At 44.1% G+C, this 199336-nt stretch carries 206 protein-coding genes, 3 tRNA genes, 1 rRNA gene and 4 pseudogenes; 100 read left to right on the top strand and 114 right to left on the bottom strand.

The features are described from left to right. Positions 1-204: 204 nt before the first annotated feature. A 5S ribosomal RNA gene (rrf, locus tag B0187_RS01080) occupies positions 205-320 on the top strand. 144 nt (positions 321-464) lie between these two features. On the opposite strand, the gene glpK is transcribed toward rrf, so the two are convergent. Beyond that, positions 465-1979, bottom strand: coding sequence for a glycerol kinase GlpK (gene glpK / locus B0187_RS01075; protein ID WP_078235948.1), 1515 nt, complete (start codon positions 1977-1979; stop codon positions 465-467). Between the two features lie 11 nt (positions 1980-1990). Beyond that, the gene (locus B0187_RS01070) at positions 1991-2776 is read right to left on the bottom strand and encodes an MIP/aquaporin family protein (RefSeq protein ID WP_078235946.1); all 786 of its coding nucleotides are present in this window, start codon (positions 2774-2776) and stop codon (positions 1991-1993) included. A gap of 294 nt (positions 2777-3070) precedes the next feature. Between B0187_RS01070 and glpQ the strand changes: the two genes are divergently transcribed. Then, the gene (glpQ, locus tag B0187_RS01065; RefSeq protein ID WP_078235943.1) at positions 3071-4150 is read left to right on the top strand and encodes a glycerophosphodiester phosphodiesterase; all 1080 of its coding nucleotides are present in this window, start codon (positions 3071-3073) and stop codon (positions 4148-4150) included. A gap of 315 nt (positions 4151-4465) precedes the next feature. Here the strand turns inward: glpQ and B0187_RS10400 are convergent, their stop codons facing one another. The 3 genes from B0187_RS10400 to mobH are packed head-to-tail and all read right to left on the bottom strand — an operon-like array spanning position 4466 to position 7364. Further along, a complete protein-coding gene (locus B0187_RS10400) occupies positions 4466-4690 on the bottom strand; it encodes a tyrosine-type recombinase/integrase (protein ID WP_143413740.1) in 225 nt (74 codons plus the stop codon). A gap of 38 nt (positions 4691-4728) precedes the next feature. Further along, the gene (locus B0187_RS10140; RefSeq protein ID WP_143413739.1) at positions 4729-5352 is read right to left on the bottom strand and encodes a tyrosine-type recombinase/integrase; all 624 of its coding nucleotides are present in this window, start codon (positions 5350-5352) and stop codon (positions 4729-4731) included. Positions 5353-5375: 23 nt separating this feature from the next. Next, positions 5376-7364: a MobH family relaxase gene (mobH, locus tag B0187_RS01050; protein ID WP_078235941.1), complete on the bottom strand. Its 1989-nt coding sequence runs from the start codon at positions 7362-7364 to the stop codon at positions 5376-5378. A gap of 213 nt (positions 7365-7577) precedes the next feature. On the opposite strand from mobH, the gene B0187_RS01045 reads away from it, so the two are divergent. The 3 genes from B0187_RS01045 (at position 7578) to B0187_RS01035 (ending at position 9933) form a co-directional block, all read left to right on the top strand. After that, positions 7578-8903: an AAA family ATPase gene (locus B0187_RS01045; RefSeq protein WP_078235938.1), complete on the top strand. Its 1326-nt coding sequence runs from the start codon at positions 7578-7580 to the stop codon at positions 8901-8903. Continuing rightward, the gene (locus B0187_RS01040; protein ID WP_078235934.1) at positions 8887-9471 is read left to right on the top strand and encodes an HNH endonuclease family protein; all 585 of its coding nucleotides are present in this window, start codon (positions 8887-8889) and stop codon (positions 9469-9471) included. Before B0187_RS01045 ends, B0187_RS01040 begins: the two co-directional genes overlap by 17 nt. Positions 9472-9729: 258 nt before the next feature. Beyond that, complete coding sequence (locus tag B0187_RS01035; protein ID WP_078235932.1) at positions 9730-9933, top strand: hypothetical protein; 204 nt, start codon at positions 9730-9732, stop codon at positions 9931-9933. A 2-nt stretch (positions 9934-9935) separates the two neighbouring features. On the opposite strand, the gene B0187_RS01030 is transcribed toward B0187_RS01035, so the two are convergent. Continuing rightward, a complete protein-coding gene (locus tag B0187_RS01030; RefSeq protein ID WP_078235929.1) occupies positions 9936-10130 on the bottom strand; it encodes a hypothetical protein in 195 nt (64 codons plus the stop codon). A 163-nt stretch (positions 10131-10293) separates the two neighbouring features. Here B0187_RS01030 and B0187_RS10210 point away from each other — a divergent pair, with 163 nt between their 5' ends. Both B0187_RS10210 and B0187_RS01025 read left to right on the top strand, forming a co-directional pair. Beyond that, complete coding sequence (locus B0187_RS10210) at positions 10294-10461, top strand: hypothetical protein (protein WP_158078212.1); 168 nt, start codon at positions 10294-10296, stop codon at positions 10459-10461. Further along, entirely contained in the window at positions 10462-10962 is a 501-nt protein-coding gene (locus B0187_RS01025; RefSeq protein ID WP_078235926.1) for a hypothetical protein, read from the top strand. 42 nt (positions 10963-11004) lie between these two features. Here B0187_RS01025 and B0187_RS01020 read toward each other — a convergent pair whose 3' ends face one another. The 11 genes from B0187_RS01020 to B0187_RS00965 form a co-directional block, all read right to left on the bottom strand. Beyond that, a complete protein-coding gene (locus tag B0187_RS01020; protein WP_245796990.1) occupies positions 11005-11382 on the bottom strand; it encodes a type II toxin-antitoxin system HicB family antitoxin in 378 nt (125 codons plus the stop codon). Beyond that, the gene (locus B0187_RS01015) at positions 11372-11635 is read right to left on the bottom strand and encodes a type II toxin-antitoxin system HicA family toxin (protein ID WP_078235923.1); all 264 of its coding nucleotides are present in this window, start codon (positions 11633-11635) and stop codon (positions 11372-11374) included. The genes B0187_RS01020 and B0187_RS01015 overlap by 11 nt, the downstream gene beginning before the upstream one ends. A 52-nt stretch (positions 11636-11687) precedes the next feature. Further along, the gene (locus B0187_RS10205) at positions 11688-12428 is read right to left on the bottom strand and encodes a DUF1281 family ferredoxin-like fold protein (protein ID WP_078235920.1); all 741 of its coding nucleotides are present in this window, start codon (positions 12426-12428) and stop codon (positions 11688-11690) included. A 126-nt stretch (positions 12429-12554) separates the two neighbouring features. Further along, entirely contained in the window at positions 12555-13232 is a 678-nt protein-coding gene (locus tag B0187_RS01005) for an N-6 DNA methylase (protein WP_078235918.1), read from the bottom strand. A gap of 389 nt (positions 13233-13621) precedes the next feature. Further along, complete coding sequence (locus tag B0187_RS00995) at positions 13622-14587, bottom strand: ArdC family protein (RefSeq protein ID WP_078235914.1); 966 nt, start codon at positions 14585-14587, stop codon at positions 13622-13624. Positions 14588-14690: 103 nt separating this feature from the next. Next, positions 14691-15515 carry an SIMPL domain-containing protein gene (locus tag B0187_RS00990; RefSeq protein WP_078235912.1) on the bottom strand — a complete coding sequence of 275 codons (825 nt, stop codon included), beginning with the start codon at positions 15513-15515 and terminating at the stop codon, positions 14691-14693. 80 nt (positions 15516-15595) lie between these two features. Then, entirely contained in the window at positions 15596-15907 is a 312-nt protein-coding gene (locus B0187_RS00985; protein ID WP_245796989.1) for a hemophilus-specific protein, read from the bottom strand. 205 nt (positions 15908-16112) lie between these two features. Next, the gene (locus B0187_RS00980; RefSeq protein ID WP_078235908.1) at positions 16113-16340 is read right to left on the bottom strand and encodes a hypothetical protein; all 228 of its coding nucleotides are present in this window, start codon (positions 16338-16340) and stop codon (positions 16113-16115) included. 198 nt (positions 16341-16538) lie between these two features. Next, the gene (locus B0187_RS00975; RefSeq protein WP_078235906.1) at positions 16539-16766 is read right to left on the bottom strand and encodes a hypothetical protein; all 228 of its coding nucleotides are present in this window, start codon (positions 16764-16766) and stop codon (positions 16539-16541) included. A gap of 9 nt (positions 16767-16775) precedes the next feature. Then, the gene (locus tag B0187_RS00970) at positions 16776-17009 is read right to left on the bottom strand and encodes a hypothetical protein (RefSeq protein ID WP_078235904.1); all 234 of its coding nucleotides are present in this window, start codon (positions 17007-17009) and stop codon (positions 16776-16778) included. A gap of 70 nt (positions 17010-17079) precedes the next feature. Beyond that, positions 17080-17442, bottom strand: a complete 363-nt coding sequence (locus B0187_RS00965; protein ID WP_078235902.1) for a hypothetical protein — start codon at positions 17440-17442, stop codon at positions 17080-17082. A gap of 395 nt (positions 17443-17837) precedes the next feature. Here B0187_RS00965 and B0187_RS00960 point away from each other — a divergent pair, with 395 nt between their 5' ends. Then, on the top strand, positions 17838-18353 hold the full coding sequence (locus B0187_RS00960; protein WP_078235900.1) for a hypothetical protein: 516 nt from the start codon (positions 17838-17840) through the stop codon (positions 18351-18353). Here B0187_RS00960 and B0187_RS00955 read toward each other — a convergent pair. Further along, positions 18319-19083, bottom strand: coding sequence for a hypothetical protein (locus B0187_RS00955; RefSeq protein ID WP_078235897.1), 765 nt, complete (start codon positions 19081-19083; stop codon positions 18319-18321). The genes B0187_RS00960 and B0187_RS00955 overlap by 35 nt on opposite strands. A 152-nt stretch (positions 19084-19235) precedes the next feature. Here B0187_RS00955 and B0187_RS00950 point away from each other — a divergent pair, with 152 nt between their 5' ends. From B0187_RS00950 to B0187_RS00935, 4 genes are read left to right on the top strand one after another with little or no spacing between them, the layout of a single operon-like run. Beyond that, positions 19236-19664, top strand: coding sequence for a TIGR03757 family integrating conjugative element protein (locus B0187_RS00950; RefSeq protein WP_078235895.1), 429 nt, complete (start codon positions 19236-19238; stop codon positions 19662-19664). 8 nt (positions 19665-19672) lie between these two features. Next, positions 19673-20629: a TIGR03756 family integrating conjugative element protein gene (locus tag B0187_RS00945; RefSeq protein ID WP_078235894.1), complete on the top strand. Its 957-nt coding sequence runs from the start codon at positions 19673-19675 to the stop codon at positions 20627-20629. Between the two features lie 21 nt (positions 20630-20650). After that, entirely contained in the window at positions 20651-22669 is a 2019-nt protein-coding gene (locus tag B0187_RS00940; protein WP_078235892.1) for an integrating conjugative element protein, read from the top strand. A 59-nt stretch (positions 22670-22728) separates the two neighbouring features. After that, positions 22729-23157 (top strand): hypothetical protein, encoded by a 429-nt coding sequence (locus B0187_RS00935; protein ID WP_078235890.1) that lies wholly within the window; start codon positions 22729-22731, stop codon positions 23155-23157. A 36-nt stretch (positions 23158-23193) separates the two neighbouring features. On the opposite strand, the gene B0187_RS00930 is transcribed toward B0187_RS00935, so the two are convergent. Continuing rightward, positions 23194-23445, bottom strand: a complete 252-nt coding sequence (locus B0187_RS00930; RefSeq protein ID WP_078235887.1) for a hypothetical protein — start codon at positions 23443-23445, stop codon at positions 23194-23196. 146 nt (positions 23446-23591) lie between these two features. Here B0187_RS00930 and B0187_RS00925 point away from each other — a divergent pair, with 146 nt between their 5' ends. The 4 genes from B0187_RS00925 to B0187_RS00910 all read left to right on the top strand — a co-directional run bounded on the left by B0187_RS00925 (position 23592) and on the right by B0187_RS00910 (position 24973). Continuing rightward, complete coding sequence (locus tag B0187_RS00925) at positions 23592-23783, top strand: hypothetical protein (RefSeq protein WP_078235885.1); 192 nt, start codon at positions 23592-23594, stop codon at positions 23781-23783. Between the two features lie 117 nt (positions 23784-23900). Then, positions 23901-24203, top strand: coding sequence for a type II toxin-antitoxin system prevent-host-death family antitoxin (locus tag B0187_RS00920; RefSeq protein ID WP_245796988.1), 303 nt, complete (start codon positions 23901-23903; stop codon positions 24201-24203). Further along, the gene (locus B0187_RS00915) at positions 24184-24606 is read left to right on the top strand and encodes a putative toxin-antitoxin system toxin component, PIN family (RefSeq protein ID WP_078235881.1); all 423 of its coding nucleotides are present in this window, start codon (positions 24184-24186) and stop codon (positions 24604-24606) included. The genes B0187_RS00920 and B0187_RS00915 overlap by 20 nt, the downstream gene beginning before the upstream one ends. 82 nt (positions 24607-24688) lie before the next feature. Then, positions 24689-24973: a hypothetical protein gene (locus B0187_RS00910; protein ID WP_078235880.1), complete on the top strand. Its 285-nt coding sequence runs from the start codon at positions 24689-24691 to the stop codon at positions 24971-24973. Positions 24974-25035: 62 nt separating this feature from the next. Here the strand turns inward: B0187_RS00910 and B0187_RS00905 are convergent, their stop codons facing one another. The 30 genes from B0187_RS00905 to ssb form a co-directional block, all read right to left on the bottom strand. After that, positions 25036-26538: a conjugal transfer protein TraG N-terminal domain-containing protein gene (locus tag B0187_RS00905; RefSeq protein WP_078235878.1), complete on the bottom strand. Its 1503-nt coding sequence runs from the start codon at positions 26536-26538 to the stop codon at positions 25036-25038. A 1-nt stretch (position 26539) separates the two neighbouring features. Then, positions 26540-26893 (bottom strand): hypothetical protein, encoded by a 354-nt coding sequence (locus B0187_RS00900; RefSeq protein WP_078235876.1) that lies wholly within the window; start codon positions 26891-26893, stop codon positions 26540-26542. Further along, on the bottom strand, positions 26886-27299 hold the full coding sequence (locus B0187_RS00895; protein ID WP_078235874.1) for a hypothetical protein: 414 nt from the start codon (positions 27297-27299) through the stop codon (positions 26886-26888). The genes B0187_RS00900 and B0187_RS00895 overlap by 8 nt, the downstream gene beginning before the upstream one ends. Beyond that, the gene (locus B0187_RS00890; protein ID WP_425432430.1) at positions 27296-30187 is read right to left on the bottom strand and encodes a conjugative transfer ATPase; all 2892 of its coding nucleotides are present in this window, start codon (positions 30185-30187) and stop codon (positions 27296-27298) included. Before B0187_RS00890 ends, B0187_RS00895 begins: the two co-directional genes overlap by 4 nt. An 8-nt stretch (positions 30188-30195) precedes the next feature. Then, complete coding sequence (locus B0187_RS00885) at positions 30196-30606, bottom strand: TIGR03751 family conjugal transfer lipoprotein (protein ID WP_078235870.1); 411 nt, start codon at positions 30604-30606, stop codon at positions 30196-30198. 11 nt (positions 30607-30617) lie between these two features. Further along, positions 30618-32105 (bottom strand): TIGR03752 family integrating conjugative element protein, encoded by a 1488-nt coding sequence (locus B0187_RS00880; protein WP_078235868.1) that lies wholly within the window; start codon positions 32103-32105, stop codon positions 30618-30620. Further along, a complete protein-coding gene (locus tag B0187_RS00875) occupies positions 32083-32940 on the bottom strand; it encodes a TIGR03749 family integrating conjugative element protein (protein ID WP_078235866.1) in 858 nt (285 codons plus the stop codon). The genes B0187_RS00880 and B0187_RS00875 overlap by 23 nt, the downstream gene beginning before the upstream one ends. A 10-nt stretch (positions 32941-32950) precedes the next feature. Next, entirely contained in the window at positions 32951-33592 is a 642-nt protein-coding gene (locus tag B0187_RS00870) for a PFL_4703 family integrating conjugative element protein (protein ID WP_078235864.1), read from the bottom strand. A gap of 12 nt (positions 33593-33604) precedes the next feature. Continuing rightward, complete coding sequence (locus tag B0187_RS00865) at positions 33605-33958, bottom strand: TIGR03750 family conjugal transfer protein (RefSeq protein ID WP_078235863.1); 354 nt, start codon at positions 33956-33958, stop codon at positions 33605-33607. A gap of 14 nt (positions 33959-33972) precedes the next feature. Beyond that, complete coding sequence (locus B0187_RS00860) at positions 33973-34320, bottom strand: TIGR03745 family integrating conjugative element membrane protein (RefSeq protein WP_078235861.1); 348 nt, start codon at positions 34318-34320, stop codon at positions 33973-33975. 20 nt (positions 34321-34340) lie between these two features. Continuing rightward, positions 34341-34577: a DUF3262 family protein gene (locus tag B0187_RS00855; RefSeq protein ID WP_078235859.1), complete on the bottom strand. Its 237-nt coding sequence runs from the start codon at positions 34575-34577 to the stop codon at positions 34341-34343. After that, entirely contained in the window at positions 34574-34903 is a 330-nt protein-coding gene (locus B0187_RS00850; protein ID WP_078235857.1) for an integrative conjugative element protein, RAQPRD family, read from the bottom strand. Before B0187_RS00850 ends, B0187_RS00855 begins: the two co-directional genes overlap by 4 nt. A 150-nt stretch (positions 34904-35053) precedes the next feature. Further along, entirely contained in the window at positions 35054-35743 is a 690-nt protein-coding gene (locus B0187_RS00845; protein ID WP_078235855.1) for a TIGR03747 family integrating conjugative element membrane protein, read from the bottom strand. 1 nt (position 35744) lies between these two features. Next, positions 35745-36098, bottom strand: a complete 354-nt coding sequence (locus B0187_RS00840) for a hypothetical protein (RefSeq protein WP_078235854.1) — start codon at positions 36096-36098, stop codon at positions 35745-35747. Next, positions 36064-38238 (bottom strand): type IV conjugative transfer system coupling protein TraD, encoded by a 2175-nt coding sequence (gene traD, locus B0187_RS00835; RefSeq protein ID WP_078235852.1) that lies wholly within the window; start codon positions 38236-38238, stop codon positions 36064-36066. The genes B0187_RS00840 and traD overlap by 35 nt, the downstream gene beginning before the upstream one ends. After that, positions 38235-38744, bottom strand: coding sequence for an integrating conjugative element protein (locus B0187_RS00830; protein WP_078235850.1), 510 nt, complete (start codon positions 38742-38744; stop codon positions 38235-38237). The genes traD and B0187_RS00830 overlap by 4 nt, the downstream gene beginning before the upstream one ends. Beyond that, positions 38741-39049 (bottom strand): hypothetical protein, encoded by a 309-nt coding sequence (locus B0187_RS00825; protein ID WP_078235848.1) that lies wholly within the window; start codon positions 39047-39049, stop codon positions 38741-38743. The genes B0187_RS00830 and B0187_RS00825 overlap by 4 nt, the downstream gene beginning before the upstream one ends. A gap of 23 nt (positions 39050-39072) precedes the next feature. Beyond that, positions 39073-39819 carry a transglycosylase SLT domain-containing protein gene (locus B0187_RS00820; protein WP_078235846.1) on the bottom strand — a complete coding sequence of 249 codons (747 nt, stop codon included), beginning with the start codon at positions 39817-39819 and terminating at the stop codon, positions 39073-39075. Continuing rightward, the gene (locus B0187_RS00815; RefSeq protein ID WP_078235844.1) at positions 39798-40580 is read right to left on the bottom strand and encodes a TIGR03759 family integrating conjugative element protein; all 783 of its coding nucleotides are present in this window, start codon (positions 40578-40580) and stop codon (positions 39798-39800) included. The genes B0187_RS00820 and B0187_RS00815 overlap by 22 nt, the downstream gene beginning before the upstream one ends. 214 nt (positions 40581-40794) lie before the next feature. Beyond that, positions 40795-40959 (bottom strand): YadA C-terminal domain-containing protein, encoded by a 165-nt coding sequence (locus B0187_RS10460; RefSeq protein ID WP_158078211.1) that lies wholly within the window; start codon positions 40957-40959, stop codon positions 40795-40797. Beyond that, positions 40893-44477 carry an ESPR-type extended signal peptide-containing protein gene (locus B0187_RS00805; RefSeq protein WP_158078210.1) on the bottom strand — a complete coding sequence of 1195 codons (3585 nt, stop codon included), beginning with the start codon at positions 44475-44477 and terminating at the stop codon, positions 40893-40895. The genes B0187_RS10460 and B0187_RS00805 overlap by 67 nt, the downstream gene beginning before the upstream one ends. 106 nt (positions 44478-44583) lie before the next feature. Further along, entirely contained in the window at positions 44584-45261 is a 678-nt protein-coding gene (gene pilL2 / locus B0187_RS00800; RefSeq protein WP_078235838.1) for a PFGI-1 class ICE element type IV pilus protein PilL2, read from the bottom strand. Positions 45262-45368: 107 nt separating this feature from the next. Further along, positions 45369-45638 (bottom strand): hypothetical protein, encoded by a 270-nt coding sequence (locus tag B0187_RS00795; protein WP_078235836.1) that lies wholly within the window; start codon positions 45636-45638, stop codon positions 45369-45371. A gap of 131 nt (positions 45639-45769) precedes the next feature. Further along, complete coding sequence (locus tag B0187_RS00790; protein ID WP_078235834.1) at positions 45770-46132, bottom strand: hypothetical protein; 363 nt, start codon at positions 46130-46132, stop codon at positions 45770-45772. 9 nt (positions 46133-46141) lie between these two features. Continuing rightward, a complete protein-coding gene (locus tag B0187_RS00785) occupies positions 46142-46408 on the bottom strand; it encodes a hypothetical protein (RefSeq protein ID WP_078235832.1) in 267 nt (88 codons plus the stop codon). 111 nt (positions 46409-46519) lie between these two features. Continuing rightward, positions 46520-47176 carry a DUF3560 domain-containing protein gene (locus B0187_RS00780; protein WP_078235830.1) on the bottom strand — a complete coding sequence of 219 codons (657 nt, stop codon included), beginning with the start codon at positions 47174-47176 and terminating at the stop codon, positions 46520-46522. 83 nt (positions 47177-47259) lie between these two features. Beyond that, positions 47260-47514 carry a hypothetical protein gene (locus tag B0187_RS00775; protein ID WP_342742106.1) on the bottom strand — a complete coding sequence of 85 codons (255 nt, stop codon included), beginning with the start codon at positions 47512-47514 and terminating at the stop codon, positions 47260-47262. 155 nt (positions 47515-47669) lie between these two features. Further along, positions 47670-48089 carry an STY4534 family ICE replication protein gene (locus tag B0187_RS00770; RefSeq protein ID WP_078235967.1) on the bottom strand — a complete coding sequence of 140 codons (420 nt, stop codon included), beginning with the start codon at positions 48087-48089 and terminating at the stop codon, positions 47670-47672. A 1388-nt stretch (positions 48090-49477) separates the two neighbouring features. After that, positions 49478-51505: a DNA topoisomerase III gene (locus B0187_RS00765; RefSeq protein WP_078235826.1), complete on the bottom strand. Its 2028-nt coding sequence runs from the start codon at positions 51503-51505 to the stop codon at positions 49478-49480. 200 nt (positions 51506-51705) lie between these two features. Beyond that, positions 51706-52143, bottom strand: coding sequence for a single-stranded DNA-binding protein (gene ssb / locus B0187_RS00760; protein ID WP_078235824.1), 438 nt, complete (start codon positions 52141-52143; stop codon positions 51706-51708). Between the two features lie 191 nt (positions 52144-52334). Between ssb and B0187_RS00755 the strand changes: the two genes are divergently transcribed. Next, positions 52335-52544 (top strand): hypothetical protein, encoded by a 210-nt coding sequence (locus B0187_RS00755; protein ID WP_078235822.1) that lies wholly within the window; start codon positions 52335-52337, stop codon positions 52542-52544. A gap of 328 nt (positions 52545-52872) precedes the next feature. Here the strand turns inward: B0187_RS00755 and B0187_RS00745 are convergent, their stop codons facing one another. Then, entirely contained in the window at positions 52873-53349 is a 477-nt protein-coding gene (locus B0187_RS00745; RefSeq protein ID WP_078235818.1) for a DUF3158 family protein, read from the bottom strand. Positions 53350-53352: 3 nt separating this feature from the next. Then, a complete protein-coding gene (locus B0187_RS00740) occupies positions 53353-54102 on the bottom strand; it encodes a PFL_4669 family integrating conjugative element protein (RefSeq protein WP_078235816.1) in 750 nt (249 codons plus the stop codon). Between the two features lie 117 nt (positions 54103-54219). On the opposite strand from B0187_RS00740, the gene B0187_RS00735 reads away from it, so the two are divergent. Next, a complete protein-coding gene (locus B0187_RS00735) occupies positions 54220-54504 on the top strand; it encodes a hypothetical protein (protein ID WP_078235813.1) in 285 nt (94 codons plus the stop codon). Positions 54505-54564: 60 nt separating this feature from the next. On the opposite strand, the gene B0187_RS00730 is transcribed toward B0187_RS00735, so the two are convergent. From B0187_RS00730 to B0187_RS00680, 11 genes are all read right to left on the bottom strand, one after another. Next, positions 54565-54936: a hypothetical protein gene (locus tag B0187_RS00730; protein ID WP_078235811.1), complete on the bottom strand. Its 372-nt coding sequence runs from the start codon at positions 54934-54936 to the stop codon at positions 54565-54567. 125 nt (positions 54937-55061) lie between these two features. Further along, positions 55062-56315 (bottom strand): STY4528 family pathogenicity island replication protein, encoded by a 1254-nt coding sequence (locus B0187_RS10315; protein ID WP_211272693.1) that lies wholly within the window; start codon positions 56313-56315, stop codon positions 55062-55064. A gap of 37 nt (positions 56316-56352) precedes the next feature. Next, positions 56353-56913 (bottom strand): DUF2857 domain-containing protein, encoded by a 561-nt coding sequence (locus B0187_RS00720; RefSeq protein ID WP_078235810.1) that lies wholly within the window; start codon positions 56911-56913, stop codon positions 56353-56355. Then, on the bottom strand, positions 56910-58664 hold the full coding sequence (locus B0187_RS00715; protein WP_078235808.1) for a ParB family protein: 1755 nt from the start codon (positions 58662-58664) through the stop codon (positions 56910-56912). The genes B0187_RS00720 and B0187_RS00715 overlap by 4 nt, the downstream gene beginning before the upstream one ends. Continuing rightward, positions 58664-60058, bottom strand: a complete 1395-nt coding sequence (gene dnaB, locus B0187_RS00710; protein ID WP_078235805.1) for a replicative DNA helicase — start codon at positions 60056-60058, stop codon at positions 58664-58666. Before dnaB ends, B0187_RS00715 begins: the two co-directional genes overlap by 1 nt. A gap of 13 nt (positions 60059-60071) precedes the next feature. Then, complete coding sequence (locus B0187_RS00705) at positions 60072-60884, bottom strand: ParA family protein (RefSeq protein WP_078235803.1); 813 nt, start codon at positions 60882-60884, stop codon at positions 60072-60074. Positions 60885-60961: 77 nt separating this feature from the next. After that, positions 60962-61037: transfer RNA gene (locus tag B0187_RS00700), tRNA-Gly, on the bottom strand. A 22-nt stretch (positions 61038-61059) separates the two neighbouring features. Further along, positions 61060-61146, bottom strand: a tRNA-Leu gene (locus B0187_RS00695). Between the two features lie 3 nt (positions 61147-61149). Continuing rightward, positions 61150-61225 (bottom strand) — tRNA-Gly (locus B0187_RS00690). An 88-nt stretch (positions 61226-61313) separates the two neighbouring features. Beyond that, positions 61314-62609, bottom strand: a complete 1296-nt coding sequence (tilS, locus tag B0187_RS00685) for a tRNA lysidine(34) synthetase TilS (RefSeq protein WP_078235800.1) — start codon at positions 62607-62609, stop codon at positions 61314-61316. A gap of 60 nt (positions 62610-62669) precedes the next feature. Continuing rightward, the gene (locus B0187_RS00680; protein ID WP_078235798.1) at positions 62670-64202 is read right to left on the bottom strand and encodes a YifB family Mg chelatase-like AAA ATPase; all 1533 of its coding nucleotides are present in this window, start codon (positions 64200-64202) and stop codon (positions 62670-62672) included. Positions 64203-64365: 163 nt separating this feature from the next. Between B0187_RS00680 and B0187_RS00675 the strand changes: the two genes are divergently transcribed. From B0187_RS00675 to B0187_RS00660, 4 genes are read left to right on the top strand one after another with little or no spacing between them, the layout of a single operon-like run. Then, positions 64366-65532: an FAD-dependent oxidoreductase gene (locus tag B0187_RS00675; protein ID WP_078235795.1), complete on the top strand. Its 1167-nt coding sequence runs from the start codon at positions 64366-64368 to the stop codon at positions 65530-65532. Between the two features lie 28 nt (positions 65533-65560). After that, entirely contained in the window at positions 65561-66502 is a 942-nt protein-coding gene (miaA, locus tag B0187_RS00670) for a tRNA (adenosine(37)-N6)-dimethylallyltransferase MiaA (RefSeq protein WP_078235793.1), read from the top strand. A gap of 14 nt (positions 66503-66516) precedes the next feature. After that, on the top strand, positions 66517-67119 hold the full coding sequence (mog, locus tag B0187_RS00665) for a molybdopterin adenylyltransferase (RefSeq protein ID WP_078235791.1): 603 nt from the start codon (positions 66517-66519) through the stop codon (positions 67117-67119). Beyond that, positions 67076-68083, top strand: a complete 1008-nt coding sequence (locus B0187_RS00660) for a DUF5672 family protein (protein ID WP_158078209.1) — start codon at positions 67076-67078, stop codon at positions 68081-68083. Before mog ends, B0187_RS00660 begins: the two co-directional genes overlap by 44 nt. 47 nt (positions 68084-68130) lie before the next feature. Here B0187_RS00660 and B0187_RS10360 read toward each other — a convergent pair whose 3' ends face one another. Further along, positions 68131-69360 (bottom strand): glycosyltransferase, encoded by a 1230-nt coding sequence (locus B0187_RS10360; RefSeq protein ID WP_158078208.1) that lies wholly within the window; start codon positions 69358-69360, stop codon positions 68131-68133. A 136-nt stretch (positions 69361-69496) separates the two neighbouring features. Between B0187_RS10360 and B0187_RS00650 the strand changes: the two genes are divergently transcribed. The 5 genes from B0187_RS00650 to B0187_RS00630 all read left to right on the top strand — a co-directional run bounded on the left by B0187_RS00650 (position 69497) and on the right by B0187_RS00630 (position 72741). Beyond that, entirely contained in the window at positions 69497-70420 is a 924-nt protein-coding gene (locus B0187_RS00650; protein WP_078235784.1) for a DUF5672 family protein, read from the top strand. 2 nt (positions 70421-70422) lie between these two features. Then, positions 70423-70761, top strand: a complete 339-nt coding sequence (glnB, locus tag B0187_RS00645) for a nitrogen regulatory protein P-II (protein WP_078235782.1) — start codon at positions 70423-70425, stop codon at positions 70759-70761. 303 nt (positions 70762-71064) lie between these two features. Next, a complete protein-coding gene (gene lspA / locus B0187_RS00640; RefSeq protein ID WP_078235965.1) occupies positions 71065-71553 on the top strand; it encodes a signal peptidase II in 489 nt (162 codons plus the stop codon). A 4-nt stretch (positions 71554-71557) separates the two neighbouring features. Beyond that, positions 71558-72502: a 4-hydroxy-3-methylbut-2-enyl diphosphate reductase gene (gene ispH, locus B0187_RS00635; protein WP_078235780.1), complete on the top strand. Its 945-nt coding sequence runs from the start codon at positions 71558-71560 to the stop codon at positions 72500-72502. Further along, complete coding sequence (locus tag B0187_RS00630) at positions 72502-72741, top strand: FAD assembly factor SdhE (protein ID WP_078235778.1); 240 nt, start codon at positions 72502-72504, stop codon at positions 72739-72741. The genes ispH and B0187_RS00630 overlap by 1 nt, the downstream gene beginning before the upstream one ends. Positions 72742-72959: 218 nt before the next feature. Here the strand turns inward: B0187_RS00630 and nudF are convergent, their stop codons facing one another. From nudF to hfq, 4 genes are read right to left on the bottom strand one after another with little or no spacing between them, the layout of a single operon-like run. After that, complete coding sequence (nudF, locus tag B0187_RS00625; RefSeq protein WP_078235776.1) at positions 72960-73574, bottom strand: ADP-ribose diphosphatase; 615 nt, start codon at positions 73572-73574, stop codon at positions 72960-72962. Between the two features lie 12 nt (positions 73575-73586). Beyond that, positions 73587-74312: a 4'-phosphopantetheinyl transferase family protein gene (locus tag B0187_RS00620; RefSeq protein ID WP_143413741.1), complete on the bottom strand. Its 726-nt coding sequence runs from the start codon at positions 74310-74312 to the stop codon at positions 73587-73589. 11 nt (positions 74313-74323) lie between these two features. Then, on the bottom strand, positions 74324-75712 hold the full coding sequence (hflX, locus tag B0187_RS00615) for a ribosome rescue GTPase HflX (RefSeq protein ID WP_245796992.1): 1389 nt from the start codon (positions 75710-75712) through the stop codon (positions 74324-74326). A 6-nt stretch (positions 75713-75718) separates the two neighbouring features. Beyond that, complete coding sequence (gene hfq, locus B0187_RS00610) at positions 75719-76006, bottom strand: RNA chaperone Hfq (RefSeq protein WP_078235772.1); 288 nt, start codon at positions 76004-76006, stop codon at positions 75719-75721. Between the two features lie 207 nt (positions 76007-76213). On the opposite strand from hfq, the gene trpS reads away from it, so the two are divergent. Both trpS and B0187_RS00600 read left to right on the top strand, forming a co-directional pair. Further along, positions 76214-77242 (top strand): tryptophan--tRNA ligase, encoded by a 1029-nt coding sequence (gene trpS / locus B0187_RS00605; RefSeq protein WP_078235770.1) that lies wholly within the window; start codon positions 76214-76216, stop codon positions 77240-77242. A gap of 66 nt (positions 77243-77308) precedes the next feature. Then, a complete protein-coding gene (locus B0187_RS00600; RefSeq protein WP_078235768.1) occupies positions 77309-77572 on the top strand; it encodes a GrxA family glutaredoxin in 264 nt (87 codons plus the stop codon). A 45-nt stretch (positions 77573-77617) separates the two neighbouring features. Here the strand turns inward: B0187_RS00600 and B0187_RS00595 are convergent, their stop codons facing one another. Then, positions 77618-78523, bottom strand: a complete 906-nt coding sequence (locus tag B0187_RS00595; protein WP_078235961.1) for a 1,4-dihydroxy-2-naphthoate polyprenyltransferase — start codon at positions 78521-78523, stop codon at positions 77618-77620. Between the two features lie 94 nt (positions 78524-78617). On the opposite strand from B0187_RS00595, the gene tsaA reads away from it, so the two are divergent. From tsaA to B0187_RS10200, 3 genes are all read left to right on the top strand, one after another. Continuing rightward, a complete protein-coding gene (gene tsaA / locus B0187_RS00590) occupies positions 78618-79349 on the top strand; it encodes a tRNA (N6-threonylcarbamoyladenosine(37)-N6)-methyltransferase TrmO (protein WP_078235766.1) in 732 nt (243 codons plus the stop codon). 237 nt (positions 79350-79586) lie between these two features. Then, entirely contained in the window at positions 79587-80297 is a 711-nt protein-coding gene (locus B0187_RS00585; RefSeq protein WP_078235764.1) for an SIMPL domain-containing protein, read from the top strand. Positions 80298-80417: 120 nt separating this feature from the next. Next, entirely contained in the window at positions 80418-80582 is a 165-nt protein-coding gene (locus B0187_RS10200) for a hypothetical protein (RefSeq protein WP_158078207.1), read from the top strand. Between the two features lie 51 nt (positions 80583-80633). Here the strand turns inward: B0187_RS10200 and fbpC are convergent, their stop codons facing one another. The 4 genes and pseudogenes from fbpC to B0187_RS00565 all read right to left on the bottom strand — a co-directional run bounded on the left by fbpC (position 80634) and on the right by B0187_RS00565 (position 85766). Continuing rightward, positions 80634-81683, bottom strand: a complete 1050-nt coding sequence (gene fbpC, locus B0187_RS00580) for a ferric ABC transporter ATP-binding protein (protein WP_078235762.1) — start codon at positions 81681-81683, stop codon at positions 80634-80636. A 9-nt stretch (positions 81684-81692) separates the two neighbouring features. Further along, positions 81693-83723 (bottom strand): ABC transporter permease, encoded by a 2031-nt coding sequence (locus B0187_RS00575; RefSeq protein ID WP_078235760.1) that lies wholly within the window; start codon positions 83721-83723, stop codon positions 81693-81695. A 50-nt stretch (positions 83724-83773) separates the two neighbouring features. Further along, positions 83774-84661: pseudogene (locus B0187_RS10450) on the bottom strand (DMT family transporter). 64 nt (positions 84662-84725) lie between these two features. Continuing rightward, positions 84726-85766 carry an ABC transporter substrate-binding protein gene (locus B0187_RS00565; protein ID WP_078235758.1) on the bottom strand — a complete coding sequence of 347 codons (1041 nt, stop codon included), beginning with the start codon at positions 85764-85766 and terminating at the stop codon, positions 84726-84728. 181 nt (positions 85767-85947) lie between these two features. On the opposite strand from B0187_RS00565, the gene slyD reads away from it, so the two are divergent. The 7 genes from slyD to wzxE all read left to right on the top strand — a co-directional run bounded on the left by slyD (position 85948) and on the right by wzxE (position 92345). Next, a complete protein-coding gene (gene slyD, locus B0187_RS00555; protein ID WP_078235754.1) occupies positions 85948-86535 on the top strand; it encodes a peptidylprolyl isomerase in 588 nt (195 codons plus the stop codon). Between the two features lie 177 nt (positions 86536-86712). Further along, positions 86713-88242 (top strand): threonine ammonia-lyase, biosynthetic, encoded by a 1530-nt coding sequence (ilvA, locus tag B0187_RS00550; RefSeq protein WP_078235959.1) that lies wholly within the window; start codon positions 86713-86715, stop codon positions 88240-88242. A gap of 56 nt (positions 88243-88298) precedes the next feature. Next, the gene (rffC, locus tag B0187_RS00545) at positions 88299-89003 is read left to right on the top strand and encodes a dTDP-4-amino-4,6-dideoxy-D-galactose acyltransferase (protein WP_078235752.1); all 705 of its coding nucleotides are present in this window, start codon (positions 88299-88301) and stop codon (positions 89001-89003) included. 24 nt (positions 89004-89027) lie between these two features. Further along, positions 89028-89288, top strand: a complete 261-nt coding sequence (locus tag B0187_RS10125; RefSeq protein ID WP_143413735.1) for a hypothetical protein — start codon at positions 89028-89030, stop codon at positions 89286-89288. A gap of 257 nt (positions 89289-89545) precedes the next feature. Then, on the top strand, positions 89546-89935 hold the full coding sequence (locus B0187_RS10120) for a hypothetical protein (RefSeq protein WP_143413734.1): 390 nt from the start codon (positions 89546-89548) through the stop codon (positions 89933-89935). Positions 89936-89961: 26 nt separating this feature from the next. After that, entirely contained in the window at positions 89962-91092 is a 1131-nt protein-coding gene (rffA, locus tag B0187_RS00535; protein ID WP_078235748.1) for a dTDP-4-amino-4,6-dideoxygalactose transaminase, read from the top strand. Continuing rightward, complete coding sequence (gene wzxE / locus B0187_RS00530; RefSeq protein ID WP_078235746.1) at positions 91089-92345, top strand: lipid III flippase WzxE; 1257 nt, start codon at positions 91089-91091, stop codon at positions 92343-92345. The genes rffA and wzxE overlap by 4 nt, the downstream gene beginning before the upstream one ends. Before the next feature lie 134 nt (positions 92346-92479). On the opposite strand, the gene thrC is transcribed toward wzxE, so the two are convergent. Continuing rightward, positions 92480-93757, bottom strand: coding sequence for a threonine synthase (gene thrC, locus B0187_RS00525; RefSeq protein WP_078235744.1), 1278 nt, complete (start codon positions 93755-93757; stop codon positions 92480-92482). A gap of 191 nt (positions 93758-93948) precedes the next feature. Here thrC and B0187_RS00520 point away from each other — a divergent pair, with 191 nt between their 5' ends. From B0187_RS00520 to B0187_RS00505, 4 genes are all read left to right on the top strand, one after another. Continuing rightward, positions 93949-95007 (top strand): permease, encoded by a 1059-nt coding sequence (locus B0187_RS00520; protein ID WP_078235742.1) that lies wholly within the window; start codon positions 93949-93951, stop codon positions 95005-95007. Positions 95008-95012: 5 nt separating this feature from the next. After that, positions 95013-97187 (top strand): YccS family putative transporter, encoded by a 2175-nt coding sequence (yccS, locus tag B0187_RS00515; protein WP_078235740.1) that lies wholly within the window; start codon positions 95013-95015, stop codon positions 97185-97187. Positions 97188-97276: 89 nt separating this feature from the next. Beyond that, the gene (mqo, locus tag B0187_RS00510) at positions 97277-98749 is read left to right on the top strand and encodes a malate dehydrogenase (quinone) (protein ID WP_078235737.1); all 1473 of its coding nucleotides are present in this window, start codon (positions 97277-97279) and stop codon (positions 98747-98749) included. Positions 98750-98836: 87 nt separating this feature from the next. Then, the gene (locus B0187_RS00505) at positions 98837-100129 is read left to right on the top strand and encodes an L-cysteine desulfidase family protein (RefSeq protein WP_078235735.1); all 1293 of its coding nucleotides are present in this window, start codon (positions 98837-98839) and stop codon (positions 100127-100129) included. A 39-nt stretch (positions 100130-100168) separates the two neighbouring features. Here the strand turns inward: B0187_RS00505 and B0187_RS00500 are convergent, their stop codons facing one another. The 5 genes and pseudogenes from B0187_RS00500 to B0187_RS00475 all read right to left on the bottom strand — a co-directional run bounded on the left by B0187_RS00500 (position 100169) and on the right by B0187_RS00475 (position 109095). Then, positions 100169-103276: a type I restriction endonuclease subunit R gene (locus B0187_RS00500; protein ID WP_078235732.1), complete on the bottom strand. Its 3108-nt coding sequence runs from the start codon at positions 103274-103276 to the stop codon at positions 100169-100171. 127 nt (positions 103277-103403) lie between these two features. Then, positions 103404-104583 (bottom strand): annotated as a pseudogene (locus B0187_RS00490) (restriction endonuclease subunit S); the annotation flags it as partial. A gap of 42 nt (positions 104584-104625) precedes the next feature. Then, positions 104626-105636 carry a virulence RhuM family protein gene (locus B0187_RS00485; protein WP_078235726.1) on the bottom strand — a complete coding sequence of 337 codons (1011 nt, stop codon included), beginning with the start codon at positions 105634-105636 and terminating at the stop codon, positions 104626-104628. 2 nt (positions 105637-105638) lie between these two features. Then, positions 105639-107189, bottom strand: coding sequence for a type I restriction-modification system subunit M (locus B0187_RS00480; RefSeq protein WP_078235722.1), 1551 nt, complete (start codon positions 107187-107189; stop codon positions 105639-105641). Between the two features lie 124 nt (positions 107190-107313). Further along, positions 107314-109095 carry an AMP-dependent synthetase/ligase gene (locus B0187_RS00475; RefSeq protein WP_078235720.1) on the bottom strand — a complete coding sequence of 594 codons (1782 nt, stop codon included), beginning with the start codon at positions 109093-109095 and terminating at the stop codon, positions 107314-107316. A 292-nt stretch (positions 109096-109387) separates the two neighbouring features. Between B0187_RS00475 and B0187_RS00470 the strand changes: the two genes are divergently transcribed. Together B0187_RS00470 and B0187_RS00465 are read left to right on the top strand one after the other, a co-directional pair. Next, positions 109388-109639, top strand: coding sequence for a hypothetical protein (locus B0187_RS00470; RefSeq protein WP_078235717.1), 252 nt, complete (start codon positions 109388-109390; stop codon positions 109637-109639). An 82-nt stretch (positions 109640-109721) separates the two neighbouring features. After that, positions 109722-111398: an NERD domain-containing protein gene (locus B0187_RS00465; protein ID WP_078235715.1), complete on the top strand. Its 1677-nt coding sequence runs from the start codon at positions 109722-109724 to the stop codon at positions 111396-111398. A gap of 147 nt (positions 111399-111545) precedes the next feature. Here the strand turns inward: B0187_RS00465 and B0187_RS00460 are convergent, their stop codons facing one another. Then, positions 111546-112025, bottom strand: coding sequence for a Dps family protein (locus B0187_RS00460; RefSeq protein ID WP_078235712.1), 480 nt, complete (start codon positions 112023-112025; stop codon positions 111546-111548). A 412-nt stretch (positions 112026-112437) separates the two neighbouring features. Here B0187_RS00460 and rpmH point away from each other — a divergent pair, with 412 nt between their 5' ends. The 15 genes from rpmH to B0187_RS00385 all read left to right on the top strand — a co-directional run bounded on the left by rpmH (position 112438) and on the right by B0187_RS00385 (position 124576). Continuing rightward, a complete protein-coding gene (rpmH, locus tag B0187_RS00455; protein ID WP_005599701.1) occupies positions 112438-112572 on the top strand; it encodes a 50S ribosomal protein L34 in 135 nt (44 codons plus the stop codon). A gap of 26 nt (positions 112573-112598) precedes the next feature. After that, positions 112599-112997 carry a ribonuclease P protein component gene (gene rnpA, locus B0187_RS00450; RefSeq protein ID WP_078235957.1) on the top strand — a complete coding sequence of 133 codons (399 nt, stop codon included), beginning with the start codon at positions 112599-112601 and terminating at the stop codon, positions 112995-112997. Continuing rightward, the gene (yidD, locus tag B0187_RS00445) at positions 112922-113242 is read left to right on the top strand and encodes a membrane protein insertion efficiency factor YidD (RefSeq protein WP_078235710.1); all 321 of its coding nucleotides are present in this window, start codon (positions 112922-112924) and stop codon (positions 113240-113242) included. The genes rnpA and yidD overlap by 76 nt, the downstream gene beginning before the upstream one ends. A gap of 114 nt (positions 113243-113356) precedes the next feature. Continuing rightward, positions 113357-114979, top strand: a complete 1623-nt coding sequence (gene yidC / locus B0187_RS00440; RefSeq protein ID WP_078235707.1) for a membrane protein insertase YidC — start codon at positions 113357-113359, stop codon at positions 114977-114979. 113 nt (positions 114980-115092) lie between these two features. After that, positions 115093-115356 carry a type II toxin-antitoxin system TacA family antitoxin gene (locus B0187_RS00435; RefSeq protein ID WP_078235704.1) on the top strand — a complete coding sequence of 88 codons (264 nt, stop codon included), beginning with the start codon at positions 115093-115095 and terminating at the stop codon, positions 115354-115356. 5 nt (positions 115357-115361) lie between these two features. After that, positions 115362-115829: a GNAT family N-acetyltransferase gene (locus tag B0187_RS00430; RefSeq protein ID WP_078235955.1), complete on the top strand. Its 468-nt coding sequence runs from the start codon at positions 115362-115364 to the stop codon at positions 115827-115829. Positions 115830-115903: 74 nt separating this feature from the next. Further along, positions 115904-117262 carry a tRNA uridine-5-carboxymethylaminomethyl(34) synthesis GTPase MnmE gene (gene mnmE, locus B0187_RS00425; protein WP_078235953.1) on the top strand — a complete coding sequence of 453 codons (1359 nt, stop codon included), beginning with the start codon at positions 115904-115906 and terminating at the stop codon, positions 117260-117262. A 137-nt stretch (positions 117263-117399) separates the two neighbouring features. Beyond that, positions 117400-117732, top strand: coding sequence for a MaoP family protein (locus B0187_RS00420; RefSeq protein ID WP_078235701.1), 333 nt, complete (start codon positions 117400-117402; stop codon positions 117730-117732). Positions 117733-117786: 54 nt separating this feature from the next. Further along, positions 117787-118908 carry a tRNA (uridine(54)-C5)-methyltransferase TrmA gene (trmA, locus tag B0187_RS00415; protein ID WP_078235699.1) on the top strand — a complete coding sequence of 374 codons (1122 nt, stop codon included), beginning with the start codon at positions 117787-117789 and terminating at the stop codon, positions 118906-118908. Continuing rightward, entirely contained in the window at positions 118905-119747 is an 843-nt protein-coding gene (folP, locus tag B0187_RS00410; protein ID WP_078235697.1) for a dihydropteroate synthase, read from the top strand. The genes trmA and folP overlap by 4 nt, the downstream gene beginning before the upstream one ends. Positions 119748-120176: 429 nt before the next feature. After that, entirely contained in the window at positions 120177-120521 is a 345-nt protein-coding gene (locus B0187_RS00405) for an ArsC family reductase (protein ID WP_078235695.1), read from the top strand. A 1-nt stretch (position 120522) separates the two neighbouring features. After that, a complete protein-coding gene (gene dapE / locus B0187_RS00400; protein WP_078235692.1) occupies positions 120523-121653 on the top strand; it encodes a succinyl-diaminopimelate desuccinylase in 1131 nt (376 codons plus the stop codon). A 343-nt stretch (positions 121654-121996) separates the two neighbouring features. Next, positions 121997-122677, top strand: coding sequence for a M15 family metallopeptidase (locus B0187_RS00395; RefSeq protein WP_078235689.1), 681 nt, complete (start codon positions 121997-121999; stop codon positions 122675-122677). Beyond that, a complete protein-coding gene (locus B0187_RS00390; protein WP_078235687.1) occupies positions 122674-123441 on the top strand; it encodes a class I SAM-dependent methyltransferase in 768 nt (255 codons plus the stop codon). The genes B0187_RS00395 and B0187_RS00390 overlap by 4 nt, the downstream gene beginning before the upstream one ends. A gap of 121 nt (positions 123442-123562) precedes the next feature. Beyond that, on the top strand, positions 123563-124576 hold the full coding sequence (locus B0187_RS00385; protein ID WP_078235683.1) for an SPOR domain-containing protein: 1014 nt from the start codon (positions 123563-123565) through the stop codon (positions 124574-124576). A gap of 67 nt (positions 124577-124643) precedes the next feature. Here the strand turns inward: B0187_RS00385 and crp are convergent, their stop codons facing one another. The 5 genes from crp to coaBC all read right to left on the bottom strand — a co-directional run bounded on the left by crp (position 124644) and on the right by coaBC (position 127939). Then, complete coding sequence (gene crp, locus B0187_RS00380) at positions 124644-125318, bottom strand: cAMP-activated global transcriptional regulator CRP (RefSeq protein ID WP_078235681.1); 675 nt, start codon at positions 125316-125318, stop codon at positions 124644-124646. Between the two features lie 72 nt (positions 125319-125390). Further along, entirely contained in the window at positions 125391-125615 is a 225-nt protein-coding gene (locus B0187_RS00375) for a YheU family protein (protein WP_078235679.1), read from the bottom strand. Further along, positions 125612-126226, bottom strand: coding sequence for a nucleoid occlusion factor SlmA (slmA, locus tag B0187_RS00370; RefSeq protein ID WP_078235677.1), 615 nt, complete (start codon positions 126224-126226; stop codon positions 125612-125614). Before slmA ends, B0187_RS00375 begins: the two co-directional genes overlap by 4 nt. Positions 126227-126235: 9 nt before the next feature. Next, positions 126236-126691 carry a dUTP diphosphatase gene (dut, locus tag B0187_RS00365; protein WP_078235674.1) on the bottom strand — a complete coding sequence of 152 codons (456 nt, stop codon included), beginning with the start codon at positions 126689-126691 and terminating at the stop codon, positions 126236-126238. A gap of 45 nt (positions 126692-126736) precedes the next feature. After that, entirely contained in the window at positions 126737-127939 is a 1203-nt protein-coding gene (gene coaBC, locus B0187_RS00360) for a bifunctional phosphopantothenoylcysteine decarboxylase/phosphopantothenate--cysteine ligase CoaBC (RefSeq protein WP_078235672.1), read from the bottom strand. A gap of 158 nt (positions 127940-128097) precedes the next feature. Here coaBC and radC point away from each other — a divergent pair, with 158 nt between their 5' ends. The 6 genes from radC (at position 128098) to ilvC (ending at position 133140) form a co-directional block, all read left to right on the top strand. Continuing rightward, on the top strand, positions 128098-128793 hold the full coding sequence (radC, locus tag B0187_RS00355) for a RadC family protein (RefSeq protein WP_078235670.1): 696 nt from the start codon (positions 128098-128100) through the stop codon (positions 128791-128793). 133 nt (positions 128794-128926) lie between these two features. Beyond that, entirely contained in the window at positions 128927-129163 is a 237-nt protein-coding gene (gene rpmB / locus B0187_RS00350; protein ID WP_006251446.1) for a 50S ribosomal protein L28, read from the top strand. A gap of 11 nt (positions 129164-129174) precedes the next feature. After that, the gene (rpmG, locus tag B0187_RS00345; RefSeq protein ID WP_010944694.1) at positions 129175-129345 is read left to right on the top strand and encodes a 50S ribosomal protein L33; all 171 of its coding nucleotides are present in this window, start codon (positions 129175-129177) and stop codon (positions 129343-129345) included. Between the two features lie 198 nt (positions 129346-129543). Next, positions 129544-130725: a Na+/H+ antiporter NhaA gene (nhaA, locus tag B0187_RS00340; RefSeq protein ID WP_078235668.1), complete on the top strand. Its 1182-nt coding sequence runs from the start codon at positions 129544-129546 to the stop codon at positions 130723-130725. Between the two features lie 39 nt (positions 130726-130764). Beyond that, positions 130765-131337, top strand: a complete 573-nt coding sequence (locus B0187_RS00335; protein WP_078235666.1) for a DNA-3-methyladenine glycosylase I — start codon at positions 130765-130767, stop codon at positions 131335-131337. A 321-nt stretch (positions 131338-131658) separates the two neighbouring features. Then, a complete protein-coding gene (gene ilvC / locus B0187_RS00330; protein ID WP_078235664.1) occupies positions 131659-133140 on the top strand; it encodes a ketol-acid reductoisomerase in 1482 nt (493 codons plus the stop codon). 143 nt (positions 133141-133283) lie between these two features. On the opposite strand, the gene nlpD is transcribed toward ilvC, so the two are convergent. From nlpD to B0187_RS00295, 6 genes and pseudogenes are all read right to left on the bottom strand, one after another. Beyond that, entirely contained in the window at positions 133284-134492 is a 1209-nt protein-coding gene (gene nlpD / locus B0187_RS00325) for a murein hydrolase activator NlpD (protein ID WP_078235662.1), read from the bottom strand. A 26-nt stretch (positions 134493-134518) separates the two neighbouring features. Continuing rightward, positions 134519-134734 (bottom strand): hypothetical protein, encoded by a 216-nt coding sequence (locus tag B0187_RS00320; RefSeq protein ID WP_078235659.1) that lies wholly within the window; start codon positions 134732-134734, stop codon positions 134519-134521. 9 nt (positions 134735-134743) lie between these two features. Next, complete coding sequence (locus tag B0187_RS00315; RefSeq protein WP_078235657.1) at positions 134744-135196, bottom strand: LysM peptidoglycan-binding domain-containing protein; 453 nt, start codon at positions 135194-135196, stop codon at positions 134744-134746. Between the two features lie 11 nt (positions 135197-135207). Continuing rightward, entirely contained in the window at positions 135208-135792 is a 585-nt protein-coding gene (locus B0187_RS00310) for a YqaA family protein (protein ID WP_078235655.1), read from the bottom strand. Then, positions 135792-136556 (bottom strand): 5'/3'-nucleotidase SurE, encoded by a 765-nt coding sequence (surE, locus tag B0187_RS00305; protein ID WP_078235653.1) that lies wholly within the window; start codon positions 136554-136556, stop codon positions 135792-135794. The genes B0187_RS00310 and surE overlap by 1 nt, the downstream gene beginning before the upstream one ends. A gap of 380 nt (positions 136557-136936) precedes the next feature. Then, positions 136937-138488, bottom strand: a pseudogene (locus tag B0187_RS00295) (SulP family inorganic anion transporter). A 164-nt stretch (positions 138489-138652) separates the two neighbouring features. On the opposite strand from B0187_RS00295, the gene B0187_RS00290 reads away from it, so the two are divergent. Both B0187_RS00290 and B0187_RS00285 read left to right on the top strand, forming a co-directional pair. Continuing rightward, on the top strand, positions 138653-139333 hold the full coding sequence (locus tag B0187_RS00290) for an AzlC family ABC transporter permease (RefSeq protein ID WP_078235649.1): 681 nt from the start codon (positions 138653-138655) through the stop codon (positions 139331-139333). After that, positions 139333-139626, top strand: a complete 294-nt coding sequence (locus B0187_RS00285; RefSeq protein ID WP_078235647.1) for a branched-chain amino acid transport AzlD family protein — start codon at positions 139333-139335, stop codon at positions 139624-139626. Before B0187_RS00290 ends, B0187_RS00285 begins: the two co-directional genes overlap by 1 nt. 34 nt (positions 139627-139660) lie before the next feature. On the opposite strand, the gene B0187_RS00280 is transcribed toward B0187_RS00285, so the two are convergent. The 3 genes from B0187_RS00280 to B0187_RS00270 all read right to left on the bottom strand — a co-directional run bounded on the left by B0187_RS00280 (position 139661) and on the right by B0187_RS00270 (position 142127). Further along, positions 139661-140590 (bottom strand): LysR family transcriptional regulator, encoded by a 930-nt coding sequence (locus B0187_RS00280; protein ID WP_078235645.1) that lies wholly within the window; start codon positions 140588-140590, stop codon positions 139661-139663. A 230-nt stretch (positions 140591-140820) separates the two neighbouring features. Beyond that, positions 140821-141660: a DMT family transporter gene (locus tag B0187_RS00275; protein ID WP_078235642.1), complete on the bottom strand. Its 840-nt coding sequence runs from the start codon at positions 141658-141660 to the stop codon at positions 140821-140823. Next, entirely contained in the window at positions 141660-142127 is a 468-nt protein-coding gene (locus B0187_RS00270; protein WP_078235640.1) for an FxsA family protein, read from the bottom strand. Before B0187_RS00270 ends, B0187_RS00275 begins: the two co-directional genes overlap by 1 nt. 151 nt (positions 142128-142278) lie before the next feature. On the opposite strand from B0187_RS00270, the gene ilvG reads away from it, so the two are divergent. The 8 genes from ilvG (at position 142279) to rraB (ending at position 149917) form a co-directional block, all read left to right on the top strand. Next, positions 142279-143937, top strand: coding sequence for an acetolactate synthase 2 catalytic subunit (ilvG, locus tag B0187_RS00265; RefSeq protein WP_078235639.1), 1659 nt, complete (start codon positions 142279-142281; stop codon positions 143935-143937). A gap of 1 nt (position 143938) precedes the next feature. Beyond that, positions 143939-144163 carry an acetolactate synthase 2 small subunit gene (gene ilvM, locus B0187_RS00260; protein WP_078235636.1) on the top strand — a complete coding sequence of 75 codons (225 nt, stop codon included), beginning with the start codon at positions 143939-143941 and terminating at the stop codon, positions 144161-144163. Positions 144164-144453: 290 nt separating this feature from the next. Beyond that, positions 144454-146289: a dihydroxy-acid dehydratase gene (gene ilvD / locus B0187_RS00255; RefSeq protein ID WP_078235634.1), complete on the top strand. Its 1836-nt coding sequence runs from the start codon at positions 144454-144456 to the stop codon at positions 146287-146289. A 138-nt stretch (positions 146290-146427) separates the two neighbouring features. Continuing rightward, on the top strand, positions 146428-147255 hold the full coding sequence (locus B0187_RS00250) for a ZIP family metal transporter (RefSeq protein WP_078235632.1): 828 nt from the start codon (positions 146428-146430) through the stop codon (positions 147253-147255). Positions 147256-147258: 3 nt separating this feature from the next. Beyond that, positions 147259-147675: a DUF805 domain-containing protein gene (locus tag B0187_RS00245; RefSeq protein ID WP_078235630.1), complete on the top strand. Its 417-nt coding sequence runs from the start codon at positions 147259-147261 to the stop codon at positions 147673-147675. A 1-nt stretch (position 147676) separates the two neighbouring features. After that, positions 147677-148294: a ribosome biogenesis GTP-binding protein YihA/YsxC gene (yihA, locus tag B0187_RS00240; RefSeq protein ID WP_078235628.1), complete on the top strand. Its 618-nt coding sequence runs from the start codon at positions 147677-147679 to the stop codon at positions 148292-148294. Then, positions 148287-149480, top strand: coding sequence for a hypothetical protein (locus B0187_RS00235; RefSeq protein ID WP_158078206.1), 1194 nt, complete (start codon positions 148287-148289; stop codon positions 149478-149480). The genes yihA and B0187_RS00235 overlap by 8 nt, the downstream gene beginning before the upstream one ends. Positions 149481-149491: 11 nt before the next feature. Beyond that, on the top strand, positions 149492-149917 hold the full coding sequence (rraB, locus tag B0187_RS00230) for a ribonuclease E inhibitor RraB (RefSeq protein ID WP_078235624.1): 426 nt from the start codon (positions 149492-149494) through the stop codon (positions 149915-149917). A gap of 168 nt (positions 149918-150085) precedes the next feature. Here rraB and tusA read toward each other — a convergent pair whose 3' ends face one another. Further along, positions 150086-150325 (bottom strand): sulfurtransferase TusA, encoded by a 240-nt coding sequence (gene tusA, locus B0187_RS00225; protein WP_078235622.1) that lies wholly within the window; start codon positions 150323-150325, stop codon positions 150086-150088. Positions 150326-150358: 33 nt separating this feature from the next. Between tusA and pepQ the strand changes: the two genes are divergently transcribed. From pepQ to znuA, 6 genes are all read left to right on the top strand, one after another. After that, the gene (pepQ, locus tag B0187_RS00220; RefSeq protein WP_078235621.1) at positions 150359-151693 is read left to right on the top strand and encodes a Xaa-Pro dipeptidase; all 1335 of its coding nucleotides are present in this window, start codon (positions 150359-150361) and stop codon (positions 151691-151693) included. Between the two features lie 67 nt (positions 151694-151760). Continuing rightward, complete coding sequence (dnaA, locus tag B0187_RS00215; protein ID WP_078235619.1) at positions 151761-153101, top strand: chromosomal replication initiator protein DnaA; 1341 nt, start codon at positions 151761-151763, stop codon at positions 153099-153101. Positions 153102-153109: 8 nt separating this feature from the next. After that, positions 153110-154213 carry a DNA polymerase III subunit beta gene (gene dnaN, locus B0187_RS00210; protein ID WP_078235617.1) on the top strand — a complete coding sequence of 368 codons (1104 nt, stop codon included), beginning with the start codon at positions 153110-153112 and terminating at the stop codon, positions 154211-154213. 43 nt (positions 154214-154256) lie between these two features. Continuing rightward, entirely contained in the window at positions 154257-154655 is a 399-nt protein-coding gene (gene hslR, locus B0187_RS00205) for a ribosome-associated heat shock protein Hsp15 (protein ID WP_078235616.1), read from the top strand. Then, complete coding sequence (gene kdsB / locus B0187_RS00200) at positions 154652-155404, top strand: 3-deoxy-manno-octulosonate cytidylyltransferase (protein WP_078235614.1); 753 nt, start codon at positions 154652-154654, stop codon at positions 155402-155404. The genes hslR and kdsB overlap by 4 nt, the downstream gene beginning before the upstream one ends. A gap of 116 nt (positions 155405-155520) precedes the next feature. Next, complete coding sequence (znuA, locus tag B0187_RS00195; protein WP_078235612.1) at positions 155521-156417, top strand: zinc ABC transporter substrate-binding protein ZnuA; 897 nt, start codon at positions 155521-155523, stop codon at positions 156415-156417. On the opposite strand, the gene B0187_RS00190 is transcribed toward znuA, so the two are convergent. Next, a complete protein-coding gene (locus B0187_RS00190; protein WP_078235951.1) occupies positions 156406-158892 on the bottom strand; it encodes a class I adenylate cyclase in 2487 nt (828 codons plus the stop codon). The genes znuA and B0187_RS00190 overlap by 12 nt on opposite strands. Positions 158893-159033: 141 nt before the next feature. On the opposite strand from B0187_RS00190, the gene B0187_RS00185 reads away from it, so the two are divergent. Genes B0187_RS00185 through B0187_RS00175 form a run of 3 tightly spaced genes read left to right on the top strand, consistent with a single transcriptional unit; the run spans position 159034 to position 162412 of the window. Next, positions 159034-159285: an oxaloacetate decarboxylase subunit gamma gene (locus B0187_RS00185; protein WP_078235610.1), complete on the top strand. Its 252-nt coding sequence runs from the start codon at positions 159034-159036 to the stop codon at positions 159283-159285. A gap of 19 nt (positions 159286-159304) precedes the next feature. Further along, complete coding sequence (oadA, locus tag B0187_RS00180; RefSeq protein WP_078235608.1) at positions 159305-161098, top strand: sodium-extruding oxaloacetate decarboxylase subunit alpha; 1794 nt, start codon at positions 159305-159307, stop codon at positions 161096-161098. 9 nt (positions 161099-161107) lie between these two features. Next, positions 161108-162412, top strand: coding sequence for a sodium ion-translocating decarboxylase subunit beta (locus B0187_RS00175; RefSeq protein ID WP_078235607.1), 1305 nt, complete (start codon positions 161108-161110; stop codon positions 162410-162412). Positions 162413-162461: 49 nt separating this feature from the next. Here the strand turns inward: B0187_RS00175 and mpl are convergent, their stop codons facing one another. The 3 genes from mpl to B0187_RS00160 form a co-directional block, all read right to left on the bottom strand. Beyond that, on the bottom strand, positions 162462-163829 hold the full coding sequence (mpl, locus tag B0187_RS00170; RefSeq protein WP_078235605.1) for a UDP-N-acetylmuramate:L-alanyl-gamma-D-glutamyl-meso-diaminopimelate ligase: 1368 nt from the start codon (positions 163827-163829) through the stop codon (positions 162462-162464). 343 nt (positions 163830-164172) lie between these two features. Then, positions 164173-165390, bottom strand: a complete 1218-nt coding sequence (gene manA / locus B0187_RS00165; protein ID WP_078235602.1) for a mannose-6-phosphate isomerase, class I — start codon at positions 165388-165390, stop codon at positions 164173-164175. After that, positions 165387-165869 carry a DUF986 family protein gene (locus B0187_RS00160; protein WP_078235599.1) on the bottom strand — a complete coding sequence of 161 codons (483 nt, stop codon included), beginning with the start codon at positions 165867-165869 and terminating at the stop codon, positions 165387-165389. Before B0187_RS00160 ends, manA begins: the two co-directional genes overlap by 4 nt. Here B0187_RS00160 and B0187_RS10110 point away from each other — a divergent pair. After that, positions 165863-166078: a hypothetical protein gene (locus B0187_RS10110; RefSeq protein WP_143413732.1), complete on the top strand. Its 216-nt coding sequence runs from the start codon at positions 165863-165865 to the stop codon at positions 166076-166078. The genes B0187_RS00160 and B0187_RS10110 overlap by 7 nt on opposite strands. 96 nt (positions 166079-166174) lie before the next feature. Here the strand turns inward: B0187_RS10110 and B0187_RS00150 are convergent, their stop codons facing one another. The 5 genes from B0187_RS00150 to nhaB form a co-directional block, all read right to left on the bottom strand. Further along, the gene (locus B0187_RS00150; RefSeq protein WP_078235592.1) at positions 166175-167011 is read right to left on the bottom strand and encodes a PTS mannose transporter subunit IID; all 837 of its coding nucleotides are present in this window, start codon (positions 167009-167011) and stop codon (positions 166175-166177) included. A gap of 16 nt (positions 167012-167027) precedes the next feature. Continuing rightward, a complete protein-coding gene (locus B0187_RS00145; protein WP_078235589.1) occupies positions 167028-167828 on the bottom strand; it encodes a PTS mannose/fructose/sorbose transporter subunit IIC in 801 nt (266 codons plus the stop codon). 11 nt (positions 167829-167839) lie between these two features. After that, positions 167840-168823, bottom strand: a complete 984-nt coding sequence (gene manX / locus B0187_RS00140; protein WP_078235587.1) for a PTS mannose transporter subunit IIAB — start codon at positions 168821-168823, stop codon at positions 167840-167842. A 348-nt stretch (positions 168824-169171) separates the two neighbouring features. Next, positions 169172-169699: a disulfide bond formation protein DsbB gene (dsbB, locus tag B0187_RS00135; protein ID WP_078235586.1), complete on the bottom strand. Its 528-nt coding sequence runs from the start codon at positions 169697-169699 to the stop codon at positions 169172-169174. Positions 169700-169720: 21 nt separating this feature from the next. Continuing rightward, a complete protein-coding gene (gene nhaB / locus B0187_RS00130) occupies positions 169721-171262 on the bottom strand; it encodes a sodium/proton antiporter NhaB (protein WP_078235585.1) in 1542 nt (513 codons plus the stop codon). A 170-nt stretch (positions 171263-171432) separates the two neighbouring features. On the opposite strand from nhaB, the gene fadR reads away from it, so the two are divergent. Beyond that, a complete protein-coding gene (gene fadR, locus B0187_RS00125) occupies positions 171433-172173 on the top strand; it encodes a fatty acid metabolism transcriptional regulator FadR (protein WP_078235584.1) in 741 nt (246 codons plus the stop codon). A 436-nt stretch (positions 172174-172609) separates the two neighbouring features. Here the strand turns inward: fadR and B0187_RS00120 are convergent, their stop codons facing one another. Next, positions 172610-173104 (bottom strand): YqaA family protein, encoded by a 495-nt coding sequence (locus tag B0187_RS00120; protein WP_078235583.1) that lies wholly within the window; start codon positions 173102-173104, stop codon positions 172610-172612. A gap of 172 nt (positions 173105-173276) precedes the next feature. On the opposite strand from B0187_RS00120, the gene focA reads away from it, so the two are divergent. The 3 genes from focA (at position 173277) to pflA (ending at position 177392) form a co-directional block, all read left to right on the top strand. After that, on the top strand, positions 173277-174101 hold the full coding sequence (focA, locus tag B0187_RS00115; protein WP_078235582.1) for a formate transporter FocA: 825 nt from the start codon (positions 173277-173279) through the stop codon (positions 174099-174101). Between the two features lie 76 nt (positions 174102-174177). After that, the gene (pflB, locus tag B0187_RS00110; RefSeq protein ID WP_078235581.1) at positions 174178-176502 is read left to right on the top strand and encodes a formate C-acetyltransferase; all 2325 of its coding nucleotides are present in this window, start codon (positions 174178-174180) and stop codon (positions 176500-176502) included. 149 nt (positions 176503-176651) lie between these two features. Next, positions 176652-177392: a pyruvate formate lyase 1-activating protein gene (gene pflA / locus B0187_RS00105; RefSeq protein WP_078235580.1), complete on the top strand. Its 741-nt coding sequence runs from the start codon at positions 176652-176654 to the stop codon at positions 177390-177392. Between the two features lie 27 nt (positions 177393-177419). Here the strand turns inward: pflA and B0187_RS00100 are convergent, their stop codons facing one another. Both B0187_RS00100 and aphA read right to left on the bottom strand, forming a co-directional pair. Continuing rightward, positions 177420-178214 (bottom strand): TatD family hydrolase, encoded by a 795-nt coding sequence (locus B0187_RS00100; RefSeq protein ID WP_078235579.1) that lies wholly within the window; start codon positions 178212-178214, stop codon positions 177420-177422. 108 nt (positions 178215-178322) lie between these two features. Further along, on the bottom strand, positions 178323-179033 hold the full coding sequence (aphA, locus tag B0187_RS00095; protein ID WP_078235578.1) for an acid phosphatase AphA: 711 nt from the start codon (positions 179031-179033) through the stop codon (positions 178323-178325). Positions 179034-180007: 974 nt separating this feature from the next. On the opposite strand from aphA, the pseudogene B0187_RS10390 reads away from it, so the two are divergent. The 3 genes and pseudogenes from B0187_RS10390 (at position 180008) to B0187_RS00080 (ending at position 183131) form a co-directional block, all read left to right on the top strand. Further along, positions 180008-181545, top strand: a pseudogene (locus tag B0187_RS10390) (carbon starvation CstA family protein). Between the two features lie 856 nt (positions 181546-182401). Next, positions 182402-182761 (top strand): purine nucleoside phosphoramidase, encoded by a 360-nt coding sequence (hinT, locus tag B0187_RS00085; RefSeq protein ID WP_078235575.1) that lies wholly within the window; start codon positions 182402-182404, stop codon positions 182759-182761. 1 nt (position 182762) lies between these two features. Continuing rightward, on the top strand, positions 182763-183131 hold the full coding sequence (locus tag B0187_RS00080; RefSeq protein WP_078235573.1) for a YcfL family putative periplasmic lipoprotein: 369 nt from the start codon (positions 182763-182765) through the stop codon (positions 183129-183131). A 28-nt stretch (positions 183132-183159) separates the two neighbouring features. Here the strand turns inward: B0187_RS00080 and B0187_RS00075 are convergent, their stop codons facing one another. Further along, the gene (locus B0187_RS00075) at positions 183160-183420 is read right to left on the bottom strand and encodes a YfhL family 4Fe-4S dicluster ferredoxin (RefSeq protein WP_078235570.1); all 261 of its coding nucleotides are present in this window, start codon (positions 183418-183420) and stop codon (positions 183160-183162) included. A 109-nt stretch (positions 183421-183529) separates the two neighbouring features. On the opposite strand from B0187_RS00075, the gene B0187_RS00070 reads away from it, so the two are divergent. Continuing rightward, complete coding sequence (locus B0187_RS00070) at positions 183530-184396, top strand: glycosyltransferase family 2 protein (RefSeq protein ID WP_158078205.1); 867 nt, start codon at positions 183530-183532, stop codon at positions 184394-184396. An 82-nt stretch (positions 184397-184478) separates the two neighbouring features. Here the strand turns inward: B0187_RS00070 and typA are convergent, their stop codons facing one another. The 5 genes from typA to B0187_RS00045 form a co-directional block, all read right to left on the bottom strand. After that, positions 184479-186326: a translational GTPase TypA gene (gene typA, locus B0187_RS00065; RefSeq protein WP_078235566.1), complete on the bottom strand. Its 1848-nt coding sequence runs from the start codon at positions 186324-186326 to the stop codon at positions 184479-184481. Between the two features lie 171 nt (positions 186327-186497). Next, positions 186498-187256 (bottom strand): M48 family metallopeptidase, encoded by a 759-nt coding sequence (locus B0187_RS00060; RefSeq protein ID WP_078235564.1) that lies wholly within the window; start codon positions 187254-187256, stop codon positions 186498-186500. Between the two features lie 55 nt (positions 187257-187311). Continuing rightward, positions 187312-187842, bottom strand: a complete 531-nt coding sequence (ppa, locus tag B0187_RS00055) for an inorganic diphosphatase (protein WP_078235562.1) — start codon at positions 187840-187842, stop codon at positions 187312-187314. 76 nt (positions 187843-187918) lie between these two features. Further along, on the bottom strand, positions 187919-188677 hold the full coding sequence (udp, locus tag B0187_RS00050) for a uridine phosphorylase (protein WP_078235560.1): 759 nt from the start codon (positions 188675-188677) through the stop codon (positions 187919-187921). A 236-nt stretch (positions 188678-188913) separates the two neighbouring features. Continuing rightward, positions 188914-189624, bottom strand: coding sequence for a hypothetical protein (locus B0187_RS00045; RefSeq protein ID WP_078235558.1), 711 nt, complete (start codon positions 189622-189624; stop codon positions 188914-188916). Positions 189625-189781: 157 nt separating this feature from the next. Between B0187_RS00045 and B0187_RS00040 the strand changes: the two genes are divergently transcribed. Next, entirely contained in the window at positions 189782-190066 is a 285-nt protein-coding gene (locus B0187_RS00040; RefSeq protein ID WP_078235556.1) for a helix-turn-helix domain-containing protein, read from the top strand. On the opposite strand, the gene asnC is transcribed toward B0187_RS00040, so the two are convergent. After that, a complete protein-coding gene (asnC, locus tag B0187_RS00035; RefSeq protein WP_078235554.1) occupies positions 190056-190529 on the bottom strand; it encodes a transcriptional regulator AsnC in 474 nt (157 codons plus the stop codon). The genes B0187_RS00040 and asnC overlap by 11 nt on opposite strands. A gap of 296 nt (positions 190530-190825) precedes the next feature. On the opposite strand from asnC, the gene asnA reads away from it, so the two are divergent. Further along, positions 190826-191818 carry an aspartate--ammonia ligase gene (gene asnA / locus B0187_RS00030; protein WP_078235552.1) on the top strand — a complete coding sequence of 331 codons (993 nt, stop codon included), beginning with the start codon at positions 190826-190828 and terminating at the stop codon, positions 191816-191818. A gap of 78 nt (positions 191819-191896) precedes the next feature. Here asnA and B0187_RS00025 read toward each other — a convergent pair whose 3' ends face one another. Beyond that, entirely contained in the window at positions 191897-192724 is an 828-nt protein-coding gene (locus tag B0187_RS00025; RefSeq protein WP_078235550.1) for a DUF5718 family protein, read from the bottom strand. A 293-nt stretch (positions 192725-193017) separates the two neighbouring features. On the opposite strand from B0187_RS00025, the gene B0187_RS00020 reads away from it, so the two are divergent. The 4 genes from B0187_RS00020 to B0187_RS00005 all read left to right on the top strand — a co-directional run bounded on the left by B0187_RS00020 (position 193018) and on the right by B0187_RS00005 (position 199005). Beyond that, entirely contained in the window at positions 193018-193647 is a 630-nt protein-coding gene (locus B0187_RS00020) for a DNA methyltransferase (RefSeq protein ID WP_078235547.1), read from the top strand. A 169-nt stretch (positions 193648-193816) separates the two neighbouring features. After that, on the top strand, positions 193817-195202 hold the full coding sequence (locus B0187_RS00015) for an Eco57I restriction-modification methylase domain-containing protein (protein ID WP_342742103.1): 1386 nt from the start codon (positions 193817-193819) through the stop codon (positions 195200-195202). Then, positions 195195-196262 carry an FRG domain-containing protein gene (locus B0187_RS00010; RefSeq protein WP_078235542.1) on the top strand — a complete coding sequence of 356 codons (1068 nt, stop codon included), beginning with the start codon at positions 195195-195197 and terminating at the stop codon, positions 196260-196262. Before B0187_RS00015 ends, B0187_RS00010 begins: the two co-directional genes overlap by 8 nt. Positions 196263-196491: 229 nt before the next feature. Continuing rightward, the gene (locus tag B0187_RS00005; RefSeq protein ID WP_078235540.1) at positions 196492-199005 is read left to right on the top strand and encodes a GIY-YIG nuclease family protein; all 2514 of its coding nucleotides are present in this window, start codon (positions 196492-196494) and stop codon (positions 199003-199005) included. The last annotated feature ends 331 nt before the right edge of the window (positions 199006-199336 follow it).

Below are 199336 nucleotides of genomic sequence, written 5' to 3'. Positions count from 1 at the left end.
ACGCTCAAATGTTTTTGAGAGACGAAAGTCAAAAATAAAAAACAGAGCGAAAGCTAAAAAACTAAACAAAAAAACGAATCAAATCAGTAACAGCTTGTTGAAGATTAACAAACATTAAAGAACGAAAATAAGACAAACAAAAGAATATCAAATCGTACAGCGAGAAAACAAAAAACAACTCAATGTATGATTAAAACAGAATATTCTGGCGACCAGAGTGCCGTAGTTCTACCTGACTCCATTCCGAACTCAGAAGTAAAATGCGGTAACGCCGATGGTAGTGTGGGGTTTCCCCATGTGAGAGTAGGGCATCGCCAGATTTTAATACCGACCCCTTGCAGTAATGCGAGGGGTTTTTGCTTTGCTTAAAAACTTAAAAATAAGATATAGAAAGCAAATAAACAAGCGGGCGGATTTTGGGAAATTTTCTAAAATCTGCCCCCTTGTTTTAGGTTATCGGAAAATTATTGGTTTTCGCTATCTTCTTTTTCCCAATCTAAGGCTCTTTTCACTGCTTTTTTCCAGCCGGCGTAACGTTTGGTACGTTTGGCTTCGTCACGGTCTGGCTCAAAAGTATGCTCAATTTCAGCTTTATCTTTTAATTCTTCCAGATTTTGCCAAAAACCTGTAGCTAAGCCTGCGAGATAGGCGGCACCGAGGGCGGTAACTTCTCGCACCACAGGACGTTCCACTTTGGCGTTGAGAATATCTGCTTGGAACTGCATTAGGAAATTATTGGCGACCGCACCACCGTCTACGCGTAAAGTTTCCAATTTCTCGCCACTGTCGGATTGCATTGCGTCCAATACTTCTCGGGTTTGGTAGGCGATAGATTCCAAGGTGGCTCGCACAATATGATTGCGGTTCGCCCCACGCGACAAGCCTAAAATCGCACCGCGAGCGTACGGATCCCAATAAGGGGCACCTAAGCCTGTGAAGGCTGGCACGACATAAACGCCGTTGCTATCGGGTACTTTTTTGGCAAAGTATTGGGAATCGGCACTGTCGTGGATAATTTTGAGCTCGTCTCGTAGCCATTGAATTGAGGCGCCGCCCATAAAGATTGAGCCTTCTAACGCATAGCACGGCTCGCCTTTGGCGTTGCAAGCGATGGTGGTGAGCAAGCCGTTTTGGGATTGCACCGCACGGTCGCCGGTGTTCATCAACATAAAACAGCCTGTGCCGTAGGTATTTTTCGCCATTCCTGCTTCCACGCAGAGATGACCGTATAATGCCGCTTGTTGGTCGCCTGCAATGCCTGCCACGGGGATTCGCACGCCACCTTTACCGCCGATATTGGTTTGTCCGTAGATTTCCGATGAGTTTTTCACTTCGGGTAACATTTCTCTTGGAATATCGAGCAGTTGCAACATTTTGTCGTCCCACTGTTTGGTGTGAATGTTGAACAACATTGTGCGAGAAGCGTTGGTGTAGTCGGTAACGTGGGAACGCCCTTGGGTCAGTTTCCACACGAGCCAAGTATCGACCGTACCGAACAATAATTCGCCTTTTTTCGCACGCTCTCTTGCCCCTTCGACGTTGTCCAAAATCCACTTTACTTTGGTGCCAGAGAAGTAAGGATCGACCACCAACCCTGTGGTTTGGCGAATGTAATCTTCGTGTCCGTCCGCTTTCAATTTGGCACAGGTGTCGGCGGTGCGGCGGCATTGCCACACAATCGCATTGTAAATCGGCTTGCCCGTCTCTTTTTCCCACACAATCGTCGTTTCACGCTGGTTAGTGATCCCAATCGCGGCAATTTTATCGGAGGAAATACCCGCTTTCGCCACTACTTCATTGAGGGTTGAGCTTTGGGTCGCCCAAATTTCCATTGGATTATGTTCCACCCAGCCAGCTTGCGGATAGATTTGGGTAAATTCGCGTTGTGCCACTTCAACAATGTTGGCGTTTTTATCCAACAACACCGCACGGGAGCTGGTTGTGCCTTGATCGAGGGCGATAATGTATTCTTTGCTCATTTGCATTCTCCTTATTTTTCACAATTGCAAGGTAGATTTTTACCGATAAAACGGCGGTAGCCCCACGCACCGAGTAACGCACCGACAATCGGGGCGAAGATTGGCACGATAAAATAAGGCACGGCAAGTCCGCCCGTGAAAGCAACTTCACCCCAGCCTGCCAAATAAGCGAATAATTTCGGGCCGAAATCGCGTGCTGGGTTCATCGCAAAGCCAGTTAAAGGCCCTGTCGCACCGCCGATGACCGCAATTAACAAGCCGATCAGCAACGGTGCCATTGCCCCTCTTGGCACACCGTTGCCGTCATCGGTAAGGGCGAGGATTAACGCCATTAACACGGCGGTGATCACCATTTCCACCACAAAGGCTTGGGCGATGCCGATTTGAGGGTGTGGGTAGGTGGAAAACACGCCAGCGAATCCAACCACTTCCCCACGCACAAGGTTTTGTGCAGTTTCCGCCGCCACGAACAGATCTTTGTACAAAAAGTAGATTAAAGCTGCCGAGCAGAATGCCCCCAGCACTTGCGAGATGATGTAAGGCAACACTTTTTTGCCGTCAAAACAGGCAAATTTCCACAACGCAATGGTTACGGCAGGGTTGAGGTGAGCTCCCGAAGCCCCAGCGGTGCAATAGACCGCCATTGCGACCCCCACGCCCCAGATGATTGAAATCTCCCACAAACTCATCGCCGAACCTGCCAACTGAGCCGCCGCCACACAGCCCGCCCCAAAGAAAATAATCAAGCCTGTGCCGATAAATTCTGCAATACAAGCCCCTTTCAAACGATTGTCCATTTTCCCCTCCTAATGAAATAAGTGAATGGAAATGTTGCAAAACGAAAACGTTTGCGGCGGAAAGTAATGGAAAACGAACATCTTTGCAAAGAGAGAATTGTCAATTTGTGAGCTGGTTCACAAAATTTGTGTGGTTTTTCTTATTGGTAAAAATTTGCTTAAAACCGACCGCTTGTAATACCAAAAATTTTGTGAAGTGCCTCACAAATTTGCGTAAAGAAAGTAGGCAAAAGCGAAAAATTGTTTATTATCGCCAAAATTTTTTTCGTATAACAACATTCCGTGGAGGAGACAATGAAAATCAAAACTTTACTGTTGAGTGCGGTGGCAATGGCGGTGTTGGCTGGGTGTAGCAGTCAAATGGCAACCTCAAAAAGTGATAAGCTGATCATCGCTCATCGTGGGGCGAGCGGTTATTTACCTGAGCATACCTTGGAGTCGAAAGCTTTGGCGTTCGGGCAACAAGCGGATTATTTAGAGCAAGATTTAGCGATGACCAAAGATAATCGCTTGGTGGTGATTCACGACCATTTCCTTGATGGTTTGACCGATGTCGCTCAAAAATTCCCAAATCGAGCCAGAAAAGACGGGCGTTTTTATGTCGCCGATTTTACTTTGGCGGAGATTAAATCGTTGCGAATGACCGAAAATTTCAAAGTCGAAAACGGCAAGCAGGTGCAGGTTTATCCGAACCGTTTCCCAATGTGGAAATCGGATTTTAAAATTCACACTTTTGAGGAAGAAATTGAATTTATTCAAGGCTTAGAAAAATCCACGGGAAAAAAAATTGGGATCTATCCTGAAATCAAAGCACCGTGGCTTCATCACAAAGAGGGCAAGGATATTGCGTTGGAAACCCTCAAAGTGCTGAAAAAATATGGCTACGACAAAAAATCCGATCGGGTTTATCTGCAAACCTTTGATTTTAATGAGTTGAAACGGATCAAAACCGAACTTCTGCCAAAATTGGAAATGGACGTGAAATTGGTGCAACTGATCGCTTACACCGATTGGAACGAAACCGAAGAGAAAAACGCTTCGGGTAAATGGGTGAATTACAGCTACGATTGGATGTTCCAACCGAACGCAATGCAAGAAGTGGCGAAATATGCAGATGGCGTTGGGCCGGGTTGGTATATGTTGATCGACAAAGAAAAATCTAAACCGAGCAAAGTGGTTTACACCCCTCTCGTGGCAGAATTGACAAAAACCAAGTTGGAACTTCACCCTTACACGGTGCGAAAAGATGCCCTGCCTGATTTCTTCACCGATGTAAACCAAATGTACGATGCCTTGCTCAACAAAGCAGGGGCAACGGGCGTATTCACCGATTTCCCTGATACTGGCGTGGAATTTCTGAAACAGCAGAAATAGGTAAGGATATTACAAGCGGTGAGACGGTGTAAAAGTTTTGCGTGATCTCACCGCTTGTGATTATTATGCGAAATGATTAGAGATGATAGTAAACGAAAAATTGATTAAAGAAAGAATTTGAAGAGTGTTATAAGTGATGGTGCCCGAGGCCAGACTTGAACTGGCACGCCCCGAAAGGCGAGGGATTTTAAATCCTTTGTGTAGCCATCTAGACATCTAAACTTGGCAACTATTAAGAACTACTTGCCAAAAATCATAGCAAGTAGCTCTATTTTACGATTTTTATTTTACTTGTAAACCCTGAAACAGAAAAATTTACAACCGATTGACGTGATCCCGAAGATGTTCAGGATCGTCCTCAATGTATTCCATTGTTACGATAATGCTGCTATGTCCTAGCAGTTTCTGAGTAACGTAAATATTTTCAGGATTTTTCATCAACGTGGTAGCTACGGTATGACGAAAACGGTGAGGGCTTACTGTTGAGCCAATCTTTTCAGAAATGACTCTAAAAATATGAGAAAGTTGATCTGTACTCATCTCTAATCCTTTTCTACGAGTAAATTTAGAAAAAAGATTTAAGTTAAAAATTGTGTGCAAGGTGGGCTTTTTATCTGTTGATGCTCTAAATATAATCGTTCTAAATACGGCATTAATTTATTAGATAACGGAATTGTATGATCTTTATGGCTTTTATTATTTTCAGCAGAAATGTGTAATAACTTCTTATTAAAATCAATATCTGATATTTTCATTTTAAGAAGCTGTTTTCTCCTAATGGCTGTATATCTTAATGTTTTGACTAATGCTAAAAAGAACCAGTTAGGGGTTAAAATATTTGGTATATTCTCATTAGAACAGAGTAACCAATCCATTTGTTCTAATTGCTTATCTTGCAATGTTTTCTTTTTCTTCTTATCTTTTATAACTTGTAATCCTGCAAAGGGATTATGTTCAATTTTAAGGTATTTATGCTTTATACCAAAATTGTACAATGGACTAATATGGCTGACATATTTATTCCAAGTTGCACGAGATAAATGAGGTAATACCATATTTCTCCATTTGCCTACCGATTCTGCGGTTAATTCATCAGGAAGCATATTTGGATGATACTTTTTAAATTGCTCTAAAACACTTTCATATGTTTTTTGAGTGTCAATTCGATGATCGCGTAACAAAAAATTTTTGTAATAATTCATCAAAAGTAATTTGTTGTGTTTGTTTATCCATAATAAGGATATCCTCTAAGTTTGAGCCATTGATTGTTGACGGCAAGTTTATCACCAAGAATCAACTTCACATCTTCTATCAAGAAACCATTCAAGATAGATGTTCTTTTGGGCCCCACTACGGAACATTCCCAGATATTTCGGCTATCATTTTCCGTATGACAGCGTTTATGAATACCGAGATTTTGGAAATGTTTTTGTAATAATTCCCAAGCTGCTTCATCGGTAACGCCTGCCTCTCTCAAATATATCTGAAAACTGTTCGGTGTAACAAGGAAAAGGTGATTTTGCACAATATGAATAAGGGCATTCGGTTTATTGACAAAAATTTTGCCTGAGAGTACGCCTGCTTTAACCCAATTTAAAAAGGCAAGTCCGTCAATAATTTCGGTGGTGTTCGGCGGACAAGCGGTAGGTTTTGCCTCTTTTTTGACATTTTTTGCCATTTTAGGGGCTACTTTTTGCGGTGGTGTAGGTAAAGGTAATAACTCTGTCTCTTCTGCAACTGATTGCGATTTCAGGGATTTTTCTACCACTGGTTCAGCATTTTGTTCGGCGGTATCTGGCATCATATCATCAAAGAATTGCAGGGCGAATGCGACATCATCTGTGCTTTCTGTACTGTCAACTGTTGGTTCAGAGAATGATTGTGTCGGATTTTCTACAACTGGTTCAGTCGTTAAATGATCATTAACTGGTTCAGCTTCAAAAGTCGGCGGTACGACATTATTGGCTGTATCAGCAATAGATAGATCAGGCATCGTATTCGGTACTTCTACGTCAGACAAAACGGGGACAACGTCCGTAGAAACAGAATTACCTTGTTCATCAACCACGTTAACACGCCCTTCAAAAAGGGCTGGACGCTGTTCAATGTTATCCCAAATCACGTTCGGGGAGATTTTCAATAAGGAAAATGGCTTTGGTGGTGCCCAACCAATATTTGATGCGACTTTGCAGTTCCAAATGGCCGTATCTTGGGCAGTTTTCTCAATTAAATTATGGGCTTGTAACTCATCAAACAATTTACCATTTAGACTAGGCACGCTCACCCCCTGAGACATTAGGTGAGCTCGAATATGATCAGCGGTGCTTTTGCTCATTAGCCAAAGCCCATCTTCGGTAAGCCAGCCATCGCAGCCACCTTTCGGTGCATTGAGTTTGAACTGTCCAACAACGTGGCGTAAGGCAATTTGTAACTGTTTCGCAAACGACATTTTTGGCTGTTCGGCAAGTTTGCCAGGATCACCACCGAGAGCCATTGTGACACTAATTTGGTCAGCTTTCTGGATAATTTCTGCCAAAATACCCGCTTTATCGTGATGTCCAGAAATGAAAGTCATCAATTGGGCAAAGGCTTGGGGAAATTTGCCGATCCAATCAAAGGCTTCTTTGGGTAGCATTTGTGAGGCAAAAAAGCCGCCGAGGGTTGGGTGTAACGAGTAATCTCGTCCTTTAATATAGCGGAAATTGTAGGGTTGTGTCGGCTTGCCCTGCCACGGAAACCAACGGGTGCCGTCTTTTTGTTGGACTTCAATATCAACGGCGACCTTGCCAATATCGTGTAAAAGAGCGGCATAAATCACTACGGCAGTCCATACATCTCGCTGTTTGGCTTGTTCTTCGGGGGCGGCATTCGGTGGTAACACATAACTTTGACGTAGGCGAGCCGCAATAGAAATGACTTCAAGCCCGTGATCGAGCATTCCGCCGATATGGGCGTGATGATGGGATTCTGAGGCAGGTAACAATTGTACCATTTCCGCATAATGTTCAATCGGTGTACGGTACAATTTTTTGAACATATCAGGTGTCATTGAGACATTTTGCCAAATTGTATTAAGGTACTGTTTGCGTAAAGGTGTATCCAGTAATTTATCTGCTGAGAGGGGGCTGTGCCAGCCGTCTGTCGGTTGCTCTTCTGCGGTAAGCGGTGTTTGTGATTTGGTTGGACGGAATGAGTTGAGGAGTTTTTTGAGCATTCTGATTAAGTGCTTGTTACTAATTTTCACTATTACAACAAGAACAAGTGAGAGGGTAAAGCAGAAAGTGAATGCAATTTGATGAGATTTTTTCTATACTTGGTTTTCTGTTTCAGGGTGTACAAGTAAAATTTTACTTTACTTGAATACGGATGTTTTGCTTGTTTTTATCCCCCAATAACTTTACAAAAAGTCAATTAAATTGAGGAATGTATGATTAAGTCATTGAAGTTGGTTAATGTTGGACCAGCACCCGAGCTACATTTAACATTAGGGACACGTCTGAATGTCTTAACTGGCGATAATGGTTTAGGTAAATCTTTTTTACTTGATATTATGTGGTGGTCTTTAACGAGAAGCTGGCCCAAAAATATCAATCCTAAAATTCAAAGTGGCTATGTTGCTAAGCCGATAGACTTAAAGAATAATGCTGAAATTCACTTTTCTTTATTAGGAAAAACACAACAAGAAAAAAATTACCAAGCAACTTATATTCCAAGAGATGAAAGCTGGGTTGGGAAAGCTGGACGACCAATCAATCCAGGTTTAGTCATTTATGCGATGAGTGATGGAAGCTTTGCCTTATGGGATCCTGCTAGAAATTATTGGCGTAATATTTGGGAAGCTAACAATTATAGTGGAATGAATGATGCATCGAGACCTGCTGCATACGTCTATTCTCAGTCTGAAATCTGGGAAGGTGTACCTGGTGAAAATAGCAGAGAGCATTTCTCAGGTCTTCTATATGATTGGGCTATATGGCAATCAGGCAATTCTGAACATTTTTCACAACTACAATCTGTTTTAAAATCATTATCTACCAAAGAAGAACCATTAGAATTAGGTAAACTTAGACGATTAATGTTAGATGATGATCGTGTGTATCCTACAATAAAAACATCCTACGGGCAGGAAGTTTTATTGCCTCATGCTTCATCTGGCGTAAAACGTATTGTTGCATTAGCTTATTTTTTAGTTCACTCTTGGAAAAAACATTGTGAGAATGCAAGTTTAATTGGTGAAGAGCCTACAAACCAAATTACTTTTTTAATTGATGAAGTTGAAGCTCATTTACATCCAAAATGGCAAAGACAAATTATTCCTGCAATATTAAAGGTAATAACTGATTTATCTGAAAATGCTACAACGCAGTTAATAACGGCAACACATTCTCCTTTGATAATGGCTTCTCTTGAACCCTTATTTGATAAAAACCAAGATTTATGGATAGATTTTGATTTAAGAGAAGGAAAAATTGAGGTAAGGAAGGAGCTATTTGAAAAATTAGGAACTATTAATAATTGGTTAGAAAGTGAGGCTTTTAATTTAAAAAATAGTTACTCCTTAGAGTACGAGAAATTAATAGAAGAAGCAAAAGAATTAATTAGTTCACGTCGTGAAATAAAACCAACATCAGAAGAAATAGAAAGAATAAGAAAAAAACTATCAGAAGCTCTATCACCTACGGATGAATTTTTATTTTATTGGCGATCTATTTGTGAGAAAAAGGGATACCTAAAAAGTGTTGAAAATATATAATTATCCTGAGCCAGAATATTTTGATCAAGAGATTCGGAAACCAGGTCTATCTTGGCTATCTACTCATCCTAATGCTAAGCCCTCTAAGTATAAAAATTATTGGAGTAAGTGTTTGCCTGATCTTGCAAATCTCTACAAAGGTATTTGCTGTTATTATTGCGTTTTTATTGAAAATGCAACAGGAGAAGCTACGGTAGATCATTATCTTCCTAAATCTAAATATCCCAAATTAACATATGAGTGGTCAAATTTTAGATATGCTTGTATAAAAGCTAATAATAGGAAAGGAAATTATGATGATGTTATAGATCCTATAACAATTCCATCTCATAGCCTATTTAAATTAGATTTTGGGAATGGTGAAATTTATTATGATATATCCAACGATATAATATCTCATAATGTGTTGGATTCAACTATTCAGAGATTGAAGTTAAATAATCCTGAATTATGTAATATGAGATTAGAACATTTTAATTCTTATCTAAAAGATGATACTACCCTAAATGGGTTAAAAGCTCGTAGTCCATTTGTATATAGTGAAGCATTAAGACAAGGGCTTCTATAATAGCTAGCTTTGTAAATGTGTATTCAAAAGCCTTTTAGCCCTTTTGCCTTTTCAAACAATCAAACTGCTTTTTCGGGTAAGTCCGCTCCGCTTCGGCGGAGCGGTTTACCCTTGAAAAATTACCCTTATTCCCCTTAGCCTTTTCCCTTTCCTCGCCCAAAACTGTTTTGGGATTTGATACAGTTTTTTTGTTTTATTACCTATTTTTGCAGGGCATACTTTCATCATTGTGTTTACTTACTATTATAAGGTTAAATAATGGCAACAGTGATAATGAAATTTACGGTTGAAATTGATGGTAAAGCTATTATTCAACATCAAATTGAAGAGAAAGCAGAGAAACGCTCTTACTTTCTTCAAGAGCGTAAATTAACGAAAGAAATTATAGATAAGATGAATGAATTCCATTCTGAACGATGGATTGATTCAAAACCTTGGACAGATTTTAATGAAATGCAATAATATTATTGGTTGCAAGTATTATAAATAGCTTTTGCTAATATATTTAATTTAATAGCAATAAAGTCTTCCTGAGTATAAGATGACTTGTTCCATTCTTCTATAAGGTTGTTTTGATTCTTTTCGCCTAAATCTACTGATAATAGATTTGAAGCAGCAATAACTGCTTCGCCAAAGGTGATACTAAGTTTATCTGACATATTAAGTCCTCTATTCTGTTAAGATAGTTATAAATAAGAATTAAATATACCACATTTGGTTAATATGGTGAAACAGAAAGGGCTTGTATTGTTACTAGTGTTGAGAATAAATGATATTTAATTACAAGAAAATTACACTTTTATAGTGGATGAGGTTCACAATATGCATCAAAAACAGATTAAGAATGATGAATACTGGGACAGATTAAAAGAGCAACTGAAAAATGAGTTTCACAGTGCATTTGATGATTTCTTGCTAACTGAGGCAGAAATTACAGATATTGTTGATGAATATGTTGGGTCAGAGTTTAAAAATCAATGGGAGAATTAAATGGATATACTAATAGAGATAGTAGGAAAACCTTTTGTTTCTGTAACTGGACCTTTTTTCTTTTTATTACTAATTGCATCATTTTGTATGCTGTATGTTTTATTTTTCGGTGGAGTATTAGTAGGAGTAGCATCTTTCGTTTTTAATAAAATAAAAAACAAAACGATTCAAAAGGTAATTAAAAATGAAATGATTCAAGATTTGTTAATAATTTTATATGGGATTATTGCTTTCTGTTCTTTTGTTGCTAGTTGTTATTATTGGGATAAATTAGATGAAACTAATGAAGAAAATTATAAGAACATTTATCATAATATAATTAGCAACCCTAAAATAGATTCGTTATCTAAAATTGAGAAAGAAATATTAAATCGTTGTTTATTACCTCGTAGTAATTATCCTAGCTTGTTGGCAATACAAAGTTGTGTTGACGATGAAATAGAAAAAGAAAAGATAAAAGAAGAAAAACGAAAAATGAAAGAGATTAAGCCTATTCAGTAGGAATAAATAAAGGGATCGAATGATCCCTTTATTTTTTCATTATTATAAATGAGCCTCAACAGGTTTGTGTAATTGTTGTTGAATAGCATTCACAATAAAATGATTAATAGATACACCTTGTAGTTTCGCTTGTTCAGAAACTTGATAAGATAAAGTTTCATCATAACGTAATGTAAAGGTTTTTTGTTTACTTGGTTTAAATGCTTCAATACCTAAATCTTGGCAATCTTGTAAATAGGCTTGTAATGAGATTTCACCTTCTTGGTAAAGCCCATCAACACTATCTGCAAGAAAATCACAATAACCTGTGGTATTTAAGAATTTTCCGCGAAACATTTTATATTCAGGCACATAGCTGATAACAGCCTTATGCGAGCCAATTTCAATGAAATTAGTCATATTATCAATATTATTTTTCATTAGGGGTCACTCCTATTGATATAAGCCATTCTCGTAAGCTAACCACAGCACCTTTATCGGTGTCTGGTGATGGATGTGGGCGATGAAATCTTGCCACACTACCATTCAACAGAAATCTTACTCTCGAACCTTCGCCTTGCAAAACTTGCCCACCTAATGATTCAATCAGTAATTCGATTTCTTTCCACTTAATATTTGCTCTGGTCGGTTTATCGAAAATCGCTTTTAACGTATTAAGTTGCTTTTTTCGCATAGTCTATATCCTCAATGAGGGCATTATATGACTTCACTTTACGAAGTCAATACTACTCACCTTCATTATCGTCTTCCTCATCATCAAATTCTTCCCCAAACACATCTTTGGCAAAGGTTTTGATTTCATCATCGCAAAGGTGGTTTTCGTAAAAACTGCCGCTCATATCTGCAATAAAATCCCCTGCAAACCACCAGCCTGGCTCGAAAAATGATAAGGTAAAGTCAATGGTTGGAAAGGTCTCACATAATGTTTCGAACCATTCTCTTGGCGGCGACCAAGGTGTATCAAAATAGCAGGTGATATGCCCATCAGATTCCGTGATGTCATAAGTGGTTGCATTCCATTTGCACCCCCATTGTTGGCAATGCCAATCATACCAAGTCTCTACACCATATTTGGCAAGGTTGTCGATATACTGTTGCCCAAGTGTCAAATCTACTCCTAAGACTTTTTGTTCGCTTGGGTTTGCTTGCAACCATTCTACAAATTGGTTGAGCGACCACATTTGCTGGGTAGCCAGCGTATAGATTCGATTGACTTGCGAGCGGGGAAGGTATTTTTCCATTAATTCTAAGGAAAAAAGTTGATATTGAAATTCTTCCAATAATTGACGACTTTTTGTCCCCATACTTGAACACTCAATATCTAATTCCACAGGCATTGGTTTTAATTTTGTAAAATCAAGGCACAAATTACCTTCGTCTGTTTTAGAAAATAACTTGTTTTTCAAGTTATCGAGTTGATCGGTTGGACAATAAAAATCCAATTTATTTTCGCACCAATTTGGCATAGAGTACTCCTATTTTATTAAAAATAAGGGATACACTATTCCCATAGGGATAATGTATCCCTTGGGATAAGTAAAAATAAAGGAATCAAAAGATCCCTTTATTTTTTGTAGTAGATTAACTCATCTTCAATGATTTGATTGAGCCAGTTTATATTGCCAACCGCCTATCCAATGAGCCAGCGTAAAAAATTGCGTTCTTACTTGGTGAGATAAGCTGTCGCCGATGCTGACACAAGCAGGAATATGCAAAAGAGAGAGTTGAATATAGCACATCATTGCGGCTGAAAAATCCACATCTTGACAATGTACCCAAAGCTGTTGCTGAGGGTTAAATTTTTCTTCCGTCAGATGATTTACACTTGCAATAATCATCACACCTGAGCCACAAGCAGGCTCTGATAATGTCATATAACCTTTCTGCTCAATAATTTTATGACAGTTCGATAAGGTTATTTTTGCCATCATCTCGGCGATTGATTGAGGCGTAAAGTATTGTCCTTTGTAGCCATCACCTAAATTAAGGTGCATAAAGACTGTGCCTAAGAAATCGTATCTTTTCTCCGTTAGAGCTTCTACAACCACCGCAAATAATTGCGTTAATTGAGTAAACTCTTGATTAGAATAACGCTTTCTTGCGTGTTGATAGCGATCTTTAAATGTGTCATCACAGGCTTGATAAGCGGTACTCGCAAAATACAGCTCTAATCCACTTATTGTGATGAAATCGTAAAATACCTCGGAACGGCGGTAGTGAGGGGCAATATGGTTGAATAATTCAACGAATTGTTTTTCAAAGTGTGTCATCGGGATTACTCCAAAATGAAACGGAGTAATCCCCTAGGGAATTACCCCTAGGGTGAAAAAATACGGCACAGAGTATGCCGTATTACTGTGTAAAATTATCCATCGTAAATTCAGAGAATATACTATGGAAAGTCCCACTTAAATTTAGGTATGACAGACAGTATCACGCCGTGTTTACCAATACAGTTATACATTTCTCGGAAACGCTGAATGGCTTCTCGGCGGGTATAGTGTAAAAAATGGGCTTCTTTCTGTATGCCATTATCATCTTTGCCAATGATAATCCAGCAATCGTGCCCACGCGGTACAGTTTGCATAGTGTATGCTCCTTTGTTGAAAATAAGGGATACACAATGCCCAAGGGGATAATGTATCCCCTGAGGGTGAAGTTAGGCGGCTTCTTCAAAACGTGATTCGTACTGTTGTTGCACATTTAAGGCTTCCAACATATAGTCACACGCATTGCGAGCGTAGCCTGTCGCACGGAAAATCGCCCGTTTATCGTTTTTCAATACCTGAATCCAGCTGGCGATGTAACTCGCATTCTGTGGAACGGTATTAAAACCCAGTTGAGCACATAAAAATGCTCCACCGATTTCGGCGACCAACTCCTCGAAAGCATAAATTTTGTTGCCAAATTTTGCTTTGCCTGAGCTAATGCCCTCACGATTTAGACGACTTTGATGCCCTGTTGCGTGGGTCATCTCGTGCATTAAGGTTGAGTAAAAGTCTTGCTCGGAATGAAATTGTTTCACCTCGGGCATTACCACTTTATCGGTGGTAGCCTGATAGAACGCCTTATTGCTTGGTTTCACTTCGACTTTCAAGCCCAGTCCTTTAATCATTTGCCGAATTTCGGTAAAGATTTCGTATGGGTTGTCTGTCTCAATGTTGGCTTTAAGCGGTTCATACATCGCAGGCGGTAAGTTTTCGCACTGCTCGATGTTGAACACATTGTGCTTATTCAAATAAGCAAAATGCTCCATCAGTGGATTGCCATCATCATCAAACAAGAGTTCACCATTCTCATCGGTGGCCTCTCGTTCGACAGGGCGGTAATTGACAATCACGGTCGCTTTCTCGCCTTTGCGAACGTGTCCGCCGAGCTCCATTGCTTTTTTCGCCGTGATCCATTTGGATTGACGATAGCCGTGCGTGCTGGATGCTAACCACAATAGTAGTATGTTTATCCCACTATAAAGTCGGTTACTGACCGCATTACGCGGTAAATCCAGATTACACGCTGGCGTATCCCACGGTTTTAGCCACGGTGCGGTCCCCGTTTCAAGGGCTTCCACGATACGGTCGGTTACGTTTTGATAAAGGTCGAATTTTGCAGTTGGTTGAGTGTTCATAAGGTGTTCTCCATAAAAATGGGGAACACGCCCAAAGGGGAACGTATTCCCCTGAGGGTAAAACCGCCGTACAAGCGGTCGGTTTGAGGTAAAAATTGACAAATTACGCGTGAAGTTGGGCATATTTCTGCACATTTCGGCGTGCATCGGCAATCGCATTACTGATTAACTCGGTTTTATAGCCACTGAAAAAACGATCTTTCGGGGAAAAACTGAGGTTGCTCAGATGATCTTCGCCTAAGGATAATCCTGTTTGTTTATCTAGCACTTGGGCATAGAGATTGGCAAAATGGATTTTTCCCTCGACAACGGATTGCATCATTTCGTCCACATCGCAAAGATCGCCAAATAGCCATTCAGGTTTTTCGGCGTAAAATTCGCAAGGGGTTTGCACCAATTCGATGCGGTAATTTACGGTATTAAAACAGTAGGCAACTTGTTCTTCACGAGGTGTGGCTTCCGCAATTTGGTAGCCTACTGTTGCAAGATATTTAGATGTGCATTGTATATGTTCTTTGAGTTTTAAAAGAAATTCATCCCACAAAGTCATATATTTGTGTACTTTACCTTTTGGGAAATACCAATCTTTTTTTCCAGTAGAAAAGAAAGGTTGATATTCTGCTTCATCTGCCACTATCTCCATACAGTTCCAATTAGCGTAGCGGTAGCCAAACCAGTTTTTACTAATACGGATGCAACGAGATTCTCCCCATTCAATAAGATGTCCTAGTAATTTAGTAAACATATTCTGTTTACGTTTACTTGGATTGAGATGGTTAAATAATCTGATCAAATCCTCTTGATAAAGTCTCCCATAAAATGCTACGCCATCGCCTTGACAATAATCTAGGTGATACTCGATTTTTAAGCCATCAGGAAACCCTGCTTTAACTAGTTGTTGGTTTAGGTAAGTTTGTAAAATGTTCATTGTGTTTCTCCAAAGAAAAAGGGGAACACAATGCCCATTCGGGAAGTGTTTCCCCGATGGGTGAAAGGTAAAGGTGATGGTTAAAGTAGCCGCTTGAAATGATTGGCTGCTTCAAAAGTATAACTTTCTTCAACTGCCTCAGTTTCATCAATTAACCCTGCTTTCAGCAGAATTTGAGCGATGCCGTCAAAAAATTGGAACAGCATATAATGGACTAATCCTGTGATTTCGACTTTGTGCGGGCGACAGAAATAATCCTTGTCCACCCAAAGCCGAATATCGTCTTTCAAGCCAGCTTCTTTAATTATGCGATAAACCGTTTCTGAAATGTTGATCAGGTCGTGCTGTTGCAGCAGCCAGATCGTATAACGATTCCAGTCCCCTTTACGCATTGGTTCAATACAAATATTGAACAAGCATTGCGGTGAAGAGGGTTTGAAATTGAAATGACGGTTATCCCAAATAAATTTAAGTAAATTAAGATCGTGTTGATACATCGTGTTTCTCCAAATAAAAAAGGGAAACACTATGCCCCATAGGGAAATATGTTTCCCTGATGGGTAGAAGGTAAATGTGAAAGGGTAAATGAATGTTGCTTCACTCCGTCTCTTTTTTTAGATTTTTAAATTCCTCATAAAAAAAGATAGGGGTATAAAAACTCATTTTCAGACAAGCAAATAGCTCTGCTCGAATAATAAGCATAGCATTTCGCAACTTTTCATCTGTTGCACAATTGATGAAAAGTGCCATAAATGCGGTAACGATTGCCGCAAAAATAAATACGGCCAGATAAGTTAAGACAGCTAATATAATCGTAGTTAGCATAATGTGTTCCTCATAAAAAATAGGGAACACGCCCAATGGGAACGTATTCCCAAGTGGGTAAATGGTAAAAGTGGTTAAAAGACTATTTTTTGTCTCTTAACAAATCTCTGTTCGCCCAGACGATAAAAGCAACAAATGCAGTGATGATTGTTGCACTACCTAGGAGAGCGATCAGAAATAACGGGTGTAATGAGTCCATTAGCGATCCCCTTGTTGATGTTTATCGGTTAGTTTGTCGGACAAGTATATACAGAAATGTCCGAAGCCCCAAATATAAAATCCCCACATTAGTAAGGCAAAGCCTTCCAATACAGACATTTGATCGTTGGATACTATGATACCAATAAAGCCAATGCCAACTAAGTAGCCTGCTTTCCGCAGGTCCTCGCCAAGTCTGGCAAGTAATTTAGGAATGAATTTATTCATAAAATCACCCTAAGTTCTACTTACAACCAATGTGTTCGCATTTTTCTGCGACACATTGAGAAAGCGAAAATGTCGTTCAGACATCTGTTGCATAAAACGAACAGCGGTTTCGCTTGGTTCTCTTTTATCCCACGCCTTGATCGCATTTTGTTGAATTTCTTCAACAAGCGGATGGTGAGATGAAGGTTGCCACTTTTGGGGCAAGTAATCGGCAAGACAAAGTAAAGTAATATGTACTTTCATTGTAAATTCCTCGATTTATGGGGAAATACAATGCCAGATCAGGGAAAAGTATTTCCCCAAAGGGTGGATATTATTGGATTTGATTCAATGCGAACAACGTAGAAGCTGCACCTGCAATAAAGGCCAAAATCCAAAGTACGATAGAGATAAAAATCCAACGTTTTTTACGCTGACGAATTTCGTCCTCGTAAAATACCGCTTGCTCATCGAGCAAGGACTGCAATTCAAGGCGGTGCATTTCTGCTTCTTCCTCGATACTGCGGTTAATACCCTGAGTAACTTCAAGGTATTTGTCCGTTGCTTTATGTTTGGCAAATAAAAAGGCTTTGCCCAATTTATTGCCTAAGCGGTTGAACATTGTTGGTTTAGCAGATTTCTCTGCTACGGTGATGGTTGGATCTGTCCAAAGATCCACTTGTGAATTGATGCTCATAATGAGTTCTCCAAGGTAAAAAAGTCCAAGGAGAAACAACCTATTCCGCAGGGAATAAATGTTTTCCCTGGACAGGTTGATGAAAGGTAAAAGTTGCATTCCCGACAATCGAAGGTCGGAGTCCTTTTCAGAATGCTTAGGAACATTTGGGCAATGAGCTATTTCACCGCAGTGAACCGTCATCTTTTAAGCTCAGATGACCTACTTTGCTATCAACGATAGCGAAAAGTTAAGGGTATTATGCTCTTGGTAAGGCAAGATACAACAGAAAATTGAAAATCAGTTTTGGAGAGTTTTTTACTGTGGAAACTATTTTAATTTATATTATATTTTTGTCTTTAACTTAAATGAGGTATTGGGTAAATTGACAGAAAACAAACAAATTACTACATAAAATGTTCAGTAAATTATATAAAATTCTTTCAGAGAAAAAACAGTACCCATTTGAAACATTATTCAGTTATGGCTACATTGAAAATAATTTTGAAGTTATTGCATTGTTATTCGCTGAACAGCCTTGCCACGGTTATTATTATGCCCATATTGCCCAACATCCTGTCAAGAAATGTTGGGTAAGTTGTTTAGTTTATTCTTCCTCATTGATTATTGGTAAAAATCATCAAGATTGGATAAATAACTTTCATTACTGGATAAAAGTTAGGCTAGATTATGAACCCGTTTCCTATCTGGTAGCAAATTATAGCTATGCGGAAAGTATTCATTTAGATTCTGCGGTTAAAGAATTAGAGAAAATGATTGCAAATTTTAATATTGAGGCAATCTATCAAGAAAATGAGAATGACCATCCAAGCAACCCTCAAATCATTGAATTTTATGGGTTGCAAGATGTTGGAAATGAAAATGGAGAGTATCCACCTATTTTGCAATATATTGATATAATTTATCACTAAACTCTTGGTTGTTAATAAAACAACATTGAGAAGTAAGTGTATTATATTGAGTTTCAGAGATAGGTAAGGGGTTATTCGGAGATTTTGCCATTAACTCACCATTAGCAAATATTTTTTGAAGCTCGGAATTAGACTGAAATAATTCTTGAACACTTAATCTTTTCTTATTTCCTTTATGTAAAATAAAATGGAAATCAAACCCTTTTTTATGAGGAAAATCGCAGAGTGTTAAAAGCATATAGGGAATCATCCATAATTCAAGATCAGTATAACTCCAAATTTTCTTTTTATCAGCCAGTTGAATCATTTTTTTGAATCTTTCCATTGGTAAATTACCTTTACCACAGAGAGACCAACAAAAGCAATACGCTTTAAGTAAATTCTCTGGTTGCATAAAATCTTGTCTAAATTGATTTGATTGCGAAAAATTAAAAGAGGCAGAAAACCAACTTTGACGTAGTGATTTTTTTGCTCGTAAGCTACAAATATCTATTGCTTCTTCGCTTATTTGTTGTCCATTTGGCGATTCAAGAGGATAATGTCGATAAATTGTAGCCTTATCAACGCTATTGGCATTTACCAAGGTGAGTTTCTCATTACATTCTGGGCAATACGGGTGAATATGGTTTTCTTTATAATTATTTCCTGCTTTTTTTAGAAATTCTTCTGCGGAAAGTAAAATACCATTAGGTTTTCTAAAACAAGCTTTGGGGATAAGATATTCATTCATATTATCTTCCTTCTTGACACTTTAATCTGTTTGCTAATTATACAAAATTATTGTTAAAAACTCTTTTAATTTCAAAAACACTTTCCCATTCTCTTTCCCTCATCAATTTTTTAAGGTAACGCTGACGTGATCTATCTTAATTGGAGTCTGTTATGCGTTATCTGTCTCTCTTGACGTTATTTGTCGCATCGAACCCCGTTTGGGCGAATAGCGTTAATCAGTTAGAAAATACGAAGGTGGTCGTTTACACCACCTCAAATTATCCCCTCGAACAAAAAGGTTTTGCCGACCAAATCTATTTTTTAGATGAGGTCGAAAAGCTGGAAGAAGCCTTTGGTAAAGCATTGAGTGAAAATCCTGCCACCGCAGAAAAACAGGCACAAGCCTTGTTGCAATCAGAGCAAGGAAAGCAATTTCAAGCACGATTACAGCAAGCCTACCAAGGTATTGCGGATGGCTGGCGAAATGGGGTAATGAAAGTCCCCGCCGTTGTATTTTATCCAGAAAATGCGGAGCCTTTGGTCATTTATGGCGAAACCAACGTGGCAAAAGCCGTGCAACGCTATAAATCTCGGTTTTAGGGGGAAATATGGCAAAAAATTCCGCTTATCTCACCGCTTGTCTTGCTTTATCTGTTCCAGCATTTGGACTGGTTAATACTGCCTCAGCGATTGAAGGTTCGAGCATCAACACCCTCAGCATTATGGCATCCAGTGCCTCACCAAGCTGTCTCGATTATAAAGTCAAAGGGATGTGCTTTTGGCTGAAATGCAGCTGGAAAGGTTGTCGTGTGCGAACCTCAGTCAAGGTACAGCATTTTATCCCTGAAATGGTGGTATCAGCTTATAACCACAAAGGACAAAGCCCGTGGACGGAAGTACGAGCCTTAAATTTTGGGGCAGTCGGCGGTGGGCGAAACCAAACACCGAACAAAAATTACACCCAATTCCGTTTTAAAAATGCCGAAGCCTTTGGGCATCCAGGCGGTGCGGTTTTCAAATTAGCGGGTGGACTAGGTTTTGCCTGCCAAAGTCAGACCACGCCGTACAAACCTTATTTTCTCAGTGCCTTAGACTTCTTAGCGTGGAATTACGGTATGCCTGAGATGTTCTATCCCGAAGCCCTGACACCGCTAATGCGAGAGGTGCGAGCTAATGGCGATACTTGGGGCAACATTTACCCACGTTCTGGCAGTGTAACTCAAACGCACGACTACAAAGCCTCGGCAGTCATTGCCCAACGCGTGGCTGATATTGTTACCCGAAGCGGTCAGTTACACCTTTATTTTTCAGCTACTGCCGAAGATAACAAAAATGACGGTAAATGGTATCCCAAACCTGTTCAAGAGGGGGATTCAGCTAATCATAAATGGCAGATGCTAAGCCCTAAAATGTCCAATACTTGTGCTATTTTTCCAGACGGCGGTGCCGTGGATAGCTACGGTGATAAATTATCCAACACCGAAAATTACAGTTGGGCGTTATGGCGACCGTATAGCTGTTGTAAAAAAATGGGACAAAAATTTTTATGGGCAACCGAATGGTAATTTGTTAATAAGGAAACAGAAATGAAACTAAAATCAACCTTGAAACGCCTCTCAGCGGTAATATTGTTGAGTTCTGCATTATCGACAATGCCGACAACCGTGTTAGCCAATACCGAATATGTGCAGGGTACGGCGTTGTCAGATAGAGTTTATTATCAGATCGGTGGAGGCTCGGCGGTAATGCCACCGCCGTCTCGCCAACGCCCAAATGAGCTTTCGCTCGGTTTGGGGTGGAAAGCCAATCTGATGTGCGGTAATTTTGACATTAAAACCACCGTTAAAAACCAGTTAAACGGCATTACAGAAGGCTTTAAAGATTTGTACGGCAACGTGATTGAATCGGCGACAGGGGCAGTGGCAAGCCTACCTGCAATGATCATCCAACGTTCAAACCCTCAGTTGTACGATATGCTGACCAATGGCTTGTATCAAGCCAAACTCGATTTCGACTCACTCAAAACCAATTGTGAAGAGATGTCGAATAAACTGGCTGATTTAGCGATGGGGAGCAAATGGGTAAAAAGAGCCGAGCTGGAAAATTACAAAGAGATCACGGCGACTGAAACCGATGCGAAAGCTGCGAAGAAAAAAGCCGAAAATTATAAAGGTGAAGACGGTACAAGGTGGATCGGCGGTGAAAAACGTGGTGGTCAAGGGCAGAAAGCGATTGATGTAATCGCCGATGTGGTCGGTGCAGGTTACAATATGGCTCTTGGTCGAGGCGTTACTGAAAAAAATGCGGTAGTAAAATGTGATGGTTCGTTATGTACGACGTGGAAATCCCCAGCGGAAGCCGCGGAATATGGCAGACGCGTGCTAGGTAGCAAAACGCTTTCCACCTGTACTACCTGCGGAACACCACCAAAAGAGCAAGCAGGCACTGGGTTGGCACCTGAAATTGAGAAAAGCACCAATGAAAAATCGGCAAAATTGGAAGCGATTCTTAATACGGATAAACCAACCGCCGCACAACTTAATGAGTTAAGCACGTCCACCGTGGGCATAACTCGTGGCTTGATTGAAGCCTTGAAAGAGGATACTGACGCACCGATTCTCGGGGCGAGATTATCCCAAGAGCTGGCGATTTCACAAGAATTAGAAAAAGCGTTGATGTTACGCCGTATGCTACTAACAGGGATGAAAGAGCCGAATGTGTCAAATAATGAAGAGGCACAAGAGGATTTAGAAAAGTCTCTTAAATTGTTAGATCGTGAAATCGAGCAAGTGAAATTAGAGATGGACTTGCAAAAATCGATCTCGAATAACACTGCTGTTGCCATTCTCAATAGCCGCATCACGGAACAAAACCGTTCACTGGATAGCAACGCCGAAGACAGTGCTAACCGCCGCTTAGCGAATTTGAGTAAAAATCGTGAAGCGAATGATGTTGATCGTAGCCAAGGCGGTTTAACAGGCTTCCCTGGTAAATTGGCTGACAATTACATTGTCATTCCAAAATCAGAGGGAACGGGCATTGATAATATCTACGGTAGTTTTGCAGCAGGTACATCGACACTGAGTGGTTCAACTTCAAGTTCGGCAGGTTCTTATGCACCAGTTGGGGCGATAAGTGGCACGGCAATGGAACAAGCCCAAGGGTTACTCAGAAAATTTGAAGGTTTTAGTTCTGGTACATATTGGGATGTTAATGCACATCGAGCAGGTTATGGTTCCGATACGATTACCAAAGCTGATGGCTCGGTAGTCAAAGTTGTAGAAGGAATGAAAGTTTCCCGAGAAGATGCGGAACGAGATTTAGCCCGCCGTTCGCAAATTTTTGCAAACCAAGCTAAACGGGAAATTTCAGCCACTGCGTGGGATAAATTAACCCCGAATGCACAAGCTGTTTTAACTTCATATATTTATAATTATGGTAGTTTGAAAAAAACAGAAAGTGTGATTAAGGCAGCCCAAAAATCGGCAGAAACAGGTGATATGACGGCTCTTGCAACGGCTATTCGCAATCGTCAAGTTGATAATGATGGAAAAAATGCAAAACGCCGAAATCAAGAAGCAGATTACATTTTAAACGGGAAATAAAATGTGGTACAGTATTCAAAAATTGAATTTACATTTAAACACAACAAATAGGAGAAATTATGCGTAAAGTAGCAATGCTAGTATTAGCAACATTATTTTCTACCTCAGCATTAGCGGCAGGCAACAATACAATTTTTTCTTGTACATTAAAAAATGGTAAACCGCTTGCAGTTGAAAAAATTGCTGATGATTATGTTTTTTCATATGATAAAACGAGCTTTAAAAATAAAATAAAGCAAGTATTATCGCACGAAGATTCTAGTTTTGCCGTTGGTTCTGGTTTTGTTTCTAGTTCATTAGCATTTGAGAATGGTGGAAAAACTTATTTTATTGGGGTTTCAGAAGGGCGAAATAGTTCAGCTCCGCCCCACGTTGAGTTTGTAATTAAAACAGGTAGTGATGACGATCCTATCTTTGAATGTAATACGAAGAAAAAGATCGTAATGAAATTTGAGAAAAATCTGATGAGAGACGAAACCGTCAGATAAAGTAAAAAAGCAGCTCAATGAGCTGCTTTTTTATGGTTATTTGCATTGCTCGAAGAAATCGGCTAAGGCTTGAATTTCTTGTGGACTCCATTCGATTTCAGCCTCTGGGGCAGGGGAATTCAAAGAAACTTTATTTGACTTTAACATTAAGAAAGCCCGATTAAAACTAGCCTCAAATTCCTCTGGTGTATTTCCTGAAATCGGAATGTTTCCCGCTTGATCACCCCTTTCAATCAACGTTTGAATTTTTGGATTAAGTGGAATAGGGGCAATAACACCATTCTTCATAGGATACTCTCTTATACATTGCTGTTGGAATCAATTCGCAGCATAGCGGAATGCCTCGTACTGTGCAAATTCTGCCAAACAAACCGCTTGACAGGCATAGTATCAATCCTAATATAGAGTAAGAAAATGCTTCGGGAAGGACTAATATGAAAAAGCAACATAATGAATCAACGGCAGTTGATCAGCGAGTAGATCAGATCAGTGCAGCAATAAATTATTCTATTTACCAACCTTATCTTCTCAAAAGGAAAGTTTTCCCTGAGGGTAGACTTATTACGCCTGATAGGGTAGAAAAAATTTTAGAGGATGTGGACATTATTTTAGGTAAAGTACCTTAATCATCTAACCGTGATACGATATACCACTTTAACCTGTTGTGTAAAAAAGGTTGCATTTTTCAAGAGAATAGCTAATCTATGCAAGATAGCTATCTTATCTATTATTAGGAGAAAATTATGGCTCTCACATTACCATTATCCGCAGATTTTGAAGAGGTAACTTCAAAACAATTTCAATCCCAATTTGGGCGTGTGATTGATATTGTCAAAGGAAAGAAACCTGTGGTGGTTACACAATATGGTCGCCGCACAATGATGATTTTGCCTTATGAAGAAGCAGTCGAATTGACCAAAGCGAAGGCAGTCAAAAATATTGTGGCACTGTTTGAGGAACGGGCAAAAAATCCACCCAAATCCATTGAAAGTATTACATTAGATGAACTTAACGCAATGATCGATAATGAAAGAAGTAAACGATAATTATCTGGTTATTGACACCAATGTACTCATTAGTGGTTTGATTTCTCCAAGCTCAAAACCTAGTTTAGCGATTTTAAAGGCTCTTACACAATATCAAGTTTGCGTTTCAAATGAGACATTTCAAGAATTTGTGGAAGTTTCGCAGAGAGAGAAATTTGCCAAATACTTAGCACCTGAGGTCTTAAAATTTTTTACTGATAACTTCGCAAAATCCGTGATTTTTGTGGACGTAACAGAAAAAATTACAGACTGTAAAGATCCCAAAGACAATAAATTTTTAGAGGTTGCATTAAGTGCAAATGCTAAGTATTTAATTACGGGAGATAAGAGAGATTTGCTGAGTATGAACCCTTATAAAAAGGTAGAGATTATTTCAGTGAGTGAGTTTTTAGAAAACGGTTAATACGAAATTATAGAATATCTTACCGCTTGACAAGCTCAAAATTTAGGCTAATACTATCGCAAACGAGAATATCGGAGGAAGCATGTCAATTTTCAGCAAAATGGTCAGTAGCTATAAGCGTCTATTAGACGAAGGACAAAAGTCAGAGTGGGCGACAGCAGAAATTACTGAGTACGGTATTTTCAATGTTCCCGAAGATTTAAAAGAATCAGCAAGAAAGAAAGTTGAGGCGTTTGAAGCTAGTATATCTACTAAACGAGAAGATGATTCTATTAAGACTATTTCTTCTCTTCTTGCACTTTCCAAATTAGAAATAAATGATTACTATGTAGATGAAGATGGTCATTACCATACTTCTCAATGGTAATTCTGCAAATGGTCGTTTATTCATATAAACGACCATTTGTTTATTTAGAGTCTAATAGTATTTTATTTTTTAGGTATTTTATCTGTATCAGTTGATCTCATAGTTTTATCAGAACTGTTACTAATTATATTGGACAATGCAGCTCCCGCATTTACCCCAGCCCAACTTAATGCTCCAAGAAATAACATTGGCAACAGGATATACATAATATTGATCACAACGGATAATATCCCATCGTCAGAATCATTCATTATCCCGAATGCATTAAATAGCGGATGAGCATCGCTAGAATATATTGTGATGATCATCCAGTTATCTAGCCAACGAGCTAATTCCCACCAAAAAGATAAGAAAAAGATACCAAATTGCACTAGTGTCATCGTTATTATCGTTTTCACATCATAGCTACCGATAACCGCAATGACTGGCATACAAATCATTATTGCCATCAGCATAATGCCTTGCACCATTGGTAATGATTGTTTGATAACGTCAAAAACGGGGGCAGTTACAATGCTACCAGCGGCAGAGCCAAGTGAACTTGCTACATAAGTCATCCACGAGGAACCGCTACTTGCTCCAATGCTACTTGCATTTGAATCACCATACCCACCATACACACGACCTGTTGAGGCTCGCATATTCTGTGGACTCACCAATCGCCGAACGACAATGTCGGTGTAATCTTCTTTACTGTTCCAAATTTTACGCAACTTGGTCATTGTATCTGGCTCAACTTGCTCGACTAATCGGGCTTTTAAGCCGATTTGGCTGTCAGACCACCATTCCTTACAGCTAGGAAAGCCACCGTTACCTGTATTCGGTAAGCCCTGATCTCGATTAGCATCGTAGGGCCACTGCTTCCGCGGCGTTTGGGCTCGATAAGCATCATACAGCCCCTCGGTTTTCAGCATCAATTTTGAGCCGATCCAGTCCAAATCGCGTGCTTGTTCTTCATCGAGTTCAAGTTGCTTACGCTTGATTTTGGCTCGTGCAGGAATAAAACATTGTTGCACAAAATCCAGCACTTCCTGACGTAGCACGGGGCTGGTAATTTGCGTATTTTGGATTTCAAAACGCACTTGGCGTAAATCAGGTTTGCAGGGAAGCGTGGCAATCGCCCCGTGGGTCAAACCTTTACCGACCGTATAGGTAAATGCCCACCAAAGCGGCAAGGCAGGGCTTTTGCCACCTAATTCCGAAGAAAGCCCTGATAATCCCGTTTCGCTGGCTTTGTACACCGTAAAACCGCACTGTCTCATTCGTTCCGTATTGAATTGCAACGTATTATACGACACGTTAAACAGCGGCACGCAGGTCAGCATCATCACCACTAACGAGATATAAATTTTGTTTTCGAGCCAATTGGCAAGCAGTCGTCCTTTGTTTCCCTCGTCATCGCCTTGTTCCCGCACTTTTAGGAATGAGCTGATGATATGTGCCAAGAAAGGAATTGCCATAATGCCTGTTTGAGTCAATAAATCCCAAATCCCGTTACTGATCACCCAGCCAAGGATAGTCAGAAAGTATTCATAATAGTGATCGACCGTTAATGTGATATTCATCTTAGCCCCTCCATAACTGAATCCAACAGACTAGCTCAATGGTTGCCATTGCGATCACCGCAAGGCGAATCAAGCGTTGGTAAGTGGCAAGATTGTCAAAATAGACCGCAAGGTTTTTTTCTTGCTTCGCACGTTGATACAAGCAGTATAAAATCGTACCGCCGACCGCATAAATGCACCAACGGACAGCCAACCAAAACTGCCAGTTATCCTGCATAAATTGCTTAATTTCCCCCGCTTGCACGCCATACTGGATCGCAAAATGAGCAATCAGGAATATAATCGCCATTATCACGACCATAATGCCCACAAATTTGAGCAAGGCCGCGATGTTTTTCTTCCACGGTTTAACCATCGGCTTCCTCCGCTTCTGCCTCAATTTCTGCGGTGTAGGCAGCTTTGGCTAAATCGGCTTTGAGTAACTCAATCAGCCAAAACGCATCGGTGGTATCGGTCAAATAGACATTAGCACGGGTGGCATTTTCATCCAATGCAGGAAACTCGGTATAGCCAATCAGCGTAATCTGCACATAAAATTGACGTTCCACTTCCTCACGCACGCCTGTAAAGCGGACTTTGAGATAATTGGTATTGGTAATCCGATAAACATAATGAGACACCGAAACCAGCTGCCCGAGATGCCGTTGCATCTGTTCAAACAGCCCTTGATAGTGGGTTTGCATCGGTGCGGAAAGCGTTTGTTTCAACGTGGCGACATCGGTGTTATGGGGCGAAATTTGAAAAAGTGTATGACGTTTCATTGTAAAATTCCTCTGGCTTTATCTAGGTTTTCAGCGACTTTAATCGCTGCATCGAGCTCGGAGATTCCGTACTGCTGCATAATTTTGGCACGCTCTGCTTTTTCCTCAGGTTCGGTCATCGCCAACGCAAGATAGAGGCTCGGTGGCACAACACGGAAAAGAGCTTCGAGTTTGGTCGAAAGCACAACACCCTCAGTATATTTACGGTTTTCTTTGGTCGTGGAAAGCATCAAATTGATCTGCTCATCACTCAATTTTTTAAACCGCTGCATATCCTCGATTTCCTTATTCTCCACACAGAGCAACTCCCACCATTCGAGCATCGAGAGTAATTTCGCAGCGACATCAGGAAAGTCTTCAAGATTTTGGGTGGCAAGCCACAGCCAAATCCCCAGCTTACGCCACATTTTTCCCGCTTTTGCTAAAAAGCGGGCAAGCATAGGATGCACCGTGATGATGTGGGCTTCATCGGTAATATTGACGATAGGTCTGCCTGAGAATTGATACTTCTCACCTAACGAGTTGATGTGGTTGATCAACGAAATATAAGCAATCGACAGTTGGGCTTCGTAGCCCTCACGGGCAAGGGTGGCTAAATCGACCAAGGTAATATCGGCATCGGGCCAGATTTCACCCTCTCGGTTAAAAAGCTCTGCTTCAAAACTGCCTTCAAGGCAAAACATCCCAATCGCTTCGCCCATATCGTAGGCACGGGTACGTTTGATCTCAGGTAAAGATTCATCTCGGCTGATTTCGTAGAACGCATCGCGAATATCTTGGGTCAGCGTAATGCGTTGTTCGGCATAACTCTTTTGAGCAGCCATTAAAATGGCTTTACGGATCATCGCTTTATCAGGGCGGGTTAATTTTTCATCTTCTTTAACTTCGCCACCTGTGATCATAATCCGAGCGGTCAGCTCCATTTCACCTAAAATATCACGCTGTGCATCGCCCTCATCTTCTTCACTATCACTCTCTATATCTGGCTCAGGCTCAACATAGTCGCTTTGCTCTCGCATTGCCTGCGACAGCTCATTTTGCGTATCCGATAAAGTCGGGTCGCCGATCAGTTTGTAACAATCGGCAAACACAGGCAACGACACACCGCTACCAGGTTTTAACTGGATGCGATTGACCGTCAACCCGTAACGTTCGGCATATTCAGCCATCAATCCAAACGAGTTACCCGCCTCGATGATGAACATTCGTGGGCGGTAAATTGCGACGGTTTGAGCAATTTTGCCGTTTAAGGTCGCCGACTTACCCGCACCCGTAGGTCCCAAAATGAGGCAATGCCCATTTTTAGCTCGGTCATCTCGATTTAGCGGGTCGAAATCGAACGGGGCTCCGCCTCGGTTAAAATAGGTGGAACCTGGATGACGTGTGCCGATACCTCGCCCAAAGACGGGCATTAAGTTTGCCAAATGTTGCACAAAATTAAATTTGGTATAGAGATTTTTGCGATCATCCGCAGGGTTGAAATTCATCGGCAGCCATCTGAGATAGCTGCTTAAAGGGGCAATTTCCATTCCCTCACGAGTGGCGACCAATCCCGTTGATTGCAAGGTCGTTCTCAACTTCCGCGAGCGGCGACGTAGCTCTTCTTTGGTGTCTGCTTTAAGGTAAAACGCCAAGGAAGAACGGTACATTTTGTGCTTCTCTTTCAGGTACTCTTTGACTTTTTCACAGTCTTTTTTGGCATACACTGAATCCGTATTGTCGCCCAATGCACCGCTACTGATATTCTGTAAATGCTCTTCGAGCAAGTCCTGAGGATAAACCACAATGGTCATCGCCATCACGGTGTTTTCAGGCAAGAGGTCAAACAGGGCGTTGATACTGTCGCCTCGTGGCACTTCACCCGTTAAATGCCCAATTTCAGGGGCTCGGCGAATTGAATCAACCACGACCACTTCGTGTGGTTGTTCATCAAAATACCAGTATTCATTTTCAGAACGCGGTGGATTGACGAACAAGGTTTCGGCAAAATCGTTGGCAAGATATAAATCGTTCGGATTACCTGATGCTTTGATGGTGTAATGGGCGGTTTTATAGAAATCTTCGGCATCGTCATAATCTTGCGGTTTCGGGTTAAACCAACGTAATAACCACTGATGAATCGCTTTCCCATCCAGACGGTTTGAGCGAACACCTGCACTCAGCAGTGCGTTGGTCGCACTCTCGCAGGTCGCATTTAACTCTTCCAAAGCTTGGTCTAACTCGGTATGGCGATCAACGTAACGGTAGATGACCATTCGGGTACGGCGTTGTTGGCCACGCCATTGCGTTCCCGTAATCTCTTTATCTTCAAACAAACCACCTGGCTTGGAAACTGCTTTTAAGTGGCGTTCCATATTGGTGAGCCATTGTTCGGTAAATGCCGAGCCTCTGGCTCGTGGATGTACATATTGGCGTAAGATCTCACTGTATTCCGCTGCCATCTCGTCATCTTGGCAATAAAATTGCACCACCCACGGGTGAGCATCGAGTTCAGCAAAGCTGTCTTGAATGGCATTGCAAACCTGGGTTCGCACATTTTCTAAGAAGTCTGCCGAACGTCCCTCTGTGCCAACCACGGTCAGTTCAAAAACCGCTCCCACCGAGCGGCCGTCTTCAAGCAAAAGGGCTTTCTGATCGTCTAAAAACTCTGTCCACGCCAATTTATCCACAAAAGAGTCTCGAGGTTGGTATTGAGCAAGATGCTCTTTTCGGGTGTAATTGCCTTGTCGGCGGATAAAATGAAGCGGTGAAAATGGCTTTTCAGCCATTTGTTCAGCAGTCTGACTTTCCTCAGAAAGCGAGGTGGCAACCACCTCCGCCGATTTTTCCGAAAGGACAGGCTCAATCCGTGGTTGAGCGGATTTTTTCGTAAAGAATTTACCTAACATCATCCCTCCTAGTATTGGCGAGTCCGCTCACCAGGTTGAGCGTACTGCACCCGCCCGTAGAAAGGAAAGACGGTGGTATAGCCTGGCACGGGGACAGGCTCTGCCGTTGAGGTCAGGTGTGGAAAAACGTACATCACCAAATCAGGATTCGGCAGACGTGGAAACAAATTAGTCGCCTCATTAGAGGCGGTTCGTGTGTAATGCACCATTTCCGCACTATTTGAAAAACTGCTCTCAATTGGACGGACAAACTGTAACGCATTGCGAGCTTCTTGCTCACGATTGGATGTGCCGCCTGATTGCCAAATATCCTGCATTGTCTGATCGGTGGTAGGTAACAGTTCTTCTTGGGAAGACGAGCAACCTGCAAGAAGCCCTGCAAGCGGTAAGATTACGCCGATTTTTTGCCATAATTTCATTGTTATTCTCCCTAGTCTAATTGGCGATTTGGTTTGGTTTGACGGTATTTCACTTTGCGAGCCTCCGTGTCGTAGTCAATGTCAATATCCCGTGTGATATGCACGGCAACCGCTTGACCTGGTGGCACATAAACGGCATCAAACGTTTGCCCGAAACGTTTTCTGACCCAATCTTCCATTTCTGATAAGCCCCCACCAATCGCTTGACCCAAAATATATTTGCCCGCATTGCCTGTTACGGCACCTACAACCGAGCCACTATCGACCACAGTTGTGGTTTGGCTTTGTGAAAAGCCTTGGGCGGCCGCTCCCGCACCTGAGAGTAAAAATTGGGTGGTTAAGTATTCGGGGGCGTTAGTTTTGCGTTCACCAGGGATACACGGCACCCCCTGAGGGTTGGAAAGCCAGCCAAGTGTTTGTTCGTTATTGCTGTTTTTGTTGTCGGTGCGAGATTTGGCAATACGTCCGTCATTGAACACGAACGTAATACTTTTCACATCGCCTCGCACACAAGATAATGCCCAGTCGCCATTCGCTGTTCCTGAGACAATCGCTCCCTCGACATCAGGTAACTCAATGCCATTGGCGATTAAATTTTCCCGTCCAATCATAATTTTGAAAGGGTAAGGATCGGATACACTACCATCAATCGGGATACGACCGAGTAACGCCGTCATCGCAACCGAACCCATCAAAGTTGAATTTTCAGGTACGGTAAAATAAGGCGTTCTGGTTTTACTTGTGCGATCATTGGTGGTTTCCTTAAAACCGTTTTGAGCGGTTGCCGCCGCATCGCCAAGTGGCGATTCGTCTAATGCTTTAAACGGATTAGGAAAACTGGCTTTTTTCTCACCTTGGAAGGTGTCGGCAACCAGATTGCCCTGTTTATCAGTCATTTTGAGATCGGCAGGTGAAACCCAACGCATTCCGTCTGAGGCAACTGCATTGCCAACATTTGAGCCTGATATGGTTGCGGAGCTGCCCCCATTTTCAGGTTTAAACAGGCTTCCGCCGATAGGCAAAGCCTCATTGGTCGGTTGGACTGCACTTGACGTTGAGGTCGCCCCCCTCTCATCGCGATTCACTTTTAACGCAGAGGTCAAATTTTCCAACCGTGTTTCAAACTCTGCAAAGAGGCTGTTACGTTGGTTTTCGAGAGCTTGATTGATCCGTAGATCAACATTCTCACTGTTTACCGTCAAATTTTGCTTTTCTTGTTTGAGGCGTTCATTTTCTTCCAGCACTTTTTTCACATCCGCACGGGTTTCTTTCAACGCACCTAACAAGGTTTTGATCGTATCGTGAGGGGTATCACCTGCGGTAATCCCCAAATCTTTCTGTTCTTGTTCAGAAAGGTCGTACACAACCGATTGCGGTTTGGTTTGAATTTCCTCATCGGCTTTGCCTCGTCCCATTGCTACCACAATAATGAAAGCAACCGCTGCGATGAGGGCGAGTACCAACACTTTGAGCAATTTATTGGATTTTGCTGCACTCATTTTGCCCTCCTATTTTTTTGGATTTAGCTGTTTGACGAGCAGGGATAAAGGCGTTATCTGGACGACCTTCGGTCACAAGATAAACCACGGTGGTATCTTCGGGTGTGCCTTTCATCCCAAGCCAATTATGTTGAAAGGTCGCAGCATAAAAGTAGCCTTGCAAATAACGAGGATCGAGGGTAACGCTTTGTGAGGAAAGGTTTTTAATTCGCACGGCCGTTACCACATAATCATCCAATCCCCAACTTTCGAGCGGTGTTGCCAAAATGGTTAAATTTGGCATTAAATTTGGGATGGATTTAGGCAGTTTTACCCCAACACGCCGAACGCCCTCTAAGGGTTCGACTGTACGCAATGGGGCATACAGTGATTGTGCTGCATAACGCGTTAAGGCAGCAGGTGCAGGTAAATTACTGGCTTTCTGTGCGGATTCTGTCTGAGGATCTGAAACCGTTGTCTGATCGACTTTTTGCGTATTATTGGCAACTTCCGCATCCACAATACGCACATTATCAAGGGATTGGGTCGATTTACGGCTATTCACATCAAGCAGAATAATTTGACCTGATTCCATATCCCGTAACGGGATACGAGTGCTTTTGAACGGTTCAACGGATTTTAAATAAACCGCACCGCCCGTACTTTGTACGCTTAATTTGCCATCCAGTTGCTCGGGTATGCCGATTTGCACGTTTTTATCGACAAAAATAATTCGCTCTTGCCCGACATTGAGTTCAACGGGCAACGGAATGCGTTTCCATTGCATCAACACCTCTGCATTGACCAACGTAGGAAAAAAGAGAGCGGAAAGCGTAAACAACGTATATTTTTTCATAGCAATGATCCTATTTTGATTTGTCGTCTGGTTTACTTAATTCGATACGCTGCGGCGTAGAGCGATAACAGTTCAATGCCATTCCCCAAGGGTTTTGTTCAGGATTGACATCAAAACGCACGACATTCAACGGATACCGAACAAGAACCCGCTTGACGGGTTCATCTTTGTAGTATTCATCGGTGTAAAGGTCGAGCGTAACATCCCAGTTATCTTGGCTATTGATTTTGACGCGAGACTCGCTAAATTCTCGCCCTGGCATCTCATATACGCCACGCACGCGTTCACGCAATTCTCCCAATAGATTACGATTGTCATAATCTTTGAGTAAAAATTGGTAGCAAGAGGGGGTGAGATAAGGTCGTAAGGCTTCAATGTTTTTTTGGTAATCTACCTCGCCATCAGTGGGCCAGCGATTAAGTTGTTGGAAAATGTAAAAGGCAAAGCCATATACATTGGGTGTTGGTATTTCCCACCAGGCACGAGTAGAGCCTGAACGTAAATCAGGCGGATTATGGATAGTCAGATTTTTAGGGACAGAATAAAGTGCAAAGCCTAAGGCACTGACGACAAACAATAAAATGAAGATGACGATACGCAGACTTTGGATATGAAACCGTTCGCTACGTAACGCATTGAGATACTTACTCATAAAAATAGATTCCTATTTTGAATTTAAGCGTTTGATGAGCCAAAATTGATTTTGGGTAATAAATTGAGAAGGCTTTTTCTTTAACTCAATATAACGTTCTAGCCACGTTTCGGGCTTGCCACGTTTTAATCGGGAAAGGAAACTTCCACTAAAACGGACGGAAATAATTAAGAAAAGTAGAATGGTGGTTGCAACCGTTGCCCAAGGAAGATCAAATAAGAGCATTACAAATATGCCCATTATGAGACCGATCACAAATCCTATGATGATCGCAATAAACAATTCATACATTGTCATACCACGATAAACCGCAGGACGGCGATTGATTCGCTCAGGAATAAAAGGAATAGTTGAATGCTCTTTCATTAAGTAAAGTATTCCTATAAGATATTGACGGCTTTATTGATTAACCAGAGGATGATCACAATGAGAATAACGCCAAATAAAGCAAGTCCCGTTAGATCGCCCATTTTTTTCTTCCCGTTTTTTACATCTAAAAGTCCTTCCACAAGAACATAAGCAACGATGAGAAATGCACCAGCGGCAAGAAATAACCCTGCTAAGGTAAAACCATCAAATCCCATATTTTGAATAGTAGCCATAATACCAGCGCCTTCACCTCGGCTAGGGGCTTCTATTTTAGGTAACGCAGCAGAGGCATTATTGGATAATCCTAATACCATAAAAGGTAATAAAGATTGAAAAAATGTAGAGAAAGTTTTTTTCATAAAAAATCCTTAAAAGTAATTTACCTACGCAGCAAAAAATAACTTAATATGGCAAAGAGAAAACTCATCTTTAATAGTATTGCTAAAAACTTCCCAACTTTTAATTTTCCATCTTTTAATTCCTTAAATAAGTGCAAAGCAATATATGCGATGACCATCAATAAAGAAGCAAAAGTGAAACTTAAAATCAGTATGGACGATTCACTCGCAGTGCTATTGGCACCGATATTAAAAGCTTGGGATACTGCACTACTCATTGTTTACCCACTACAATGTTACGCACCTTATCGTAATCACCCGACAAGGTGCGGATTTGACGAGGATCACGGGGTTGAGCTCGATTGCTATTGATGTAGCGATCAATACCTTGTTGAATCAAGGTAATATCTTGATTTGCACTGGCATAATCAAAATAGACACGAGAACGGTTTCTTTCCGCTTCTGCCTTGGCTCTAAAAAGAGCTTGGCGAGCCGCTTCCAGTTGCCGTTTCGCTTGATCTAATTCTGACTGTTCACTTGCTGATGAGAGCGGTGAATAAAATGCTGAGCTTGCAATCAATAAGAGAGTAAATAAATGACGCATTTTTCCTCCAACTAAGTTTTACTGCGGTGGAAATAATGCAAAAATGGGCTTGAAAAATTAACGAAGAACTATTTTTTGAAATTTAAGACTTTTCAGAAAAAAGGGCTGTTAATACAGCCCAAAAGACACACATTGTGTATAGGAGCAAAATTAGAGGTATTTTTTAAAGCTGGATGAAGTTAAGGCAATCATCATCCCGAAGAGTACCGCCGAGGGAATTAAAATAAAGTTAGGATGAATCGACATCGGAATCGAAAGGTAGATAACCCACGCCACAAACATCACAGGGGCAACTAACCGCTTGGCGTGATGATAAACGTAGGCGGACTCTCGACCGACCCCAAAACGGCGAAGATCACGTTGTACCAGTCCATCAATCAGCCCCACTAAGGCAGCTAAAATAAAAAGCGGACTGGTGAGGACAATAATAAATAAGCGGATCACGAACACGATCATCACATAAAAAGTCGCTTGAATGTAATCGCCGACATAATAAATCACCCAACTTTCCATTGCATTATTTTTAGGCGAATTGAGCCAATGCTGGATCCCTGTTTTTACAAATAGCCATTCGTGCAGGAAGTTAATCGAGGTCTGAGCAAAAGCCACAGGCTTGCTATATATGAGGCTTTGCTGAAATTCACTAGAAAACCACGCAAATTCTTGTGCCATCATTTGTTTGCTATGATTTATCCCCTGATCTTGCCAAATAAACGCCATTCCTACCCATTCAATGACAATACTCAGCACCAATGACGCGATCACGGTGCCAAAGATTTTGCCGATGAAAGAGGATTTTTGCGGTGCCTGCGGTGGCACGTTTTGTGCGGAGTCTGACATCTTAATGCACCTTATCTCGTGAGGTTAATTCGCATTGCACCAAAAAAGTGGTTTGAGCGGTATCCAAGAATTTGATCCAAAACGCAAAGGGTTCTTGGTGTCCACGACTGACCAATTCTACGGTGGGAGCTGTCCATAATTCGGCTTTACCTGATAAATATTCAGCCAATTGATGTAGGCTAAATTGTTTCTCAAACCACATCGGCATTAAGGTTTCTGCAAAAAAATCCAGTGTCGCTTGCTCATACGCCCCCGCATTGCTGATGGTGAGCATTGGACCTAAATCAACGTGGGCATCAGGTAAATTGACGATCAAGGTTTCAGTGGTAGGTTTGTTCGGTGGATTGGTTGTCATCGTTTATATCCTCTGGGAAAAAGTTACGTTGTAAATGTTCAAAAGCCTCAACCGCTTCTTGGTTTGGTTGATAGCTATGTACGCCAGCCCACCAGTTGTCCGTTGTGCGGTAATTTTTTGACATATATTGAGCCAGTTGTTGCAAATCTTTTGGCATACAGTCGTCTTTATCTTCAATCGGTAGCGGCATCCGAATTTTCCATAATTGACTTCCCTCAATCAAGGCAAAAGCCTGTCCTTTCGGCAAATTCATCACATCGGCAGAGGTGATCATTGGACGTTCTTTCTGGGTAACACGGTCGCCTGTGTTTGATCCAAAGTCTTTATTTGAAGTCGGATCGGAACTATCGGTGGTACTGGATATTGCCATTACCTCACTGACTGTTACTTTGTGCATACTTTTCGTGAGAATTTCAGCGGTCGCTTCTTCTTTCACGCGTAACATTACGAGTGAGTTAAAGTTACCGACAATCTGCCCCGCCTTGGCTGCATCACCGATACGAGCCTTAATATCGGAAATAGTCTGTGTATAAGCAGTGACTTGCACACCTGCACCACCGCCTTTGTTGATAAGCGGAATAAACTCATCGCCGATCAACTCATTGAATTCATCGCAATGCACGTTAATCGAAATTTTGCTGTTTTTACCGCCCAACGCATCAGGTAGCCCCTCGTTGATCCCGAATTTGTAAATATGACCAGCCATTGAGACTAAATCGGCGAACATCGAGTTTCCGACCGCAGATGCCACCGTCAAATCCGACAGGGCATCCAAGCCAATATAGACAATGCCTCGCTTACGGATAATTTCTTCCCAGTCGAAAATAGGACGCGTATCATTAATGTCGGCATAATTCGGCGATAATAATTCAGCCACTTTACCTGAGGTTAGTTTCTCCAAGAGCGGTAATAATGAAGCGACAATTTTATCGAAGTAGGTTTTATCGTAACGCACCGCACTGCATAAACCATCTAGGACAGGATCGAAAATTTTCTCATCTCGAATATATTGATCGACAGCCACGACCATATTATTGCGACCTTTCATTGCAAAACTGAGATCTTTCTGGTCAATATTGGCTGCGGCAACGGCAATCGCCCCCCAAATAGCAGGATTTTGTCGGTCAAGATAGAATTTAGCGTAATCTAAGAAAAGATTATCAATGCTTCGTACATAACGGGCAATTTGCTCATAGTCTGGACGGCGACCTAATTCAACCAACGCACGAGCGATAATATTGACAAATCGCCACGCAAACTCTTTGAATGCGGCGGAGTTGCCTGCACCGCTTAATTGCCCTGAAATACGGGAAGCGACTTCGGTGATTTTGTTAAATCGACCGACCGCATTGTAGCGAGCGGAAATATCGGGCCAGCCTAAATGAAAACAGTAAAATTCATTTTCTCGTCCTGCTCGTTTGGCTTCCGCATACATCCGTTTGAGAATGTCGGCATCGCCTTTCGGATCGAAAAAGATGACCACTTCACGTTCTTCAAAGCGACTTCCTCGATGAATGTCTTGGGTGATCCAAAGTTCAGCCAATCGTGTTTTGCCGACACGAGTCGTGCCGAGAACGAGCGTATGCCCGACACGGCTACTGGTTGGAATGGTCACATTAACCTCATCCAGTTCAATACCGTGAATGGCAGGAATACCCTCTACGGGAGGCAATGGACGAAACGGGTTCCAAGCGGTATCTTTTGAGGTCATTTTGGCAATAAAGCTGTCCTCGTGCTTCTTCTCAAATTCTTTGACCCAGGTATAACATTTTGAGGGCGAAATATATTTGCTGTTGCCCGATAAAAAACAGTCGTGCAAACGTTGCGTATGCTTTTGTGTCCAACGGAAGCCCAGCCCAATAAACAGATGTTTTTTCATTACGGGAATTTGCTTACTTGACATTGCATAACGTGGTAAACGTTTCAAATTTTTCTGGTATTTGACAATTCGCCACCCTTGGCGATACCGAATTACGCCAAGCACCGCAAATCCCGTTGCCATCCCCCAGCCAACACTTGGGGTGAGAGCTACCGCCCAAGGAGCATAGGCACATAAAAAGGCAGCAAAAGCACAGGCGGTTGCCGTGTAATACTCAACAGGTGGGCGTAATAATGCCTCAACAAGGTACTTATTGCTCATTGTGAGATTCCCTCAGCGGTAATTAGCAGCGGATAACGATTTAACCCAAGACGATCTGCCAAGGCATCGGCGGGGGATGGAAGCAAAGTCAAAGAAGGAGCAATGGCACGCAACTGGTTTAACTCGTCCACAGTTTGTACGTTGATGACTAACCCCGTAGCTCCAAGCGACTGTAATTTTTGCTGATTGTCTGCAAGCCATTGACGGGATCGTTCATCTACACCAAGCAAAAAAATGGGCATTGCCCCAGTTAAACTCACCGCTTGCGGCTGCACAGAACCGACCGACCATTTATGCGAAACCACGGGGAGCATATCTGCTTCACTCACAACACTTGGTACAGCATTAGGATTTTGAGGGGCATCAGGGCTTGATACGGGTTGAATCGGTTCATAAAATCGCACGGCACTTTCACCACCAAGATCGGCAAGTACCGAAAGTTTGGCGTTGATTTGTGGTTGCAGACAGAAAAAGGCGAACAGCCCATAGAAATAAGTTTTGTTCATTTTGACTGCACCTCAATACTGTTCAATTTAGCTTTGAAACTGACCAAAAAAGACATCCCTTTTTGAATAAAAAGGAGCATCAGTGTGAGCAAGAAGACCTGTTGTAGGCTCGTGTCTAAAAATTTAGCGAACTCAGCTTCTGACAGTTGGCTAAGCGATTGAAGCACTTGATAACTTCCGCCCGACAAAAGGGGAATCAATACAAAAAGAAAGCCAATTACCATTAAAAAAATGGTGAAAAATGACAAGATAAATCGCACAAGATGTCGAGCAATATTCAAGTAAGCAGAAAAGGGCGTATTCATTTTCATTCCTCATTGAAAAGCGATTAAAGCGGGTTGATCCAACGCAATTTCTCGGCAGGCTCTACCCACCGCATCACTTGCGGAGACGGGATATTCGGTTGTAATGTCGCCATATTACGTTTAGGTGATGCAGATGCAAAAGATTGACTCGGTACGGCACGTTGAAAATTCGCAATACGTTTATTTTCTAAATAGCGACCTTTTTGGTAGGCGAGAAAATCACTGACTCGCATTGAGCGGGTCATACCGTTTCGCCGCATATTTTTGAGATCGTTCCAAGTAGTACGTCCAGAAACCGCTCGATGAAAGCCGTCTAAACCAATGTTGTAGGCGAGGTACACATTTTCATCGGTAGCTTTCAAGCCACGTTCGGCAAATTGATTGATAATCCAACGGACGTATAATCCCATCGCCAAGGTATTGATATAACGATGATGGCGAGGATCGGCAGAGGTGCCTTTGGTTCGAGCGGTAATCGGTCGCATACCGATGCGGTACCCCTCGGGTAGTTGAGCAAGTTCATTCCAAGTTTTGAAGGTAAATTGCCCCACCCCAACCGCACCCGTAGGCGAAATTTTGCCATACCAGCCATCTTCCATTTTCACTAAGCCGCGTAACATCGCTTCGCTGACTTGGTAGCGTTGAGCCGCTTCACGAATGTAACTATCCACCTCTCGCCCAAAGCCGTAGAACGGTTTCGCTGAAAGTGCGGTGGATGAGAAGAAAATACTCAGTGAACCGAGAGTGATCAATAGGCGAGAGATTGCCACACGCCATCTCCTTTAATGTAGAACGCCGCAGGGGCTTGGCTTTTGGCGTATTTGAACCAATAGCCATTATTGTCGTGGTTGAGGGTGATTTGCCCTGTTTTGACTTTATTTGGGTCGATTCCATTTTCAATTGCCCACGCTCGAATTTTGTCGTCTTTTTTCTCGGAATCGACCACATAAATATCAATAGGCGTATTGTTGGCAAAACGGAATAAACGAACAAGATCGTCCGCACATTTTTTACCGCAATCGGTGCGAGTAAAATAGATGACACGGTTCATCTCTGAACCGACAGAAGAGGACAGATTTTTTTCTGCTCCATTCATTGAAAAAGGTAAGAGATTAGGATAAAGCCGTTCAAAGACACGGTTGTAGGTACGTTGAAATTTGAGTTCATTTTCTGTCCGTTGGAACTCTTTTTTCGCCAATAAGGTGGCATAACGTTCACGTTCTGCTTCATTGCGAGCTTCAACGCCTAAGGTCGTCAATGGATCTAAATTAGGTGTCCAGATACCGCGAGTGCCTTTCATCAACTCTTCATATCGAGTCCAATCTTCCCGTGTCAGCCCCCATTCTGTCCACTTATCCACGGTTTGGGTTTGATTGGTTTGAATCGGATTTACCCCTGAGGCTGTTTCAACGGTTTTTTGCATCTGTTGAGCGGAATAAAGGGTATTTTGTGCGGCAGTTGATGCAGTATTTGCCCACGCCAAAGAGGGTAAGGCAAATAATGCAGGTAAAAAGGCATAACGAAATGACATAATAGCTCCTAGATAAAGTAGGTGCTGAATATGCCAAAAAGCGAAATTGACCGTAAGAATAAAGTGTTATTGATTTTATGAGGATTTTTAGAGGACAGCAGGCGATTGACCTGCTAGGGGAAGGGATTGCTCAATAAGGCAATGATCAGAGGTGGGAAAGTAGGTAGGAAAAATAAAAGGAAAGGATAAAAATTATCCTTTCCTTGAAAGGGGGTTACCAGCTGTAACCGTAAGCGGCACCGATCATCACATCTTTTTTACCAGAAGTATTCGATGCACCGCTGAGCTTGATGATATGTTTACCATTGTCAGCTAAACGAGAGTAACCCACGGCAATGGCTTGTTGACCACGATAGTTGGTGGTTGCCGCAGATACCATTGACTTACCTGACAGGTGCGGTTGTGGCAACATCCCCATCGCTCCTGCAATGGCTGTGCCGCGTTTGGCTCGTTTATCCACATGACCCCATCATCGGTCGCCGTATTTAACCCTTTGGCAAGAGCCGCAGCATTTTTGAAAATGTTCAAGGTATTTTGGATGACACTGTTATTTGTCGCATTTAATTGAGACATATTCACCGCATCCGAATCCTCTACACCGTTGGCAATCCCACGAATACGTTCGCCATCAATCGACACATTGCCCACATTGACCTTATCAAAGGTTGGCGTAGAGCTTGTCGCAACCGTAATTGTTTGACCTGATTGGGTGATCACAATGTTATTTCCTTGATTTAAGGTAACAGTATCACCCATTTGCACATTGGCTGATTGTTCGCCCTCGTTAGTCGCAATATTCCAACCTTTCGAGACTTTGTCATTCAGGTTTGCTAAATTTTGGGCATTGGTGATCACATTACCTGCCACCGCATAAAGTTGCGAACCATTGACCGCCTCTGTTGAATCAGGGCTAATATCGCCTGCGGCAACATTACTCACTTTCTTGTTGCCTGCATTGATGCCATCAACACTTAATGAGACATTTCCCGCCGTAAAGCGGTCTGCTGTCACATTATTAGCAAGTGTAACGGACAACGTATTCGTGGTTGGATCGATCACGGTTTTAATGTTCTGATCGCCTGCCACATTTAACGCATTGCCAAGTTTCACGGTTGCGGTATTGCCCGCATTGTCGGTAAAGCTCAAATTGCCTTTACCTAAAATTTCATCGGCAATGCCACGCACTACGTCCGCCGTACCATTGACAGCTTCGGTTACGGCATAGAGCTGCGAACCATTAATGGCATCGGTCGAGGTTGAGGTGATACGACCTGCGGCAACATTCACCACCTGACGTTCTTCACCCTCTGCACCAACGCTAACGGTTGCCGTAGGTGTCGTACCTGCAAAGGTGTAAGTGACATTGTTTAGCACAATGCTTTCCGTTGGGTTCGCTTTCTCAACGGTTGATCCGTTACCGAGGACCACAGCACCATCAAAACCACGGCTGATGGTAATGTTATTGCCTAAGACCATCACATCATTTGACTCAACGGTATTATTTTGCCCGATGACCGAAACACGATTGCCAGAAACCACGTTATTAGTACCTAATGCCAATGCATTATCACCACTTACCACAGAATTTGTTCCTACGGCGAGACTTGACGTGCCTGTTACCGAGCTATTTAATCCGATAGCAATACTGTGATCGGCAATGGCTGTCGCATTTGTGCCTAAGGCAATCGAATCATCCCCAGAGGCGAACGCATTGTCGCCATACGCCTGAGAGCGTAACCCTAAGTCTTTTAACCCAGAATTTTTAAGGTTATTTTGAGCGGTTTCTAAGGCATTTTTCTGCTTTTCAAGTTGATCTTCCAGCTCTTCCTTTTTGCGTTTAGCCACTTCCAACTCTTTTTCTTTGGCATCTTTGAGGTCATCAACTTTACGTTCTTCTTCGGTCAAGGCAAGGTTGCTGATTTGCTTATTGACCGCATCGAGTTCAGCTTGGGTGTTGTCTGCTGCACGTTTCGCATCGTCATAGGCTTTCTGTAATTCTTTCGCCTTTGAGGTAACATCAACCACTAATTGGTCTTTGTCATCATAAAGTTTCAATTCGCTATTGATACGAGCAATGGTACGTTGGGCTTCATCATTGGCGTAATTAAGATAATAATCAGCATTTGTCTGGTTTAATACTAATTCCATCCCCATACCAAAATTGGTTTTGTCTTGTGTGCCATCTAAAATTTGTTGTTTTAGATTCATCAATTCTTGTGTCCAAGTTTCGATCTGAGCTTGATTGGCATTATCTTTTTTTCGCTCATTAATAATGCTTTGATAAATATCAAGTAGTGAGTTTATTTTGGCATTATAGGCTAATACTTTATCAAAACTGGCTCGATATGCAGTTAAATCATAAGCTGAACGATTGAAATTCCAATCAATGGTATTATATTTATCTTGAATGTTTTGATAGAAACGTTTGAAATGAGAAATATCATCCGTAGATATGAGGTTTTGGTTATTTACCGTCATATCTTTGATTTTTGTTAAAACGCCAATGTTTTCATCATAAAAGTAAGGTGATTGTTTACTGGTCGTTGAATGTGTGGTTTTTACATTAAATTGGATCACATTGGATGCATAAACATTTTCTGACCAGCTGTTGTAGGCGGTTTCAAAGTTATCGTTTCCAAACATCAGATTGGTCGATAATAATTGCTCAAACCCCGTTGAAAATGAGTTTATTGCGGTAAACTCATTATTTAAATCGGCTTTTTGTTTGGACAAAACAGTTAAAAGAGCGGCATTTAAACCAGATTCATTATTTTTAGATAAATTAAAGTTTAAAGAACTATATGCTTTTCGGTTATAATTCTCAATTTGATTGTCTATTCTTATTCTGTTGCCAAAATTAGTACCACTTGCACCTCCTGAACTTACGCCTCCAGATATGCTTTCAAGTGCAATCGTATATTTCGATTTGGTTTTATCAATATCATAATCTTTTTTATCAAGAGATGATGAGAAATACCATTGATTTAATAAAACATTTTTGTTTGTTTTAAATCTGTCTTGATACCCACCTGTACGTCCATAATCATTATTTTTACCTGTATAGGTTTCTGTGGCTAAACTTTCGTAAGAACCTTGATATTGAGCTTGACGGTTAATATAGCCATCAATAATGGCACGATATTTGGCATCATCGTATTTTGTCGCAATTTCAGGAAATTTCTGCTCGATACGCGATTTAAGCTCATTGGCAATGGTATTGCGACCCGCATCTGTACCATTTAATGCTGACCAGTTAAGGGAATTGAGTTCATCGGTAAAATTGAGATAAAGGTTTTTACCATTTGAGAGAATTTGGTCGAGAGCACTTTTGGCATCGCTTAATGCCAGTTTTTGATCGTTTAGCGTGTCAGTTAAACGCCCTGATTGGGCATCCAAGCGGTCTTTTTCCGCAATTTTTTGCGTAATATTGGCTTGTTGATTTGTTAAATGGGTAATTTGCTCACCCAAAGAGGTAATGGCATCATCCATCGCCGCAATGTTATTATTGGTATTATTGACATCCGATTGAGCTTGGTTGGCTGCATCAATCAACGCATCATTTTCCTGCTTCTTCAACAAAAAATCTTCACGAGAAAAATTATCCCCCGTTGCGATTGAACCGAAACCCGTGGCAATACCACTGATCGCGGTCGCAAATGAAGATGAACCGATTGCAATCGCATTTTCGGAAGTGGCTGTACCTTGTTCAGTAACAGGCGTTGCCGAAACCGATAAACTCAATAATGCTGAACAAACTGCAACGGCAATAGCAGTCATTTTTCCACGAGCCTTAGCTAATTCTGAGGTAACAACGGATTGTCCTAAATGGTTACGTTTAATTTTAAAAATGTGATTCATTTGAATGTCCTTGAAATAAAAAATAATCAGGTTAATCACCCAAATGAAAAATTAAAGGAATGAGAAAAAAGAAGAAATATGAAATTAAAAATGCAAAATGGAGATTTATAAAAAAGAAAAGACGGGAAATTCTCCCGTCAAAATATTAATCACGTTCTCGCCAATCATAACCTGAAACAGTTTCTACACGAATTTTAGGTGTACCGCTCGGTATATCAACCTCTTGTCGGCGTTCAAAACAGACCTGACGAAGAGGATCGTTCAATGTCAATTGATAGGCTTCGCCCGCTAACATTTGCAGGGCATCACGCAACTTCATTGGACCAAATTTATGGTGAACTTTGGGCAACTGCAAACCAAAGAGCGTTTGCACCTCATACTGTGTTGGTGAACAGAGCGTAAAACCTGTATCTTGTAAGGTGTTCCAAATACCTTGTTCAACGCTAATGCCATAGTTTTTACCCATATTAACGGACACAAGTTGATCGAGCAGGTATTTTTGTCCGCCGACAGGTGAGCTACCAACAAGGGTGTATCTGTCATAGCGAATAACCTCAGGATTTGAGGCAGGAACGGTGGTGTAAATGTCTTCACTGACGACCCTTAATTTGACTGGTGGATTTTGTGAAGATAATACCGCTTGCTCGCCATCCAACGGTTTAGATTCTGGCACTAAGCCATCATCAGGCAACGGAATACCAGGGGAAATTTCAGTGCCGCTGACGGGTGGATTTGAGGTTTCTGTATTTACAGAATTACTTTGGGCACAAGCGGTAATGAGTGCGGTCAGAATGATTGAACCGCATAATTTTGTTTTTTTCATTATTGCATCCTAAGGCTTGAAGATAAAATGGCAATACTATGCAAAAAAATCCCCTCGCTTTTAATCAAAAATCGGATAATCAATTTAGATAATTAAAGAGAAATAATTTAGGATTTTTGATTTTTTATCTCTTTGAGATATTTTGTCGCCAAAAAAATCAGCATTGTACTAACACTGAAAAATCTGACTGTTACAATCAGCAAAATCAGCATAACGAGTATGCTAAATAAATAGGCTATTTTTTGGACTCCTTGTAAATCAGGATTAAAAGCAATATCCCAAAAAATAGAGTGGGCTTGGAATAAAAGGATGCTTAATATAGGTATAATGGAAATAATAACGATGATTTTTATCACTATGCAAGCGACTCTTTTCATTTTGCCTATCCAAATGCTATCAATGATATTTATTAGTTATAATGAATAAAAGAGCCGAAGAGAGGAAGAAAAAATAATATTCATAGTCAAAATAAAAAGCACACTCACCGTAGTAAATGTGCTTCATATAACTACCAAGAGTCATAGTAAACGGTATTGCCTGCTGCAATCTCTGCTCGGGCAAATTTGATAAAATTTAAGTCTCGTTCCCGTTCTAGCTCAACATCGTGGGCATACTCTGTGGCATATTCAAAATCACTTTGAATAGCAAATTCCAGAGCATCCAAATCAGCTTCGGTCAGCACGAGGGTATAGCCAAGAAACGCCTCACACAATCCCCCTTTTTCATCATAACAACCAGCCATCCAACGGTGTATATCGTGGTTGTTATGCCATTCAAAAAAGCACTTGCGTGGTTCCTGACGGCGTTGGGTGAAATTGATTTCAAAATCTACTTTGCGAGGCAAACTGTATGCAAATCCGTGTAAACTCATCTTATCCTCCTAGTATTCGTAAGCAAATAAAATGGTCGTTACGCTGCGATCAGCTTCGGTGATCACATACAGTTTTTCGTCATCCACAAGATAACTTGCTACGATGCGTCCGCCGTGTTGAATGGCGAACTCATTAGCTTGTTTATCTTCTTCACATAAATTGCCCCAATCACCTGAGCGGTAACGAGCAATTAAAGCGAATAGCACTTGCGGTGCAAAAATATCGGCGACAGCACTTGTTGCCACAAGTTTGCCTAAGGTAAAGGATTTCAACATAACGTTTCTCCAAAAATAAAAATAGATGGGGAAACGCCCCAAGGGGAACATTTCCCCAGAGGGTAGAACAACACCACAGCAAGTGGTGAGTTTTATTGCGTAAGAAAATGGCTATGCCCAAAGTAATTCAGCTAATTTCACTTTTTTAGTGAGTTCATTAACTTCCTTCTTGGCATAGGTCAATGCGTAGCCGTGTGCTCGTTTTTCAGGGTGGTCTTTAAGCTCTTGATGTTTTTCCTTGGCTTGTGCCAATTTAAACGTGAAGAACGGAAGGCTTTCAGGCATTGAAAGATCGATTTTCTCTGCCATTTTTTCCCAATATGCAATGCGAGAATCATAACTTGCCGCTTTATCCATTTCTGCAAACGCATTGTCCATACGTTTGGCATTACGTTCGATCAAAGCTCGATGTCTTTTTTCGCTGTGATGACCAATTTTTATCGGCTCACCTAAGCTCAAAAAGTCTCGTCCTTCATTCGCTGCATTTAGCCAATTTTGGCTGCGTTTGGTCGCATTATCCGCATAACCTTGATAACGTTCAGCTTTTTGCTGTGCAAAAGATTGGCTATCCATTCCATCACAACGTGTGAAAGAATAAAAATAGTGATCTCCCTCTTGCTTGACAAGGTTATGGATTTTAACCTCGGTTTCATTACCATATTTGCTAGTAAGTGTGATAATTTCACCTTTGGTGTGAGGTTCAGGACATTTTGCAACGAAAACAGTTGGCGCAAATGGCGCAAATTTTGCGTAAGTGTTAGTAGTCATCGTGTTTCTCCTAGATGAAAGTAAAAAATCGGGAAACACTTTTCACAAGGGAAAAGATGTTTCCCTTGTGAGTGGGGGTAAAATTAGTTAAAGAATTTCAGTAAAGCCATCAATGCACCCACGCCAGCTAATATAAAGCCAGCCATTTTGTACATTTCAGAAACTAATTTAACTTCAAGATCTTTTAAATCAGATTTTGTTGCTAATTGTGCCTGACTTTGCTCCAAGGCTTCATCAAGAGCTTCTGCTAATTTCTCTGAAAATTCAGGGGAATTAACATCAGCTTTTTGAAGCTTTTTAACAAAACGTAGTTTGTCAAAACGAATGGATGTGGACATTGTAGTCTCCATAAATGTCTCCTATGAGTAGGTTAAGGGTATTACATCACAACCTTTTTGGCAAGATTGCGAAGTAATAAGAGAAAAGATTACATATAATGTTATATTTCCTTATAAAGAAAAGACCAACAAAAATGTTGGTCTTAGTTAGTTCATTAAGCAGATTCATCCTTACGAGTCTCTTGGTATCTTAATTCGCCATCTATTTTAATAGATTTAATGCGAATTAAACGACCTTTAAGGGCAACACCAGTATCACCTTTTTTATGATGCTGAGTATTGGTTGAATATGTAAAGGTATCGACCCAAAGGTCTGACATTACAAATGAAATCAGCACCTTTTTATTGGCTTCAACGGCGTCTTGGCAACGTTGCACCAATTTTGCCGTTTCATCGCCTACGATATTCATATCAAAGTAACGATATTCTGGCTTGTCAGCAGAACCTGTTAGAGCAGCAACACGACACGCCCAAAATGGTTCCCCTTTTTTAGGCTGCACTTGACGAATACCATTTAGGTATCCGATACCAGTAGTGTGTAAGTTGAAATATTGAGTAGAAGTTTGAGTAGTCATAGTTTGTTTCTCCAAAGTGAAAAAAAGCAGAGAAACATCCTTACCCAACACGGGAAAAACGTTCCCCGCTAGGGTTAAGGTAAAAGTTACTTCCTGACAATCGAAGGTCAGAGCCATTTTCAGAAGCGAATGGACATTTGGGAAGCGAGCTATTTCACCGCAGTGAACCGTCATCTTTTAAGCTCAGATGACCTACTTTGCTATCAACGATAGCGAAAAGTTGAGGGTATTATGCTCTTGACAAAGAAATATACAATGAAAAATTAAAAATGGAATTTAGAGAGATTAAATAAAAAATCCCCACAAAATTAATTTGTGGGGACTATTTTAACTTGCCTAATCACTGAGTTGAAAAATAATTAGGCAATCAATTTCTTGATTGCCTAATGGTATTTAGTTGTGAGGTTAGCTCTCCTCGATAACTTTACTCCGTGATATACCACGTCTCTGTAAGCACCACATCAATGTATGTATATTTCCATTGACCGTTTATGTGAAAAGAGCTTTATTTAAAGATTTTCACTTCCGAATATAGACAGCTCACTATTTTCATAGCTTCTTTGTGCCAACTAATTGCAATACCTCAATTAGCTCATCCATCCCTATACCGACTTCAAACAACGCAGGGCGAGTGAATTTAATCACTAGGTGGTGCATCAGATACTTACTGCACCTGTAAATCCCTTTATGTTGTGGCTAAAACAGACTCTATCCATTAACAATGGAGCGTCACTTTTCAAGAATCCTGTGACTTTTAAGTGCTATTAACAATAGCGGCTTAATGCGTGTAAATATATTTAAGATAGGGAATGAATACTAGAATAAATTAAAATGAAAATTAAGATAGTTTTATAGTGCATATAATGAAACCATAGAAAAACCCAAAGTAAATACTTTGGGCTTTTCTATGACCTTTCGGCAGTGATTAAAAAGAAGATTAAAATTCAACTTTAAAAATCAGAATAAGCTGACCATATAAAATCGCTTTTGCACAGCGTTGCTCTCGTCAAGACATTGCTATGTTGTCGCAAAATTACCCGATACGATGTGGTCATTTATCGGCAAATCAGGCACCATTACGGCACAAAGGGCACCTCATTTTTCACCACGAGGCTATGGTAAAAATCAGGTTGCGAATTGCAAAGAGGAAAATCTATGGCAAATAGGCTTTCCTCTTTGCAATAAACAAGGTTTAAATTCTTGGTAAAAGCTGTATTCCTGACAATCGAAGGTCAGAGTCCGTTTCAGAATACGGCGGAACATTTGGGAAGTGGTGGTTATTTTTTGTATGGAACCGAGAAAATAACCCAAAACGGTTGCTGATATAAAAATTTTAGTGAATTTGATGTATTTAGCGAGTATTTTCTAAATATCTAAATTTTTACATTTTATAAAAGCTGTCCTCGCACCATTTCTGCCACTGAAACAGACTTTTTCGCCCTTGATTTTTGACCTTTTTTACCGCCGATATTTTCAATACCATCACATTGCGGATATTTGGTACAGCCATAAAAAGCTCCGTTCTTACCTGTCCGTTTTGCCATCGGTGAACCACATTTCGGGCATTTTTTGATTTCAATCTTGCCCATTTTCATCCCCTGTTGCAGAGCTCGTTGCATTAACTGACGAATAAATGCCTCTTGTTTTTGCATAAAATCAGACAACGTGAGCTTCCCTTCCGCAATCTGATTAAGGGCTTGCTCCCAGAGAGCGGTTAAACCAGGATCTTTAAGTAAATCAGGCAGGCTATCAATCAAGGCATTTGCCTCAGCGGTGGCTAAAAGAGATTTCCCTTTTTTATGAATGAAGCCTTTATCAATCAAACCTTGAATTAGCCCTGCCCGTGTCGCTTCCGTACCCAATCCCTCGGTTTCTCGTAGCCGCTTCTTTAATTCTTCATTTGTTACAAAACGAGCTGCATTCACCATCGCCGCTAACAGGGTTCCTTCCGTATAGTGAGCTGGTGGTGAGGTTTTCATTGATTTAATCTCAGACTGTGTCACGTTGCAGACTTGGTTTGGTACAAGTTTAGGTAATCCTTGTTTGTTGCCATCTTCTTTATCTGCGGTATTACCAAAGAGTATTTTCCAACCCGAAGCGACAACCACGTTACCTTTGGCAATCAGAGAGTGTCCTGCACTGGTTAATTGCACAACCGTTTTATCGGCTTCAAAATGTGGTAAGAATTGAGCCAAATAACGGCGGCGAATTAAATCATACACCTTATGTTCGGCTTCATTTAATTTGCTCAAATCGGCTTTACCTGTCGCTGGAATAATACCGTGGTGAGCGGTAATCTTTTTGTCATTCCACGCCCGTGATTTTTGTTGCAAATTTAATCGAGGGGTGAGTTTCTGCAAGGCGGGATCGGCTTTGATGAGATTTTGAATGATGAGCGGAACATCGGCGAACTGACTTTCTGGTAGGTAGCCACAATCGGTACGAGGGTAGGTTGTCATTTTGTGCGTCTCATAAAGTGATTGAGCAATGTCCAAAACTTGTTGAGCCCCAAACCCAAACAAGCGGTTACATTCTGATTGTAAATCGCTCAATGCAAATAATAACGGCGGACTTTCTTTCTCTCGCTTGGTTTCGACATTGACGACTGTTGCTTGACGAGCTTGCTGGATTTGTTGCTGAGCAGCTTGCACCACTCTCATATCAAGACATAATCCGTCTTCATCACAAAATTTTTCAGGTACTTGATACTGGGCTAAAAAGGTTTCGGCTTGTGCCGTGTGTAATTGCACAGTAAGCCCAAAATGGGATTTGGGGACAAAACTGGCAATTTCTCGATCACGATTGACGACCATTGCTAACGTGGGGCTTTGCACTCGCCCGACACTTAATGCCTTACCTGTGTAGCCCTGTTGTTGGGCAAGCAGGGTAAAGAGTCGAGAGAAATTCATTCCAATCAACCAGTCAGAACGACTACGGGCAACTGCTGCATAATAGAGAGGCAACGTTTCGTGGCTGGCTTTTAATGTATTGAGGGCTTTGCGTACACTTGCTTCATCAAGAGCAGAGAGCCATAAACGCTGGATATTGCCACGGTAATTCGCCAAGTCGAGTAATTCTCTTGCAATCATTTCCCCCTCACGATCTGCATCGGTTGAAATAATCACATTGGAGGCTTTTTTGATGAGTCCCATTACCACGTTATACTGTTTTTTAGACTCTTTTTTGGCAGAAAGTCGCCACTGTTTTGGAAGAATCGGCAAGGTTTCAAATGCCCACTGTTTGAGTGCAGGATCGTATTCTTCGGGTGAGAATTGCTCAACCAAATGCCCAAATCCCCAAGTCACTATCACGCTTTTATCAGAGGTGGCAAGAAAGCCATCTCCTTTTTGGGTTGCCCCTAACACATTGGCAATATCTCGCCCTTGGGACGGTTTTTCACATAAATAGAGTTTCATCGTATTGTTCCTAAAAAAATGGCACCGCTACGGTGCCGATGTCTCAAAAACCAAAGGTTATATATTCATTATTCTTAATTTATGGTTTTAATATCCCATAAAGAAAATACAAATAAAATGAAAATCTATATATTCGGTAAAATTAATTTAAAATAAAAAGCACCTTAAATTAGGTGCTTGTACAGAGGTTATTTTAATTATCAAAATGGAATATCATCATCCGTAAAGCTGTGCTGTGGCACGGGTTGGTTCGGGGCTGTTGTTGCGGTTTGTGCTGGAACAGATGACGTGTCGTTGTCTGGTCGTCTATCTAACATTTGCAATTCTTCGCCGATAATTTCGGTCGTATAGCGGTCTTGTCCCGTTTGTGGATCTTGCCACTTATTAGTACGCAAATAGCCTCGAATATAGACTTTGGAACCTTTACGAAGATACTTGCCTGCAACTTCGGCAAGAGCTCGAAATAATATGATACGATGCCATTCCGTAGTTTCTTTTTTCTCACCCGATTTTTTATCTGTCCATTGTCGAGATGTTGCCACGCTAAGAACAGCAATAGCTTCACCGCTCGGCATTGTACGCATTTCAGGATCATTGCCTAAGTTTCCAATAATGATTACTTGATTTACACCAGCCATTTATTTACTCCTAGTATGTTGTTAGCTTGGCATTATTAAATACGATTTGGCACAAGAAGAAAGCAGATAATTGAACTTACAGAATGGATAGAATGTGAGAGAAAGAGTATAAATGGTGAGCTACTTATTTTGCCACGCAAGCTCAACGTGGTATATTGGTGTTACCACACAACCAATATAGGATTCAAAAAATGAACATTGATACTAATATCACTTTCAGAGATGCTTTATTCTTAGCTGTACACTTAGTAGATAAGGAAAATATTAACAAGATGTATAATAAAACACCAGATGATAAAGATAGAGATGTTGAGACTACTAATTATCAATTAGCGTTTGAATTATTTGATATAGCGATAGAAATATACAAAGAATCCATTAGACGTAGCACTGCGAAGTAAATAAGCATTTCCAGTTTGTATTATCTATCTTTTCTGAAAGTTGATTATTAGATTGTATCTCAATCATTTTATTTAGGATTTCATAGGCAAAATTCTCTTCTATTGACATACGAGGCTTTCTATATAAACGTTCATATTCAATAGAATGCTCAATAAGAATATTGCCATCAACTTCGATATTAAAAGAAATTTTTACTTTGGGCATAACATTCTTCCTTTTTCTCGTCAAAGGTAAGGGGCTTGTCCCCTTACCTTTAAAAAGCCTTTTATTACAGGGTTTTCAAGTATCGCTATTTACAGGGAAAACCAGTACGATTTTACAGGTATTTCAAGTAAGCTGATTAACTTGTTCAATTTTGGCTTTACACTCTCTTAGCTGTTTAATAATGGTATGCAAAATAGACACTTGCATATTTAACAAAATACGTTCTTTTTCCACTTGGCATAATGCATTTTTTACCTCCTGTGGTGTTACCTCATCTTGCATAACCTCTTGTAAAGCGTTGAATCCACTTTTTCTCGTTTTCACGTTACGCAACCGTAAAAAACTCGGACCTAAATTGCCCGAATGATCTCTCACGAGCAATACGGGTAAGTGTCTTATCAATGAGTCGCTAATTTCTTTCATCATTGCAGGTTGCAACGCCACAAATCCCTGACGCATCTCACTTACTTGTTGCAATAATCGCTCATACTCCTCTGGGCTGTCCATCGGGCTAAATAAGTTCCGCACAATCCCCATCAGATTGTGTTTCTGCGTCAAATTTTTGTAGGTATCCTCAGGGATCAATCTTGTTTCAACCATTGACTATACATCCTCATTTTCTGCCCCAGAAATTACATTGTCTTCCTCTGCCACATCAAATCCATTACGAATGATTGGGGCAAATTCTGCACGTTTTTTACCGCTCAACACATCAGCAGGGATCTTCACTTTGAAGCGTTTTACCGCTTCTTGATAGCGAGCATTATTTTCTTGCACATCTTGACGAGTAACGCCTGAATGACGGTAATTTTCGATGACTCCGAAGCATTTACGCAAATAACCTGCACCAGCATCTAACCATTCATACGCCTGCGATCGGGTCATCAAAGCGATGTGGCTTGCGGTCATTACCGAACGAGCGAGCGTATCGAAGTCAGAGAGCAAGTAGATCAACTTGTACCCTAATTGAGAATTGACATAGATCGGGTAGGTGATCGGCGACACATTGACACAGCGTTCAATATCAATGTTATCGGGTAGTTGGCTGGCATAAATTTCAACCAGTTTAGAAATCATCTCCTTCATTTCCTGCCCATATTGCAGCACTTTTTCTTCGAACTGAATCAGATACCAATCCGCAAAAGGATCGTCATTTGCCGCATCTTTTTGAATCTGGGACAGAATATGCAGACAGCTCGGCATACTCATAATTTGAGCTTTCACAATCTCTTTCCCCTCTCGTACCGCAGGGCGACCGAGCCAAAGGCGGGAAGCGTATTGAGAGTGTAGGGTGAGGGTAATATTACTGCGTAATGCACCAAGTTCTTGGTTTTGGTTTAATTCTGTTGTCATAAATAACTCCTGCGTATAAAAAATAGAATAAGTGATGCCATTTTTTAACCACACGGCATCAATGTGGTATACTGAAACCCTTTTTTATTTGAACAAAACAAAAAGAGGAGTTTCAGTATGACTGAGAAAGAACCTTTAACATTAAAAGAAGCACTTGATTTAGCCCAATCACTTGTTCCCGTTGATGAAATTCGCTGTGAGCAATATGAAGCAACTCGTGATGCTCTTATCACTGCCTTATTTGATTATGCTAAACATATTCAAAAAGAATATGAGTCGCATTCAAATAGGATTAGTCATCCTAGCCATAAGATCCTAAATCCTTTACCAGCTACTCCTTCTATTACAAAGGAAAAGCGACAAGCATATGTCGATCAAATGATGAAAGCTCTTAGAAGCTAAGCCTGTTAAAGCACCTGTTACCAGCAGGTGTTTTTTCTTTCCCAAAGAATATGTATTGTATTAATCATCTTCGTCTGTAAATGACACATCCAAATTTGCATAACGTTCATTAAAGCAATTAATGAATTGAAAAACTTCACAAGCTGTTCGGCAATGTTGCTCAATAGACTGCTTTTGGGTTTGCTCAATCGAAGAAAGTACAGCCTCTTTTAAATGGCAAATATCGTATTCAAATAAGCAAGGTTGTTCATTTACATCATTTTCAGAGCGATTAAGACGGTTAATATATTTAAATACGTGGCAAGCACTATGTACACGTCTTGCCAATTGTTCGCTCTTCGTACTATTTTCAATGGCTCGTACAATAGATCTTTTCAGTAGGCAAATATCCATTTCAGATAAATGGTTTTGTTTAGTTAAAGTTTCATTCATTTAAATATCCTTGGTTGATTTTTGCTCACTGTTGCCACTGGCACCACTGTCTATTTCCTAACCACTTCCGCTGTGGGCGTGGTTGTTGATTGATTTTTGTTCACTGTTTACAGTGTAAACACTGTCTATTTCCTAACCAAATGCACCATTTGGGCAAGAAAATTTTGTCGAGCTTGCTTATTTACGCCATTTGTCTGCGGCGTGGTTTGTACCAACCGACTTGATAATTTGGGCTGATTGACTGCTGAGCCTGTATCGGTTTGCTGAGCTTTGCTTTGCATATAGGGCTTAAAGTTGCCTGATTTAGCTCGTTGAATGACGCTAAACAGATACCCCGCAGGCTTGCGAATTTCCTGTGTCGCCAGCCGTTCTTGCACCTCAAACAGCACCGCTTGTCGAGTTTCAGTATCCAATGTTTGCAGAGCAACGCTGATTTGTTGCATTTCAATCTGACTTAACTTCAATCCTTTCAAGGTGGTTAAATCAAGATTATCCAGTACAGTACTTGTACTTTTTATATGATCAGTACTAGTACTGTACTGAGCAGAGTTCCATTTCGGAACTGAGCCTAAAATCAAGGACTTATCGCCATTCTGCGAACTGAGTTCCCTATTGGAACTCGGTAAATCGTTCATTTTTTGACTGAGTTCCTGATGATTTTGACTAAGTTCCTTATTGGAACTTAGTAACTTTTGCTCCGTTTTCGCCATCGCCTTGGCTAAATTTTCCGATAAACTGACCGCTTGTGCGGCAGTCGGCAGAGCCGATTTCGACTGCTGGTAACGTTGGCGAATAACCTCAATATGCGAGACATAATGCCAAAGTTGAGCCTCTGGGCGTAAGATGTCATCAATAATGGCTGTGGCAACATCTTGCACCAGCGGATCTTGATGACGAGCCGATTTTTCCAGTAGGCGTAAATAATCATCGTTAAGTTGAATGCAGTCGCTCAAACTAAGCGGTTCGTCATTCATCACATATACATTACCTAGAACCTGTCCACGTTCGTTTCTGACGGTTTCACACAAGGTGAGCCAACGGGTCAACCGTAGCAGAAGTAGCGTTTGACTGACGACTTTGCGAGAGAGTAACTTGCCTTGAAAGGCACGATCCGATAGCCAAAGAGCCAATTCGTTGTAGCTCGGAAAAACCGAACCCTGAAATTGATGGGCATTCAGCTTAATCATTTGCCACGCCGTCTTTGCTCGTGGCGTTAAATAGGGATCGGTCAATAACCGTAACGGTACGGTTTCGTGCCGATTACCGACAAAAAGCAGACCTTGAAACGTACTTTTCTCTTCGTTTGGAAACTGTTTGGCTTTTTCTCTTAATTTCGTCTTGGCGATTTCCGCCTGCATCGCTATACTTTGCTCATTCATCTGACAGACCTCAAAAAGAAGATGGATATTTTTTTATTTAATGTGCCTCTTTATTCCACTGTGAAACCAACCGAGCCACTTCCGTCAAACTGACCTGTGATTCTTCGGCGATAAACATCAGTAATTCCAGACCTTCCTTGGTGGTTTCAACATCATATTCGAGGCTGGCACTATGTGTTTTCCAGAGTTCCCAAACTTTGATTTCTTCATCCTCCGAGGCATTTTTCTTTCTGCCCATTGATTCGTGAATACCAAGCAATTTTCGCCGTGCAGAAACTTCGGCTGAACTCCAAGCGAATCGTTTATGTAACATTTCAGATGACGCCCCAAGATGCAGTGCACGATCAATCATATTGCGTTCAAGCGTGTTTGCACGGGCAAGTTCAATCAGCTTCCACAAAGCATTATGATTGACGTGGATGCTGGCAAAAGAGGTGGCACTTTCACAAATATCTTGGATTTCACGGGTAGAAAGTGCGGCAATATCGGCTAATTCGGTTTCATCAAATCCCAGTTGGAGGCAGTAGCCAATTTCGCCTTTGCGAATGTGATTGAGTAACTCGGATATGATTGCTTGATTAAGGGTCGCATTGATCATTGTATTTCTCCTGTACGAGCTTGGCTGTGGATATAACGCACCAAGCGAATAAGACGGAAAAGGCGAACGAGTAGCAGATCAGAGAGTAACGGTTCTGCATCGGCTGAACCTAGTAACAAGCTACTGTCAAGAGAAGCAACCGCTGCGGACGATTGATCTGTTTCTGCCGTGGCTAACAGTGAAAGGGTAGAATGCACAAACTGGATAGTGAGTGTGGCATCAACATCCAGAGCGTTCACTTTGAAACCGTAATCTACGGGATCAGTAATAACGTGTTCAATTAAATGCCCGATGCCAACTTCTTCGGCAATATCTAAGGCAAGTGAGTAGGCTTCCATTTTGTGCTTACGAGCAGGGTGAATTTTCCAAATGTTGGTCACACCCTGTTTACCGACATTGGCAAATTCTAAGCCGTTAATCACCGCTTCCTCTTGGCGTTGAGCCTCAGGGTTCACCCCTGGTTGTAGCCCTAAATCGCCAAAATGTTGGGTAATGGCAGCGGTCAAATCGTCTTCTTCTGGGGCAGCCAAAGAAAAAGATGGCAATGTATGTACATCATCAGTATCTGCTGCATCAATGCTATCTACCTCATTTTCTGTGTCCGTGTCCTGTGGCAAAGACGATGAAGCTGAAACTGGGGCTGCATCAATCACATCTTCCGCAGGGACATTTTCTGACTTAGCAGGCTTTGTTTTAGGTTCTGCGGTTTTGGCTTGTTGTTGCTCATTGAGTTCCTGCACCCGAGCCTCACTTTCCATTGCTCGCTGAGCCAACTCACTTTCTTTTTCCATCAAGCGTTGCCGTTTCCGTTCTTCGAGGCTGATTTCTAGCTTCAATGTCTCATAGCCGACCTGGTAGCTAAATGCCTCAGAGATTTGAGTAATCAGCTGATCTTGAAAATCGGCGATGACAAAGTTTTCAGGGACTTCATCAAAAGAGGAAAGCGTATGCATCCATACTTCATCGAAGCTTTGTGCTGTGTCGATTTCAAGCTGGTACTTGTCCCACGAAGCATTGGCATTGCGATGAATTGCCAGTAATTTTTCGATCTGATGTTTTCCTAAACCACCAAGTAATATATTAGGGATATGAGGGTACAGATAAGTTAAGCATTGCTCCATTCGAGCAATAATCTGATTTGAAATTGGATACCCATCTTCCCCCAATTTTTCTGACAATCGGCGATGAGAGAATTTTTCTACATATTTTTCCTCATAAATGGCTTTTACCCGCTGAATGCCGAGGGCTTTCTCAATAAAAGAAAGCTCACCTCGCATATCATTTTCAGCAAGGTGTCCGATCAACATATTGAGTTCAGCGGTGGTATCGTTCTCTCCTCCTTGCCATGGCTTGAATACGCACTCAATCGACCAAAATCGAGGATCTTGGGTTTCCTTAAAGAGTTCATTCAAGGCTTGCAAGCGGGTATTTCCGCCGTCAGCGATGGTGTAAAAATCTTCCCCTGGACGTTGGGTTACGTTCGGGGCGTGATCTAAACCACGAGCCTTGATTGAAGCTTTAATTTCCTCATAAGCAGGATTCTTCGTCTTCCGAGGGTTGCCCTCGTACGGACGAAGTTTATCCAAAGTAACTACCACAAGCTGTTTCTGCGTACTACTTGCCATCATTGGTGCCATTTGATGATAGCTTGGTGAATGGTTTTTTATCGCAGGCTCTGTCAACTTCGCCAGCATATCTTGCTTACGAGCATCTTTATTTTTGCTGTTAATTAAAGGGTTATGTAGTGCCATTATGCTGATCCTAATTTTTCGTACTCGTCATCAGGGATGTTGGCAAATAAGCCAAATTCCCCTCTAAATTGCGTTAATATCGTGCCTGTTGGTCCGTTCCGCTGCTTACCGATAAGGATTTCAGCAATGCCTGGTAAATCTGTATTTTGGTGGTAAACCTCATCTCGGTAGATGAACAGCAGCAAGTCGGCATCTTGTTCCAGTGAGCCTGAATCCCGTAAATCGGACGGCATCGGACGCTTATCTGAACGCAGTTCCAAATTTCGATTAAGCTGTGAAAGGGCGATTACGGGGCAATTCATCTCTTTGGCAAGGGATTTCAGCGAACGCGAAATTTCAGCAATTTCCAAGTTGCGGTTACTGCTATTTTTCTGCTCAGGCACGCTCATCAGTTGCAGATAATCCACAATAATGACGGACGGTTCGCCATATTTTCGGGCGTTTCGTCTGGCACGAATGCGTAATGACTGAGGGGACAGATAGCTACTGTCGTCAATCAGCAAGCGGTTGTTCCAGTGGCTATGGATGTAGTTAAAGGCTTCGGAAAATCTCGCCCAATCCTCATCGCTCATTTCAGTAGGCTGGCGAATTTTGTTGATCGCCACCTGAGAACGCATCGACAGAAAGCGTTGCAAAATCTGATCCGCAGGCATTTCCAAGCTGTAATATTGGATAGGTTTGTCGGGTTGGCTTTCTAAGGCACTTTCGGCGAACGTCAGCGAGAGAGCGGTTTTCCCCATTGAGGGGCGAGCCGCTAAAATGATCAACTCGCCGTTTTGAGCCCCAGAGGTAGCACGATCTAGCCGTTCAATGCCAAATGCTGTGCCTGTGGTCGCCTTATTTTGCTCACAACTGCTGTTCATCTGCTGTATGACCTGAGCCAATACATCAGGTAATGAAACGATACTTTCTTGTTGCTGGTGATTGAAGGCGAGATCGGTCAGACGGCGTTCCGTGTGTTCTAACAAGGTGTCTAGTGATGTCTGGGAATTGACCTTCACCGCCTCAGTGCGTAAGTGCTGCCCCAGAGCAAACAACTCACGGGCTTGGCTGTCTCGGCGGACGATTTCCGCATAAGTAGCGATATTCGCCACACTTGGGGTGTTTTGGGATAATTCTGCTAAATAAGCCAGCCCACCGACTTCTTCCAAAATCGCTTTTTCCGCTAATTTCCGCTCTAAGGTCAATAAATCCACGGGCGAATTTGCCTCACACATTGCCTGAATGGTCGAGAAAATTTGCTGGTGAGCGTGAACGTAAAAATTTGATGGAGCCAGAATTTGGCTGACTTCGTCCCACTTTTCGTTATCAAGGAGCAAACCGCCTAACACGGCTTGCTCAGCTTCAATCGAGTAGTGGGTATTTATTGGCTGTGATTGCGTTTGATGTGCCATAAATTCCCCCTACTTAACCTTGAAATTTATCAGCCCATTGAGGAAAGAGCATCGAGCAAAGCAAGCGGATATTTTCCGCCTCTTTTTCACTATGACGATGCACAGGCAACGCACGACTTGCCGCTTCACGGTAGGCAACACGGTCGGGGATTTCAAAATTGAGCAAATCAATATGCTCATTATCGAGATCAGCAAAAATGTTGTAGAGCGTTTGCACCACTTCGTGGGCATCTTTGGTGCGGTCTAGGCAGTTGATCACTGCTTTTAACGGCGGTAATGCAATGCCGTATTGAGTAAAAATGTTGAGGTTTTCATAGAGGTTGAGCGTGCCACGCACAAATTCACGAGCGGATACCAGCTCAGGTTTGATCGGCGAAATGACCAAATCACTGGCAAGCACAGCCATATCCACGGTAATACCTCGGGTACCACGCGTATCAATGATGATGAGATCATAACCCTGAATTTTCTTGATAAGCCCATTAAATTTCAACACACCACCTGGCAGACTATTTAAGTCAGTAGTTAAGCGGTCGAGGGGATCGTTGGACTGGATAATGTCCAAATGCTCAAATTCAGTTTGGGAAATGAGTTGCTCAATCGGTAGGTCAGGACGAGCAAATAACTCGTAAATACCATAAGGCGATTGATGTTTAAGGTGGTAATAAGATGAAAGGGTAGGTTGTGTGTCTGTATCAATCATCAAGGTGTGAATACCGTGATCGGCACAAAACGCCCCGATATTCGCCACGTTGGTTGATTTGGTTACGCCACCTTTGGTGGACATTACAGTAACGATGAATGGTTTTTGAGATGTAACTTGCATAAGAAATCCTCTTAAAAAGAAAAAAATTAAGAGTTCCTAGCTAGAAGCAAGTTAAATATCAGATGAAATAAAGGATTTGGAGCGGGAAACGAGGCTCGAACTCGCGACCCCGACCTTGGCAAGGTCGTGCTCTACCAACTGAGCTATTCCCGCATCAAAGTGGTAAGTTTTGATGTGGTGCCCGAGGCCAGACTTGAACTGGCACGCCTCGAAAGGCGAGGGATTTTAAATCCCTTGCGTCTACCGATTCCGCCACTCGGGCAAATGGAGCGGGAAACGAGGCTCGAACTCGCGACCCCGACCTTGGCAAGGTCGTGCTCTACCAACTGAGCTATTCCCGCAAAAAACGCTACAAGAATAAGTAGCGTTGATGAGGGCGTATTTTAGGGATTTTTTTTGCCTTGTCAAATGAAAATAGCATTGAAAGTATTAGTTGTCGAATTTTTCATCTTTTAAATGGCGATCAGAAAAAATATAGAGCAATTTTTGCTCGGTAAATACTAGCACGGTTCTTGCCCTTTCCCACACAGGGATTTGTGCTTGTTGGTAAAGTTTTTTGATGTCCTCCCTTTGTGGGGTCTGGTAACGTTCTACTTTTCCAGAATGATAGAGTTTGATCGTTAGCTCACTTTGTTGTAACTCAGTCGGTAAATTCAAGCGGGTAGTTTGTCCATTTTTTTTGAAAGATAGGGTGGTTTGCAAATGGTTTAATTGCCCAAGATTATCGGGCAATGTTAACGATTGATGCGGTTTGAGTGTCGCTACGAAATGCTTAAAATCGTGTAGTGTAGGCGTTAAAAAAATCCGCTGCTGATAACGCCTTAGCCAAATTTTTCCCAGTTGCAGTTGAGGGTTTTTATCCTGTTTTGCTGAAATTAGCTGTTCGAGGATCTGTTGTAGTTGGGCAGTGGTTGGCATTGGGATTTGGTGGCGTGTGAGCCAGAGTCGAATTAGTTGCTTTTGTTTGGCGTGAGAAAAGTACGGAAATTCGGCGATATTGAGGGATTTGCGTTGAACATCGGCGAACTTGTTGAGTTCTTCCGCTAAAAGTTCTTCCAGCAGGGTTTGCTGTTCGGCACAATGTTGAGCGGAACGGGCGATCATCTGGTTGAAATGTTGCCAGCGTTGATTGAGGGCGGGCAAAATTTCATTTCGCAGGAAATTGCGGTCAAAATCGTTGATCTGGTTACTTTCGTCTTGGATATAGAGAAGATCTTGCTGTTTGGCATAGTTGATTAAATCTGCTTTGGAAATGCCTAGCAACGGGCGGAACAGGGTTAAATTTTGGCGATAACTGACCGCTTGCATTGCCGATAGCCCTTTCACGCCGCTACCTCTTTTGAGGGCGAGCAGAAAGGTTTCTGCCTGATCGTCTAAATGGTGGGCAGTAACTAAAATTTCATCGGCTTGGATCTGTTCGCCCAACGCCTGATAACGCGCCTCGCGGGCATTGCCCTCTACGCCCTTTTCCCCCTGCACTTTCACTTTTCGCACCACACAAGGGATTTGCCAACGCTGGCAGAGAGCGTGGCAAAAATCCGCCCAACTGTCCGCATTGGGGCTAAGCCCGTGATGAATGTGGATTGCTCGCACTTCAACATTGAGCTGGCGAAACAGATGCAACAGCACCACCGAATCCACCCCACCGCTTAGCCCAATCACAAAATGGGCGTGGGGGAAGTGCTGTTCAATTTGGGTTTGAAGATAGGTGCGTAAGTTGATCATTGCCGTGTGATTTTGCCAAAATTAGGGCGGAATAATGCCTTGTTTCTCGCTTTTTTGCAATCAAGGGGCTTGCCCTTGTAAGCGTTGCAACAGCCGATCCATTGCCCGATAGCCTAACGCTTCGGCCAAATGGGGTTGTTCGATCTGCTTTTGTTCGGCGAGGTCGGCAATGGTGCGAGCGACTTTCAAAATGCGATGATAGGCTCGCACCGAAAGCCCTAACTGGGTCAAAGCATTTTCCAGAAAAAGGGCATTTTGCGGCGACAAAGCACAATCTCGCTCAATCTCTTTGCTGGAAAGGTGGGCGTTGATTTTGCCCGCACGGTTGAGCTGAATTTCCCTCGCTTTTATCACTCTTTGTCGTAGCTGATCCGAACTTTCCCCCTGTTGTGCCTGACGCTGTTGCAACGCCCCTTTGGGCAGTAGTGGCACTTCAATTGAGAGATCAAACCGATCCAAAAACGGCCCTGACAAGCGGTTTAAATATCGCATAATTTGCTGGGGCGAGGTGCGATTGTGCGAGCCTTGATAATGCCCCGTGGGGCTAGGATTCATCGCTGCAATCAGTTGAAAACGGGCGGGAAAATAAACTTTGGCGTTTGCCCGTGAAATCACAATTTCCCCTGCTTCAAGGGGCTGACGCAGGGCATCTAGCACCTTTCGCTCAAATTCGGGCAGTTCGTCTAAAAACAGCACGCCATTGTGGGCGAGGGATATTTCCCCTGGTTTGGGAATTGTGCCGCCGCCCACCAATGCCACCATTGAGGCACTATGATGAGGGGAACGAAACGGGCGTTTTTTCCAGTTGTGGAAATTCAATTCATTCTGCACAAGGCTGGTAATTGAGGCGGTTTCAATCGCTTCCTCATCGCTCATTTCAGGTAGCAAGTCGGGCAAACGGCTTGCCAGCATTGTTTTGCCCGTGCCTGGTGGGCCGAGAAAAAGCAGGTTGTGCTGTCCGCTGGCGGCGATCAGTAAAGCCCGTTTGGCGTGCTGTTGTCCAATAATATCGGTCATATCACGGCTTGCAAGGGGTAGGATTTCTTCATTTTTCGGTAGTTGTTGAGCAATCGGCAGTTGCTCGCGTTTATTGAGAAAATTGACTACTTGCAACAACGAGCTGGCACAAAAGGTTTCGCAGTTTGAAACGAGGGAAGCCTCGTTACGATTTTGGCTGGCGATAATCATCTGTCGTTTGGCGTGCTGAGCGGAAATAATCGCAGGAATTACGCCGTGCACCCCTCGCAAAAAGCCCGTGAGAGCAAGTTCCCCCACAAATTCAAAGCGTTTTAATAGATCGGAATCGATCTGCCCCGAGGCGGCTAAGATCCCAATCGCAATCGGTAGATCAAACCGCCCACCCTCTTTGGGCAGATCGGCAGGGGCGAGGTTGATCGTAATCCTGCGAGCAGGAAAAATAAAATTGGCATTGATTAACGCACTTCGCACCCGATCTTGTGCCTCTTTCACGGTTTTTTCGGGCAAGCCCACCAGCGTTAAACCTGGGCTACCATTACTCAAATGCACCTCAATAGTTACCAACGGGGCTTGCACCCCGATTGACGCTCGACTAAAAACCACCGCTAACGACATTTTCACCCCCTTAAATTCGGCGAGATCCTAAGCAAAAACCGACCGCTTGCGTAGCGGAAAATTTCAATTAGTCGATCCACATCACAAAAATCGTGGTTTTGAGTGTTCATTTGGGCGGAAATTGACTATCATCACGCCATTTTGTGAAGAAGTTGAGGGCGAAATGAATCAGCAAGATGTGATCGTGGTTGGCGGTGGAATGGTGGGGGCAGCAACGGCGTTGGGGCTTGCCAAATTAGGCTTGAAAGTGGCGTTGTTGGAAAAAAATCCGCTGCCGACTTTTTCCGCCGAACAGCCCTATGATTTACGCATTTCGGCGATTAGTGTTGCGTCCGTTGCCTTACTTGAAAAATTAGGGGCGTGGAATTGGATTGAGAGCCAACGGGCTTGCCCCTATGATGGGTTAGAAACTTGGGAAATTGACGGCTTTAAAACCGCCTTTCACGCCAGCGATTTGGGGCGGGATAAACTCGGTTTTATGGTGGAAAATAATCTGATCCAACTTGCTTTATGGCGAGAATTGCAAGGCGAACCAAACTGCGTGCAAGCGGTGGGATTTTCAGAAATTTCCGCCGAACGAGTCGAGCAACAATGGCGGATTTGCGTTGATCAGCAAACTTATTCCGCCCCTTTGCTGATTGCAGCGGACGGGGCAAATTCCCAAGTGCGACAATGGGCGGGGATTGGGCTAACCAGTTGGCAATATCGCCAGCATTGCCTGCTCGCCACCGTCAAAACCGCTCAACCGCAGCAGAGCGTAACTTGGCAACAGTTTTTCCCTTCTGGGCCCCGTGCCTTTTTGCCATTGCAGGGCAATAATGGTTGCGTGGTTTGGTATGATTCGCCCCAACGGATCGCCCAATTAAAACAGCTTTCGCCGAGCCAACTTTCTGCGGAAATCATCAAACATTTTCCACCGTTGTTGGGGGATATTGAGGTGCAGCAGCAGGGCAGTTTTCCCCTCACGCGTCAGCACGCCCAACATTATGTCAAAAATGGCGTGGTGTTGGTGGGCGATGCGGCTCACACGATCAACCCCCTCGCAGGGCAGGGGGTGAATTTGGGCTTTAAAGATGTGAAAGTGTTACTCGATGTGATCGAACAAGCGGTCGGAAAAGGCAAAAATTTTGCCGATGAACAGATTTTGCTCGGCTACGAACGACAACGCAAGCCCGATAATTTGCTAATGCAAACGGGAATGGACGTGTTTTACAAGGCGTTCAAAACCGATCTGCTTCCCCTCAAAATTGCTCGAAATTTAGGCTTGCTGGTGGCGGAAAAGGTTTCGCCGATCAAGAAACACGCATTAAAGTACGCAGTTGGGCTATAATGGCGGAAAATTTTTGATAAAAAAACGAATGAAACGACCGCTTGCAATTTTTTTAATGGGTCCCACTGCCTCGGGCAAAACGGATTTGGCGATTGCTCTTCGCCAAACCTTGCCCGTTGAGGTGATTAGCGTAGATTCCGCCCTGATTTATCGAGGAATGGACATCGGCACGGCGAAACCTAGCCCTGCCGAACTCGCCCTTGCCCCTCACCGTCTGATTGATATTCTCGACCCGTCTGAAAGCTATTCGGCGATGAATTTCCGTGAAGATGCCCTGCGTGAAATGGCGGAAATTACCGCCCAAGGCAAAATTCCGCTGTTGGTGGGCGGCACAATGCTTTATTACAAAGCCTTGCTAGACGGGCTTTCGCCCCTGCCCTCGGCGGATACGGAAATCCGTGCCGAAATTGAACTCAAAGCGGAACAGATCGGCTGGGCGGGACTACATCAAGAATTATTGAAAATCGACCCCCTTGCAGGGCAACGGATCAACCCGAACGATAGCCAACGGATTAACCGTGCGTTGGAAGTGTTCTACATTTCGGGCAAAACAATGACGGAACTGACCGCCCAACAGGGGGAAACCTTGCCTTACGATCTGTTGCAGTTTGCGATTGCCCCGCAAGAGCGAGCGGTGCTACATCAACGGATCGAACAACGTTTTCAGAAAATGATCGCCCAAGGTTTTCAGCAAGAGGTGGAACGCCTTTATCAACGGGGCGATTTACACATTGATTTGCCCTCAATCCGCTGCGTTGGCTACCGCCAAATGTGGGAATTTTTGCAGGGCGAAATTTCCCTTGATGAAGCGATTTATAAGGGCATTTGTGCCACTCGCCAGCTCGCCAAACGCCAAATCACTTGGTTGCGAGGTTGGCAGAGTGAGTTGATTTGGCTGGATAGCCTCGACCCAGCGGGGGCGAAAGCGACCGTGCTAAACGAATGGCAAAAATACCATTCCGCTAATTGAAAAAAGGAACGAAAATGACCGCTTGTTTGAGCAAAGAAAGATTGAAAATCGGCTTGGTGTCGGTGTCCGACCGAGCCTCGCAGGGCGTGTATGCCGATCAAGGCATTCCCGAATTGCAACAATGGCTGGAAAAGGCATTAGTTGAGCCGTTTGAGCTGGAAACTCGCTTGATTCCCGATGAACAGCCGATCATTGAACAAACTTTGATTGAGCTAGCCGATCAACACCAATGCCATTTGGTTTTAACCACAGGTGGCACAGGACCAGCCAAGCGAGATGTTACCCCCGATGCCACCTTAGCGGTGGCGGATCGTGAAATGCCAGGCTTCGGCGAGCAGATGCGACAAGTGAGCCTACATTTTGTGCCAACGGCAATTCTCTCACGGCAAGTCGGGGCAATTCGCAATCAGTCGTTGATTCTCAATCTACCAGGGCAACCCAAAGCGATCAAAGAAACCCTCGAAGGGGTCAAAGACGAAAACGGCAAAACCTTGGTGCGAGGCATTTTTAGTGCCGTGCCATACTGCTTGCAGTTATTGAGTGAAATTTATATCGACACCAACCCAACAGTTTGTGAAAGTTTTAGACCAAAATCAGCAAGAAAAAATGAAAAATAATCAAAAAATAGAAATTAACGAGGATAATCGTGCAAACAAACAAACAAACAAACAAACAAACAAACAAACAAACGGTAAAAGTTTAACCATTGTCAGCGTAACGGGGCATCAAGGCTATGCTCAGGGTTCAGCTTATGCAATTGCTCGCAGTTATGAACAATTACAAGGCAAAATTGAAAATATAAAATGCCTCTTAATTAGCCCTGAAAAGCCCGAAGAATTAGCCGATTATATTTTACATTGCCCTTGTAAACCATTTAGTTATTTTGAATATAACATTTTTATGCTTTATTCATTGGGGCAGTTAATTGATACGGATTTTGCTCTTGTGGTGCAAAATGATGGCTGGGTTTTAAATGGCAATAATTGGCGAGATGAATTTTTGGATTACGATTATATCGGTGCTCCAATTGCTGGATTTATAGAGGTAGATCAGCATAATAAATTTATAAAATATCATGGTGATTATTTTTGGTTAAATCATTATAAGGAAACTAATTTAAACTTTAAAAACCATCAAAATGGTGGCTTTTCATTAAGAAGTAAGAAATTGCTAGATGCACCGAGAAAATTTAATCTAAAACTAGAGATGGATTCTCCAGATTTGTTTTATGATTATCCTTTGCAATTAAAATGGACAAATGTAGGGCATTTTGAAGATGTATATTTAATTGCTCTTCAAAGAGAATTCTTAGAAAGTCAAGGATTTCGATTTGCATCTCAAGAATTAGCTGCTTATTTCTCTATCAATGATCTATTACCACATTTAGAGTATGGTATTAGTTTGGATAATGTATTGGGAGGACATTTTGCATCAGGTTTAGTTTTAACTTCTAAGGAAAATGTCTATTTAGCCAAAAAATTATTTAATACGAGAGATGAATTAGTATCAGATTATATTATTCAAATGTTACTTAAGGCAGGGCATAATATTGTTATTCCAAATGATTTCTATTTAGAATAAGAAAATGAAGGATAAAAGCTTGGTGGTTTTTATCCTTCATAGTATTCCTATTTATTTTCTATGATTTTTTCGATCATTTCGACAAAGTTCTTACTTATTTCTTCGAAGCTAAATCTTTTGATTGCTTCTGGTAATAGCTTAATATAATTTTTTCTTTTTGTTTCGTTCGTCAATAGTTCATAAACTGTATCAACAAAAAGCTCTTCATCATCTAATGGTATTAGCCCACCATATTTTCCATTCGAGAGAATTTCTCTAGGTCCAGTAGGGCAATCCATTGCAACAACAGGAGTTCCACAGGCCATACTTTCTAGCAAAACAGTTGGTAATCCCTCAGATCTTGCAGTATGAATAAATAGTTTTGCGTTATGCATAAAAGGCAATGGATTTTTTCTAGAACCTAATAAAAAACATTCGTTCTCTAACTGAAGTTCTTTAATTTTTTCTTTGAGTAATACATAGCTTTCCCCTTCACCAATAATATAAAGTTTTTCCTTTATACCTTTTTGTTTAAGTTTTGAAAATATATTTAACATTGTAAGATGATTTTTATGACTTTCTTCTAGTCTTGCAACCTGTATGATATAATCTTGTTGCATTAATAATTTATCTTCCTCTGATATTTCTTCTGGAGAATTTAATTGCCTTTCAATTTTCTTTAAATCTAGTGGGTTATAAATACTGAGAACTTTTGTTTGATAATTTAATGAACGAATAAATTTTTCATAAAGATTTTTCATATCTTCACAAATAGTTACAACATAATCATATTTATTGATAAGATCTAAAGAAATTGGGCTTTCTTTTGCGTGTTTTTCCCAGTCAGTAAGATGTGTCCACTTCAATACAGGAACTGAAAAATTGAATTGATTTAATACTTGCCATCCATAATCTATAGATCTATAGAAAGTATTAAAATATATAACAACATCATAGCGTTTAGAGTTAGTAATTTCTAGGTAACGGTATTGCATTTTTTTTGCAATTTTTTGAAACATTCCTTGATAAAAAGTAATATTATTCTGATTGATTGATTGATTGATTGATTGATTGATTGATTGATTGATTGATTGATTGAAATGTAGAATTTCATTATTAAGAAACCATAAGAAATCTTCCTCAATATCCGTTAAGGGAGAGTGAATGCCAACTTTAGGTGATATACTGCCAATATTATGGGTTACTCTACGATCTTCTAATAGAAGATCCACTTCATAGTTAGTATGTTCAGCAATAAGATTTAAATAATTAATTAAAACAGTTTCTGCACCAGTCATAAATAATGTCGGGTGGATAAACAAGATTTTACGCATAATTTTCTCCAATGAAACAGATAATGTGAAGTTATTAGGAAACGTTATGAAATTTGTGTTATAATCCAATAATTGTTCATTTAACTAGGGTATTTATTATATGTTAGCTAGATCAAAAAGTCTAACAATTGTCAGTGTAACTGGACATCAAGATTATGCCCAAAGTTCAAGTTATGCTGTTCAACGAAGTTATTTAGAATTAAGAGAGAGAATCGAAAATTTAAGATGTTTGTTAGTTAGCCCAGAAAGACCACAGGATTGTCCTGATTATATTCAGCATATTCCTTGTAAGCCTTTTGGCTATTTAGAATATAGCCTTTTTATGATTTATTCGCTGGGTCAGTTAATTGACTCTGATTATTGTTTAATTGTACAGAATGATGGTTGGGTTGTAGATGGCTCAAAATGGCGTGATGAATTTTTTAATTATGATTATATTGGTGGACCCATTCTTAATTTATTAGAGTTTAAAGAAGGGCGGTTTTTCCAACGTTTACATTTCTCTGAGTGGGAAAAGTATTGGCAAGATATGCCTGCTCATTTGGTTGAATATCAAAATGGTGGCTTTTGTCTACGTAGTCGGAAATTATTAAATGCACCTAGAGAATTGGGGCTTAATTTAGAAATTGCTCCACCATTATCAATATCTCCTGATGGGGTTGCTTCATTTAAATGGGAGAACGATGGAATACATTTAGAGGATTTCTGGTTATGTGGTTACAAGCGAGTAGAATTAGAAAATTATGGTATTCGGTTCGCACCACAGAAATTGGCTGGATATTTTGCAACGGATAGAACATATTATCAGTTTAAACACGGAATACCCTTAAATGAGGTAATGGGGGGACATTTTGGTACAGATATTATATTGAATGGTGTAAATGATATTTATATGAAAAATCCGTTAATTTTTATCAATTATACATCAATGATAAATAGTGAGTTTTTTCAACGTTTTTTCCGCTTAGGATATAATATTCAAATATCTAATGAGCATCTTAATTATTTAAAAAGTCGAGGATAATAATGAAAAAAATCGAAGCCATTATTAAACCGTTCAAATTGGACGATGTGCGTGAAGCCTTGACGGACGTGGGAATTACGGGAATGACCGTGTCGGAAGTGAAAGGTTTTGGTCGCCAAAAAGGGCATACGGAACTTTACCGTGGGGCGGAATATGCGATTGATTTCCTGCCGAAAATGAAGCTCGAAATCATCGTGGCGGACGAGCAAGTGGACGCTTGCATTGAAGCGATCATCGACACCGCCCAAACGGGTAAAATCGGCGACGGCAAAATTTTCGTGTATGATGTGGAACGTGTGATCCGCATCCGCACGGGCGAGGAAAACGAAGAGGCGATCTAACCGCAAGGGGTAGGATTTTGCGAAATTTCTCGGAATCCTACCCCTTGCAACCCCTAGCACGGCAAGCCGTACTAGGTTATCAATGAGTAAGGGACGTTGTCCCTGTTAATCCCCCGTCATTTTGCGTTGAGCGGTTTCGTGAATTTCAAGGGCGATTTGTACTGTTTGAGCTTGCGAAGCAAGCGAGTTTACAAATCGACCGTAGAAATTAGAAACAAGCGAAACAAAGCAAAATGTTCGGGGTGTGTTTCTTTGGTTACTTTTTTTGCACAAGCAAAGAAAGTAACGAAATATGAGGAAAAAATGAAATTAAAATCTGGTTTATCTTGGCTTTGGCTAAGTATCGCAACTTGTGCCTTTGATCTTTTTATTAAATATGTGGTGGTGCAACGTTTTGAGTTGTACGAAAGCATCAACGTGCTGCCGATTTTCAACCTGACTTACGTTCGCAACTACGGGGCAGCGTTTAGTTTTCTTGCCGATCATTCGGGCTGGCAGCGTTACCTTTTCATCATTTTAGCGGTGGTGATTTCGGGGGCGATGATCTATTTTCTGGCTAAAAATAGTGCCTCGAAGCGGTTGGAAAATATCGGCTATGCGTTAGTGATTGGTGGGGCGTGGGCGAATGGGATCGATCGTGCTTACAACGGCTATGTGGTTGATTATCTTGACTTTTTCTGGCAAAACTGGCACTACCCAACCTTCAATATCGCCGATATTTGGATTGTGTCGGGGGCGTGTTTGTTGGTGTTGGAATCTTTCCTAGACGGCAAAAAAGCGAACAAAGGGTAAGCGAATGAACATTTTATTAGCCAATCCACGAGGATTTTGTGCAGGGGTGGATCGTGCGATTTCGATTGTGGAACTCGCCCTTGAAATTCACGGCTCGCCGATTTACGTTCGCCACGAGGTGGTGCATAACCGTTTTGTGGTGGACGGTTTGAAGCAGAAAGGGGCGATTTTTGTGGAAGAGTTGGACGAAGTGCCAGACGATTCGATTGTGATTTTCTCGGCTCACGGCGTGTCGCAAGCGGTGCGACAAGAGGCGAGAAGACGCAATCTCAAAGTGTTTGATGCGACTTGTCCGCTCGTTACCAAAGTGCATATGCAGGTGGCGAGAGCGAGCCGTAAAGGAACGAAAGCGATTTTGATCGGACACGAGGGACACCCCGAAGTGGAAGGCACAATGGGGCAATACGACAACAACGAGGGCGGCATTTTTTTGGTGGAATCGGTGGAAGATATTGCCAAATTGCCTGTGTCGCAAAGCGATGAACTCACTTTTATGACCCAAACTACCCTCTCGATTGACGATACAAGCGATGTGATCGAGGCGTTGAAAAGCAAATATCCTGCGATTCAAGGTCCTCGCAAAAACGACATCTGCTACGCCACCACCAACCGCCAACAAGCGGTGCGAGAGCTGGCGAAACAGTCGCAGTTGGTGCTGGTGGTCGGATCGAAAAATTCCTCAAATTCCAACCGCTTGGCGGAACTTGCCTCACGAATGGGCGTGCCATCTCGCTTGATTGACGGGCCGCAGGATATTGATCCTGCGTGGCTGAACGGTGTGCAAACCATCGGCATCACCGCAGGGGCTTCCGCCCCCGAAGTGCTGGTGCAATCAGTGGTGGCTCACCTGCAAACCCTTGGGGTGCAAAGCGTCAGGGAGTTAGAGGGCTGCGAAGAAAACACCGTATTTGAAGTGCCAAAAGAGTTAAGAATACACGAGGTGAAATGATGAACCGTTTTAAAATTGAATGGGCGTGTCGGCGTGGAATGCGTGAACTCGACAAAATGATTATGCCGTTTTACCAAAACCATTTTGATGAACTGAGCGAAGCCCAACAGCAAACTTTTGTGGAAATGCTCAACTACACCGACCCTGAACTATTCCGCTGGTTTATGCACCAAATCCCCGCCCCCACCGAGGAAATGGGCAAGTTGATTGAATTGATTCGGTCTAAGATTGAGAAATAAAAAAATCTGCTTAGTTTTTTGCCCCCTACCCCCTGCTACGCAGGGTACTTCCCCCGGAAGCGGGGGAAGATCGGTTCGTCCTTACTAATGAAGAAAGATCTTAGAATTTCTAACGAGCAAGATCTGCCCCCGCTTGCGGGGGAAGTACCGCCGTAGGTGGGGTAGGGGGCAACAAGCGGTAGGATTTCACGAAATTTTGCCTATCTTTGCCAACTACTTCACTTCCGATATTTCTGATAATTCAACTGTAACCACTGCAAGCCGACCACGGCGATGACATTGTCGATTTTGCCTTCGCAAAGCCATTGGTAGGCTTGTTCACGGCTGACGACGTGTACCAAAATATCTTCGTTTTCTTCGGGTAAGCCGTAAATACCGCCCACTTTTGAGCTATCCACCAAACCTAAAAAGAGGTGTAGCCGTTCCACCGTGCCACCAGGGCTGTCCCATACGCTGATGGCGTGTTCAATGTGCTGCACGGTTAGCCCTGCTTCCTCTTGGCTTTCGCGAATGGCGACTTGCTCGGGGGATTCATCGGTGTCGATCATTCCTGCAATCAACTCTAACAACCACGGCGAATTTTCCGCCTTTTCATCGTAAGCCCCAATTCGCACCTGCTCGACCAGCACCACATTATCCAACACGGGATCGTAGGCGATTAACGCTGAAGCTGCCCCTTTGATTAACAGTTCTCGCACTACCTCGCCGCTCACGCCCCCTGAAAAAAGTTTGTGGCGGAAATGCACCCGTTGAAATTCAAAATGCCCTTGATAAACCGTTTCACGTTTAATAATTTCTAAATCATTTTTTGAAAATTGAAGAATGTTTGCCATTTTTTAATACCTTTAATTTACTTGATAAATAAGGGGAAGTTCATTTTCGATTAAATTAAATTGATGATTTTGCCATTGGGATAATTTCGCTTGCAGTAAACCTTGTTGATAAAAATAACCGAGATAAAACGGAAAATTATCATAAAAATGAAAATAGCCTTTGGGGCAATAATCGGAATAAATGGTTTGCTGTTGCGGAAAATGTTTCACTTCCGATAATTTAATAATGCCAACCCCTTGTGATTTCAAAACCGCTTCCCGTAAGCACCAGCTTAAATAAAAATCATTTTTGAGTTTATTTTGGCTAAGTTTTTCTGAGGCAAGAAAATAATCTTTTTCCGTTTGATTAGCGTAATACTCAATTAAATTTTGGTAACGGCGTGTTTTTAGCGGATGTTCAATATCAATCCCCACTTTTTTCGGTTGTTCCGACCAACAAAAAATAACCGCAACCCACTCGCCAGAGTGGCTGATATTAAAATCAACCTGCGGATTTTGAATAAAAGGGCGACCGCTTTCGGTTCTTTTTATTTCAGAAAGTTGGGCGAGGGGAATTTGATATTTTTGAAAAAGTTGCCCTAATAAAAAATTCGCCATTCGGCGACTTTTCCATTTATTGATTTGGTGCGGGGCGAGTTGGTTCGGCATTGGCGGATAGTCAAAATCCGCCGAAATTGGCTCATCATTATGGGCGAAAACCACCTCGACAGTCCCTTGCAAGGGGTAGGATTTTTCCAAATTTTCGTTGGCTACGCCCATTGTGCAAATTCCCGATAATCGTGCAGTTCTGGGAACTGTTTCAGCCATTTTTGCCATTGGATTTTGTCGATTTCAATCTCGATCAAGCAGTCGCCAAATTCGTTAAATTGCTCGTTTTTAATGCAATTTTGCAAACGAAATTGGGTGTAAATCTGCCCTGCGGTAGCGGGCAATAACAGGGTTTCGCGGGTGTGTTTGTTGCGTAGTCGCTCTTGAATGGCTTGATAAAGTAATTCCACCCCCTCGCCCGTGTGGGCGGAAAGATAAACCGCAATCGGCTCGCCCTTGTCGTTGCGTTCGATGTGCGGCTCAACCCCCGCCAGTTTGTCGATTTTGTTAAACACCAACAAGGTCGGAATATCCAACGCCCCGATTTCGTCCAGCACTAAATTGACCGCATCAATGTTTTCGTTTTTGCGTTCGTCCGCCCCATCAATCACGTGCAGCAACAGGGTGGCTTCGCAGGTTTCTTGCAGGGTCGATTTGAACGCAGACACCAAATCGTGCGGCAGAAAACGGATAAAGCCGACCGTGTCGGCGAGGATCGTGGTGCCGACATCTTGGATCTGCATTTTGCGTAAGGTGGGATCAAGGGTGGCGAACAGTTGATCGGCGGCATAAACCCCTGCGTTGGTAATTGCATTGAACAGGGTGGATTTGCCTGCGTTGGTGTAACCCACCAGCGAAATGGTGGGAATATCCGCCTTTTGGCGAGTTTTGCGGTTTTGATCTCGCTGTTTGCTCACTTTTTCAAGGCGATTTTGCAGTTGCTGGATTCGCACTTTAATCAAACGGCGATCTGTTTCCAACTGGGTTTCCCCTGGTCCTCGTAAGCCGACCGCCCCGCCTTTTTGCTGATCTTGATTGCCCAAACGGCGAACCAAGCGGGTGGATAAATGGCGAAGTTGGGCGAGTTCCACCTGCAATTTGCCCTCGTGGGATCTGGCTCGCTGGGCGAAAATATCCAAAATTAAGCCCGTGCGATCCACCACCCGACATTCGCACAATGCCTGTAAATTTCGGCTTTGAGCAGGGCTAAGTTGATGATTTACCAACACCACCGTTGCCCCAAATTCCTCAACCGCCTGAGCGATTTCTTCCGCCTTGCCTTGCCCGACAAAGTATTTGATGTGGGGGGCAGAGCGAGAAGTAGTTAGTGTGGCTAAAATTTCCACCCCTGCCGATTCCGCGAGGGTTTGAAATTCGGCTAAATTCTCAATATCTTTGGTTTGCGACAGAAAAGTATGCACCAAAATCGCCCGATCTTGCTGATGGGAAAGCTGTTTGGTAGGGGGATTTTCAGGGGAAAGAAAGCCAAACGTAGCATCCGTGTCCGCTACGTTTGGCAAAGGATCATCAAAAGAAAGTGAAGTGTTAATACGCAATTATTCCGCTTTTTCTGCCACCGATTCAGCTTGGGCAGCTTGATGATGTTGCTGATGACCTGCGTGATGATTATTGTTGTGCGACACCGAGCGAGCAGGCACGACCGTTGAAATGGCGTGTTTGTAAACCATTTGGCTCACGGTGTTTTTCAATAAAATCACGAATTGGTCGAATGATTCGATTTGACCTTGCAATTTGATCCCATTCACAAGGTAGATTGAAACAGGGATACGTTCACGGCGAAGTGCGTTCAAATAAGGATCTTGTAAAGATTGACCTTTTGCCATTTTTCTTTTCCTTCTTATTGTTGTTGATTGTCAGTTGATGGTGTGCCAAAGGCGGTGGGATTTTAGCACAGTTTTAGCCAAAGGGGGAAATTCTCTTTACAAATGACCGCTTGCAAGGGGTGAGATTTCTGAAAATTTTGCAAAACGTCCTTTTCGTTTTTTGTGGTAAGATACGCAAATTCAATGTTAGATAAAAAGGTAATCACAATGACCAAACCTATCGTATTTAGTGGCGTTCAACCCTCTGGCGAATTAACCCTCGGCAACTATTTGGGGGCGTTACGCCAATGGACGAAAATGCAGGACGACTACGAATGTCTGTTCTGCATTGTGGATCTGCACGCGATCACCGTTCGTCAAGATCCCGAAGCGTTACGCAAAGCGACCCTCGACACCCTCGCCCTTTACCTTGCGTGTGGGATCGACCCGAAAAAAAGCACTATTTTTATTCAATCCCACGTCCCAGAACATAGCCAATTAGCGTGGATTTTGAACTGCTATACCTACTTCGGCGAAATGAGCCGAATGACCCAATTCAAAGATAAATCGGCTCGCTACGAAGAAAATGTGAATGTCGGCTTGTTCACTTACCCCGTGCTAATGGCGGCGGATATTTTGCTCTACCAAGCCAACCAAGTGCCAGTCGGCGATGACCAAAAACAGCATCTCGAAATCACCCGTGATATTGCGAACCGCTTCAACGCTCTCTACGGCAAAAAAGACGCCGACGGCAACCTTGTGCAACCTGTGTTCGCCGTGCCAGAAGTCTTTATCGCCAAAACAGGGGCGAGAGTGATGTCGCTACTCGAACCGACCAAAAAAATGTCGAAATCCGACGACAACCGCAACAACGTGATCGGCTTGTTGGAAGACCCGAAATCAGTGGCGAAGAAAATCAAACGTGCGATGACCGATGGCGATGAGCCACCAGTGGTGCGTTATGATGTGCAAAACAAAGCAGGCGTGTCCAACTTGTTGGATATTTTGGCAAGCGTAACGGGCAAAACCATTCCACAACTAGAAGCAGAATTTGAGGGCAAAATGTACGGGCACCTCAAAACCGCCGTGGCGGACGAAGTTTCCGCAATGCTCAGCGAATTGCAAGAACGCTACCACCACTACCGTAACAACGAAGCCCTGCTCGAACAGATCTTCCGTGAAGGGGCGGAAAAGGCAAGAACCAAAGCCAAAGCGACCCTTGACGAAGTGTATAAATTAGTTGGCTTTGTACAATAACTTCCAAGCGGTGGGATTTTCTGAAAAATCTCACCCCTTGCAATTACATTAAAAAAGGAACATCAAATGTTTGTAGAAATTTTCGGTCGAATGACCTGCCCATACTGCGTGCGAGCCAAACAACTCGCCGAAAAAATGAAAACCGAATTAACGGATTTCGATTTTGAATTTATCGATATGATCGAAAAAGGCATCAGCAAAGAAGATCTCGAACCCCGTGTCGGCAAACCAGTTGCCACCGTGCCACAAATCTTCCTCGACAACGTTCACGTTGGCGGCTGCACCGACTTCCAAGCCCTCGTTAAAGAACGGTTTGGGATTGAGGTTTAACCCTATCAAAAAAGCGAGAGTTTCTCGCTTTTATTTTTTTAGGGGTTACAAACAAATCCCAACACTAAACAGTAAATTGGTAATTAACGCCAAGCCTGCCATTTGTCCGAGTAGGGGGCGAAGTTCGGTGGGATCTTTGTGGCGGTAAACAAAAAGGGCGTGTTTGATTAACAGCGGTAGGGTGAGCAAAAACAGGAAATTTGCCCAACTTTGGAAAGTAAATAGCACAAAAATTAAGTAGAAAAGCACCGCTAGTGAGAGTAAGGCGAGGTGGTAACGGCGACCGTTTTCGCCCCCAATTCTCACGATTAAGGTGTTTTTGCCTGCTTTTTTATCTTGCTCAATATCCCTCAAATTATTGATATTGAGTACCGCCACCGAGAACAATCCGCAGCCGAATGCAGGCAGTAAAATATCCGCAGGCAAGCGGTGGGTTTGTAAGTAAAATGTACCAAGCACCGCCAAAAAGCCGAAGAAAATCAGCACCGAAATATCGCCCAAACCTAAGTAGCCGTAAGGTTTTTTGCCCACGGTGTAGGTAATCGCCGCCACAATCGCCAACCCCCCTAATCCTGAAAAAATCAACAGATCTTGCACGTTTTGATAGGCGTAGCCAATGAGGGTAGCCCCCGATAAAAAGGCAAGCCCACCCACTACAAACAGAGATTTTTTCAATTGCTCGCCCGAGATTGCCCCCTGCTGAATGGCACGCAATGGTCCAATTCGCTCGGCGGTGTCCGAGCCTTTCACGTGGTCGCCGTAGTCGTTGGCGAAATTGGATAGGATTTGCAACAAAATCGTGGTTAAAAAGGCGAGTAAAGTGGTTATCAGGTCAAATTGCCCTGCTCGAAATGCCAATGCCGAGCCGACAATAATCGAGGCTAACGCCAGTGGTAAGGTTTTAGGGCGAGCGGTGCTAAACCAAATCGAAAAAGGGGAAGTTTTATTCATAAACAAAAAAATTGAAGCAGAGTCTTTGAAAATGGCGTAGTTTATTACAAAATGCCCGACTATATTTTGATTTTTCTCACAAAAAGCGATTTTTATGCCAGAGATCACACCACTTTGCTTGAATCCGATTGGGATTTTGCACAGCCCCTACGATGAAAAATTTTCCGTGCCTCGCCAGCCCGATTTAGTGCGAGAGGGCAAGGGAATGTTGCGTTTGTTGCCGCCCTACAACAGCCCTGATGCAGTGCGAGGGCTGGAACAATTTAGCCATTTGTGGTTGATTTTTCAGTTCCACCAAATCCCCGAACGAGAATGGCACGCCACCGTGCGACCGCCGCGTTTGGGGGGGAATGAGCGTGTCGGCGTATTCGCCAGCCGTGCCACCCACCGCCCCAATCCGCTCGGACTATCCAAAGTGGCGTTAGAGGGAATCGAAATTCGTCAGGGCGAAGTGTGGCTGAAATTGGGTAGTGTCGATTTAGTGAACGGCACGCCGATTTTCGACATCAAACCCTACCTCGCCTACGCCGACAGCGAACCCAACGCCAAATCGGGTTTCGCCCAACACAAACCACAAGCGAAATTACGGGTGCAATTCAGCGAAAACGCCCTGCAAGCGGTGCGATCCTGCCGAAATTTTGCCAAATTTGGGATTGCCGACCCGATCACCTTTATCACGGACGTGATCGCCCAAGATCCCCGCCCTGCCTACCAACAGGGCAAACCGTCAAACCGCATTTACGGAATGAGCCTCGCAGGGGTGAATGTGCGTTGGAAAATCCATTTTGAACAAATGGATTTAGTTGAGGTCATAGCGGTGGATTAAATTTAACGTCTCTATTGTTGGACTTTTTATATTAAACACTCTCTCCCACTCGTGGGAGAGAGACCGCTTGAAATACGTTCAGTATTTCAAGCAGAGAGAGGGCTACAAGCGGTTAGATTTTTGTAAATTTTGCCCTCTCCCTGATTTTTCTTCTCAACGAAGAAAAATCTGTCCCTCTCCCGTAAACGGTAGAGGGTTAGATTATTGGCTATATCTAAAATTAAGGATAATCTCAAAATGAAATTCAAAAAATATCTCGCAATCCTACCCCTTGCATTCGCTTCATTAGTAGCGACCGCCGAAAGCAACGCCCCCGCCACCAAAAGCAACGGCTCAACTTTTTCCTTTGCAACGGAAATCAACCGCACGGTGGATAACGATTTAATGCAAGCGGTGGTTTTCAGCCGAAAAACAGGCAAATCCTTGCCAGAGTTGCGTCAGGCGGTGTCCAGTTCCCTCAACAAAGTGCTGGAAGAAGCGAAAAAACAGCCGAGCATTGAAATTCAAGCGGACGGCGTAACCAACTACGCCAACTACAACGCCAAAAATAAAGTGGAAGGCTGGGTGGCAGAGGGGCGGATTTTCCTCAAAGGCAAAGATTTTGAGGCAATCGCCAAAGTGCTAGAAAATTTGGGCGAGAATGTGGCGATTAGCGATATTTCGTTCAGCGTGTCCCCTGAAAAAATGGCAGCCTTGGAAGATGAGATGACCCTTGAAGCGATCAAGCAATTCCAACGCAAGGCGGAAGTGATCCGCAAAGGCTTAAATGCCAAAGGTTATCGCTTAGGCAATGTGAATTTGGAAACCCCAAACGGCGAGCAGAATTTCGCCCGCCCAATCGCCTATATGGCAAAATCTGAGATGGCTGAGGATAGTGCAATGCCAATGGAAAGTGGCAAAGCGACCATTTCTGCCCGAGCTTCTGGCACGATTGAGATTGAGCAGTAGATTACATCATTTTATGTTTCCTGTGTCTTTCATCAGAAAAATAATCTGATTTAAGTACAATTTACGCTAAAATGCCGTTCCTATTTGAACGGCATTTTTTTACGAAATTTTGAGGAAAGAATGATGAAAATATTGATGAAACTCGTGGCGTTATTTGCGATTTGTTCCACCTTATCGGGCTGTTTGGTAACGACTGTAGTTGGGGCGGCGGCTTCGGCAGTCGGCACAGCGGTGGGAACAGCGGTCGATGTGGTTGATGCGGTAACGCCTGATATTACCGACTAACAAGCGGTAGGATTTTTGAAAAATTTAAGGGTCGCAATGGCGACCCTTATTTTATGGATTCAACAAAAACACCCCTTTTTGTTGTAGTTCGATGAAATGCTCGGTTTGGGTTTCATCGTAATCCATTGGGTTGAGGTTGATGAGAATTTCCTTGCCTTGCCAGAGGGCGACGATTTCCCAGTAAGCCCCCATATAGACGGCACTTTTGATTGTGGCTCGTTGGGCGGGTGAGCCTTGTTGGGCGAGGCGGACGGCTTCGGGGCGGATGCCGACTAAGCATTCGCCGTCTGCGACACCGAATTTATCGCTGTTCGGCAGGTTGAAATGAAATTCGCCGAGTTGGATTTGATCCCCCTGTTTTTGGGCGGGCAAAATGGTCGATTCGCCCATAAAGTTCGCCAAAAAGAGCGAGTTCGGTTGCAGATAGAGATTTTTCGCTGTGTCTTTTTGTTTGATAACGCCCTTATCCATTACGATCACTTCGTCCGACACCGCAAAGGCTTCGGTTTGGTCGTGGGTAACGTAGAGGGAGGTGATATTGAGCCGTTGTTGTAGCTCACGGATTTTTTCACGCATTGAGCGGCGAAGATTGGCGTCGAGGTTGCTCAATGGTTCATCGAATAACAGCACTTTCGGCTTTAAAATCAAGGCTCGGGCGAGGGCGACACGCTGTTGCTGACCGCCTGAAATTTGATCGACAAAGCGATCTTCAAAGCCCGCCAAATCCACCAATTCCAACGCTTCTTTGACCCGTTGCTGGCGTTCCGCTTTTGGCACGCCTTGCATTTTCAAGCCGTAGCCCACGTTGTCGCCAATCGACATATGCGGAAACAGAGCGTAGGATTGAAACACAATGCAAATGTCCCGTTGCTGAATGGAATTGTGGGTAACATCTTCGCCGTCAATTAAAATCTGACCGCTTGTCGGGTTTTCCAATCCTGCCACCAAACGTAGCACGGTGGTTTTGCCACAGCCCGAAGGCCCGAGTAGCGTAACCATTGAGCCTTTTTTGATGGTGAGATTGAGGTTATCAATCACGGTCGCTTTGCCGAAGGATTTGGTTACATTTTTCAGCACTAAAAAATCGTTGTTATTGTTCATTTTTTATCCTTAATTCATTTTTTTCGCTTTTGAGCGAGCCACACGGCTATCGCCCACAATCCAGTCAAACAAGAAAATAATTGCCATCATTACCACGATCAAAATCGAGCCGTAGGCAATCGCCACCCCATATTCGCCGTCTTCGACACGGTTGAGAATGTAAGAGGTCGCTACACGCGTGTCGGCGGTAACGAGGAACACAATCGCACTCACGGTGGTCATCGCTCGCACAAAGCTGGTTACGAGGGCGGATAATAACGCAGGTTTGAGCAATGGCAACACGATAAATAGAATGGTTTTGAACGATCCCGATTTGAGCGAGAGCGAGGCTTCATCGAGGGATTTATCCAACTGCCCCAAGCCTGCAATCGCGGCACGCATTCCCACGGGCATATTCCGCATTACCATTGATAGCACGATGATGATCCCCGTTCCCGTCAGATAAATCGGGGCGTTGTTAAAGGCGAGAATGTAAGACACGCCCGCCACCGTGCCAGGTACGGCGAAGCAGAGCAGGGTCAAAAATTCGAGGGTTTTCTTGCCCTTAAATTGACGGCGAACCGTTACATAGGCGATCAACAACCCAAACAAGGCGGTGATCGGGGCAGCGGAAGCGGCGAAAATCACTGTTTGAATCAGTGAAGGCCACGCCCCATCGCTAAATCCTTGCCCGAATAGGGTTTTGTAATTATCGAGGGTGAGGGTGTAATCCACCCCCCAGTTTACCGTGAAACTGCCGTAGAAAATACTGCCGTAAAGCACCACGTTAAACAACACCCAAAACGCCAAGGTGCAAATAATTGCCGATTTCATACCGCTTGGTAGCTCTTGCACATCGCCACGGTAGGATTTGCCCGAAACGGTAACGTAGGAACGGTTGCCGATCCAGAGATATTGCACCACAAAAATGGCGAGTGAAAAGACGAGCAAAATCGTGCCAAGGGTGCTTGCCGAGGCATAATCCAGTTGCGAGCCTGCGATGTAGAAATAGATTTGGGTCGCAATCACGTCAAAGCTACCGCCCAGCACCAACGGGGTTGAGAAGTCGGCGAGGGATTGAATCACCACCACCAAAAACGAGTTCGCCAAGGCAGGTTTGAGCAACGGGAAAATAATGTGCCAAAAGGCTTGATAGCGGTTAGATCGCAGCGTATAAGCCGCTTCCTCAACGGACGGATGAATCGACTTCAACGCCCCCTCTAAAATCATAAAGGACATTGGCGTGAGGGCGAGGGTGTGGGCGATCACAATCCCCGTGAAGCCATAGAGCCAGTTACTGCTGAACCCTAAATAATCGACCAAAAAGCCCGTAACATAGCCCGAACGCCCGAGCATCAGCGTTACCCCCAAGCCCACTACAAAGGGCGGGGTTACAATCGGTAAAATCGAGAAAATTTTGCCGATGAAAGCGGTGCGTTTCGCAATGCGAGTGGTGTAGAGGGCGAACGCCAAGCCGAACAGGGTGGAAAGCACCCCCACCGTCCCCGCCACCGCCAGCGAGTTCCCCACCACACGGCGAACATAAGGCTGCTGCACAATGTTCAGCACTTGGCTCGGCACAAATTCGCTGCCGTTGTAGAACATCGAAATAAAAATCGCGAGGGTCGGATAAACGATAAAAAAGAAAATCAGCAAAATAATGCAGATTAGGCTGGCGATCACAAAGCGATCCCCCTGCATTACTTTGAGATTGGCGAGGGCGTTGGTGGCAACCGCAATCAGGGCGATAATCAACGGCAACACCGCATAACCAAAGCTCACTTTGGCGATAATCGCCGACACAAACAGATAAAGGAACAGCACCGCCACCCCGATTAAATCGAGCTTATCCTGCGATTTTCCTTTCGGAATGAGGAAAAAAATCAGCGGTAAAAACCACGTCCACGCCAGCCCGAAATTCGCCCAGCCCATTGCGGACAAAATTTCAGCACGCGTGGATTCAAACAATCCATAATCAAGGGCTTGTGAGGGCAACCCCACAAATCCCAAAATAGCAAGCCCCACCCAAAACAGCGGACGGGCAAAAAATGATGTTGGCATAAGACCTCTTTAAACAGCTGACAAGCGGTTAGATAATTCAAAATTTCGTATTATTTTTTCAAAGATAAAATACAGCCCAGTACAACCACCAAAGCACCAATGCCTTGATATAAGGTAAGGGTTTCGCCTAGGGTAAAATAACCGACCAACGCCGTAGATAATGGCACAAGAAGTTGAACGACATTGAACACCACTACCCCTTGCTTTTGCACGATATAAAACGCCATTAACATTCCCGTCAGCATTCCGTAAATTCCCGCTAAACTGAGGGCGAGCAGCAGGCTGGTGCTGACGTTTTGTAATTGAGCCAGTTGCCCCGTATAGCTCGCTAAACCTAAATAGCAAAAGCCCGATAAGGTGGCGGTGGATGCACTAATCACAAGGGTGTGCAGCTTTTTGGCAACCTGTTTTACGATAAGATTTTGAATCGACTGAACCAAGATCGCAATCGTCAAAAATAATGCCCCTAACAAAAAATGGCTTTCGCTAGTGGCTTGGTTTCCATTGATCACGAAAATTAACGAACCCACGATCGCGAATAAACTGCCGATGTAGAAATGCTTTTGCTTGGCTTTGGCTCTTTCGTCTTAGAAAAAGATCGCCGCCATTATAATGGATAACGGCATCGCTAATACGCTGAAAATACTACCTGAAAGAGCAGAGGTGTATTTCAATCCTGCGATGAAAAAATACATATTTGCCGTCATAAAAAGGGCGAGGGCGAGTAAGCCCCAAATCAGTTTAGGTTCGGCAATGATTTTTTTAAGATCCGTTCGATATTTGAATAAGCAAATCAAGCAAAAGAGTAAACCGCCAGATAAAAATCTCACGGCATTATTATTAAGGGTTTCAAAATTGAGGCTCATCAACCGCATAATGGGAAATCCCAAGCCCATCAATAATACATAGCAAAGCCTTGTCGCATACTCGTGGTTCATTTGACATCACAAAAGTAACCCAACGAGCCTAAACCAAATTCGGCAGGCTCGTTTTTTAATCACACTATTTCGCCAATTTCACTTCCGCCACCCATTTTTCAATCAAGCGTTTGCGTTCATCGCTTGAACCATATTTGGCGAAATCGTAGTCGATCAATTTGAGATCTTTCGGATTGAGGGAATAAGGCGATGGCTCGGCGGTGGTGTTGGTCAGAACTTGGAATGCCTCGCCTTTTTGCCACGAAAGTTCTTGGGCTTCTTTGGACAACGCCCAATCCACGAACAGCTTCGCATTATCAAGGTTTCTCGCCCCTTTCAAAATGCTCACGCCACCCAATTCGTAGCCCGTTCCCTCACTTGGCACAACCATTTCGAGGGGCGCGCCGTTTTTCTTCTCAACGGCGTAATCGTGTAAGAAACCTATGCCGATTGCGGTTTCGCCACGTGCCGCATTGCGAGACGGGGCAATGCCCGATTTGGTGTATTGCGACACGTTTTGGTGCAATTTTTTGAAGTAATCAAAGGCTTTTTCTTCGCCCCAAAGTTGCACGAAAGTGGCAATCGCCGTGTAAGCCGTGCCAGAACTTTGCGGATCGGCGATCTGAATTTCGCCTTTTAAGCGAGGATCGAGCAGATCTGCCCACGAGGTTGGCACTTTCTCGATGCCGAGTTTTTTCAAGCGTTCCATATTCACGCCGTAGCCCAAAATCCCCATATAAATCGCCGAGCTGTAATTGCCTTTCAACTTGGCGGGATCACGGAATTTTTCCACGATTTGCGAGAGATTTGGCGATTGGTAGGCTTCCAATAAGCCCATTTCGCCTGCTTGGGATTGTGGATCGAGCGTGCCGCCATACCAAACATCCGCTTGCGGATTGTTTTTTTCCGCTTCCACTTTGGCGAGGGTGCTGCCTGAACCGTTGCGGATAAAGGATACTTTCACATCATATTTCTTGCCGAACGCCTGCGTTTCTTGCTCGCAGAATTGGTTGGTCGCACTACAATACACCACCAAACGCCCCTCTGCGTTGACGGTTTGGGTTAAGGTTGCCCCAAATAATAGGGCGGAAAGGGTTAAAGCGAGTTTGTTTTTGTTAAGTTTCATTTTGTCGTCCTTTTATAATGAAAAAGTGGGCAAACTATACGCAAATCTGGCGGAAAAAACTGTGAGCTGGCTCACAAATAGCAAAATCGGCGGTGCAAGCGGTTATTTTCTCGCTAAAATTTGCAAATCTGCCACAAGTCGCTACAATGCAGGGCAATTTTTTTCAAAATAAGGATCTCAAATGAAAATCGCAAAAAATACCGTACCAAGCATTGCTTACCAAGTACGCACCCAAGACAACGTATTAGTCGATGAAGCCCCAACCAACCAACCGCTTGAATACTTGCACGGTCATAACAACCTTGTGATCGGCTTAGAAAATGCCCTCGAAGGCAAAGCGGTGGGCGACACTTTTGAAGTGCGTGTGAAGCCCGAAGAAGCCTACGGCGAATATAACGAAAATATGGTGCAACGTGTGCCAAAAGAGGTGTTTATGGGCGTGGACGAATTAGAAGTGGGTATGCGTTTTATCGCTGACACGGATTTAGGCCCTTTGCCAGTGGTGATCACCGAAGTGGACGGCGATGAAGTGGTGGTGGACGGCAACCATATGCTCGCAGGTCAAGAATTGCTATTCAGCGTAGAAGTGGTAGGCGTGCGTGAAGCGACCCTCGAAGAAATCGCCCACGGTCATATCCACCAAGAAGGCGGCTGCGGTTGCGGCGGACACGACAGCGATGAAGAAAGCCACGGCTGCTGCGGTGGTGGACATCATCATCACGACCACGATCATTCACACGGACACGGTGGGTGTGGTTGTAAGCACTAATTTTTAGTGTTGCCCCCTTCGGTTTCGCTTCGCTTAACCACTTCCCCCGCAAGCGGGGGTAGATTAGTTTGATCTTCCCCCGTTTACGGGGGAAGTACCCTGCAAAGCAGGGGGTAGGGGGCAAAGGCAATACAAGCGGTGCGATTTTTTAAAATTTCCAACATTCTTAACATCACAATGAGCAACACACACCAACCTCAATCCAACACCGATTATTTGCGAGCGATTTTAAGCTCGAATATCTACGATCTCGCCCAAGTTACCCCGTTGCAGAAAATGGAAAAACTATCCGAGCGGTTGGGTAATCAGATTTGGATCAAACGTGAAGATCGCCAGCCTGTGCATAGTTTCAAACTGCGTGGGGCGTTTGCGATGATTTCTAATCTTTCTACCACCCAAAAATCCGCTGGCGTGATTGCAGCTTCGGCAGGCAACCACGCCCAAGGGGTGGCACTTTCGGCGAAGCATCTCGGCTTACGAGCCTTGATCGTAATGCCACAAAATACCCCCTCAATTAAGGTCGATGCGGTGCGAGGTTTTGGCGGCGAGGTGTTGCTGTTTGGGGCGAATTTTGACGAAGCGAAAGCCAAAGCGATTGAGCTTTCGAGCGAGTTGAATATGACTTTCGTCCACCCTTTCGATCACCCGAACGTGATTGCAGGGCAAGGCACAATCGGAATGGAATTGGTGCAACAAAGGGGCGATCTTAACCGTGTGTTTGTGCCAGTCGGCGGTGGCGGTTTAGCCGCTGGGGTGGCGGTGCTGATTAAGCAACTGTTGCCTGATGTGAAAGTGATTGGGGTCGAATCCAAAGATTCCGCTTGCCTTTATTATGCGTTAAAAGCAGGGCAACCCGTGGATTTAGAACGGGTCGGGCTGTTTGCGGACGGCGTGGCGGTGAAGAGAATTGGCGATGAAACCTTCCGCTTGCTTAATCAATATATTGATGATGTAGTGCTGGTGGATAACGATGAAATCTGTGCCGCTCTCAAAGATATTTTCGAGAATGTGCGAGCCGTTGCCGAGCCGTCTGGGGCGTTGTCGCTGGCGGGCTTGAAAAAATATGTGGCGGAACGTCAAATCGAGGGGGAAAACCTCGCCTGCATTTTGTCGGGGGCAAACCTCAATTTCCACACCCTGCGTTATGTGTCGGAACGTTGCGAAATTGGCGAAAAACACGAAGCCCTACTTGCCGTTACCATTCCTGAACAAAAGGGCAGTTTCCTCAACTTCTGCCAAATTTTAGGCAACCGAGCTGTAACCGAATTTAACTACCGCCACGCAGACGATCAACAAGCCTGCATTTTTGTCGGGGTGAGAATTGGTGGCGAGGCGGAAAAAGCCGAGATTATCAAAGAGTTACAACAAAACGGCTACGATGTGGCGGATTTGTCGGAAGACGACATCGCCAAAACCCACATTCGCTATATGGTGGGCGGTCGTCCGCAAGGCTTGCCGAACGAGCAACTTTACAGCTTCGAGTTTCCCGAACAAAAAGGGGCATTGCTCAAATTCCTGCAAACCCTCACGGATTGGGATATTTCCCTGTTCCACTATCGTGCCCATGGTGCAGATTACGGCGACATCTTGGCGGCATTTGTGCTAAACGAGCAGGATTTAGCCGAGTTTAATCAACATTTGGAAAAATTAGGCTATCGTTATCAAAATGTGAGTGATAGCCCTGCCTATCGTTATTTTTTAAGATAGTTTTTTGATAGGGATTATCGAGAGATAATCCCTTTTTTATTGTTTATAATAGCCGAATGAAAACACTCACATATCAACTCAACCAATGGGAAAGCGAGTTTTTTGCTCGCCAAATTATTACCTTGCAATGGCTAGAAACCGCTGATAACGCCCGAAATCTTGCCCCCGATTTTGACATCTCGAAATCCAAACTTGTGCAAGCGAAAGTGGCGAGTAGCGACTGGGAAGCGATTGACTGGCTGCAAGGGCAAGGCTTTCAGTGGGTTGAGGGCGAGGTGGAATTTCGCCTTGATTTAGCGGAAATTTTCGAAAATCCGACCGCTTGCAAGGTGGCAGGCGAGGGCGATCTGATTGATTTACAAGATCTTTTTGGCAACGCCTTTCCCCACAGCCGTTTTCGCCCCCCTTATTTTAGTGTAGCGGAAAATCAGCGGTTTTATCGGCAATGGATCACCAATGCGGTGCGAGGGCAGTTTGATGATCTCTGCCTGATCTCTCGCTCGGCAAGCGGTCAGTTGAGAGGCGGGATCAGCGTGAAGCTGAATGGATCGCACGCCAAAATTGGCTTATTAGCGGTGGCGGAAGCCTTTCAAGGGCAAGGCATCGCAACGGAACTGCTTTCCGCCGCGGTAGCGTGGGCGAAAGCAAATGGGGCAGAGCAACTCACGATCAGCACCCAAATCAGCAACCTGCCTGCGATCAACCTTTACCAAAAATTCGGGGCAAAAATCGTTGCCACTGCCTTTTGGTTTTATCAATAAAATTTTTATTAATTAGGAGAAAAAATGGTTATTTTTATTTATGCTCCATCCTTTTATACCAATAGTGGTGGAAGGATTGTTCTACATCGATTATGTCATTTAATCAATGAGGTTACTTCGCATTCTGCTTTTTTATTTCCCTATGAAGATTTTGATAATTTTGTGATAAATAGGGATTGGAATACACCAATTGTTACGGATAATATCTGGCAAGCAAGCAAGCAAGCAAGCAAGCAAGCAAGCAAGCAAGCAAGCAAGCAAGCAAGCAAGCAAGCAAGTTTGTAGTAGTTTATCCAGAAATTATTGATGGAAACCCGCTTGGCTTAGATAATGTCGTTCGTTGGTTATTACATCAACCAGGATTTCACACGGGGCGTATTAATTACGGACAAAATGAGCTTTATTTTAAATTCAATTCTGCGATTCGAGATTTTCATTGGGAAGGATCTGAATTATCTAAAAAAGAATTAAAGGTTATTTATTACTTTACTCATTATTATTATTCAGATGATATAACTACTCGTGATATTGAATGTTGTTATATGGTTCGTAAAGGAACGAATAAACCTTTTATTCATCCCGAAAATAGCATTTGTGTCGATAATTTATCTCACGAACAAATTGCGACTATTTTTCGCTGTTCAAAACGTTTTATTTGCTATGATGATTACACTGCATATTCTATTTTTGCGATATTGTGTGGTTGTGAATCTATTGTTGTTCCTGCTGAAGGCGTACCAATTGAGCAGTGGTATCCTGATGAGAAGGATCGATATGGTATTGCTTATGGTCTTAATGACGCTCAATTAGATTGGGCGAGAGAGACTCGACATAATGTTATAGAGAGAATTGAATCAGAGCATAAAAAGTCGGAAGAAAACGTGAAAGAGTTTATTAAAGAGCTTGAACGTTATTTTTTTAATTTATCGTAATTTCTTATTAAGCCAAGGATAAACTAATGATTCCATTTAACAAACCGCCCGTTGTTGGCACAGAAATCGGTTATATGCAACAAGCTCTCGCCAGCGGTAAACTTTGTGGCGACGGCTTCTACACCAAACAATGCGAAAAATGGTTTGAGCAACGCTTTGACACGAAAAAAGCCCTGCTCACCCCCTCTTGCACCGCGTCCCTCGAAATGGCGGCGATTTTGCTCAATATTCAAGCAGGCGATGAAGTGATTATGCCGAGCTACACTTTCGTTTCTACCGCCAATGCCTTTGCGTTACGAGGGGCGAAAATTGTGTTTGTCGATGTCCGCCCCGATACGATGAACATTGACGAACGCAAAATCGAAGCGGCGATCACGCCGAAAACCAAGGCGATCGTGCCTGTTCACTATGCAGGCGTGGCGTGCGAAATGGACACCATTATGGCGTTGGCGGAAAAATACCGCTTGTGGGTGGTGGAAGATGCAGCACAGGGCGTGATGGCGAGCTACAAAGGGCGAGCCTTGGGCACGATTGGGCATATTGGCTGTTTTAGTTTCCACGAAACCAAAAATTACAGCTCGGGTGGCGAGGGCGGTGCGACCTTAATAAATGCTCCGAAATTAGTCGAACGTGCTGAGATTATCCGCGAAAAAGGCACGAACCGTAGCCAATTTTTCCGTGGACAGGTGGATAAATACACTTGGCGAGATATTGGCTCGAGCTTTTTGATGTCGGATCTGCAAGCGGCTTACCTTTACGCCCAATTAGAAGCAGCGGATCAGATCAACGCCGTTCGTCTTGGCATCTGGCAACGTTATTTTGACGCTTTCCAACCCCTTGCCGAGCAAGGTTTAGTGGCGTTACCGCAAATCCCGAGCGACTGCACCCACAACGCCCATATGTTCTACCTCAAACTGCACGATGTGGCACAACGCACCCAATTTATCGACCACCTCAAAGCCCACGACATTTTGGCGGTGTTCCACTATATTCCGCTACACAGTAGCCCTGCTGGGCGGAAATTTGGCGAATTTTCGGGCGAGGACGCATTTACCACAACTGAAAGCGAGCGATTGGTGCGTCTGCCGTTGTTCTACAATATGGACGAGAACGAACTTAATTTCGTGATCGAAACCGCATTATCTTTCTTCCAATGAAAAAATCCTTAGCAGGCACCGCCGTCTGGACGGCACTTTCCACGGCGATCAAAATCGCCGTGGGCTTATTGTTGATGAAACTGTTCACCCTGCAATTCGGCTCGCAAGGGCTGGGGCAAGCCGCCAACTTTATGACCTTGCTCACCGTGTTGGGGGCGTTCGCTGGGGCGGGCATTTTCAACGGCGTTACCAAATATGTGGCAGAATTTGAAAAAAATCCGCCGCAACTGACCGCTTTATTCGCCACTTCGGGGGCGATTGTGGTCGGTTTTTCCGCCCTGTTAGCGGTCGGATTTTGGCTTTTTTCCGCCCCAATCAGCCAATGGCTATTCTATTCCGCTGACTTTCAAAATGTGGTGATCGCCACGGGCTTTTGCCAATTTGGAATTGCGTTGAGCAACTACGCCCTCGCTATTTTGAAAGGCTACCGCCACGCCAAAGGCACGGCAATCAGCACCATTGTCGGCGTGCTGCTCGGCTTGGTCGCCTTCTTGATTTCCCTCTACGGCTTTGGCTATCAAGGGGCGTTAATCGGCTTGGCGATAATGCCCGCTCTCACAGTTTTCCCTGCGTTTTTCTTCCTCAAACGCCAACTGCAAGGGGTAGGATTTTTGCCAAATCTTGCAAAATTTAGCCCCGATCTGACCGCTAAATTACTCAAATTTAGCCTAATGGTGCTAATCACCGCGATTACTTTGCCTGTCGGCTATGTGCTGTTGCGAGATCTGCTAATGGCGAATTATTCTTTGGAAGCGGTGGGATTATGGCAGGCGATGAGCAAAATTTCCGACGCCTATTTGCAATTTATCACCGCGGCATTTTCGGTCTATTTGTTGCCAACTTTCGCGAAATTAACGGAAAAATCGGCGATCAAGCAGGAATTAGTCAAATTCCTCAGAATTGTCGCCGTTGCTGTGATCGCGGTAAGCCTCACCATCTTCGCCCTCAAAAAATGGATCATTTTACTGCTTTATTCGGAACACTTCCTCGCAATGGCAGATCTGTTCCAGTGGCAACTTATCGGCGACATTTTCAAAGTGCTTGCCTACATCTTCGGCTACCTCATCGTGGCAAAATCCGCCCTCAAACTCTACATTCTGGCGGAAGTCCTACAATTTTCCCTCTTGGTCGGCTTCGGCTACTGGCTAATCCCCACTCACGGTGCAATCGGCGCAACCCAAGCCTATGCGATTACCTATCTCGTTTATTTTGGGGTTTGTGTCGTGGGGGCGTTGAGGTTTTTTGGTAGATAATGTTTGGGATTGGTAGCGGTAGGATTCGCAGTAGAAATTTTTAGAAATCCTACCCCTTGTTTTTGGGACACGAGCATCGTGTCCCTACCGTAGGGACGCCAAGCTGGCGTCCTTTCGCATTTCTTTTGGTTTAATTATTTCGCCAACAAATAAGCTCTCAACATCGCAAAATCATTCGCCATTACGTCAGATAACAGCGGTAGTTTGTTGTGTTTGTCGAGGGCTTCTGGCAGAGGCAGTTCAATGTCTAAAATTCGTTCGACACTCTCTTTGAATTTTGCTGGGTGGGCGGTGCAGAGGAAGATGCCCGTTTCGCCTGCTTGTAGTTGATCTTTCAACACTTGGTAAGCGATTGCCCCGTGTGGTTCGCAGAGATAGCCTTCGGCGTATTGGGCTTTGAGGGCTTGTTCCGTTTCCTCATCGTTGAGGGCGTCAGAGCCTAAATCCGCTAAGTTCCAGCCGTTGCGTTTGAATAATTCTTCTACACGAGGCCAGTTGTTCGGACGGCTTACGTCCATTGCGTTAGAGAGGGTTGCCACCGTTGGGTTTGGCGACCATTCGCCTGAACGCAGGTAGCGAGGCACGGTGTCGTTGGCGTTGGTTGAAGCGATAAAGCGTTTGATCGGTAAGCCGAGAGTTTTGGCAATCAAGCCTGCGGTGAGGTTGCCGAAGTTACCGCTTGGCACGGAAACCACCACGTTATCGCGTTTTTCTTTCGGCAGTTGTGCCACCGCTTCAAAGTAGTAGCAGATTTGAGCCAGCAAACGGCTGATGTTGATCGAGTTAGCCGAGTTCAAACCGATTGCCTCACGCAATTCCGCATCGTCAAAGGCTTGTTTCACAAGGGCTTGGCAGGCATCAAAGTCCGCTTCAATCGCCACGGTGCGAATGTTGCAACCGAGGGTGCAGAATAATTTTTCTTGTAGTGGGCTGATTTTGCCTTTTGGATACAAAATCACCACATTGATGTTTTCTAAACCGTAGAATGCGTGAGCTACTGCCGCCCCCGTGTCGCCAGAGGTGGCGGTTAAAATGGTGATTTTGCCATCGCCACGCACCGAAGCGAGGGCTTGTGCCATAAAGCGTCCGCCAAAATCTTTAAAGGCGAGGGTTGGGCCGTGAAAGAGTTCGAGGGCGTAAATATCATCATTCACTTTGGCGAGTGGGGCTGGGAAAGTAAACGCATTTTTGACCATTGCGTTGAGGGTGTCGGCTGGGATTTCTTCGCCGATAATTGCCGAGAGGATTTTTTGGCTACGTTCCACCAATGGCATTGCTAATAATTCGTCAATGTTGCCTAATTGTGGAATGATTTCAGGGAAAAATAACCCCTGATCTTTACCCAAACCTTGACGCACGGCTTGGGCGAAATTCACTTGTTCTTCGGGGTGTTTGATGTTGTAAAGATTCATTGTTTGTCCTTTTTTATTATCTGGAAAAGTCGAGAAAGATGTGCTGAATTGTAGCCATTCGAAGGGCGGTAGTAAATCGGAAAGCGTAAAATAATCTGGAATTATTTACTGATTTTGGCGTATGATCCATTCGCCTCTCACGATGATGGGGGGCGTTTGTTCTATTCAGGTTGAATGTGCAAGGAAAATTTATGTCAAATCAAACTCTCTCAACTTCTTCTCAATCTTTTGCGTGGTGGAAACCCGTTCTTTTCTTTACTGTGTTAGCCGTGGGGCTTTATTGGGTCAAATGGCAACCCTACTATTTCAAAACCTTTACCGCCCTTGAAACCCAAAGCATTGGCAAATCGCTTCTGGCGGATCAATTTTCTAGTCCGTGGCAGGCAATGTGGCAATATACCCAAGTCTATTTTCTGGCGATTTGGAAAGCGGCTTTGCTCGGCGTGGTGCTTGGCTCGCTGATGAGCGTGCTGTTGCCGAAAGATTGGTTTATTCGTTATTTGAGCCAAACCAAATTCGGCTCAATTTTTCTCGGCACGGCGATTTCTTTGCCTGGTATGATGTGTACCTGCTGTGCCGCACCCGTGGCGGTGGGAATGCGGAAAAATCACGCATCAATCGGGGCAACGGTGGCGTTTTGGCTTGCTAATCCGTTGTTGAACCCTGCCACCCTGATTTTTATGGCGATTGTGTTAGGGCTGGAATTTAGCCTGTTGCGATTGGCGATGGGCATTGTAATGGTGTTATCCATTGCTTACCTCGTGCAACGGGATCGCACCAACCTTGATGTGGCAAAAATTGAAGCCAAAACTACGTTACTTCAACAGATGCAAGGGGTAGGATACGGCAATTTTTTTGCAAACTGGTGGCGGGCGTTATCGGCGTTGTTGATCAGCTCAGTCCCTGTTTATGTTATCACTGTGTTAGCATTAAGTTTTGCGAGGGTGTGGCTATTTCCGCATAGCGAGGGGGCGATCGGCGATGGCTTCGGCTGGGTGCTGTTTTTGGCGTTGGTGGGAATGTTATTCGTGATCCCAACTGCGGCAGAAATCCCGATTGTGCAAACGCTAATGGGCTTTGGTATGGGGATCTCGCCCGCCTTTGCCTTGTTGATGACCTTACCTACGGTCAGCTTGCCCTCGTTATTGATGATGAAAAGCGTACTATCCACCCGAAGTTTGCTGATGATCGCCACTGCGGTAAGCGGATTTGGGGTGCTAACCGCCTTGATTGCTAAACTGATTTTTTAACCAAAATGAACCCTTTACTCAAAAAACTCAACGCCGAGTGGCTGTCGGAAAATATTATTAAAACCCTGCCGATTTTTATCACGATCAACCTTGTGGCGGTGGCGATTTGGCAACTGCAAATTTCCCACCTTGCGATGCCGTTGGTGCTGGGCGTGATTGCGGGCGGTTTGGTCGATTTGGATAACAGCCTCACGGGGCGGTTGAAAAATCTGCTGGTAAGCCTTGTTGCCTTTGCGATTTCTTCGGCAACGGCACAACTGAGTTTAGGGTTCGGCTGGCTGTTTATCCCTTGTGCAATGATTAGCACCTTTGTGCTAGTAATGCTCGGGGCAATCGGGCAGCGTTACAGCACCATTGCGTTCGGTACGCTGGTGGTGGCGGTTTATTCAGCGTTGGCTTACACCCCCGAAAGCAGTTGGATCGCCAATAGCCTAATGATTTTGGCGGGTTCGGCACTTTATGGCGTAATGGCAATGGTGGTGCATTTATGTTTTCCGAACCGCTTGGTGCAAGAAAATCTGGCAAGATCTTACCAAGCCCTAGGGGATTATCTGTTTGCCAAAGCGGAATTTTTTGACCCTGATGATGATAATCTTTCCGCCAAACAACTCGGGCTGGCAAGGGCGAATAATCAGCTAATGCAAGCCTTTGACCAAACCCGCGTTTCACTTTTCTACCGCTTGCGAGGGCAGCATCGCCACGCTCGCACTCAACGTCTGCTGCGTTACTACTTTACCGCCCAAGATATTTTGGAACGGGCGAGTTCCAGCCATTATCAATATCACGAACTGTTTCAGCAACTCGGCAACAGCGATTTGATGTTCCGCTTTCAGCGAGTGTTGGAACGGCAAGCGGCGGCTTGTCAGCAAATCGCCCATAGTTTACGCCAACGGGAAAGTTATCAGCATAGCCCCCGTGGCGAAAAAGCCTTGCAGGGCTTGCTAGCTTCGTTGGATTATCATCGTCAGCAAGGATTGAAAAAAGCCCACCGTTGGCAGCGAATTGCCGAAAATTTACGCAATATCGAAGCCCAATTAGGGCAGATTGAGCAGGAAAATTCCCCGCTGGCACAGGCTCAAAATTTGACGGAATCTACCCGCTTGTCGGGGGAAAATGTGGTGGGGCTAGGCAATATGTGGCAGGCGATTCGCTCGCAATGCACCTTTTCTTCCCAACTATTTCGCCACGCGGTGCGGTTGTCGCTGGTGGTAATGGCGTGTAGTTTGATCGTTGAGCTGTTTAATTTAGATAGCAAAGGCTACTGGATTTTGCTCACTGCCGTGTTTGTGTGCCAACCGAACTATTCCGCCACTAAAAAACGGCTGGTGCAACGGGTGATCGGCACCTTGCTCGGCGTGCTAGTAGGGCTGTCGTTACAGTATTTCTCGCCAAGTTTAGAGGCTCAGCTCGGCTTGCTGGTGCTGACGGGCAGTCTTTACACTTTCTTCCGTTTCAGCAATTACGGTTTTTCCACCTTTTTTATTACGCTGTTGGTGCTGATTAGCCTTGATGTGATTGGGCTGGGGGCGAATAGCGGAATGATGCCTCGCATTATTGATACGCTACTCGGCACGGCGATTGCGTGGGCGGCTGTGTCGTTTTTGTGGTCGGATTGGAAATACCTCAATCTGCACCAAAATCTGAAAAACACCCTGCTGGCGAGTAGCCGTTATTTGCGTCATATCGTGGTGCAGATTCAGTTTGGCTATCACGACCAGTTGCCTTATCGGATTGCACGGCGTGATGTTTACAATCATCTTTCCGCCCTCAGTGCCGTGATCACCAATATGCACAACGAGCCGAAAAAATATCGCCACGCCCTCACGTTCGCCCCAAATTTGCTCGGCATCACTTACACCTTGCTTGGTTACATTTCGGCGTTGGGGGCGTATCGGATCGAAAGCAAATCCCTCAACCAAGAATTTGAATTTACTTCATTCTTCTTTGGTGAGGGCAAAAAAGTGGCGGATTTAATCGGCGAAATCGCCCTTAACAAGGGGGCAGATTCTGCATTTTTTACCCAATTAGCCGAGATTGAGCAACGGCTCACTCAATTTGAAAACGAACAAACATTGAGCGAAAAAGCGTTAGTATTATTGCAACAGCTACGTTTGATCGTGCAACTGCTGCCGCAATTACGCCAAAATGTGGGGTTGGAAAATACTGATCCGCAAATGTAAATTTCTTGTGCAAATCTTGTAAAAAGCGGTAAGATAAGCGTAAATTTTCGCTTCACTTTTAAACAATCGACTTTCCGCAAGGGGGCAGAATGAGTATCAGATCGCAATCAGATATTACGTTAATTGGTGCAGGAATTATGAGCGGCACGTTAGGGGCTTTGCTCAAAGAATTAGACGGCGGAAAGAGCATTCGAGTGTTTGAAAAGCTTGCCGCCGTGGGGCTGGAAAGTTCGAACGAGTGGAACAACGCTGGCACAGGCCACGCCGCCCTTTGCGAACTCAACTACACCGAGCAACAAGCGGACGGTTCGGTGGCGATTGAGCGGGCGATTGGCGTGAACGAAAAATTTCAAACTTCTTTACAATTCTGGTCTTATCTGGTCGAGCAGGGGCGAATTGCCGAACCGCAACAGTTTATCCGCCCGATTCCTCACATCAGTTTCGTGCAGGGCGAAGCCGATATTCAATTCCTCAAAAAACGGTTTGAAGCCCTCTCAAATTGCCATTTGTTTGATGGAATGGTGTTTAGCCAAGATCACGATCAACTGCATCAATGGATTCCGTTGATGATGGAAGATCGCCAGCCCGATGAGCAACTCGCCGCCACCTACCTTGCGGACGGCACGGACGTCAATTTTGGGGCTTTGACCCGCAAACTGTTCACCTATCTCGCCGACAACGGGGCGGAAATTTCGACCAATCATTCCGTTACCGCTTTTCAAAAAACCGCCGAAGGTTGGGAATTAACCGTTACCGATCTCGCCACCAATCAAACGATTAAACATCACACCAAATTTGTGTTTATCGGTTGCGGCGGGGCGAGCCTGCATTTACTGCAAAAAACCGATATTCCTGAAAGCAAACATATTGGCGGTTTCCCCGTAAGCGGTCTGTTTATGGTGTGCAAAAATCCCGATGTGATCGCCAAACATCACGCCAAAGTTTACGGCAAGGCGAAATTGGGCGCGCCGCCGATGTCCGTGCCGCACCTCGATACCCGTGTGATCAACGGCGAAAAAACCTTATTGTTCGGACCTTTCGCAGGATTTACCTCAAAATTCTTGAAAGAGGGATCGGTGTTTGATCTGCTTACCTCAATCAAACCGAACAACTTTACCACCGTTAGCCTTGCTGGGATCAAAAACCTACCCCTTGCCCACTACCTTGTGAAGCAAGTAATGCTCACCAAAGAAGAGCGAATGGCGGAACTGCGAGAGTTTTTCCCGAACGCCAAAGATGAAGATTGGGAATTGCTGATCGCAGGGCAGCGGGTGCAGATCGTGAAAGATACCCCACAAGAAAAAGGCTTGCTCTGCTTTGGCACGGAAGTGATTAGCTCACAAGACGGCTCAATCGCCGCCCTGCTTGGGGCTTCCCCAGGGGCGTCTGTTTCCGTTGATGTGATGTTGAACGTGGTGCAAAAATGTTTCCTCAACCAACGCCCCGAGTGGGCGGCGAAACTTGCCGAAATCATTCCCTCTTTCGGCAAAGCCTTACGCAACGAACCTGCACTTTTTGCACAAATTAAACAGCAAACCCAACGCAGTTTAATGCTAAAATAGCCACACTATTTTTATAACCCTTTTTACAAGCGGTCGGATTGCAAAATTTTTCCCAATCCGACCGCTTGCTTACCTTATGGAAAACCAATGAATCAGCTTGACTTAACCGAACAAATTTTAGCCGCGGTGCGACAAGAAGTCGTGCCTGCCCTCGGCTGTACCGAACCGATTTCCCTCGCCCTTGCCTCGGCGATTGCTCGCCAGCATTTGGGCGGATTACCCGAGCGAATTGAGGCGAAAGTGTCGCCGAATTTGATGAAAAACGGAATGGGCGTTACCGTCCCAGGCACGGGAACGGTGGGCTTGCCAATGGCGGCGGCGATTGGGGCGATTGCGGGTAACCCCGAAGCGGGCTTGGAAGTGTTGAAAAATCTGACGGACGAGCAGGTCGCCCACGCCAAAATGATGTTGAGCGAGCAGAGAGTGAGCGTGTCAATTTTTGAAACGGAACACATTTTGTATTCCGAAGCCAGCCTGTTTTTGGGACAGGATTGCGTGCGGGTGCGGATCGCAGGGCATCACACCAACGTGATCTACATCGAGAAAAACGGCACGACCTTATTCAGCAAGCCTTGTGCGGTGCAAGCGGATAGTTTGAGCGAAATTTTTGCGGATCTGTCGGCGAAGCAGATTTTTGATTTCGCAATGGCGGTGGATCTCGACCAGATCCGCTTTATCGGCGAGGCGGCGGAACTCAATTCTGCGTTGTCCCAAGAAGGCTTGCGAGCCGATTACGGCTTGCACATCGGGCGAACCCTGCAAAAGCAGATTGGATCGGGCTTGATCAGCGATGATCTACTCAATCGGATCGTGATCGAAACCACCGCTGCCTCAGATGCCCGAATGGGCGGGGCGAGCCTGCCAGCGATGAGTAATTCGGGATCGGGCAATCAAGGCATCGCCGCCACAATGCCCGTGGTGGTGGTCGCTCGCCATTTGAACGTGAGCGAAGAACAGCGGATTCGAGCATTATTCCTTGCTCATTTAATGGCGATTTACATTCATAGCAAATTGCCGAAATTGTCCGCCCTCTGTGCCGTTACCACCGCTGCAATGGGTAGTTGTGCAGGCGTGGCGTGGTTGCTGACGGGCAAATTCGACACGATCAGTATGGCGATCAGCAGTATGATCGGCGACATCAGCGGCATTATCTGCGATGGGGCGGCGAATAGCTGTGCGATGAAAGTGTCCACCAGTGTGAGTTCGGGCTATAAATCCGTGTTAATGGCGTTGGACAACACCCAAGTTACGGGCAACGAGGGGATTGTGGAACACAACATCGACCGCTCAATCAACAACCTGTGCAGCATCGCCTCTCGAAGTATGCAATACACCGACCGCCAAGTGATTGAAATTATGGTGAGTAAGCCGAAAGTGTAAAAAAGAAAGGGTAGCCGAGCTACCCTTTTTATTGTTGATTTATAAAGTGATTTTGCCACCAATCTCTTTAAATTTCTCTACGAATGCCGCAATTTTTTGAAGAATGCGTTGCTTGAACGTGAGATACTGCGGATTAAGCGGACTCATTTTCGGCAAAATTTCATTGAGTTCCGTGCCGTTTTCGCTCGCATATTCTCGTTTGAGCGAATTGGAAAGGTAACGCACTGCCGCCTCTTTATTAAGGTTTTCGCTCTCAATTAAAGCGATTGCCTCTTTTTGCTGTTCCTTTTGGGCAAATTTAAAGAAAGCCTCAATCGTATCAGCTTTATTTGAAATTTCATCAAGATTAGTTTGATGAATAAAATCCACGATTAAACTTTCTTTGGCACGATTGCCAATACTTGAACGAATAACACGGCGAATATCTTCAACCAATGCCTCTTTATTTTGAGCTTTTTTATGATGGTCAAAAATTAGGGCTAAAATATAATCGAGGTTAATTTCCTGCGATTTTAATAAATCAACCTCAAACACCACATCGCTCCAATCAATCGGGTTTGGTTGATTATTACCATTTCCTTGATTTTGTCGGCGTTGCCATTCTCGAATATCGTTATAAGTGGAACGATAATCTTGTAAATCTCGCTCACTCGGCACATTGATTGTTTTCATTTTGGCAAGATCATCATCGGTTAAATGATAATTTTGCTTAAACTGTTCAACTTCCTGTGGATTATTTAGGTCAATTTGTTGTAATGTATTTAGATAATTAAATTCATCATAATTCCTTAATACATTTTCGACTTTTAAATATTCGCCAAATAATTTTACAAAGGCTTTTTTATCTTCCTCTTTTTCAATTTTATCTGGCTCAGGATATTTGGTTTGTAATTCTTGCACCAATTCTAAATAACCACGGCGAGCTTCGCCAGTTAAATGATCAACATAGCCCTCCATATATTCTTTATAGCTACGTTCTAATACAACATTTTTGGTATTTTTATCGCCAAATAAGGTAATCGCATTGATGGTATCTTCTTGCAAATCTCGGAATGTAACAATATTTCCAAATGTTTTCGTTGGACATATTCGATTTGTGCGAGAAAAGGCTTGAATCAAGCCGTGATAACGCAAGTTTTTATCCACAAAAAGCGTGTTTAATGTCGGTGCATCAAAGCCCGTTAAAAACATTCCCACCACGATTAGTAAATCAACTTCCTGATTTTTTACTCGTTTTGCTAAATCACGATAATAATTTTGGAATGCTTGACTTTCGGTGCTGTAATTGGTTTTAAAATAGGCGTTATAATCATTGATTGCTAAATTTAAAAACTCTTTTGCCGAACTATTCATCGCCGTTGGTTCAAATGTTTCATCAATAATTTCACCAATCGCATTTTGTTCTTCGTTTGCTGCAAAAGAAAAAATGGTCGCAATTTTTAATGGTTTTTCGCTATCTTGTTGCAACTGTTTAAAACATTCATAATAGGCTTTTGCCGCATCAACACTGCTCACCGCAAACATTGCATTAAAGCCTTTACCTGTTGCGTTCAAGCGGTGCGTTTTTTGATTAAAATGACGCAAAATATATTGGCTGATTTCTTTAATCCGCTCGGGGTGCAATAAGGCTTGTTTATTTTCGCTAGCGGTTAGTTTTTTATCATCTTTTTCCGTTTCAAGGGATTTAAATTTCGGACGAACATCGTTGTAATCTACCTTGAATTTCAATACTTTTTCATCACGAATGGCATCGGTAATCACATAAGTATGCAACTGCGTGCCGAACACGCTGGCGGTGGTTTCTGCCCCGAGTGCGTTTTCAGGAAAAATCGGCGTTCCCGTAAAACCAAATTGGTAGAACTTTTTGAATTTTTTCGTTAAATTTCGTTGGGCTTCGCCAAATTGTGAACGATGACATTCATCAAAAATAAATACCACTTGTTGCTGATAAACAGGCAAATCATTTTCTGATTTAATTAAATTATTTAATTTTTGAATGGTAGTAACGATAATTTTATTATCTTCTTTTTCTAAATTGCGTTTTAAGCCTGCGGTGCTTTCTGAACCATTCACACTATCAGGCGAAAAACGCTGATATTCTTTCATTGTTTGATAATCTAAATCTTTTCTATCCACCACAAAAAAGACTTTATCAATAAAATCTAATTCCGTTGCAAGACGAGCCGATTTAAAACTGGTTAAGGTTTTTCCCGAACCTGTGGTGTGCCAAATATAACCACCACTTTCTACTTTGCTCCAATTTTTTGCCAAAAAAGAACTTTTAATTTTCCATAAAATTCGCTCAGTCGCAGCAATTTGATAGGGACGCATAATTAACAACGTATCGCTCACATCAAAAACACTATAATGCAGTAGCACATTGAGCAAGGTATTTTTTTGGAAAAAAGTAGCGGTAAAATCTTTTAAATCTTTAATTACTTCATTATTTGACCTTGCCCAATTCATTGTAAAATCAAAGCTATTTTTTTCTCGTTTGGTGGTATTGGCAAAATAACGAGTATCCGTGCCATTTGAAATCACAAAAATTTGCAAGAATTTAAATAAAGAATGTTCGCTATTAAAACTCTCTTTACTATAACGATGAATTTGATTAAAGGCTTCTCTAATTGCTACGCCTCGTTTCTTTAATTCAACTTGAATTAAGGGCAAGCCATTCACTAAAATGGTTACATCATAGCGATTCGCGTGCGTACCCGTTTGTTCAAATTGATTGATAACTTGCAGATGATTATTGGCAATATTTTCCTTATCAACTAAATAGATATTTTGAATTCGCCCATTATCAAACACAAAATCATAAATATAATCACGGTGAATTTTACGAGTTTTATCAATAATACTTTCGCTTGCTTTATCTAAATATTCATCAACAAAACGTTGCCATTCGCTATCGGTAAAAGTGGTTTGATTGAGCTTTTGCAACTGCTCACGCACATTTGCCAAAAGTTTGGTTTGTGTATTTAAATCAGGGCGATATTCATACCCCTGACGACTTAAATCCTCAATCAATTCACGTTCTAAATCGCTTTCAGTTTGATAACCTGCCCCTGTTTGGTCGATGGGTGTGTATTTATCTAAAACGATAAAATCATTGGTTTCGGTGATGGGGATTGTATGTGTTGTCATCATTTATCTCACTTCAAAACTTGCTTATCTAGGTTAAAAACTTGCTTAACAAAAAAATATCTTTATTTATCAATGTGTTACAGATTTCTTATTTCCTTGCTTAACACTATCCCAAAATGTCTTAACTTTGCTTAAACCCTAACAGTTGCTCACGATAATACTCATACTGCTTACGCCGTAATTCAATCTCACGCGGTAAACCATTGCTAATGGATTGGGTCAGTGTGTCAAATTTATCCAAAATTTCCACAATTTTTTCTTGCACGGCAAGCGGGGGGATTGGCAATTCTAATTTTTTTAATTCACTGGCATTTAGTGCTGGAATACCAGTAAAGGTGCAAAGCGAATGAATACTCTTTTGGAAATTTAGTAAAATAAAGAAAACGATTATCTAATTGATTCTTATCTTTTACCGTAACTGAATAATTAAGGTTTCCCCTATAATATTTTCCAAGTTGCCAAGTGATCGAGCCAACACCAGCTCCTCGACTTGTAATACCAATAGGATCATTATCTGTATTCCATTCATCTATGTAACCTAATGGTTCTCGTCCACTATTTATAACAGGGTAGATACCTGGATTATTAGAAATTTTCTGCTTACTTACCGCTTGCCCTGTCTTTATAGAAGCCATCTCCCCCAAACTCCTCCAAACAACTTCACCATTCCAATGAGCGGACAAGGCTTTGTAGAGTGGGTGGGCGTTCGGTTCATCATCAAAGGTTAAAAGCTCATTACGATAAAATTCATATTGTTTTTTACGCAATGTGAGTTCAGCTTCCAGCGTAGCTTCCAGCGTAGCTTCCAGCTCGGTGAATTTGTCAAGTATTTTTACAATTTTTTCTTGGATTTCTAGGGGTGGGATTGGAACTGTAAATTTATCGGTATCAGGGGTTGCTATTTGTGGCATTTGCATTTTTGAGCCAATATTTTGGAAATATGGTTCGTTTTGTTTTAAAAAATAATAAATAAACTTAATTAAAACTTGGTCATTTTGGCTGTGATAAGACCACATCTCATTTTTATGCGAAAATGGTTTATCGTAATATTCAAACTCAATAATACCCCTAGATTTTACAATAATAGACGGTTGTTCATTGATGTCCTTAGAAGGAATATCATCAAAATTAACAAATGCAAATGTTTTTCCACCAGCAAAAATCTTCACAGGTGCATCATCTTTGTGTAATTCTTTCATCTGCCCTGCAGTAATTTTTGTACCTTTTGCCCTGACAAGTACATCAGATAGCGGCTTCCATTCCACTTCATAATTTTTAATCAAGTCTAAAATATTTGGTTGGTTCATTCTTGTTCTCTCTTTAAATTATTTGCAAAATTTTGGGTTAATTTAACCGCTTGTTTTGTTGCTTTTTGGTTGTTTGGATTTTTGGTAAGTGTCTTGAATTACTTGCAGATATTCTTTTTCAACCTCTGATAAAGTTTTTGCTTTATATTTTCGATATTCTGATTTGGCTTTTTCTTCTGCTTGATATTTAGACACTGAACCTGAATGATTGAGCAGTTCACGCCCTGCCCCTGCCAAAATACGATCCAAACCGTCGATATAATCCTGCATTCGCATTGGTTTTTCTTCAATGGCATTTAATTCCGCAAAATCAAAATAAGCCGAAACCAAATTATTTAATACTTTTAATTCTTGTTCGCTTAAATAATTTTTAGCAATCATTGCCTCTGCTTGGGTGGGTTGCACACCTTTAAAACTACTTAACCCTGCAAAAGGCTTATTGCTATCCACTCTCAAATAAATCACTTCGCTTGCGGTATGCCCGTGGGCAGCATAATGTAATTTATTTTGTACAATTTTAAAAAATGTTAGGCTGGCTTCACTTTTTGGATCGTAGTCGGTGGCAGTGGCATATAAATCAAGCACCTGCCGATACATTACTTTTTCGCTGGAACGAATATCGCGAATACGATCAAGTAGTTCTTTGAAATAATTGCCACCGCCCAAGCCTTTGAGCCGTTCATCGTCCATTGCAAAACCTTTTTTAAGGTATTCCTTTAAAATGCGGTTTGCCCATTGGCGAAATTGCGTGCCTCGCAGTGATTTTACTCGGTAACCTACCGAGATGATGACATCAAGATTAAAATATTCAACCTGATAGGTTTTGCTATCGCTAGCAGTTGTTGCAATTTTTGCAACAACTGAATTTCGCTGTAATTCCCTTTCCGAGAAAACCTTATTGATATGCCGTGAGATAGTCGATTTATCACGATCAAATAACTCTGCCATTTGATCCAATGATAGCCAAACGGTATCGCCATCAAATTGCACATTGACCGATACATTGCCATCGTCAGAATTAAAAATAACGATATTTTTCATCTCGTTTGGCATTTTTACACTCCCTCAATCTCCCCCACAATCGCATCAATATCTGCTCGCAAGCGGTCAATTTTGGCAACGGTTTGGCGAATTTCGGCATTGAGTTCGCTGATGTTGATTTGCTCGCGGGTGTCTTTGGGGTCAATATATTGATTCACGGAAAGATCGTAATTCTTTTCCGCAATTGCGGTCTGCTCAACCATTTTGACTTGATGAGGCACATCTTTTTTCTCGGCAAATAAAGTGAGAATTTGAGCGATATGGTCATCAGTCAGCACATTATTGTTGGTTTCTTTTTTGAAAAACTCACTGGCATCAATAAATTGAATTTGCGTATCCGATTTATTTTTTGCCAGCACCAAAATGTTTACTGCAATTGGAGTGCCGAAAAATAGATTTGGGGCAAGAGAAATTACCGTTTCCACAAAATTATTTTCAACCAAATATTGACGGATTTTTTGTTCAGCACCGCCTCGGTAAAAAATGCCTGGGAAAGTTACAATCGCAGCACGTCCTTTGGCAGACAAATAATGCAATGCGTGTAAAATAAAGGCGAAATCTGCTTTGGATTTTGGGGCAAGCACGCCAGCAGGGGCAAAACGATCATCGTTGATTAAGGTTGGATCGCCATCGCCCACCCATTTGATCGAATAAGGCGGATTGGAAACAATCGCATCAAAAGGTTTATCATTTTGTAATTGAGGATTTAATAAGGTGTCGCCTAATTCAATATGGAATTTGTCATAGTTAATATTATGCAAAAACATATTCATTCGAGCGAGGTTATAGGTGGTGTGATTGATTTCCTGACCGAAAAAGCCTTCTTCGATAATATGTTCATTAAATGGTTTTTTGGCTTGTAATAATAATGAACCTGAGCCACAAGCAGGATCGTAAATTTTATTAACGCTACTTTTGCCGTGTAATGCAAGTTGAGCAATCAATTTAGACACATTTTGAGGGGTAAAAAACTCGCCACCTGATTTGCCTGCATTTGCTGCGTAATTAGAAATTAAAAATTCATAGGCATCACCGAAAAGGTCGATTTGATTCTCTTCAAATTTACCAAAATCTAATTCTGCCACGCCTTTTAATACGGCGGCGAGACGTTTATTTTTATCTTCAACGGTATTCCCCAAACGAGAACTACGCGTATCAAAATCAGCAAATAAGCCTTTGATGTCATTTTCAGACGCATAACCCTGTGCCGAATTTTCAATCGCATCAAAAATATCTTTAAGCTCAATATTTAAATTACGATTTGTTTCGGCATTTTTTGCCACATTTTTAAATAATTGGCTCGGATAAATAAAATAGCCTTTGGTTTTAATCGTGTCGTCTTTAATTTGTTCTAAAATGGGATTGTTATCATCAAAATCCGCATAATTTACACTTTCATCGCCAGCCTCAATATAATTACTGAAATTTTCGCTGATGAAACGGTAGAACAGTGTGCCTAATATATATTGTTTAAAATCCCAACCATCAACCGAACCTCGCACATCGTTTGCGATCTGCCAAATTTTGCGTTGTAACTCTGCACGTTGCTGAATACTTGTTGTCATCATTAACCTCAATGCTGTTTATTTATCTAAAAAATTAGCCGTATTCTACTGATTTCGACAGGCTTTATCAAAGTATAAAAAAGGGGCTTCCGCCCCTTTGAAATTTTTAAAAATCCCCCCCTTGTTAGCTATACATCTTCTCAATCTGTTCCCGATAGCGTTGTAAAATCACTTTACGGCGAAGTTTGAGGGTGGGGGTGATTTCTTCCATTTTGGTGCTGAACGCCTGCGGAAGTAGCGTGAATTTTTTGATTTGCTCGAAACTTGCCAGTTCTTTTTGCAACTCTTCAAGGCGTTTTTCAAACAGTTGGATAATTTCCGAATGTTTGATCAGCTCTAAGCGGTCGTGATATTTGAGGTTGAGCTGTTTGGCGTACTCTTCCAAGCTCTCAAAACACGGTACGATCAAGGCGGAAACGTATTTTTTCGCGTCCGCAATCACGGCTATTTGCTCGACAAATTTATCCTTGCCGATTTTGCCCTCGATATATTGTGGGGCGATATATTTGCCGTTCGAGGTTTTCATCAGCTCTTTAATGCGGTCGGTGATGTGCAAATTGCCCTCGGCGTCCAATTCGCCAGCGTCCCCTGTTTTGAGGAAGCCGTCTGCGGTAAAGGTGGCGGCGGTTTCTTCGGGCTTTTTGTAGTAGCCTCGCATTACCAAATCGCCCTTGATTAAAATCTCATTTTCCTCACCGATTTTCACTTCCACATTTGGCATTAGCGTGCCGATGGAATTTGGGTTGAAGCCGTGATCCGCCCAGCAAGAAACGGTGGCGGTGGTTTCGGTCATTCCGTAGCCCAATTTGATATTCAGCCCGATATTGTGGAAAAACTGCCCGATGGACGGCTCTAACTTCGCCCCACCGCACGGCATCATTCGGATTCGTCCGCCCAACAAAGCCCGCAATTTGCTCAACACCAATTTATCAGCAAGACGATATTGCAACGCCAACAAGGCAGAAGGCTGGGCGGTTTGGCGATATTTTTCGCTGGTGCGAATCGCCCAGTTGAACAAGGCTCGGCGATGAACGGGGGCTTTTTGCACCTTGTCCCACACCGCCGTATAGATTTTCTCGAACAGACGCGGCACGGCACACATTAGGGTCGGCTGCAATTCCGTGAGGGCAGTTCGCACCTCGTTGGTGTCTTCCAAATAGGCGTTGGTTGCCCCACGATGTAGCACATAGGCAACCCAAGCACGCTCAAAAATATGGGAAAACGGCAAAAATGATAAGGATAAATCACGTTCATCAATCGGCATTAACGCCTGATCGTGGGCTTTGAGCTGGTGGGCGAGGTTGGCGTAATCCAACATTACCCCTTTCGGCTCGCCCGTTGTGCCAGAGGTGTAGATCAAGGTAAAGAGATCATCTAACCGCTTGTCCGCCAAACGCTGTGCAAGCGGTGCGTTTTGCGCATCATTTTGCGAGGCGAGAAAATCATTCCAAGAAACGAAAAGATCGTGATTTTTACCGTCAAGATCGGCTTTCATCGCTACAATTTTCTGCAATTTCGGACATTGTTCCGCCATCGAAAGGGCGTGATCCAACTGTTCCTGATCACCGACAAACAGGATTTTGGCATCGGCATTATTCAAAATAAATTTGGCTTGCTCGGCGGTGTTGGTCGCATAAATCGGCACAGTAACGGCACGAATTTGCAGGGTAGCGAGGTCGGCAATCGTCCAACGGGGCATATTGTTAGCAAAAATCGCCACCTTATCCTGCACCTCAATTTGATGAGCCAGCAACGCTTTGGACAGCTGATCTACCTGCGACTGAAACGCCGCCCAGCTCATCGCCACCCACTCGCCATTCTGCTTAAAACGCAAAGCGGTGCGATCCGCCAATTTTTCCGCCTGCTGGCGAAAACGGTTCACAATATGAAAATCTAACGGGTTCATTTTTGTTTTTCTCTTTTCAGCTTACAACTGTTCGCTAATATACCGATTTTTGAGGGGAAAAACTAGAAAAAAGTGTACGGGTGTACGCTCAAAAAGGGGAAAAAGATCACTTTTGGGATCTAAAATTTTCAAAAAAATAATAAAAAAATGTTGCGACTTTAAATTTGACAAATAGTCTATTGACAAGCTACAAGCTACAAGCTACAAGCTACAAGCTACTATGCTGGCGAACCATTTTGGGTTCATCGTGTCAAGTATTTTTTTATCTCAACACCGCTTTTAGGAGTTTATTATGGGATTTTTTGGATTTGGTAAAGACAAAGAACAAGATGCTAAAAAACTTGGTGCAGCAGCAGGAGCAGCAACTACTGGTGCTATTGGGTTTGCTGCGGCAGGAAGTAGTGCTGCTGGAATTGCAAGTGGATTAGCGACATTAGGTGGTTTAGTTGGTGGTGGTATGGCTGCTGGTGTCGCTGTTACTGCCGCTGCACCTCTTGCTGTTGGTGGTGTAGCTTACGGTCTTTATAAATGGTTAAAAGACTGATTCACTGATTTTTGTTTCAAAACGGCTTAGTCTCTAAGCCGTTTTTTATATTTTTCAAATAGATAATTTTAGGAGATATTAAATGGGATTTAAAGCGTATAGAAATAAAGCAGGTACTATTCACGAAAATCAAGCTTTTTCTACATTATGTAGTTATCTAAATGCAATGTGGGAAAATAAAACAGAAGAGCTCACATTATTTGGTAGCGTTAGCTTTTATGTGAATGATAAAGGTTACAATAGGAAATATGATTTTGATGCGATTGCTGTTACGAATAATTTAGTGATTGTGATTGATTTTAAAGATTTTGGTGGTTGGTTAAGAGATAATAATACTTCAAGTGAAAATCCTTGGTTGATGTATGATGGTGATAAACTCACTTTTAAAATTAAAGGTGGAACTCAGCCAAACCCTTATATTCAATTAGTCAAAAATAGAAAAGGACTTGCTCAATTTATCGAGAAGAACTACATTTCATCTGCACCACTTGAAGAGATTGAAGATAAATGTAATGGTTTCTTGATTTTTCATAAAGAAGTTAAAAACTTAAAAGAAGCAAATGAAAGATTACCTCGTAATGTGCTTTCTTGGTTTCGTATTACTGATTTAGAACTAGAAAATATTCAACATTATGTCGGTTCATTATCTAGACAAAGTACATTTACAGTTTCTGAACTAGAAGAACTGCGTACAGCATTAAAAGATCGTGTTTCTGAGGAATTTACATCGTTTCCACGAATCAAAATTAATACAGACAATCAGTTGAGAACTGAAATTGATCATTTGTTATCCGATTTTGAATGGCTCAAAAAGAGTAAAAATAATGAGTTCGTTAAAAAACTAACTAAGTTTAAAGAAGAGTACTCAATTAACTTAGAGAGTAGTATTAATACAATTCTCAAATTAAATCACAGTGAGTTTTTATCAAATAAGGATTTAATTCCTCATCTATCTCATATTGAAATTAAAGAATCTGAAATTAATTTTGCGAGGGAAATTAAGAAAAAATTTAGTTTTGAACCTATTTTATATTTAGAAGAAGAATTTGATATTAATGAATACGGTTATTCAATTAGAAGCCGTGATAGATTGCTTGAATTAGTTAAAGAGCTTGAAGAGAGTATTGCATATCTTAAATCAAGAAAAGAGTATGAATTTATGGATCATACATTGAAAAATAATATGAACTATTTTGGTGAAAATAAATTAAAATTGATTTCAATCGAAGATAAAGTGTTAGAATACTTTAATGTCAGAGATGATTATTTAAGGGCAGAACAAAAGAAAAAAGATGATGAAATAATGAAAATAGAGCAAGAGGCAAAAATAAGAATAGAAGAGGAAAGAATAAAAAGAGAACAAGAAAGAACTAAAAAGCAACTTCAATTAGAAAAGCTTCGTTTAGAAGAAGAGATGAATAGAATAAAGAGCGAAAAATTTAGACATAATATTATTTTTACTTCTTTGTTTGTTTTAGTAATTGTTTTCAATATTTTTATTTATTATCGGCATAATCTTTTTATTGTTCCATCTTTAATCGGTTCTGTATATTTGTTAGGGGCTGTTTTTAGTTATTTTAATGACATTGTTTTCAAAAAGGAAGTAATAAATAAAGCAATATATGTATGCAATTTTATACTTGTGCTATGGGGGCTTTATGCTTTATCTGTTTCTATTTCTATATGGTGGATAATATTATTGGTAATACTGATAATGGTTGCTATTGGTTTAGTTTTAAATAAAGAAATAAAGTATTGATAATGCTTACTTTTAAGAAATTTGTTAAAGTTGAACAACTTGCCTATGATGTGATGAAAATTCATCAATTCTTTCAAATGAGCTAAACAAACAAGCGGTAAGATTCCCAAAAATCTTACCGCTTGTTTTTATATCGAACGTGTCAAATTAGCCTTGGCAGCAAGCACTGGCTGATGAGAACATCCACACTTGTTTTTCTTGCTCTTTGATGTAATCGCTCATCAAAGATTCGGTGCTGTCGTCGCCCTCGGCGGCGGCGAGGGTTAAGATCTCACGTTGTTGGGCGATTAAGGTTTTGAAGCCGTTTAATGCACCACTTAAACACTCTTGTGCCGAGGTGGCGTTGGTGTGTTCTTGCAGGCGGGTGGCTTGTAAGTAACCGCTGAATGCGTGAACAGGGGTGAAGCCTAAGGTTAGGATACGCTCGGCAACTTCGTCAATTTTCGCCGCAAGATCGTCATACACTTCTTCAAATTTAGCGTGAAGTTGGAAGAAGTTTACCCCTTTGATGTTCCAGTGGTAGCCACGCATATTCATATAGAATACTTGGTAGGTGGCGAGTAAGTTGTTGAGTTCGTTGGCAATTTTTTCTGATGATGCCACGTTTAAACCGATATTGTTTGTCATTTTTTTATCCTCTTAATCAATGTAAAAAATAAGTTGGCGACACCGATTTTGGTCGCGTGAGGTGCATTATAAAGGCGAATTTGACGAGTGCAAGCGATTATTATCTATTCAGTTGATATGTTTTAACTATCAATAAAGTTAAGCTAAATAAGAATTAAAACCATTTATATGTATTGATAAATCAAAGTAAAACAAGAATAGCTCGCAATTTCATTCCATTTTTAGGGTCAATAGATTAAGAGTTTTAATCAATCAATAAAAATTATTCTTATTTACAACGGAAATGGTGGATTTTGTAAATTAGTCGTTGATCTTTTGGTTGAAAGTGGCTAGAATTGCGTCCTCTTTTTTATGGTTCTCTGTTTGGTTACGAATTTTCGTGCCAGCATTTTTTTAAGACTAGGTAATAGCAATGAAACGTACATTTCAACCATCTGTATTAAAACGTGCTCGTACTCACGGTTTCCGTGCTCGTATGGCTACTAAAAACGGTCGTCAAGTTTTAGCACGTCGTCGTGCAAAAGGTCGTAAAAGCCTTTCTGCATAATGAAAAATTTTGCTCACACACCTTGCGTGAACAAGCAAACTTTCTCTCGGGAACTACGTCTGTTAGTTCCCGTTCAATTTAAAGCGGTCTTTGAAAATCCTTTCAGAGCCAGCACCCCCGAATTAACCCTTCTTGCCCGAGCCAACCAACTTGAACACCCTCGTTTAGGTTTAACCGTTGCCAAAAAGCATTTAAAACGCGCCCACGACCGCAATCGCATTAAGCGGATTGTGCGAGAGAGCTTTCGCCTAAAACAGCACGAACTGCCAAATTTTGATTTTGTGTTTGTGGCGAAAGGCGGTATCGGCAAGCTCGACAACGCGACTCTTTTTGCTATCCTCGAAAAATTATGGCATCGCCACATTCGTCTAAGCAAACAAAGCCAACAAAACAAGCAAGACAAACAAGCCGAGAAGCAAAGCTAAGTTGGTCGGCAAAGGCGTTGCTCGCCCCGATTTTTTTCTATCGCTATGCGGTCAGCCCGTTGATCGGGCCTCGTTGCCGTTTTTATCCCACTTGCTCAACCTATGCGGTGGAAGCAATTAAACTGCACGGGGCGATGAAAGGCGGTTGTTTAACCCTCAAACGGTTGGCGAAATGCCACCCATTCCACGCGGGTGGGGAAGATCCCGTGCCACCGAAAGCGGAAAAATCCCCCTGCAAGCGGTAAGATTTCCCAAAATTTTGTCAATTTCGACCAAAAATAACCGCTATCGGTTGGATCATCGCCCAACCTATTATAAAATGCCTTTCTTTTTATCATTTCCAACCAAGAGAACTCAAAATGAATTCAAATCGTAGTTTACTGGTGATCGGTTTGTTGTTGGTCTCTTTTTTGCTGTTTACCCAATGGCAGCAACAATTTGACCCTGCGGTGCAAGCCCAAAAACAACAAACGCAACAAGTTGCCAACCAAAACGGTGATGTGCCGAATGCCTCAAATGCGAGCAATCAAATTGCCGAAAGCAGTGCGAAAGGCAAAACCATTACCATTCAGAGTGATGTGTTACGCTTGACGATTGATACCCTCGGTGGCGATGTGATTGAGTCAGATCTGTTGAAACACAACGCTCAACTCAATGCCAGCGAGCCGTTCAAATTATTACAAAACGATAAAACGATCTATGTTGCACAAAGTGGCTTAGTCGGCAAAAACGGCATTGACACCAACGCAGGTCGTCCGCAATATCAAGTCAGCCAAGATCAATTCGTGCTTGCAGACGGACAAAATGAAATTTCCGTACCGCTTGTATTTGAAAAAGAGGGCGTAACTTACACCAAAATTTACACCTTAAAACGTGGTAGCTACGATGTGGGCGTGAATTTTGTGGTGAAAAACAGCACCGCCCAAGCGGTGGAAGTGCAGCCTTACGGTCAGCTCAAACATACCCTCGTAGAAAGCTCGGGCAACTTTGCAATGCCAACTTACACGGGCGGTGCTTATTCCTCTTCCGAAGTGAACTACAAAAAATATAGCTTTGAAGATATGGCGAAAGCGAACCTCGACATCAACACCAAAGCGGGTTGGGTTGCGGTTTTACAACACTATTTTGTGTCGGCGTGGGTGCCAAATCAAGATGCGGATAACACCCTCTACTCACGCACCAACAACGGCGTAGCGACTATCGGCTACCGTGGTGCATTAACCACCGTTGCCCCAAATAGCGAAGCGACCATTCAAAGCCAACTTTGGACAGGCCCGAAAGATCAAAACGCAATGGAAGCCACTGCGAAAAATCTCGATTTAACCGTGGATTACGGCTGGGCGTGGTTCATTGCTAAACCACTTTTCTGGTTATTAACCTTTATCCAAAAAATCGTAACCAACTGGGGCTTAGCGATTATTGGCGTAACCATTGTGGTAAAAACCTTGCTTTATCCACTCACCAAAGCCCAATACACCTCAATGGCGAAAATGCGTATGTTGCAACCAAAATTGCAAGAAATGCGTGAACGTTTCGGCGATGACCGCCAACGTATGAGCCAAGAGATGATGAAGCTCTACAGAGAAGAAAAAGTAAACCCAATGGGTGGCTGTTTACCAATCTTAATCCAAATGCCGATCTTCATCGCCCTTTACTGGACCTTTATGGAAGCGGTGGAACTTCGCCACGCCCCATTCTTCGGCTGGATTCAAGACCTCTCGGCACAAGATCCATACTACATTCTGCCGTTGCTAATGGGTGGCTCAATGTTCCTGTTGCAAAAAATGTCGCCGACCCCAATCGCCGACCCTGTGCAACAAAAGGTAATGAACTTTATGCCAGTGATGTTTACCGTGTTCTTCCTCTGGTTCCCGTCAGGCTTGGTGCTTTACTGGCTTACTTCAAACTTAATCACGATTGCACAACAGTGGTTCATCTACCGCAATCTTGAAAAGAAAGGCTTACATTCACGCCAAAAATAACGAATGATTAACCAAGGCACTCGCGAGAGTGCCTTTTTGTTGGCTTATTTTTGTGAGATTGACAAGCAGTATAATTCCCTTAGAATGTGTATCTATTGTATATAGGGGGAACAATGCGAACAGCACCGATCAATTTAAGAGCGAAGCCAAGCCAGCGAGATTTAATCGACCACGCCTCAGCCTTATTAGGCAAAACCCGTTCGGAATTTATGTTGGAAGTGGCTTGCCACTATGCCCAAGATGTGATTTTAGATCGCCAAATTTTCCAACTCTCATCGCCCGCCTTTCAACAATTCAGTGAAATGTTAGAACAGCCGTTAGCGAGTGCAAAAGGGCTGGAAAAACTAATGGCGGTGCAAAGCCCGTGGGAATCATAATGCCAATTTCAGCCCCGATTTTGCTAGAAGCTCATCATCAAACGCAATCCTTTGATTGTGGCGAAGAAGTGTTGAATCAATGGCTGAAACGCAAAGCTTTGAAAAATCAACATAGCCGAGCCAGCCGCACTTTTGTGGTGGTTGATCAACAGCAACGGGTAATGGGCTATTATGCGATGTCCTCTGGGGCGGTTACTCACATTCAGGCAACGGGCAACATTCGGCGAAATATGCCCGACCCAATCCCCGTGATTATTCTTGCTCGCTTGGCGGTGGATCAACAAATGCAAGGGCAACAGTTAGGGGCGGCATTGTTGAAAGATGCGGTGTTAAGAGCCAAGCAAGTGAGCGAGCAAATTGGCGTGAGAGCCTTGTTGGTTCACGCTTTAAACGACACCGCCAAAAACTTTTATCTGCAATATGGCTTTGTCAGTTCGCCGATTGACGACCTAACCTTAATGCTCAAATTGTAACAACAAGGGGTAAGATTTTTAAAAATCCTACCCCTTGCAAAGAATAAAAAGGAAACAAAATGGAAGAAACAATAATAAAAGATACGATAGTCGCCCAAGCCACCCCGATTGGTCGGGGGGGCGTAGGGATTTTACGGGTGTCTGGACCGCTAGCCTCAACGGTGGCAGAGGCGGTACTCGGTAAGCCGCTCAAACCTCGTATTGCCAACTATTTGCCGTTCAAAGACATTGACGGCACGGTGTTAGATCAAGGGATCGCCCTCTTTTTCAAAGCCCCTAATTCGTTCACAGGCGAAGATGTGTTGGAACTGCAAGGCCACGGCGGTCAAGTGATTTTGGACTTGCTACTCAAACGCATTTTGCAAGTGAAAGGGGTGCGGATCGCCCGAGCAGGGGAATTTTCCGAGCAGGCATTTTTGAACGATAAACTCGACCTCGCCCAAGCGGAAGCGATTGCCGATTTGATTGACGCCACCAGCGAGCAAGCGGCTCGTTCCGCGTTAAAATCGTTGCAGGGGGAATTTTCTAATAAAATCAATCAGTTAGTGGATTCGGTTATTTATCTTCGTACCTATGTGGAAGCGGCGATTGACTTCCCCGATGAAGAAATTGATTTCCTCGCAGACGGCAAAATTGAGGGGCATTTGAATGAGATTATCCGTCAGCTCGACAGTGTCCGCCGAGAGGCAAAACAAGGTTCGATTTTGCGTGAGGGTATGAAAGTGGTGATCGCAGGTCGCCCGAATGCAGGTAAATCCAGCCTGCTCAACGCCCTTGCAGGGCGTGAGGCGGCGATTGTTACCGACATCGCTGGCACGACCCGTGATGTGTTGCGAGAGCATATCCACATTGACGGAATGCCGCTGCACATCATCGACACCGCAGGCTTGCGTGAGGCGAGCGACAAGGTGGAACAGATCGGCATTCAACGGGCAATGGACGAAATCGCCCAAGCGGATCACGTTTTGTTGATGATCGACAGCAGCCAAAGCCACGCCGAGGATTTTCAAACGGAATGGGCGGATTTTCTCGCCACCCTGCCGAAAAATGTACCAGTAACCGTGATTCGCAACAAAGTTGATCTGACTAACGAAAGCGAAAGCCTTGAACAGCAAGGGGATTTCACTCTGATCCGCCTGTCGGCACAAACCCAAGTGGGCGTAGATTTACTGCGTGAACACCTCAAAAAATCAATGGGTTATCAAAGCTCAACCGAGGGAGGTTTTATCGCTCGCCGCCGCCATTTGCAAGCCCTTGAAACCGCCGCCGAACATTTGGAACGTGGGCATATTCAGCTCACCCAATTTTTTGCTGGCGAACTGCTCGCCGAAGAGTTGCGAATGGTGCAAAACGCCCTGAGCGAAATCACGGGGCAATTTACCTCAGACGACCTGCTCGGCAACATTTTTAGCTCGTTCTGTATCGGCAAGTAACTGCAAGGGGTAGGATTTCGCAAAATTTCGCGGATCTTACCGCTTTTTGCATTAAAACATTTGAGCTTAACCGCGATCTTTGCTTTAATGCTACCCCATTTTTCATTCATCTATTTAGTACAAAAAAGAGGCATTTTATGGCAGAAAGTTTTAGCGTTTCACGTCGTTTTTTTGATGATAAAAATTACCCACGTGGTTTTGCTCGCCACGGCGATTACACCATTCGTGAAGCTCAAACCTTAGAACAATATGGCTTGGCGTGTTTAGAATTAGAATCGGGCGAACGCAAACCTGCTACCCCAGAAGAAAAACGCTTTGTGGCGGTGTGTAAAGGCGAAGAAATTGCGGAAAGCGTGATCGAAAAAGCGTGGTTGAAATACCGTGATTTAACGGGCAAAACCAAACGCATTTACACCCTTTCAGGCAACGTGGCAGGCGATGCCAACGATGATTTTAGTGCCGCAGAATAATTGACCTTTCTGATAGCCCGTTTTGGGCTATCATCACATTGATAACAAGCCGAGATGATTTTACCAGTCGATCAATATCCAACCCTACTCGCAAAAAAAGCCGAGCATCTTACCGCTTTACTTGCCCCGTTTTCCGCCCCTGCCTTAGAGCAGTTTGCCTCTGAACCGCAACACTTCCGCCTGCGAGCTGAGTTTCGCATTTGGCACGAGGCGGGCGATCTGTTCCACATTATGTTTGATCCGCACACCAAACAACGCTATCGGGTCGATCAATTCCCGATTGCCAGCCAACTGATTAACCAAATGATGATGGCATTGTTGGTGGCGATTCGTGGCAATGAAATCTTGACTCGCAAGCTGTTCCAAGTGGATTATCTCAGCACATTGAGCGGACAAATTGCGGTGTCGTTGCTTTACCATAAAAAGCTCGATGAAAGTTGGATCGCCGAAGCGAAATTACTCAAACAACGCCTCACAAAACAAGGTTTTGCGGTGCAAATTATCGGGCGAGCGACCAAACAAAAAATCGCCCTTGATTGCGATTATGTGGAAGAAATTCTGCCGATTGATGGTAACAATTACACCTATCGCCAAGTGGAAAACAGCTTCACCCAGCCGAACGGCAAAATGAACATCAAAATGCTGGAATGGGCGAGAAGTTGCACCGCCAACAGCGAGGGCGATTTGCTCGAACTCTATTGCGGCAACGGCAATTTTTCGATTGCGTTGGCAAGCCAATTCCGCAAGGTGCTGGCAACCGAAATTTCCAAATCTTCGGTGGAATCGGCACAATACAACATCGCCCAAAACGAGGTGGATAATTTGCAAATTGTGCGAATGTCGGCGGAAGAATTTACCCAAGCCCTCAACGGCGTGCGAGCCTTTAACCGCCTGAAAGGGATCGATTTAGCCAGCTACGATTGCAACACGATCTTTGTTGATCCGCCACGGGCGGGACTGGATCCCGACACCCTTAATTTAGTGCAGGGTTATGATCGGATTTTGTATATTTCCTGCAATCCGCACACGCTGGCGGACAACCTGCAACAACTTTGCCAAACCCACCGCATTGTGCGTTGTGCCTTGTTCGACCAATTCCCTTACACCGACCACATCGAAAGCGGCGTTTGCCTAGAACGAAAAGATAGCAACGCAAACAAGCGGGGGGATAAATGAAAATTTCGTTTAAAAATTTGCTCGGAACTGACCGCTTGCTGGATCTTTCCCAACCGCAAATTATGGGAATTTTGAACTTCACCCCCGATTCGTTTTCCGATTCGGGCAAATTTTTCAGCCTCGATAAAGCCCTTGTGCAAGTGGAAAAAATGCTGAACGAGGGGGCGAGCATTATCGACATCGGCGGCGAATCGACCCGCCCGAATGCGGAAATTGTGAGCGAACAGCAAGAGCTGGAACGGGTTGTGCCGTTGGTGGAAGCGGTTCGCCAGCGGTTTGATTGCTTGATTTCGGTGGACACCTCAAAGGCGATGGTAATGGCGGAAACGGCAAAAGTGGGGGCGGACATCATCAACGATATTCGTGCCTTAACCGAGCCGAACGCCCTTGAAACGGCGGTTCGGCTCGACCTGCCCGTCTGCTTAATGCATATGCAAGGCTCGCCGCAAACAATGCAACAAAACCCCGACTATGATGATGTGGTGGATGAGGTAGCGACTTTCCTCAATCAACGAATTTTTGCGTGCCTGACCGCAGGGATCAAAAAAGAGCATATCATTTTGGACGTGGGCTTCTGCTTCGGCAAAACGGTACAACACAATTTCCAACTGCTCAAACATTTGAATGCGTTCGTCCAATCGGGCTATCCCGTGTTGGCGGGGCTTTCGCGTAAATCAATGATCGGGGCGGTGTTGGATAAACCTGTCGATCAACGTATCATCGGCAGTGTGGCTGGGGCGTTAATCGCAGTGCAAAACGGGGCAAAAATCGTCCGCGTCCACGACGTCGCCGAAACCGCCGACGCCCTCAAAATCTGGCAAGCCACCCAGCAAGCATAGCAAGGGGTGGGATTTTTGAGAATTTAACCCTCTCCCTCCGAAAATCCTACGGATTTTCTCCTCCCTCTCCCGTAAGCGGGCGAGGGGATATTTACCGAGCGTTGAGATAAATTTCCTCTCTCCCGTTCACAGGAGAGAGACAGCCCAAAATGCGTTTAGCATTTTGGGCAGAGAGAGGGAAAATCCCCCGTCATTTTGCGTTGAGCGGTTTCGTCAATTTCAAGAACGATTTGTACTGTTTGAGCCTACGCAGTAGGCGAGTTTACAAATCGTTCGTAGAAATTAGAAACAAGCGAAACAAAGCAAAATGCTCGGGGTCGCCTTTCTTTGCCTACTTTCTTTGGCGAAGCAAAGAAAGTAGGAATTAACAAGGGGTAAGATTTTTGAAAATTTCACAATAGCCCCATTCATACACAAAAGGAAAAATAGATGAAACTCTACGGCATCAAAAACTGCGACACTGTGAAAAAAGCGTTGAAATGGTTAGAACAAAACGGCTTTTCGCCTGTGTTGCACGATTATCGGGTGGACGGTTTGGACTCGGCGTGGCTGGCGAAAATGGCGGATCAATTCGGCTGGGAAAATCTGGTGAATAAACGTAGCACAACGTGGCGGAATTTAGACGAGGCGATCAAAAATAACCTCAACCGTGAAACCGCGTTGCAGGTGTTGAACGAAGAGCCGACCTTGATCAAACGCCCGATTTTGATTCACAACGACATCGCTTTACTCGGTTTTAGTGAAGCAGAATATCAAGCTAACCTATTGAAATAAAATGAAAAATCAGATTATTGAGCTGGCTCAGAATTTAATCCGCCGTCCGTCCATTAGCCCCGATGATCAAGGTTGCCAGCAGGTGATCGCCGAACGTTTGGCGAAAGTCGGTTTCCAAATCGAGTGGCTACCCTTTGGCGACACCCTTAATTTGTGGGCGACCCACGGTACGGAAGAGCCTTGTATTGCCTTTGCAGGGCATACGGATGTCGTGCCAGTCGGCGATCAAACCCAGTGGACTTATCCACCGTTCGAGGCTTGCATTGTGGATAACTTGCTTTATGGACGTGGTGCAGCGGATATGAAAGGATCGCTTTCGGCAATGGTGATCGCCGCCGAAAATTTCGTACAAAAGCACCCAAATCACAAGGGAAAAATCGGCTTGCTGATTACTTCTGATGAAGAAGCTGCTGCCAAAGACGGCACAGTAAAAGTAGTCGAAGCCTTAATGCAACGGGGCGAAGCGATCCATTATTGTGTCGTGGGCGAGCCGTCCAGCGGTAAGCAGTTGGGCGATGTGGTGAAAAACGGCAGACGTGGTTCGATCACGGCGGATCTCTATATTGAGGGCGTGCAAGGACACGTTGCTTATCCACACCTCGCCGACAACCCTGTGCATAAATCCCTCGCTTTTTTGAGCGAACTGACCGCTTACCAGTGGGATAACGGCAATGAGTTTTTTCCGCCGACTAGCCTACAAATTGCCAATATCAAGGCGGGTACGGGTAGCAATAATGTGATTCCAGGGGAATTGTATGTACAATTTAACCTACGTTACTGCACCGAAGTGAACGATGAAATCATCAAAACCAAAGTGAGCGAATTGTTGCAAAAACACGGCTTAACGCACCGAATTAGCTGGAATTTGTCGGGAAAACCGTTTTTAACCGCAAAAGGAAAATTGGTGGAAGCCACGGTGCAAGCGGTGCAAAACGTGGCAAAAATCACACCGCTATTAGAAACCAGCGGCGGTACTTCTGACGGACGTTTCATCGCTCAAATGGGGGCGGAAGTGGTGGAATTTGGCCCTCTCAACCAAACCATTCACAAAGTGGACGAGTGTGTTAGCGTGGACGATTTGAGGAAATGTGGCGAGATCTACTATCAGATTTTGGAAAGCGTTTTGAAATAGATTGGCAAAATTTTCAAAAATCCTACCCCTTGTTTGAGTTCTGTTACTTTTTCTTTGCTTCGCCAAAGAAAAAGTAACCAAAAAGAAAGGCGACCCCGGGCATTTTGCTGATGTTTCGCTTGTTGCTAATTTCTACGGTCGATTTGTAAACTCGCTTGCTTCGCAAGCTCAAACAGTACAAATCGCCCTTGAAATTTGACGCAACCGCTCAACGCAAAATGACGGGGAAATTTATTCGAGCAATGGTTTGAAATTTTGGGAAATCTGAAAATTTAATCATCATTCGTAGGGGCGGATTTTATATCCGCCCTTGATAATAACCGTAGAAATTTATTTAAAAGTAATGAATAAAAACCTCAATTTAATCCTCACGGGCAAAAGCCGTGATCACCTTGTACCGTTGCTGAATCCGTTGTCGGATAAGCATTTTTTGCAGGCGGAAGCGGTGCAAGCCTTTCTGGCGTTGCAACAGGCGGCGAAGCAAGCGGGCTTTAATTTGCAACCAGCCAGCACTTTTCGGGATTTTGAACGGCAAAAGGCGATTTGGAACGCTAAATTTAATGGCGAGCGGAAAGTGCATAATGATCAAGGCTGTGCGATTGATTTGAGTTGCCTGTCCGATTGGGAAAAGTGCCAAGCAATGTTGCGTTGGTCGGCGGTGGCAGGGGCGAGTCGCCACCATTGGGGGACGGAATTGGATATTTTCGATCCCGATTTATTGCCGAAAAATCAATCACTTATGCTTGAACCTTGGGAATATCAAGCGGGTGGATATTTTGAAAATCTGACCGCTTGGCTCAACCAAAATGCGGAGCAGTTTGGTTTCTATTTTCCGTTTAACGGCAGGGCTGATAAGCGGATCGGGATCGAGCCGTGGCATTTGAGTTATCGTCCGCTATCTGAACGCTATCAAGCGGAATTTTGTGCCGATATGTTGCGATCTGCGTGGATTGATGAAGATCTTGCAGGCAAAGAATGTTTGATCGCCCATTTTGATGATCTGTTTAAACACTATATTTTATGAGTTCCATTCAACTAATTAATGAAAGCGACAATCCCGAGCAATTCCGTGCAGTTTGCGACAAATGGCAACTGATTGACGACAGTTCGGCGATTTTAGCACTCGTGCAAACCAATCACCAATTAGAATTACGCAAATTGGACGAACCGAAATTAGGGGCGATTGCGGTCAATTTTGTCGATGGCACAATGGCTCATCGCCGTAAATTTGGCGGCGGACGGGGCGAGGCGGTGGCAAAAGCGGTGGGGATCAAGGGCGATTATCTGCCGAGTGTGATCGATGCCACCGCAGGCTTGGGGCGTGATGCCTTCGTGTTGGCGGCGGTGGGCTGCAAAGTTACCTTGGTGGAACGCAACCCCGTGGTGTCAGCATTGTTGGAAGATGGTTTACAGCGTGCCTATCAAGATCCTGAAATCGGCGAATTTATGCGAGATCGAATGATTTTAGCCCCCGTTTCTTCCATTTTAGCCTTAGATCCCGACCAGTTCGCAGCAGATGTGGTCTATTTCGATCCGATGTTTCCCCACAAGCAAAAAAGTGCCTTGGTCAAAAAAGAGATGCGAGTTTTTCAACATTTGGTTGGGGCAGATTTGGATGCGGACGATTTTTTCGACCACGCCAAAGCCCTCGCCCGTAAGCGGGTGGTGGTAAAACGCCCTGATTACGCCCCTTTTATTGCCGAACAAAAGCCCGATTTCAGCCAAACCACCAAAAATCATCGGTTTGATGTTTATTTGTCCCATTTGCCCAATTTGCAAGCGGATTGATTTCCGCTAATTTTTGTAAATTTGGGCGACAAAATCCCCTGTGGTTAGCTAGGCAAAAGGGGCTTTTTGCCGTAGAATAGTCAAATTTTGTATTGCTAAATTTTATGACAAAGAGGTCAATATGACACAACAACGTGATTACGCAGGCGAGTCGAAGAAAAAGGGGAATGTAAAAATCTCAAAAATCTTGGCGACCATTGCGGGAATTTGTATCGTTTTCGGTTTGGGCTTGTGGTTATTGAAAGAAAATACCCCCGCTCAACCGATTCCAGCCTCGGCAATTCAGCCACCTACGCCACCGAAAAGTTCGTTACCAAGTCGCCCTGACGAGGTGTATAGCTACATTCGTGATTTAGAAACCCGTGAAGTGCCGTTGGATAAACGTGTGCAAGCTCAATTAAATGCTGAGCAAGAGAAAAAATTAAAAGAGGAAGAAGAACGCCGTAAGCAGGAAGAACAGTTACGTTTAGCGGCGGAACAGAAAGCCCAAGAGCCGCAAATTACCATTATGGAAACCGTTCAAAACCAGCCTGCCACTGAGCAGGTGAAACCGCAAACCCCGACCGCCAAAGTCGAGGCGAGAGAGGCTACCCCAGAGGAAATTGCGGCGGCGAAAAAAGCCCAAGAGCAGAAAGCTTTGGAAAGAGCTAAATTAGCCGAAGAAAAACGCAAACAAGAGCTGAAAAAACAGCAAGAGTTAGCGAAGAAAGCGGAACAAGAAAAAGCCAATGCAGCGAAATCGGCGGAACAGCTTAAAACGGAACAAGCCAAGGCAGAACAGGCTAAGGCGGATCAGTTAAAAGCAGAAAAAGAGAAAGCCGACAAAACCAAAGCTGAGCAAGCGAAAAAAGTAGAGCAGGCGAAACCGCAAAAAGTGGTTGCCGTGGCGGCAAAACCGAATGAGCAAGTCTCAAATCAAGCGGGTCGTTTTGGTTTACAATGCGGTGCCTTTAAGAACAAAGCCCAAGCGGAAAATATGCAGGCACGTTTAGCAATGGCAGGTTATAACGCTCGTATTGTGAGCAGTGCGGATTGGAATCGTGTCTTTATCGGACCTGTCGGCGACCGTGCTTCCGCTTCATCAGCACAGTCGAATGCACGAAGCGTGGCGGAATGTGTGATTGTTTCGATGTAAGCCTTTGATTTCATAAAAAAACCGAACCTTAGGGTTCGGTTTTTTATGTATTTTTATCAGTGAAGATTTACCTCGCCCCATAAACCACAATGGTTTTGCCGTGGGCGGAAATTAAGCCGTCATCTTCGAGCATTTTTAAAATTCTGCCGACAGTTTCACGGGAACAACCGACCATTTGCCCGATTTCTTGGCGGGTAATTTTGATCTGCATTCCCTCGGGGTGGGTCATCGCCTCGGGTTGTTGGGCGAGGTTGATTAAGGTTTGAGCGATTCGCCCTGTTACATCAAGGAATGCCAAATTGCTCACTTGGCGTGAAGTTTGACGCAAACGGCGTGCCATTTGGGCGGAAAGGTACATCAAAATATCAGGGTTCATATGCACTAGTTGTTTGAACCGCTTGTAGGAAATTTCGGCAATTTCGCACGGGCCTTTGGTTTTCACCCAAGCGGTGCGTTTCTGCACCGTTTCTTCAAACAGGCTGATTTCGCCGACAAATTCCCCTTGCCCCAAATAGGTGAGGATCATCTCTTTGCCCTCTTCATCTTTCAAAAACACCATTACTGTGCCTTTGACGATGTAGTAGAGCGATTCCGCGTCCTCGCCAGCATTGATCAGCGTGTATTTTGAGGGGTAGCGATGAATGTGGCAATGGGTCAAAAACCACTCGACCGCAGGATCGTGGATGGGTGGCACGGGCGTTTCATTTTCGAGTGGGGGAATGGAAAGCGAAATGTCTTGCATTGACGAAAAACCTTTTTAATCATCTATTATTTGAATAATACTTCCAAGTATTGTAAAAATTGTATCACAAATTTACACATCGCCTAAGAAAGATTTTTTATCTTTAATATCCAAACTCTGGTGTAATTCTGACCACACAATGACCACTTTATCCGCTTTCAGTTGATTTAATAACCGCTCACGCTTTTCGGCGAGGGATAATTCCCGCACGCCGTAATCCGTCCCCTCTCGCAAAATAAAGGAATCTAGCACATTGTTGAGGGTGGTCGGTTCGAGCTGCTGCCACGGGATAATCATTCGGTTTTTCCCTCAAAAAGTGGCTTAATAAATAGCCATTGCTTATCAAATTGTTGGAATTGGTTGTAACGGAAGTTAGAACGCACCAAACGCAAAAATTGCCCCTCGCAGAAATTGACGAGATAGCCCGCCAATTCACGGGTATCGCCTAAATTGTGGTTACGCTTATTCAGTTGCAACAAATTGAGGAATTGCAATTCGAGATTATCGAAAAAACGAGCCACTTTGGCTTTGAGGGCTTCATCTTCAAACATTAAGGCGTGTCCCGTTAAAATGCGAGTAACCCCTGGGTTTTTGCGGGCAAATTCCAACACCGTGAACAAAATCGCTTTCACGTTGCTTTCTAAATCGTTGCCTTGACGCTTGCTGTTGGCAATATAGCTGTTGAGGGTGCTTTCAATGGTTTCGATCAACGCCTCAAACATTTTGGTTTTGCTCGGGAAATAGCGGTACAACGCCCCCTCGGAGACCCCCACCGCTTTGGCAAGGCGTTCGGTGGTAACCCGTTGCATTCCGTCCTCGGAATTGAGCAAACTCACCAGCACTTCCAGCACCTGCTGGCGGCGTTCTTTGACGGATTTTTTCGGCATTTTAATCGTAATTTCGCTCATTTTTTGCCCTTATTGTTTACCCGAATGTCCAAATCCACCCTCGCCACGCTCGGTTTGGGCAAAGTCGTTTACAATGTTGAAACTGGCTTGCACCACTGGCACGAATACCAGTTGAGCAATGCGGTCGCCCACTTCTACCGTGAACGGCTTGTCGCTACGATTCCACAACGAAACCATTAACGGCCCTTGATAATCGCTGTCGATCAGCCCGACCAAATTCCCCAACACAATCCCATTTTTATGCCCCAAGCCCGAACGGGGCAAAATCACAGCGGCTAAATTCGGATCGGCGATGTAAATCGAAATGCCCGTGGGAATCAGCACCGTTTGCCCCGCTTCAACCGTCAGCGGCTGCTCAATCAAGGCACGCAAATCCAACCCCGCCGAGCCTGCGGTGGCGTAAGTCGGTAATGGAAATTCCGTACCGATACGGTTATCTAAAATTTTTAAATCAATCTGTTTCATTTTTTCCTCTCTTAAAATTTCCAAAAATCTGACCGCTTGTAACGGCTATTTGGCTTGGTATCTCGCCACAATTTCCTCTACCAACTGTTTGGCGAGGACGGTTTTGTTAGCAAGCGGTAAGATTTTGTCGCCGTTTTGCCAGAATAGATGTAGGGCGTTTTGATCCTGCCCGAAGGCTTGTCCGCCTGAGACATCGTTCGCACAAATCAGGTCGAGATTTTTGCGTTGCAGTTTGCTTTTCGCGTATTCCGCCACGTTTTGGGTTTCCGCCGCAAAGCCGACCACAAAGGGGCGGTTTTGGCGAAGATGAGCCACATTCGCGATAATATCGGGGTTTTTCACTAATTTTAGCGTCAATTCTTCGTTATCGTCCGTTTTCTTGATTTTCTGATCCGCCACTTCGGCAACCCGATAATCCGCCACCGCTGCACAGCCAATAAAAATCACATTTTTTTGAGCCAAAGCCACCGCTTGTTGTGCCATTTCAAGGGCAGAAAGCACGTTAATTCGCTCAACATTCGGCGGTGTGGCAAGATTTACTGGACCAGCGATCAAAGTAACTTTCGCCCCTCGTTGTGCAAAGGCTTCGGCAATCGCAAAGCCCATTTTGCCCGAGCTATGGTTGCTGATATAACGCACGGGGTCAATCGGCTCTTGGGTCGGTCCAGCAGTGATCACTACGCTTAATTCGGCAAGATCTTGGGCTTGGGCGAAGTGGTCGTTCACGGCTTGGAAAATCTCGCTCGGTTCTGCCATTCGCCCCACGCCCACATCGCCGCAGGCTTGGAAACCGCTGTTCGGACCGACTAGCTTGATCCCTTGTTGCACAAGGCTTTGCAGATTTTCCTGTACAACCGACCGCTTGTACATCTGCTGATTCATCGCTGGGGCGAGCAGAATTGGGGCAGCTGTCGCAAGGCAAATAGTGGAAAGTAAATCGTTGCCCATTCCCACCCGCAGCCGAGCGATAAAATCGGCACTGGCAGGGGCGATCACCACCAAATCTGCCCATTTCGCCAACTCAATATGCCCCATTGCCAGTTCTGCCTGCGGATCGAGCAAGGATTGCGACACCGCATTGCCCGAAATGGCTTGCAGCGTGAGCGGCGTAACAAAGGCTTCGGCGGCAGGGGTTAGCACCACTCGCACCTCAGCCCCTGCGGTTTTCAGGTGGCGGATCAGCTCAATCGTTTTATAAGCGGCGATCCCGCCCGTGATACCGACCACGATTTTTTTCTGTTTTAACATTATCTTGCCGTGTGAAAGAAAAAGAGGGCGAGATTTTACCGCAATAAGCATTTACTCACAATCCGATTATTTTTGTGATCCCGATCGACAAATTGAAAAATAGCCTTTGTGGTGACGCAAGGGATTTTTTATCCTTTGCGTGAGGTAGGTGTGGCAAAATGAACGTAAATAAAGTGGCGTTAATGCCCCGTGAAAAATTATTAGCAACGGGGGCGGAAAGTTTGACGGATCAGGAACTGTTGGCAATTTTTCTGCGAACGGGGATCAAGGGCTTGCCCGTGATGGCGTTGTCGGAAAAGGTGTTGAGCGAGTTTGGGTCGCTGCGAGGGTTGTTATCGGCAAATTTGGCGGATTTCTGCCGTGTGAAAGGGCTGGGGCAAACCCAATTTGTGCAGTTGCAAGCGACCAAAGAGATGACCAAACGTTATCTTTCGCAACAGATGAACGAAATTCCAACGATTGATGCCCCTCATTTGGCGGTGATGTTGTTTCAATCGGAACTGGAAGATTATGAGCGAGAGGTGTTTATGGTGCTGTTTTTGGATAATCAAAACCGCTTGATTAAAAAGGAAAAACTCTTTTTCGGCACGATCAATCAAGCAGCGGTTCACCCCCGTGAAATCATCAAAGAAGCCTTGAAATGCAATGCGGCGGCGATGATCGTGGCACATAATCACCCCTCGGGAAAATGTAAGCCGAGCGAGGAGGATCGCCAGCTCACTCGCCAGATCGAACAAGCCTGCGAGTTGGTTGATGTGCGGTTTGTCGATCACATTATCGTGGGTAAGGGCGATTATTTTTCCTTTGCCGAAGAAAAAATAAATACCGATTTTGCCCTTGAAAGTGAAAGCTAAACCGAGTATAATCCGCAACCTTTAAAGTAGTCCGTGGGTCGGGTTTATGCCTGACGAGGCAGTTAGCAAGGCAAAACGCCCCTAATCGCCCGAACCATTTATAGCTTAAGCTTAAATTATTGGAGAATTACAAATGTCAAGAGTTTGCCAAGTAACCGGCAAGCGTCCAGCAGTTGGTAACAACCGCTCACACGCAATGAATGCGACTAAACGTCGTTTTCTTCCTAACCTTCACACTCACCGTTTCTGGGTTGAGAGCGAAAACCGTTTCGTAACCTTACGTTTAACTGCGAAAGGTATGCGTATTATCGATAAAAAAGGCATTGATGCAGTGTTAGCTGAAATCCGTGCTCGTGGCGAGAAAATCTAAGGAGCTAACCAATGGCAGCGAAAGGTAATCGTGAGAAAATCAAATTAGTTTCAACCGCTGAAACTGGTCATTTCTACACCACTACAAAAAATAAACGTAATATGCCTGAAAAAATGGAAATCAAAAAATTTGATCCAGTAGTGCGTAAACACGTTATTTACAAAGAAGCAAAAATCAAATAATTTGCCGATTTGCAGAAAACCCGACAGATGTCGGGTTTTTTTATATTTGGCGATTCTTTATTTTCTTTCCGTCTAAAAAAACAACATCAAAAAATAAAAATGTGATGTAGTTCGCTTTTTTCACAAAAAGATTTGATCTTAGGGAATATTTTGGTTAAAACGTTCTCTAAATAGCGAGTCGCAAGATGGAGGTTATAAATGATTGCATCAATACAAAAATTCCTAAAACTGGAATCTGCAAGCGGTGTGTTACTGCTGATTTTTGCCATTTTGGCGATGATTTTCGCCAATTCTGGATTAAGTGGGCTTTATTTTAGTTTTTTAGAAACCCCCGTGGCGGTCAAATTAGGCACTTTTAGCATTGATAAACCGCTGCTAATGTGGATTAACGATGGCTTTATGGCAGTCTTTTTCGTGCTAGTGGGAATGGAAGTGAAATCCGAATTGCTCGAAGGCTCATTATCCAGCTACCAAAAAGCGATCTTCCCTGCGGTTGCCGCCGTGGGCGGAATGGTTGTGCCTGCCCTCATTTATTGGTTGATTAACCAAGATTTCCCCCAATTCCACAAAGGTTGGGCGATCCCAATGGCAACGGACATCGCCTTTGCGGTCGGCATCGTGGCATTACTCAGCAAACAAGTGCCACCTGCGTTAAAAATTTTCCTACTCGCCCTTGCGATTATTGACGACTTAGGGGCGATTGTCGTGATTGCGATTTTCTTCTCGGGCGGACTCAGCACCACCGCACTAAGCATTGCCGCGGTGGCGATTGTCGGCTTGATTGTGTTGAACCGCTTTAAAGTATCCGCCCTGTGTGCCTATATGGTCGTTGGCTTGATTTTATGGGCAGCGGTGTTGAAATCGGGCGTTCACGCCACCCTCGCTGGGGTCATCATCGGCTTCTGTATCCCTCTCAAAGATAAAAAAGGCGAATCGCCATTGCACCATTTTGCTGAAATTTTAACCCCGTGGTGTTCGTTCGTGATCCTACCGCTGTTCGCTTTCGCCAACGCAGGGGTGTCGCTGTTCGATGTGGGCATTGCCGAACTCGCTTCACCGTTACCGTTGGGCATTGCGTTAGGCTTGATTATTGGCAAACCCCTCGGCGTATTCTTGTTCTGCTACCTCTCGATTTTACTCAAAATCGCCAAATTGCCAGAGGGAGTGAATTTGAAACAAGTGTTTGCGATTGCCGTGTTGTGTGGTATCGGTTTCACAATGTCAATGTTCCTCGCAGGGCTTGCCTTTGGCGGCGAGAACGATGTCTCGAATGCCACCCTCACCGCCCTTGCCCGATTAGGCATTTTGCTCGGTTCGAGCGTTTCTGCGGTGGCGGGCTATTTCTTATTAAAAGCCGTTACCAAACCGAAATTCGCATAATCCAATCCCCCGTAAGGGGGATTTTTTTGAGGAAAGAAAATGATCAAACGTTGTGCGTGGGTGGGCGAGAGTGAGATTTACCAAGCCTACCACGATCAAGAGTGGGGCAAGCCCCAATACGATAGTCAAAAACTGTTTGAACAGTTTTGTTTAGAGGGGCAACAAGCGGGGCTTTCGTGGATTACCGTGCTGAAAAAGCGAGAGGCTTATCGCCAAGCCTTTTTTCACTTTCAGCCCGAAAAAATCGCTCAAATGAACGAAAGCGATCTTGATCAACTAATGCAAAACGCAGGCTTAATCCGCCACCGCCTCAAATTACAGGCGATCATCAAAAACGCCCACGCCTACCTTGCAATGCAAGCCAACGGCGAGGATTTTAGTGATTTCATCTGGTCGTTTGTGCAACATCAACCCCAATCCAATTCGGTGCAACGAGCGGAAGATCTACCAAGCAAAACCCCCACTTCCACCGCAATGTCCAAAGCCTTGAAAAAACGAGGTTTTGCCTTTGTCGGCGAAACCACCTGCTACGCCTTTATGCAAGCGGTGGGATTGGTAGATGATCATTTTGATGATTGTTTTTGTAAAAAACGGAAATCTAACCGCTTGTAGATAAACTTATTTATCCGATTTGTTGCCCCCTACCCCCTGCTACGCAGGGTACTTCCCCCGTAAACGGGGGCAGATCTTAAAATTACCGTAGAACAAGATCTGCCCCCGCTTGAGGGGGAAGTGGTTGAGCGTAGCGAAACCGAAGGGGGCGACAAGCGGTAAGATTCTGTGAAATTTTGAAAAATCCCACCGCTTGCAATAGCCAAATCTTCATCATTTCACAAAATGAAATCACAAATATCAATAATATCAATTTTCGCAACTTGATTTTTCCCTTATAATGCCCTCGAATTTTTCTTCTAAACAAACAAGGAATTTAAAATGGCTAACTATTTCAACACATTAAATTTACGTCAAAAATTAGACCAATTAGGTCGTTGTCGTTTTATGGATCGTGAAGAATTTGCAGACGGTTGCAACTTCTTAAAAGGCAAAAAAGTGGTGATCGTGGGTTGTGGCGCGCAAGGCTTAAACCAAGGTTTGAATATGCGTGATTCTGGCTTAGACATCAGCTACGCCTTACGCCCAGAAGCGATTGCAGAAAAACGTGCGTCATTTACGCGTGCCACTGAAAACGGCTTCAAAGTTGGCACTTATGAAGAGTTAATCCCAACAGCAGATCTCGTGATCAACCTCACCCCAGATAAACAGCACTCAAAAGTGGTGGCGGACGTAATGCCATTGATGAAACAAGGTGCCGCGTTCGGTTACTCACACGGTTTCAACATCGTGGAAGAGGGCGAGCAAATTCGTAAAGATTTAACTGTGGTAATGACCGCACCGAAATGCCCAGGGACGGAAGTGCGTGAAGAGTACAAACGTGGCTTCGGCGTGCCGACCTTAATCGCCGTTCACCCAGAAAACGACCCGAAAGGCGAAGGCTTGGCGATTGCGAAAGCGTGGGCGAGTGCGACAGGCGGCGACCGTGCGGGCGTGTTGGAATCTTCTTTCGTTGCCGAAGTGAAATCTGACTTAATGGGCGAGCAAACCATTCTTTGCGGTATGTTACAAGCAGGCTCAATCGTGTGCTACGACAAACTCGTGAAAGAGGGCAAAGATCCCGCCTACGCAGGTAAATTGATCCAATACGGTTGGGAAACCATCACCGAAGCGTTAAAACAAGGTGGTATCACCTTAATGATGGATCGTCTTTCAAATTCTGCGAAATTGCGTGCGTTCGAGCTTTCAGAGCAAATCAAAGCTGAATTGGCGTTCTTATTTGAAAAACATATGGACGACATCATCAGCGGCGAATTTTCATCAACAATGATGGCAGACTGGGCGAACGGCGATGCGAACTTGCTCAAATGGCGTGAAGAAACGGGCAAAACTGCCTTTGAAAACGCCCCGAAAGGCGACGGCATCAAAATCAGCGAGCAAGAATACTTCGATAACGGCGTAGTGATGGTCGCAATGGTGAAAGCGGGCGTAGAATTAGCGTTCGACACAATGGTGGCAAGCGGTATCTACGAAGAATCGGCTTACTACGAATCACTGCACGAATTACCGTTAATTGCGAACACCATCGCTCGTAAACGCTTATACGAAATGAACGTAGTTATTTCAGACACCGCAGAATACGGCAACTACTTATTCTCACACGTTGCAACGCCAATCCTTGCGGAAAAAATTATCCCAACTCTACAAAAAGGCGACTTGGGCGAACCAACCCCAGCGGTGGAAATCGACAACGTGTTGTTGCGTGATGTAAACGATGCAATCCGCAACCACCCAATCGAAATCATCGGACAAGAATTGCGTGGTTATATGACGGATATGAAACGTATTTCATCGCAAGGTTAATTTTCTTCAATAAATAAAAAGCCAACGTTATCGTTGGCTTTTTTGTCTCTGCAAGCAGTAGGATTTTACGAAATTTCATGAAATCCCACCGCTTGTTTGAAGATAAAAAAACACCCTCAACCGAGGGTGTTTTAATGATTAGATTATCGTTTTGGTAGGTAGCGGGCTGGGTCGATGGACTTCCCTTTGTAACGGATTTCAAAGTGAAGTTTGTTGGTGTTTGTTCCCGTGCTACCGAGGGTGGCGATTCTTTCGCCGGCTTTTACAGTGTCTTGCTCATCAACTTTGATGCTGTCGTTGTGGGCGTAGGCACTGAGGAAATCATCGCTATGTTTGATGATGATTAAGTTGCCGTATCCCTCCAACGCGTTGCCTGCGTAAACGACTTTACCAGGTGCGGCAGCCACAACGTCTTGACCTTTCGAGCCTGCGATATCAAGCCCTTTGTTTCCGCCCTCTGAGGCTGAGTAGCCTGCGATCACGCGTCCTGCCGTTGGCCATTGCCATTTGATTGATGACGATGGGGCGTAATTGGTGCTGGTGCTAACGGTGCTGGCTCGCACGGCTGAACCTGTGGTCGCCACGACACCTGTTGAAACTGGGGCTGTGCCAACGCTGGCTCGCACGCCTGCATTTGGTACGGCAACTTCATTTGAACCCGTCGCAGCTTTAACAGGGCCTGTTACATCGCCCTCTGAACTGTATGTCGTGCCATTTGCCCCTTGGGTGTAGGTAACAGGTGGCTCAACAGGTTTTGGCGGTGCGGCTGGGGTCGGTGCAGGTGCTGGCGTGGTGCTTGCCGTATTGCTGTTGCCTAATTTTAAGGCTTGCCCAACACGCAACTGATATGGCTCGCTCATATTATTTAAGCGGGCGATTTCTTTTACGTCTTTCCCTGCAATGTAGGCGATAAGGAACATTGTGTCGCCTTTACGCACGGTGTAAGTGTCGCCGTTGTAGAACCCTTTTTCGATTTGGCTATAAATCGGGGCGTTGTTTTCATCGCGAGGAATCTCAAAATTTTGAGGCACTTTTTTCGCCGCAGGTTTTGGAGCAGGAACTGGTTTTGGCTTCGCCACAGGTTGAGGTGCAGGTGCATTATAAACAGGCTGCGGTGCAGGGGCGTTATAAACAGGTTGTGGTGCTGGCTGGCTCATTGAGCTTGGCATTTCTACCGGTTGCACATCCGATTGCCAACCCGTTGAAACGGTGTTTACGGGCTGCGGTAAACTTGGGGCAAGTTCGCCGCCACCATTACTGCCCGTTGCACTCACTACTGGGGCGGGATCATTTGATGAACACGCCGTTAAAACGAGTGATGCAAGGGGTACGAAAAGAAAAATTTTCTTCATTTGGGTAAATATCCTTTAAAACAACATTATTTTGCCATTGAAGCGGGCATTGGGGCGGTTTGAATATCTGACGGCCAGCTATAACTGCCCTCAGTTGCCCCCGAACCTGCCACGGGTTGCATAACACCCGGTGGCAGTTCGTTTGGATCTGACGATCGAACCTCGGCTTTTGAGGCTGGTTGGCTGTTACAAGCGGTCAGAAAGAGCGAAAAAATCGCTAACGAGAAAAACGTTTTTTTCATTTTGCCCCATTAGCGAACGCGTAAGGTTTGACCCACTTTCAATTTCGCAGACGGATTTAAGCCGTTGAGTGAAGCGATTCGATTCGCATTTGAGCCTGCTAAATAGCCGATCAAATAGAGGGTGTCTTGTTTGCCTACGGTGTAGGTGCTGTCGGTGTAGCAACCTTTTTGAATTTGAGCGTAAATCGGCGCGCCACTTGCATCACGCACTACTTGGCAGTTGCCGACAGTTTCCGTTGCACCGTATGATGATGAAACAGGTTGCGGGATTGAACCACCGTAAGACGGGGTGCTAACAGGCTGGTTCATTGAGCTTGGCATTGCGGCAGGTTGAATATCCGCAGGTTGCCAGCTGGTGTTGTTCGCTTCAATGGTTTCGGTGCTTGATTCACTTGAAGAACCGCTGTTACAAGCGGTTAAAATGAGGGCTGCAAGCGGTAGGATAAACAGAGATTTTTTCATTTTGATGTCCTTTATTTCATAAATTGATAAATTACATAGGCAACGACCGCAAGGGCAACCGTTCCCCAGCCAATAAGTTCAATTGAACGGCGGATTTTATCCGCATATTTTTCCCCTCCCCACGCCGAAAGTTTGGCAACGAGGATAAAGCGTGCAAATCGTGAGATTGTAGCAGTAATTGCGAACGGAAAGAATGCCATTTGCATTACGCCTGCACAAATTGTAAACACTTTAAACGGAATTGGCGAGAATCCTGCGAGGAAAACCACCGCCACGCCCCAAGTTTCAAACCAGCGTTGGGCTTTGTCGAAGTTGGCTTGCATTCCCCAACTCTCGATCAAACCTTTTACCCAGTCGAAAGCATATAAGCCGATAAAGTAACCGATAATTCCGCCCGCCACCGAAGCGAGGGTGGTGTAAATCGCATAACGGGTCGCATTGTGCGGTTTGCTCATCGACATTGGGATCAACATCACATCGGGCGGGATCGGGAAAAAAATCGCCTCAATAAAGCTGACAAAACTCAACCAAAAAGCGGCGTAGCGGTGCTTCGCCCATTCCATTGTTTTGTCGTAAATCGTACCAAATAATTTCATTAGAAAGTCTCTTGTAAAGATTGCAGGGATTGATGTGCGGTCATATCTGCCTGAATCGGCGTGATCGACACATAATTATGTTCAAGGGCGTAAAAGTCCGTGCCTTCGCCGTCTTCAATCGGTTTGCCGTTTGCCCCGATCCAAAACACCGTCGATCCACGCGGATCTTGCTGTTCAATCACTTCGGCAGCCGCAGAACGTTTTCCGAGACGGGTAATCATCACCCCTTTTAGCTCGTTGTATGACACATCAGGCACGTTAATGTTCAGAATTTGACGGGCGGGCAGTAAATTTTTTGTGAGCTTTGGCAACAATTCCAATACCACCTGTGCCGCTGTGTCAAAATGGTTCTTGCCAAATAAATGGCTCGCCGCCCCTTTGCCTACCAACGACACCGCAAGGCTCGGATAAGGCAAATAACGCCCCTCTAACGCCGCCGCCACTGTGCCAGAATAGACCACATCATCGCCCAAATTCGCCCCGTGGTTGATCCCCGAAATCACCAAATCAAAGGGCGAATCCAACACCCCATTTAAGGCTAAATGAACGCAGTCAGCGGGCGTACCAGCAATCACCGCATAATTTTGCGGATTGAATTGATGCACTCGCAACGGCTCGGTTAAAGTTAAACAACTGGACGCCGCACTACGATTGCGGTCGGGGGCGATAACGGTAACTTGATGCCCCGCCCCTCGCAACGCTTTGGCGAGGGTCTGAATCCCTTCGGTGTGAAAGCCGTCATCATTACTGACTAAAATGTTCATTTTTCTACCTAACTTGTTGGAAAAGTTCGGCAGTTTACCACATTCCATTCAAAAAAAATTAAGCGGTGCGATTATTACAAAACTTTGCAAAATCGCACCGCTTGTGTTTGTCCTACTTTCTTTGCTTGTGCAAAGAAAGTAGCAAAGAAACACACCCCGAACATTTTGCTTTTGTTTCGCTTGTTTCTAATTTCTGCGGTTAATTTGTAAACTCGCCAGCAAGCTGGCTCAAACAGTACAAATTGACCTTGAAATTGACGAAACCGCTCAACGCAAAATGACGGGGGATTTTTGACCGAGCAAATAACCATTCGTAGGGGCGGATTTTATATCCGCCCTTATACGAAATTTTTTTAAATCCCACCCCTTGTTCGGAAAAGCTAAATTCGGCTTCGATGTTCTACGGAAATATGGCTGGCTTGGGAGGATTGTTGTTCATCGTAGTCGGCTTTGAAGCCTTTTAACACCACTTTGATTTGGTTCTCTTTGGCGTAGATGTTGGCGAAATCCTCAATCAATTCCAGCACATCGCAGGCGATGTAAGCGGTGCGTTCGGCGTTAATAATCACGGTCGCATTGGGTGGGATATTTTTGAGGGTCTTTTTAATCGCCGCTTTATTGAGGAACGACACTTCTTCCGCCAGTTCGAGGGTAATGCGGTTGGCGGTGGCGAGTTCTTCACGGCTCAAATAGTAGGCTCGTTTCATATTGCCGTGCAAAATGAAAAGAATGCTGATCACCAGCCCAATTCCCACCCCTTTCAGCAGATCGAGGCAGACCACCGCGATCATCGTGGAAAAAAAACGGGATAAATTGATAAATCCCTTTCCGCCAAAAATGGACAAAAATTTGCGGGCGAGCTAGACGGTAGCCGACCAACATCAACACCGCTGCCAAGCACGCCAGCGGCATTTTGTTTAGCAGTTGCGGAATAGCAAGCACGCACACCAGCAACAGTAAACCGTGAATAATGGTGGAAAGTTTGTGGGTCGCCCCTGCGTTCACATTTGCCGAAGATCGTACGATCACGGCGGTGATCGGCAAACCGCCCACTAGCGATGCGAGAATGTTTCCCACCCCTTGTGAGCGAAGTTCTTGGTTGGTGTCGGTAATGCGGCGATGTACATCAAGGCGATCCGCCGCCTCCATCGAAAGCAAAGTTTCAATTGACGCCACCACCGCAATGGTCAGCCCAATCGTCCAAACCGTTGGCGAGAGCAAGCCCCGCCAGTTGGGAAAGAGGATCATCTGTTGCAGATCTTGCCACTCGTCCGCCACGGGCAGTTGTACCAGTTGTGAGCGAGGCAACGCCCACCCACTATCCGCCCAAATAAAGATCTGATTCAGCAAAATCCCGACACAAACCGCCACCAATGCAGAGGGCAACCATTTGATTTTTTTGAGGTGAGGAATGGCGTCCCAGCCGAGCATTATCGCCATTGAAATCAGGGTGATCAGCACCGCCCCGAAATGAATTTGCGAAACATCTTGCCAAACGGCACTCAGCCCCACGCCTCCCAACGCATAGGGCTGTTCCTTGAAAATAATCAAAATGCCAATGCCCGCCAACATTCCCTCAATCACCGCAATCGGAATGTAGTTGGTAATACTGCCCGCTCGCATAAAGCCCAACAACAGTTGCACCACCCCTGCGATCAAGCCCGCACAAAGAAACAGCTCAAACGAGCCGAGTTCGGTAATTGCACTCAACACAATCGCCGACAGCCCCGCCGCAGGGCCTGCCACACTAATGTGGGACGAACTCAACCAGCCGACCACCACGCCGCCGATAATGCCCGAAATAATCCCCGCTAACGGCGGTGCATTTGAGGCGAGGGCAATCCCCAAACAGAGCGGCAACGCCACCAAAAAGACCACTAGCCCAGAAGCAAAATTTTGTTTGAGCAACCGCCCACGATGTTGGGAATCCATAACCACCTCAATCTTAGAAAAACATTGCTATTCTAGCGATTTTGCCTCGCCTAAAATTTGCCTTAAATCACATTTTGGGTGGAAAGCGGTGGGATTTTTAATAATTTTTGCAAATAAAATAATTCTCGCTACAATGTTTCCCTTATTTTTCAACGGATAATCAAATGCAACACAATGATTTCTGGCGGGGCGTGAAAGAGGCGATCCCCGTATCCCTCGGCTTTATTCCCTTTGGGCTTTTGCTCGGTTCGCTGGCGGCTCAAAAGGGCTTTCTGCCTTGGCAAATCAGCCTGTTCACTGGCACCAATTTTGCAGGCGGTTCGGAATTTACTGCCATTAGTTTGTGGACGGATCCCGTTAATATCGGCTTGGTGGTGGCGATGTCCGCCCTTGTTAATTCTCGCTACTTCATTATGGGGGCGACTTTTTCCCTCTATTTGAAAGGGTATAGCAAGCTCAAATCAATGGGAATGATTTTTCTGATGTGCGATGAATCGTGGGCGATGGGGATTGCGGACGCTCACAAGCAAAAACAGAAAACCCTCAACGCCAAATACTATATGGGCGTGTCGCTTAACCTTTATCTTTGCTGGATTTTCTTCACAGGGCTGGGGGCATACCTCGGACCGATTTTGGGCGACATCAAACAATACGGCTTTGATATGGCGTTCGTGGCGGTCTTTTTCGTGTTGCTGAAAGGAATGTGGAAAGGTGCGAAACAGAGCCGACCGTGGTTGGTGAGCCTTATCGTGGCAGGCATTTTCTACCACACCTTTGACGGGGCGTGGTATGTGGCGGGCGGGGCGATTTCAGGTATTCTCGCCGCTTACTTTTGGGGGGAATAATGGACTGGACCTTTTACCTTGGAATTTTACTGATCGCCAGCAGCACCTACCTCATTCGTGTTGGTGGCTACTTTTTCCTACGCAACCGCCAACTCAGCCCCCGAGCCGAAAAAGTAATGGAAGCCGTACCGGGTTGTGTACTGATTTCCGTGATCGCCCCCGAAATCGTCTCAGGGAACCTCGCCACCACTCTCGCCGTGGTCGTTACCCTTTTCGCCACCTTGCGTTTTTCGCTATTGCCAACGGTGTTAATCTCAATTGCCTCAACGGCGTTGTTTAGGGCTGTGTTTTAAGTCTTGCAAAGATGTAACATTTCTTTCTAAGAATCTACATTTCCAACGGCAATAAATCTGGCAAGGTGGCGAAACTTTGGGCTTTGACGGTGTTGTGGAAGTCGGTGAGGTAGGCGTTGTGTTGGTCCGCCTCTCGCATTGCCCCGTAAAGGTTGCTATAAAGTCCTTGTTCGGTGATTTTGCGAGCCACAACATAGCCCCGTTCCAAATAGGGTTTGACCGCCCAGTAAGGCAACGCCGCTACGCCTCTTTTGCTTGCCACCAGTTGGATAATCGCAATGGTCAGTTCGCTGGTGCGGCGGGTTGGGTTGATGCCCGTGGGGTGTAGCACCTTGCGTAGCAGATCCAACATATCGTCAGGCACGGGGTAGGTAATTAGCGTTTCATCACGAAAATCGTTCGCCGTCCAAATTTCCTTGTGGGCGAGGGGATGATCCTTTGAGCAAATCGCCACCATTTCGTAGGAAAAGAGCGGTTGGTAAACAATGCCCGCCACCTCTTCCATTTCAGAAACCACCGCCCAATCGGCTCGGTGTGAGAGTAGCAGCCCCACGGTGTCAGTGTGGAAGCCTGACACAATATCCAGTTCCACCAACGCCCAGCTTTGGCGGAAAGTGTCCATCGCAGGCATCAGCCAATCAAAGCAGGTATGACATTCCACCGCAATCCGCAATTCCCCCACTTCGCCCTGTCTGACACGAGCGAGCTCCAGCTCCGCCTCAATAATTTTCGGAAAAATCTGCTCGGCAAGTTTCAGTAAGCGTTCACCTGCGGGAGTAAAGTGAATCGGCTGAGTTTTGCGTTCAAACAGGGTTAGCCCATATTGATCTTCAAGGAATTTAATTTGATGTGAGAGTGCCGATTGGGTCAAATGCACCCGTTTAGCCGCAAGGGACACACTGCCACTTTCCCGTAGGGCAAGTAGGGTTTTAAGGTGGCGAAGTTCAAGAAAAATTGGTTTCATTAAGTTTATTCATATAAATTGGGGTTTGGATTGAATAAAATCATAATGGAAAAGAGGAAAGTAATAAAGGAAAACGGAAAGTTCTGTGAAATTTCCAAAATATTACCGCTTGCTTTTGAAAGGTGTTTAGCTGTTTGGGACGCCAGCGTGGCGTCCCTACGGTAGGGACGCGATGCTCGTATCCCACAAGGGGTAGGATTTCACGAAATATCACAAAATCCCCCTTGCGATTATTTTTTCAAATTCGTCCACGCCACCGAGAGAATGATGATCGCCCCGCCGATGAGCATTTTGAGGGTGGGGGGTTCGCCGAGTAAGATCCACGCGACCGCAATGGCATAGACGGATTCGAGGGAAATGATCATTGCAGCGGTGCGGGCGTTGATCGTATCTAGGCTGGATACAAAAAAGGTGTAGGCGAGTGTGGTGCAAAATAACCCAACGCAGGCGATCCAAACCCAATCCGTAAGGGAAACCGTTGGCAGTTGTGGGGCGGTTACGGGGAACAGCACCAAAGCGACCGCTAGATATTGCCAGAGGCTGGCTTCCGTGCCAGATAATTTGCCCGCGTTAAAACGGTTCAACACCGCAAGCACGCCGTAAGAGGCGGCAGACGCAATGCCCCACAGTAAGCCCTGCGTGGTTTGATTGCCAAATTCAAAGGCGGGGGTAATCATCACTAATCCGACCGAAATGGCAAGCAACAGCAAGTATTCTTTGAGGTGCAATTTTTCTTTGAACGCCAACATTTCAAACAGGGTGACAAAGGCAGGAAAGCTGGCGAAACCGAGTGTGCCGACTGCCACGCCACCGATTTTCACGCCAAGATAAAACGTAACCCAATGGGTCGCGAGCAAAATGCCCGACAGCAGTTGCAAGCCGAGTTCTCGTGGGGTTAATCGGCTACCCCGAGCTTTGAAGAAAATCCACAAAAAAAGAAAAGCGAAAACGGCTCGCCCGAACACCAGCACGTCCGTCCCGCTTTCGATTAACACCCCAAAAACCCCCGATAAGCCGAATAGCACGGCGGTGCTATGCACTTTGAGTAGGGCGATTGTTCGTTTTTCCATTATTTAATCCACTTATCCGAATCCTGTTGTTTTTCAAATTCTGCGTCAAAAACGGTGGATTGGGAATGGGGTTGGTTTGGCGATGAGCGGAAAAAGGCGAAATTGACCTTTGTTTTCAAAAACTTAAAGAGGTAGGCTTCGGTGAGTTTGCGGGTTGGGGGTAGGATCAAAATGATCGCCAAAATATCGCTTAAAAAACCTGGAATCAGCAATAATACGCCTGCGATCGCAAAAAAGAGCGAGGAAATGACCGCTTGGGTCGGGATTTTGCCCTCGCTGAGTTGTTGGCGAATGGCGAGTAGGGTGAATGCCCCTCGCAATTTAATCAGCCATAAGCCTGCGACTGAAATGCCGATCATCAAGAAAATCAAGGGGATTACGCCCAAATTCGAGCCGATAAAGACGAGCAGGGAAATTTCAGCGTAAATGTAGAAGAAAATGGCGAGCAGAAAAATCAGGATTGGCATAGGGTGTCCTTATTGGAAAAATGAGGCGAAAAAATGGTGCTAATTTGGTGATTTTCAACCTTTTCGCCGAAAGATATTCAAAATTGGCAAAATATATGCTATCAATAGCGACTTTCACACAAGATTTACAAAAAATAGGACACAACATCAAATGAATGGTGCAAATTTAGTCATTGAATGTTTGAAAGCCCAAGGGGTTACGCAACTTTTCGGCTACCCTGGTGGGGCGATTATGCCCGTTTACGATGCGATTTATGATTCGGGCATTGATCATCTACTCTGCCGTAACGAACAGGGGGCGGCGATTGCGGCGATCGGCTACGCTCGTTCCACCAACCAAGTGGGGGTGTGCATTGCGACTTCGGGGCCAGGGGCGACTAACCTGATTACAGGCTTGGCGGATGCCTTGTTGGATTCGATTCCGATTGTGGCGATCACGGGGCAGGTTGCCTCGCCCTTTATCGGCACGGACGCATTCCAAGAGGTTGATGTGTTGGGCTTGTCCCTCGGTTGCACCAAGCACAGTTTTATTGTGCAAAACATTGATGAATTGCCTGAAATTATCGCCCAAGCGTTCCAAATCGCCCAAAGTGGTCGCCCAGGACCGGTGTTGGTCGATATTCCAAAGGATATTCAAGTGGCGGAAACCGCTTTACAAGGGGTCAGTTATCCGAAAATTTCGCCCCCTGCCCAAGATCCACAAAAATTAGCCGAAGCCCAAGCCCTGCTCGCCCAAGCGAAACGCCCGATTGTGTATGTCGGCGGTGGGGTTGGAATGGCAGGGGCGGTGCAAGCGGTGCGATCCCTGCAAAAAAATGCCAATGTGCCTTGCGTTTCAACCCTGAAAGGCTTGGGTTCGCTCGATCCCGATCATCCGCTCTATTTGGGAATGATCGGAATGCACGGCACCAAAGCGGCGAATTTGGCGGTGCAAGAGTGTGATTTGTTGATCGCCCTCGGGGCAAGATTTGACGACCGAGTAACGGGCAAACTCGACACCTTCGCCCCAAATGCGAAAGTGATCCACGCCGATATTGATGTGGCGGAAATCCACAAATTACGCCGTGCAAACGTGCCGTTGCAGGGGGATTTGATCGAGGCAATTTCCGCCCTCAACCAACCGCTTGCGATTGACGAATGGCGTGAAAAAATCTGCCAGCTCAAAGCGGAATTTGATTTTAAATATCAAGAAAATCAAGGGGATCGCCCGATTGATGCGTGGGCGATGCTCAACACCCTTTCCCAACGCAAACCGCAAAATGCGGTGATCACCACCGATGTGGGGCAGCATCAAATGTGGTCGGCACAACATATCAAACATTACGCCCCTGAAAATTACCTCACGTCCGCCGGGCTTGGCACTATGGGCTTCGGCTTGCCAGCGGCGGTGGGCGTAGCGAAAGCCCGTCCGCAAGATCCTGTGATTTTGATTACGGGGGACGGCTCGTTGATGATGAACATTCAAGAATTTGGCTCGATCAAACGTGCCAACTTGCCGATCAAAATTTTGCTGATCGACAACCAACGCCTCGGAATGGTGCGTCAATGGCAATCCTTGTTCTTCAAAGGTCGCCATAGTGAAACGATTTTGGACGACAACCCAGATTTTGTAACCCTCGCCAAAGCGTTCGACATTCCTGCCGAACGGATTGAAAAAGCGAGCGAAGTTTCAGACGGATTAGACCGCTTGCTCAACGCTAAAACTGCCTATTTATTGCACGTTTGTATTCCAAACGAAGAAAATGTCTGGCCGCTCGTGCCACCGAATGCGTGCAATGCGGATATGATCGAACAACAGGGGGAAAACTAAAATGCAAACTCGTTTAACCATTACCGCCAACCACCGCCCTGAAACTCTCGAACGCTTACTACGCGTGATTCGCCACCGTGGTTTTGAAGTGGTTGATTTACAAGCAAAAATTGACGGAAAGCAGGTTCAGGTTACCGCCGAAGTGCGAAGTGAAAGGGCGATTGATTTGCTGGTTAATCAGCTGGTGAAATTACCTGATGTGGCTGAGGTTGAGGTGATAAAATAACAAAGACCTTAAACCCGTCGAAATCGACGGGTTTGAAATACAAGCGGTAAGATTCGCAATTACCTGACCGATTTTTTCCCCGTCATTTTGCGTTGAGTGGTTGCGTCAATTTCAAGGGCGATTTGTACTGTTTGAGCCTACGCAGTAGGCGAGTTTACAAATCGACCGTAGAAATTAGCAACAAGCGAAACAAAGCAAAATGTTCGGGTTGCCTTTCTTTTTGGTTACTTTTTCTTTGGCAACGCAAAGAAAAAGTAACAATCTAAACACAACATAAATTTGGAGAGATTATGCCTAAATTACGTTCTGCGACTTCCACCCAAGGTCGCAATATGGCAGGGGCAAGAGCCTTGTGGCGTGCCACTGGAATGAAAGAAAACGATTTTGGAAAGCCGATTATTGCGGTGGTTAATTCCTTTACTCAATTTGTGCCAGGCCACGTGCATTTGAAAGATTTGGGGCAGATGGTTGCCGAGCAGATCGAGCAAGCAGGTGGAGTGGCGAAAGAGTTTAATACGATTGCCGTCGATGACGGGATCGCAATGGGACACGGCGGTATGCTTTACTCATTGCCAAGCCGTGATTTAATCGCCGACAGCGTAGAATATATGGTCAATGCCCATTGTGCGGATGCAATGGTCTGCATTTCCAACTGCGACAAAATTACCCCAGGAATGTTAATGGCAGCGTTACGCCTAAACATTCCAACTGTGTTTGTTTCTGGTGGCCCAATGGAAGCAGGTAAAACCAAATTATCCGATCAAATCATCAAATTAGACCTTGTTGATGCGATGATCCAAAGTGCCAACCAAAATGTGTCGGATGCTGATGTCGATGCGATTGAACGTTCCGCCTGCCCAACTTGCGGATCTTGCTCGGGAATGTTTACCGCTAACTCGATGAACTGCTTGACCGAAGCTCTCGGGCTGAGCTTACCAGGTAATGGCTCGTGCCTTGCCACCCACGCTGACCGCAAACAGCTTTTCTTAGATGCAGGTAAGCAGATCGTGGAATTGTGCAAACGCTATTATGAGCAAGATGATTACTCGGTGTTGCCTCGCTCAATCGCCACCAAAGATGCCTTTGAAAATGCGATGAGCTTAGATATTGCAATGGGTGGCTCAACCAACACCGTATTGCACCTACTCGCCGCCGCCCAAGAAGCGGAAGTGGATTTCACAATGGCGGATATTGACCGCTTGTCGCGTGTCGTGCCGTGTTTAAGCAAAGTTGCCCCGAACACCGCCAAATATCATATGGAAGATGTGCATCGTGCAGGCGGTATTATGGCGATTTTGGGCGAATTGGATCGTGCCAACTTGTTGCACAACCAAACTCGCACCGTATTGGGAATGAGCCTTGCCGAGCAGATCGCCAAATACGACATTATGCTGACCCAAGATGAAAGCGTACATAAATTCTTCCGTGCAGGGCCAGCGGGCATTCGCACGACCCAAGCCTTCTCGCAAGATTGCCGTTGGGATACGGTGGATAATGACCGTGAAAATGGCTGTATCCGCAGTAAGCAATTTGCGTATAGCCAAGACGGTGGTTTGGCAATGTTGTCGGGCAACCTTGCGGAAAATGGTTGTATCGTTAAAACCGCAGGGGTGGACGAGTCAATCCTCAAATTTACGGGAACGGCGATTGTGTTTGAAAGCCAAGAAGATGCGGTAGCAGGCATTTTGGGCGGTAAAGTACAAGCAGGCAACGTCGTCGTCATTCGCTACGAAGGTCCGAAAGGTGGGCCGGGTATGCAAGAAATGCTCTACCCAACCAGCTACCTCAAATCAATGGGCTTAGGCAAGGCTTGTGCTTTATTGACGGACGGGCGTTTCTCGGGCGGCACATCAGGCTTGTCAATCGGACACGTTTCCCCAGAAGCAGCGGCGGGCGGTATGATCGGCTTAGTCAAAGACGGCGACACCATTGCGATTGATATTCCAAATCGTTCTATTGAATTAGTCGTACCTGCCGAAGAACTCGCTCAACGCCGAACCGAGCAAGATCAAAAAGGCTGGCAACCTGCCAACCGCCTACGTGAAGTTTCCTTTGCCCTCAAAGTATTCGGACACTTCGCCACCTCAGCAGACAAAGGGGCGGTGCGAGATAAAACCAAACTCTAATGCCTAATTTTATTAAGGGAACTTCATTAAGTTCCCTTTTTTCTTCCTTTACAAAAATTCCCTAAAATCCCACCCCTTGCACGGGGCAAATCTGCTAAACTAACCGCACTTTTCAACCCTCATTTATAAGGGAACAAAATGTTTGATTATTTTTTATCGCTACACCCCGTGATGCAAGCCTTTATCGCAGGGTTGTTCACTTGGGGCTGTACCATTTTCGGTTCAGCATTTGTCTATTTTTTCAAAACCGTCAATCGCAAACTGCTGGATACGATGATGGGCTTTGCGGCAGGCGTGATGATAGCCGCTTCGTTTTGGTCGCTGATTAGCCCCGCCCTTGAATTTGCGGAACCGACTTACGGCAGTTATAGCTGGTTTCCAGCGGCGGTCGGCTTTTTATTAGGCGGACTATTTTTGCGAGCCATCGACTATATCGTCCCCCACTTGCACCTTGATAAGCCGATTGAAGAAGCGGAAGGTTCGCCTCAATTTAAGAAAAAGCTCTCAAAATCTGCCTTGCTCTTTTTGGCGATTACCATTCACAACATTCCAGAAGGCTTGGCGATTGGCGTTACCTTCGGGGCATTAGCCTCAAACCTCGGCGATCAAACGGCACTAATGGGGGCGATTGGCTTGGCAATCGGAATCGGCATTCAAAACATTCCTGAGGGATCTTCCCTTTCGTTGCCCATTCGTGGTGAGGGCAAAAGCCGTTGGAATGCGTTTGTCTGGGGATCGTTATCGGCGATTGTTGAGCCTGTCGCTGCCGTGATTGGGGCGGCGTTCGTAATGTCGATGACTGCCATTCTGCCTTACGCCCTCACCTTTGCCGCAGGGGCGATGATTTTCGTGGTGGTGGAAGAACTGATCCCCGAATCACAAAGTGGTGGCAACACCGACATCGCCACCCTCGGCTTGATGATCGGCTTTGTGGTGATGATGGTGTTAGACGTTGCATTAGGATAAACAATGATTTGGTATAAAGCCCTTTTTTCCTTTAACGGACGCCTAAACCGCCAAGGCTTTTGGATTGGCGTGGCAATCAACTTCGCCTTTTTGTTCATAATGGCAAATTTTGTGTTGGATCTGACCGCTTTCTCGTGGTTTTCCCTCGTGCCGTTGGCGGTATCGGCGTTCAGCCTCGCCGCCGTGATCGTCAAACGCCTACACGACCGCAACCGCTCAGGCAAAGCGGTGCTAATGGTATTTGTGCCGATATTGTGTTATGGTGCGTCCCTTTCCGCCCAAGGCACAATGGCGTGGCTACTCGGCATCGCAATGCCAATGTTTATCGGCACAATGTTACTGCTCGAATGGGGCGGATTTAAAGGAATGAACGAACCCAATCGCTTTGGCGATCAAGGACTTAGCCTAAAATTAAAATAAAATGATGAAACTGAATTACCATAAAACCCACTTTTTAACCTCCGCCCCCGATATTCGCCACTTACCCGAAGACAGCGGGGTGGAAATCGCCTTTGCAGGGCGTTCCAACGCAGGTAAATCAACGGCTCTCAACGCTTTAACCAACCAAAAAAGCCTTGCTCGCACCTCAAAAACCCCAGGACGAACCCAGCTGATCAACCTGTTTGAAGTTGAGCCAAATTGCAAGTTGGTCGATTTACCAGGTTACGGCTACGCTGCCGTGCCAGAGCAGATGAAAATTCAATGGCAAAAAGCCCTCGGCGAATATCTACAAAAACGCCAATGCTTGCGAGGCGTGGTGATCCTAATGGACATTCGCCACCCCTTGAAAGACCTCGATCAACAGATGATCGAATGGGCAGTTTCCGCCGAATTACCCGTATTATTACTCTTAACCAAAGCCGATAAACTCAGCCAAAGCGGTCGCAGTAAAACCGTCAAAATGGTGCGAGAAGCGATTTTGCCTTTCCAAGGCGATATTCAAGTGGAAGCCTATTCCGCCTTAAATAAAATCGGGATTGATAAACTTTCGGCGAAGTTGGATTTGTGGTTTAGTGAAGTCTATGCAGACAATGAATAATATTCAAAATGTGGAAATTTATTTAGATTACGCCACCATTCCTAGCCTAAATTATTTCCTACATTTTGCAGAAAATTATCAAGATACCACTACCATTCGCTTATTTGGTTTGGGGCGTTTTACGATTCCTCAAACCATTATTGATCGCTATCCTGCTGGTATTATTCGTTTTTGTGAAGCAAAAGCAGGCGATCAAACCCAATTTGAACAATTATTTACAGAATTACTTGAACAGAGTACGCAACCTTTAAATCTCTGCTTTCATTTAAATTTATTTCATAGCCAACAAATGTTTTTACCGTTACATCATCTTATTCAAGGCTATCGAACAAAAATTGCTAATGTTTCATTACATTTCTATGATGATGGTGCTGAAGGTGTCGCAAAATTAAATGATCTGTCCGAAAAACCTAAATATCTTGCTGATCAATTAGCACAACAGCAACTGAAAGGACAAAACATTATTATTTCTGATTATAGTATTTTCCGTTATCAATGGGGAATGATTTACCCTACAACTTATCATCTTCTAAATACAGATATACTGACACAAAATGCTCTTTTACCTTTAAAAGAGTACCTAAAAAATCATTCCTTAATCGATTTTTCTCGTTTTCAAAAATTATCAAAATTGCAACAGGATATTATTTTAGAAATAATCGGTCTCATCAGAGAAAATGTTGAGAAATTGATTAAAGCCTCTTACCAATATGCGTTCTTTATATTTATTGGTTCGGCTATCTTTGATGACGATAAACAACGTTTAATAGAATTTGAAAGATTACATTTTAATCTTTTAGAACAATATCTTTTCCCAACAGGAAAATTCTATATTGGGCAAGAATATGTGGCTTGTTATAAAGGACACCCTCACTCATCTCAAATTAACGAAAAGATAAAAGAGCATTATCAAGGAAAATTAATCTATCTACCCGACAATATTCCATTGGAGGTTTTGCTATTATTAGGATTAGACGTAAAATTGATTGGCGGTTTTGCGAGTACCATTCATTTTCAATTTTCTTCTGAAAAAATAGCCGATCTTATTTTTATGACAACAAATAATTACCAATTAAATAAAACGAATGATTTATATCAAACACAACTTAATTTTCTGAACGTAATGATTAAATTAGGTTATACGATAGCAGATAAAACCCATTATTTCACTGAATTTAATTCATAAGGAACAAAAAAATGTACGATTTAAACACTCTCAAACAAGAAACCGATAAAATCATCGAAAATTTATTAAAAGACGGCTCTGATCCAGATGCCCTTTATATTATCGAACACCACGTCGCCCACCGTGATTTTGATAAATTAGAGAAATTAGTGGTGGACGCTTATAGACTCGGCTACGAAATTTCCGAAGCGGAAGAAGTGGAAGAAGAAAACGGCAAAATTATTTTCGTGTGCGATATTGTCAGCGAAATTAAATTAGATGCCAATTTAATCACCGCCCAACAAAAAGAATTACTGCCGTTAATCGAAAAAGCAGGTGCCGAATACGAAGGTTGGGGCACGTATTTTGAAGACCCAAACAGCGATGAAGACGAATACGGCGACGACGGTGAGTTTTTTGACGAAGATGATGATGATTTTGAGGATGAAAGACGATAATTTCATCTAACTTAGAATACAAGCGGTGAGATTTTTCAAAATTTCACCGCTTGTTGAATAAACCAAACGTAGGGACACAATGTTCGCGTCCCGAAATGTACGAAAATTTATGGGGACGCCAGCGTGGCGTCCCTACCTATGCTCAGACAGTAAAAATTGATCTCACAATCACAACCCTTTCTTGACCCAATACCGATACGGGGCTTGTGCGACTTCGCTTTTGAGTAGCTGGTGATCCATAAATTGACAAAAACTTGGAATATCCCTTGTCGTGGCGGGATCGTCCGCTATAATCAGCAAAATCTCGCCCTCTGCCATATTGCGAATGGTTTTGCGGGTGAGCATTACTGGCTCGGGGCAGCGTAGCCCGAGGGTGTCTAGGGTGTGATGCACGGTTAAATCTGTCATTCTTTTCCTCAATCAATTTCTAACGGGGGCAAAATGCAAGCTCTTTTTTCTCAACATCTTGCCAACATTCAAGCCACGGTGCGGTCGGCGTTGGAACAGGCTCGCCTTGACGGTTTGTGGATTTACGCAGGGGCGGCGAAATATCATTTTTTGGACGATCAAACCTCGCCGTTTAAGATCAATCCCCATTTCAATTACGTTTTTCCCGATCCGAAAGCGGAACATTGTTGGCTCTTTTTAGACGGGCAGAATCCGCCCCAAATCTACTATTTCGCCCCGCAAGATTATTGGCATTGCGTGCCAAAACCGCCCGTGGAAGCGTTTTTTGCCAGCGAATTTGAGTGGCAAATTGTGCGTCAGCAGAGCGAAATTGCACAATTTATCCGCAATCCGCAACATTGTGCCTTTATCGGCGAGGACGAAAAACTGGCGGAAAGTTTGGGATTTTGCCACATCAATCCGCAAAAGGTGCTGAATGTACTGCATTTTGCTCGTTCGATCAAAAGCGAATTTGAAATTTCGGCGATTTTTGAAGCACAACGCACCGCTTTAATCGGGCATCAGGTGGCAAAACAGGCGTTTTTTGACGGAAAAAGCGAGTTTGACATTAACCTCGCCTACCTGCACGCCACCCAGCAATCGGACAACAACGTACCTTATGGCAACATCGTGGCGATTAACGATCACGGTGCGATCCTGCATTACACTCAGCTTGATCTCACGCCCCCTGCGGAACGGCATAGCTTTTTGTTAGACGCTGGCACGAGCCATTTGGGCTATGCGTCCGATCTCACTCGCACTTACGCGTTCGATCCAAACAGCGAATTTGCCGAATTGGTGGCGAAAATGGAGCAGCTCAAACTCGACTGCATTGCTAATTTGCAGGTCGGGATCAACTATTTGAGCTACCACACCCAAATGCACCAAGCGATTGCACAATTATTGCACGATTTTGATTTTGTCCGCCTCTCGCCCGAACAAATTTTTGAGGAAGGCATCAGCCGAGCCTTTTTCCCGCACGGTTTGGGGCATTCGCTCGGCTTGCAGGTGCACGATGTGGCAGGGCTACAACAAAACGCGAGAGGCACACGCAAATCGCCCCCAGAAATCTACCCAAGCCTACGTTGCACCAGAGATCTGCAAGCAGGAATGGTGTTGACGATTGAACCGGGGATTTATTTTATTGAGATGTTGCAAAATCCGTGGAAAATCTCACCACTTGCACGCCATTTTAACTGGCAAAAATTGGATTTCTTCAAGCGATTTGGTGGCATTCGCACCGAAGATAATGTGGTGATCCGTGAATTTGGGGCGGAAAATTTGACCGCCAAAGCCTCACAAAAAGCGGAACAAATTTTACAAAAATAGAAAGATCTCAACGGGATTTTCGGGTATCATATCCGCCTTTTTTAGCGTGTCATTTTGGGAGCAAATTGTGTCGAATCTCTGGACAGATTGTCTAAGCCATTTACAAACAAAAGTTACCGCCACGGATTACAGCACTTGGTTGCGTCCGTTGCAAGCGGTGGAAAACAATGGCGAATTGACACTTTATGCTCAAAATCAATTTGTGGGGAATTGGGTTCGCGAAAAATTCTTTGATGAAATTCTCGGCTTGGCTCGATTCCTCTCAAAAAATGATGAATTACAAGTGGTGATTCGGATCGGGATCAAACCGAGCGAAACCCAGCGAGCCGCTCAAACGGATGCCGTGCCAGAAAACGAACCTGCCACCCCAACCCTCAAAACGGGTTTGAACCGTCAACTCAATTTTGAAAATTTTGTGCAGGGGCGTTCTAACCAAATTGCAAAATCCATTGCGGAACAGATCGCCAAAACCCCTGGCACGAGCCACTTGAACCCTTATTCCATTTACGGTGGCACGGGTTTGGGGAAAACCCACTTAATGCACGCTATCGGTAATGAAATTTTAAAAAATAACCCGAAAGCCCGTATCCGTTATTTGACGGGCGAACGTTTTGTGAACGAACGGGGCAAAGCGATCCACAATAACACCATTGAAAATTTTAAGAAATTCTACCGCTCGCTCGATGTGCTAATGGTGGACGATATTCAGTTCCTCGCCAAATATGCGAAAACGAACTCGTCCTCGGAAGAATTTTTGAATACATTCAATGCGTTAATCGAAAACGGCAAGCAAATTGTGGTGGTGTCGGATATTTATCCGCAAAACATTGAGGGCTTGGAAGATCGCCTCAAATCTCGCTTAACGGGCGGGATCAATGCGATGATTGAACCGCCAGAACTGGAAACACGAGTGGCGATTTTGATCCAAAAAGCGAAAGAATTAGGTCACGATCTCGCCGAAGATGTTGCCTATTTTATCGGGCAGAAATTGCGTTCCGATGTGCGTGTGCTGGAAAGTGCGATCAAAAATCTCGTCCCGATTGCGAATTTCTTAGGCACGGAAATCACAGTGGATACCGCCCGTGAGCGTTTGAAAGATATGTTTGATTCCTACGACTATCTGATTACGATTGAAAAAATCCAAAAAACGGTGGCGGATTATTACAATATCAAACTGGCGGATCTAAAATCGAAAAGCCGCACCCAAACCATTGCTCGCCCTCGTCAGATTGCGATGGCGTTAGCAAAAGAATTAACAACACACAGCTATCCTGAAATCGCCCGTGAATTTGGCGGACGGGATCACACCACCGTAATGCACGCTTGCAAAAAAGTGAATGAATTACGGGATAGCGACAAAACAATTCAAGAAGATTACACCCATTTAACCCGCAAACTTTCATCTTAGGGGGATGTATGCAATTTACAATTACGCGTGAACAGCTACTCAAACCGTTGCAACAAGTCTGCGGTGTTTTAAGCAGCCGCCCAACTTTGCCGATCATCAACAACATTTTGCTTGAACTGCGTGATGATCGCCTTTCGCTGACGGCAACGGATTTGGAAGTGGAACTCACCACCCAAGCTCAACTGCTGGAAGCGGTCAGTTTCCACGAAAAATTTACCATTCCAGCCAAGAAATTCCTCGATATTTGCCGTAGTTTATCAGACGATAGCGTGATTTCGGTGCAGTTCGAGGAAGATAAAGCGATTGTGAAAGCGGGTCGCAGTAAATTTAGTTTGACCACCTTACCCGCCAGCGATTACCCAAATTTAATGGATTGGCAACCCGAAGTGGATTTCACCATTGAGCAATCGACCCTCGCTCGTTTGATCGATGCGACCCAATTCTCAATGGCAAACCAAGATGCTCGTTACTTCCTCAACGGAATGAGGTTTGAAACTGAGGGCAATTTATTGCGTACCGTGGCAACGGACGGACACCGCCTCGCTGTTTGCACAATGGCGTTAAATCAAGAATTGTTAAGCCATTCGGTGATTGTGCCTCGCAAAGCAGTGTTGGAATTGGCTCGCTTAATCTCAAACAGCAGTGAGGCAACCCGTTTAGAAATCGGCACAAGCAATTTACGCGTTACTACCAACGGCATTGTGTTTACCTCAAAATTGATTGACGGGCGTTTCCCTGATTACCGTCGCGTGCTACCTCGCAATGCGGATCGCATTATGGAAGCGGAAACGGACGTACTAAAACGTGCTTTACAACGTGTGGCGATTTTATCTAACGAAAAATTCCGTGGCGTGCGTTTAGCGTTAAGCCAAAATCAGCTCAAAATCAGTGCCAACAACCCAGAGCAAGAAGAAGCGGAAGAAGTGCTAGACGTTGCCTATGAAAGCAATGATATGGAAGTGGGCTTTAATGTGAGCTACTTACTTGATGTACTCAACGCCCTCAAATGCCAATGGGTGCGGTTGAGCCTTGTGGATTCCGCATCAAGCTGTTTGATCGAAGATCGTGATAATAGCAGTGCAGAATATGTGATTATGCCAATGCGTTTATAATTTCCCAAAGGTTGGTTCTGCCAACCTTTTTTGTCGATTAAAAATGAAAAATCAACCAACCACCAATGAAGTTCGCCTCGACAAATGGCTATGGGCGGCTCGCTTTTACAAAACTCGCAGCATCGCCAAAGCGATGATTGAGGGCGGAAAAGTCCACTACAACGGACAGCGAGCCAAAACGAGCAAAAATGTTGAAATCGGGGCGATGATCAAACTACGCCAAGGCAACGAAGAAAAAGAAGTGGAAGTGCTTGCCCTCAGCGACCAACGGCGAGGGGCGAGCGAAGCTCAGTTGCTTTATCGAGAAACGGAAAAAAGCCTTGCCGAACGCGAAAAATTGGCGTTCGCCCGCAAAGCCAACGCCCTCTCAATGCCCCACCCAGACCGCCGCCCAAACAAAAAAGAGCGGCGAGATTTAATCAAATTTAAGGAATTTCTATGAGTTTTACCGTGATTATCCCCGCCCGCTACGCATCTAGCCGTTTACCTCGCAAACCCCTGCTCGATATTGCAGGCAAGCCGATGATTCAACACGTTTGGGAAAAAGCCCAACAAGCGGGGGCGAAGCGTGTGATTGTCGCTACCGACCACCCCGAAATTGAAGCGGTGGTAACCGCTTTTGGTGGCGAAGTTTGTATGACTTCGGATAAACACAACTCTGGCACGGAACGCCTTGCGGAAGTAGTAGAAAAAATGGGCATCGCCAGCGAAGAAATTATCGTTAATGTGCAGGGCGATGAACCGCTGATTCCCCCTGTGATCATCAAACAAGTGGCGGAAAACTTAGCTCATCATCAGGTCAAAATGGCAACCCTTGCGGTCAAACTGACCAGCAAAGAAGAGTTGCTTAACCCGAATGTGGTCAAAACCTTAACCGACCAAAACGGAATGGCACTCTACTTTTCCCGTGCGGTAATCCCATTCCCCCGCGACCAATTCACCACCCTTGATGATGCGTTCGTGCAGCAACAAAACTACCTACGCCACATCGGCATTTACGCCTATCGAGCAGGTTTCATCAAGCAATACGTTGAATGGCAACCCACCGCCCTCGAACAACTTGAATCCCTCGAACAGCTTCGAGCCTTATGGTACGGCGAAAAAATCCACCTCGCCCTCGCCCACCAAGCCCCCGCCGTCGGTGTGGACACCCCAGAAGATTTAGAGCGAGTGAGGGAAATTTTAAAATAGTCTCGCATATACAAGGGGTGGGGTTTTAAAAAATTTCACTATCACATAATAAAATTATGGTTAATCTAAAAATCTTGCTACAATACCCACATTATTTTTAAAGTGAGGGTATTTCAATGTTAAAAAAATCTTTATTAGCCGTGGTTCTATTCAGCTCAATTGCCCGCTCTGAGGTGCTCACCACCGTCAAGCCCCTCGCCTTTATTGCAAGTGCGATTACGAATGGCATAACAGAAAGCCTTCCGCTGCTACCCGTAACCGCCTCGCCCCACGATTACAGCTTGAAACCGTCCGATGCGATGAAGATGAACGCTGCTGAGTTGGTGGTGTGGATTGGCGAAGATATGGAAACCTTTTTACAAAAAAGCATTGAGCGTTTGCCCGCTGAAAAAGTGCTGCGGTTAGATCAGGTGGCGGAAATTCAGAAAATTGTCGAGCAATATGGCGAGAGAAAAGAGGGTGAGAAACATCAGGGTGGCGGTGATGAACACGATCACGACAAGGATTACCACCTCTGGTTTTCGCCCCTAGCGAGTGAGGTGATTGGCGAGAAAATCGCCGAACGTCTCGTCCAATTACGCCCTGAGGATCAGGGTAAAATTCGTGAAAATCTGACCGCTTTCAAGGCAAATTTGGCAGCGAAAAACCGCCAAATCAACGAGCAACTTGCCCCCGTGCGAGCCAAAGGTTACTACACTTTCCACGATGCTTACGGTTATTTTGAGCAGGCTTACGGCTTGAATCCACTCGGTTCGTTTACGATCAACCCAAGCGTAGCCCTAGGGGCAAAAACCTTGAAAATGATTAAGCAAAATGTGGACAAACAGAATGCGAAATGTCTGTTTACCGAGCCTCAATTTACCCCGAAAGTGGTAGAAAGTTTGGCTAAAAACAGTAAGGTAAAGGTGGTAGCTCTTGATCCGCTAGGCGAAAAAATTACCGTAAATCCGACCGCTTACCTACAATTTTTGAAGAGTATTGCTGATACATTTAAGAATTGTTTAGTCAACTAAAGCATTTTTTTGATATTCTTGATGTTTCTGGCTCTGAAATGGCACGATTTCAATATGGGTTCGGTAATTAAGTAATTGATAGAATTGAGGATAGTGAAAACTTTCCCAATTTGCTAATTTTTGTTCGGTAAAGAAGCGGTTTACTGTTTTAATTTTTTCCTCTTTTGAACCTAGACAATAATGATATTGCTCTATTTTATTTTGTTCATTGAGAATATAAACATTAAAACTTTGATCTAAATTATCTTCAAAAAAGAACTGTAAAAAGCCTTCGCTGGCAAATTGATCGATTTCACGCGGAAAATAACGTTCGGAAAAATCTTGTAATGGCTGTTTAGATTGAAAAATCTTGCCCCAATTTTCCCCTTGTTGAAATAAGGTGTTCATCTGTTGTTTTTGGAAAACAGTGCTGGTTTGTACGGAAATACAACGATTCACCAACGCAGAAATCAATAATTGCAATTCTTCTTTTAATTTTTCACTATAACAAAGCACCGAAACAGATTGTGGAGGGGCAGAACTTCGGTAAATTTTATTGGAAATCAATTTAAGGGCTTTTAATAAGGAATCATTCCCCTCAAAATGTTGGGTGTGAATTTCATTCCAAACATTTCGATAAATTAAACTTACGCTACCAATTAGATTTTGTTGAGAGTAATCAAAATTAAATAGATCACTTTGGCTAATTTTTGTTGGAATTTTTTTATTTTTTTTCGCCGTTGGATCTTGGGTTAAATTGACTACCACCGTTAAATTACGAATTTCATTCGGGTGGTGTAAATCTTGTTCACTAATTAACGGGGCTTGTTGAGGAAATGAGAGTCTTAAATCTGTAATAAATTGGCGTAATTTATTTAATTCAACACTTTGGCTAACTAAATGAATTACCGTATTTGGGGTAATAATGCCGTTAAAATATGCCCACGCAATTAAATGATTTAAATGGCGATAATATTGAATATGGCGACTACTTGAATCATAGGGGCTTTTCGGCGATTGGTTAATCATATACCAACCCGATTTCATTGCCGATCCCTCTTTAACTTCAATAAAAGTAACCGCTTGTTCGGCTAAATTGGCAGAAATATGAGGGTTAATTAACGCTACTTTACCTGGTAAAATTTCAAAAATTGAGTAAAGTTTCCGCATTAAAATATCCGTATCACTGGCAATAATACTTGGGTCAATATGGAATTTTCTAGCAAAGTTAATTAAATGGCGATAACTCAACAATAACTGCTCGGTGAGCATATTTTGTTGAGCAATCGCTTGTTTTATTTTCCACGCTTTACGGCTGGTTAATAAGTTGAGATCTTTTTGCGACCAACCCCAATCTTGAATTAAATTAGCTAACTGTTTTTTTCGCCAACCAGAAAACGCATTTCCCTCTTGGGATTTTAAATAAAAACAGTATCGCAAGCGGTTTAATCGTTCAAATTCTTGGCGTTCGGTTAAATAATCCGTAACTTGCTCTAACATTGCTAAATAAGGGTCAAAATGGTAATTTTCCCCATTTTCAGTTAACAATCGTTGTTTAAACTTTTTGGCAATCAGATTTGTTTTAGGATAAGTTTGAGCATAACTTTCTAATAATAAAATTTTAATCGCCGATTTATAAGGGGCGTTAATTCCTTTGTAAAGTTGCCATAAACTTGCCCCAAAATATTCATCAATGGATAATGAAGATAAATCGCCAAAATCGATCCATTCATTTAAATCAAGCTGTTTTGCTCGCACGGCTGTTTCAACTTGCTGGCGATAATCTTTGCCTTGTTCGTCAAAATGTAACCAAAGTAATCTTTTGCCATTTAGACGGATTGCCGAGCGGTAAAATTCGTCTAACAATATAAAATGTTGAGCCGAACCACAATTTTCGCTACCCACCCCTGTTTTCATATTTCGGCGGAAATAATCTTGGTGCATTAAATAAAAGTTAATTTCCACCCCAAATTGATTTACCCAGTTTTTTAATCGCTCAAATTTGATTTCAAGTTGAGCGATTTCAATGCGATTTAACCGTTGTGAATGACACACCCATAAATCTAAATCAGATAGTGAAGTTTGGGTAATAGATCCCGTGCTACCCATTAAATATAAGCCGTCAAAACTTGGCTGATATTTGGCAGAATTTAAAATCGGCAACAAATAATGTTCCGCTAAATAATGTTGCTGATAGGGGGATAATTCAAATTGTGCCACGCCACTCGGGGCATATTCGACATAGGCAGGCAAATCGGGGTGATTGAGGTGCAAAAGCAGGGGAACAAGTTCTAAAACTCGTTGAAATTCAAGGCTATTTTCCGCGGTGGCTCGGGCGAGACGATATTGCTCTAAGGCAGAAACTCGCTGTTTTGCCCATTCAAGCTGTTGTGAAAAATCGGCATTTGACGGAAGCGAACTTTCATCAAAATGAACAAAATCCAAATTTTTCACATTATGGCTCTCTCTAGTTGCAAAATGGGTGCAATGTAGCATTTCCCACTGTAAAGGTAAAGCAAACAATTTGCCCAACATTTCCACTTTTTTGTGATCTATTCGACATTTTTCGCCTAAATTCTTTGCAATTCCCTAAAAAACTGACTATCTTTTCAAAAGTTTAATTTTTGAGGAATGATTATGGATAGCACTGCACTTTTTATGGAAGGCGTGAATTTAATGCTGGTGGGAATGGGCTTTGTGATGAGCTTTTTGTTTGTGCTGATTTTTGCGATCAGCGGCAGCTCTCGCTTGATTAACCGTTTCTTCCCTGAACCGAGTACACCTGCCGAAATTTCAAAAAATCTTACCCCTTGCAATGATGATTTGGAACGCCTACGCCCTGTGATTGTGGCTGCCATTGCACATCATCGACGCCAACAGAATCGCTAATTTCAAAAAGGAAATCAAAATGAACCAAACGAAAAAAATTGCCGTTACCGATGTGGTGCTAAGAGATGCCCACCAATCCTTGTTTGCCACTCGCTTACGTCTTGATGATATGTTGCCGATTGCCGCCGAACTCGACCAAATCGGCTATTGGTCGTTAGAGGCGTGGGGCGGGGCAACGTTCGATGCTTGTATCCGCTTTTTGGGCGAAGATCCGTGGGTTCGCCTGCGTGAGTTGAAAAAAGCCATTCCAAACACCCCGCTACAAATGTTGTTGCGAGGGCAAAATTTGCTCGGCTATCGCCATTATGCCGATGATGTGGTCGATCGTTTTGTGGAACGAGCGGTGAGCAACGGGATGAGCGTGTTCCGTGTGTTTGACGCGATGAACGACCCTCGCAATATGAAACAGGCACTGCAAGCGGTGCGAAAACAGGGCGGACACGCCCAAGGCACGTTGAGCTACACCACCAGCCCTGTGCATACGTTAGAAACTTGGTTGGACGTAACGGAACAGTTGCTCGAAATCGGGGTGGATTCCCTCGTGATCAAAGATATGTCGGGCATTCTTACCCCGTTGGCGGCGTATCAGTTAGTCAGCGAAATCAAAAGACGCTACAACGTCCAGTTGCATTTACATTGCCATTCCACCACGGGTATGGCGGAAATGGCGTTGCTGAAAGCGATTGAAGCAGGGGTGGACGGCATCGACACCTCGATTTCGTCAATGAGCGGCACTTACGGACACCCTGCCACCGAATCGCTGGTCGCCACCTTGCAAGGCACGCCGTTTGATACGGGCTTGGATATTCCTCGCCTTGAAAAAATTTCCGCCTACTTCCGCGATGTGCGTAAAAAATATGCGGAATTTGAGGGGCAGTTGCGTGGCGTGGATAGCCGAATTTTAGTCGCCCAAGTGCCAGGCGGAATGCTGACCAACCTCGAAAGCCAACTCAAACAGCAAAATGCGTCTGATAAACTCGATCTCGTGTTGCAAGAAATTCCGAAAGTCCGCCAAGATTTGGGCTATATTCCGCTCGTTACCCCAACCTCGCAAATCGTGGGTACGCAAGCGGTGATCAACGTTTTAACCGGCGAACGCTATAAAACCATTGCCAAAGAAGCCGCAGGCATTTTGAAAGGGGAATATGGTCGCACCCCAGCCCCAGTCAATGCCGAATTGCAACAGCGTGTGTTAGAGGGGGCTTCGCCGATTACGGATCGCCCAGCGGATCATCTCGCCCCAGAAATGGATAAATTAACCGCCGAAGTGAAAGCCCAAGCCCAACAAAAAGGGATTACGCTGGCAGAAAATGCGGTGGACGATGTGTTGATCGTGGCGTTATTCCAACAAGTTGGTTGGAAATTCCTTGAAAATCGTGGCAACTCTGCCGCCTTTGAGCCAGCCCCAACGGGGGCGAAAATTTCGCCAAATCCTACCCCTTGCAACCCGAAAGCCAACAATGAACCTGCGGTTTACACGGTGGAATTAGAGGGCAAAGCCTTTGTGGTGAAAGTGAGCGAGGGAGGCGACATTAGCCAAATCACCCCAGCCACGCCTGCTGCCCTGCAAGCAGTGAGTTCCCCTCAAAATTCCGCCAACGCCACCCCAGTTACCGCCCCAATGGCAGGTAACATTCTCAAAGTGTTGGTAAGCGAGGGGCAAAAAGTGGCTGAGGGCGATGTGTTGCTGATTTTGGAAGCAATGAAAATGGAAACCCAAATTTGTGCCGCCCAAGCGGGCGTGGTGCAAGGCATTAACGTGAAACAGGGCGATGTGGTTGCCGTGGGCGACACCTTGCTCAATCTCGCATAAGGGGCTGAAATGGACGGAATTTATGCACTCATTCAAGGAATGGGGATAATGCACCTGCAACTGGGGCAAGCGGTGATGTTACTCGTTAGCCTGCTGTTGCTCTGGCTTGCCATTGCTCGCAAATTTGAACCGTTGTTGCTGTTGCCGATTGGTTTTGGGGGCTTGCTTTCTAACATTCCCGAGGCAGGTTTGGCGATGACGGCGTTAGATAATCTGCTACATAGTGGCACGCCCGAACAGCTTGCGGTGGTCGCTCATAAACTCGGCGTGATCGCCGATCCTACTGCGATGAAAACCGCCCTCAACACCGCCCTGCCTTCGACCCTCAATGAATTAGAGGCAATCGCAGGCGATATGGGCTACACCGCTGGCGTATTGGCGTTGTTCTATAAAATCGCTATCGGCTACGGCGTTGCACCGCTCATTATCTTTATGGGCGTGGGGGCGATGACCGATTTCGGGCCGCTACTCGCCAACCCTCGCACCCTGTTGCTCGGGGCTGCGGCACAATTTGGCATTTTCGCCACCGTACTCGGGGCGTTGGGCTTAAATGCGTTAGGCATTATCGACTTTACCCTACCACAAGCAGCAGCGATTGGAATTATCGGCGGGGCGGACGGGCCAACCGCCATTTACCTCGCCAGCAAACTCGCCCCAGAATTGCTCGGGGCGATTGCGGTCGCTGCCTATTCCTATATGGCGTTAGTGCCGTTAATCCAACCGCCGATTATGAAAGCCCTCACCACCGAGCAAGAACGCAAAATCCGAATGGTACAACTTCGCAATGTCAGCAACCGTGAGAAAATCCTATTCCCGATAATCTTACTGTTACTGGTGGCGTTGCTACTGCCAGACGCCGCCCCACTGCTCGGAATGTTCTGCCTCGGCAACCTAATGCGAGTGAGTGGCGTGGTGGAACGCTTAAACGACACCGCCCAAAATGCGTTAATCAACATCGTTACCATCTTCCTCGGCTTATCGGTCGGGGCAAAACTGGTCGCCGATAAATTCCTACAACCGCAAACCCTAGGCATTCTGCTACTCGGCATTATCGCCTTTGGGATCGGTACCGCAAGCGGTGTGTTAATGGCGAAATTGATGAATAAATTCAGCCACCACAAAATCAACCCACTGATCGGCTCGGCAGGTGTTTCCGCCGTGCCAATGGCTGCAAGGGTTTCCAACAAAGTCGGCTTAGAGGCAGATCATCAAAACTTCCTACTAATGCACGCAATGGGCCCGAACGTGGCTGGCGTGATTGGATCAGCGATTGCAGCGGGGGTAATGCTCAAATACATCTCGGCGATGATGTAATCAAAAAAGGGGAGTAATACTCCCCTTTTACCTTTCTCAATGTACACAGTTAAATATCCGCCAATTTCGCCAACAATTTCCCGTGAATGCCACCAAACGCCCCGTTTGACATTACGAGGATATGATCCGTAGGTTTGGCTTCGGCGACCACGAGATCGACCAATTCGTCTAGATTTGCCGACCATTTTGCAGGTTGGGAAAGAGCATCGGTGATCACGCTGACGTTCCACGGAATGGTGTCGGGTTGATAGACGAAAACCTGATCCGCATCGGCGAGGGACGGGGCGATTTCGTCTTTATGGACGCCCATTTTCATTGTGTTTGAGCGAGGTTCTAACACGGCTAAAATGCGTTGATTTGTGCCGATCTTGCCACGAAGTGCGTCAATCGTGGCGGAAATGGCAGTTGGGTGGTGGGCGAAATCATCGTAAACGGTTACGCCATTCACTTCCCCTTTCACTTCCAAACGGCGGTTGGCGTTGATAAAGCTGTTCAACGCTTGGCACGCCCCTGCCACTTCTACCCCAGCGTGGTGGGCTGCGGCAATCGCCATTAAGCCGTTGTGCATATTGTGGTTGCCGACCAAATTCCATTTCACTTCGCCCATTTTTTGTTGCTGGTGGAACACGGCGAAATGGGAACAATCCGCCGAGATCGGTTCGGCGTGCCATTCATTTTCTTTACCGATAAATTGCAATTCGCTATATGTGCCTAAGTTGAGGGTATCTTGCACGTTCTGGTCGGCTTTTGCCGATAAAATGCAGCCATTTTGCGGAATAGTTCGCACTAAATGGTGGAATTGGCGTTGGATCGCTTTGAGATCGTCAAAAATATCGGCGTGGTCAAAATCAATGTTGTTGATAATGAGGGTTTTCGGGTTGTAATGGACGAATTTTGAGCGTTTATCGAAGAAGGCTGAGTCGTATTCGTCCGCCTCAATCGCAAAGAATTTGCTTGATCCTGCTCGTGCCGAAATGCCGAAATTGCCAGCTACACCGCCGATCAAAAAGCCTGTGTCGATCCCATTTTGATCCAAAATCCACGCCAACATTCCTGTGGTGGTGGTTTTGCCGTGCGTGCCAGACACCGCCAGCACCCAGCGATCTTTGAGTAGATGATCGTGCAACCATTGCGGCCCCGAGGTGTAATTGAGTTGGTTGTTCAGCACATATTCCACGCAAGGATTGCCGCGGCTCATTGCATTGCCGATTACCACCAAATCAGGGGCAGGCTGTAATTGTGCCACATCGTAATTAGGGATAATTTCAATCCCGTGGGTTTCTAAAAAGGTACTCATCGGCGGATAAACGTTGGTATCCGAGCCTGTTACTTTGTGGCCAAGCTCACGGGCGATCATCGCCACACCGCCCATAAAAGTGCCACAAATGCCAAGAATGTGAATGTGTTTTTGTTTCATAAATTTGCCTTAGTGAAAAATTGCGGGGCATTATAATCGTTTTCTGCGGTTTACGAAAATTTCAAAAAATCTTACCCCTTGTTTGAGGTTGTTACTTTCTTTGCTCGTGCAAAGAAAGTAACCAAAGAAACACGCCCCCGAGCATTTTGCTGATGTTTCGCTTGTTTCTAATTTCTGCGGTCAATTTGTAAACTCGCCTACTGCGTAGGCTCAAACAGTACAAATTGACCTTGAAATTCACGAAACCGCTCAACGCAAAATGACGGGGGATTTAATCCAGCAAGGGATTAGATTTGGCGAAATTTCACGAAATCCGTCCCCTTGCAATCCCGTTCCTGCCCTTTTACGGCAAGGTGGCTATCACGGCGTAGCCGTCCGTTTCGCCGATAAAATCGACTTTGCTTTCCGCCCCGATAAACACCGATTCGCCCTGTTTGAGATGAATCGAATCCGTGCCGAGGTCGAGGTAAAGACTACCCGACATTACCAATAAAATTGAGGCACTGGTGGTGGTAAAGGTTTCTTCATCGAAAGGTTTAAAATCAAGGCGTTGCAGGGCGAAATCTTTCGCTTCGGGGGTTGGGTAGAGGTAGATCGCCTCTTCGCTTTCGTCCTGATCTTTTTCGTAGGCAGGGATAATTTTCGGCACGACCGCACGGTAATCAATGGTGTGCAACAGGGCGGGAATATCCACATATTTGGGGGTCAATCCGCCGCGGATCACGTTATCCGACGCCGCCATTAACTCAATGTTCTGCCCTCGCAAATAGGCGTGCGGCAAGCCCGCCCCTTGATAAATGCCCTCGCCTTTTTTGAGCTGGACGATGTTGAAAAGGTAGAAACAGAGCAAACCTGCGTCCAGTTTTTCAAGGGGAATTTGCATTGCGTTGAGGGTGTAAAGCACCCAATAATCGGGGTCGTCTAATTTGAGTTTATCCGCCGCAAAATCCGCCTGTTTTGCCTCAATCACGGGCAACAGCCATTCGGCGAGCTGACGTTGATCCGCCTGCATAATTTCCGCATAAACGGTCGGTAAGCCTTTATCCGCAAGGGCTTTGGCGATGGGCTGTAACGAAGAATGAACGTTAAGGCTCGCTTGCATATCCGCCACCGATTTAAAACCGTGCAACAGCCAAAAATCCGAGAGGGCAATCATCATTTCGGGTTTATGATTGCGATCTTTGTAGGTGCGATTAGGGGCGTTGAGGGCGATGCCCGCTTGATTTTCTCGCTCAAAACCGTGTTCCGCCTCGCTTTTGGTCGGGTGCAGTTGAATGGAAAGCGGTTGCTTTACGTCTAAAATTTTCAACAGGTAAGGCAGTTCATCGCCAAATTGCTCACGGCTTTCCTCGCCCAGCAATTCGGGAGCTGTGTCGATCACTTGATCCAACGGCAACCATTTGCCCTCAACCTCAATCAGCGAGGGGGCGGAACGGTGCGAGCCGAGCCAATATTCAGCGTAAGGGCGGTTTTCCGCTTCCGCCAATTTCAGCCAATTTGGAATAAAATTTTGTCCGCCCCAATCGTAGTGTTGGAATTGTCCTTTCAGTTTAAAAATCATTGTTGCTCCCCTTTTTTACTATCCGCTTTGTAGCCACCAAAGAAGTTTACCACTTTTTCCACGTCGCTGGCTTGCTCAATCCGAACCAACAAACGGCGACCGTTTTTCAGATCGATCACGATAATCTGCCCCTCGGCGAGGTTGATTTGTTGGATTTTTTGATAATCAAAATAGACATTACCGAAGAAAAAGCCTTTTTCTTTCAACAATAAACGCGGCGACCGCCAAAAAGTCGCGTAAAGGCATAACAGCACGCACACCGCCAGCAGATAGAGCGTCAGCGGTTCAATCCCGTTTTGCACGCCGTAGAAAATGGTTAGCACGATTAAGCCAACCATTACCCAAGTGTCGGTGGTGGCTTGTTTTTTGAGGGGAATGGCGAGTTGCGTTTTGCCATTGAGGCGGTTCATCAAAACCTGATCATAAACCGCGTAGGCGAGGAAAAGAATAATGCCGAGGATGAGGATAGTGTTTGTCATTTGTGATTTTTACCAAGAAAAAGACCGCTTGCGTTCCCTACTTTTCTTTGCTTCGCCAAAGAAAAGTAGCAAAAGAAAGGCGACCCAGACATTTTGCTATTGTTTCGCTTGTTTCTAATTTCGGCGGTCAATTTGTAAACTCGCCAGCAAGCTGGCTCAAACAGTACAAATTGACCTTGAAATTCACGAAACCGCTCAACGCAAAATGATGGGGGATAATCGAACACATTGTATAAAAAAATCTTGAAAAAAACCGCTTGCTTTTGCAAACAAGCGGTCAGTTTTTCGTAAATTTCTAATTTGGATTACGCAAGGATTCCCGTCCACGCACCGAAGATGCCGAGGACGAAGAAGCCTAAGATGATCCAGAGGGCGTTTACACGGTTACGCAATAACCACATACAGAGGAAGGTTAAGAGTAACGGTAGTAAGCCTGGCATTAGGCTGTCTAAAATGCCTTGCACGGTGGTAACTTCCGTTGTGCCGTCTTGTTTGGTGATGGTGGAAAGCACAAGCGGTACGTTAATGCTCGTCCATTTTTGGACTAACGCCCCCATAATAAACAAGCCAAGGATTGAAGCCCCTTCGGTCAGTTTTTGTAACAAACCGCCGCTCATATCGTGTACTACGTCTAAGCCTTTTTTGTAGCCGTAGGTTACGCCGAAGTAACGAGTGGCTAAACGCACGAGGTTAAATAATACGAAGAATAATAGTGGACCTAAAATGCTACCTTGTAAGGCGATCCCTGCACCGAGAGCGGCGAATACTGGGCGTGCGGTTCCCCAGTAGATTGGGTCGCCCACCCCTGCTAATGGCCCCATTAAGCCGACTTTGATCCCGTTGATCGCTGCATCGTCAATGTCTTTACCGTTAGCACGTTCTTCTTCCATTGCAATGGTTACGCCAAGCACGGGGGCGGCGACGAACGGTTGGGTGTTGAAGAATTCAAGGTGGCGTTTGATCGCATCTTTACGCTCTTGTGAGTTTGGATCTGGGTAGAGGCGTTTGATGACAGGCACCATTGAGTAAGCAAAACCTAAGGCTTGCATACGCTCAAAGTTCCACGATCCTTGGAAGAGATTTGAACGGCGAACCACGGCGTTCAGATCTGATTGAGTTACTTTTTTGAGTTCTGTTGTCATTTTGATGTCCTCTAAATTAGTCTAAACGGTTGTCGAGGTTGTTGTCGTTGTTTACCACTTGTACAACTTGTTGGCTTTTGTTGTATTTCGGGTGAAGTTGGATATAGATAATCGCGGTAATTGTGCCTAACACACCGAGTGCCACAAGGTTAAAGTTGGTGAAACCTGCCACCACGAAACCTGCGTAGAAGAATGGCATTAAATGCCCTGCACGCATCATATTGATTACCATTGCGTAACCCACCACGGCGATAAAGCCCCCTGCGATTTTAAGCCCTGTTGTAACAACGGCTGGGATCGCTTGTAACATCGCTTGAACGCTGTCTGTGCCTGCGGTTAATGCCACGATAAGGGCTGGGATTGCAATACGCATCGCTTGTAACAATAACGCCCCACGGTGAATCCAGTCGAGTTTGTTTAAATCGCCTGTTTCGATCACTTTATCTGCGGCGTGTTGGAAACCGACGGTAATCGCACGCACCACATAGGTTAAAACTTGACCTGCGGCTGCGAGTGGAATCGCAAGGGCAATCGCCGTTGGAATATCTTGACCGCCCACGATCACGAGAATGGTTGAAACTACTGAGGCTAACGCCGCATCAGGGGCGAGTGCCGCACCGATGTTCATCCAACCTAACGCCAATAATTCCAATGAACCGCCCACGATAATGCCCGTTTTGATATCGCCTAACACTAAGCCGATCAAGGTACACGCAATTAACGGACGGTGGGTTTGCCATTCGTCAAGAATTGATCCCATACCTGAAATACAGGCAACGAGGAACACCAATAGAATTTGAATTGATGAAATTTCCATAATTTTTTCCTTTAAACGAGGTTATTTTTCTTTAACAAGTCCATCATATATTGACGGGCATCGTTCGACACTTTACGCACATCCAACTCAATGCCTTTCGCATCAAGGGCTTTGAATGCGGTAATATCTTTCTCATCAACGGAAACCGCTGAGGTAATCATTTTCTTACCGTCTTTATACGCCATTCCGCCGATATTGATCGATTTAAAGTTCACGCCTGCATCAGACAAACGCACCACATCGGTCGGGTTAGTAAAGAGCAACATCATACGCTCGCCGGCATATTCTGGGTTGTTATAAACGCGGATCATCTTTTCCACATCAACAACGTGAGCGGTAACCCCTGGTGGTGCAACGCTTTTCAGCATTGTGGAACGGACGCTATCTTTCGCCACATCATCATTCACCACCACGATACGGCTCACGCGGCTCTCTTTCGTCCAGCGAGTTGCCACTTGACCGTGGATCAAGCGGTCATCAATTCGAGCCAAACCAATTTCCAAATGCCCTACGCCGTTCGCTTCCACTTTCGCTGGTTGGGCAGGTTGAGCTGGGGCTTGCGGTTGAGCAGCAGGTGCAGCCGCTTCTTCTTTCTCTTGATATTTCAAAGCACGCACCCCGCCACGCCCCGTTTCTAAGGCGATTTCAACTAACTCGCTCAAAGACGGATTATCATCTCTCGCCATAAAGGTTTCGACCAACATCGGCACGTTCACGCCCGTAACGATGTCCATATTGTCTTTGCCCTCGGCAACACGGTTCGCCGCATTAAACGGACTACCGCCCCAAGTATCCACTAAAAATAGCACTTGCTCGCAATGAGCAAGCTCGTTCGCCAATTTAGCCTGATATTTCCCCATAATGGTTTCAGCATTTTCGCCCGGCACAAAGTCGATGTACGCCACATCCGACTGCTCGCCGATTAACATCTCAGTAGTTTTGAGAAGTTGCTCTGCCGCAACACCGTGGGTCGCTATAATAATAGCAATACTCATAGTTGCATCCTCATAGTGATATTAAAAACTTTATTTATTTAAAAAATAAAAATGCGGAGCGAATTTTATGCCTTTCTTTACCTTTCTCAACCAACTTTACACAAAAGTGTGATCTTGATCGCATTTTGCATTTTCATACGCCTATTTCTTCGCCAATCGTTTGCGTTTTTATTTTGTTTTTCTCGTAAATTTACTATCAACCATACTTTATTTGATGCTATTTAATTGTAAATAATCTGTTAAAAATAAATAATTCAAGAAAAAAAGTAGTTATTAAAGGGAGAGAAATAATTGGAAAGAAAAAACGGTCAAGTTTTTAATTTTAACTGACCGTTTGTAAATTAAGGTTTAAGAAAAGATACGTTTAGATGTGGTTTTAAATTGGCTTAATAGAACAAGCACCAACACAAGGGTGTAAACCGCGAAAATCACGATCAGCCATTGTGCCATTGATAAGCCCCAGAGCGACCAGACGTTTTCGCTGCATAATCCCGTGGCTTCAAAGAGGTTTGGAAACCATTTGTTAAGCGGTAGGGTTTCGGGGAATTGGGGCGAGAAGGGGCATTGGTTCCACGGTTGTGGGTTTACTTGATATTGGTTGTGTTGAATCGCATAGATCAAGCCTTTGATCGCACCGTATAAGCCTAAGGCGAGGGCGACCAAGCGGACGATCAGAAAACGTGGTGCGATTAAGCCGATTACGCCTGCGGCAAGAATGGCAAGTAACGCTAAGCGTTCATAAATGCACATTACGCAAGGGTTTAGCCCCATTCCGTGTTGGAAGTAGAGGGCAGTGGCTTCGAGGGCGACCGCACTGAATGTGAGCAAGAACCAGCCTGAGCGGTTAATCGATAAATTTTTGAAAAAACTAAACATAATTGTTCCTTTTTGAATGGGTTAGCGAGTGATCAACCAACCCCATTCCGTCATCAATTTGGTGAGAGGTGGCAACACAAATTCCAGCGTTAGGAAGCCCACCGTAGAGAGTACGATAGTGTAAGGTAACGCCATCAGCACCATTTTACCATAAGAAAGACGAATTAAGGGGGCGAATGATGAAGTGAGCAAGAATAAGAATGCCGCTTGTCCGTTCGGGGTGGCAACGGACGGTAAGTTCGTTCCCACGTTAATCGCTACGGCGAGTAGGTCAAATTGCTCACGGCTGATAATGCCTGCGGTGAGGGCATTTTTCGCTTCGTTAATGTAAACTGTGCCAACGAAAACGTTGTCGGAAATCATCGACAAAATGCCGTTGAAAATGTAGAACAAGCTCAGTTGGGCGTTGGGTTCGGCACTTAATACCATTCGGATCAAAGGTTCAAACAGTTTGAGGTCGATGATCACCGCCACAATCGAGAAAAACACGATTAACACGGCGGTAAATGGCAAGGATTCTTGGAACGCTCTGCCGAGGGCGTGTTCATCGGTAATGCCGCATAAGGCGGTGCAGAGAATAATCACGGTTAAGCCGATTAGCCCCACGTCCGCAAGGTGTAAGGCGAGGGCAATCACTAGCCAAACCCCAGCGAGGGCTTGCACCGCCAGTTTCAAGCGGTCGGATTTCGTCATTTTTTGCTCTTTCATTTGATTATAACGAGCCAACACCACCCAAACTTGGCGAGGCAGGCGGTCGCCGTAGCCGAATAATTTATATTTTTCGAGCAAGTAGCAGGTTAGAACCCCAAAAATAAGGGTAGGGATTGAAATTGGGGCGACTCGCAGTAAAAATTCGCCAAATCCCCAGCTCGCTTGCCCTGCTATGATCAGATTTTGCGGTTCGCCCACTTGGGTCATCACGCCACCCAAGGCACTGCCCACCCCTGCGTGCATTAACAGGCTACGCAAAAAGCCACGAAATTGTTCCAAAATGGCTTTTTTGTTGGTGATTTTTTCATCGTTGCTGATGTCGGTGGAATCTTCAAAACTATTGCCCGAAGCCACTTTGTGATAAACCCCATAAAAGCCCGTCCCTACGCTGATAATCACGGCGATCACCGTTAAAGCATCAAGGAAAGCGGAAAGAAAAGCGGAACTCAAACAGAACGCCAACGAAAGCATTTTTTTGGAATGGATACTAATTAACAGCTTGGTAAAAATGTAGAGTAGCAACTGTTTCATAAAGTAAATGCCCGCCACCATAAACATCAGCAGCAAAATCACATCAAAATTGGATACAATTTCGTGTTTGATATGGCTCGGGGTGGTCATTCCAATCACGACCGCCTCAATAGTGAGTAATCCCCCCGCTTGCAAGGGGTAACATTTGAGTGCCATTGCAAGGGTAAAAATAAATTCCGCCACCAACACCCAGCCAGCGATAAAAGGGCTAATAAAAAAGTAGATCAACGGATTGATAATCAGAAAGGCGATAATGCAAAGTTTGTACCATTCGGGCGAATTGCCGAGGAAATTCTTAAAGATCGTATTAAAACCGTCCATAATCAAAGTGAATACACGAAGAAATAAGTAAATTGATTGTAATCTAGTTTAGATTAGCCGATAATGCAATTTACATAACAAAAGCGGATTTTTTGATTCTGGATAAAATTCGGCGATTTTTTTCACTATTTTGCACATTTTTGTGCCACGTTTTAATCAAGAGCAACAAGATGAGTAGCAGCGACAAATCAAATCTTTTAAAAGCCCAAAGCCCAGCGGCACTTGCCGAAGAATATATTGTAAAAAGCATTTGGAACCAGCTTTACCCTGCGGGAACGGATTTGCCTGCTGAACGTGAACTCGCCGACAAAATCGGCGTAACCCGCACCACCCTGCGTGAAGTGTTGCAACGCCTCGCCCGAGACGGCTGGCTAACCATTCAACACGGCAAGCCCACCCGCGTGAATAACATTTGGGAAACCGCAGGCCCGAATTTCATTACCACCTTAATCAAGCTCGATCCAAGCTATGTGCCGATGATCATTGATAATGTGGTTTCCCTCAGAACCCGAATGGCGGAATATTATGTGCCAAAAGCCGTAGGGCTAGATGCCACTGCCTGTTTAGCACTTTTTGCAGGGCTAGATCAGTTGCAAAACACCGCCGAAGATTACGCCAAATTTGACTACGAACTGTTCCGCCGCTTTACCTTTGTGGCAAATAAACCCGTGTACGGCTTAATTTTAAACAGCTTCAAAACATTGTATAAACAGACCGCTTGTCTCTTCTTTTCCAACGAACAAGCCCGCCAAGAAACTTTCGCCTTTTACCAAGCCCTAAAAACCGCCTGCGAAAACGGCAGTGCAGAACAAGCCAGCGAATGTATGGCAAAAAACCGCCAAAAAAGCAGTGAAATGTGGACGAAGATCCTACAAGATTCCACCACGGCGAGTTTTGATAAGATCTCATAGTCTTTGCCTAATTTATTACCTGAGAAATTTTCAAAAATCCTACCCCTTGTTTGAAATTCTTACTTTCTTTGCTCGTGCAAAGAAAGTAACCAAAGAAACACGCCCCGAGCATTTTGCTGATGTTTCGCTTGTTTCTAATTTCTGCGGTCAATTTGTAAACTCGCCTACTGCGTAGGCTCAAACAGTACAAATTGACCTTGAAATTGACGAAACCGCTCAACGCAAAATGACGGGGGGTGCCCTCTCTCTGCGAAAAATTGCTTTACGCAATTTTTTCGCTGTCTCTCTCCCACAAGTGGGAGAGAGTTTTTGTTTTTGCTCAATATTCTAACCCTCTCCCATTTATGGGAGAGGGACAGATTTTTCTTCGTTTAGAAGAAAAATCAGGGAGAGGGAAAATTTCCCCAAAATCCCACCCCTTGCAAATCCCTATTCTTTATAACAAGAATTTCACCGTAGGATAAACCGCCCCGAGTAGCACTAAATACCTCGCCAATTTTCCCACCACAATAAACAGGGTAACTTGCCAAAAATTAAAGCGTAGCCAGCCTGCGATGCCGCAGAGTAGATCCCCGACAAGCGGTAGCCAGCTCAATAGCAACATTACCGCCCCGTATTGTTCGCTTTTTTCTAATGCCCATTTGGCGTAGGGGGATTTGGGGTCAATCGGTTTGGGTAATAATTTCCCCATAAAATAGGTAACGAGGCTGCCTAAGCTGTTGCCGACCGTTGCCACTGTCAGCAAGTTGAGTAATGGCACGGAAAAGAAACTGCGTTCCGCCAAAATATGTTTTGAGGCGATTGCCGTGAAGATCACTTCGGAACTGGCGGGCAATAGGGTAGCACTTAAAAAAGCACTGAAAAACATTGTGAGCAGTTGGCTCTGTTCGGAAATAAAAAGGCTGAGAAAAGAGGTCAAGTATTCGGTCATTTGTTATCAAGTTGTTAAGTGGTTGATCGGTAATTTTTTCATCAATGCTAAATTTGATGTATATCAAAAATGATTATTGATCTACCTCAATTTTAGCGTGATTTTGCTTTTGCGTATTATGCCAACGGGTCTATAATTCTCAACAATTTATATAATTTTTCAAATTTAGTTTATGTATTCACCGGCTGAAATGGCAAAAATCGCCGAAGATGGGGCGGTTTATAAAGCCACTAAAAATCAATTTTACTCTTTTCTGTCTGCGATTACCGCAGGGGCTTATATTTCGATTGCGTTTGTGTTTTATGCGACCACCCAAGTGGGGGCGAGTGAATTGCCGTGGGGCGTGGCGAAGTTAATTGGCGGCACGGTGTTCTCGCTCGGCATTATTATGTGCGTGGTGTTCGGAGCGGAACTTTTTACTTCTTCCACCTTAACCGTGATAGCCAAAGCCAGCAAGCGGATTACTTGGACTCAGGTGCTGAAAAATTGGCTGGCGGTGTACGCTGGGAATTTTATCGGGGCGAGTGTGATTGTGGCTCTGGTTTGGTTTAGCGGTGAGATTATGGCGGCGAAAGGGCAGTGGGGACAGGTGATCCTCAATACGGCTCAATATAAACTGCACCATTCTTGGTCGGAAACCTTTACCCTCGGGATTTTCTGCAACATTATGGTCTGCATTGCGGTGTGGATGGCGTATGCAGGTAAGAGCTTGATTGATAAGGCTTTTATTATGATTTTGCCGATTGCAATGTTCGTGTCTGCAGGTTTTGAACACTGTGTGGCGAATATGTTTATGATCCCAATGGGGATTGTGATCCAAACCTTTGCAGGGGCGGAATTTTGGACGGCAATCGGTGTCGAACCAGCACAATTTGCCGATCTGACAATGGCAAATTTTGTGATGAAAAATTTAATTCCAGCCACGCTCGGTAATATCGTGGGTGGGGCGTTATTTATCGGTATGGTGCAATGGGTGTTGCACCTGCGTAAACACTAATTCACAAGCGGTCAGATTTTCCTAAAATCTTACCGCTTACTCTCTTTACTTTTCTTTTATTCGTGAGGACGAAACAATGACTCAATTAACAGACGCTCAACAACAAGCGTGGGCAGGCTTTACTGGCGGTGATTGGCAAACCGAAGTAAACGTGCGTGATTTTATTCAAAAGAACTACACCCCTTACGAGGGCGATGAATCTTTCCTTGCAGAAGCAACCGAAGCCACCACCACGCTTTGGAACGATGTAATGGAAAAAATCAAAGTGGAAAACAAAACCCACGAGCCGTACGATATTGATTGCGACACGCCATCAACCATTACCTCTCACAAACCTGGTTACATCAACAAAGATTTAGAAAAAATCGTGGGTTTACAAACCGATGCCCCACTTAAACGTGCGATTATGCCGTTCGGTGGGATCAATATGGTGAAAGGCTCTTGCCAAGTTTATCGCCGTGAATTGAAACCAGAAGTGGAACAAATCTTTACCGAATACCGCAAAACCCACAACCAAGGCGTGTTTGACGTTTACACCCCAGATATTTTACGCTGCCGTAAATCGGGCGTAATTACAGGCTTGCCAGATGCTTATGGTCGTGGTCGTATCATCGGCGACTACCGCCGTATGGCACTTTACGGTGCGGATTTCTTAATGAAAGATAAGCAAAAACAATTTGCCTCTTTACAAGAAAAATTAGAGCGTGGCGAAGATATTCAAGCGACAATCCAACTGCGTGAAGAAATCGCCGAGCAACACCGTGTCTTAGGCAAAATGAAAGAAATGGCGGCGTCTTACGGCTACGATATTTCAGGCCCAGCCACCAACGCCCAAGAAGCGGTGCAATGGACATATTTTGCTTACCTCGCGGCAGTGAAATCACAAAACGGGGCGGCAATGTCGTTCGGTCGTGTTTCTACCTTCCTTGATATTTATATTGAGCGTGATTTACAAGCAGGCAAAATCACCGAAAAAGAAGCCCAAGAGTTAATCGACCACCTCGTAATGAAATTGCGTATGGTGCGTTTCTTGCGTACCCCTGAGTACGATCAACTCTTCTCAGGCGACCCAATGTGGGCGACCGAAACCCTTGCAGGTATGGGCGTGGACGGACGTACTCTCGTAACCAAAAACAGTTTCCGTATCTTGCACACCCTTTACACAATGGGTCCATCGCCAGAGCCAAACTTAACCATTCTTTGGTCTGAAAGTTTGCCAGAAAACTTCAAACGTTATGCGGCGAAAGTGTCAATCGACACCTCATCTGTACAGTATGAGAATGACGACTTAATGCGTCCAGATTTCAACAACGATGACTATGCGATTGCGTGCTGCGTAAGCCCGATGATCGTGGGTAAAATGATGCAGTTCTTCGGTGCGCGTGCGAACTTGGCGAAAACCTTGTTATACGCAATCAACGGCGGTGTGGACGAAAAATCAGGCGACCAAGTTGGGCCGAAAACTGACCCAATCACCAGCGAATACCTCGACTACGATGATGTAATGACCCGTTTAGACGGCTTTATGGATTGGTTAGCGAAACAATACGTTACTGCCCTCAACATCATTCACTTTATGCACGATAAATACGCCTATGAAGCGGCGTTAATGGCGTTGCACGACCGTGATGTTTACCGCACAATGGCGTGTGGTATCGCAGGGCTTTCCGTGGCGGCAGACTCACTTTCTGCGATCAAATATGCGAAAGTGAAACCAATTCGTGGCGATATTGAAATCAAAAATAAAGCGGGCGAAGTGGTTGGCGTGGCGAAAAACGTGGCGGTGGACTTTGAGATCGAAGGCGAATATCCGCAATTCGGTAACAACGACAACCGTGTGGACGACATCGCGTGCGATCTCGTAGAACGTTTTATGAAGAAAATTCAAAAACTTGGCACATACCGCAACGCAACCCCGACCCAATCGGTGCTAACCATCACTTCAAACGTGGTTTACGGTAAGAAAACAGGTAACACCCCAGACGGTCGCCGTGCAGGCGCGCCATTCGGGCCAGGGGCAAACCCAATGCACGGTCGCGACCAAAAAGGTGCGGTGGCGTCATTAACTTCGGTGGCGAAATTACCATTTGCCTATGCGAAAGACGGTATTTCATACACCTTCTCAATCGTACCAAATGCGTTAGGGAAAGATTACGAAGCCCAAAAACGCAATCTCGCAGGCTTAATGGACGGCTATTTCCACCACGAAGCGACAGTTGAGGGCGGTCAACACTTAAACGTGAACGTAATGAACCGTGAAATGTTGCTAGACGCAATGGAAAACCCAGAGAAATATCCACAATTAACCATTCGCGTTTCAGGCTATGCGGTGCGTTTCAACTCGCTCACCAAAGAGCAGCAACAAGACGTGATTACCCGTACATTCACCCAAGCAATGTAATGGGCTAACGCCTTAAACAAGCGGTAGGATTTTGCGAAATTTTGCAGATCCTGCCGTTTTTTATTGAGCAAATTTTTTGCGAAATCTTACCGCTTGTCAGAACGATTTTTGCTAAAATAGCCCCAGTTTATTTTTGAAAGGACAACCAAATGTCAGTGTTAGCTCGTTATCATTCTTACGAATCTTGTGGCACGGTGGACGGGCCAGGGATTCGCTTTATTCTGTTTTTGCAAGGCTGTTTAATGCGTTGCAAGTATTGCCACAACCGCGATACCTGGGATTTGCACGCAGGTAATCAAATCAGCGTAGAAGATTTGATGAAAGAAGTGGTTACTTACAAGCATTTTATGAATGCGACTGGTGGTGGCGTAACGGCTTCGGGTGGCGAAGCGGTGCTACAAGCGGAATTTGTGCGAGATTGGTTCAGAGCGTGCAAAGCCGAGGGGATTCATACCTGCCTTGATACCAACGGCTTCGTTCGCCATTATGACCATATTATTGATGAAATGATTGATGCGACTGATTTGGTGTTGCTCGACCTTAAACAGCTTAACGATGAAATCCACCAAGATTTGATTGGTGTTTCCAACAAACGCACCCTTGAATTTGCCAAATATCTGCAACAACGCAACAAACCTACTTGGGTTCGTTATGTGGTTGTGCCAGGTTATACCGATGATGATGATTCGGCTCATCGCCTCGGTAAATTTATCGAGGGAATGGGCAATATCGAAAAAGTGGAATTGTTGCCATATCACCGCTTGGGGGCGCATAAATGGGAAACAATGGGCGAGAAATATGAACTTGCCGATGTAATGCCACCGAGCAAAGAGGTGTTGGAACGAATTAAAGCCATTATCGAAGGCTACGGACACACGGTAAAATACTAAAAAAATCCCCTCGTTTGAGGGGGTTTTTTATACTCGCCAAAACAGTGTTTCACTCGTTTTCCAAATGGTTTCGGCGATTTGCTCAGGGGGTTCGGAACGCAGTTCGCACAAGGCTTGAAAGCTGATGATTAAACGTTCGGGGCGGTTGGGTTGCCCTTGAAAGCCGAACACGGGCATATCGGGCGAGTCCGTTTCCAAAATCAAACTGTCGAGGGGTAATTTGCGGATTGCCTCACGGCTTTTGTTGGCTCTGGCGTAGGTGATTGTGCCACCCACCCCGATTTTATAACCGAGATCGACAAAGCGTTTGGCTTGGTCGTAACTGCCTGCGAAACCGTGCACCACGCCTGTTTTCGGCAGTTGGGCTTTTTTCAAAAAGGGGAAAAGTGCCTCGTGAGCTTTGCGAGAGTGCAAATTTACGGGCAAATCATACCGCTTGGCGAGGGCGAGTTGAGCCTCTAAAAAATCGCACTGTTTTCGCCATAATTCCTCGCTGCAAACGCTCGCCACACTTTTTTCCAAGCCAATTTCCGCAATGGCGGTGCGTTGCGGATCAGGCTCGCTTAATTTCCGTTCGAGCAAATCCAAATCCGCTCGCTGATGTTGCTCAATAAACAGCGGGTGCAAACCCAAACCATAAACCAAATGCTCAGGGCTTTGCTTGGCACAAGCGGTTACTTTGTCAAAATTTTCCGCTGTAATCGCCACCACCAAAATTCGCTCAACCCCAACGGCACGGGCATTTTCCACCAGTTGCGGAATGGTTAAATTTAAATCTTGGGCGAGATAATCAAGGTGAGTGTGGGTGTCAAAAAATTTCATTTTGTCTTATCTAAATTCAATATGCAACTCTTTGCCAATTCCGTGAGCAATCCTCTCTAAAAATGCTAATTAGGGATTGTTTTATCACTCTTCCTTTGTAACAAGCGATTAGTAGCTCGAATTGATTACCACTTCTTCACCATAACCACCCGCTTTCGGGAATGGTAGGTAGGTTGAGTTAGTGGCTCGTAAAACACGGATACCACGAATGCCAGCTTCACGGGCAGCTAGGATGTCATCATCACTGTCGCCGTAGTGAAGTTGGATGTTATGTTCCAACATCGCTGGGGTTTTGTTGTATTTGGTGGTGCGTTCTTTGCCGCCCATAAAATTAACAGGTTTCATATTTTTGATGCCGAGGGCTTTTTCCATAATTGGGGTAACTTGGTCATCTTTACCTGCGGTACGCCCCGTGATCAAATAAACTTGGTCGCCACGCTCTTGGTGCATTTTGATCAGGTCAATCGCCACCTGTTTTGGAATCGAGTATTTATCGCAACCTGCGTTGATTTCGTCCCAGAAATCTTGATTTTTCAAGTAGCTGTAATCCTCTGGCGAGTATTTGGTTTTGCCGTAGTAGAAACAACCGCTTGTCGCCGCCACGGTGTCGTCAATGTCAAAGCTCACATTCATCGCTGGCTTATCTTTCAAGCTCTCTTTGATTTGCTCAATTGATACCCATTTGATCGGGGCCTGTTGTTCCATTTGACGTGTGTCGTAGCCCTCTTGGGTGTAAGGCTCTTTTTCCGCCGCTTGGGCTGAAAAAGTGAAAAGGGTCGCCATTAACGCAACGGCAGTGGTTTTTAGGGTTAATTTCATAAAAAATTCCTTAATGAAGAATGGAAAAAAACGGCGTTATTGTAATCCTATTTCGGAAATTGTGTAAATTTGTTTTTGCGGCAAATTTACATTTCATTACGTTTTAAGCGGAAAATTCTTTGATCCATTGCAAGGAATCGGCTCTTTCCATTTAGTAAAATTTCGCCATTGGTATTTTTTATAAGGAAAAACATTATGTTGAAATCAGAACCTAAGTGGATTCCGCTGATCGTGATTGTGGCGATCAGTACATTTTTGTGGCAAATGACCCCGCCCGAGGGGTTAAGTGTGCCAGCGTGGTAAACGGCGATTAAAGATGCCTTCGGTTAGCTGAATAGCTCGTTAATTTGGCTGGTGGTGTTTATGATCGCCCGTGGCTTTATCAAAACGGGCTTGGGTTGTTGTATGGCATTAGTGATGATTCTTCTGTCTAGTAAGAGAAACCTTGGCTTGGAGAAGGATAGTATTAGGTTTTTACTAATGTAATGCTACGCGAAGTATTTTGGCACTCTGCTTCCAAAGGGGCGTAATGTAGTGCTACTTTGCTCTTACCACTGTAAAGATGTGAGTCAGTTGCAAAATTTTGCTGGGTTTTTAACCGCTTGTTAGCGAAAATCCCTATCAATTCGACAAGGCGGTCGAGGAAGGGGGCCGTTCATACATACTCCACATTGATGGACGAACCTGCGGTTGTGCCTTTTTATGGAGGTGTTGAATACTAGAATTGATGTAGATAAGCGTAGGGCAGATAGGTGCAATAAAAAATACTTTTTGCTATATTTTAGCATTTTTGCATTTTGTTGGGAAAACGTAAAATTTTATCAGAATCTTAATGCTAGAAAATAAAATTGATTTTATATGTGATCCTACTCACAAATCCTAAACATTTTGGTTGCGAGCGATTTACTCTTTTTACATATCTCACTAAAATACGCACCTCAAAATTTTGATTCACTCTCTTTAAGGTATCCATTATGTTGTGGTTCTTCTTTTGTGTCGCCTTGCTCGTGCTTGGCTACTTTGTTTACGGGAAGATCATCGAAAAGATTTTCGTGATTAACCCAAATCGCACCACGCCAGCTTACGCAATGCAAGACGGCGTGGACTATATGCCAATGTCTAAAACCAAAATTTGGTTGATTCAATTATTAAACATTGCAGGAACAGGCCCGATTTTCGGCCCGATCCTCGGGGCGTTATACGGTCCTGTGGCGATGTTGTGGATTGTGATCGGCTGTATCTTCGCCGGTGCAGTGCACGATTATTTTTGCGGTATGTTGAGCGTGCGTAACGGCGGTGCTTCAATGCAAACCTTGCGGGCAAATACTTAGGCAAACCTGTGAAAGCCTTTATTAACGTAATGGCATTGGTGCTGTTATTGTTGGTGGGCGTGGTGTTCGTGGCAAGTCCTGCTCAATTATTAAGCACCATTACAATGGATAGCTTCGGTTCAGCGGTGAGCGAAGGGGCGGAAATTACTGTGTTCGGTATGGATAAAACAACCGTGATTGCGGTGTGGACGTTCATCATTTTCGCTTACTACATTTTGGCAACCTTGCTACCAATCGATAAAATTATCGGTCGCATTTACCCAATCTTCGGGGCATTGTTGCTATTTATGTCAATCGGTATGGTTTACGGCTTAGTAACGGCTCACTTCAATGTGAACGATCCAATCGAATTCTTCCGCAGTGTAGACGGTATGTCAGCGGAAAAATTCTTCCAAAATTTTGAAACCCGTGCAGATTTACCGCTTTGGCCTCTCTTATTCTTGACCATTTCGTGCGGTGCATTGTCAGGCTTCCACGCCACCCAAACCCCGTTAATGGCTCGTTGTGCAGAAAATGAAAAAGAAGGTCGCTTTATTTTCTACGGTGCGATGATTACCGAGGGCGTTATCGCCTTGATTTGGTGTGCGGTGGGGTTAAGTTTCTACCAAGATTTACCTGCCTTATTAGAAGCGATCAAAGCAGGTACGCCGTCAAAAGTGGTTTACGACAGCTCAATTCAATTCTTAGGCTTTGTGGGCGGTATCTTCGCCGTGCTTGGCGTGGTGGTGTTACCAATCACTTCGGGCGATACCGCATTCCGTGCCGCACGTTTGATCATTGCCGAGTTTTTCAACTTCGATCAACGCACCCTCGCGAAACGCTTAATCATTGCCGTGCCGTTGTTCGTGATTGGTTATATCGTGTCAAAAGTGGATTTCTCGATTTTATGGCGTTACTTCACGTGGGCAAACCAAACCACCGCAATGATTATGTTATGGACGGCAGCGGCTTACCTCTACCGCTATAACAAATTCCACTGGGTGTGTTCAATCCCTGCGTGGTTCATCACCACCGTGTGTTTCACTTACCTCGCCTACAACAAAATTGGCTTTGGTTTAGATTACACCCTATCCGTTTACATCGGCTTAGGCTTCACCGTTCTCTTTATCGTGATGTTCTTCACAATGCTCAAACCATTGGGCGATAAAGACCCAGAGGCGTTTGTGAATAACACGAAGTAATTAGATTTGAATGAAAGGACGCTGGTTGATAATCAGCGTCTTTTTCTTTTCAACACTAATCACATTTTGCACTATAATTGCTAAAAAATTATTTTAGTTAAATTTCTAAAAATCCTACCCATTGCAGATTTAAATTTTGACAATGCGAATCCTTTGGAGCTAGAACATAGTCGTAAAAGCCTTGGAACACAGGCTGGAACGGTCAGCGGAAAGGGTAGTTATTGAACGATGGCTGGGCTCATTGGTAGAAGGATTTTCTCTTCCTAATTTGCCGAATTCAGGTAGGCCGACATCAACACAGCTATGCAGTTTTTATTCACACCTTTGATGTCGCTGATAATTTCTGCCTTGTCCCGAAAATCGAGAGGCTTTCCGTGTGATTGTCGATGTCTTGATTTAAATTGGCAATCATTTTGTCTAACCTTTCAATGTGTTGCTTAATGTTGGGGTTCTGAGTTTCAGGCTCTGCTACAAGCGACATAGCTCTGCCATTCGCCCATCGACCAACTGGTAACGTTGTACCACCAAGGCATCCATCCGTTCTTCCGCTTCGGAAAGTTGCACATAAAGCAAAGTTTCTATTTCGCCTTTTGTGGTCGAGATTTTGTCCGTAGAATGTCAAATTCAACGCATCTTTCGTATTGGTTTTCGCTACATTTTGTGAACGGGTGCTTTCTACTGATTGGCAATCACGATTCGATAGCCAGACAGAGTCAACTCTTTTGCAACCGAGACTTCCAGCCCTAGAGAATAATGAAGGCAATTTCAAAACTCCCCAAATAAAACAAAAAATTGCAAAATCCCTTAAAAAATCGGACAATCCCACCGCTTACACATCAATCAAGAGGAAATCATTATGTCAAACCCATACGGCGAAACCATTTTCAGCAAAATTATTCGTAAAGAAATCCCCGCGGCAATCGTTTATCAAGATGAATTGGTAACCGCTTTCCGCGATATTGCCCCGCAAGCCCCGACCCATATTTTAATCGTGCCGAATAAACATATTCCAACCGTCAATCACGTTACCGCCGAGGATGAACTGGCGTTGGGGCGGTTGTTTACGGTGGCGGCACAAATTGCCAAGCAAGAGGGGATCGCCGAGGACGGTTATCGTTTGATTATGAACTGCAACCAGCACGGCGGGCAGGAAGTGTTCCACATTCATATGCACCTTGTGGGCGGCGAGCCGTTGGGCAAAATGTTGGCGAAATAAAATGTTGAAGAAACTTGCACTTTCAGCGATTTTTTCGCTTTTTCTGACCGCTTGTGGCAGCAATCCGAACAGCTATATCAAGCCCCAATCAAAACCGATTGTGAACGTTGAGGCACAAGTAAACGACTTGGTTAAAATTGAGGCGGAAGCGGAAAAATTAACCCTTACCAACCAAACTGAGCAACATTTGAATTTGCTGTATAAGCTGTTTTGGTACGATAAAAATGGTGTTACCCAAAGTTTTGACCCGTCCGACAAACAAGGCTGGCAAAATCTTTGGTTCTTGCCAAAACAGGCGTTAAACATGCCGTTAATCAAACCCACCGAAGAAAGCCAAAACTATCGCATTTATGTGCGGGGTGGGCGATAAAAGAGAAAGGCGTTGAAATTCAACGCCTTTATACTTTGTCAGAATGATGAATCAGCACAAACTTTTCCCACAGGGCTTCGGTGCTTTCGATGTGGTCGGGGTCGGTGATGATACATTTGGTGATCGGGCAGACGCTTTGGCAGGTGGGGGTGTCGTAATGCCCGACACATTCAGTGCAGAGTAGCGGGTCGATCACATAGATTTCCTCGCCGATTGAAATCGCATCATTCGGACATTCTGGCAGGCACATATCGCAGTTAGTACATTTGTGCGTAATCAGTAACGCCATTGTTTTTCCTCACACATTTAAAGGGCGTGGATTATACTTTAAATCATTGCAAGCGGTAAGATAATGACAAATTTTTGCAAAGATTTTACAATACTTCCCAATTTGTTAATTGGAAAATGATATGTCGAGAAATGTAAAACAAAGTTCTGTTGATTCCGTTGCTATTGTTACGGCAACGATCGGAAAACCTGAATTAGAAAGAGCGATCAAAAGTGTGCAGGCTCAAACTTATCCTTGCCGTCATTATGTTTTTGTTGATGGTGAACAATTTTGGGCTGAAGCTAAAGCAATTTTGAGTCGTTATCCTAATGTTATCGCCACTTATTTGCCAATGAATACTGGGCGGTTAAGCTGGAAGAATAGCTGCATCAATGCCATCGCCCCTTTTATGGTGGAAGAAGATTATTTAGCGTTTTTGGATGATGATAATTGGTTTGAGCCAAATCATATTGAAACAGTAATGGCTTGTTTAAAAACACATCGTTCTGATTACGTTTATAGCTTACGAAATTTTGTAGATTTAAATGGTGATTTTGTGTGCCGAGATACGATTGAGTCTATCGGACATTTTTCGCATAAAGTTCCCGAAAAATTATACGTGCCGTTATTATGTAACGGGGTTGAAATTCCAATCACGGTTACTACGCCACAATACTCTCTTATTGATGTTGGGTGTTATTTTCTACCGAAATCTGTTGCAATCTCCGTTGCTCAAGCGTGGTATGAAGGTGGGGAGAAAAACGATGCTAATGTTTTCCGAGAGCTTAATCAGCGTGGAATGATTGGTAAATGTTCTGGGCTTTACACTCTTAACTATGTAGCTATTAAAGAAGAAAGTTTTTCGAGTTCGGTAGCAATGGCTTTGCAAAAACTTGGTATGAATGTTGATGATATTCATCAGGTATTTAGAGAAATATCAATGCTTCAGTATCGAAAGAATTTTGAGTTGTATAATGGGCATTTTCCTTGGGAATAGGAAGAATTCTTCAACATTTTATCGCTTGCAGTAATAAAAAACACCAAAGTCCCCTTTGGTGTTTTTCGTTTTAAGCTACCGCTTACTTGGTGCTGGTGCTAGTCGTGGTGCGGCTGGCACGTTTGCGGTCGGTTTCGGTTAAGAGGCGTTTGCGGATGCGGATAGATTGTGGGGTTACTTCCACTAATTCATCGTCATCAATAAACTCTAACGCTTGTTCGAGGCTCATACGCACTGGGGTGGTGAGAACGATCGCATCGTCTTTGCCCGAAGCACGCATATTGGTGAGTTTTTTGCCTTGTAAGCAGTTTACCGTGAGGTCGTTTGAACGGCTGTGGATACCGATAATCTGCCCCTCATACACATCAACCCCGTGGTCGATCATCAATTTACCACGCTCTTGTAAGCCGAATAGGGCGTAAGCAAGGGCTTTACCCGTGGCGTTTGAAATCAACACACCGTTTTTACGTTGCCCGATTTCGCCTGCTTTGACATCATCGTAGTGGCTGAAACTTGAATAGAGTAAGCCCGTGCCTGAGGTCATTGTCATAAATTCGTTACGGAAACCGATCAAGCCACGGCTTGGAATCACATACTCTAAACGGGTACGCCCTTTGCCGTCTGGGATCATATCTTTCACTTCGCCTTTACGAATCCCTAAGGCTTCCATTACTGCACCTTGATGTTGTTCTTCAATATCAATGGTTACTTGCTCAAACGGCTCTTGTTTTTTGCCGTTTTCTTCTTTGTAGATCACTTTTGGACGCGAAACCGCCAATTCGTAGCCCTCACGACGCATATTTTCGATCAAGACCGAAAGGTGCAATTCGCCACGTCCTGAAACACGGAATTCATCTGGGTTCGGGGTTTCTTCCACACGCAACGCCACGTTATGCACAAGCTCTTTGTTTAAACGCTCTAAAATTTGGCGAGAGGTAACGAATTTACCCTCTTGTCCACAGAACGGCGAGGTGTTTACGCAGAAGAACATTGTTACCGTTGGTTCATCAACGCTCAACGCTGGCAAGGCTTCCACATTGTTAATATCACAAATGGTGTCTGAAATGTTGAGTTCGCCTAAGCCCGTAATTGCAATAATATCGCCTGCAAAGGCTTCGGTCGCTTCATAGCGTTGCAAGCCTAAATGCCCCAACACTTGACCAATTTTGCCGTTGCGAGTTTTGCCGTCTGCCCCTACTACGGTAACGGTTTGGTTCGGTTTCACCGAGCCTCGTTTGATACGTCCAATCCCGATAACACCCACATAGTTGTTGTAGTCTAATTGGGAAATTTGCATTTGGAAGGGTGCGTCCAATTCCACTTGCGGTGGCGAAACGTGTTCCACAATCGCTTCAAAGAGCGGGGTCATATCTGGGGCGAGATCTTCGTGATCCAAACCCGCCACCCCCATTAACGCCGAAGCGTAAATGATTGGGAAATCTAACTGCTCGTCCGTTGCCCCTAAGTTTACGAACAGATCGAACACCTGATCCACCACCCAATCTGGTCTCGCCCCTGGGCGATCCACTTTGTTGATCACCACAATCGGTTTTAAGCCGTGGGCGAACGCTTTTTGGGTAACGAAACGGGTTTGTGGCATTGGGCCGTCAAAGGCATCGACCACCAACAATACCGAATCCACCATTGAAAGCACTCGCTCAACCTCGCCGCCGAAGTCCGCGTGTCCTGGGGTATCCACGATGTTGATACGATAATCGTTCCAGTTAATCGCCGTATTTTTGGCAAGTATGGTAATACCACGCTCTTTTTCGAGATCGTTGGAATCCATCACACGTTCATCGGCATCGCCACGCATTTCGCCCAAAGTGCCTGATTGTTGTAAAAGTTTATCGACAAGGGTGGTTTTCCCGTGGTCAACGTGGGCGATAATTGCGATATTACGCAATTTATTGATATCTAAATGTTGCATTGAAAAATCTTAAATTGAGGGTTAAAAAATTCCCCCACGCCATTAACCAACGGCAAAATGAGGGCGAACAAGGGGCGAGATTATACAGACTTTTCCACAAATCGGCTAGGAAACAAGCGGTAAGATATTGAAAAATTTTTGTCAATTTAACCGCTTGTGTTTTGAATAAAATTATTTCTTATTGACCTGATAAACCTTAATCGCCTCTGGCAATAGGCGTTCTAGGTTTTGCTGGCGGTCGTCATTGGTTGGGTGGGTTGAGAAGATCGACACACCTGATCCGCCTGTGGCACTGCTCATTTTTTGCCATAGGGCGGGGGCTTTGGCGGGGTTGTAGCCTGCTTCTGCCATTAGGAATAAGCCTTTTTCGTCCGCTTCCGTTTCTTGGCTGCGAGAGAACGGTTTGTTTACCCCGAGATCAGCCACTAAGCCGACTAAATCAGAGGCATCTACCCCTGTGGTGGCACTGATCACCGCCGAGCCGATACCGCCCACGATGTTGGTAATTGAGGTTACGGTGCGGTCAGATTTACCGTGTTCCTGCAAGGCGTGCGACATTTCGTGCCCCATTACTACTGCGATTTCATCATCGCTCAGTTGTAATTTATCGACTAATCCCGTGTAGAACGCCATTTTGCCCCCTGGCATCGCCCACGCGTTGAGTTCGTCTGATTTCAGCACGGTGATTTCCCACGCAAATGGCACGCCTGTGGTGTTGGCTCGCTCGGCGTAAGGTTTCATTTTGTTGAACACGGTGTGAATCCGTCTTGCGGTGGTTGAGCTAGTGTCCACTGCCCCTTGGGCTTTGGCTTGGTTTTTAACTTCGGCATAGCTTTGTGCCGCTTCTTGATTAAGGCTTTGGGTGCTCACGCAAGCGGTCAGTCCCGTGGTTAAAAATGCCACTAGGGCTAATTTTTTGAGTAATTTCATTGTGATCTTCCATAAAAAATGCCAAACCGCAGTTTGGCATTAGATAAATTAACAATTATTTATTTTTTGCACGCTCGAATGATTCGAGGATTTCAGCACGGGCAGCGTCCACGCCTTCCCAGCCTTCTACTTTCACCCATTTGCCTGCTTCTAACGCTTTGTAGCTTTCGAAGAAGTGTTGGATTTGCGCTTTTAATAAGGCAGGTAAATCGCCCACATCTTGAATGTGATCGTACTCTTTGCTTAATTTAGTGTGTGGCACCGCCACCACTTTCGCATCGCCACCTGCTTCATCGGTCATTTTGAGAACGCCAACTGGACGGCAGCGAATTACTGAACCTGGTTGAAGTGGATATGGGCTTGGCACGAGTACGTCCACTGGGTCGCCATCGCTTGATAAAGTGTTGTTCACATAGCCGTAGTTGGCAGGGTAGAACATTGCGGTTGCCATAAAGCGATCCACGAATAAAGCACCGCTCTCTTTGTCCACTTCGTATTTGATTGGATCTGAATTTGCTGGAATTTCGATAACAACATAAATATCGTCTGGTAACGCTTTACCAGCTGGTACGTTTTCTAAGCCCATTTTGGTTTCCTTCTGAATTAGAGTAAAAAAAACAGGCGGATTATATCGAAAATCCGCCTAAAAATAAAATTAGAAATTAGTCGAGTAATTTTCTCGCCGCTTCCACCACCACGGTAACGGCTTTATCTTCTGTGCCGTGAATGGTGGCTTCGTTTGGAATTTCTTGTTGGGTACGGTTTACAATCACGCCCGACACCATTCCGCCACGCAAGCCTAATGCAGAACACATTGTGAACAGGGTGGCAGATTCCATTTCAAAGTTCATTACGTTCAGATCTTGCCACTGTTTGAGCGAGCCTTGGAAATGGCGGTAGATCTTGCCAGAGAAAGTGTCGTAACGCTCTTGACCTGGGTAGAACGTGTCTGATGATGCGGTAATGCCGACATAGGTGGTCGCATTTTGCTCTTGGGCAGCGGCATAAAGAGCGTTGGTACATTCAAAATTCGCCACCGCAGGGTATTCAAGTGGGGCGAAGTGTTGGCTCGCACCATCTAAACGCACCGCACCTGTGGTTACCAAAATATCACCCACGTTAATGTGTGGTTGAATTGCCCCTGTGGTGCCGATACGCAAGAAAGTCCGCACCCCAAGTTGTGCCAATTCTTCAACGCAGATTGAAACCGAAGGTCCGCCGATCCCCGTTGAACAAACCACCACTGCTTGACCGTTCAAATAGCCTAACCACGAGGTAAATTCACGGGTTGAAACCAAAAATTTTGGATTATCCATTTTCTTCGCAATACGCTCTGAACGCGCAGGATCACCTGGGACAATCGCAATTTTCGCCCCTTCTAACATCGCTTTGGTTAAACCTAAGTGGAATACTTCTGACATAACGTTTTCCTTATTGTGTGTGAGATTTGACGGCATTATAGCAACGAAAATTTCTTGCAAGCGATAGGATTTACACAAAATTTTTCAAATTTGTGAACTAGATCATAGGAAACCGTTTGCGTTTTAAATCAACTGGTTAAGGCTTAATCTATATGGTATAGAATGTCTTTATCCTATGAAGAAAAAAGTACCGATAAATGTAATTTATCAGTACTTAATTTTTTTATTAGTTGGTCTTAAAATCTAGGAAACTCAAAATCTTCGAATGATTCTGGACCTGTTATAATTCTCACTCCTTGCACTCTAGTGATGTCACATAAATACCCTTCTACTTCATAGGTAACGCTATCGCCTTTGTTTAAAGTTTTTTCTGTTCGGTTACTATTAGGTAAACGGGCATAAACTCTCGAATAGCAATTAGTTTTAGGGGCAATTCTTTGAATATAGTAATTATTCACTTTAGAGGTAATTTTTACTTTAAAGCTACCTGGATTTACTTTGATGTCGTCAATTTCAACAGTAACATTTCCCTCATTTGGATCAGCGGTATAACCTAATTTTTTATATTTATAATTTAGTAAATTATAGACCCAAGTCCCCATATTTTCCGTTTCAATCGTGATTTCTTTCATTTGAGGGTAGCAACCAGATTCAGAGACATCTTGATAAAAAAGCATCGTATCGTTAATTTGATCAATAATTTGCTTTCCTGAGCGAGTAAAGTCAGCTCTGAATTTTAATTTGCAATCATCCCCATTGGTACTTTTGGCAGTAACATTTTTGACTATCAGTTGCTCGTCTTTATCTCTTAACCCAATTGAAAATTGCCCAGGTTGAGTATCAGTTACTATAATCGGGACTTCTTTTGCGGGGTAAAGTTGAACCGCTTGAGTGCTATTGATCCCTAATAAAATACTCATAAAGCCTAAAAATAAAGATTTTTTCATAGAAGTTTCCTTTCGATAGTAAGTAAAAATAACATCTTGCTTTTATCAACAAAAGCAAGATTATTTTAACTGATCAAAAAAGTTATGTAAACGATAGTGAACAAAATGATATCTTTATTGGATTGTTGAGGTGTGAGCTTCATTTGATACTACCAAAATGAATACAGAAGAACTCACTCCTCATCCTATTCGCTATACTTTTGCAAAAAATCTCCGCAAAATTAGACGAATGAAAGATATTTCACAAGAATCCCTTGCTTTTGATGCAGGGATCAGCCGAGCCTACCTCAGCGAAATAGAGGGTGGTAAGCGTGCAGTTTCCATTGATGTAATGGGCAAGATTGCAGATGCGTTAAATGTCAATCTCACGTTGCTTCTTAGAACAGACGACATTATTGGAAACTTCTTAAAAGAAGAAAATTTTCTATCAGTTAAGGCTTAATCTCTCGCAAAATCGGGTTTTGCATTGAGATCAGGGTGTCGGTGGATTGAATTTCATCAATCAACTGAATTTTGGTCGCCAGCACGCGGTGCAATTCTTCAATGGTGTGGGTCATCACTTTGATGAAAATCGAATACTGCCCCGTGGTGTAATAGGCTTCGACCACCTCGTCAAATTCATTGAGTTTGGCGATCACCGTCTCGTAATCTTTGGCGGATTTCAAAATAATCCCGATAAAACAGCAGACATCGTAGCCCAATTTTCGAGCGTTGATCCGAATTTTCGTGCCTTCAATAATCCCCGCTTGTCGCATTTTTTCTACCCGAACGTGGATTGTGCCTGCACTTACCCCAAAATTTTTCGCCATTTCCGCATAAGGCGTGCGAGCGTCAAGGGTTAAAGCTCGCAAAATTTGTTGATCAAGGGGGTCGATTTGGGTTTTGATTTGATAATTAGTGTGCAAAATTTGCTCTCTTTTCTAAAATTATTGAGGATTATTCAAATTTTAGCACAATAAATTAGATAAAATTCAATGAAAGAAAGATTTTATTATAATACTATTGAAATTTTTGCGAATTGCGTTAAATTATGTTCATACCGCTTGCGACAAGCGGTCTTTTTTCGGTAAATTTTATCTCGTGAATTATCTTTGAATTGATCCTGCGTTAGCTTCGCCTCGCTGTACTATTTGTACTATCTTCGGCTTGCTGCCTTGTCTCAATTCAAATTTAATTCACGAAACATTAATGAGGATAAACAATGCAAAAATCATTCATCTTGCAACAAAACGAAATCAGCTTTGTGAAAAACACCTTTACCCAAAACTTAATTGAACAACTCGGCATTATTGAAGTGCAAGGCCCGATTTTGTGCGAAGTCGGCAACGGTATGCAAGATAATTTAAGTGGCACTGAAAAAGCGGTGCAAGTGAAAGTGAAATGTATCCCAAATGCGTTATATGAAGTGGTACATTCGTTAGCGAAATGGAAACGCCACACCCTTGCACGCTTTGGCTTCCAAGAGGGCGAGGGCTTGTTCGTGCATATGAAAGCGTTACGTCCCGATGAAGATTCCCTCGACCCAACCCACTCAATTTTTGTGGATCAATGGGACTGGGAAAAAGTGATCCCAGCAGGTCGCCGCAACCTCGCCTATTTGAAAGAGACGGTAAACTCAATCTACAAAGCGATCCGCTTAACCGAATTGGCGGTAGAAGCCCGTTTTGATATTCCGTCCGTGTTACCAAAAGAGATCACTTTCGTGCATAGCGAAGATCTAGTGAAACGCTACCCTGATCTCACCAGCAAAGAGCGTGAAAATGCGATTTGTAAAGAACACGGGGCGGTATTCCTAATCGGTATCGGTGGCAAATTATCCGACGGCAAACCGCACGACGGACGAGCACCAGACTACGATGACTGGACAACGGTGTCAGAGGGCGATTACAAAGGCTTGAACGGCGATATTTTGGTGTGGAACGAACAGCTCGGCACCGCTTTCGAGCTTTCGTCAATGGGTATCCGCGTGGACGAAACCGCCTTACGCCTACAAGTGGAAATCGCTGGCACGCAAGACCGCCTCGAAATGGACTGGCACAAAGACCTTCTTGCAGGTCGCCTACCGCTCTCAATCGGCGGCGGTATCGGACAATCCCGTATGGCAATGTTCCTCCTTCGCAAAAAACACATCGGCGAAGTACAATCGAGCGTTTGGACGAAGGAAACCCGTGAGCAGTTTGAGCATATTCTTTAATTTCTAAAACAAAAAGCGGACAGTTGTCCGCTTTTTTCTTGCCTATCAAAATTTTTAAAATCCGACCGCTTGTTTGCGTTATTTCACTTGTTGCACCAACGCCGAAATCCCGTCTGCAAATTGTTCGGTGCGAGCCATTTCGGTGATTTGTTCGTGGCTGAATTGGTTGCCGTTGTAAACTGCCACAATGCTGGTGTCGCTGATTTGCAGGAAATTTTTCTCGCCAAATTCGGTGTAGCGAGTTGCCCCGATGCTGATGACTGCTTGGGTTGGGTGGTTGGCTCGGGCGAGTAAATCGGCGATATTGTTCATCGGATCTTGGTTGGGTTGGTTGTTCATTCGATCCACAATCCAATCCAACAATTTTTGGTGGAAATAGCTGTAACCGACCGTTGGACTGTCGATGCCGTATTCGCTCAATTCACCGCCGCGTTTGTGGAAACAAGCGATACGATAATCGTCTAAATTGCCGCCTTGGTTGAAATGGTCGAGGGCGATTTTGGTGGCGGAAATCCCCTTAGAATTTGCCCCCCAGTTTTTCTTTTCGCAGATTTTGCGCGCGTTCGGACGGCGGATCGAGCAGTCGTTATAAGCCGCAAAATGGGTTGGGGTTAGCTTTACCACCTTGCCATTTTGGTATTCAATTTCACAAAATAACGCCACTTCGGGTTCAATTTGTAAATTATCCGCATCATTTGGGAAAGAAATGGTGTCGTGCGAAAGGGGAAATTGAGCAAGAAATTGATCTTGTGAGGCGAGGTTTTCACTCGGCACATAAAACGGAAAAATCGCTTTCGGCTGAATCGCTTCCTGCGTTACTACTTTCACAAAATCCGCCGCTTCGCCTGCCTGTTCCAAATGCCCTGCGAAGTTGCCCGCCACGCCTAAACCGATAAAATTGTTCATTGAATGTTCCTCTTGTGTTTGCAAAAAATCGCCGAAATTCTACCGCTTGTCAGGCAAAAAATCATCAAAAAATCCTCAGAAGCGATCTGGCTTTCTTGCTAAATCCCTATCCAAAAACTAAAATGTAGCCCTTTATTTTTGAGAATACTTGACACCTTAAAAAGGACATTATAATGATAACGCACGCACGCACGCACGCACGCACGCACGCACGCACGCACGCACGCACGCACGCACGCACGCACGCCTAGCCTAATTTTCCCCTCTTTTTTTCACTTGCGAGGGCATTGCCAATGCAAGTGAAGTCTAAACAACGTGTCGCCGATTTTGGCGAAGTTTACACCAACGAGCGAGAAGTAAATGCAATGCTCGATTTGGTGGCGGATCAAACCACAAACCCCGAAAAAACCTTTTTAGAACCCGCTTGTGGCACGGGTAATTTTTTGTCGGCGATTTTGGCTCGCAAACTTGATGCGGTGGCGAAAAAGCACAAAAAAATCCAGCTCGATTATGAACGTAACGCCGTGATTGCCGTGAGCAGTCTTTACGGTATTGAACTTTTGCCCGACAACGTGGCGGAATGTCGTAAACGCCTTTCCAAACAGTTCGCCGAACACTATCAAAGCCACTATCCACAAAGTTTCAAGGCGGAATGTTGCCGCACCGTTGAGATTATTTTGCACAAAAATATCCTGTGCGGCGATGCCCTTTCCCTCAAAACCGCCGATCAACGCCCTATCGTTTTTACCGAATGGAAAATGATCCGCAACCAATTCAAACGGCGAGATTTCGTCTATCGAGATCTGGTTGAAAACCTCAGCGATCTTCCCCTTTTTTCCGATGAAGGCGAGCAAGCCTTTATCCCCGAACCGATCAAAGACGACTACCCCCTCACCCACTTTTTGGAGCTAGGCAATGACTGATTTAACTTCCCTCAATTACAACCCTGACGTTTTAAGCTGTTTGGCGAATTTATCGAATGATGAAGTATTCACGCCGCCAACCATTGTCAATCAAATGCTCGACCGCCTGCCCGAACATCTGTGGAGCGACCCCAACGCCAAATTCTTAGACCCCGTGTGCAAATCGGGCGTGTTTTTACGCGAAATCGCCAAGCGGTTAGTTAAAGGCTTAGAAACGCAAATCCCCGATTTACAAACACGGCTCAACCACATTTTCAGTCAACAACTTTACGGCATTGCGATCACTGAACTCACCGCTTTACTTTCACGCCGTAGCCTTTATTGCTCGAAAAAAGCCAATGGCGAAAATTCGGTGTGTACCGTCTTTGATCACGATGAGGGCAACATTTTCAAGCCAAAAAGCGAGCATATTTGGGAGGGCGGAAAATGTATCGAATGTGGAGCAAGTGAACTTGTGTACGACCGCATTACCCTCGAAAACCACGCCTATGGATTTATCCATAGCCAAGCAAGAAACGCATTAGGATTAGAAAAAATGAAATTTGATGTCATTATCGGCAATCCGCCGTATCAGTTGAAAGATCAAGAGGATAAAGACGATAAAGAAAATAAAAATCAGCGAAAAAGTGCAAGTGCTTCACCGATATATCATCATTTTATCCAACAAGCCAAAAAATTAAATCCTGATTATCTTGTAATGATTACCCCAAGCCGTTGGTTTGCAGGTGGCAAAGGATTAGATGATTTTCGTGATGAAATGTTAAACGATAAAAGAATCAAAGAAATTCACGATTTCCCAAATGCGGCAGATTGTTTCCCTGGGGTAGAAATTAAAGGTGGTGTGAATTATTTTATTTGGGAGAAAAATTATCAAGGCGATTGTTTAATTACAACTTATGAGAATGGCGAAAAAATCTCTCAAATGACAAGACCTCTAAAAGAAAAAAGAGTGGATGTTTTTATTCGTTATAACGAAGGTATCTCTATTTTAAGGAAAGTATTGAAATTTGAAGAAAAAAGTTTTAGCGAATTTGTAAGTTCATTAAAGCCATTTGGATTAAGGACATTTATAAAAGGAAATCCTAATCCTTATACTGATAAAAAAGAGAATGTGGTTTTATACCAAAATGGTGGAAAAGGATATATTAAACGCAGTTCCGTATTACTTAATCATCAATGGATTGATAAGCATAAAATTTATATAGGTCGTGCCTATGGAGCAGGGGAAGGATTTCCACATCAAATTTTAAATAAACCTATCTATGGTGCACCTAAAACTTGTTGTACAGAAACTTATTTGCTTATTGGGGATTTTGAAAGCAAAGAAATTTGCTTAAATGTGATGAGTTATATTTCAACCAAGTTTTTCCGTTTTATGGTTTTATTAAAGAAAAATACCCAAGATGCCCCTAAACGAGTTTATGAGTTAGTTCCACAACAAGATTTCTCAAAACCGTGGACAGATAAAGAGCTTTATCAAAAATACGGTTTAACCCAAGAAGAAATTGATTTTATTGAAAAAATGGTAAGACCGATGGAGGTGGAAAATGTGTAATGAAATTAGAATTACAAACGTGGCTAAATTTATGGAAGAATTATCAAAATTAACATCGCTTGAAAGCCTGACAGCTACGAGATTTTTTCGTGGACATTCTGATCAAAATTATAAGTTAATCCCTAGTGTTTATCGAGAGGAAGATTTAATTAAAAATGAAGACAAAATAATCAAAGAGGCATTTACTTATTGTGCCAATGATTTTCTACCTCACGAAACACTTTTTGAAAAATTGGCGAAATTGCAACACTATGATTATGCTACACGGTTATTAGATGTAAGTGCTAATGCCTTAGTAGGATTATATTTTGCTGTACGTGATTTTAAAAGTACGGAAAGTAGCAAGGCAGTAGATAATTCCAAAGATGGTGAAGTCATTGTATTAGATATTCCAAATAAGAGTATTAAATATGATGATAGTGATACGGTAACAATTTTATCTTCTCTTTCTCTAAGAAATGGTGATCTTAACTTAGAGGAAATTATTAAAAACATTAGAGAGCAAGCGGAACTTGATGCAGGTGTTGCTGTTATAGATACATTTCTTAAAAATAAAGATATGTATATTAGTAATGAATTTCCAGTGGATTATATTCCTGAGCTAAGTGCCATAAATGAAAAACCAAATGATTTATTAAGGAAACTTTATGATGCAAAATTAAGTGAAAGTTTTAAATTTCATTTTAATAAAAGTGATGAAATAGGTAAGCTGCTACACGATATTCGTAAAGATAAACCATACTTTTTACCTATTATAAATGCAGATGATTTTAATCAAGTGCTTTGTGTAAAAGCTAAACCAAATAGCCCTAGAATTAGCCGCCAACACGGTGCATTTTTACTATTTGGCATTAACGGCAATAAAGCAACAATGGCAACAGTTCCAACAGAATGGATCAATAAACCAAATGGAAATCGTTTAATTATTGATAAAGACAGTAAGGCGAAAATTTTACAAGAATTAGCGATTTTAGGAATTAGTTCGCAAACCTTATTCCCTGAATTAGATAAACAAGCCAAACCGATTATGGAGAAATATCGCACGCCAAAAAGCGAATAGAAACTCTCGCCCACTTGTGGGAGAGAGACAGCTTGAAATGCGGTTAGCATTTCAAGCAGAGAGAGGGAGCAAGCGGTAGGATTTCTGTCAATTTTTCCCTCTCCCTGAAATTAGCTTCTAAACGAAGCTAATTTCTGTCCCTCTCCCGTAAACGGTAGAGGGTTTTGCTTTAACAAGCGGTACGATCCCCACAAATTTTTGCTAAATATCCCACAATAAAGGAACACAAATGAACGAACAACTTTCAACACAACATAAAGTCAATTTTGAGGAATTTATTCCGCCGAAAATTTATGCCTATTCCGACCGTCATTTTGAGGGCTGTCTGAAAATTGGCTACACCACACGCCAAAAGGCACAAGATCGGGTGAGGGAGCAATATCCGACCAAAACCCCAGAGCAAACTTGGAAAATTGAGCTGGAAGAATTTGCGGTGCGAGATAACGGTTCGCTGTTTAAAGATCACGATTTGCACAAGGTGCTGAAAAAACACGGTGTCGAGCAGGTGGCGGGCGAGTGGTTTAAATGCAATTTAAATGATGTGCGAGCGGCGTTAATCGAGGTGAAAACGGGCAAGCCGAATCGCCAAAAACGGACGCTGTCGTTTGGTATGCGTCCTGAACAGCAGGCGGCGGTGGAAAAAACCTGTGCCTATTTTGAGAGCTTTAAGCAGGATAACGAAAACAAAGCCCCGCGTTTTTTGTGGAACGCCAAAATGCGATTTGGTAAGACCTTCGCCACTTATCAATTAGCGAAAAAAATGGGCTGGAAAAAGGTGCTGATTTTAACCTTTAAGCCTGCGGTGCAAGATGCGTGGCAGGAAGATTTGCAAAACCACACCGATTTTGAGGGCTGGCAATTTGTGGCGAAAAATGGGCTGAGTTATGAACAGGTCGATTTTGATTCGCCCGTGGTCTGTTTCGGTTCGTTCCAAGATTATTTAGGGCGAACAAAATCGGGTGGAATTAAGGCAAAAAACGAGTGGGTGCATAGCACGAACTGGGATTGCGTGGTGTTTGATGAATATCACTACGGGGCGTGGCGTGAAAATGCCAAGGATCTTTTTGACGGTGAGGACGATAAAAAAGAACAGCGTTTCGCCGAGAGTGAGGATCTCAAAGCCTTTGATGAGGATCTGTTGCCGATCACGACCCACCATTATTTGTATTTGTCTGGCACGCCGTTCCGTGCGATTGCCTCGGGCGAATTTATCGAAGAGCAGATTTTTAACTGGACCTATTCAGACGAGCAAAAAGCCAAAGAGCAGTGGCGTGCCGAGCAGGGCGATAATCCCTATCTTTCCTTGCCGAAAATGGTGATGATGACCTATCAGTTGCCCGACAGTATCCGCGAAGTGGCAAGAAAGGGCGAGTTTAATGAATTTGATTTGAACCTGTTTTTTGAGGCGAAGGGCAGTGGCGAGCAGGCACGTTTTACCTATCAAGAAGAGGTGCAAAAATGGCTCAATTTTATTCAAAACAAATTGCCAGAGATGACGAGTGATACCTTGAAGTTACGCACGGAAAAACCACCGATGCCGTTTTCTGATGTGAATTTATTGGGACATTTGTTGCATACCTTTTGGTTTTTGCCGAATGTGGCGAGCTGTTACGCAATGGCGAATTTGCTCAAACAAAAGCAAAATCAATTTTTTCATCAATATCAAATCATCGTGGCGGCAGGGGCGGAAGCAGGCGTGGGCTTAGAGGCTCTGCCCCCTGTGCAAAAATCAATGACAAACAACCCGCTTGCAACCAAAACGATTACCCTGTCGTGCGGAAAATTAACCACAGGCGTGTCCGTGCCACCGTGGACGGGTATTTTGATGCTACGCAATGCGTCTAGCCCAGAGACTTATTTCCAAGCGGCGTTCCGTGTGCAAACCCCGTGGGTGCTACGAGGCTATGATGATAATGATCCAAATAATAAAGAGATCTTAAAACAGCAGTGCTATGTGTTCGATTTTGCCCCTGATCGAGCGTTACGCCAAATTGCCGAATATAGTTGCCGATTGGACACGGCGAACACCAACCCTGAACAAAAAGTGGCGGAATTTATTCATTTCTTACCCGTGCTTGCCTATGACGGCAGTTCGATGAAGCAAATTGATGCGGCGGGTGTGTTAGATATTGCAATGAGTGGCACAACGGCAACCTTGCTGGCCCGCCGTTGGGAAAGTGCGTTGCTGGTGAATGTAGATAATGCCACGCTGGATAAAATCCGCAAAAATGACGCGGCGATGAAAGCCTTGATGAACATTGAGGGATTTCGTTCGCTTAATCAAGATATTGAAACCATTATCAATAAATCTGAGGCGGTCAAAAAAGCAAAAAAAGAAAAGGGCGATGAGATGACCGCCAAAGAGAAGAAGGAACTCAGCGAGGAAGAAAAAGAGTACAAATCCTTACGCAAGCAAATTCAAGAAAAGCTAATCAAATTCGCCACACGCATACCGGTGTTTATGTATTTGAGCGACTATCGAGAGCATAAATTGCAAGATGTGATTACCCAACTTGAACCGAGATTATTTCATAAAGTAACAGGTTTAACCCAGCGAGATTTTGAGTTGTTGGTGAATCTTAATGTGTTTAATGGGGCGTTGATGAATGATGCGGTGTACAAATTCAAACGCTACGAGGATTCGAGCCTTGAATACACGGGCATTGACAAGCGAAGCAACCAAATTGGCTTGTTCGACACCACAATTTCCCAAGAAGATAGTGAGCGAATGAGAGGGCTATAAGGGCAAAAATTTGGCAGAATCTGACCGCTTGTTATGCGTTTTGATTTAATTTTATGCAAGCGGTGAGATTTTTCAAATTTTTTGCAAAAAGTGCTTGCACGGTGGTAAAAAATCCCTATAATGCACCGCACACAACGACGCACTGTTGTGAAGAGTTTGATTTAATGCAGTGCGTCGTTGTTTTTTGTTCTTTAACAACGAATCAGACAATCTGTGTGGGCACTTGTTGATGATTGATTTTGAAACAAATTTTTGATTTTGAAGTCTCGATAGGTGCTAACTGAAATTCATTAAATGATTTTTGTGTCAGCTTTATTGAGCGATTAAACTT

The sequence above is a fragment of the Haemophilus paracuniculus genome, from assembly GCF_002015115.1.
Lineage (GTDB): Bacteria > Pseudomonadota > Gammaproteobacteria > Enterobacterales > Pasteurellaceae > Haemophilus_E > Haemophilus_E paracuniculus.
Note: the sequence above shows the minus strand (reverse complement) of the source record. Positions and strands in the feature narration are given on the sequence as shown.

Bases quoted from the DNA above. Each gene is read 5' to 3' on its own strand.
- glpK (WP_078235948.1), bottom strand. From the start codon at position 1,979: ATGAGCAAAGAATACATTATCGCCCTCGATCAAGGCACAACCAGCTCC.
- B0187_RS01070 (WP_078235946.1), bottom strand. From the start codon at position 2,776: ATGGACAATCGTTTGAAAGGGGCTTGTATTGCAGAATTTATCGGCACA.
- glpQ (WP_078235943.1), top strand. From the start codon at position 3,071: ATGAAAATCAAAACTTTACTGTTGAGTGCGGTGGCAATGGCGGTGTTG.
- B0187_RS10400 (WP_143413740.1), bottom strand. From the start codon at position 4,690: ATGAGTACAGATCAACTTTCTCATATTTTTAGAGTCATTTCTGAAAAG.
- B0187_RS10140 (WP_143413739.1), bottom strand. From the start codon at position 5,352: ATGAATTATTACAAAAATTTTTTGTTACGCGATCATCGAATTGACACT.
- mobH (WP_078235941.1), bottom strand. From the start codon at position 7,364: ATGCTCAAAAAACTCCTCAACTCATTCCGTCCAACCAAATCACAAACA.
- B0187_RS01045 (WP_078235938.1), top strand. From the start codon at position 7,578: ATGATTAAGTCATTGAAGTTGGTTAATGTTGGACCAGCACCCGAGCTA.
- B0187_RS01035 (WP_078235932.1), top strand. From the start codon at position 9,730: ATGGCAACAGTGATAATGAAATTTACGGTTGAAATTGATGGTAAAGCT.
- B0187_RS01030 (WP_078235929.1), bottom strand. From the start codon at position 10,130: ATGTCAGATAAACTTAGTATCACCTTTGGCGAAGCAGTTATTGCTGCT.
- B0187_RS10210 (WP_158078212.1), top strand. From the start codon at position 10,294: ATGCATCAAAAACAGATTAAGAATGATGAATACTGGGACAGATTAAAA.
- B0187_RS01025 (WP_078235926.1), top strand. From the start codon at position 10,462: ATGGATATACTAATAGAGATAGTAGGAAAACCTTTTGTTTCTGTAACT.
- B0187_RS01020 (WP_245796990.1), bottom strand. From the start codon at position 11,382: ATGAAAAATAATATTGATAATATGACTAATTTCATTGAAATTGGCTCG.
- B0187_RS01015 (WP_078235923.1), bottom strand. From the start codon at position 11,635: ATGCGAAAAAAGCAACTTAATACGTTAAAAGCGATTTTCGATAAACCG.
- B0187_RS10205 (WP_078235920.1), bottom strand. From the start codon at position 12,428: ATGCCAAATTGGTGCGAAAATAAATTGGATTTTTATTGTCCAACCGAT.
- B0187_RS01005 (WP_078235918.1), bottom strand. From the start codon at position 13,232: ATGACACACTTTGAAAAACAATTCGTTGAATTATTCAACCATATTGCC.
- B0187_RS00995 (WP_078235914.1), bottom strand. From the start codon at position 14,587: ATGAACACTCAACCAACTGCAAAATTCGACCTTTATCAAAACGTAACC.
- B0187_RS00990 (WP_078235912.1), bottom strand. From the start codon at position 15,515: ATGAACATTTTACAAACTTACCTAAACCAACAACTAGTTAAAGCAGGG.
- B0187_RS00985 (WP_245796989.1), bottom strand. From the start codon at position 15,907: ATGCGTAAAGGGGACTGGAATCGTTATACGATCTGGCTGCTGCAACAG.
- B0187_RS00980 (WP_078235908.1), bottom strand. From the start codon at position 16,340: ATGCTAACTACGATTATATTAGCTGTCTTAACTTATCTGGCCGTATTT.
- B0187_RS00975 (WP_078235906.1), bottom strand. From the start codon at position 16,766: ATGAATAAATTCATTCCTAAATTACTTGCCAGACTTGGCGAGGACCTG.
- B0187_RS00970 (WP_078235904.1), bottom strand. From the start codon at position 17,009: ATGAAAGTACATATTACTTTACTTTGTCTTGCCGATTACTTGCCCCAA.
- B0187_RS00965 (WP_078235902.1), bottom strand. From the start codon at position 17,442: ATGAGCATCAATTCACAAGTGGATCTTTGGACAGATCCAACCATCACC.
- B0187_RS00960 (WP_078235900.1), top strand. From the start codon at position 17,838: ATGTTCAGTAAATTATATAAAATTCTTTCAGAGAAAAAACAGTACCCA.
- B0187_RS00955 (WP_078235897.1), bottom strand. From the start codon at position 19,083: ATGAATGAATATCTTATCCCCAAAGCTTGTTTTAGAAAACCTAATGGT.
- B0187_RS00950 (WP_078235895.1), top strand. From the start codon at position 19,236: ATGCGTTATCTGTCTCTCTTGACGTTATTTGTCGCATCGAACCCCGTT.
- B0187_RS00945 (WP_078235894.1), top strand. From the start codon at position 19,673: ATGGCAAAAAATTCCGCTTATCTCACCGCTTGTCTTGCTTTATCTGTT.
- B0187_RS00940 (WP_078235892.1), top strand. From the start codon at position 20,651: ATGAAACTAAAATCAACCTTGAAACGCCTCTCAGCGGTAATATTGTTG.
- B0187_RS00935 (WP_078235890.1), top strand. From the start codon at position 22,729: ATGCGTAAAGTAGCAATGCTAGTATTAGCAACATTATTTTCTACCTCA.
- B0187_RS00930 (WP_078235887.1), bottom strand. From the start codon at position 23,445: ATGAAGAATGGTGTTATTGCCCCTATTCCACTTAATCCAAAAATTCAA.
- B0187_RS00925 (WP_078235885.1), top strand. From the start codon at position 23,592: ATGAAAAAGCAACATAATGAATCAACGGCAGTTGATCAGCGAGTAGAT.
- B0187_RS00920 (WP_245796988.1), top strand. From the start codon at position 23,901: ATGGCTCTCACATTACCATTATCCGCAGATTTTGAAGAGGTAACTTCA.
- B0187_RS00915 (WP_078235881.1), top strand. From the start codon at position 24,184: ATGAAAGAAGTAAACGATAATTATCTGGTTATTGACACCAATGTACTC.
- B0187_RS00910 (WP_078235880.1), top strand. From the start codon at position 24,689: ATGTCAATTTTCAGCAAAATGGTCAGTAGCTATAAGCGTCTATTAGAC.
- B0187_RS00905 (WP_078235878.1), bottom strand. From the start codon at position 26,538: ATGAATATCACATTAACGGTCGATCACTATTATGAATACTTTCTGACT.
- B0187_RS00900 (WP_078235876.1), bottom strand. From the start codon at position 26,893: ATGGTTAAACCGTGGAAGAAAAACATCGCGGCCTTGCTCAAATTTGTG.
- B0187_RS00895 (WP_078235874.1), bottom strand. From the start codon at position 27,299: ATGAAACGTCATACACTTTTTCAAATTTCGCCCCATAACACCGATGTC.
- B0187_RS00890 (WP_425432430.1), bottom strand. From the start codon at position 30,187: ATGTTAGGTAAATTCTTTACGAAAAAATCCGCTCAACCACGGATTGAG.
- B0187_RS00885 (WP_078235870.1), bottom strand. From the start codon at position 30,606: ATGAAATTATGGCAAAAAATCGGCGTAATCTTACCGCTTGCAGGGCTT.
- B0187_RS00880 (WP_078235868.1), bottom strand. From the start codon at position 32,105: ATGAGTGCAGCAAAATCCAATAAATTGCTCAAAGTGTTGGTACTCGCC.
- B0187_RS00875 (WP_078235866.1), bottom strand. From the start codon at position 32,940: ATGAAAAAATATACGTTGTTTACGCTTTCCGCTCTCTTTTTTCCTACG.
- B0187_RS00870 (WP_078235864.1), bottom strand. From the start codon at position 33,592: ATGAGTAAGTATCTCAATGCGTTACGTAGCGAACGGTTTCATATCCAA.
- B0187_RS00865 (WP_078235863.1), bottom strand. From the start codon at position 33,958: ATGAAAGAGCATTCAACTATTCCTTTTATTCCTGAGCGAATCAATCGC.
- B0187_RS00860 (WP_078235861.1), bottom strand. From the start codon at position 34,320: ATGAAAAAAACTTTCTCTACATTTTTTCAATCTTTATTACCTTTTATG.
- B0187_RS00855 (WP_078235859.1), bottom strand. From the start codon at position 34,577: ATGAGTAGTGCAGTATCCCAAGCTTTTAATATCGGTGCCAATAGCACT.
- B0187_RS00850 (WP_078235857.1), bottom strand. From the start codon at position 34,903: ATGCGTCATTTATTTACTCTCTTATTGATTGCAAGCTCAGCATTTTAT.
- B0187_RS00845 (WP_078235855.1), bottom strand. From the start codon at position 35,743: ATGTCAGACTCCGCACAAAACGTGCCACCGCAGGCACCGCAAAAATCC.
- B0187_RS00840 (WP_078235854.1), bottom strand. From the start codon at position 36,098: ATGACAACCAATCCACCGAACAAACCTACCACTGAAACCTTGATCGTC.
- traD (WP_078235852.1), bottom strand. From the start codon at position 38,238: ATGAGCAATAAGTACCTTGTTGAGGCATTATTACGCCCACCTGTTGAG.
- B0187_RS00830 (WP_078235850.1), bottom strand. From the start codon at position 38,744: ATGAACAAAACTTATTTCTATGGGCTGTTCGCCTTTTTCTGTCTGCAA.
- B0187_RS00825 (WP_078235848.1), bottom strand. From the start codon at position 39,049: ATGAATACGCCCTTTTCTGCTTACTTGAATATTGCTCGACATCTTGTG.
- B0187_RS00815 (WP_078235844.1), bottom strand. From the start codon at position 40,580: ATGTCATTTCGTTATGCCTTTTTACCTGCATTATTTGCCTTACCCTCT.
- B0187_RS10460 (WP_158078211.1), bottom strand. From the start codon at position 40,959: ATGGTATCTGCGGCAACCACCAACTATCGTGGTCAACAAGCCATTGCC.
- pilL2 (WP_078235838.1), bottom strand. From the start codon at position 45,261: ATGAAAAAAACAAAATTATGCGGTTCAATCATTCTGACCGCACTCATT.
- B0187_RS00795 (WP_078235836.1), bottom strand. From the start codon at position 45,638: ATGAAAAGAGTCGCTTGCATAGTGATAAAAATCATCGTTATTATTTCC.
- B0187_RS00790 (WP_078235834.1), bottom strand. From the start codon at position 46,132: ATGAGTTTACACGGATTTGCATACAGTTTGCCTCGCAAAGTAGATTTT.
- B0187_RS00785 (WP_078235832.1), bottom strand. From the start codon at position 46,408: ATGTTGAAATCCTTTACCTTAGGCAAACTTGTGGCAACAAGTGCTGTC.
- B0187_RS00780 (WP_078235830.1), bottom strand. From the start codon at position 47,176: ATGACTACTAACACTTACGCAAAATTTGCGCCATTTGCGCCAACTGTT.
- B0187_RS00775 (WP_342742106.1), bottom strand. From the start codon at position 47,514: ATGTCCACATCCATTCGTTTTGACAAACTACGTTTTGTTAAAAAGCTT.
- B0187_RS00770 (WP_078235967.1), bottom strand. From the start codon at position 48,089: ATGACTACTCAAACTTCTACTCAATATTTCAACTTACACACTACTGGT.
- B0187_RS00765 (WP_078235826.1), bottom strand. From the start codon at position 51,505: ATGAAACTCTATTTATGTGAAAAACCGTCCCAAGGGCGAGATATTGCC.
- ssb (WP_078235824.1), bottom strand. From the start codon at position 52,143: ATGGCTGGTGTAAATCAAGTAATCATTATTGGAAACTTAGGCAATGAT.
- B0187_RS00755 (WP_078235822.1), top strand. From the start codon at position 52,335: ATGAACATTGATACTAATATCACTTTCAGAGATGCTTTATTCTTAGCT.
- B0187_RS00745 (WP_078235818.1), bottom strand. From the start codon at position 53,349: ATGGTTGAAACAAGATTGATCCCTGAGGATACCTACAAAAATTTGACG.
- B0187_RS00740 (WP_078235816.1), bottom strand. From the start codon at position 54,102: ATGACAACAGAATTAAACCAAAACCAAGAACTTGGTGCATTACGCAGT.
- B0187_RS00735 (WP_078235813.1), top strand. From the start codon at position 54,220: ATGACTGAGAAAGAACCTTTAACATTAAAAGAAGCACTTGATTTAGCC.
- B0187_RS00730 (WP_078235811.1), bottom strand. From the start codon at position 54,936: ATGAATGAAACTTTAACTAAACAAAACCATTTATCTGAAATGGATATT.
- B0187_RS10315 (WP_211272693.1), bottom strand. From the start codon at position 56,315: ATGAATGAGCAAAGTATAGCGATGCAGGCGGAAATCGCCAAGACGAAA.
- B0187_RS00720 (WP_078235810.1), bottom strand. From the start codon at position 56,913: ATGATCAATGCGACCCTTAATCAAGCAATCATATCCGAGTTACTCAAT.
- B0187_RS00715 (WP_078235808.1), bottom strand. From the start codon at position 58,664: ATGGCACTACATAACCCTTTAATTAACAGCAAAAATAAAGATGCTCGT.
- dnaB (WP_078235805.1), bottom strand. From the start codon at position 60,058: ATGGCACATCAAACGCAATCACAGCCAATAAATACCCACTACTCGATT.
- B0187_RS00705 (WP_078235803.1), bottom strand. From the start codon at position 60,884: ATGCAAGTTACATCTCAAAAACCATTCATCGTTACTGTAATGTCCACC.
- tilS (WP_078235800.1), bottom strand. From the start codon at position 62,609: ATGATCAACTTACGCACCTATCTTCAAACCCAAATTGAACAGCACTTC.
- B0187_RS00680 (WP_078235798.1), bottom strand. From the start codon at position 64,202: ATGTCGTTAGCGGTGGTTTTTAGTCGAGCGTCAATCGGGGTGCAAGCC.
- B0187_RS00675 (WP_078235795.1), top strand. From the start codon at position 64,366: ATGAATCAGCAAGATGTGATCGTGGTTGGCGGTGGAATGGTGGGGGCA.
- miaA (WP_078235793.1), top strand. From the start codon at position 65,561: ATGAAACGACCGCTTGCAATTTTTTTAATGGGTCCCACTGCCTCGGGC.
- mog (WP_078235791.1), top strand. From the start codon at position 66,517: ATGACCGCTTGTTTGAGCAAAGAAAGATTGAAAATCGGCTTGGTGTCG.
- B0187_RS10360 (WP_158078208.1), bottom strand. From the start codon at position 69,360: ATGACTGGTGCAGAAACTGTTTTAATTAATTATTTAAATCTTATTGCT.
- B0187_RS00650 (WP_078235784.1), top strand. From the start codon at position 69,497: ATGTTAGCTAGATCAAAAAGTCTAACAATTGTCAGTGTAACTGGACAT.
- glnB (WP_078235782.1), top strand. From the start codon at position 70,423: ATGAAAAAAATCGAAGCCATTATTAAACCGTTCAAATTGGACGATGTG.
- lspA (WP_078235965.1), top strand. From the start codon at position 71,065: ATGAAATTAAAATCTGGTTTATCTTGGCTTTGGCTAAGTATCGCAACT.
- ispH (WP_078235780.1), top strand. From the start codon at position 71,558: ATGAACATTTTATTAGCCAATCCACGAGGATTTTGTGCAGGGGTGGAT.
- B0187_RS00630 (WP_078235778.1), top strand. From the start codon at position 72,502: ATGAACCGTTTTAAAATTGAATGGGCGTGTCGGCGTGGAATGCGTGAA.
- nudF (WP_078235776.1), bottom strand. From the start codon at position 73,574: ATGGCAAACATTCTTCAATTTTCAAAAAATGATTTAGAAATTATTAAA.
- hfq (WP_078235772.1), bottom strand. From the start codon at position 76,006: ATGGCAAAAGGTCAATCTTTACAAGATCCTTATTTGAACGCACTTCGC.
- trpS (WP_078235770.1), top strand. From the start codon at position 76,214: ATGACCAAACCTATCGTATTTAGTGGCGTTCAACCCTCTGGCGAATTA.
- B0187_RS00600 (WP_078235768.1), top strand. From the start codon at position 77,309: ATGTTTGTAGAAATTTTCGGTCGAATGACCTGCCCATACTGCGTGCGA.
- B0187_RS00595 (WP_078235961.1), bottom strand. From the start codon at position 78,523: ATGAATAAAACTTCCCCTTTTTCGATTTGGTTTAGCACCGCTCGCCCT.
- tsaA (WP_078235766.1), top strand. From the start codon at position 78,618: ATGCCAGAGATCACACCACTTTGCTTGAATCCGATTGGGATTTTGCAC.
- B0187_RS00585 (WP_078235764.1), top strand. From the start codon at position 79,587: ATGAAATTCAAAAAATATCTCGCAATCCTACCCCTTGCATTCGCTTCA.
- B0187_RS10200 (WP_158078207.1), top strand. From the start codon at position 80,418: ATGATGAAAATATTGATGAAACTCGTGGCGTTATTTGCGATTTGTTCC.
- fbpC (WP_078235762.1), bottom strand. From the start codon at position 81,683: ATGAACAATAACAACGATTTTTTAGTGCTGAAAAATGTAACCAAATCC.
- B0187_RS00575 (WP_078235760.1), bottom strand. From the start codon at position 83,723: ATGCCAACATCATTTTTTGCCCGTCCGCTGTTTTGGGTGGGGCTTGCT.
- B0187_RS00565 (WP_078235758.1), bottom strand. From the start codon at position 85,766: ATGAAACTTAACAAAAACAAACTCGCTTTAACCCTTTCCGCCCTATTA.
- slyD (WP_078235754.1), top strand. From the start codon at position 85,948: ATGAAAATCGCAAAAAATACCGTACCAAGCATTGCTTACCAAGTACGC.
- ilvA (WP_078235959.1), top strand. From the start codon at position 86,713: ATGAGCAACACACACCAACCTCAATCCAACACCGATTATTTGCGAGCG.
- rffC (WP_078235752.1), top strand. From the start codon at position 88,299: ATGAAAACACTCACATATCAACTCAACCAATGGGAAAGCGAGTTTTTT.
- B0187_RS10125 (WP_143413735.1), top strand. From the start codon at position 89,028: ATGGTTATTTTTATTTATGCTCCATCCTTTTATACCAATAGTGGTGGA.
- B0187_RS10120 (WP_143413734.1), top strand. From the start codon at position 89,546: ATGGTTCGTAAAGGAACGAATAAACCTTTTATTCATCCCGAAAATAGC.
- rffA (WP_078235748.1), top strand. From the start codon at position 89,962: ATGATTCCATTTAACAAACCGCCCGTTGTTGGCACAGAAATCGGTTAT.
- wzxE (WP_078235746.1), top strand. From the start codon at position 91,089: ATGAAAAAATCCTTAGCAGGCACCGCCGTCTGGACGGCACTTTCCACG.
- thrC (WP_078235744.1), bottom strand. From the start codon at position 93,757: ATGAATCTTTACAACATCAAACACCCCGAAGAACAAGTGAATTTCGCC.
- B0187_RS00520 (WP_078235742.1), top strand. From the start codon at position 93,949: ATGTCAAATCAAACTCTCTCAACTTCTTCTCAATCTTTTGCGTGGTGG.
- yccS (WP_078235740.1), top strand. From the start codon at position 95,013: ATGAACCCTTTACTCAAAAAACTCAACGCCGAGTGGCTGTCGGAAAAT.
- mqo (WP_078235737.1), top strand. From the start codon at position 97,277: ATGAGTATCAGATCGCAATCAGATATTACGTTAATTGGTGCAGGAATT.
- B0187_RS00505 (WP_078235735.1), top strand. From the start codon at position 98,837: ATGAATCAGCTTGACTTAACCGAACAAATTTTAGCCGCGGTGCGACAA.
- B0187_RS00500 (WP_078235732.1), bottom strand. From the start codon at position 103,276: ATGACAACACATACAATCCCCATCACCGAAACCAATGATTTTATCGTT.
- B0187_RS00485 (WP_078235726.1), bottom strand. From the start codon at position 105,636: ATGCCAAACGAGATGAAAAATATCGTTATTTTTAATTCTGACGATGGC.
- B0187_RS00480 (WP_078235722.1), bottom strand. From the start codon at position 107,189: ATGACAACAAGTATTCAGCAACGTGCAGAGTTACAACGCAAAATTTGG.
- B0187_RS00475 (WP_078235720.1), bottom strand. From the start codon at position 109,095: ATGAACCCGTTAGATTTTCATATTGTGAACCGTTTTCGCCAGCAGGCG.
- B0187_RS00470 (WP_078235717.1), top strand. From the start codon at position 109,388: ATGGGATTTTTTGGATTTGGTAAAGACAAAGAACAAGATGCTAAAAAA.
- B0187_RS00465 (WP_078235715.1), top strand. From the start codon at position 109,722: ATGGGATTTAAAGCGTATAGAAATAAAGCAGGTACTATTCACGAAAAT.
- B0187_RS00460 (WP_078235712.1), bottom strand. From the start codon at position 112,025: ATGACAAACAATATCGGTTTAAACGTGGCATCATCAGAAAAAATTGCC.
- rpmH (WP_005599701.1), top strand. From the start codon at position 112,438: ATGAAACGTACATTTCAACCATCTGTATTAAAACGTGCTCGTACTCAC.
- yidD (WP_078235710.1), top strand. From the start codon at position 112,922: ATGGCATCGCCACATTCGTCTAAGCAAACAAAGCCAACAAAACAAGCA.
- yidC (WP_078235707.1), top strand. From the start codon at position 113,357: ATGAATTCAAATCGTAGTTTACTGGTGATCGGTTTGTTGTTGGTCTCT.
- B0187_RS00435 (WP_078235704.1), top strand. From the start codon at position 115,093: ATGCGAACAGCACCGATCAATTTAAGAGCGAAGCCAAGCCAGCGAGAT.
- B0187_RS00420 (WP_078235701.1), top strand. From the start codon at position 117,400: ATGGCAGAAAGTTTTAGCGTTTCACGTCGTTTTTTTGATGATAAAAAT.
- trmA (WP_078235699.1), top strand. From the start codon at position 117,787: ATGATTTTACCAGTCGATCAATATCCAACCCTACTCGCAAAAAAAGCC.
- folP (WP_078235697.1), top strand. From the start codon at position 118,905: ATGAAAATTTCGTTTAAAAATTTGCTCGGAACTGACCGCTTGCTGGAT.
- B0187_RS00405 (WP_078235695.1), top strand. From the start codon at position 120,177: ATGAAACTCTACGGCATCAAAAACTGCGACACTGTGAAAAAAGCGTTG.
- dapE (WP_078235692.1), top strand. From the start codon at position 120,523: ATGAAAAATCAGATTATTGAGCTGGCTCAGAATTTAATCCGCCGTCCG.
- B0187_RS00395 (WP_078235689.1), top strand. From the start codon at position 121,997: ATGAATAAAAACCTCAATTTAATCCTCACGGGCAAAAGCCGTGATCAC.
- B0187_RS00390 (WP_078235687.1), top strand. From the start codon at position 122,674: ATGAGTTCCATTCAACTAATTAATGAAAGCGACAATCCCGAGCAATTC.
- B0187_RS00385 (WP_078235683.1), top strand. From the start codon at position 123,563: ATGACACAACAACGTGATTACGCAGGCGAGTCGAAGAAAAAGGGGAAT.
- crp (WP_078235681.1), bottom strand. From the start codon at position 125,318: ATGCAAGACATTTCGCTTTCCATTCCCCCACTCGAAAATGAAACGCCC.
- B0187_RS00375 (WP_078235679.1), bottom strand. From the start codon at position 125,615: ATGATTATCCCGTGGCAGCAGCTCGAACCGACCACCCTCAACAATGTG.
- slmA (WP_078235677.1), bottom strand. From the start codon at position 126,226: ATGAGCGAAATTACGATTAAAATGCCGAAAAAATCCGTCAAAGAACGC.
- dut (WP_078235674.1), bottom strand. From the start codon at position 126,691: ATGAAACAGATTGATTTAAAAATTTTAGATAACCGTATCGGTACGGAA.
- coaBC (WP_078235672.1), bottom strand. From the start codon at position 127,939: ATGTTAAAACAGAAAAAAATCGTGGTCGGTATCACGGGCGGGATCGCC.
- radC (WP_078235670.1), top strand. From the start codon at position 128,098: ATGAACGTAAATAAAGTGGCGTTAATGCCCCGTGAAAAATTATTAGCA.
- rpmB (WP_006251446.1), top strand. From the start codon at position 128,927: ATGTCAAGAGTTTGCCAAGTAACCGGCAAGCGTCCAGCAGTTGGTAAC.
- rpmG (WP_010944694.1), top strand. From the start codon at position 129,175: ATGGCAGCGAAAGGTAATCGTGAGAAAATCAAATTAGTTTCAACCGCT.
- nhaA (WP_078235668.1), top strand. From the start codon at position 129,544: ATGATTGCATCAATACAAAAATTCCTAAAACTGGAATCTGCAAGCGGT.
- B0187_RS00335 (WP_078235666.1), top strand. From the start codon at position 130,765: ATGATCAAACGTTGTGCGTGGGTGGGCGAGAGTGAGATTTACCAAGCC.
- ilvC (WP_078235664.1), top strand. From the start codon at position 131,659: ATGGCTAACTATTTCAACACATTAAATTTACGTCAAAAATTAGACCAA.
- nlpD (WP_078235662.1), bottom strand. From the start codon at position 134,492: ATGAAGAAAATTTTTCTTTTCGTACCCCTTGCATCACTCGTTTTAACG.
- B0187_RS00320 (WP_078235659.1), bottom strand. From the start codon at position 134,734: ATGAAAAAAACGTTTTTCTCGTTAGCGATTTTTTCGCTCTTTCTGACC.
- B0187_RS00315 (WP_078235657.1), bottom strand. From the start codon at position 135,196: ATGAAAAAATCTCTGTTTATCCTACCGCTTGCAGCCCTCATTTTAACC.
- B0187_RS00310 (WP_078235655.1), bottom strand. From the start codon at position 135,792: ATGAAATTATTTGGTACGATTTACGACAAAACAATGGAATGGGCGAAG.
- surE (WP_078235653.1), bottom strand. From the start codon at position 136,556: ATGAACATTTTAGTCAGTAATGATGACGGCTTTCACACCGAAGGGATT.
- B0187_RS00290 (WP_078235649.1), top strand. From the start codon at position 138,653: ATGCAACACAATGATTTCTGGCGGGGCGTGAAAGAGGCGATCCCCGTA.
- B0187_RS00285 (WP_078235647.1), top strand. From the start codon at position 139,333: ATGGACTGGACCTTTTACCTTGGAATTTTACTGATCGCCAGCAGCACC.
- B0187_RS00280 (WP_078235645.1), bottom strand. From the start codon at position 140,590: ATGAAACCAATTTTTCTTGAACTTCGCCACCTTAAAACCCTACTTGCC.
- B0187_RS00275 (WP_078235642.1), bottom strand. From the start codon at position 141,660: ATGGAAAAACGAACAATCGCCCTACTCAAAGTGCATAGCACCGCCGTG.
- B0187_RS00270 (WP_078235640.1), bottom strand. From the start codon at position 142,127: ATGCCAATCCTGATTTTTCTGCTCGCCATTTTCTTCTACATTTACGCT.
- ilvG (WP_078235639.1), top strand. From the start codon at position 142,279: ATGAATGGTGCAAATTTAGTCATTGAATGTTTGAAAGCCCAAGGGGTT.
- ilvM (WP_078235636.1), top strand. From the start codon at position 143,939: ATGCAAACTCGTTTAACCATTACCGCCAACCACCGCCCTGAAACTCTC.
- ilvD (WP_078235634.1), top strand. From the start codon at position 144,454: ATGCCTAAATTACGTTCTGCGACTTCCACCCAAGGTCGCAATATGGCA.
- B0187_RS00250 (WP_078235632.1), top strand. From the start codon at position 146,428: ATGTTTGATTATTTTTTATCGCTACACCCCGTGATGCAAGCCTTTATC.
- B0187_RS00245 (WP_078235630.1), top strand. From the start codon at position 147,259: ATGATTTGGTATAAAGCCCTTTTTTCCTTTAACGGACGCCTAAACCGC.
- yihA (WP_078235628.1), top strand. From the start codon at position 147,677: ATGATGAAACTGAATTACCATAAAACCCACTTTTTAACCTCCGCCCCC.
- B0187_RS00235 (WP_158078206.1), top strand. From the start codon at position 148,287: ATGAATAATATTCAAAATGTGGAAATTTATTTAGATTACGCCACCATT.
- rraB (WP_078235624.1), top strand. From the start codon at position 149,492: ATGTACGATTTAAACACTCTCAAACAAGAAACCGATAAAATCATCGAA.
- tusA (WP_078235622.1), bottom strand. From the start codon at position 150,325: ATGACAGATTTAACCGTGCATCACACCCTAGACACCCTCGGGCTACGC.
- pepQ (WP_078235621.1), top strand. From the start codon at position 150,359: ATGCAAGCTCTTTTTTCTCAACATCTTGCCAACATTCAAGCCACGGTG.
- dnaN (WP_078235617.1), top strand. From the start codon at position 153,110: ATGCAATTTACAATTACGCGTGAACAGCTACTCAAACCGTTGCAACAA.
- hslR (WP_078235616.1), top strand. From the start codon at position 154,257: ATGAAAAATCAACCAACCACCAATGAAGTTCGCCTCGACAAATGGCTA.
- kdsB (WP_078235614.1), top strand. From the start codon at position 154,652: ATGAGTTTTACCGTGATTATCCCCGCCCGCTACGCATCTAGCCGTTTA.
- znuA (WP_078235612.1), top strand. From the start codon at position 155,521: ATGTTAAAAAAATCTTTATTAGCCGTGGTTCTATTCAGCTCAATTGCC.
- B0187_RS00190 (WP_078235951.1), bottom strand. From the start codon at position 158,892: ATGCTACATTGCACCCATTTTGCAACTAGAGAGAGCCATAATGTGAAA.
- B0187_RS00185 (WP_078235610.1), top strand. From the start codon at position 159,034: ATGGATAGCACTGCACTTTTTATGGAAGGCGTGAATTTAATGCTGGTG.
- oadA (WP_078235608.1), top strand. From the start codon at position 159,305: ATGAACCAAACGAAAAAAATTGCCGTTACCGATGTGGTGCTAAGAGAT.
- B0187_RS00175 (WP_078235607.1), top strand. From the start codon at position 161,108: ATGGACGGAATTTATGCACTCATTCAAGGAATGGGGATAATGCACCTG.
- mpl (WP_078235605.1), bottom strand. From the start codon at position 163,829: ATGAAACAAAAACACATTCACATTCTTGGCATTTGTGGCACTTTTATG.
- manA (WP_078235602.1), bottom strand. From the start codon at position 165,390: ATGATTTTTAAACTGAAAGGACAATTCCAACACTACGATTGGGGCGGA.
- B0187_RS00160 (WP_078235599.1), bottom strand. From the start codon at position 165,869: ATGACAAACACTATCCTCATCCTCGGCATTATTCTTTTCCTCGCCTAC.
- B0187_RS00150 (WP_078235592.1), bottom strand. From the start codon at position 167,011: ATGACAACAGAACTCAAAAAAGTAACTCAATCAGATCTGAACGCCGTG.
- B0187_RS00145 (WP_078235589.1), bottom strand. From the start codon at position 167,828: ATGGAAATTTCATCAATTCAAATTCTATTGGTGTTCCTCGTTGCCTGT.
- manX (WP_078235587.1), bottom strand. From the start codon at position 168,823: ATGAGTATTGCTATTATTATAGCGACCCACGGTGTTGCGGCAGAGCAA.
- dsbB (WP_078235586.1), bottom strand. From the start codon at position 169,699: ATGTTTAGTTTTTTCAAAAATTTATCGATTAACCGCTCAGGCTGGTTC.
- nhaB (WP_078235585.1), bottom strand. From the start codon at position 171,262: ATGGACGGTTTTAATACGATCTTTAAGAATTTCCTCGGCAATTCGCCC.
- fadR (WP_078235584.1), top strand. From the start codon at position 171,433: ATGAGTAGCAGCGACAAATCAAATCTTTTAAAAGCCCAAAGCCCAGCG.
- B0187_RS00120 (WP_078235583.1), bottom strand. From the start codon at position 173,104: ATGACCGAATACTTGACCTCTTTTCTCAGCCTTTTTATTTCCGAACAG.
- focA (WP_078235582.1), top strand. From the start codon at position 173,277: ATGTATTCACCGGCTGAAATGGCAAAAATCGCCGAAGATGGGGCGGTT.
- pflB (WP_078235581.1), top strand. From the start codon at position 174,178: ATGACTCAATTAACAGACGCTCAACAACAAGCGTGGGCAGGCTTTACT.
- pflA (WP_078235580.1), top strand. From the start codon at position 176,652: ATGTCAGTGTTAGCTCGTTATCATTCTTACGAATCTTGTGGCACGGTG.
- B0187_RS00100 (WP_078235579.1), bottom strand. From the start codon at position 178,214: ATGAAATTTTTTGACACCCACACTCACCTTGATTATCTCGCCCAAGAT.
- aphA (WP_078235578.1), bottom strand. From the start codon at position 179,033: ATGAAATTAACCCTAAAAACCACTGCCGTTGCGTTAATGGCGACCCTT.
- hinT (WP_078235575.1), top strand. From the start codon at position 182,402: ATGTCAAACCCATACGGCGAAACCATTTTCAGCAAAATTATTCGTAAA.
- B0187_RS00080 (WP_078235573.1), top strand. From the start codon at position 182,763: ATGTTGAAGAAACTTGCACTTTCAGCGATTTTTTCGCTTTTTCTGACC.
- B0187_RS00075 (WP_078235570.1), bottom strand. From the start codon at position 183,420: ATGGCGTTACTGATTACGCACAAATGTACTAACTGCGATATGTGCCTG.
- typA (WP_078235566.1), bottom strand. From the start codon at position 186,326: ATGCAACATTTAGATATCAATAAATTGCGTAATATCGCAATTATCGCC.
- B0187_RS00060 (WP_078235564.1), bottom strand. From the start codon at position 187,256: ATGAAATTACTCAAAAAATTAGCCCTAGTGGCATTTTTAACCACGGGA.
- ppa (WP_078235562.1), bottom strand. From the start codon at position 187,842: ATGGGCTTAGAAAACGTACCAGCTGGTAAAGCGTTACCAGACGATATT.
- udp (WP_078235560.1), bottom strand. From the start codon at position 188,677: ATGTCAGAAGTATTCCACTTAGGTTTAACCAAAGCGATGTTAGAAGGG.
- B0187_RS00045 (WP_078235558.1), bottom strand. From the start codon at position 189,624: ATGAAAAAATCTTTATTTTTAGGCTTTATGAGTATTTTATTAGGGATC.
- B0187_RS00040 (WP_078235556.1), top strand. From the start codon at position 189,782: ATGAATACAGAAGAACTCACTCCTCATCCTATTCGCTATACTTTTGCA.
- asnA (WP_078235552.1), top strand. From the start codon at position 190,826: ATGCAAAAATCATTCATCTTGCAACAAAACGAAATCAGCTTTGTGAAA.
- B0187_RS00025 (WP_078235550.1), bottom strand. From the start codon at position 192,724: ATGAACAATTTTATCGGTTTAGGCGTGGCGGGCAACTTCGCAGGGCAT.
- B0187_RS00020 (WP_078235547.1), top strand. From the start codon at position 193,018: ATGCAAGTGAAGTCTAAACAACGTGTCGCCGATTTTGGCGAAGTTTAC.
- B0187_RS00010 (WP_078235542.1), top strand. From the start codon at position 195,195: ATGTGTAATGAAATTAGAATTACAAACGTGGCTAAATTTATGGAAGAA.
- B0187_RS00005 (WP_078235540.1), top strand. From the start codon at position 196,492: ATGAACGAACAACTTTCAACACAACATAAAGTCAATTTTGAGGAATTT.